This window comes from Cupriavidus oxalaticus, from assembly GCF_016894385.1.
GTDB classification, from domain to species: domain Bacteria; phylum Pseudomonadota; class Gammaproteobacteria; order Burkholderiales; family Burkholderiaceae; genus Cupriavidus; species Cupriavidus oxalaticus.
The window spans coordinates 3,049,917-3,277,142 of record NZ_CP069812.1; the positions used below are offsets into that span (position 1 = coordinate 3,049,917).

The following is a 227,226-nucleotide window of genomic DNA, read 5'->3' on the forward strand; positions in this document are numbered from 1 at the left end:
ACCAGCCGGGCCTCCAGCGACTGCGTCAGCTCGCTGGCGAGCTGCGCCGTCAGCGGCGCCAGCCGCGCCTGCAGCGTGGCTTCGGTATGGGCCTCGACCACCTGCGGCCACTCGGTGCGAAAGCGCAGCATCACGCGCGACAGCAGCTCGCTGCGCATGGCGCGCAGGTCGTCCTCGCCGGGATCGGTCGCCGCTGCCGGGGCTTGCGGCGCCGGTGCTTCGGCCTGCGGCTCCGCGCTATCGCCAGTATCGCCCACATGCATGACCATGCCGGATTCGGCCATGCCGAAGGTATCGATGACGCCCTCCTGCGTAGCGGCCTGCGGCTGCGCCGCCGATTCCGCATCCGGCAGTTCGACCACCTCCGTCAGCAGCGGAATGCTGTCGTTGGGCCCCGGCCGCGGAATCACCCGCGATGTGGTGCGTTCGCTCATGCTGCGTCTCCCTTGGGCTGGCCGATATCGTGATGAGTCAGCGGATAGCCGCGTTCGCGGTAGAAGCGGTAGCGCTGGCGGCCGGCTTCGCGGGCGGCGTCGCCGGACCCCACCACTTCAATCAGGCGTTCGAAACTGGCGAATTGCGCCGGCGGCTGGTCGGACAGGTTGATCAGCAGCTGGTGGTGCGGCACGCCCTCGGTGGTGGCGGCCAGCAGGATCGGCGTGACCGCCGCATTGGGGTGTTCAAGCCCGCAATGCGGCAGGAAATCCAGCGCCGAAAAGGTCCACAGGCGCGCATCCAGGTCCGCCAGCTGCGCCGGCGCGCCGTGGATCACTACCTTCTGGCCGGCGCCGTAGGCCTTGCGGACCAGCCGGCAGACATAGCCGAGCAGGTCCGGCACGTTGCTGTGGAAGTCGATGCGCGTCATGGGCGTTTGCTGCTTGCGTTGCCGGGATGGCTGACTGCTGCCGTCAGGCCGCGCGGTCCATCAGGAACTGCGTCAGCAGCGGCACCGGGCGGCCGGTGGCGCCCTTGGCCGCGCCGCTCTTCCAGGCCGTGCCGGCGATGTCCAGGTGGGCCCAGTCGTACTTCTCGGTAAAGCGCGACAGGAAGCAGGCCGCGGTCACGCTGCCCGCCGGGCGCCCGCCGATATTGGCCATGTCGGCGAAGTTGGACTTGAGCTGGTCCTGGTACTCGTCATCGAGCGGCATGCGCCAGGCGGTATCCATGGCATGGCGGCCGGCCTGCAGCAGCTGGTCGGCCAGCATGTCGGAGCGCGAGTACAGGCCGCTGTTCTGGTGGCCCAGCGCGATGATGCAGGCGCCGGTCAGCGTGGCCACGTCGATCACCGCGGCCGGCTTGAAGCGCTCGACGTAGGTCAGCGCGTCGCAGAGGATCAGGCGGCCCTCGGCGTCGGTGTTCAGGATCTCGATGGTCTGGCCCGACATGCTGGTGACGACATCGCCCGGCTTGGTGGCGACGCCGCTGGGCATGTTCTCGCAGGTCGGCACCACGGCCACGACGTTGAGCTTCAGGCCCATCTCGGCCACGGCCTGGATGGTGCCCAGCACCGAGGCGGCGCCGCACATGTCGTACTTCATCTCGTCCATGCCCTCGCCCGGCTTGAGCGAGATGCCGCCGGTGTCGAAGGTGATGCCCTTGCCCACCAGCACCACCGGCGCCTGCTTGGCACCGGCGCCGTCATAGCGAAGCACGATGAACTGCGGCGGCTCCTCGCTGCCCTTGGTCACGGCCAGGAAGGCGCCCATGTTGAGCGCCTCGATCTGCTTGCGGCCCAGCACTTCGGCCTTGAGCTTGTGGCGCTTGGCGATGCTGCGCGCGGCATTGGCCAGGTAGGTCGGGGTGCAGATATTGGACGGCAGGTTGCCCAGGTCACGCGTCACTTCCATGCCGTTGGCGATGGCGGTGCCGCGCACAGCGGCCTGGGTGGCGGCGCGGGCGTCACTGCTGTCGACCGCGATCACGACCTTGCGCAGCGACGACTTGTCGGCGCCGTTGGGCTTGCCGTTGGCATTGGCGCGCTTCAGGCCGGGGTGGCGCTCGAGCAACCGGTAGCCGGCGTCGCGCACCAGCGTGATGGTGCTGATGATGGCCCACGAAACGTCGCGCTGCTGCGGCGCCTGCTGCGCCAGGCACCACAGCGCGGTGGTGGCGCGCGTGGACGACAAGGCACGCACCGCGGTGCGCACGGCGTCGGCAAAGGCCTTGTCCGAGAACTCGGCTTCCTTGCCCAGGCCCACCAGCAGCACGCGCGCGGCGCCGACGCCGGCCACTTCGTGCAGCATCAGGTGGGTGCCGCGCTTGCCTTCGAAATCGCCCTGCTTGACCAGCCGCGCCACCAAGCCCTTGGTGGCCGTGTCCAGCGCCTTGGCCACGCCGGCAAGGTTCTGGCCCTCGAACAGGCCGACCACGAGGCAGTCGGTCTTGGTCGCCAGGAAACCATTTTGGCCGGCTTTGCTCCAATCCAGGGCTTTTGTGCTAAATTCCATCGCGCTTCCTTCCAGGGTCTCGTTAGACACGAAAGCCTCCATTATCCGCGATTTTTACCCCGCGACCTGCCGCCGCTGATACGCCCCGGTCACGCTGACAGCCAATTGTGCTGCCGGCCCACTGTTCTGCCAGGCACCTCGCACGGCACATCGCCCGCTCCGGCCGGCAGCCCGGAACCGAACCCGCATGATCCTTCAACAAGCCCTGCGACGCGAGCTCGCCTACACCGCCGGGGCGGTGTTCCTGGTGATGCTGACCTTCATGCTCACGTCGCTCGTGATCCGCATCCTGGGGATGGCCGCCAGCGGCAAGGCCAGCCCCAACGACGTGCTGATGCTGATCGGCCTGGCCACCATCGGCTACCTGTCCATCCTGCTGTCGGCCACGCTGTTTATCTCGACCCTGATCGTGCTCACGCGCTGGTACAAGGATTCCGAGATGGTGGTGTGGTTCTCGGCCGGCATCTCGCTGCGCGACCTGGTCAAGCCGGTGCTGCAGTTCGCCGCGCCGTTCATCCTGCTGGCGCTGCTGCTGGGCATGTTCGCCTGGCCTTGGGCCAACCAGCAGAGCGCGCTGTTCCGCGACCGCTTCGAGCAGCGCGGGGTGATGTCGATGATCGCCGCCGGCCGCTTCATCGAGCCCGCCAAGGCCAACTACGTTCTGTTCATCGAGGGCATGGACCCCGACATGAAGCATGCGCGCAATGTCTTCGTCGCCAATTCCGAAGCCGACAAGATCGGCGTGGCGCTGGCGCACCAGGGCAAGTTCGAGACCATGCCCAATGGCGACCGCATGGTGGTGATGGAGAACGGCCGCCGCTATTCCGGCACGCCCGGCCAGATCGACTACCGCATCGTCGAGTTCGAACGCTACGCGGTCAAGGTGGACAGCAAGCCGCCCGAGTCCGAAGCCAAGCTGCCGCCCAAGAGCCGCGACACCATCGAACTGATCCGCAACCCCACGCGCGAGAACCTGGGCGAGCTGATCTGGCGCATCTCGCTGCCGATCCTGGCCTTTAACTTCGTGATGATCGCGATCCCGCTGGCCTACGTGAACCCGCGCCTGGGCCGCTATACCCCGCTGGTGTTCGCGGTGCTGATCTACCTGACGTACAGCAACCTGATCAACCTGACGCAGTCCTGGGTGCGCAACGGCTCGGTGCCGTTCTGGCTGGCCTGGTGGCCGATCCACCTGACGGTGTTCCTGGCGGCGCTGGTGCTGTTCCGCTACCGGCAGAACCGCAGCCTGGGCGGCTGGCGCGCCGTGTTCGGCCTGAAACGGCGCAATGCCGCCACCAGCGGGAGCCAGGCATGAGGATCCTGCGCGTCTATGAACGCTACTTCGGGCGGCTGGTCTATGGCGTGTTCGCCTTCATCCTGTTTGCGGTGCTGTCGCTGTTCGTGTTCTTCGACATGCTCAACGAGCTGGAGAACGTCAACGCCCAGTACACCTCGCTGGTGGCGCTGCTCCACGTGCTGCTGCAGGCCCCTACCCGCGTCTACGAGGTGCTGCCGATCGCAGTGCTGATCAGTGCGATCTACGTGTTTTCGCAGCTGGCCAGCCAGTCCGAGTTCACCATCTTCCGCGTCGCCGGCCTGAATACCCGGCAGGCGCTGTTCTCACTGTTCAAGCTGGCGGTGCCGCTGGCGATCGTGACCTTTCTCTTCGGCGAGTTCATCGGCCCGCGCGCGGAGCAGTACGCGCAGAAGATCAAGCTCGAGGCGATCGGCGCGACGGTGTCGGCGGGCTTCCGTTCCGGCGTCTGGGTCAAGGACCGCGACCAGGATCCGGCCGTCGGCGGCGAGATCACCCGCTTCGTCAATGTGGCCGGGCTGCGGCCGGACCAGACCATCACCGGCATCACCATCTACGAGTTCGACCCGCAATACCGGCTGCGCGTGATCCGCGTGGCCCAGGAAGGCCGCTACCAGGGCGGCCAGTCATGGGAGTTGCAGGGGGTCAGCGAGACGCGCTTCAGCGAACTGGCGCCGCAGGCCGATCCGGCACAGCCCGCGCCGCCGCGTGATGCACTGGCGCCGGATTTCCGCGCCGAGCAGCTGAAATTCCCGCGCGTGGCGATGCACTCGGAGCTCACGCCGCAGATCCTGTCCGTGCTGCTGGTGACGCCGGAGCGGATGTCGACGCTGGACCTGTTCCGCTATATCCGCCACCTGCGCGACAACAAGCAGGACACGCAGCGCTACGAGATCGCGTTCTGGAAAAAGGTGATCTACCCGTTGACGCTGTTCGTGATGGTGGCGCTGGCGCTGCCCTTCGCCTACCTGCACGCGCGTGCCGGGGCGGTGGGCGTGAAGGTGTTCGGCGGCATCATGCTGGGGCTGTCGTTCCACCTGTCGAATACGCTGTTCTCGCACGTCGGCCTGCTGCACACGTGGCCGCCCATCATCTCCGCGCTGGTGCCAGGCACGCTCTACCTGATGGTGGCGCTGCTCGCGCTGCGCTGGGTCGACCGGCACTGAGGACGGCCATGGCAGCGTGCCACCGCGCCTTGGTCCTGTTCGCGCACGGCGCGCGCGATGCGCGCTGGCGCGAGCCGTTCGAGCGGCTGCGGCAGAAGCTGGCTGCCGCCCTGCCCGGCTGCGCGGTGCGGCTGGCATTCCTGGAACTGATGTCGCCGCTGCTGCCGGATACGCTGGCGGAACTCGCCGCGGACGGCGTGGCGGAAGTCACCGTGGTGCCGGTGTTCTTTGGTCAGGGCGGCCATATCCGGCGCGACCTGCCTGCCCTGCTCGACCAGTGCCGGCAGGCCCATCCCGGCCTGAAGATCCATTGCGCGGCCGCGGTCGGCGAGTCCGATGCGGTGCTGGATGCGATCGCGGCCTACTGCATGGCGTCGCTGCCTGGCGCGCCTTCCGTGCAGTCCTGAAGCGAAATGAAAAACCCCGTGCCGGCATCCCGGGACGGGGTCAGTAACACCGTTGGTTTGCTCCCCTCTCCCGCCTGCGGGAGAGGGGCCGGGGGTGAGGGCAGGCGCCTGGCAAGCACCATGAGGCCTCGCTTCGTGGAGGCTCCCGCCCTCACCCCCGCCCCTCTCCCATAAATGGGAGAGGGGAGAAAACGCTCGCTGTGCCAGCGCGAAGCCCGGAAATCAGGCAGCGCGCTGCGCACGCACTTCAGTCACGCCCGCATCCTCCCGCGGCGACTCTGTCGCGCGCGCGGCCAGCGCCGCGCCGATCATCAGCAAACTGGGCTGCACCGGGTCGATCCACGCCGCGGCCTCACCCGCCGCCATCCGGCCCAGCGTGAATTCACGGCTGCGCTGGCGCGGCGTGCTGACGGCTTCCACCACCCACGCCGGTGTCGACGCGGGCTTGCCGTGCGCGATCAGCTGCGCGGCGATCGAGGCGGCCTGGTCGCGGCCCATGTAGTAGACCAAGGTGTCGGCCTTGACCGCGGCTTCGATATCGGGCGAGCCCTCGCCGTCCGCCGCCTTGGCCTGCGTGGCAAACGCCACGCTGCGCGACACGCCGCGCCTGGTCAGCGGCTTGCCGATGGCGGAAGCGGCAGCCAGCGCCGCGGTGATGCCGGGCACCACCTCATACTCGATGCCGGCCGCTTCCAGCGCCTGCAGTTCCTCGTCGGCGCGGCCGAACAGCATCGGGTCGCCGCCCTTCAGGCGCACCACGCGTTCGTACTTGCTGGCGAGGTCCACGATCTGGCGGTTGATGAACAGCTGCGCGGTGGAGCGCTGGCCGCAGCGCTTGCCGACTTCGACCAGCTCCGCCTGCGGACACCAGGCCAGCATCTCCGGCGACACCAGTGCATCGTGCAGCACCACCTGGGCTTCGCCCAAAAGCCGTGCACCACGCACCGTAATGAGGTCTGCCGCACCGGGGCCTGCCCCGATGAGGAACACCTTGCCGTAAGTCTTCTGTGCCTGCTTGCCCATCTCCAGCCCCTCGTCCGCGTGTTCCTGTTGATTACCGATCAGGAGAACGCACGGATCATGCCTGCGGCCACCGTGTGGTTAGTCGCCTCGTCGATCAGCACGAAGGCGCCCGTCGCCGGGTTGTCGCCATAGGCATCGCACACGATCGGCTTCTGCAACGAGATCTGCACCGAACCGATATCGTTCAGGCGGATGTCATGGCGGCCGGTCTCGTGCGACAGCGTGTGCACGTCCAGCACGCGATCCACCGACGACACGCGCGCGAACACGCTGGCCGTGGTGTGCTTGAGCACGTACTTGCGCGACGGGTTCAGCGACTCGTCGTCGAACCAGCACAGGTCGGCCTGCAGCTTCTTCGCGGATGACGTGGTGGCATCGGCGGCAACAAACATATCACCGCGTGATACATCGACGTCCTCGGCCAGGCGCACGGTGACCGTGTCGCCGACGTTGGCCGATTCCGCGGCGCCGTTGGGAGTCAGCACTTCGGCCACCACGGCTTCGCGGTTGGCGGGCAGCACGCGCAGCTTCTGGCCGACGCGCACGGTGCCGGCTTCGACGCGGCCGGCATAACCGCGGAAGTCGTCCGACTGCGAACCGTCCTGGCGGATCACCAGCTGCACCGGGAAGCGCAGCGCGGCGTCGTCCTCGGGCGCGGCTTCTTCCACCGGCAGCTCTTCCAGCAGCGGCAGCAGCGGCTCGCCCTGGTACCACGGCATGGCGTCGCTCTCGTGCACGATGTTGTCGCCGCGCAGCGCGGACACCGGCACGTAGCGCACGTCCTTCAGGCCCAGCTGCCCGGCCAGTTCGGCGTAGGCGGTGCGGATCTCGTTGAAGGTCTGCTCGCTGTAGTCGACCAGGTCCATCTTGTTGACGGCGACGATCACGTGCTGGATTTCCAGCAGCTTCAGGATCGCCGAGTGGCGCTTGGTCTGCGCCAGCAGTTCGGCGCGGCCGTCGGTGACGGTCACGCGGGTGGCATCGACCAGCACGATGGCCGCATGCGCGGTCGAGGCGCCGGTGACCATGTTGCGGGTGTACTGCTCGTGGCCCGGCGTGTCCGCGATGATGAACTTGCGGCGCGCGGTCGAGAAGTAGCGGTAGGCCACGTCGATGGTGATGCCCTGCTCGCGCTCGGCTTCGAGGCCGTCGGTCAGCAGCGAGAAGTCGATCTGCTCGCCGGCGGTGCGCTTGTTCTTGGCGTTGGCCAGCGCGGTCAGCTGGTCGGACAGCACGGCCTTGCTGTCGTACAGCAGGCGGCCGATCAGGGTGCTCTTGCCGTCGTCGACGGAGCCGGCGGTGATGAAGCGCAGCAGGCCTTGATGAGTTGCTTGGTGAGTCATGTCTGAATCCTTTGCTGCGTGCGGCTTAGAAGTAGCCTTCCTTCTTGCGGCGCTCCATCGAAGCTTCGCTGGTCTGGTCGTCCATGCGGGTGGCGCCGCGCTCGGTGATTTCGGTCACCGCGGTCTCGGCGATGATCGCTTCCGGCGAATCGGCAACGCTGGCCACCGGGCAGGTGCAGCTGATGTCGCCCACGGTGCGGAAGCGGACCGACAGCACTTCGCTGACGTCGCCGTCCTGCTTCGGGGTGATCGGCGTGACCGGCACCAGCAGGCCGTTCTTGCGCACCACTTCGCGCTGGTGCGAATAGTAGATCGGCGGCAGCGCCAGCTTTTCGCGGGCGATGTACTGCCACACGTCCAGCTCGGTCCAGTTCGAGATCGGGAACACGCGCATCTGCTCGCCCTGCGCCATGCGGGCGTTGTACAGGCTCCACAGCTCGGGGCGCTGGGCCTTCGGGTCCCACTGGCCGAACTCGTCGCGGAACGAGAAGATGCGTTCCTTGGCGCGGGCCTTCTCTTCGTCGCGGCGGGCGCCGCCCATCAGCGCGTCGAACTGGTGCGCCTCGATGGTTTCCAGCAGCGTCACGGCCTGCGCGGCGTTGCGCGAATCGGTGTCCTTGCGCAGGCGCACGGTGCCGCGCTTGATCGAATCCTCGACGTGGCCCACCACCAGGCGCGCGCCCAGTTCGGCCACGCGCTGGTCGCGGAACGCGATCACTTCCGGGTAGTTGTGGCCGGTGTCGATATGCACCAGCGGGAACGGCAGCTCGATCTTGCGCTCGCCCAGGCGGAAGGCCTTCAGCGCCAGGTGCAGCATCACGATCGAGTCCTTGCCGCCGGAGAACAGCAGCGCCGGGTTGCGGCACTCGGCCACCACCTCGCGGATGATGTAGATCGATTCCGCTTCGAGGCGGTCGAGATGGTCGTTCTGTACCTGCAACAGGTGGGCCACACTGGAGGTGGCTTCTGCGATGTCGTTCATGATGCCCATTTTTTTACCGGCCTCAATGCTTGATGTTCTGTTCGTGGAGCCCGCACTCCTTCGAGTCCTTGCTCTCCCACCACCACCGTCCCGCGCGCACGTCCTCGCCCGCGCGCACCGCGCGCGTACAGGGCTCGCAGCCGATGCTGGGATAACCCTTGGCGTGCAGGTCGTTGACCGGCACGTTGTGGCGCTTCAGGTAGGCCCACACCTCCGGCTCGGTCCAGTCCGCCAGCGGATTGAACTTGGGGATGCCGCGGGCTTCGTCCTGTTCCTCGAACGGCAGCTCGGCGCGCGTCACGGCCTGCTCGCGGCGCTGGCCGGTCAGCCAGGCGTCCGCGTGCGACAGCGCGCGATTGAGCGGCTCGACCTTGCGGATGCCGCAGCATTCCTTGCGCAGGTCGATGCTGTCGTAGAAGCCGTTCAGGCCGTGCTTCTTCAGGTAGTTCTCGACCGCCTCGGCGTCCGGCGTGTACTGCTCGATGCTGTAGCCGTAGTGCGACTGCACCTTGTCGAGCACCGCCACCGTCTCGGCGTGCAGGCGTCCGGTCTGCAGCGTGAAGACACGGATGCCAGCGCGCACGGCGGGGGACCCGCGCAGGATGGCATCGGTCAGCACCATGTCTTCGGCCGCCAGGCTGGAGGCAAAGCGCGCGCGGAAGAAACGCGCGGCGATGCCGGCCAGGCGCTCGCCCAGTTCGCGCTCCTTCTGCTCCAGCGCCTCGAGGCTGCCGGTGTACTCGGGCGCGACCCACAGCGCGGGCGGGCGCAGCGCGGATACCGCGCCGGCATCCACCACCGGGATATCGCTCAGCACCGTGCTCATGCCGTGGCCTTCGGTTGCACGGCGCCGCCTTCGGTGCGGGCGCGGCGGAACAGCGGCAGCGGCTCGTCGACCGACGCCTGGTAGGTCACGGTGAACTCGGTGAAGCCCTTGATGGCGTCCTCGATGTTCTTGTCGGCACGAACCGCGAAGGCATCGAAGCCGCAGCGCTTCATGAAATTGAGCTGGTCGCGCAGCACGTCGCCGACGGCGCGCAGCTGGCCTTCCCACTTGTAGCGGGTGCGCAGCAGGTAGGCCGTGGAGAAACCGCGGCCATCGCGGAACACCGGGAAGTCCACCGCCACCAGCGACACGCGGTCGAAGTATGCGGCGGCATCGCCCGGCTCGTCTTCCGGCGCCAGCCACACGCCCGTGCGGGCGGCGTCGCGGCCGGCCAGCAGCGCTTCATTGGCCTTCCACACCGACAGCGGAAACAGCACCGCGTCCTGGCCTTGCACCGCGGCGGCGATGCGCTCTTCGGTCAGCGGTTGCTCTTCAGTGGCGCGCAGCACGGTCCAGTTGTCTTCCACGATCACCGGGGTGACGTTCGCACTGCCCGTTGCATCCTGGCGTTGCAGTTGAATGATCTTTGCCATGTTCAGTCTCTCCGGTCCTCAGGCTTCGGCGCGCTCGCGCGGCTGCTTGTCGGCATAGACGCGCTCCTTGAACGGGGCGATGCCGATGCGGGACAGGGTTTCGATAAAGCGTTCGTCTTCGATGCGGTTGGCCACGAAGGTGTCGATGATGCGGGTCACCACTTCGGGCATTTCCTCGGCGCTGAACGACGGGCCGATCACCTTGCCCAGCGCGGTCTGGTTGCCCTGGGCGCCGCCCAGCGTGACCTGGTACCACTCCGAACCATCCTTGTCGACGCCCAGCACGCCGATGTTGCCGACGTGGTGGTGGCCGCAGGCGTTGATGCAGCCCGAGATGTTCAGCGAGATCTCGCCCAGGTCATAGACATAGTCCAGGTCGTCGAAACGATCCTGGATCGCCTGCGCGATGGGGATCGACTTGGCGTTGGCCAGCGAGCAGAAGTCGCCACCCGGGCAGGCGATGATGTCGGTCAGCAGGCCGATGTTGGGCGTGGCCAGGCCGGCCTTCTTCGCCAGTTGCCACAGCGCGTACAGGTCCTGCTTCTTTACGTCCGGCAACACCAGGTTCTGCTCGTGCGCGACGCGCAGTTCGCCAAAGCCAAACTGGTCGGCGAAGTCGGCCACGGCCTCCATCTGCGCATCGGTGGCATCGCCCGGGGGCGAGGCCAGGCCCGGCTTGGTCGACAGCGTCACCGCGGCGTAGCCCGGCACCTTGTGGCCGTGCACGCTGCGGCTGACCCAGCGCGCGAACGCCTTGTCTTCCAGCAGGTGGTTTTCGTACGAGGCGTCGGTATCGGCCAGCTTTTCATACGCGGGCGGCGTGAAGTACTGCGCCACGCGGTCGAACTCGACCTGCGTCAGCGTGGCCGGGCCGTCCTTGCTGTGCTGCCACTCTTCCTCGACTTCCTGCGCGAACTTCTCCACGCCGATGGCCTTCACCAGGATCTTGATGCGGGCCTTGTACTTGTTGTCGCGGCGGCCGTAGCGGTTATACACGCGGATGGCCGACTCGACGTAGGTCAGCATGTGCTGCCACGGCAGGTCTTCCTTGATCACCGAGCCCAGGATCGGGGTGCGGCCCAGGCCGCCGCCGGCCAGGATGCGCAGGCGCGTTTCGCCGTCGGCATTCTTGTAGGCATAGATGCCGATATCGTGCATCTGCACCACGGCGCGGTCGTCCTTCGAGGCCGAGATCGCGATCTTGAACTTGCGCGGCAGGAAGGCGAATTCCGGCTGGAACGTGCTCCACTGGCGCAGCAGCTCGGCCAGCACGCGCGGGTCCACCGACTCGTCCGGCGTCACGCCGGCGAAGTGGTCGGTGGTGATGTTGCGCACGCAGTTGCCCGAGGTCTGGATCGCGTGCATCTCGACGCTGGCCAGCTCGGCCAGCACGTCGGGCACGCGCTCCAGTTCCATCCAGTTGTACTGGATGTTCTGGCGGGTGGAGAAGTGGCCATAGCCGCGGTCGTATTCGCGGGCGATATGGGCCAGCTTGCGCAGCTGCGTCGACGACAGCAGGCCGTACGGGATCGCCACGCGCAGCATGTAGGCATGGCGCTGCATGTACAGGCCGTTCTGCAGGCGCAGCGGCAGGAATTCTTCCTCGGTCAGCTCGTCCGACAGGCGGCGGCGCACCTGGTCACGGAACTGGGCGACGCGCTCGTTGACGATGCGCTGGTCATATTGGTCGTACTGATACATGGCGGGGTCCGTTCAGTATTCGTTGAATTCAGGAAACGAGCTTGATGGCTACCAGCGTCAGCGTGGTAGCCAGGGCGGCGCGCACCAGCCGCTCGGGCAGCGCCCGCGACAGTTGCGCGCCCAGCCAGATGCCGGGGATCGAACCCACCAGCAGCGCCAGCAGCAAAGTCCAGTTGACGGTGCCGAGCCACACGTGGCCCAGCCCGGCCAGCGCCGTCAGCGGGACGGCGTAGGCGATATCGGTGCCGGCGACTTCGGCCGGCTTCATATGGGGATACAGCAGCAGGATCAGCGTGGCGCCAACCGCGCCGGCACCGATCGACGACACCGTCACCAGCACGCCGATCACCGCACCGACCACGATGGTGGCAATGACCTGGGCGCGGCCATGCAGCTGGAAGCGCGGGTTGCGTTCAAGCCAGGCCAGCATCTGCTTGCGGCACAGCAGCGACAATACGGTCAGCAGCACTGACACGCCGATGGTCACGCGGATCGCGTGCAGCCACTGGGCGTTGAGTTCACCGGCGCTCTTGAGCACCAGGATCGCCACCACCGCCGCCGGCAGGCTGCCGATGCACAGGCGCCGCACCACCTGCCACTGCACATGGCCGTGGGCGCGGTGCGCGATGGTGCCGAAACCCTTGGTGATGGCCGCAAAGGCCAGGTCGGTGCCAACCGCGGTCGCCGGCGAAAAGCCGAACAGCAGCGTCAGCAAAGGCGTCATCAACGAGCCCCCACCCACGCCGGTCAGACCGACGAGGACGCCTACAAACAGACCGGAAACGGTATAGGCCAGCGACATGGAGGACTCGGTGGGCCCTGGCCCGTGAGGCTCGCATCACAATCCGGGGGCTGCGAGCGGACGCACTGCGGGCAGGACGTTCATTAACAAAGTTCGAGAATCGTAATAAACTGGCCTCATACCTCAAACTAATAAGAAGTTGTTTGTTTATACGACCCGAGTTATATGAACCTGCACCAGTTTCGCTTCGTGCGCGAGGCCGTCCGGCAGAACTACAACCTGACCGAAGCCGCCAAAGCGCTCTACACATCACAACCCGGCGTGTCCAAGGCCATCATCGAGCTGGAGGAAGAGCTGGGTGTCGATATCTTCACGCGCCACGGCAAGCGCATCCGCAGCCTGACCGAGCCGGGGCGGCGCATTCTCACCTCTGTTGAGAAGATCCTGCAGGAAGTCGAGAGCCTGAAGCGGGTCGGCATGGACTACGCCGCACAGGACCAGGGCAACTTCACCATCGCCACCACCCATACCCAGGCGCGCTACGCGCTGCCGCGCGTGATCGGCGAGTTCACCAAGCGCTACCCCAAGGTCCGCCTGTCGATCCAGCAAGGCAACCCGACCCAGATCGCCGACATGCTGCTGCATGACCAGGCCGATATCGGGATCGCCACGGAAGGCATCACCGACGACAAGAACCTGGTGTCGCTGCCGGGTTACCAGTGGACACATATGGTGATTACGCCACCCGATCATCCGCTGCTGGACAAGAAGCACCTGGCGCTGGAAGACCTGATGGGCTACCCGCTGATCACCTACGACCCCAACTTTGCCGGCCGGCCCAAGATCGACAAGGCCTTCGAGCTGCGCCACCTGAAGCCGGACATCGTGCTCGAGGCGATCGACGCCGATGTGATCAAGACCTACGTGGAGATCGGCCTGGGCGTGGGCATCGTCGCCGGCGTGGCCTATGATGCCGAGCGCGACCGCAACCTGCGCGGGATTTCGGCCGGCCACCTGTTCGGCAGCAATGTGACGCACCTGGCGGTCAAGCAGGGGGCCTACCTGCGCAGCTTTGTCTACACCTTTATCGAGCTGTTCTCGCCGACGCTGAACCGCAAGCTGGTCGAACAGGCCATGTCGGGCGAGCACGAAGCCTACGAACTCTGAGCGCGGCAGCCCGCCGCCTCTCTATATAAGAAGCACAACCCAACATGCATTCCCAATCCGTCACGCCGCGCCGGCCGGAGGCGCTGTGAGCAAACCCATGAGCGAAGCCGCCAGCGAACTGCCCCGCATCCACTGGACCGAGGATGGCACCGAGCGCAGCGCCGCGTGGCGCTCCGAGGCCGGCAACCCGCCGCCGCGCCGCGTGGTGGTCGCCGACGACACCACCAGCGCCGACACCGCGTACCGGCTCGCCTGCGAGGGCACTGCCCTGCTGTGGCGCGGCGACTTCCAGAACGCCCGCCAGCTGCTCAATGCCATGGCGCGGCGCACCGAGCGCAAGCCCAAGAAGGCCAGCCGGCCGGGCCAGAAGGCCAAGGGCGCGCCCGGCTCCGCCACCGAGGCCTTCCACCTGCACCGGCTGGCGCAGTCGCAGCGCGCCCGCACGCTGGGCATGCTGCTGCTGCCGTTCGAGGCCGACCACAGCGTGCCGCTGCGCCGCGCGCCCGATGTGCGCGAAGCCTGCGAGCAGGCCTACGGTCCGGCGGGCGAGCCCTATGTGGCATCGCTGCGCGAGCTGCTGGGCATGATCGGCGCCTATGAATGGCGCAGGAAAGGCGTGGAGATTCCCGCGCTGGAAGACCGCATCCATCCCTGGTACGGCGTGTTCTCGCCGGTGCGGGGCGAGTATGTCGACCTGGTTGCCGCCGAGCCGCTGCCTTCGAAGACACTGGCCTTCGATATCGGCACCGGCACCGGCGTGCTGGCCGCGGTGCTGGCCCGGCGCGGCGTGCAGCGCATCGTCGGCACCGACCAGGACCCGCGTGCGCTGGCCTGCGCACGCGAGAACATCGGCCAGCTCGGCTACGCCGCCCAGGTCGAGATCGTGCAGGCCGACCTGTTCCCGGAAGGCCGCGCGCCGCTGGTGGTGTGCAACCCGCCGTGGGTGCCGGCCCGGCCCAGCTCGCCGGTCGAGCGCGCCGTCTACGACCCGGACAGCGCCATGCTGCGCGGCTTCCTCGATGGGCTGGCCGCGCACCTGGAACCCGGCGGCGAAGGCTGGCTGCTGCTGTCCGACCTGGCCGAGCACCTGGGCCTGCGCCCGCGCGCGCAGCTCGAAGGCTGGATCGAGGCCGCGGGGCTGAAGGTGCTGGGCCGCTCCGATATCCGCCCGCGCCATCCGCGCGCCGCCGACCCCAGCGATCCGCTGCACGCGGCGCGCTCGGCAGAGGTAACTTCGCTCTGGCGGCTGGGCGTGCGCTGACCACCGACAGCCCAAAGCCAGATGCACCTGAAATGCCCCGTCATTCCCGCGCAGGCGGGAATCCAGCGTCTTTAAAGCCGCTGGGTCCCCGCCTGCGCGGGGACGACATGTCAGACATTCAGGGCATGTCGGCACCAGGCAATCGCCGTGCATCTCCCATTGAAGTTCGGCTATCCTTCCCGTCACAAACAAGACCGGAGGAGACAAGATGCCGAAGTTGCCCCGCCTGCTGCCCAGCGCCCTGCTTGCCACCCTGCTCTGCACCAGCGCCGCCGCGCTGGCCGATATCCGCGTCGGCATCGACGTGTCCACCACCGGGCCGGCGGCCTCGATCGGCATCCCCTCCAAGAACACCGTGCTGATGTGGCCGCAGACGCTGGGCGGCCAGAAGGCGCACTACGTGATCCTGGACGACGGTTCCGACCCGGCCGCGGCGGTGCGCAACGTGCGCAAGCTGATTTCCGAGGAAAAGGTCGACGTGATCGTCGGCCCCAACATCACCCCGACCGCGCTGGCCGCGCTCGACGCCGTGTCCGAGGGCGAGACGCCGATGGTGGCGCTGGCCGCGTCGGCGTCGATCGTCGAGCCGCAGACCGACGCCAAGCGCCGCTGGGCCTTCAAGATGCCGCAGAACGACTCGCACATGGCGACCGTGCTGACGGAGTACATGAGCAACCACGGCATCAGGACGGTCGGCTTCATCGGCTTTGCCGATGCCTATGGCGAAAGCTGGTGGCGCGAGTTCTCCAGGCTGGCCGAAGTGCGCAAGATCAAGGTCGTCGCCAACGAGCGTTTCTCGCGCAACGACACCTCGGTGACCGGCCAGGTGCTCAAGCTGATGGCGGCCAACCCCGACGCGGTGCTGATCGCCGGCGCCGGCACGCCCTCGGTGCTGCCGCAGAAAACGCTGGGCGAGCGCGGCTACAAGGGCAAGGTCTACCAGACCCACGGCATCGCCACCTGGGAATTCCTGCGCATGGGCGGCAAGGACGTGGAAGGCACGCTGTTCCCGACCGGCCCGGTGGTGGTCGCGCGCCAGTTGCCCGAAAGCCACCCCGTACGCAAGGTCGCGCTGGACTTCGTCAACCGCTACGAGGGCAAGTACGGCGCCGACAGCGTGACGCAGTTCGCCGGCGACGCCTGGGGCGCGTGGCTGCTGCTGGACGACGCCGCGCGCCGCGCGCTCAAGACCGGCGCCCAGCCCGGCACGCGCGAATTCCGCGCCGCCATGCGCGACGCACTGGAATCGACCACCAATCTCACCATCCCCAACGGCGTGTTGAACCTCAACGCGAAGGACCACCAGGGCTTCGACCAGCGTTCGCGCGTGATGGGGGTGATCCGCAACGGCAAGTTCGCCTATGCGGGCGACAAGTAGCCAGCGCCCGCCGAATCCCGCATTCTGAAAGGAAGCATCGCATGACCACCACTTCCACCCCTTCCGTCACGGTTGCCTTCATCGGCCTGGGCGCCATGGGCTCGCACATGGTCCGCCACCTGCTGGCCGCCGGCCACACCGTGCGCGCCTTCGTGCGCCGCCCCGAGGCCGCCGAAGCCGCGCGCGCCATGGGTGCGGAGCCGTTCTTCACGCCCGCCGAGGCCGCGCGCGGCGCCAGCGTTGTCTTCACCAACGTAACCTCGTCCGACGACGTGCGCGAAGTGCTGCTGGGCGAGCAAGGCGCGGTCCACGGCGCGGCGCCCGGCACGGTCTGCGTCGACCACAGCACCATCTCGCCGGTGGTCACGCGCGAGATCGCCACGGCACTGGCCGCGCGCGGCCTCGAGGCGCTCGACTGCCCGGTTTCGGGCGGCACTACCGCCGCCGCATCCGGCAAGCTGACCATCATGGTCGGCGGCAAGCTCGAGGTGCTGGAACGCGTGCTGCCGCTGCTGGAGCTGCTGGGCACGACCATCACGCATATCGGCGACAACGGCGCCGGCCAGGTGGCCAAGCTGTGCAACCAGATCGCGCAGGTGGTCAATATCGAAGGCATCGCCGAAGCCATGCGCTTTGCCTCGGCGCAGCACGTCGATACCGGCCGCGTGCTGCAGGCCATGTCGACGGGCATGGCGGGCAGCCGCATGCTCGACCTGATGGGGCCCAAGATGGTGTCGCGCAATTTCGCCGCCGGCATCGAGGCGCGGCTGCACGACAAGGACTTCGGGCTGGCGCGCGCTATCGCCGAGGAAATCGGCCTGGACCTGCCGGCGATGCAGGCCACCTCGGCGCAGCTGCGCACGCTGATGGCCAACGGCTGGGGCAAGGACGATACCTCGTCGCTGCTGCGCGTGCTGGAGGGCTGAGGGCCTGCTCAGGCGCCTGTCAGGCGCAGGACGGCGCGCACCAGCGGGCTGTCGGCTTCGCCGAAGCCATCGAGCACATTGAAGTGATGACAGCCCGGCAGCACGAGATCGCTCGCCGCCGGACTGCGGACATTGGCGGGCCACGCCGCCCGCATCAGCGCATGCTGGCGGTGGTATTCGGCCGCTTCCAGCTCGCCCACCGCGAGCGACAGCGGCGCGGCGGTGGCCGGCGCCATGTACGCCGGCGACAGGCGCGCCACGTCATCCTCCGACAGCCGCAGGTCGCATTGCAGGAACGCGGCGCGGCGCAGCGGCTCCATGTCGTACAGCCCGCTGACCGAGAGCCCGCCCTTGACCAGGTCCGCGGGCAGGTCTGGCGCCAGTTGCGGCCAGCGTGCCGCCATCAGCATCGCCACCAGGTGGCCGCCGACGGAATGCCCGGCGGCGAACAGCCGCTGCGGGTCATGCCGCAGCTCGCCGGATTGCCGGTACAGCCACGCCACGCCGCGCAGCACCTGCCGCACGATGTCGGGCACCGTCACCGATGGCACCAGCGAATAATTGACCACGGCCACCGACACACCCAGCGCCGGCAGCACGCTGGCGACGAAACTGTGGTCGCGCTTGTCCAGCGCGCGGTAGTAGCCGCCGTGGACGAACACCAGCAGCGGCGGCGCCGCGCCGTCATCGGCCGGCGCCGTCGCCGGGAAATAATCCAGCGTCTCATCCTGCGGATGCCGCGAACCCGCATCGGCATAGACCAGGTCCGCGACAAAGCCACCGCGCTCGCGCACCTGCGCCGACCATTCACCCCAGCGCGCCATATGCGCCGGGTTGTCCGGCACATTGGCGCGGTTGTTGTATTCGCGGTCGTAGAAGACGGGGTCCTGCGAGGGCAGGCTGGCAAGGCTCGCCAGCGAGGCTTGGTCGGTCATGGCGGTCGGTGGGTGCGGGGTCGGGACTGGTTTCGCGCGGGCGTCGGTGATGCACGCGGTGACGGCGATGCTAACCGCAATCGCCATGCACAAGTTATCCGGACCATTCCCATCGCCACGGCGGCCGGTTGTCGGTCGGGGCGAATTGCGGCATAATCGCCGGCTCAGCCCGGCATCGGTTCCGATGCCGTCACACCTGCCCGGGTGGTGAAACAGGTAGACGCAGGGGACTCAAAATCCCCCGCCGCAAGGCGTGTCGGTTCGAGTCCGACCCCGGGCACCAGATTTCCTCCAAAGCAATTAGCCGTCCACATGATGGGCGGCTCGGGCTCATGCTCAAACCTCGATTTCGTCGAGCTTGTGCGTCTTCAGCCAATCGCGCACCAATACGTTGAGCCGAGTTTGCCAACGAGGCCCGCTCGCCTTCAGGGCTTCCAGGACATCGTCATCGAGACGCACAGTGGTGGCCGTCTTCGTGGTACCGCGCGGACGGCCGCGCCCTCGTTTGACGACCTTGTCGCCCTTCAGCAAGTCGGCCTGCTTGAAAAATTCGTCCGTCAGCTCCGGCGCGTCATCGGGATCAACCCAGGTAGTGGAGGTATCGCGCTTGTTCCCGTTCATTGGCTTTCCTCATGCTGATGATGCGGCGCGCTTCGCCGCGCGTCGTCCATACCATGACGACCATGCGGCCATCCAGCGTTCCGACAGTGATATAGCGGGGCTCGGGATAGCGTTCCCGTGTGTCTTCGCCCGTGAAATGGGTGCCTGCGAAGACTTCGGCGGCCCGAGCAGAATCGAGCCCGCGCTCGCCAAGGGTCTTGTCGCGCTTGGCGGGATCGAATTCATTGATCACGGTATTAATTGTACTTACAAATATTAGGGGCAGGCAACAGTATTTTTGTACGTACGAAATTAGCTCTACATCACCGGCCAACTACCTCACACCGCTTCTACCCTCGATTTCTTCCGGCTGAAGGTTGAAGGGGTGTCGGACAGCGCCCACTGGTGCCCATGCGCCTGGCTTCATATCCTATGGGCATTGCGACCCGTCAACCGGAGCCACCATGAGCCGACTGACCCTCCCCGCCCTGGCCTGCGCCACCCTCCTGGCCGGCTGCGCCGGTGCCAATGTGGAAAACCTGACCCAGGCCGGCGGCAGCCTGTTCACCGCGGCCACGCTCTCGGACACCAACGTCAAGACGCTGTCCGACCAGTCGTGCGCGGAAATGGACCAGAAGAACACCATCGCGCCGCCCGACAGCACCTATGCCAAACGGCTCGCGAACGTGATGAGCGGCCTTGGCAATACCGGGCTGCCGCTCAATGCCAAGGTCTACGTGACCAAGGACATCAATGCGTGGGCCATGGCCAACGGCTGCGTGCGCGTGTACAGCGGGCTGATGGACTTCCTCAGCGACGACGAGGTGCGCGGCGTGGTCGGACACGAGATCGGCCATGTGGCGCTGGGCCACACCAAGGCGGCGATGCAGGTGGCCTACACCACCGCCGCGGCGCGCGGCCTGCTGGGATCTACCGGCATCGCGTCGCTGACCGCGCTGTCGTCGTCGCAGATCGGGGACCTGGCGGAGACGTTCGTCAATGCGCAGTTCTCGCAGCGCCAGGAGACGGCTGCGGACGACTACTCCTTCAACCTGCTGACCAAGAACGGCGCCAACCGGCAGGCGCTGGCGTCGGCGTTCCGCAAGATGTCGCAGCTGGACGGCGGGCAGTCGAGCATGCTCAGCACGCACCCCGGTTCACTGGAGCGCGCCAAGCATATCGAAGATCGCCTCGCCGGCGGGCGCTGAGCGCACCGCATTCTTTTGCGGCCGCCGCCCCCCGTTCGGGGGACGCGGCCGCTCCCCGCGTACCTCCCTCCAGACATCGCACACGTCATGCGCAATGCCGCGCGCATTCGCCGCGCGCGGAATGTTGACAGCGTTTAATTCAGCCCCAAAAGCTTTCAATATGCCGGCCCGAAACCGGCGGGGATAATGCCTCACGCTGCATTTGCCGGTCGATGCAGGTGCAGATACCAATGCGCGCTGCAGATGCGGCCGCGGCCCCGGCGCCGTGTCCGCGCGGCGGCCCGCGTGGCATCGCAGTCATTGTCTTTCCCGCCCCGAGGACACGCCGCCGCGCCATGGAAATGCTCTCCGCCCTGCTCGCAGGGCAGCCAGAAATCGCACTGTTCCTTGCGCTCGCGGTTGGTCATGCGATCGGCGCGATTCGCTTCGGCCCGTTCCAGCTTGGCGGCATCTGCGGGACGCTGGTCGCCGCGCTGGTGATCGGGCAGTCCGGCGCGCATCTCGACAACGACGTCAAGAACGTGGCCTTTGCCGTGTTCATCTTTGCGCTGGGCTTCACCGGCGGTCCGCAGTTCTTTGCCAATGTCGGGCGCGAATGGCGCATCGGCCTGCTGTCGCTGGTGGAAGTATTCGTGCTGCTGGCGCTGCTGGCCATCGCGGTACCGCTGCTGCGGCTGGACCAGGGCACGGCGGCAGGATTGCTGGCCGGTGCCGCCACTGAATCGGCGGTCATCGGCACCGCTTCCGAGGCGATCGCACGGCTCGGCGTCCCGGCCGAGCAGGTGCGCGTGCTGCAGACCAATATCGTCACCGCGTACAGCGTGACCTACCTGTTTGGCCTGGTGTCGATCGTGCTGTTCACCAGCCAGCTCGCGCCATGGCTGCTGCGCGTGAACCTGCGCGAATCCGCCGCGCAGCTGTGGCAAAAGCTCGGCGGCGAAAACGACATGGGCGACGGCCAGCACAGCGCGCTGCCGCTGCTGGTGGGCCGCCTGCTGCGCGTCGAACGGATCGTGGGCAAGACCGTCATCGATGCCGAACGGACCGTGCAGCTTGGCGTCACCATTCGCCGCATCCGCCGCGGCGGCGACACCTTCCGGCCGGCGCCGGCCGAAATCCTGCGCGACGGCGACGTGATCCTCGCCGTGGGCCGGCGCGACGCGATGGTCGACTTCGCGCGCAACGTCGGCACCGAGCTGCCCGACGAACCCGGCATGGATGCCGTGCAGGCCGAGCAGGACGTGCTGCTCACCCGCAAGGAAGTCGCCGGCCTGTCGCTGGCGCGGCTGCGCCAGGTGGCCGACGTCGGGCTGGCGCGCGGCGTCTACATCCAGCGCATCACGCGCATGGCGCATCGCATTCCACCGCTTGCCGGCACCGTGCTGCGCCGGGGCGACGTGCTGACGCTGAGCGGGCCACAGGAAGCCGTGCAGCGCGTGGTGCCGGAGCTGGGCTACCCGGTCACGCCGACGGTCAAGACCGACTTTGTGTTCCTCGGCATCGGCGTGCTGCTGGGCATGCTGCTCGGCGCGCTCAGCGTGAAGGTGGGCCAGGCCGACCTGACCCTGGGCACCGGCGGCGGCTGCCTGGTATCGGGACTGATCTTCGGCTGGCTGCGCGCACGCGCACCGGTGGTGGGCTCGCTGCCGTCGCCGGCGGCGGAGATCCTCAAGGATTTCGGGCTGGCCACGTTCATTGCGGCGGTGGGCCTGTCCGCAGGGCCGGACGCGGTCAAGCTCGTGCGCGAATACGGATTGATCCTGCCGGTGGCCGGCGTCCTGGTCTCGGTGGTGCCCGCTGCGATCTCGCTGGCGCTCGGCCACTGGTGGCTCAGGCTGGAAACCCCGATCCTGCTCGGCGCGGTCGCCGGCCAGCATTGCAGCACGCCGACCATCATGGCGCTCACCAACGCCGCCGGCAACGGCACGCCGGTGATCGGCTACACCATCACCTATGCCATTTCCAACGTGCTGCTGCCGCTGCTCGGCCCCATCGCGGTGGCAATGGCCGGCGCGCTGGCGCGCTAGCCGGACCGATGCCAGCGCGCACCCCGCTGACCGATCACCATCCCCCCAAGACGATGCAACGCCTCTACCAACCCGCATCACTCGCTTCAGGAGCCTTCGATGGAATGGCTGCATGACATCTTCCAGAAGTCGCCCGAGTCGGCGCTCTTCCTCTCTTTGGCGGTCGGCTACGCCATCGGCAAGATTACCTTCGGGCGCTTCCAGCTCGGCGGCGTGGCCGGCTCGCTGCTCGCCGCGGTGGTGATCAGTCAAGTCGGCGTCGAAATCGACAACGGCGTCAAGGCCGTGATGTTCGCAGTCTTTATCTATGCGGTCGGCTACGAGAGCGGCCCGCAGTTCTTCAACTCGCTGAACCGCAGCTCGCTGCGCGAGATCGCGATGGCGGTCTTCATGGCGGCGTGCGGCCTGGTCACGGTGGTGGTGCTGGCCAAGCTGTTCCATCTCGACAAGGGCCTGGCCGCGGGGCTGGCCGCCGGCGGCATGACGCAGTCGGCGATCATCGGCACGGCGGGCGACGCCATCACCAAGCTGGGCCTGCCGCCCGACCAGGTCAAGACGCTGCAGGCCAACGTGGCGATCGGCTATGCCGTGACCTACGTGTTCGGCTCGCTCGGCGCGATCATCGTCTGCGTGAACATCCTGCCGCGCTTCATGAAGTCGGACCTGAAGACCGACGCCAAGAAGGTCGAGGCGCAGCTGCACGGCGGCCTGCCGCAGTTCGGCCCGGGCCAGCGCGGCGCGCTGCCGCGCCTGGTGGGCCGGCTGTACCGCGTGAACGATGCCTCCGGCAAGACCGTCTCGCAACTGGAGATCGGCGGCGAGGACCTGGTCACCGTGGAAAAGGTGCAGCGCGGCGGCAAGCAGATTGAAGTCACGCAGGACCTCGTGCTGCAGCACGACGACTTGGTACTACTGGTCGGCCGCCGCGATGCGATCGTGCCGGCGGCCGCGCTGATCGGGGCAGAAGTGGCCGACGCCGACGGCATGGGCGCGGTCATGCAGTCGCGCAACGTGGTGTTCACCGCCAAGGGCATGAACAACAAGACCGTGGCCGAGATCGTCGACATGGTCGGGCGCGACATGCGCCACGGCGTCTATATCGAGCGCATCGAGCGCTATGACCACCCGCTGCCGCTGCTGCCCGAACTGAAGCTGCAGCATGGCGACATCCTCACGCTGTATGGCACCCCCGCCGACACCAGGCGCGCGGCCGAGATGGCCGGCTACGAGCTGGTGCCCAGCGAGAAGACGGACTTCGTCTACTTCGGCGCCGGCGTGCTGGTGGGCCTGCTGATCGGCCTGCTGGTCTGGCGCATCGGCTCGATCCCGCTGACGCTGGGCGCGGGCGGCGGCGCGCTGCTGTCGGGCCTGGTGTTCGGCTGGGCGCGGTCCAAGCACAAGATGTTCGGCGCCATGCCGACCGCGGCGTGCCAGTTGCTGAAGGACTTCGGGCTGGCCGCGTTCGTCGCCATCGTCGGCATCAACTCAGGCTTGCAGGCCGTGTCGACGCTGCGCCAGAGCGGGCTGACCATCTTCATCCTGGGCGCGGTGGTGACACTGCTGCCGCTGTTCCTGACGATGCTGTTCGGCCGCTACGTGCTCAGGTATGACAACGCCGCGCTGCTGGCCGGCGCGCTGGCCGGGTCGCGCAGTGCCAACCCGGCCTTCGGCGGCATCCTCGACAAGGCCGAAAGCCCGGTGCCGACCGTTCCCTTCGCCATCACCTACGCCCTCGCCAACGTGCTGCTGACCCTGCTGGGGCCGCTGGTGGTGGGCCTCGTATAGCCCTTCCCTGCTTTTCACGCTGCGCGGGCCGCCACCTGACATCCCAACCCGCCAACGCAATCCGACAAGCGTCTACACAGGAGCAAGACATGAGCAAACCCGATATCTCCAAGCTGGCCAGCCTGTCCCCGTTCGAGCTGAAGGACGAGCTGATCAAGCTTGCCAGCAGCGACGCCGAACGCCTGATGCTCAACGCCGGCCGCGGCAATCCCAACTTCCTCGCCACCGTGCCGCGCCATGGCTTCTGGCAGCTTGGCCTGTTCGCCATGCGTGAATCGGAGCGTTCGTTCTCGTACATGCCCGAAGGCGTGGGCGGCTTTCCGCGCCGCGATGGCATCGAGGAGCGCTTCGACCTGTTCGCGCGCGAATTTGCCGACACCCCGGGCGTGAAATTCCTGGCCGGCGCGGTGTCGTACGTGCGCGACCAGCTCGGCCTGAACGCCGGCGACTTCCTCTACGAGATGTGCGAGGGCATCCTCGCCTGCAACTATCCGGTGCCGGACCGCATGCTGAAGCTGTCCGAGACCATCGTCGGCCAGTACATCCGCAAGGAGATGATCGGCGACCATCCGTTCATCGGCGAGTTCGATCTGTTCGCGGTCGAAGGCGGCACCGCGGCGATGACGTACCTGTTCAACACCATCCGCGAGAACCACCTGCTCAAGGCCGGCGACACCATCGCGCTGGGCATGCCGATCTTCACGCCGTATATCGAGATCCCCGAGCTGAACGACTACCAGCTGGTAGAGCTGTCCGTCGACGCCGACCCCGAATCGCGCTGGCAATACTCGAAGAAGGAACTGGACAAGCTGCGCGACCCCAAGGTCAAGGCCTTCTTCCTGGTCAACCCGAGCAACCCGCCATCGGTGCGCATGAGCGACGAGAGCCTGGAATACCTGGCCTCGATCATCGAAGAGCGCCCCGACCTGATCATCCTGACCGATGATGTCTACGGCACCTTTGCCGACAACTTTGTCTCGCTGTTCGCGATGTGCCCGAGGAACACCATCCTGGTGTATTCCTTCTCCAAGTACTTCGGCGCGACCGGCTGGCGCCTGGGCGTGATCGCCACGCACCGCGACAATATCTTCGACCAGCAGATCGGCAAGCTGCCCGACGCGCAGCGCCAGCAGCTGCACAAGCGTTACAGCTCGATCACCACCGAGCCGGAGAAGCTCAAGTTCATCGATCGCCTGGTCGCCGACAGCCGCACCGTGGCGCTGAACCACACAGCCGGCCTGTCGACGCCGCAGCAGGTGCAGATGGTGCTGTTCTCGCTGTTCTCGCTGATGGATACGCCGGACAACTACAAGAACGCGATGAAGCGGCTGATCCGCAGCCGCAAGGCCGCGCTGTACCGTGAGATCGGCATTGCGCCGGAGAGCGACGACCCGAACGCGGTCGACTACTACACGCTGCTCGATATCGAACAGCTCGGCGGCAAGGCGATCGGGCCGGAATTCGTCAAATGGGTGATGGAGGCGGTCGAGCCCAACGAGCTGCTGTTCGAGCTGGCCGACGAGGCTGGCGTGGTGTTGCTGCCGGGCCGCGGCTTCGGTACGCGGCATCCGTCTGGACGGGTGTCGCTGGCCAACCTCAATGAAGCGGACTACGCCAAGATCGGCCGCGCGATCCGCAAGCTGTTCGAGGAGTATGTGGAGAAGTACAACGCTGCGACGGGGAGCAAGGCGAACAAGAACGTCGTGAAGAAGTAAGCCTTCGTTGGCGTGCGCTGAGGCCCGGCATGATGCCGGGCCTTTTTTGGGCGTTGCGCCTTACCGCGATTCGACGAAGGCGAGCAGCGTGGCCAGCATGCCTTGCAGCGCCGGCTGCAACCCCGCCGCGCGCGCCTCGTCATAGGCGAACGGATACGTCTCGCTCATATACGCACATTGCGACAGCTCGAGCTGCACCGCATGCACCCCATCCTGCGGCTTGCCGTACTGGCGCGTGATATAGCCGCCCTTGAAGCGCCCGTTCAGCACCGCGGTATGGCCGGGCACCGCGCTGGCCTGCTCGAGCAGCTGGTTCGCCAGCCCCGCGTCGCAGCTCTCGCCATTGGCCGTGCCGAGGTTGAAATCCGGCAGCCTGCCTTCGAAGAAGCGCGGCAACACCGAGCGGATCGAATGCGCATCCCACAGCGCCACGGTGCCGTGCGCGGCCTTCAGGCGCGCCAGCTCTGCAGCCAGCGCCTCATGGTAGGGACGCCAGATCGCTTCGCGGCGCGCGGCGATTTCCGCGTCGTCGGGACCGTTGCTGCCATCGGCGTACAGCGCCGTCTTGTCGAAGGTATCGACCGGGCACAGGCCGGTGGTGTCCTGGCCGGGATACAGGTTGGCATTGTCGGGCGGGCGGTTCAGGTCGACCACGTAGCGGGAATGCGTGGCAACCAGCACCGACGCGCCGAGTTCGCGGGCAAAGCCGTAGAGGCGTTCCAGGTGCCAGTCGGTATCGGGCACGGTGCGCGCCTCGGCAGTCAGGCGCTGCGCGACCGCAGCCGGCACGTGCGTGCCGACGTGCGGCATCGATACCAGCAGCGGGCGCGTGCCGCGATGCAGGGTGAAGGCGGGGATATCGGTGGAGAAGGACATGTTCTGTGCAATGCGTTGGGCGGTGTCCGAATTTTTCGCGTATTGGCCGGGCCTAATCAGCCAGCAGGCTGGCACGCGCGGCGATGAACTGCCGGGCCGCTTCGGCCTGCAGCGCATGCGCGCCATGCTGCACGCGGCTGCGGCCGGCGGTGCGGACCTCCGCTAGTGTCTCATGACCGTGGTTGGCGAACACATGGGTGGCCAGCGCCTGCGCGCCGTCGAGGCCGGCCAGCGTCGGGTGCGCGCCGTCCAGCACCACGAAGTCCGCCTGCTGGCCAGGCGCCAGCCCGGCCGCGGCGCGGCCGCTGGCGCGTGCGCCGCCTGCCACGGCTTCGAGATAGAGGCGGTCGGCCACCTGCAGGTGGGTATCCGAGGCCAGCACGTTGCGCTGCTGCAGGCCGAGCCGCTGGCCGTACTCGAACAGGCGCAGTTCCTCGGCCACGCTGACGCTGGCATGGCTGTCCGAGCCGATGCCCCACGCGCCGTGCTGCGCGAGGTACGGCGCCGCCTCGAACACGCCGTCGCCGAGGTTCGCTTCGGTGGTCGCGCAGATGCCGGCCACGGCGCCGCTGTGCGCGAGGCGCCGGCGCTCGTCCCAGTCCATGTGCGTGGCGTGCACCAGGCACCAGCGCGCGTCGACGTCGACATGATCGAACAGCCATGTCACCGGGCGCGTGCCGGACCAGGCGATGCAGTCGTCCACTTCGCGCTGCTGCTCGGCGATGTGGATATGGACCGGCGCCCGCGCGTCGATCGCCTTCAGCCCCGCCAGCGCATGCAGCAGGCTGTCTTCGGGCACCGCGCGCAGCGAATGCGGCGCCAGGCCGAGACGCGCGCCGGCCTGCGCGCACGCGGGCGACAGCCGCTCCAGCAGCCGCAGCATGGCGTCGGTGTCGTGCAAGAAGCGGCGCTGCTCGGCCAGCGGCGGCTTGCCGCCGAAGCCGGCGGTCTGGTACAGCACCGGCAGCAGGGTCATGCCGATGCCGGTGCGCTGCGCCGCGCGCAGCAGCCGCAGCGACATCTCGGCGGCATCGGCGTAGGGCTTGCCGTTGGCATCGTGGTGGACGTAGTGGAACTCGCACACGCTGGTGTAGCCCGCGCGCAGCATCTCGATGTAGAGCTGCGTGGCGATGGCTTCCAGCGTGTCGGGCGAGATCCGCTGCGCGAAACGGTACATCAGCGTGCGCCAGCTCCAGAACGAATCGGCGCCGGCCGGGTTGTCGCCATGCGGGCGGCTGCGGTATTCGGTCAGCCCGGCAAAGCCGCGCTGGAATGCGTGCGAATGCAGGTTGGGCATGCCCGGCAGCACCGGGCCCGCGGCGTGCGGCACGTCGGCACTTGCGGCGGCACCGGCCTGCACGGTGGTCAGGCGGCCCTGGTCGTCCCAGGCGAGCAGCACATCGCGCGCCCAGCCTTCGGGCAGCAGGGCCCAGTCTGCGAACAACTGCGATGCGCTCATGGCTGTCCCTCCGCTTGCGTCGGATATACGCGCCCTTGACGCACGACCGTCGCGGCGGGGTTGCGGCCGAACCAGTACGCTAGCTCCGCCGGCGAATCGACGCGCCAGAGCACGAAGTCGGCCCCGCGCCCCGCTTCCAGCTTGCCGTGACGATCCGATGCGCCCAGCGCACGCGCCGCATGCAGGGTCACCCCCGCCAGCGCTTCGGGCACCGTCAGGCGGAACAGCGTGCAGGCCATATTCATCATCAGCAGCAGCGACGTCACCGGCGACGTGCCGGGGTTGTGGTCGGTCGAGATCGCCATCGGCACGCCGTACTGGCGCAGCAGCGCGATCGGCGGCAGGTTGGTGTCGCGCAGGAAATAGTAGGCGCCGGGCAGCAGCACCGCGACCGTGCCGGCTTCCGCCATTGCGGCCACGCCGGCCTCGTCGAGATGTTCGAGGTGGTCCGCCGACAGCGCGCGATGGCGCGCGGCCAGCGCCGCGCCGCCGAGGTTGCTGAGCTGCTCGGCGTGCAGCTTGACGCGCAGGCCATGGCGCGCGGCGGCGTCGAAGACGCGTTCGGTCTGCGCGATCGAGAAACCGATCGATTCGCAGAAGGCATCGACGGCGTCGACCAGCCCTTCTTCGGCCAGCGCCGGCAGCATGGTGCCGCACACCAGGTCGATGTAGTCATCGGCGCGGCCCGCGTACTCGGGCGGCAGCGCGTGCGCGCCGAGGAAGGTGGTGCGCACCGCGACGCCGAACTGCTCGCCGAGACGGCGCGCCACGCGCAACTGCTTGCGCTCGGCTTCCAGGCTGAGTCCATAGCCGGACTTGATCTCGATGGCAGTCACGCCTTCGGCGAGCAGCGGTTGCAGGCGCGCGGCGGCCTGCGCGAACAGCGTGTCTTCGTCGGCGGCGCGGGTGGCGCGCACGGTCGAGACGATGCCGCCGCCGGCGCGCGCGATTTCTTCATAGCCGGCACCGGCCAGCCGCATCGCGAACTCGTCGGCGCGCTGGCCGCCGTAGACCAGGTGCGTGTGGCAATCGACCAGTCCCGGCGTGATCCAGGCGCCGTGGGCGTCGCGGCGCGGCAGGTCGCGGTGAACCTGTGGCAATTCTGCCGCGGCGCCAAGCCAGGCAATGCGGCCGTGCTCGACCACGAGCGCGGCATCGCGGATGGCGCGCGCCGGGTCGGCGTCGGGCAACAGGTGGCAGTTGTGCCAGACACCGTCGGCGCTGGCGGCATTGGCTGCACTGGCGGTGCCAGGTACGGAAGGCAGCGTCATTGGTCGGACTCCATTTCCAGCGTGACACACAGACACAGCGCTTCATCGGCCGCATCATCGGCGCCTGGCGCGAAGACTTGCCGGCCAGCGGGTTCGCCGGCGGGATACAGCACGCCCTGCCCCGCGTCCAGCGCTACGGCCGGCTGCGCGTCCTGCGCCAGCCAGGTGCCGGACACGGCAAGCAGGCAAACAGTATCGGCACCGGTGCCGACGGCAAACCCCTGGCGGAAGGCGTCGACGCGCGCGCGGCAGCGGCCACGTCGTGTCATCACGTTGAAGTCGCGCGTGGCGCCATCGAGCAGCGCGGCCTGCAGGCCGATGTCGCCCGAGAAGGCAAACGGTGCGCCCGGCTGGACCAGCCGGTGGCTGAAGCTGCCGTCGTCGGCGCGCAGCATCACGCCGGCGCCGTCGAGCAGCACGATCTGCCGATCGATGCCGGGGAAAGCGGAGAACGGGCCATCGGCTTCGATATCGGCCACGCTCAGCCGCCACACGAAGTCATCCATGCCGGCACCCGGCGGCCACACCGCGATCTCGCGCGTGTTGCCGCCGCCGTTCTTCCAGCGCGTCGGGTCGATGCCCGCGAGCGTGAAAGTCCTCATACGCCCTTCACCATCGGCAGGTTCAGGCCCTTCTCATGCGCGCATTCGATGGCGATGTCATAGCCCGCATCGGCATGGCGCATCACGCCGGTGGCCGGATCGTTCCACAGCACGCGCTCGATGCGTTTAGCTGCTGCATCGGTGCCATCGCAGACAATCACCACGCCGGAGTGTTGCGAGAAGCCCATGCCCACGCCGCCGCCGTGATGCAGGCTGACCCAGGTGGCGCCGCCGGCGGTATTGAGCAGCGCGTTCAGCAGCGGCCAGTCGGACACGGCGTCGGAACCGTCGCGCATCGCTTCGGTCTCGCGGTTGGGCGACGCCACCGAGCCGCAATCCAGATGGTCGCGGCCGATCACCACCGGCGCCTTCAGCTCGCCGGACTTCACCATCTCGTTGAAGGCCAGGCCGGCGCGGTGGCGCTCGTCCAGGCCCACCCAGCAGATGCGCGCCGGCAGGCCCTGGAAGGCGATGCGGTCGTGCGCCATGTCGAGCCAGCGGTGCAGGTGCTTGTCCTCGGGGAACAGCTCCTTCATCTTGGCGTCGGTCTTGTAGATATCCTCGGGATCGCCCGACAGCGCGACCCAGCGGAACGGGCCCTTGCCGCGGCAGAACAGCGGGCGGATATAGGCCGGCACGAAGCCCGGGAAATCGAAGGCATTGTGCACGCCCTCATCGAACGCGACCTGGCGGATGTTGTTGCCGTAGTCCACCGTCGGCACGCCCAGCTTCTGGAAGTCGAGCATGGCTTGCACGTGCTTGACGATTGAAGGACGCGCGGCGGCTTCGACCGACTTGGGATCGCGCTTGCGTGCGTCTTCCCACTGCTCGACCGTCCAGCCTTGCGGCAGGTAGCCGTTGACCAGGTCGTGCGCCGAGGTCTGGTCGGTAACGATATGCGGACGCATGCCGCCGGCCTGCGCGCGCTTGGCGAGCTCCGGCACGATGTCGGCGGCGTTGCCGAGCAGGCCGACCGAGATCGCTTCCTTCTTGGCCGTGGCCTCGGCGATCATCGCCAGCGCCTCGTCCAGCGTGGTGGCCTTCTTGTCGAGATAGCGCGTGCGGATGCGGAAGTCGATGCGCGATTCCTGGCACTCGATCGCCAGCACGCAGGCACCCGCGAGCACGCCGGCCAGCGGCTGCGCGCCGCCCATGCCGCCGAGGCCGGCGGTCAGGATCCATTTGCCCGACAGGTCGCCGTCGTAGTGCTGGCGGCCGGCTTCGACAAAGGTCTCGTACGTGCCCTGCACGATGCCCTGCGTGCCGATGTAGATCCAGGAGCCCGCGGTCATCTGGCCGTACATCATCAGGCCGGCGCGGTCCAGTTCATTGAACTTGTCCCAGGTGGCCCAGTGCGGCACCAGGTTCGAGTTGGCGATCAGCACGCGCGGCGCGTCCGCGTGCGTGCGGAACACGCCGACCGGCTTGCCCGACTGCACCAGCAGCGACTCGTCCTCGCCCAGGCGGCGCAGGCTGTCGAGGATGGCGTCGAAGCATTCCCAGTTGCGCGCGGCCTTGCCGATGCCTCCGTACACCACCAGGTCCTGCGGGCGCTCGGCCACGTCGGGGTCCAGGTTGTTCTGGATCATGCGGTAGGCGGCTTCGATCAGCCAGTTCTTGCAGTGCAGCTGGGTGCCGCGCGGCGCGCGGATTTCGCGCTGGCCGCGCTGGAGGGATTGGGATTCGGGAGCGTTCATGGGATTGTTCTCCTTTGGATGGCGCTTGTGGCGCGATCAGATTGGTGTCAAGGCTTTGGTACGTCGTCGGCTTTCGGATACGCTCGCCCTCACCCCCGGCCCCTCTCCCGCGCGCGGGAGAGGGGAGCAAACCACTGGCCTCTCCAACACTGTCTGGGGTCTCCCCTCTCCCGCTTGCGGGAGAGGGGCGGGGGTGAGGGCCGGCGCATCAACTTGCGTTAGTCGGCAGAATTTCCCTCACCGCAGCGGGCCACCCCGCCCCCGCGTCCCCCTGCACCACCCACTGCTTCATCGCTTCGATATCCGGCGCCAGATAACGATCGCCCTCCACAAAATCCACCCGCGCACGGATGCGGGCCAGTTCCTGCTCCACCAGCGGCGACGACTTCAGCGGCCGGTGGAACTCGATGCCCTGTGCCGCGGCCATCGCCTCGATGCCGACCACCACCGCGGTGTTGGCCGCCATATCGCCCAGCCGGCGCGCGCCGTAGGTGGCCATCGACACATGGTCTTCCTGGTTGGCCGAGGTCGGCAGGCTGTCCACGCTGGACGGATGCGCCAGCGACTTGTTCTCGGAAGCCAGCGCGGCCGCGGTCACCTGCGCAATCATGAAGCCCGAATTCAAACCGCCATCGCGCACCAGGAACGGCGGCAGGCCCGACAGGCCGGTGTCGAGCAGCAGCGCCAGCCGGCGCTCGGAGATCGCGCCGATCTCGGCGATCGCCAGCGCGATGATGTCGGCGGCAAAGGCCACCGGCTCGGCATGGAAGTTGCCGCCGGAGATCACGTCGCCCTGCTCCGAAAACACCAGCGGGTTGTCCGAGGCCGCGTTGGCTTCGATCCGCAGGATGCGCGCAGCGTGCTGCAGGTTGTCCAGGCAAGCGCCCATCACCTGCGGCTGGCAGCGGATCGAGTACGGGTCCTGCACGCGGCCGCAGGCCTTGTGTGAATCGACGATCTCGCTGCCGTCCAGCATCGCGCGCACGGCGCCGGCCACGGCGATCTGGCCGGCCTGGCCGCGGGCTTCATGGATGCGGGCATCGAACGGCTTGACCGAGCCCTTGATCGCTTCCAGCGACAGGGCGCCCGCCACCAGCCCGGCGGCGAAGATGTCCTCGGCGGCGAACAGGCCGGCCAGCGCCAGCGCGGTCGACACCTGCGTGCCATTGAGCAGCGCCAGGCCTTCCTTCGGGCCAAGCTCGAACGCCTTCAGGCCGGCATGCGCCAGGCCCTCGGCAGCCGGCACGCGCTTGCCATCGACCAGCACGTCGCCCACGCCGATCAGCGTGCACGACATATGCGCCAGCGGCGCCAGGTCGCCCGAGGCACCGACCGAACCCTTGGCGGGAATGCACGGCGTCACGCCGTGGTTGACCAGCGCCAGCAATGCCTCGATCAGCTCCGGACGCACGCCGGAATGGCCGCGCGCCAGGCTGACCGCCTTGGTGGCCAGGATCAGTCGCACCGTGTCCTCGGCCAAGTCCGGGCCGGTGCCGACGCTGTGCGACAGCACCAGGTTGCGCTGCAGCTGCGCCAGCTTGTCGTTGGGGATGCGCGTCTGCGCCAGCTTGCCGAAGCCGGTATTGATGCCGTATACCACGGCGTCGGCGTCGATGATGTCCTGCACGGTGGCCTGCGCGGCGCGCACGCCGGGCCAGGCGGAATCGGCCATGGCCACGCGCACTTCGCCGCGGTAGATGCGGCGCAGGTCGGCCAGGGTGACTTGGCCCGGCTGCAAGGTCAGCAGCGGGCGGGAGGCTTGGTCGTGTTGGCTCGCAGTCATTTGTATGTTCCTGTCTATACAGCTTAGGATAAAAATTGAACCAGAGGCTGATCCATGCGGCTGGTAACGCGCGGATCAGCCGAAAGCGGGATTGCCGTCGGCGCGGAAGCGGCTGCCGAGGCGGTAGCGGTTGCCCGGATGCAGGCAACGAACAAAGGTCACAGGCACGCCGTTGGTCCAGGTGCGGCGGGTCAGCATCAGGCAAGGTTGCGTTGGCGGCATTTCCAGTTGCGCGGCCTGCTCCGGCGTGGCGGCAATGGCATCGACCACGTGCTCCACCTGATCGTAGGGCACGTGGCGCAACAGGTATTCGCCGGGCTGGGTCGCGCTGAAGTCCTGGCCGATGAAGTCCGGCGCCACGCGCGGGTTCACATAGCGGTCTTCCAGCTGCACCGGCACGCCGTCCTCGCGATGCACGCACACCGAATGGAACACCGACTCGCCAGTATGCAGTTCCAGCGCGGCCGCCACCTCGATCGACGCCGAGACCCGCTCGACCAGGATCACGTCGCAGGCATAGTCATGCCCGCGCATGCGGATCTCGTCCTGCAGGTTGACCACCGACAGCAGCGTCGACTGCGGCTTGTGCTCGGCGACGAAGGTGCCGACGCCGGCGACGCGCACCACCCGCCCCTGCTCCGACAGCTCGCGCAGGGCCCGGTTGACGGTCATGCGCGAGACGCCGAAGCGGTTCACCAGTTCCTGCTCCGACGGCACCCGGTCGCCCGGCTGCCACGCGCCGCTCTGGATCTGGCGGGCGATGTACTCCTTCACCTGCTGGTAGAGCGCGGTGGGAGAGGAAGCTGGGGTGGCGGAGCCGACGGCGTGGTTCATGGCGTTTCAGTGCTCGGCCGCGGCAATGGCCTCGGCGCGGATTTCCTCGGTCAGCCGCGCCTTGAGCGCGGAAAACTCCGGAGAGGTCTTGATCGTGTAATGGCGCGGATGCGGGAAATCGACCGCGATATCGCTCTTGATCCGACCCGGCCTGGCGGAAAACACCGCCACCCGGTTGGCCATGAAAATGGCCTCGTCGATATCGTGGGTCACGAATAATACCGTCTTGCGCGACGCTTCCCATATGCCGAGCAATAACTCCTGCATCAGCACGCGGGTCTGGTTGTCGAGCGCGCCGAACGGTTCGTCGAGCAGCAGGATCTTGGGATCGTTGGCCAGCGCCCGCGCGATCGCGGTGCGCTGCTGCATGCCGCCCGACAGCTGCTTCGGGTAATGGTGCTCGAATCCGCGCAGCCCGACGCGCTGGATAAAGAAGTCGCTGCGCTCCTTCTGCTCGGCCGCGCTCATGCCGCGCTCGCGCAGGCCGAAGCGCACGTTCTGCTCGATCGTCAGCCACGGGAACAGCGTGTACGACTGGAACACCATGCCGCGGTCGGCGCCCGGGTCGGAGACCGGCTGGCCGTCGAGCAGCACGCGGCCGGTGGAAGGCGTATCCAGCCCGGCCACGATGCGCAGCAGCGTTGACTTGCCGCAGCCCGATGGACCCAGGATGGTGACGAAGTCGTTGTCGCGCACTTCGAAATCGACCGGCTGCAGCGCCAGCGTCTGCCCGCCGCGCGGGTTGGAGAAGGTACGCGAGACCTGCTGGATGGACAGTGCGCTCATTGGATCGAACTCCACGGGAACAGGCGCTGGTTGGCGCGCTTGAAGACAAGGTCGGAGACCAGCCCGATGCAGCCGATCACGATGATGCCGAAGATGATCTGCCCGGTATTGAGCAGCGCCTGGCTGTCGGTGATCATGTGGCCGATGCCCGACGACGAGCCGATCAGCTCGGCCACGATCACGTAGGTCCAGGCCCAGCCCAGCACCAGGCGCAGGATCTCGGCGATTTCCGGCGCAGCGCCCGGGATCAGCACCCGGCGCACGATGCCGGCGCTGTTGGCACCCAGCGTGTAGGCCGCCTCGACCAGGTCCTTGCGCGCGCCGCCGACCGCCACCGCCACCATCAGCACGATCTGGAAGAACGAGCCGATGAAGATCACCAGCAGCTTCTGGGTCTCGCCGATGCCGGCCCACAGGATCAGCAGCGGGATGAAGGCGGACGCGGGCAGGTAGCGGCAGAACGAGACAAAGGGCTCGAAGAACGCCTCGGCCGCCTTGTACGAACCCATGAAGATGCCCAGCGGCACGGCGATCACCGCGGCCAGCACGAAGCCGCCGACCACGCGCCACACCGTCATGCCGATGTCGCCGATGAAGTTGTGCTCGGTGAACAGCAGCACGCCTTCCCTGGCCATCGTCATCGGATCGGCCAGGAACGTGCGCGACACGAAGCCGCCCAGCGTCACCACGGCCCACAGGCCGAAGAACAGCACGAAGAACGACAGGCCGAGCATCCAGCGCGTGTTGGGAGAAACCGGCACCAACGGTGCCAGCCACGGGTGGCGCCGGCGCGCGGGCGCCGCCGCGGAGGCGGCAGCTACCGGCGCGGCCGGGGCGGGAGAACCAATTCGGGCTTGCGTCATGACGTCACGCCTCCTGGGAACGGCTGGTTACTTGAGGAAACGCGCGTCATACAACGCCGTCACGTCGGGCACCTGGCGGATCACGCCGATGTCCATCAGCACGCCCGCCGCTTCCTTGCTGAAGCTGGCGAGTTCGCCGGCAAAGAACTTCTTGTTGGCCTCGCGATCCTGCCAGCGCAGGTAGGCGGCCGACTTGGCGAACTGCTCGCCGGACTGCTTGACCGCGGCGCCCATGATGTCGTTGGCCTTCGCCGGCTCCTTCTGGATCATCTCCAGCGCCTCGAAGTAGCTGTCGACCAGCGCCTGTGCCGCCTTGGGGTTGTCCTTCAGCCACTTGGGCGCGCAGCCCAGCGTGTCGGTCACCATCGGGTAGTCGAGCGTGGTAGCCAGGATCTTGCCCTTGTCCGGGTTCTGCCGGACGGTGGACAGGTAGGGCTCGTAGGTCATGGCGCCGTCGTTCTGGCCGGCCACGAAGGCCTGTGCCGCCGCCTGCGGCGACAGCGTCGTGGTCTTGACGTCCTTGAGCGACATGCCGTTTTTCTTCAGCATCCAGGCCAGGCCGAAGTACGGTGCGGTGCCCGGCGCATCGACGCCGATGGTCTTGCCCTTCAGGTCGGCGAAGGTCTTGACGTCGCCGCGCACGGCCAGGCCGTCGGCGCCGTAGGACTTGTCGAGCTGCACGATCTGGGTGATCGGCACGCCGTTGGCGTTCCAGGCGACATGAGTCTCGACGGTAGTGGCGGCGCACTGGATCGCGCCGGCGGCCAGCGCCAGGTGGCGGTCCTTCTGCGGGATCATCTTGATGTCGACGTCGACGCCGTTCTTCTTGAAGATGCCGGCCTTGTCGGCCAGCGTCAGCGGCGCGAAGCCGGTCCAGCCGCTCATGCCGAGCGTGACCTTGGTGGTCTGCGCGTGGCCGGCGCCTGCCATGGTGACTGCCGCGGCAAACAGCGCGGCCTGCATTGCCTTGCGGCCACGAATCCTGCCTTGAATCCTGCCCTGCATGCGGCTTTCCATCCTCATCGGTTCGCTCCTTTGGTGTGTCCGTCGACGGCGGGCCATGCTTGCGGCGCGCTCGTTTTCGGGCATTAAACAATGCCTGTATATACAAGTCAATGTAGGGCTTCCACCGAGGGAGCAGACATCACATCCGGCAGGAATCGGCGCTGCGGCGCGGATGTATCAACCACTACAACGGTGCCTCGGCTTGCCTCGGGTGCAGGAAGCACCGCGTTGGCGCATCGAAAGTGTTGCTGTATAGACAGGATCGAAGTGACGCCAGGATAAGCAAACCCCGCGCCAGGGCCCGGGGTGCGACCGCAGGCGCGATCAGGCGTCGCGGTCAGGCTTCGAAAAAGGAGGCGACCGTGGGAAAACGCAGCCGCAGCCGCAGTTCGCGCTTCAGGCGGCGGTTGTCGAGCCGGCGCGACTCGCTCATGAAGCTCAACAGCGTCTGATCGATCACTTCGCGCGCCTGGCCGCGCGTGATGCGCGGCGGGCGCGGCAGGCCGCGGCGGTCGGCCACCAGGTCGAAGTAGTCGGCCATGCGCAGCTCGGTATCGTCGCTGGCATGGACCACTCGCTGCGGGCGGCCACGGAACAGCGCGGCGACCATGATGCGGGCGAGGTCGTCGGCGTGGATATGGCTGGTATAGACGTCGTCCTGCGGCACCAGTGCGGGCGTACCGCGCTTGAGCCGGGCCACCGGCAGCCGCTCGGCGGCATAGATGCCCGGGATGCGCACGATGCTGGTGCGCCAGCCGGCAGCGCGGCCAAAGGCGCGCACGGCGCCCTCGGCGGCCACGCGGCGGCGCGCGCGCGCCGTCTGCGGACGCACGGCATGGAATTCCGACACCCGCGCGCCCTGCCGGTCGCCGTAGACCCCCGAGGTGCTGGCGTAGACAAACGCAGGGCGGCGAAGGCCCCGGTCGGGTAGAATGGCGGGCTCGCCGCCAGGCGTGCCGCCCTGCCGCCAGGCCTTGCGGCGCAAGGCGGCGAGCAAGGCACGCGTACGCGGATCGCCCTCGCCCTGAGCGGGCGGCGGCGCCAGGTCCAGCACCTGCGTGGCCAGCCCTCGCAGCCGCGCCAGCGTCACCGGCCGGTCCAGGTCGGCCACCAGCGGCACCGCGCCGGCGCCGCGCAGTTCGGCGCGGCGCGCCGGCTGCGACGTGACGGCAAACACGCGCATGCGCGACGACAGGATTCGCAGGCAGCGCGTCCCCACATCCCCGCACCCGACGATCAACAGGCGCGGACGACCCAGCCGGCGGCTGGGGACCGGCAAAACTGGTAAAGCCGGCAGGAGCGGGAGGCGCGAGGGCTGCAGCATCGACTGAATTTGGCTCATAGACCGATTATGGCTTATCAAGTAACCGTCATGCCCAGTGGCCACAAGTTCGAAGTGGCCACGGACGAAACCATCCTCGGCGCGGCCCTGCGCCACAGCATCGGCCTGCCTTACGGCTGCAAGAACGGCGCCTGCGGCTCGTGCAAGGGCCGCGTGCTGGAGGGCACCATCGTGCAGGGCGACCACGCCCCCGCCGCGCTGACCGCGCAGGAAAAGACCGAGGGCCGCGCGCTGTTCTGCTGCGCCAACGCATCGTCCGACATTACCATCGAATGCCGCGAAGTCCACGGCGCCGGCGACATCCCGATCAAGAAGGTGCCGTGCCGCGTGACCTCGCTGGAACGCCTGGCCGACGACGTGATCGCCATCAAGCTGCAGCTGCCGGCGACCGAGCGCATGCAGTACCTGGCCGGCCAGTACGTGGAATTCCTGCTGCGCGACGGCAAGCGCCGCAGCTATTCGATCGCCACGCCGCCGCACGAGGACGGCCCGATCGAGCTGCATATCCGCCATATGCCGGGCGGCGCCTTCACCGACTACGTCTTCGGCGCCAAGGAAGGCGCCCCGGCGATGAAGGAACGCGACATCCTGCGCTTCGAAGGCCCGCTGGGCAGCTTCTTCCTGCGCGAGGAATCGCAAGCCCCGATCATCCTGCTGGCTTCCGGCACCGGCTTCGCCCCGATCAAGGCCATCGTCGAGCATGCCGCCTACACCGGTATCACGCGCCCGATGACGCTGTACTGGGGCGGCCGCCGGCCCAAGGACCTGTACATGCACGCGCTCGCCGAGCAATGGGCGCGCGACCTGCCCAACTTCAAGTACGTGCCGGTGGTGTCCGACGCGCTGCCCGAAGACAACTGGCAGGGCCGCAGCGGCTTCGTCCACCAGGCCGTGATCGCCGACCATCCCGACATGTCGGGCCACGAGGTCTACGCCTGCGGCGCGCCGGTGATGATCAACGCCGCGCGCGGCGACTTCACGCGCCAGTGCAAGCTGCACGAAGACGCGTTCTTTGCCGACTCGTTCACCTCCGAGGCCGACATGCACCCGGCCACGCCGGCAGCCTGACCGCGGCCGGCAAGCCGTTCCGCCCGCCGTTCCCTCAGCGCAACAATGCCCGGGCCTGCCAAAATTCGTTTTGACACCCGGGCACATGCGCCTTATATTTGCCCGCATGCATACGACCTTCAACCGACGCCGCAGCTTCCGTACGTCGCTCCCCACCGGGGTGCCGCGCGGCTGACCGTCGACTGCGTCTGTTCAGGTCAACGAGCCACGGGCAACCCCCGTGGCTTTTTGTTTTTTGCTGCTTTTTTGCTTGCTCCCCTAGCCCGTCCGTCCATCGTTTAAAGCCGACCCCTGGAGTCCGCCATGGCATTTGCTGAGTTTCCCGTCCAATCCCTGATGTACATCACCAACCGGCCCGAGCTCGTCTTCACCGAGGGCAAGGGCTCCTGGCTGACGGACCACAACGGCAAGCGATACCTGGACTTCGTGCAGGGCTGGGCGGTCAACTGCCTGGGCCACTCCAACCAGGGCATGATCGACGCGCTGGTCGAGCAGTCGAAGAAGATCATCAACCCGAGCCCGGCCTTCTACAACGAGCCGATGCTGCGCCTGGCCAAACAGCTGACCGACCACAGCTGCTTCGACAAGGTCTTCTTCGCCAACAGCGGCGCCGAGGCCAACGAAGGCGCGATCAAGCTGGCGCGCAAATGGGGCCGCAAGCACAAGAACGGCGCCTACGAGATCATCACCATGGACCACAGCTTCCATGGCCGCACGCTCGCCACCATGAGCGCGTCGGGCAAGGCCGGCTGGGACACCATCTTCGCGCCGCAGGTGCCGGGCTTCCCCAAGGCCGAGCTGAACGACCTGGCCTCGGTCGAAACGCTGATCACCGACAAGACCGTCGGCATCATGCTGGAGCCGGTGCAGGGCGAAGGCGGCGTGATCCCCGCCACGCGCGAATTCATGCAGGGCCTGCGCGCGCTGGCCGACAAGCACAGGCTGCTGTTCATCGTCGATGAAGTCCAGGCCGGCTGTGGCCGCTGCGGCACGTTGTTCGCCTACGAGCTGTCGGGCGTGGAGCCGGACATCATGACGCTGGGCAAGGGCATCGGCGGCGGCGTGCCGCTGTCGGCGCTGCTGTGCAAGGCCGAAGTCGCCAGCTTCGAGGCCGGCGACCAGGGCGGCACCTACAACGGCAACCCGCTGATGACCGCGGTGGGCAGCGCCGTGATCGGGCAGCTGACCGCGCCGGGTTTCCTGGACGAGGTCAAGACCAAGGGCGAATACCTGAAGGAGCAGCTGCTGGCGTTGTCGGCCGAGTTCGGCCTGGGCGGCGAGCGTGGCGAAGGCCTGCTGCGCGCGCTGCTGCTGGACAAGGACATCGGCCCGCAACTGGTGGAAGAAGCCCGCGACATGGATCCGCAAGGCCTGCTGCTGAACGCGCCGCGCGCCAACCTGCTGCGCTTCATGCCGGCGCTGAACGTCACGCGCGAAGAGATCGACCAGATGATCGGCATGCTGCGCACGCTGCTGAAGAAGCTGGCCTGACAAAAAAGCCTCGCGTAAGCGAGGCGTGAGGGCTGCTACAAACCTTGCACACTGGCAGGTTTGCTCCCCTCTCCCGCTTGCGGGAGAGGGGCCGGGGGAGAGGGCCGGAGAGTCAAAGGCTGACGCCCGTGGGTCTAGAACCGTTGGCTTCGCTTGGCGTGGTGCCTTGCTAGCCCACCCCTCACCCCAACCCTCTCCCCATGAGGAGAGGGAGAACACCTTGCTTAAGCTAGCGCGGGCGACTTTGGTGCACCCAAAACCGCTCGCTCTTTCTAGCGCCTTTACTCACCCAAATAGGCGGCACGCACCTTGGGATCGTCCAGCATCTGCTTGGCTTCCCCGCTCATCGTGATCAGGCCCGACTCCATCACGTAGCCGCGATGCGCCGCCTGCAGCGCCAGGCGCGCGTTCTGCTCGACCAGCAGCACGGTCACGCCCTGTGCCGAGATGTCGCGCACGACCTCGAAGATCTTCTCGACCATGATCGGCGACAGGCCCATCGAGGGCTCGTCCAGCAGCAGCAGCCTGGGCTGGCTCATCAGCGCGCGCGCCATGGCCAGCATCTGCTGCTCGCCGCCGGACATGGTGCCCGCCAGCTGGTTGGCCCGCTCCTTCAGGCGCGGGAAGATGCCGAACATGCGGTCGATATCATCCTTGATGCCGGCCTCGTCGTTGCGGGTGTAGGCCCCCATCTGCAGGTTCTCGGTGATGGTCATGCGCGCGAACACGCCGCGGCCTTCCGGCACCATCGCCAGCCCCTGCTTGAGCAGCGCGTAGCTGGGCACGCCCTTGATCGACTTGCCCATGTACTCCACGTCGCCGCCGGCCCAGCCCTGCAGGCCGGTGATGGCCTTCATGGTGGTGGTCTTGCCGGCGCCGTTGGCGCCGATCAGCGTCACCAGCTCGCCGTCTTGGATCTCGAGGTCGATGCCCTTGACGGCCTGGATGCCGCCGTAGGCCACCTTCAGGCCGGAAATCTTCAGTACTGTCTGTGTCATGTCTTGTCCTCCCGCCATCAGTGCGCCGATGCGCCGAGGTAAGCCTCGATCACGGCCGGGTTGTTCTGCACCTCGTGCGGCAGGCCCTGGGCAATCACCTTGCCGTAGTCCAGCACCGTCAGGCGGTTGCACAGCCCCATCACCAGCTTCACGTCGTGCTCGATCAGCAGGATGGTCCTGCCGTCGTGCCTGATCTTGTCGAGCAGCCCGCGCAGCTCGACCTTCTCGGTCGCGTTCATGCCCGCGGCCGGTTCGTCCAGCGCCAGCAGCTTGGGCTCGGTCGCCAGTGCGCGGGCGATCTCCAGCCGGCGCTGGTGGCCGTACGACAGGTTGCGCGCGGTGAAGTTGGCGTACTTGCCGATGCCGACATAGTCGAGCAGGTCATGCGCCATGTCTTCGATGCCCTCTTCCTCGCGGCGCACCGAAGGCGGGCGGAAGATCGCACCGAACACGCCGGCCTTGGAGCGCACGTGGCGCCCGACCATGACGTTCTCGAGCGCGGTCATGTCGCCGAACAGGCGGATGTTCTGGAACGTGCGCGCGATGCCGGCCTTGGCCACCTCATGCACCGCAGTCGGCTGGTAGGGCTTGCCGCCGAGCACGAACTCGCCCGAATCCGGCGTGTACAGGCCGGTGATCACGTTGAAGAACGTGGTCTTGCCGGCGCCGTTGGGGCCGATCAGGCCATAGATCTCGCCCGGATTGATCTGCAGGCCCACCTCGGACAGCGCCTGCAGGCCGCCGAAACGCTTGTTGACCCCCTGAACCGACAGGAGGAAATCGTTGTTGCTCATGTTGTCCTCCTGGTCAGAAACGGCCCACGCTGCCCGCACGGCGCACCACCGGGCGGTCTTCCTTGCGCGGCGACGGCCAGATGCCTGCCGGGCGATACAGCATGACGCCAACCAGGGCCAGGCCGAACAGCAGCTGGCGCAGCACTTCGGCATCGACGATCACCTGGCCGAACAGGCCGGTCTGCAGCGGCTCGGCGACCACGCGCAGCAGCTCCTGGAAGCCCACCAGCAGGATGCCGCCCAGGATCACGCCCGGGATATGGCCCATGCCGCCGAGCACCACGATGGCCAGCACGTAGATCGACTCCCACAGCGTGAACGATTCCGGCGACACGAAGCCCTGGAACGCGCCGAACACCGCGCCCGAGGCGCCGCCGAACGACGCGCCCATGGCGAAGGCCAGCAGCTTCATGTTGCGGGTATTGATGCCCATCGCCTTGGCGGCGATCTCGTCTTCACGGATGGCGACCCAGGCACGGCCGATGCGCGAGGTCTGCAGGCGCAGGCACACGAACACGATCACGATGACCAGGAACACCAGCAGGTAGTAGTACATGAACACCGGCGTGAACTTCAGCCCGAAGATCTCGTGCGACTTGGAGAAGTCGAAGCCGAAGATATGGACCGGGTCCACCGCGGTGATGCCCTTGGGCCCGTTGGTGATGTTGATCGGGCGGTCCAGGTTGTTCATGAAGATCCGGATGATCTCGCCGAAGCCCAGCGTCACGATGGCGAGATAGTCGCCGCGCAGCTTGAGCGTCGGCGCCCCCAGCAGCACGCCGAAGGTGGCGGCCACCAGGATCGCGATCGGCAACACGAACCACATCGACAGGTGCAGGCCGGTGGGGAACAACTGCTGGATCCACTCGAACTGGTTCGCCAGGTGGGGCGAGCCAAGCAGCGCCATCATGTACGCGCCCACCGCGTAGAACGCGATATAGCCCAGGTCGAGCAGGCCGGCAAAGCCCACCACGATGTTCAGGCCCAGCGCCAGCATGATGTACAGCAGCGCGAAGTCCAGCACGCGGACCCAGTAGTTGCCGCCCAGCGCCTGGACGAAGAACGGTGCGCACAGGGCGACCACCAGGAAGCCGATCAGCGCCGCCATCGTCTTGGTGGGCACCTTGGTCGGTGCGGCGACAGCGGCCGCAGTTGGAATCGGAGCACTCATGGATTTGCTCTCCTCAGGCGCGGTCCGCCACGCGTTCGCCCATGATGCCGGACGGACGGAAGACGAGCACGGTGATCAGTACGATAAAGGCAAAGACATCCTGGTAGTTGGAACCGAAGACGCCATTGGTCAGGTCGCCGATATAGCCGGCGCCGAGCGCTTCGATCAGGCCCAGCAGCATGCCGCCGACCATGGCGCCCGCCAGGTTGCCGATGCTGCCCAGCACCGCGGCGGTGAACGCCTTCAGGCCGGGGATGAAGCCCATGTAGAAGTGGGCATTGCCGTAGTTGGTGGCCATCATCACACCGGCCAGCGCCGCCAGCGTCGCGCCGATCATGAAGGTGGCGGAGATGACGAAGTTCGGGTTCACGCCCATCAGGCCGGCCACCCTCTGGTTCTCGGCGGTGGCGCGCATGGCGCGGCCAAGCTTGGTACGGTTGACCAGTGCGAGCAGGCCCGACATGACCATCACGGCCAGGCCGATGATGACCATCTCCTTGCCGGTAATGGTGGCACCGGTCGTACCGATGTCGATCGGCTCCGCCGGCAGCAGCTGCGGGAAGGTCAGCGGGTTGCGCGACCAGATCAGCATGCCGATCGTCTGCAGGACGATGGAGACACCGATCGCGGTGATCAGCGGGGCGAGCCGCGGCGCATTGCGCAAGGGCCGGTAGGCGATCCGCTCGATGGAAAACGAAAGTACAGCACAAACCGGCATGGCGATCAGCGTGGCGATCACCAGCGTCAGCCATTCTGGCAGGCCGGGGGCAAACTTCTGCAGCCCGAGAATCGCTGACAGGGCGGTCAGCGCGCCGATCATCAGCACATCGCCGTGGGCGAAGTTGATGATCCCCAGAATGCCGTAGACCATGGTGTAGCCCAGTGCGATCAGCGCGTAGATGCTGCCGAGCACCAGACCGTTCACGATCTGCTGGATAAAGATATCCATGAAAACTCCTGCTTCAGTCCCGGATCTGACGGCATGGTATGGCTGCCAGAGGGACCATGATGTGTGATGGGTAACGTTGCTGAGGTTGGATTGCTGGTAAGCAGCCTGCCATGCTCCATCCAGGGTAAGGATGCTTCTACATTAGGCGAGGCTAAAAAGAACGGCACCGCAAAATACTCACGGTGCCGTTCGGACGGGCCGGTAAGCCCGGATTACATCTTCACGACGTCGAGGACGGACTTCTTCTTGTCCTTGTACTCGTACAGCGTGATGGTGCCTTCCTTCATGTCGCCCTTCTCGTCGAAGGCGATGTTGCCGATCACGCCCTTGTAGTTCGTCTTGGGCATCTCGGCCAGGATGGCAGCCGGCTCGGTCGAGTTGGCGCGCTTCATGGCGTCGACGACGACCATCACCGCGTCATAGGTGAACGGCGCGTAGATCTGCACCGGCGCGTTGAAGCGAGCCTGGTAGCGGTTGGAGAAGTCAGCGCCCTGCTCCATCTTCGACAGGGCCAGGCCGGCCTCGGAGCAGATGATGTTGGTCACGGCATCGCCGGCCAGTTCGGCCACCTTGTCGGTACAGACGCCGTCGCCGCCAACGATCTTGGCACCGATGCCCAGTTCCTTGGCCTGCTTGGCGAACGGGCCGCCGGTGGCATCCATGCCGCCGAACATGATCACGTCAGGCTTCCTGCCCTTGATCTTGGTCAGGATGGCCTTGAAGTCGGTGGCCTTGTCGTTGGTGGCTTCGCGCGCCACCACGTTCACGCCGGACGCCTTCGCGGTCTTCTCGAACTCGTCGGCCAGGCCCTTGCCATAGGCGGTGGCGTCGTCGACGATCGCCACGCTCTTGGCGTGCAGGGTCTTGGCGGCGTAATTGGCCAGTGCCGGGCCCTGCTGGGCGTCGGTGGCCACCACGCGGTAGGTGGTCTTGAAGCCTTGCTTGGTGTAGTCCGGGTTGGTGGACGAGGGCGAGATCTGGACGATGCCGGCATCGCTGTAGATCTTCGAGGCCGGGATCGACGTGCCGGAGTTCAGGTGGCCGACCACGGCGACGACCTTGGCGTCGACCAGCTTCTGCGCCACGGCGGTGCCGGTCTTCGGGTCGGCGGCATCATCTTCGCCAACCAGTTCCAGCTTGATCTTCTTGCCGCCGACTTCCAGGCCGGCCTTGTTGACTTCTTCCACGGCCAGGCGGGCGCCGTTTTCGTTGTCCTTGCCAAGGTGCGCGATGCCGCCGGTCAGCGGAGCCGCGTGGCCGATCTTGACGACGACTTCGCCGCCGCCCGCTGCAGGGGCGGCAGCCGCCGGCGCCGAAGCCGAATCCGCCGGCTTCTCTTCCTTCTTGCCGCAAGCTGCTACCAGCGCCACTGCGGCCGCGATCGGCAGAATCTTGGCAAACGTGATTTGCATGAGTGATCTCCTAGGATTCACAAAAACAGGGATTTGCAACGCCTCCCGGACGTTTCCCTGGACCGCCTTTGTTTAGTTTCAATTTGAAACGCGCGCATTGTATCCCCTTTCTTTGCAGATGCAATACGCGACGCAACAAGTCGACCGATTTACCCTTCAAATGAGCTAGGGAATTTCCCCAATGCACAGATTGGGGCAATTCCCGCTCACCAGGCGGGATCGTCTCACCTACTCACAAGAATCGTGCCTGCCCCGCCCTGGCGGCAGGATTAGGCGCGCGGTGCGCCACCTATAATAGGCCTTAATTAATTAGGCGTTTCATTTCAAATGCGAAGCACCGATCTCTAATGTGCAGAATGTAGCGCCGCACCATAATAGGGAAAACCCCAGTTACGGGGATTACCCCTATTTGTCGGTTTCGCCGGACACGCAGGTAATTCATGCACCCATGGCGTTGCACCGATAATGTGCGTTGCGTGTCATAAGCCAGTGAGTCGCCGCCGCGCGGGCAGCGCGAAAAAAAGCGCCGCATTGCGCGGCGCTTTTGTCATGAACCCATGGCGGTGCGGGCCTGGCCCGCTGCCGCTCAGGCGGCGACGCTGGCTGGCATCAACCCCCGCGGCAGGGGAAACGCCATGTTTTCCTCGATCCCTTCCAGCGCCCGCACCTGGCGTGCACCGAGCGCGCGCAGGCGCTCGACGATCGACTGCGCCAGCGCCTCGGGCGCCGAGGCCCCTGCGGTCAGGCCGATGCGACGCTTGCCGGCGATCCATTCCGGGCGCACCTGCTCCGGCGCATCGACCATGTAGGCCGGCACGCCCAGGCGCTGCGCCAGTTCGCGCAGGCGGTTGGAGTTGGAGCTGTTGGGACTGCCGACCACGATCACCACCTCGACCTGTGGCGCCATGAACTTGACCGCGTCCTGGCGGTTCTGCGTGGCATAGCAGATATCCTGCTTCTTCGGCTCGCGGATCTGCGGATAGCGCGCCTTCAGCGCGGCGACGATCTCGCGGGTCTCGTCCACCGACAGCGTGGTCTGGGTCACGTAGGCAAGCCGCGCCGGATCCGCGATCCGCAGCCTGGCGATGTCGTCGACCGTCTCGACCAGCACCATGCCGCCGTTGGCCTGGCCCATGGTGCCTTCGACCTCGGGGTGGCCGCGATGGCCGATCATCACGATCTCGCAACCTTCCGCGCGCATCTTGCTCACTTCGACATGCACCTTGGTCACCAGCGGACAGGTTGCGTCGAACACGTGCAGGCCGCGCGCGGCGGCGTCCTCGCGCACGTCGCGCGACACGCCATGCGCGCTGAAGATGACGGTGGCGCCGGCGGGCACCTCGTCCAGCTCGCGCACGAACACCGCGCCCTTGCTGCGCAGGTCGGCCACCACGTAGGCGTTGTGCACGATTTCATGGCGCACGTAGATCGGCGCGCCAAAGCGCGCAAGCGCACGCTCGACGATCTCGATGGCGCGATCCACGCCGGCACAGAAGCCGCGCGGCTGGGCCATCAGGATTTCGGCGTCGGGTGCGGTGGTCAGGTCAGGCATGCTGCGTATCTGGACAGGAGTCGGCACGTTGGCGCAATCAGAGGATGCCGATCAGCTGCACGTCGAACAGGATGGTCTGCCCGGCCAGCGGATGGTTGAAGTCGAACAGCGCCGCGGTCTCGCCGATTTCCTTCAGCACGCCCGCGTACTTGCCGCCGCCGGGCGCGTTGAATTCGACCAGGTCGCCCGGGTTGTAGTCTTCCTCGAACGAGCTGTTCTCACGCAGCATTGCCAGCGACACCCATTGCAGCAGTTCGGGATTGCGCGGCCCGAACGCCTGCTCCGGCGCGAGCCGGTACGTCATGCGCTCGCCTTCCGGCATGCCCAGCAGCGCCTGCTCCAGCGTGGGCGCGAGCTGGCCCTGGCCGAGCAGCAGCGTGGCGGGCTTGTCGTCGAAGGTGCTGACGACCTCGGTGCCGTTCTCCAGCGAGATGCTGTAGTGCAGGGTCAGGAAAGAGTCGGCCAGGACAGTCTTGCGGCCAGCCGTGCCGCCGTCGGCTTCCGACGCGAAAGTTTGCAAATTCATGGGTGATCAACCGAGGAACAACCCGTATTGTATTCGACTGGCCCATCGCCCGCCGCGCCAAGCTGTTTTACCCCTTCCAGCTTTCCGGCCGGCATCCGACCCCGACCGCCCATGACCATTGCCCACTGGCCCGCCTGCGAGCGGCCGCGCGAGAAACTGCTGGAATGCGGCGCCGCCGCCCTGTCCGACGCCGAACTGCTGGCGGTCTTCCTGCGCGTCGGCGCGGCCGGCAAAAGTGCCGTCGACCTCGCCCGCGAGCTGATGCACCGCTTTGGCTCGCTGACCGCCCTGTTCGCGTCCGAACCCGGCGCGCTGGCGGGCATCAAGGGCATGGGCACGGCCAAGTACGCACAGCTGCAGGCCATTCCCGAACTGGCGCGACGCGCGCTGGCCGAATCACTGCGGTTGCCGACCGGCTTCGACTCGCGCGCGGCGGTGCACAGCTACCTGCGCCTGACACTGGCATCGCTGCCGCATGAAGTATTCCTGTGCCTGTTCCTCGATCCGCGCAACCGCATGATTGCCTGCGAAGAACTGTTCCGGGGTACCCTGACGCGCACCGCCGTGTATCCGCGCGAGGTCGCGCGCCAGGCGCTGATGCATAATGCGGCCGGCGTGATCGTGGCGCACAACCACCCGTCCGGCACGACCGCCCCCAGCCAGAGCGACGTGCACCTGACCCGCGAGCTGGCACGGACGCTCGAACTCATCGACGTGCATCTGCTCGACCATTTCATCGTGGCCGGACAGGAAATCCGTTCGCTGGCCGAATGTTGCGACCGGTTGCCTGGACTGTGATGCCTGGGGCACAGTGCTGGACGAGACACAACACCCGCTCCCGTCAACGCATGGAAGGCATTGATTCGCCGGCGGATTCCGGTCTATAATTTACGTTTCACTGAAGTCCCATCCGCTGCAGTCCGGGCCCGCGCGCCTTTTGTTGATCTGTTGCGAACATTGTCCACGAATAGAAGATTTAGGAGTGCTTCATGGCACGCGTCTGTCAAGTGACCGGGAAAGCGCCGATGGTCGGCAACAACGTTTCCCACGCAAACAACAAGACCAAGCGCCGTTTTCTGCCCAACCTGCAGAATCGTCGTTTCTTCGTTGAATCCGAAAACCGCTGGGTGAGCCTGCGCGTCTCGAACGCCGGCCTGCGCCTGATCGACAAGAAAGGCATCGACTCCGTGCTCGCCGACCTGCGCGCACGTGGCGAAGTCTAATTAGGAGTACATCATGGCAAGCAAGGGCGGCCGCGACAAGATCAAGCTGGAATCGACCGCAGGTACCGGTCACTTCTACACCACCACCAAGAACAAGCGCACGATGCCGGAAAAGATGGAGATCATGAAGTTCGATCCCGTCGCTCGCAAGCACGTCGCTTATAAGGAAACCAAGATCAAGTAATTGATCCGGTATCCCGCCAGAAAGCCCCGCCATGTCGCGGGGTTTTTTTGTTGCCCACTCGTTTCGCGCACGACGGTGCACGCACGTTGGCCCCCGCAGGCCGCAAGAAGCGCACCGTTCGGCACACCAGCAAGGGCGCGGCAACTTTCCGGCACGATCACCGCCCAGCCGGGCCGGCTCACCGCTGCACGGCATGCCGCGCACGGTGTAGACTTTCCCGTTTCCCCATCCGCCTGGCGCCCTCCGGCGCTCTCTCCGCACCATGAATTTCGACGTCGCCATCGTCGGCAGCGGGCTGGCCGGCCTTACGGTCGCGCTGCAACTGGCCGACACCCACCGGGTTGTCATCCTCAGCAAGCGCGCCATGACGCAGGGCGCCAGCGACTGGGCGCAGGGCGGCATCGCCGCCGTGCTGGATTCCGGCGACAGCCATGACGAGCACACGCAGGACACGCTCGTTGCGGGCGCAGGACTGTGCGACGAAGAGGCAACCCGCTTTATCGTGGAGCACGGGCGCGAGGCGATCCAGTGGCTGATCGACCGCGGCGTGCCGTTCACGCGCGACGCGCAGGCCGAACTGGGCTTCCACCTGACCCGCGAAGGCGGCCATAGCCGCCGGCGCATCATCCACGCCGCCGACGCCACCGGGCACGCGGTGGTCAGCACGCTGCTGCAGCAGGCCACCCGGCATCCGAACATCACGATCCTGGAAGACCATTTCGCGATCGACCTGATCACGTCGCGCAAGATGGGGCTGCCGGGCAACCGGTGTTATGGCCTGTACGTGCTGGACGACAGCACCGGCGCGGTGCACACCATCACCGCCACGCACACGGTGCTGGCCGCTGGCGGCGCCGGCAAGGTCTACCTGTACACCACCAATCCCGATACCGCGACCGGCGACGGCATCGCCATGGCATGGCGGGCCGGCTGCCGGGTGTCGAACATGGAATTCATCCAGTTCCACCCGACCTGCCTGTACCACCCCTATGCCAAGTCGTTCCTGATTTCCGAGGCGGTGCGCGGTGAAGGCGGGCTGCTCAAGCTGCCCGACGGCACCCGCTTCATGCCGGAGCACGATGAGCGTGCCGAACTGGCGCCGCGCGACGTGGTGGCGCGCGCGATCGATTTCGAGATGAAGAAGCGCGGCCTGGATTGCGTCTACCTCGATATCACGCACCAGCCCGAATCCTTCCTGAAGGAACACTTCCCGACCATCTACGCGCGCTGCCTGGAGTTGGGCATCGATATCACGCGCGAGCCCATCCCGGTGGTGCCGGCCGCGCACTACACCTGCGGCGGCGTGGTCACCGACACCATGGGCCGCACCGATATCGGCAACCTCTACGCCGTGGGCGAGACGGCCTGCACCGGCCTGCACGGCGCCAATCGCCTGGCCTCGAACTCGCTTCTCGAATGCATGGTGATCGGCCGCGCGGCGGCAGACGACATCGCTTCGAAGGACAAGGCAGGCGCGCCCAGTATCACGCTGCCGGCGTGGGACGAGAGCCGCGTGTCCGATGCCGACGAAGAGGTGGTGGTCTCGCACAACTGGGACGAGCTGCGCCGCATGATGTGGAACTACGTTGGCATCGTGCGCACCAGCAAGCGGCTGGAACGCGCGCAGCACCGCATCGGGCTGCTGCGCGAGGAGATCGCCGAGTACTACGCCAACTTCCGCGTCACGAGCGACCTGCTGGAACTGCGCAACCTGGTGGAGGTGGCCTCGCTGATCGTGGACAGCGCGTATTCACGGCATGAAAGCCGCGGGCTGCATTTCAGCCGGGACTATCCGGATGCGCTGCCGAAGGCGCTGCCGACGGTGATACAGCCGCCTGCCGGCCGCAAGCGCTGAGCGCGATCCAGCAATAAAAAACGGGATGCGAGCCGGATGGCCCCACCCCGTTTTGACTTCGGGCTGGCGCTGCGTCAGCCGATGATACGCAGCGAGTAATCCGTCGCGCGCACGTCCTTGGTCAACGCGCCCACCGAGATCCGGTCCACGCCGGTCTCGGCGAAGGTGCGGATGGTTTCGGCATTGACGCCGCCCGACACTTCCAGCAGCGCCCTGCCCTGGTTGATCTTCACCGCGTCCTGCATCATCGGCACGGTGAAGTTGTCGATCAGCACCGACTTCGCGCCGGCTGCCAGGGCCTCTTCCAGCTCCGCCAGCGACTCCACCTCGACCTGCACCGGCGCATCGGTATCGAGCGCCAGCGCCGCCTGCATCGCGGCGGTGATGCTGCCGGCCGCGGCGATATGGTTTTCCTTGATCAGGATGCCGTCGTAAAGCGCCAGCCGCTGGTTCTCGCCGCCGCCGATACGCACCGCGTACTTCTGCGCCAGGCGCAGGCCCGGCAGCGTCTTGCGCGTATCCAGCACGCGCGCGCGGGTGCCGGCGATCAGGTCGGCATAGCGGCGCGTCACGGTGGCCACGCCGGACAGCAGTTGCAGGAAGTTCAGCGACGGGCGTTCGGCGGTCAGCAGCGAGCGCGCCGGGCCGGTGATCTCGCACACCGCGGAATCCGGCGCCATGCGCGCGCCCTCTTCCTGCAGCCAGCGCACTTCCAGCAGCGGATCGACCGCGCGCATGCAGGCATCGAACCACGGCTGTCCGCACAGCACCGCCGCTTCGCGCACGATCACGCGCGCGTGCGCGCCCTTGCCAGCCGGCACTAGCAAGCCGGTCAGGTCACCGCTGCCGACATCCTCTGCGATGGCGGCCTGCACATTGGCTTGCAGCGCTGCCTGCAGCGTCGCGCCGTAGCTGTCGAAAATCGGATTCACGCTCATGCCGGGCCGATCCCCTGGAACAGCGCCTGTTCCTGCGCCAGGTCGGACGACGGACGCACGTTGCGCTTCTGCGCGGCGGCGAAGTCGAGCATGCGGTTGATGCAGGTCACCGCCTTGGCGCCGATGGCCGGGTCGACGTGGATCTCGTTGCGGCCGGTCTCCAGCACTTCGGCCAGGTTGGTCAAAGCGTTCATCGCCATCCACGGGCAATGCGCGCAGCTCTTGCAGGTCGCGCTGTTGCCGGCCGTCGGCGCTTCAATGAAATGCTTGCCGGGCGCCGCCATGCGCATCTTGTGCAGGATGCCGTTGTCGGTGGCGACGATAAACTCGGTCGCGTCCAGCTTCTGCGCCGCTTCGATCAGCTGCGAGGTAGAGCCGACCACATCGGCCTGCGCCACCACGTTTTCGGGCGATTCCGGGTGCACCAGGATCTTGGCGTTGGGGAATTCGCGGCGCAGCAGGTCCAGCTCGATGCCCTTGAACTCGTCGTGCACCAGGCACGAGCCCTGCCACAGCAACATGTCGGCGCCGGTCTGCTTCTGGATATAGCTGCCCAGGTGCTTGTCGGGTGCCCACAGGATCTTCTTGCCCTGCGCATGCAGGTGCTCGACGATCTTCAGCCCGATGCTCGACGTGACCATCCAGTCCGCGCGCGCCTTCACTGCCGCGCTGGTGTTCGCGTAGACCACCACGGTACGGTCCGGATGCGCATCGCAGAAGGCGGCGAATTCGTCGGCCGGGCAACCCAGGTCGAGCGAGCAGGTCGCATCGAGGTCCGGCATCAGCACGGTCTTCTCGGGGCTGAGGATCTTGGCGGTCTCGCCCATGAAGCGCACGCCGGCCACGACCAGGGTCCTGGCTTCGTGGTCGCGGCCGAAGCGGGCCATTTCGAGGGAGTCGGAGACGCAGCCCCCGGTTTCTTCGGCGAGGTCCTGCAGGTCGGCGTCGACATAGTAGTGCGCCACCAGCACCGCGTTGCGCTCCTTCAGCAAGCGGCGGATACGCGCCTTCAGCGACTGCCGCTCATCGGGCGTCAGCACCGGCGGCACCTTGGCCCAGGCATGGGCCACGCAGCTGCCGCCAGTGGCGTTTTCGGCATCCGCCAGGTTCGGCTTCTCGAACTCGACGGTCTTGATCGATTGTGGGGTCATCTCCGGGTACTCCTCTAGACCTCCGCCAACAGGGTGCGGCCGGCCAGAACATGGGGGAGTTTATCTAAAACAAAAGCCCCGCCATGGGCGGGGCTTTGTCAAACCATACGGCGCGGCCGAATTGTATCAGGCGTAGCGGCGCAGGCGCAGCGAGAAATCGTGCAGCGCCTGGATCCCGCTGGCCTCGGCACGGTGGCACCAGGCCTGCAGCTGCTGCAGCAGCTGCTCGCGCGTCAGGTTGGAACGGCCCCAGATGGCGGCCAGTTCACGGCGCATTTCGACAAAGGTCTGCAGCGCCTTGTTCTGCTCGACGATGCTCGCCAACTGCTCGCGCTGCTGCGCGGCCAGCTTGGTTTCCTCGCGGTGGAACCACTTGCTGGCCGGCTTGAAGCTGCGGTACTCGGCCACGCCGCCTTCCTTGAGCTTGTCCAGTTCCTGGCGGAACGCACCCTTGACGGCCTTGGCGTAGCGCGCCATCACGTCATAGCGGTTGGCGATGATGGCTTCCAGCGTGTTGTGGTCGACCGGGCGGGCCTCCACCAGGCGCGCCTTGGGCGGGGTCTTCTTGACCTTGGCCAGGCCCACGGCCTGCATCGCGCGGATATAGCCCCAGCCCACGTCGAACTCATACCACTTGATCGAGAACTTGGCCGAGGTCGGGTACGTGTGGTGGTTGTTGTGCAGCTCCTCGCCGCCGATGATCAGGCCCCACGGCGACACATTGGTCGACGCGTCTTCGCAATCGTAGTTGCGATAGCCCCACCAGTGGCCCAGGCCATTGATGATGCCGGCGGCATGGATCGGGATCCACAGCATCTGCACCGCCCACACCGACATGCCGATCACACCGAACAGCGCCAGGTCGATGATCAGCATCAGGCCGACGCCCTGCCAGCCGAAACGCGAATACACGTTGCGCTCGATCCAGTCATTGGGGCAGCCATGGCCGAACTTGGCAATGGTTTCCTTGTTCTTGGCCTCGGCACGGTACAACTCGGCGCCTTCCAGCAGCACCTTGCGGATGCCGCGCGTCTGCGGGCTGTGCGGATCGTCTTCCGTTTCGCACTTGGCGTGGTGCTTGCGGTGGATGGCAGTCCATTCGCGCGTGACCATGCCGGTGGTCAGCCACAGCCAGAAGCGGAAGAAATGCTGGGCGATCGGGTGCAGGTCCAGCGACCGGTGCGCCATGCAGCGGTGCAGGAAGATGGTGACGCCAGCGATGGTGATGTGCGTCATCACCAGGGTGTAGATGACGATCTCCCACCAGGCCCAATTGGCAAGGCCGTTCGCGGCCCAGTCAAGAATAGTGTCGAACAAACTGTTCTCCGTCGGTTAAACAGGGACTTTCCCGTGCAAGCCGGCTGGGCCGGTACACACAACGCGCAGAAAAAATAGCTGCGAATCTATTGATTGCGATAGCTGTCTGGCGCTCGCCACGGGACCCGAAGTCGCTCCGGGCTCCCTGGGACGCTAGTCTGGCGCCGGCCGTGGCTGGCGGGACAAGGTACGAGCCGCTGCAATCTGGCGGCTGTCTGATGTGGGAGCGGGATGTCTCAACCCGCGACAACCCGGCATTCTACCGGATTGGCGAAGGCGCAAGCATACGCTATTTCCCGGATTTGGACGGGGTGCAACGGTTTTCGTTCCATGGGTGCCGAATTCGCCGCCTGGCGCAGCCAGCCCCTCCCGCAAGGCAATCAGGTGGCGTTGGCAGCCTCTGGCAAGGTGCTCGCCTCGGGCGCGCCAGGCCCCGGCATGGGCGTCTCGTGCATCACACGCAGCTCGCGCTGCGGGTACGGGATCGAAATGCCATGCTCGCGCAGCGTGCGCCAGATGGCGCGGTTCATCGCGGACTGCACCCCAAGCTTGCCGTTTTGCGGATCCGCGATGTAGACCGCGACCTCGTACTCGATGCCGCTGTCGGCGAACAGCACCAGGAAGGCCGCCGGCGCCGGAGTCTTCAGCACGCGCGGCAGTTCGCGCACGCATTCGGCCAGCAGGGCGATCACGGTCTCGGGATCGGCGCTGTAGTCGGCCTGCACGCGCGTCGCGACGCGCACATTGGTATTCGAGAACGAATGGTTCTGCACCGACTGCGCCACCAGTTGCTCGTTCGGCACCAGGGTCTCGCCGTCGCCGTTGCGCACCACGGTGTAGCGGGTGCGGATCTGCGACACGATACCGGTGTACTTGTCCACCGTGATCTGGTCGCCCAGCTTGACCGAGCGGTCCAGCAGGATGATGAAGCCCGAGATGTAGTTGCTGGCGATCTTCTGCAAACCCAGGCCCAGGCCCACACCCAGCGCACCGCCGAACACCGACAGCACGGTCAGGTCGATGCCGACCAGCGACAGGCTCAGCAGCAGCGACACCAGCAGCAGCACGGCCTTGGAGATGCGGGTCAGGACCACCTTGAGGTTGACGTCGAGGTTGGCCGAGCGCATCAGCCGCTCCTCCAGCCAGGACCCGAACCACAACGCCACCAGCACCGTCAGCAGGATCCAGACCACCGCCATCAGCGTGTCGGCGAGGCTGATCTTCTGCTTGCCGCCGATCGAGAAGCGCACGTCCTGCATCCACCCGACCACCTCCGACAGCACCCCCAGCACATAGAGCGCCATGCAGATCCACACCAGCGTGGTCAGCACCTTCTCCACCAGCAGCAGCATGCTGTGCAGCTGCCCGCTGCCTGACATCACCCGCCGCAGGATATAGAAGACGACGTTCAGCGCGGTGATGCCGAACAGCGGCACCAGCGCCAGCCGCAGCACGCTGATGGGGATCAGCGGCTCCAGCGCGAAGCGCGCGATCATCACCAGCACCCACCCTGCCAGCGGGAACATGGCCCGCTCCAGGCTGGCCGCGGCAAAGCGCAGCGAGAAGCTGGAGCTGGCGTAGCGCGCCTCGAGCCGGCGCACCACGTAGCGTCCCAGCGGCCACGCCATCGCGAGGCAGCCGGCGAGCACCAGCAGTTGCCAGAAAAAGCCCGGGCCGCCGGCATCGCGGACCAGGTCGTCCAGCATCTTGCCGAACATCGAGGGGGAGGCCTTCAGCTCGCCGCCCAGGCCAGACAGGGTTTCACCGTTCATCGGGGAGACTCGGGGTTGGACCGCCGGCCCAATACAAAGGGGCGGCGGCCGCAGGCGTCAGCTGGTGCGTTCCAGCACTGCGGCGAAGAAGCCGTCGGTCTGGTGCAGATGCGGATATAGCGCGAACATGCCGCTATCCGCCGGCAAAGCGGGCACTTCGATCTTCTGGTCGGCCAGCACCTCGCTGGCGGGGACCAGGCGGAAGTTGGGATGCGCGGCGAGGAAATCGCGCACGATGGCCTCGTTTTCGGCCTCGAGCACGGAGCAGGTGGCGTAGACCACGCGGCCGCCGCCCTTGACCAGGCGCGCCGCCGATTCAAGGATCGCGCTCTGCTTGGCGGTCAGTTCCAGCACAGATGCCGGCGTCTGGCGCCACTTCAGGTCGGGATTGCGCCGCAGCGTTCCCAACCCGCTGCACGGTGCGTCCACCAGCACGCGATCGACCTTGCCGGCCAGGCGCTTGATCTTGGCGTCGCGTTCGGAGTCGATCAGGACCGGATGGACATTGGACAGCCCGCTGCGCGCCAGCCGCGGCTTCAGGTTGGCCAGCCGCTTTTCCGACACGTCGAAGGCGTACAACCGGCCGGTGGAACGCATCGCGGCGCCCAGCGCCAGCGTCTTGCCGCCAGCGCCGGCACAGAAGTCGACCACCATCTCGCCACGCTTCGGTGCCACCAGGTTGCACAGCAGCTGGCTGCCTTCGTCCTGCACCTCGACCAGTCCGTTGACGAAGATCGGCAACTGGTTCAGCGCGGGCTTGCCGGCCATGCGGATGCCGGCGGGCGCCATCGGCGTCGGCTCGGCGCCCAGGCCGGCGGATTGCAGCTCGGCCAGCGCCGCATCGCGGCCGGTCTTGCCAAGGTTGACGCGCAGGTCAAGCGGCGCCGGGCGCAGCCAGGCATCGCCCAGCGCGGCGGTAAATGCTTCGCCATGGCGGCGCACCAGTTCGTCATACAGCCATTCGGGCAGATTGGTGCGCACGCGCGGGGCCAGGCTGGAACGCTCGATCGTGGTCAGGCGGTCCAGCCATTCGGCCTCTTCGGGGTGCAGGAACGGCGTCAGCACGTCGCGCCCCAGCGTGGCCGCCAGGCCCAGCAGCGCCAGGCGGCGCGAGCTGGCGCCCGTGCCGCTTTCGGCAAACTGCGCGAACTCCACGCGTCGGCGCAGCACCGCATAGATGGCCTCGGCGATGATGCCGCGCTCGCGATGGCCCAGCTTGCTGTTCTCGCGGAAGTAATAGCTCACCACGGCATCGGCCGGACGCGCGAACAGCATGACCTTGCCGAGCAGGCGGTCGATATGCTGGATATGCGCAGCATGCAGCCCACCATGCATGCGCGGCGCGCCGTCGCGGCCGGCATTGCCGTTGGCGGGCTTGCGGATGGGGCTGCTCTTGCCCTTGCTCTTGCCGCGCGGCGGCGCATGGCCTTCGCTGCGGTTGGGACGGGTTCCTGCCTGGTTGCGGCTCATGCCTGGACTCCTGCCGCCGGGGTATGGGCGGAGATGGCCATCAGCAATTGCGGCTCGGCCGGGTTGATAACGTTGACCACGCCGTCCTGCAGTTGCAGGCGGTCTTCGACGAACCAGCGAACGGCGCGGGGATAGATCTGGTGCTCGCACGCGAGCAGGCGCTCGGCCAGGCTTTCGGGCGTGTCGGACGGCAGCACGTCAAGTGCCGCCTGGATCACGATCGGACCATGGTCGAGTTCGGGGGTAACAAAGTGCACGGTGGCGCCGTGCAGCTTGACGCCGGCGTCCAGCGCCTGCTTGTGGGTGTTCAGCCCGGGGAAACACGGCAGCAGCGACGGGTGGATATTCAGCAGCCGGCCCGCATAGCGGTCGACGAAAGCCGGCGTCAGGATGCGCATGAAGCCGGCCAGCACCACCAGGTCGGGGGCGTGGGCATCGATGGCCTCGGCCATCGCGGCGTCAAACGAGGCGCGATCGGGAAACTGGCGATGGTCGACCACGCCGGTGGCAATGCCTTGCTGCTGCGCGAACTGCAGCCCGGCGGCATCGGGCCGGTTCGACAGCACCGCTGCCACGCGGGCCGGCCAGCCGCCGCCCGCGCAGGCCCGGACGATGGCCTCCATGTTCGAGCCACGCCCGGAAATCAAGATGACAATTTTTTTCATCGCGCAATTCTACCAAGCCGAGGCGCTAAACTCCGGTAAAGAGAACGCATTAGGTACTTAATTCACCAGATCCGGACAGGCCGCAATGTCGCTAACATGTGACGGAGGAGCCGTATACCCCCGATTGATGGATTGTGACGCCTCGCCCCCTCTGCTAGAGTGGCCGCTACGTCCACGCGCCAATCCTGTGCATGGTTTTAACGACACAGTGCTCTGAACGAGCGGGGTGACAACAAGGACGAAACGGGAAATTAGACGGGAATTCGCATGTCGAACGCTGCACCGACGTTGTTGGTGGTCGATGATCATCCTATGGCCTTGTCAGGCACCACCGCTTTCCTTGCCGAAGTCATGCCGGATGTCGCGGTACATGCCGCCGGCAGTGCCCGCGAAGCCCTGACAAGCCTGCAGCAGGGGCTGCGCCCCGATATCGTGCTGCTCGATATCTGGCTGAACGACGGCACCGGCTTCGATGCCATGCAGTCGTTCAAGACCGTCATCCCGGGGGCACGCTTTATCTTCATGTCGGCGGAAGCCACGCCCGAAATCGTCGGCCGCGCCCGCGCGCTGTCGGCATGCGGCTTCGTCGGCAAGCATCTCGATGCCAATGCCTTCACCGCCGCGGTGCGCAAGGTGCTGGCGGGCGATACCTCCTTTCCCACCGATGAAGCCCTGAACGGGCGGGCCCAGTCGTTCGGCCCCGCGCACGGCATCCCGGTCACGCCGGCCGAGCTGGGCCTGACGCCGCGCCAGGGGTCCGTGCTGGCCCTGGTGCTCGAAGGCCTGCCGAACAAGGTGATCGCGCGCCGGCTCGGGCTGACCGAGAACACGGTCAAGGAGCATGTCTCGGCGATCCTGCAACGCCTTGTCGTGCGTACCCGCATGCAGGTGATGTCGCGGATGGAACGGTTCCGGCTGCGCCAGTAAGGCGCACCGCGCGGCTCCTGGCCTGAGCCCGATCTAAGCCGCGCGCAGCCAGCGCCGCAGCAGCATCCGCAGCGACGCCGGATCGACCGGCTTGGGCAGCACGAAATACCCCGCCTCTTCCGCCGCCGCCAGCGCGGCCGATTTCAAATCGCCGGTCAGCAGCGCACTGCGCGCCTGCGGCTGCGTGTTCTGCCAGCGCTCCAGCAGGTCCAGCCCGTTCTCGCTGCCCGGCAGCCGCAGGTCGCAGAAGATGATGTCCGGACGCAGGCCCTTGGCGAGCAGTTCGTCGGCCTCGGCGCCGTGCGCGGCACAGGCCACGCGGATGCCCCACGCTTCCATCAGCGCGATCCACGCCTTGCGGATCTGGCTGTCGTCGTCGACCACCAGCACCGTGCCCTGCAGCCGGTCGGGCTTGGCTTCCTGGGCCTGCGCCATGGCGCGCATCTCGCGCACGCTGGCGACGGTCTCGGCCGGCACCGGGGCCAGCGCAAACCAGAACACCGAACCCTTGCCCGGCACCGAGCGCACGCCGTAGGTGCCGCGCATCAGCCGCACGCATTCCTTGAAGATCGCCAGGCCAAGGCCGAGGCCTTGCGAGGGGTCGCGTTGCGGGTTGTTGACCTGGTAGTACGGCGAGAAGATTTCGGGCAGGTGCTCGGGCGTGACGCCGGCGCCGGTGTCCCACACCTCCAGCCGCACGTGCTTGCGGCGCTGGCGCGCGGTCACCAGCACGCCGCCGCGCTGGGTATAGCGCAGCGCGTTCTGCACGAGGTTGAACAGCGCGCGGCGCAGCAGCACCGGCTCGGCCATCGCGTAGAGCTCGTCGGGCACGCGCGGCGTCAGCATCAGGCCGTTTTCGCGGGCGTCTGCGGCAAACTGGCTCATCACGTCGCGGATCAGCGCGCCGAGTTCGCACGGCTCCAGCGTCGGCAGCACCTTGCGTCCCTCGAGCTTGGACAGGTCCAGCAGCGAGCGGAACAGCAGGTCGATGGTCTGCGTGCCCGCCGCCACCTGCTCCACCAGCGGATGCAGCGACGACGACTGGTTGCGCGCGCGCAGCGCTTCCACCAGCATCACCAGCGCATGCACCGGCTGGCGCAGGTCATGGCTGGCGGCGGCAAGGAAACGCGATTTCTCTTCGCTGGCATGCAGCGCGCGCTCCTTTTCTTCCTGGAACTGCTTGGCCAGCCGCCGGCTGTCACCCTCGAGCTGGATCGCGCGGACCAGCGTACCCTGCAGGTTGAAGGCATGGCGCGACAGCATCAGCGCATAGATCACCAGCAGGCCCTGCACATACGCGCCATGGCCGGGGAAGGCAAACTCCGCCATCAGGATGCTGGGCACCAGGATCGGCACGCCCGCGTACACCAGGTTGGACGGCACCGGCGCCTGCGAAACCGCCCCGCCTGCCAGCACGCCCAGCGTCAGCAGGTACAGCACGCTGGAGAAGACCACTGAATCCGTATACAAGTGCAGCAGCGCCGAGCTGCCCCAGGTCACCCCGGTCAGCAGCGCCAGCACGCGCATGTTGTTCCACCATTTGCGCGTATGCGCGGAACGGCTCATCGAGGCGCCGTCGCGCTGGTAGCCGATGTGGAACCACAGCCCGCCCATGGTCAGCAGCAGCATGATCGCGCACCAGCCCAGCAGCGCCGCGTGGCTGACATCGTCCCAGAATCCCAGCGTGGTCAGTGCCGGCAGCAGCACTGAGGCGACGATGGCACTCGGCGCATTCTTGTGCACGATGGCCATCAGCTTGGCGCGGGTCTCGACGTCGAGCTCGCCGCTCGATTGCGGCAGGAAACGAGGCAGAAGCCGGGGCAGGAGCCGGGACAGGAACCGGTTGGACAGCGCGTTCAAATGTGGCTGGCTTGAGATGGCTGGGACAATGCGAGAAAAAGCGGAAAGAAATGCCGGTGTCCTGGGTGTCTCAGCTCCATGTGATGCCGACGCGACACCCAAGTGATGCATATCATGCCGCCTTTTGCCGCATCGCGCCATGCCGAACTGGCTGGCCGCGGCACAAAAAACGGCAGCTTAGGGCACATGGCGGCACCGGCAGCGGCAAGCCGACCCATTCGCCTTATAATGCTCGCTTTACCCGAAACATTTCCCGCCGTCCCCGTGAAAGTCTTCCGCGGCCTGCCCAACGCCGAGAGCCGGGCGCCCTGCGCGCTCACCATCGGCAATTTCGACGGTGTGCATCGCGGCCACCAGTCGCTGCTCGCGCGTGCGCGCGCGGCGGCCGACGCGCGCGGCCTGCCGCTGTGCGTGATGACCTTCGAGCCGCATCCGCGCGAGTTCTTCACCCCGGACAAGGCGCCCACCCGCATCGCGCTGCTGCGGGACAAGCTGGAAAGCCTGCGCCGCAACGGCGTGGACCGCGTCGTGGTCGAGCACTTCAACGCCCACTTCGCCGGCCAGTCGCCGCAGGAGTTCGTTGAAAACGTGCTGTGGCACGGCCTGCACACGCGCTGGCTGCTGGTCGGCGACGACTTCCGTTTCGGCGCCAGGCGCGCGGGCGACTTTGCCTACCTGCAGGATGCCGGGCGCCGCTATGGCTTCGACGTCGAGCAGATGGGCTCGGTCTCCGAAGGCGGCATCCGCATCTCCAGCTCGGCGGTGCGCCAGGCTCTCGCCGATGGCGACCTCGAGCACGCGCGGCGCCTGCTGGGCCACGGCTACGCCATCAGCGGCCACGTGATCCACGGCCGCAAGCTGGGCCGCGACCTGGGCTTCCCGACGCTGAACCTGCGCATCTCGCACAAGCGCCCGGCGGTCAACGGCATCTTTGTCGTGCAGGTGCACGGCATTGCCGACCACCCGCTGCCCGGCGTGGCCAGCATCGGCGTGCGCCCGACCATCGAGGACGCGGGCCGCGTGCTGCTGGAAGTCCACCTCTTTGACTTCAACGAAAGCCTGTACGGCAAGCTGGTACGGGTCGAGTTCATGAAGAAGCTGCGCGACGAAGCGCGCTTCGACAACCTGGAAGACCTGACCGCCGCGATCGCCAAGGACAGCGCCGATGCGCGTGGTTTCTTTGGCCTGACCGCGCCGGGAGCAGCTGAAGGCGCCGAGGGCGCCGGCGGCCGCGACTTCGCCACCTCCGCCACCGACCGAATTAGCTAGCGGCCGGCGCCCGCCAGTGTGCGCGGGCCCGGTTCGCCTGCCCCGCCCAGTCTTCCCGCGCGCGCCCCGGCCTGCTGCCGGCCGCGCGCCAAACGAATTGCTCCGAGAATCGAAATGTCCGACGACAAACGCGCCAAGTCCGATCAGAACCAGAAAAACAAGTATCCCGTCAACCTGCTCGACACGCCCTTCCCCATGCGTGGCGACCTGCCCAGGCGCGAGCCGCAGTGGGTCAAGCAGTGGCAGGAGAAACAGCTCTACAAGAAGATCCGGGCGGCGCGCAAGGGCGCGAAGAAGTTCGTGCTGCATGACGGCCCGCCGTATGCCAACGGCGATATCCACATCGGCCACGCCGTCAACAAGGTGCTCAAGGACATGATCATCAAGGCGCGCGGCCTGAGCGGGCTCGACGCCGTCTACGTGCCGGGCTGGGACTGCCATGGCATGCCGATCGAGATCCAGATCGAGAAGAAATTCGGCAAGGGCCTGCCGGTGCAGGAAGTCCAGGCCAAGGCGCGCGCGTATGCCACCGAGCAGATCAAGCGCCAGATGGTGGACTTCGAGCGCCTGGGCGTGCTGGGCGACTGGGACCACCCTTACCTGACCATGAACTACAGCAACGAGGCGGACGAACTGCGCGCGCTCGGCAAGATCATGGAAAAGGGCTACGTGTTCCGCGGCCTGAAGCCGGTGAACTGGTGCTTCGACTGCGGCTCGGCGCTGGCCGAGGCCGAAGTCGAGTACAAGGACAAGGTCGACCTGTCGATCGACGTGGGCTTCCCGTTTGCCGAGGCCGACAAGCTGGCGCACGCCTTCAAGGTGCCGTTCGAGCAGATCAGCGCGAAGCCGGGCTGGATCGTGATCTGGACCACCACGCCGTGGACCATCCCGAGCAACCAGGCGCTGAACGTGCATCCCGAGGTGGAATACGCGCTGGTCGACACGCCGCGCGGCTACCTGATCCTGGCCACCGAGCGCGTCGAGGAGCAGCTGAAGGTCTACGCCCTGGAAGGCAAGGTCGTCGCCACGGCCACCGGCGCCGCGCTGTCGGAAATCCGCTTCCACCACCCGCTGGCCAGGATGGACGCGGGCTATGACCGCCTGTCGCCGGTCTACCTCGGCGACTACGTCACCACCGACACCGGCTCGGGCATCGTGCACTCGGCCCCCGCCTACGGCGTGGAAGACTTCCAGTCGTGCAAGGCGCACGGCATGCCCGACAGCGACATCATCAGCCCGGTGATGGGCAACGGCGTCTACGCCGGCACGCTGCCCCTGTTCGGCGGGCTGTCGATCTGGGATGCCAACCCCAAGATCGTCGACGCGCTGCAGGAATCGGGCAACCTGTTCAACTCGCACAAGTACACCCACAGCTACATGCACTGCTGGCGTCACAAGACGCCGATCATCTACCGCGCCACCTCGCAGTGGTTCGCTGGCATGGACGTGGACCCCGCCGAGGAAAACGGCAAGCCCGTGCCGACGCTGCGCGAGACCGCGCTGGCCGGCATCGAGGCGACCGAGTTCTACCCGTCGTGGGGCAAGCAGCGCCTGCACAACATGATCGCCCACCGCCCGGACTGGACGCTGTCGCGCCAGCGCCAGTGGGGCGTGCCGATGGCCTTCTTCGTGCACAAGGAAACCGGCGCGCTGCATCCGCGCACGCCTGAACTGCTGGAAGCCATCGCCAGGCGCGTCGAGCAGCAAGGCATCGAGGCCTGGCAGGCGCTGGATCCGGCCGAACTGCTGGGCGACGAGGCCAGCCAGTACGAGAAGAACCGCGACACGCTCGACGTCTGGTTCGACTCCGGCACCACGCACTGGACCGTGGTCCGCGGCTCGCACCGCGACGACCTGTACGACCCGGCCGCCGATGAGGCCGAAGGCCGCCTGGCCGACCTGTACCTGGAGGGCTCCGACCAGCACCGCGGCTGGTTCCACTCGTCGCTGCTGACCGCGTCGATGCTGTACGGCAAGCCGCCCTACAAGGCGCTGCTGACGCACGGCTTCACCGTCGACGGCGAAGGCCGCAAGATGTCCAAGTCGGTCGGCAACACCGTGTCGCCGCAGGACATCTCCAACAAGATGGGCGCCGAGATCATCCGCCTGTGGGTGGCCTCGACCGACTACTCGGGCGAGCTGTCGATCTCGGACGAGATCCTCAAGCGCGTGGTGGAAAGCTACCGCCGCATCCGCAATACGCTGCGCTTCCTGCTGTCGAACCTGTCCGACTACGACCACGGCAAGCACGCGCTGCCGCCGTCGGAATGGCTGGAGATCGACCGCTACGCCGTGGCGCTGACCGACCGGCTGCAGAAGGAAGTGCTGTCGCACTACGAGTCCTACGAGTTCCACCCGGTGGTGGCCAAGCTGCAGACCTTCTGCTCGGAAGACCTGGGCGGCTTCTACCTGGACGTGCTGAAGGACCGCCTCTACACCACCGCGGCCGACTCCAAGGCCCGCCGGGGGGCGCAGAACGCGCTGTACCACATCACCCAGGCGATGCTGCACTGGATGGCACCGTTCCTGTCCTTCACCGCGGAAGAAGCCTGGCAGATCTTCGCCCACGGCACCGAACACACCGACACCATCTTCACCAGCACCTACTACGCGGTGCCGGAAGTGGACGATGCCGACGACCTGCTGCAGAAGTGGCACACGCTGCGCGAAGTGCGCGCCGAAGTCACCAAGCAGCTGGAAGCCGTGCGCGTGGAAGGCGAGATCGGTTCGTCGCTGCAGGCCGAGCTGACCATCCAGGCCGGCGGCCCCGTGCTGCAGGCACTGCAGAGCCTGGGCGACGACCTGCGCTTCGTGCTGCTGACTTCGTCGGCCAAGGTCACCGCCGCGCCCGAGGCCGGCGACCTGCTGGTGACGGTAACGCCGTCCGCGCATGCCAAGTGCGAGCGCTGCTGGCACTACCGCGCCGATGTCGGCCACAACCCGGACCATCCCACCCTCTGCGGCCGCTGCGACAGCAACCTGTTCGGCGCCGGTGAACACAGGAGCCATGCCTGATGGCATCGTCCACGTCCCGTTCCGCCCGCCCGGCCCGCCGCGGCAGCAAGACCGCCGGCAACACCACGCCGCTGCTGTGGCTGGCGTTCGCGCTGCTGGTGGTGCTGCTTGACCAGTTCTTCAAGATCGTCATCGTGCGCAGCTTCACCTACGGTGAGTCGCGCCCGGTCACGAGCTTCTTCAACCTGGTGCTGGTCTACAACAAGGGCGCGGCGTTCAGCTTCCTGGCCGATGCCGGCGGCTGGCAGCGCTGGTTCTTTACCGGGCTGGGCATCGTGGTCGGGGCGTTCATCGTGTGGCTGCTGTATCGCCATACCGGGCAGCGGCTGTTCTGCTTCGCGGTGTCGCTGATCCTGGGCGGCGCGGTCGGCAACGTGATCGACCGCGTGGTCTACGGGCACGTGGTCGACTTCCTGGATTTCTACGTGGGCCGGTATCACTGGCCGGCTTTCAATGTCGCGGACTGCGCGATCACGGTCGGCGCGGTGCTGCTGATCGTGGATGAGTTGCGGCGGGTACGGAAGCACTGAACTGCCAACTGTGTTCCCCTCTCCCCTCACGGGGAGAGGGCAGGGTGAGGGGCGGTTTGGCAAGGCACCACGCCAATGGAAGCCCCCGCCCTCACCCCCGGCCCCTCTCCCGCCGTGCGGGAGAGGGGAGCAAACCGGGAGCAAACCGCCGGCTGGCTTAGCCGGTATCATCATTCTTCCTCCTCAGCCAGGTTCCCCACCATGGATTTGCGCGGCAAGCACATCGTTCTCGGCCTGACCGGCGGCATCGCCTGCTACAAGTCGGCCGAGCTGGTCCGCCTGCTGACCAAGGCCGGCGCCACCGTGCAGGTGGCCATGACCGAGGCGGCGACGCACTTCATTACCCCGGTGACGATGCAGGCGCTGTCCGGCCGGCCGGTGTTCCTGTCGCAGTGGGACGCCCGCATCGACAACAACATGGCGCACATCGACCTCTCGCGCGAGGCCGACGCCATCGTCATCGCTCCCGCTTCCACCGACTTCATGGCGCGCCTGGCCAACGGCCTGTGCGACGACCTGCTGAGCACGCTGTGCATCGCGCGCGATTGCCCGCTGCTGGTGGCGCCGGCGATGAACCGCCAGATGTGGGCCGCGCCGGCAACCCAGCGCAACGCCGCGCAGCTGCGCGCCGACGGCGTGACCATCCTGGGGCCCGGCAGCGGCGACCAGGCCTGCGGCGAGGTCGGCGACGGCCGCATGCTCGAGCCGGAAGAACTGCTCGACGACATCATCGCCTTCTTCCAGCCCAAGCCGCTGCAAGGCAAGCGCGTGCTGATCACCGCCGGGCCGACCTTCGAGGCAATCGATCCCGTGCGCGGCATCACCAACCTGTCGTCGGGCAAGATGGGCTTCTCGATCGCGCGCGCGGCGCGCGAGGCCGGCGCCGAAGTCCTGCTGGTGGCCGGGCCGACCGGCCTGCAGACGCCGCGCGGCGTGGTGCGCACCGACGTGCGCAGCGCGCAGCAGATGCACGACGCGGTGCTGGCGCAGCTGCCCGGCGCCGATGTCTTCGTCGCGGTGGCCGCGGTAGCCGACTGGCGCCCCGCCGAGGTCGCCCGGCAGAAGCTGAAGAAAGCCAACGACACCGACACGCCCACGCTGCAGTTCGTGCAGAACCCCGACATCCTTGCCACCGTGGCCGCGCGCACGGATGCGCCCTACTGCGTCGGCTTCGCCGCGGAGAGCGAGAACCTCGAGCAGTACGGCGAACAGAAGCGCCAGCGCAAGGGCGTGCCGCTGCTGGTCGGCAATATCGGCCACCACACCTTTGGCCTGGACGACAACGAGATCGTGCTGTTCGATGCCGCCGGCATGACGCGGCTGCCGCGCGCCGACAAGCTGTCGCTGGCGCGCCAGCTGGTTGCCGCCATCGGCCAGCGCCTGCCGGGGCGCTCGCGCCCCTGACTGTTGAAACGAATTTCCCCGAGATTGTCTATGACCCAGCCTCTGAACCCCACCGTCGAAATCAAGGTGCTCGATGCCCGCCTGAACGAGTGGGGCCTGCCTGCCTACCAGAGCGAAATGGCCGCCGCCATCGACCTGCATGCCTGCGTCGACACGCCGGTGTCGATCGCCCCGGGCACGCCCGCGCAACTGGTCCCGGCCGGCATCGCCGTGCACATGGGCAACCCCTACATGGCCGCGACCATCGTGCCGCGCTCGGGCCTGGGCCACAAGAAAGGCCTGGTGCTGGGCAACTCGATCGGCGTGATCGATGCCGACTACCAGGGCCAGATCATGGTCAGCGTGTGGAACCGCAACGCGCCGGGCACCGAGCCGATCATGATCCAGCCGGGCGAGCGCATCGCGCAGATGATGTTTGTGCCGGTGCTGCGGCCGGTGTTCACGACGGTGGACGAGTTCAGCGAAGACAGCGAGCGCGGTGCCGGCGGCTTCGGCTCGACCGGCGTGCATCACGCCAAGGCCGGCGCCTGAGGCCGCAGATACGCTGGCAAAGCAAGACTGGCGCCCCTGCGGCGCCAGTTTGCATTTCAGCTGTGCTGCTCGAACAGCAGCGCCACGCCGCCGGCCGCTTCGGCCGGCACCAGTGTCTCGTGCAGGCCCAGGTCCTGGACCGGCACGCCGGCGTTGCGCCAGAGCGCGCGCGCCGCGGCCAGGTCGCCGGTGCGCAGGCGCATCGCGGCGTAGCCCGGCACGTCCCGGCGCACGTGCGCGGTACCGGTGGCCGAGGCCAGCGCCTGCGGCGTGCTGACCACCAGCGTGGCGTCATCCAGCGCCAGGCTGCTGACATGCTCGCTCAGCTGCGTCAGTTCGCCGCCGGTCAGTTCCGCGTAGGCCCGCGCGGCGGCATCGACCAGCGCGGGCGCCACCACCAGGAACATGGTCGCAATGCTGTCGGCGCCGTTGGCATGCGACATCCATTCCGGTCGCCACAGCAACTCGGGCGTGCGATGCTCGCAGAAAAAATAGCGTGCGCCCGGCGCATCGTCGAGCGCGGTCACGCGGAACGTGGCGGGATGTTCGCTGCCGTCGTCAAGCCGCACCGGGCGCGAGAACTCGATCGGATCCGAGGTGTACCAACCCGACGCACGCAGCCGCGCGGCCGTGCCGAAGGCGTCGGCACTCTTGCATGACATCGCCGCGCAGCCGCCGCCGCGCGCCTGTGCGTCCCAGTAGTACTGCCGGCTTGGGGTGGGCGCGGTCACATGCAGCAGCTCGACATAGTCATGCCGCAGCATGACGCAATGGTTCTGCGAACCCAGCGTGTGGTAGCCGCGCGGCGTCAGCGTAAAGCCGAGCCGTTGCCAGGCCTGCGCTCCCGCATCGAGGTCGGGACACACCACCACCGCGTGATCGAACATTTCCGCTTGGCTTGCCATCGACATCACCTCAGTCTGTGCGGCGGGCGCGGCTGCGCCGGCCGCCGTCATTCGAACTGGATATTGGCCTTGCGCGCCACGGCCTGCCACTTGTCGTGCTCCTGGCGCACCAGCTTGCCGAGGTCGGCCGGGCTGCCGCCGACGATCTCGAAGCCCTGGGCGGCCAGCGCATCGACCACGCGCGGCTGGCGCAGCGATTCGACCAGTGCCTGGTGGATCCGCGTGACCGTTGCCGCAGGCAGGCCGGCGGGCCCGAACACGCCGATCCAGGAATAGGCTTCAAAGCCCTTGAGCCCCTGCTCGGCCACGGTCGGCACCTGCGGCAACTGACGCAGGCGGCTGGTACCGGTCACGCCCAGCACCTTGATGGTCCGCGCGGCCACATGCGCCTGTACCGCGGCATAGCTGCTGAAAAACAGATCGACCTCGTTGGCCAGCACCGCCTGCACCGCCGGGCCGCCGCCCTTGTAAGGCACGTGGAGCATGTGCACGCCGGCTTCGGTCGCCAGCGCCTCGGCGGCAAGCTGGTTCAGGCTGCCGATGCCGGACGAGGCATAGCGCACGCTATCGGACCTGGCCCTGGCCAACGCCACCAGTTCGCGCACATTGGCGGCCGGCAACGAGGGATTGGCGGCGATCACCAGCGGGAAGCGCACCAGCTGCGAAACCGGCGTGAAATCGTGGAAGGTGTCGTAGGGCAGCTGCCTGTAGGCGAACGGGTTGATGGCGTGCGTATCGAAGGCCATCAGCAGCGTGCTGCCATCGGGCCTGGCACGCGCCACGGCGCTGGACGCGATCAGGCCGCCGGCACCCGGCTTGTTGTCGACCACCACGGTCTGGCCCAGCGCCGCCTTCAGCCCCGGCTGCAGCTGCCGCGCGACGATATCGACACTGCCACCCGGCGGGAACGGAAGTACCAGCGCCAGCGGCCGGTTGCCCGCCGGCGCCTCGGCGGCAACGGCGTGCATCATCGGGACGGGCATGGCGCCCAGCGGCAGGATCTTGAGCAGCAGGCGGCGGCGCCGCGTGCGTTCGGCAGAGGACATCGGGTATTCGGGCGTTGGCGGCCGGGACAAAAAAGAGGGGGCGGCATCACTGCCGCCGCCCGTATTTTGCCCGATGATCGGCCACGTTGCAGGCAACCCCGGCGAGGCCGCGCCCGGATCGTCACGATCCGGTGCGATTTTCGGCCGGATCGGTTGCCGCTCAGGCCTCGGCGCGCTGCTCTTCCGGCGCCTCAGGCGGTTCCGGCTCGATCTCGGAGAAATCGAGCTTGATCTGGTCCTGCTCGTCCAGGTCGACCACCACCTTGCCGCCGGACACCAGCCTGCCGAACAGCAGCTCGTCGGCCAGCGCCTTGCGGATCATGTCCTGGATCAGGCGCTGCATCGGCCGCGCGCCCATCAGCGGGTCGAAGCCCTTGTGCGCCAGGAACTTGCGCAGCTTCTCGCTGAAGCTGGCTTCCACCTTCTTCTCGTGCAGCTGTTCTTCCAGCTGCATCAGGAACTTGTCGACCACGCGCAGGATGATTTCCTCATCCAGCGAGCGGAAGCTGATGGTGGCATCCAGCCGGTTGCGGAACTCCGGCGTGAACATGCGCTTGATGTCGGCCATCTCGTCGCCCTGCTCGCGCGAGCTGGTGAAGCCGATGGTGGCGCGGTTCATGGTCTCCGCCCCCGCGTTGGTGGTCATGATGATGATCACGTTGCGGAAGTCGGCGCGCCGGCCGTTGTTGTCGGTCAGCGAACCATGGTCCATCACCTGCAGCAGGATATTGAAGATATCCGGATGCGCCTTCTCGATTTCATCCAGCAGCAGCACGCAGTGCGGCTTCTTGGTGACGGCCTCGGTCAGCAGGCCGCCCTGGTCGAAGCCGACGTAGCCCGGCGGCGCGCCGATCAGGCGGCTGACCGCATGGCGTTCCATGTATTCGGACATGTCGAAGCGCAGCAGCTCGATGCCCATGATGAAGGCCAGCTGCTTGGCGACCTCGGTCTTGCCCACGCCCGTTGGGCCCGAGAACAGGAACGAGCCGATCGGCTTGTCGGTCTTGCCCAGGCCCGCGCGCGACATCTTGATCGCCGAGGCCAGCGCCTCGATCGCGGGATCCTGGCCGAACACCACCGACTTCAGGTCGCGCTCCAGCGTCTGCAGCTTGCTGCGGTCGTCCTGGTTCACGCTCTGCGGCGGGATGCGCGCGATGCGCGAGACGATGTCCTCGATCTCGCCCTTGCCGATGGTCTTCTTCTGCTTGGACTTCGGCAGGATGCGCTGCGCCGCGCCGGCCTCGTCGATCACGTCGATCGCCTTGTCCGGCAGGTGGCGGTCGGTGATGAAGCGGGCCGACAGCTCGGCCGCGGCGGTCAGCGCCGAAGCCGCGTACTTGACGCCATGGTGCTCCTCGAAGCGCGACTTCAGGCCGCGCAGGATCTGCACGGTCTGGTCGACCGAGGGCTCGACCACGTCGATCTTCTGGAAGCGCCGCGACAGCGCCGCATCCTTCTCGAAGATGCCGCGGTATTCCGTGAAGGTAGTTGCGCCGATGCACTTGAGCTGGCCCGACGACAGCGCCGGCTTGAGCAGGTTGCTGGCGTCCAGCGTTCCGCCCGATGCGGCGCCCGCGCCGATCAGCGTGTGGATCTCGTCGATGAACAGGATCGCGTTGGGATTGTCCTTGAGCGACTTGAGCACGCCCTTCAGGCGCTGTTCAAAGTCACCGCGGTACTTGGTGCCGGCCAGCAGCGCGCCCATGTCGAGCGAGTAGACGGTGGCCTTTTCCAGGATGTCCGGGACTTCGTTCTTGGTGATGCGCCAGGCCAGGCCCTCCGCAATGGCGGTCTTGCCGACGCCGGCCTCGCCCACCAGCAGCGGGTTGTTCTTGCGCCGGCGGCACAGCACCTGCACCACGCGCTCGACTTCGCTTTCGCGGCCGATCAGCGGGTCGATCTTGCCGGCCTTGGCCAGCGCGTTCAGGTTCTGGGTGTACTGCTCGAGCGGGCTTTCCTTGCCGTCGCCGCCCTCGCCTTCGCCGGCATTGTCACCGTGCTTGGCGGGCTCGGACTGGTCCTTGCGGATGCCGTGGCTGATGAAATTGACCACGTCCAGGCGCGTCACGCCCTGCTGCTGCAGGTAGTAGACCGCGTGCGAATCCTTCTCGCCGAAGATGGCGACCAGCACGTTGGCACCGGTCACTTCCTTCTTGCCGTTGGAAGTGGACTGGACGTGCATGATCGCGCGCTGGATCACGCGCTGGAAGCCGAGCGTGGGCTGGGTATCGACCTCGTCGGTCCCCGGCACCACCGGCGTGTTATCCGCGATGAAGTTCTTAAGGCTGGTGCGCAGGTCCTCGATATTGGCCGCGCAGGCGCGCAAGACTTCAGCTGCCGTGGGATTGTCGAGCAATGCCAGCAGCAGATGCTCCACGGTAATGAACTCGTGGCGTGCCTGCCGGGCTTCGACAAAAGCCATGTGCAGGCTCACTTCCAATTCTTGCGCAATCATGCTTCCTCCATCACGCACTGCAAGGGGTGCCCCGCCTGCCGCGCGTGCGTTGACACCAGCTCGACCTTTGTCGCCGCGATATCTCTGGTGTAGATACCGCAGACGCCCTTTCCTTCCCGGTGCACGGTCAGCATGATCTGCGTCGCCGTTTCCCGGTCCCTGCTGAAATACTGCTGCAGGATCATCACGACAAACTCCATCGGAGTGTAGTCGTCGTTAAGCAGCACCACCTTGAACATCGCAGGCGGTTTAAGCGCCTGCTCTTTACGCTCCAGGATGGTGCCCGCTTCGCGTTGTGGGACATTCGCAAGCCGTGTAGCCATGGCTTTATTCTAACCCTTACTCGCAACTCTGCAATTTGGGGAAAAGGCGCCGGATTCAAGGGCCGGGCTACCTGTTTCCGGTTATGGAAAAGCGCGGAACCGCACGCCAGAGGCATTGCAATGCACGTGACGGGAGCCGGCTGGACTGATCCGGACAATACCCGATGCTTGCCGCCAAGGTACCATCCCGCGCCGTCCGTTTCCCGCCACACCCTGCCCGCAGTGGGGATTCCGCCAGCTTGACAGTATGTTTGTTTGACAGAAAAATCGGTCGCACACCCGCCATGAAGCCGCGAGCCAAAGCAACAGGCCAATGAGCGGGTGATCCGTGAGCAGGGAGGCCCACGGCCCGGCGGCGGCGAGTCAGCATCGAGACTGGCCGCCACGCGATTGCACCTCGCCGCGCGTCATCGCCGGCCGCACCTCGGGACGCGGCCGGTCATGGCGTCGCCGTGCGTGCGCCGCAGTCCGACTCATCCGGCCGGCACCGGCTTCCCCGCTTTGAAATCTGCTATTTCGTTGGGGGAGTATATGGCAAGCGGTATCGTCAAATGGTTCAATGACGCCAAGGGTTTCGGTTTTATCAAGCCGGACGAGGGCGAAGAAGAACTGTTTGCGCACTTTTCGGCTATCCAGATGTCGGGCTTCAAGACGCTGAAGGAAGGTCAACGCGTCTCGTTCGAGGTGGTCCAGGGCCCCAAGGGCAAGCAAGCCACCAATATCCAGGACGCCGGCTAAGCTGCGCCGCCACCGTATCCCGGCCGGCAGAGCCGTGGAGCGGTCTACCTGGGTGCGGGGGGAGCCCCCGGGACGGGATCGGCGCCAGTGCCCGCCGGGTTGCCTCAGGCAGCCCGGCAGGTGCTGGCGCAAATCAGCTGCACGCACCGCATCCGACGGAAAGCCCGGCCTAGCGCCGGGCTTTCTGGCTTTCAGGGGCCGCCGCGCGGTGGCCGGCCAGCTCAGGCCCAGCCGTCGATCTTCAACCCGCTGGCTTGCTCGGCCTCTTCCTTTGTGACTTGCCGCACAGTCTGGCCGAAGGTCCACACATGGCCTTCCGGGTCCCGCGCCGTGTAGGTGCGGTCGCCATAGAACTCATCCTGCGGCTCGCGCATGATCACGGCGCCGGCGGCGCGCGCCCGCTCGCAGTGCTGGTCAAGCCCATCCTGCAGGTGCACATGCACCGTCTGCGTATTCTTGCCGCCGATCGACGCCGGGCTGGCGGTAAAGTCCGCCCACTCGCTGCCGACCATCAGGTAACTATTGCCGAAGCGCATTTCCGAGTGCACCAACTGGTCCTGCTGGTCGCGGATCACCATCACCCGCTGGAAGCCGAAGGCGCGCTCCAGCCAGTCCAGCGCGGCCAGCGGGTCCTTGTAGAAGATCGCCGCGCCGAAGGCGGTGCGACGGAAAGGATCGTCCATGGCAGTCTCCCCGGGCCACCGGCCCGTCCATTGCAATCCCTGACGTTCTAGGCAAGCTGGCGCGCGGGCGCAAGAAAAAACCCCGCAGCCGGGACACGGCAGCGGGGTTTTTCAAGCCAGGACGCCCGCAGCAGCGGGAGTCCGTGCTTACATATTGTCGATCATCACCTGGCCAAAGCCCGAGCACGAAACCTGGGTCGCGCCTTCCAGCAGGCGGGCGAAATCGTACGTAACCTTTTTGGACAGGATCGACTTCTCCATCGACGCAATGATCAGGTCCGCCGCCTCGGTCCAGCCCATGTGGCGCAGCATCATTTCCGCCGACAGGATTTCCGAGCCCGGGTTGACGTAGTCCTTGCCGGCATACTTGGGTGCGGTGCCGTGGGTGGCCTCGAACATGGCGACCGAGTCGGACATGTTGGCGCCCGGGGCGATGCCGATGCCGCCGACCTGCGCCGCCAGCGCGTCCGAAACGTAGTCACCGTTCAGGTTCAGCGTGGCGATCACCGAGTATTCGGCCGGACGCAGCAGGATCTGCTGCAGGAACGCGTCGGCAATGGCGTCCTTGACGACGATATCCTTGCCGGTCTTCGGGTTCTTGAACTTGCACCACGGGCCACCGTCGACCAGCTCGGCGCCGAATTCCTTCTGCGCCAGCTCGTAGCCCCAGTCACGGAAGCCACCCTCGGTGAACTTCATGATGTTGCCCTTGTGCACCAGCGTCACCGACGGCTTGTCGTTGTCGATGGCGTACTGGATCGCCTTGCGCACCAGGCGCTCGGTGCCCTCGCGCGAAACCGGCTTGATGCCGATGCCCGAGGTGGCCGGGAAGCGGATCTTCTTCACGCCCATCTCGTCCTGCAGGAACTTGATGAGTTTTTTCGCCTGCTCGCTTTCCGCCGCCCATTCGATGCCGGCGTAGATGTCTTCCGAGTTCTCGCGGAAGATCACCATGTCGGTCTTTTCCGGCTCGCGCACCGGCGAAGGCACGCCCTTGAAGTAACGCACCGGGCGCAGGCAGACGTACAGGTCCAGCTGCTGGCGCAGCGCCACGTTGAGCGAGCGGATGCCGCCGCCCACCGGCGTGGTCAGCGGGCCCTTGATCGAGACCACGTATTCCTTGAGCACATCCAGGGTTTCGTCCGGCAGCCACACGTCCGGGCCATAGACCTTGGTCGACTTCTCGCCGGCGTAGATCTCCATCCAGGCGATCTTGCGCTTGCCGCTGTAGGCCTTGGCCACGGCCGCGTCAACCACCTTGATCATCACCGGCGTGATATCGACGCCCGTACCGTCGCCTTCGATATAGGGAATGATGGGGTTGTCCGGGACATTCAGCGAAAAATCCTGGTTGACCGTGATCTTTTCGCCGGCCGGAACCTTGATGTGTTGATACATGACGTCTCCAGTACGGAACGGTTTAGACGGCCGCCGGTGCATGGCCGACGGCGAAATTCGGGAGATGGCGCTGGCATTGTAGCGGGCATCGACGCCCGCCTAGTACTGCATTGCACCACCCTGGCCTGCATTCAGGCAAGTCTCAGTCTTATATAAGACACAAGACTAATTTCGTATTATGCAGCAATCTTTCATCATCCGCCAACCACGGCGCGCGGCTGCGGCATACTTGCGCCCCATGACCCTGATTGCCCTGAACAAGCCGTTCGGCACCATGAGCCAGTTCTCCGAGCACCCAACGCGGCCCACGCTGGCCGCGTGCGTGGACGTGCCGGGCGTGTACCCTGCCGGCCGGCTCGATGCGGACAGCGAAGGTCTGCTGCTGCTGACCGACGACGGCGCGCTGCAGGCGCGCATTGCCGATCCCCGCCACAAGCTGGAAAAGACTTACCTCGCCCAGGTCGAGGGCATTCCCGATGCAGCCGCGCTGGCGCGGCTGCGCGCCGGTGTCGACCTTGGCGACTTCGTCACGCAGCCGGCACGGGCGCGTGCGATCGGCGAGCCCGAGTGGCTCTGGCCTCGCGATCCTCCGGTGCGCTATCGCGCCGCAATCCCGACCTCATGGCTCGAACTGAAGATTCGCGAAGGCAAGAACCGGCAGGTGCGGCGCATGACCGCGGCTGTCGGCTTCCCCACGCTGCGGCTGGTCCGCGTGGGCATCGGGCCGCTCGACCTGCGCACGCTCGGTCTCGCCCCCGGGGAATCGCGCGAGATCGAGCCCGGTGTACTGGGCTTGCCGGCGGCGCGCGCGCCGGCGACTCATGTCTCCAAGACCAGACAGGCGAACGACATCAAGCGGCGTTCTCGTTACAAAAGCTAACAAATCGCGCGTCAACGCGCGATCCAGACGCCTCGTTCTTGTCGGTGACACGTCCAATCACGCGTCACAACTTCCGACTGTTCTTATCCTTCGAGGTAATCGCCATGAAAAAACTGATCGCTGCCCTGGTTGTCGGCCTGTTCGCCACCGGCGCCTTCGCCCAGGCTTCGGCACCTGCCGACGCTGCAGCGCCCGCGGCCGCCAAGGAAGCCCCGAAGGCCGCCAAGAAGAAGACCAGCCACAAGAAGAGCACCCACAAGAAGGCCGCCACGGCTTCGGCCCCGGCCGCGCAGTAAGCCGCCGGCGTTCCCTGCCGGCCATGCGCCGGCGGAAGAAAAGGCAGGCTGCCGCCAGGCGCCTGCCTTTGTTGTTTTGGCCGTCGCCAATCCATCGACACGGCCCGTGCGCTATGCTTGCGGCTGCCGTCCGCGCCCTTCCAGACCGAACACCATGTCCCTACTGCCCAAGACGCCGTTGTCACGCTGCATCCGTACCGCCGCCGCGCTGGCCATGCTGGCCGCCAGCCAGGCCCAGGCGCAAGCCGCGCTGCCGGTCGTGCCGCTGACCGCGGGCATGTACGCGATCCAGGCCGAGGTCGCCGCCACGCCGGCGGCGCGCGAGCAGGGACTGATGTACCGCAAGAGCATGCCGGCCAACGGCGGCATGCTGTTCGTGTTCGAGCAGAAGGCCGGGCACTGCTTCTGGATGCGCAATACCGAGCTGCCGCTGTCGATCGCCTTCCTGGCCGACGACGGGACCATCGTCAATATCGAGGACATGGCGCCGCGCACCGAGAACAACCACTGCCCGAAGGCGGCGATCCGCTATGCGCTGGAAATGAACCAGGGCTGGTTCGCGCAGAAAGGCATCCGCGCCGGCGCGAAGATCAGCGGGCTGCCGCAGGCGCGCTGAGCGCCGCGGCGGCATGCGGGGCCGGCATGGGCGCTGGCCCGGAGTGGACTCCGCTCAGTCGCGGAAGTTGTTGAAGTCCAGCGGCGCTTCGGAGACGTCCTTGCGCAGCATCGCGATCACGTTCTGCAGGTCGTCGCGCTTGGTGCCCGACACGCGCACCGCGTCGCCCTGGATGCTGGCCTGCACCTTGATCTTGCTGTCCTTGATCATGCGCACGATCTTCTTGGCCAGGTCGCCGGTCACGCCCTTCTTGATGGTGATGACCTGCTTGACCTTGTCGCCGCTGATCTTGTCGGTCTTGCCATAGTCCAGGAAGCGCACGTCGACATTGCGCTTGGCCATCTTGTTGATCAGCACGTCCTTGACCTGGTCCAGCTTGAAATCGTCGTCGGCAAAGGCGGTCAGTTCGTTTTCCTTCTGCTCGACACGGGCGTCCGACCCCTTGAAATCGAAGCGCGTCGAGATTTCCTTGTTGGATTGCTCGACGGCGTTCTTCACCTCGACCATGTTCGCTTCGCACACTACGTCAAACGACGGCATTGCATTCTCCTTGTGATCCAGTTGCCAGGAAGGCGGCCATCGGCGATGCCTTCCGTATAATCCAGGCCTACCTAGCAGCCAGGGGCCGCAACGCTCACCACCAGCGGCGGCCGCGTCACCTATCCCCTTGCATGGCAGATTTCCACGAATTTTATCCCCTGCGCCGCCACAATACATTCGGATTCGATGCGCGCGCGCGCTTCGCCGTGCATGTGCGCAGCGAAGCCGACCTGACCGAGGCCCTCGCGGACCCGCGCGCCGATGGCCTGCCGCTGGTGGTGCTGGGCGGCGGCAGCAACGTGGTGCTGACGCGCGACCTCGATGCGCTGGTGCTGCTGATGGAGATACCGGGCTACCAGGTCGAGGATGCCGATGACGCCTGGCTGGTCACCACCGGCGCAGGCGAGAACTGGCATGCGCTGGTCAACCGCACCATTGCCGACAACATGCCGGGGCTGGAGAACCTGGCGCTGATCCCCGGCACCGCCGGCGCCGCGCCGATCCAGAATATCGGCGCCTATGGCGTGGAACTGCGGGATCGCTTCGAAGGCGTGCGCGCCTATGACCGCCACGCCGGCGTATTCGTCTGGCTCGATCTGCGCGCATGCGGCTTCGGCTACCGCGACAGCGTGTTCAAGCAGGCCGGCGCCGGCCGCTACATCATTACCGCGGTGACGCTGCGCTTGCCCAAGGCATGGCAGCCGGTCCTGTCTTATGGCGAACTGGCGCGCGAACTGGCCGGCAAATCAGTCCCGGATGCCGCCACGGTCCGCGACGCGGTGGTGGCGATCCGCACGCGCAAGCTGCCCGACCCCGCGCAGGTCGGCAACGCCGGCAGCTTCTTCAAGAATCCGCTGGTCAGCGCCGCGCAGCGCGATACGCTGCTGCAGGCCAATCCCGACCTGGTCAGCTATCCCCAGCCCGACGGCAGCTACAAGCTGGCCGCAGGCTGGCTGATCGACCGCTGCGGCTTCAAGGGCGTCAGCGACGGCCCGGTGGGTGTCTATGGCAAGCAGGCGCTGGTGTTGGTGCACCACGGCGGCGGCACCGGCGCGATGCTGCTGGCGCTGGCCAACCGCATCGCGGATACCGTCGAAGCGCGCTTCGGCGTGCGGATCGAGCCCGAGCCGGTGGTGCTGTAGCGCCTGCTGGTCTGGGGTCCGCCGCTCAGCCGAAGTGGCAGACGTAGTCCAGCGTCTCCAGCACCTCGATATCGAAGCTGCTGTTGCCCGGCACGCTGAACTGCTGGCCCGCGCCGTAGGTCTGCCAGTCTTCCGCGCCGGCCAGGCGCACGCGGCAGCTGCCGCCGTTGATTTCCATGATTTCCGGCGCGCCGGTGTTGAACGTCAGCGAAGCCGGGAAAATCACGCCCAGCGTCTTGCGGGTGCCATCCGGGAACAGCACGGTGTGGCTCACGCACTTGCCGTCGAAATACAGGTTGGCTTTCTTGACGACCGATACGTTGTCGAACTGGCTCACTTCCATCTCCTTCACTGTCTTGAATCAGACGTAAAAAGAGGGGCCATCGCGGCCCCTCCCCTGTTCACTCCGCGCGCGCTCAGTAGCGGCCGCAGAGCAGGTATTCCATCAGTGCCTTCTGCACGTGCAGGCGGTTTTCCGCCTCGTCCCAGACCACGCTCTTGGGGCCATCGATCACGGCGGCCTCGACTTCTTCGCCGCGGTGCGCCGGCAGGCAGTGCATGAACAGCGCATCGGGCTCGGCACGGTCCATCATCCCGGTGGTGACCATCCAGTCCTTGAAGGCGCGCTTGCGGGCTTCGTTCTCGGCCTCGAAGCCCATGCTGGTCCAGACGTCGGTGGTGACCAGGCTCGCGCCCTGGCAGGCCGTGAGGGGATCTTCGAAGACCTTGACCAGGCTGGCGGCAGACGCCGGCACCATGGCCGGATCGAGCTGGTATCCCGGCGGCGCCGAGAAATGGAAGGTGAAGCCCAGCCGTTCGGCCGCCTGGATCCAGGTATAGGCCATGTTGTTGGCATCGCCGATCCACGCCACGGTCTTGCCGCGGATGCTGCCGCGCTGCTCGATGTAGGTGAAGATGTCGGCCAGCACCTGGCACGGGTGGTATTCGTTGGTCAGCCCGTTGATCACCGGCACGCGCGAGTGCGCGGCAAAGCGGTCGATGATGTCCTGGCCGAAGGTGCGGATCATGATGATGTCGACCATGCGCGAGATCACCTGCGCCGCATCCTCGATCGGCTCGCCGCGGCCCAGCTGCGAGTCGCGGGTGTTCAGGAACACCGCATGGCCGCCGAGCTGGTGGATGCCCGCTTCGAACGACAGGCGCGTACGCGTGGAATTCTTCTCGAAGATCATGGCCAGCGTGCGGTCATGCAGCGGGTGCCAGGTCTCGTAGTTCTTGAACTTGGCCTTCAGGATCCGCGCGCGGTCCAGCAGGTACTCGTACTCGTCGGGAGTGAAGTCGCTGAACTGGAGGTAATGCTTGATCGGGGTTGGGCTCATAAAACAAAGAAGGCGGCTCGGTGGGGACGCGCCGTCATGAACTGACATGACCTGAGCGCGTCGCGGAGCCGCCTTTCGCGTCGCATACGCAATTTAACTGCAAGAATCATAAGGGATTATTTCTGCTTTGCCCAGCCCGGGACAACCCGTGACGGGCGCCGCGCCGACCGCGTTGACAGGTTCCCGACAGGATTCGGCCCTTATGCGCAAGTCTTATATAAGATATAATACTCGCTGATTCACGCGGGGCCCCGGCATACCCTTGCCGCTGCGCGCCGCCGGCATCAAAAGTGCCCCCGCAGACACCGACGCCCCGCCATCCCGGCCGGAAAAAGCGCGAACCAGACGCGCCCCAGCCGCGTCAAACGGGCGCCCGTTTCCGCGGGTTTACCGTCGAGTCGTCGCCTCACCCGCAGTGTCCAGCCTCATGAACCCCAACGTTCGCGAATACTTTATCCAAGGCATTACCAAGGAAGGCAAGACCTTCCGCCCGAGCGACTGGGCCGAGCGACTGTGCGGCGTGATGGCGCAGTTCCGCCCCGAAGGCGACACCGGCGACCCCCGCCTGACCTATTCCCCCTATGTGCGCCCCATCTTCGCCGGCAACGTCAAATGCGTGGTGGTGGATGTGCGGCTGCGCGACATCGAACCCAAGGCGCTGGATTTCGTGCTGAACTTTGCGCGCGACAACAACCTGCAACTGGTCGAGGCCTGCTCGCTTGAGTAACAGCAGACAAGGCGCGGCAAAGCCGGCGCCGGAATGCAAAAAAGCTCGTCGGATGACGAGCTTTTTTGTTTGGCGGGAACCGAAGTTCCGCCGCTGCCGGGCCGCCGGGGCGACCCACGCAACAATCAGGCAGCAGCCATGGCCTTGATGGCGGCCGACAGGCGCGACTTGTGACGTGCAGCCTTGTTCTTGTGCACGATCTTCTTGTCGGCGATGCTGTCGATCACAGCCTGCGAGTTCTTGAACACTTCAGCGGCAGCAGCCTTGTCGCCGGCGTCGATGGCCTTGCGGACGGCCTTGACGGCGGTGCGCAGACGCGAGCGCAGGCTGGAGTTGTGAGCGTTCTGGGCGACGGCCTGGCGGGCGCGCTTGCGAGCTTGTGCGGAATTTGCCATTTCGAAAATATCCTGAATTCAGATGCGTGCCGCGGGGGACACAACAATTAAGTCATATCGAGCGACCCGGGATGCACTGACACACGAATCCGGAACGCAACTGTCCTTGTGAATCGGCAATTATACACAGATGCCGACTCGCGGCGCAAGACTGCTGGGACTTTGCCGACGCGTGGAGGGCCCTGCCGCAGGCGATCCGTATAATATGCGCCACATCGCGCCGGCATGCGTGGCGAGCCGGCAACTTTACCGCGTTGCCCACGTCTGAAAGGCGTCCCGGGCGCCACGCCCCGCACAGCCGTCCCGCGGCCCGCGCCCGCACCGACCCATCGTCCGATCCACCGTCCCGCTCCGGTCCACACCTTGAACCTGCTCAAAGCGCTCGCCACCATCAGCAGCCTGACGATGCTGTCGCGCATCACCGGCCTCGTGCGCGAGATCCTGATCGCCCGCGCCTTCGGCGCGTCGGAGATGACCGATGCGTTCAACGTCGCCTTCCGCATCCCCAACCTGCTGCGCCGCATCTTCGGCGAGGGCGCGTTCTCGCAGGCGTTCGTGCCGATCCTGGGCGAGTATCACAGCAAGCGCGGCGAGGCGCAGACCAAGGCGCTGGTCGACGCGGTCGCCACGGTGATGACCTGGGTGCTGATGGCCGTGTCGCTGCTGGGCGTGATCGGCGCGCCGCTGGTGATGACGGCGGTGGCGACCGGCTTCCGCGGGCAGAGCGAGACTTATACCGCCGCGGTCTTCATGACGCGGGTGATGTTCCCGTACATCGGCCTGATCTCGCTGGTGGCGCTGGCCTCGGGCATCCTGAACACCTGGCGCAGGTTTGCCGTGCCGGCGTTCACGCCGGTGCTGCTGAACCTGTGCCTGATCGTGGCCGCCCTGTTCGTCGGCCCGCACATGGACCAGCCGATCTACGCGCAGGCGTGGGGCGTGCTGGTCGGCGGCGTGCTGCAGCTCGCGATCCAGGTGCCGGCGCTGCGCCGCCTGGGCGTGATGCCGCGCCTTAGCTTCAATGTGCGCGCCGCCTGGTCCGATCCCGGCGTGCGCCGCATCCTGCGCCAGATGGGGCCGGCGCTGCTGGCGGTGTCGGTGGCGCAGATCAGCCAGATCATCAATACCAACATCGCCTCGCACCTGGCCGCGGGCAGCGTCTCGTACCTGACCTATGCCGACCGGCTGATGGAATTCCCGACCGCGCTGCTGGGCGTGGCGCTGGGCACGATCCTGCTGCCGAGCCTGTCGAAGGCGAACGCCAGGGAAGACCACGCCGAGTACTCCGGCCTGCTCGACTGGGGCCTGCGGCTGACCTTCCTGCTGGCGGTACCCTGCGCGGTGGGGCTGTTCGTGTTCGGCGCGCCGCTGACCGCGGTGCTGTTCAACTACGGCAAGTTCGATGCGCACGCCGTCGAGATGACGCGCCAGGCCCTGGTGTCGTACGGAACCGGCCTGCTCGGGCTGATCGCCATCAAGATCCTGGCGCCGGGCTTCTATGCGCGCCAGGATATCCGCACCCCGGTCAAGATCGCGCTGCTGGTGCTGGTGATCACGCAGGCATGCAATGTCGTGTTCGTGCCCTGGCTCGGCCATGCTGGCCTGGCGCTGTCGATCAGTGCCGGCGCCACCATCAATGCGCTGCTGCTGTGCTTCGGCCTGCGCCGGCGCGGCCTGTACAAGCCGGCGCCGGGCTGGTGGCTGTTCCTGGCGCAACTGGGCACCTCGCTGCTGCTGCTGTCGGGCATGCTGCTCTGGCTCGCGCGCAATTTCGACTGGATCGGCCTGGGCGCCACGCCGCTGCTGCGCATCGCGCTGCTCGCGTCGTGCCTGGTACTTGCAGCGGTGGTCTACTTCGGTACACTGTGGCTCATGGGACTGCGCTATTCCGCCTTCAAGCGGCGCGCCGCTTAGGCGTGGTGACCCACGCTGCGCGCGGCGCCCCTGGCCGCACCGGGAATCCGATATGACATCCACCAAAGTCCTGGATTACTTCGCCAGCCTCGTGGCCGACGAAAACGGCATCCCGCTCACCGAGACCGCACTGTCCATCGCGCAGGATGCCTATCCGGACCTGGACCTGCAGGCAGAACTGGCCGCCCTCGACGTGCTGGCGCTGCGCCTGAAGCGGCGGATCGCCGAAGGCACGCCGGCAATCCAGCGACTGCGGCTGCTGAATCATTTCTTCTATCGCGACCTCGGCTTTGGCCCGAACGCCAACGACTACTACGATCCGGACAACTCGTACCTGAACGTGGTGGTACGGCAGCGGCGCGGCATCCCGATCTCGCTGGCGGTGCTGTTCATGGAGCTGGGGCAGCAGATCGGCCTGCCGCTCAAGGGCGTGTCGTTCCCCAATCATTTCCTGCTGCGCATGACCATCCCGGCGGGCGAGGTGATCCTGGACCCGCTCAGCGGCGAAACGCTGTCGAAGGAGCAGTTGCAGGAAATGCTGGACCCGTACCTGGAGCGCGAGGGCATCACCGATTCCGGCCAGGTGCCGCTGGGACTGTTCCTGCGCGCCGCCAGCCATCGCGAGATCATCGCGCGCATGCTGCGCAACCTGAAGGCGATCTACCTGCAGGAGTCACGCTGGCAGCGGCTGCTGGCGGTGCAGAACCGCCTGGTGATCCTGCTGCCGGGTTCGATCGAGGAAGTGCGCGACCGCGGGCTGGCGTATGCCAACCTGGAGTGCTTCCGGCCGGCGCTGGCCGACCTGGAAGCCTATGTGCAGGCGCGCCCCGATGCTGCCGATATCGGCCAGATCCGCGAACGCATGCCGGCACTGCGCATGATGAGCCGCAGCCTCAACTGACAAGGCTGCGCCAGACACTACCGGGGCTTCAGCGCTCCACGCGCGAGGGCCGGCGGCGATTGCCGCGCACCAGCTTCCACAGTCCGCCCAGCACCAGCGGCACTACCGCCGCGCCGATCCCTGCCAGCACGATCAGGTTCAGGTACTGCTTGATGAACGGCAGGTTGCCGAAGAAGTAGCCGGCAAACACCAGCCCGACCACCCAGGCCAGCGCGCCGATCACGTTGAACATCTGGAAGCGCGCGAAGGTCATCTGCGACACGCCGGCGACGAACGGCGCGAAGGTGCGCACGATCGGCACGAAGCGCGCCATCACCAGGGTCTTGCCGCCATGCCGCTCATAGAAATCATGCGTGCGGCGCAGCGCATCCTGGTCCAGGAAGCGCCACTTGTGGTCGAACACCTTGGGCCCGATCCAGCTGCCCACCCAGTAGTTGACGGTATTGCCGGTGATGGCCGCCACCAGCAGCAGGCCCACCAGCGCCCATTCATTCATGGCGCCGGTAGCGCAGAAGGCGCCGGCGATAAACAGCAGCGAGTCGCCCGGCAGGAACGGCAGGACCACCAGCCCGGTTTCGGCGAACACGATCAGGAACAGGATGGCATAGACCCAGTGACCATACTGGTCGATGACGGTGCCGAGGTATTTGTCGACATGGACCAGCATGTCGATGAGCTGCAAAGCGAATTCCAAGTCGTTCCCCGATATGGTTTGGTTGACTGCACAAGTCCACGCGGCGCATGCCGCCTTGGCCTGAATCATACAAGAGCCGGCGCGCCCTTCCGCCACTTGTCGCGGGCCGGTGGCGCCGACTCTGCGTGGACGGCCACGTATAATCACCGGATGCCCGATTCCGCCAGCCCAAGCTCCCTTCGCACCACCCAGCTGCCGCGTCCGATCCGTCCGCTGCCGGACCAGCTCATCAGCCAGATCGCCGCCGGCGAAGTGGTGGAGCGTCCGGCCTCGGTGGTCAAGGAACTGCTGGAAAACGCGCTGGACGCTGGCGCCTCGCAGCTGGGCATCCGGCTGGAAGAAGGCGGCGTGCGGCGCATCGTCATCACCGACAACGGCTGCGGCATCCCTGCCGCCGAGCTGCCGGTGGCGCTGATGCGCCACGCCACCAGCAAGATTGCGTCGCTCGACGAACTGGAATCGGTACTGACGCTGGGCTTCCGCGGCGAGGCGCTGGCCTCGATCGCTTCGGTTTCCCAGCTTGCGCTGACCAGCCGCACCGCGGCCGATGCCCATGCCACGCAGGTCAGTGCCGATACCGGCACCGTGCAGCCGGCGTCCGGCGGGGTCGGCACTTCAGTTGACGTGCAGCACCTCTACTTCAACACGCCGGCGCGCCGAAAGTTCCTGAAATCGGAGCAGACCGAGCTCGGGCATTGCCTGGAGATGGTGCGCCGGGTGGCGCTGGCGCGGCCCGACGTGGCCATCTCGGTCCACCACAACGGCAAGCCGCTGGAGCACTGGAACGCCGGCGACGTCGCCACCCGCACCGCGCAGGTGCTGGGCGGCGACTTCGCGCGGGCGCGGCTGCCGCTGGACGAACAGGCCGACGCGCTGCACGTGTATGGCTTTGCCGGCCTGCCCACTGCGTCGCGCGGGCGGCCCGACCAGCAGTACTTCTTCGTCAATGGCCGCTTCGTGCGCGACAAGCTGCTCAACCATGCGGTGCGCAGCGCCTACCAGGACGTGCTGCACGGCGACCGCTTCCCGTCGTACGTGCTGTGCCTGGACCTGCCGCCGGAGATGGTCGACGTCAACGTGCACCCGTCCAAGATCGAGGTGCGCTTCCGCGAATCGCGCGCGGTGCACCAGTTCGTCTATCACGCGGTGCAGCGCAGCCTGGCACGCCAGGCCGGCGAGAACGGCGACAGCCTGCATACCGATGAGGACGGCGAGATCCGGCTGCCGGCCGCGGCGCCGCCGGGTGCGCGACCGTCGTTCGGCAGTGGTGCTGGTGGTGGCGGAGGCGGCAGCCAGTGGCTCAACTACTCCGCCGCACGGCAGACCGAGCTCGGCATTGCGCAGCCGCGCCAGGCCTACCTCGGCATGGTGCGCGACGCGACCGCGCCGGCGCCGCGTCCTTATGGCGTCCCCGGTGGCGGTTTCCCCGGCGTGTCGGCCCAACCGCCCGCCTGGCTGGCCGATGCGCAGGCCGCGCGCGCCGAAGAGCCGCCAGGCCTGCTCGACCGCCTGCCCCCGGCCTCCGCTGACGCGGCAGACGCCACCGACGACCACCCCCTCGGCTATGCCATCGCCCAGCTGCACGGCATCTATGTGCTGGCGCAGAATGCGCGCGGACTGGTGCTGGTGGACATGCACGCCGCGCACGAACGCATCCTCTACGAGCAGATCAAGGCCGGCCTGGATGCGCGCGACCTGGCCGTGCAGCCGCTGCTGATCCCGGTCACGCTGCCCGCCAGCCCGGTCGAGATCGGCGCGGCAGAGGAGCACCAGGAAACGCTGGCGCTGCTCGGCTTCGACATCACGCCGGTATCGCCCACCACGCTGGCGGTGCGCGCGGTGCCCGCGCTGCTGCAACAGGCCGACGCCGAAGCGCTGGCGCGCGACGTGCTGCGCGACCTGCACGCCTACGGCGGCTCGCGCGTACTGGCCGAGCGCCGCAACGAGCTGCTGGCCACGCTGGCCTGCCACAGCGCCGTGCGCGCCAACCGCAGGCTCACCGTCGAGGAAATGAACGCGCTGCTGCGCCAGATGGAGCAGACCGAGCGCGCCGACCAGTGCAACCACGGCCGCCCGACCTGGGTGCAACTGACCGTGACCGAGCTGGACCGGCTGTTCCTGCGCGGCCAGTAAGCGCCCTGCCTCTTCACACCTTTGCCGACGATGTCCGCCGTACCAGACGATTCCGCCACGCCCTCTCCCGTGGTCTGCCTGCTCGGGCCTACCGCCTCGGGCAAGACCGCCGCCGCGCTGGCGCTGGCGGCCGATGCGCCGGTGGAGATCATCAGCCTGGACTCCGCGCTGGTGTACCGCGAGATGGACATCGGCACGGCCAAACCCACGCCCGCAGAACTGGCTGCGGCCCCGCACCACCTGATCGACATCATCGACCCGGTCGAGAGCTATTCCGCCGCGCAGTTCGTCACCGATGCCGAGCGGCTGATCGGCGAGATCCGCGCGCGCGGCAACGTGCCGCTGATCGTGGGCGGCACCATGCTCTATTACAAGGCGCTGACACAGGGGCTGAACGACCTGCCGCAGGCCAACCCCGCCGTGCGTGCCGAACTGGACCAGCTTGCCGCCGAGCGCGGCTGGCCGGCGCTGCATGCGATGCTGGCGCAAGTCGACCCCGTCACCGCGGCACGCCTGGCGCCCAACGATGCGCAGCGCATCCAGCGCGCGCTGGAAATCCACCGGCTTTCCGGCCAGCCGATGTCGGCGCTGCTGGCCCGCCAGGCCGAGGGCCGCACCTTTGCCGGCGCCGCCGACCAGCGCTACCGCGTGATCGGGCTCGAGCCGTCGGACCGGCTGGCGCTGCACGCGCGCATCGCACAGCGCTACGACGCCATGCTGGCCAACGGCTTTATCGACGAAGTCCGCCGCCTGCGCACACGCGAGGACCTGCATCCGGGGCTGCCGTCGATCCGCTGTGTCGGCTACCGGCAGGTGTGGGAATACCTCGATGGCGAGTGCGATTTCGACACCATGCGCGAGCGCGGCATCGCCGCCACGCGCCAGCTGTGCAAGCGCCAGCTGACCTGGCTGCGCAGCACGCCGGAGCGGCTGGTGGTGGATTGCCTGGCGCCGGGCTATGTCGACGAGGTGCGCAGGCTGGCGGACTTCGGCCGCTGACGGCAAAGTGATGCGCAGGCGATAATCGCGGATCCTGTTCTTTCCTATCGACGAACATGTCCAGACCCGCCTTCACCCTGCGCCCCGCCACCGCTGCCGACAGCGAAACCCTGTTCAACCTGATCCTGGCGCTGGCCGACTACGAGAAGCTGACGCATCTCGTCGAAGCCACGCCGCAAAAGATCGAGGAAGCGCTGTTTGGCGCCACGCCGCACGCCGAGGCGGTGCTGGTTGAAGTTGACGTCAATGGCGCGCCCAAGGCGGTCGGTTTCGCCCTGTTCTTCCACAACTTCTCCACCTTCCTCGCCAAACCCGGCCTGTACCTGGAAGACCTGTACGTCGACCCGGCCTGGCGTGGCCATGGCCTGGGCAAGGCCTTGCTGCAGCACCTGGCCGCGCTGGCGGTCGAACGCGGGTGCGGCCGCTTCGAATGGTCGGTGCTGGACTGGAACCAGCCGTCGATCGACTTCTACCAGGCCATGGGCGCCGACGTGCTGCCCGACTGGCGCATTTGCCGCGTGACCGGCGACGCGCTGGCCAGGCTGGGCCAGTCGAAGTAAATCCTCAGGGCGCGGCAACCGGTCCACCGCCGGTGTTATACACTTGATGACAAGCCGCCATACAATGACGGCGACGAATGTCTTTTCCTGGCCCACCCGCGCCCACCAGCGCCCACCCGCCATGCCCCGAACCAAAGCCGACCAGCCCGCCGCGCCCGCCCTGGGCAACGCCAACGAAAACGATGCGGACAACGCGCGCGGTGCGTCGGTGGAGGAAATCGCCGACCGCATCCTGACCGCGATCTGGGAACACCGGCTGCCGCCCGGCACCAAGCTGGTCGAGGAAAAACTGGGCGGCGTGTTCGGCGTCAGCCGCACCAAGGTGCGGCTCGCCTTCGGCAAGCTGGCCCACGAAGGCGTGCTGACGGTGCACCCGAACCGCGGCACCTTCGTATCGAGCCCGAGCGTGGCCGAAGCGCGGCAGGTGCTGCATTCGCGCCGCCTGCTCGAACCTGCGCTGGTGCGTGACCTTGCCGGCGCGATCGGTCCGGCCGGGCTGAAGGCGCTGCGCGCGACCACGCGCGAGGAAGCGCAGGCGCGCGACAGCAACGACCGGCGCGCCATCATCCGGCTGTCCGGCGAATTCCATTGCAGGCTGGCGGAACTGACCGGCAACCAGTACCTGGGCAAGTACATGCGCGAACTGTGCTCGCTGACGTGCCTGATCATCGCGCTGTATGACGCGCCGGGCGTGCCGTCGTGCCCGCATCACGAGCATGACGACATCGTCGATGCGCTGGAAGCCGGCGACGGCGAGCGCGTGGCGCGGCTGATGGACGAGCACCTCGAGCATGTCGAGAGCACGTTGCGGCTGGAATTGCCGGCTGAAGAGAAAGTGGACCTGGAAGCGGTGTTCGCGGCGGTGTAAGGCCGGCATCATTCCCGCAGCGCGCGGGAATGATACGTTGACAGCAAACGCTCAGCGGTGCTCGATGCGCGCCGCCAGCGCCTGCGCCAGGCCGATCGTGGGCTTGGCATCCGGACGCCGGAACGTGCCCGCGGTGGCCTTGCGCGGCTGCAGCGCGACCAGTGCCTCGGCCTGCTTGACCGCGGCGGCCATCTGGTCGACCACCGGTACCGGGATGCGGTCGCGCACGCGCGCGGCCAGGCCCGCCAGCGGCGCGCCGGCCAGGATCACCACGTCGGCCTCGTCTTCCACCACGGCGCGGTTGGCCAGTTCCACCAGCACCGCTTCCTTTTCTTCCTGCACGTCCGAGACCGAGGCAAAGCTGCCGTCGAGCATGCGGATGCCGGCCAGCCGGCCGCGCAGGCCGTGCATGTCCACGCATTCCTCGTACCACGGCCCGAGCGCGCGCGCGAAGGTGACGATCGAGAAGCGCCGGCCCAGCATGCAGGCCGATAGCATGGCCGCCTCGGCCATGCCTACCACCGGCAGGTCGAACAGCTCGCGCGCGCCCATCAGGCCGGGATCGCCAAAGGCGGCGATGATCGCGGCATCGAATTCGGTGTGGCGTTCCGCCAGCATCTCCAGCGCAATGGCGCCGCCGATCTGCGCCTCGGCGCGCGTGGCGATATAGGGCACGCCACGGCTGGCGGTCAGCGGCACCAGCTCGGTGCCGGGCGCTGCCACCGGGGTGGCCGCGGCCATCAGCCGCGCGGTGATGCCTTCGCTGGTATTGGGATTGAGGACAAGGATTCGCATATCGTTGTTATCCGTGGTTATCCGTAGTTAGCCGCGCAGTTAGCCATTCGTGCCGGGCCGCACCGCGAGCACGCGTTCGGCGAGCCGGGCCGCGGCCAGCACGGTGCGGTCGGCGCCGCGCGGGCCGGCGATCTGCAGGCCCACCGGCAGGCCGTCGCGGCCGCTGCCGCAAGGTACCGAAATCGCCGGTGCCAGCGCATGGTTGAAGAATGGGGTGAAGACCGCATGGGCGCGCGGCTCGACGGCAACGCCACCGATCCGTTCGGGCCCCAGCCGGTCGTTGCGCCATGCCACGCAAGGCGTGGTCGGGCACAGCAGCAAGTCGTAGCGGGTAAAGAACTCCGCCATGGCCAGTGCAACCTGGTGGCTGGCTTCGCGGGCACGCGCCACATCGGCGCCGGTCCACGCCAGCCCGCGCTCGATCTGGCGCGCGATATCGGGATCGAACACATCGGGATCGCGGCGCCAGGCTTCGCCGTAGAGATTGGCCAGCCCCACATGCTGCAGCGGCATCAGCGCTGCCTCGTCGGTGCCCTGGGGCCAGGCCGGGTCGGCCAGCTCGATGCTCAGGCCTGCCGCCTGCAGCCGCGCCACGGCGCTCGCGCAGGCTTCGGCGACGTCATCGTCGACCGGCGTGTCGAACCCCAGCCGCGGGCTCAGCGCGATCCGCAGCGTATGCAGCGGGCGCTCGGCCGCGAGACTGAAGCCCAGCGTATCGGGGTCGCGCGCATCGGCGCCGGCCAGCGCCTCGAACATCAGCGCCGCATCGCTCACGGTGCGCGTGATCGGCGCGATCACCTGGATGCCATTGAAGGCGTGGGCAAAGCCGATCGAATCGGGGATCGCGCCGTACGACGGCTTGAAGCCGACCACGCCGGCATGGGCGGGCGGGCGCCGGCTGGAGCCGCCGCCATCCGTGCCCAGCGCCAATGGCGCCATGCCGGCGGCCACCGCCACCGCGCAGCCGCCGGATGACCCGCCGGCGGTCAGCGTGGCGTCGAGCGGATGGCGCGTCAGGCCGTAGACCTTGTTGGTGGTCAGGCCCTTGCAGGCGAACTCCGAGGTATTGCCCATGCCGAGCACGATCGCGCCGGCGCGGCGCAGGCGCTCGACGGCAATCGCGTCGGCCGGCGCGATAAAGTCGCGGTACAGCTGCGAGCCCTGCGTGACGCGGCGGCCCTGGCTCCAGATCACGTCCTTGACGATCACCGGCACGCCCGCCAGCAGCGGGCGCTCGCCCTGTGCCAGCCGTGCGCGCAGTTGCGCCAGGTCGGCGTCGACCAGCTCCTGGCGTTGTTCGAAGACGGCGTTGAGCTGGTCGTTGCGCGCCGCGATGCGGGCCTGGAACGCCGCCACCACTTCGGCGGGATCGAGGCGGCCGGCGGCCACGCGGCCGGCGATGGTGGCGGCGTCCAGGCTATTGGTCAGTTCCATATCGGCAGTGTCGGTCAAGTTGTCGAAAAAGCCAGCGCCCTCACAGGCTGCCGCCCGAAGTGCGGTAGCGCGGCCGCGCCATCTCCGGCAGCGCGCACGGCAGGAACTCGCCATGGCCAGCCTCGGCGCGCACTTCGCCTTCATGCGCGACGACCTTGCCGCGCACCAGCGTGGTCACCGGCCAGCCGGTCACGCGCTGTCCTTCATACGGCGTGTAGTCGACCGCATGGTGCAGCCCGGTATTGCGGATCTGCACCTCGCGCTGCGGATCCCACAGCACCAGGTCGGCATCGGCGCCGATGGCGATGGTGCCCTTGCGCGGGTGCAGGCCGTACAGCTTGGCGGGATTGGTCGAGGTCAGCGCCACGAACTGGTTCACCGAGATGCGCCCGCCGTTGACGCCCGCCGAGAACAGCAGCGGCAGCCGCGTCTCGAGGCCCGGAATGCCGTTGGGGATGTACTGGAACGGCACTTCCTTGCCACCGGGCTTCTTGCCCGCGGGATCGTCGTAGCGGAACGGCGCGTGGTCGGACGAGAAGATCGTGAACAGGCCGTCGGCCAGCCCGTCCCAGATCACCTCCTGGTTGCTGCGGTCGCGCGGCGGCGGGCTGCACACGCACTTGGCGCCGTGGTAGCCGGGCTGGTCCAGGTCCTCGGCGGTCAGGAACAGGTACTGCGGGCAGGTCTCGGCAAAGATCTTCATGCCGCGGTTGCGCGCCCAGCGGATCTGCTCCACCGCTTCCTTGCCGGAGACGTGGACGATCAGGATCGGCACGTCGACCAGCTCGGAGAAGGTGATGGCGCGGTGCGTGGCCTCGCGCTCGATCGCCATCGGCCGGGCCAGCGCATGGAAGCGCGGCGCGGTGTTGCCGGCGGCCTCGAGCTTGTCGGTCAGCCACGCGATGCAGTCGGAATTCTCGGCATGCACCATCACCAGCGCGCCTTCCTGGCGCGCCACCGACAGCACCTCGAGGATCTGGCGGTCGTCGAGCTTGAGGTCGTCGTAGGTCATGTAGATCTTGAACGACGAATAGCCCTCGCGGATCAGCCCCGGCAGCTCGTCCTGCAGCACGGCATGGGTCGGGTCGGCAACGATCAGGTGGAAGGCGTAGTCGACCACCGACTTGCCGCCAGCGCGCCGATGGTAGTCCTCCACCGCCGCGCGCAGCGAATGGCCCTTCTCCTGCGCGGCGAACGGGATCACGGTGGTGGTGCCGCCGCACGCGGCCGAGACCGAGCCGGTGCGGAAGTCGTCGGCCATCCTGAGGCCGTCCGGCATGGGCTGGTCCAGGTGGCAGTGCGCATCGACGCCGCCCGGCAGCACCAGCTTGCCGCTGGCGTCGATAACCTGCGCGGCATCGCCCAGGTCAAGCCCGAGCTGCACGATGCGGCCGCCGTTGATGGCGATATCGCACTGCATGGTATCGCTGGCGGTCACCACGGTGCCGTTGCGGATGATCAGGTCGAACTGTTTCACGATGTTGGTCACGAAAGGAAATGAAGGAGCGCGCGCGGGCGCGCCCCGGGCTGGTTATGAGCGGTCCGCGTCGGACAGGTGCATGCGTGCGGTTTCGCGTGCCGCGGCCGCGGCGACCGCGATCAGCGCGCACACCACCGCCAGGTAGATCGCCACGGGGGCGGTGCTGCCAAAGCGGTCGAGCAGGCCGATTGCGATCAGCGGGGCCAGCGCGCCGCCGAACACGCCGGCGAACTGGAAGCCGAGCGAGGCACCGGTGACGCGCACCCGGGTGGCAAACAGCTCGGGCAGGAACGAGGCCAGCGGCGAGAACATGAACGACACCAGCACCATGCCGACAAACGAGGCCAGCATGATCAGCGCCGGGCTGCCGGTCTGGACCATGGAGAAGAAGACAAAGGCCCACACCGCGCCGCCGATGCCGCCGATCATCAGCACCGGGCGGCGCCCGATGCGGTCCGCCAGCAGGCCGGCGATCGGGATGAACAGGATCTGCGCCACCGCGCCCAGCAGCACGGCGTTGAGCGCGATGCTCTTGGGCAGGCCCAGCTTGGTCGGCACGAAGTAAAGCAGGAACAGCGTGAACACGTAGAAGGCGATGTCGCCGCCGAGCCGCGCGCCGAACGCGATCAGCAGCTGCTTCTTGTAGTTGCGCAGCACTTCCATGATGGGCGCGCGCGCTTCGGCATGCGATTCCTCCAGCTTCTCGAACATGCCGGATTCCCGCACGTTGGAGCGGATGTAGAGCCCGACGCCGACCAGCAGCGCCGACAGCAGGAACGGCACGCGCCAGCCCCAGCTGAGGAAGGCTTCTTCGGACACCTGCCACGTCACCAGCGCAAAGATGCCGTTGGCCAGCAGCAGGCCGATCGGCGCCGCCAGTTGCACCAGGCTGCCGAGGATGCCGCGCCGCTTACCTTCGGGATCGAGCTCGTTGACCATGATCGCGGCCCCGCCCCACTCGCCGCCCAGCGCCAGGCCCTGCACCACGCGCAGCAGCACCAGCAGCAGCGGCGCCAGCGCGCCGGCCGTGGCATAGGTCGGCAGCAGGCCGATGCCGAAAGTGGCCAGGCCCATCATCAGCAGCGTGATGATCAGGATCGACTTGCGGCCCATCTTGTCGCCGTAGTGGCCGAAGATCGCAGCACCCAGCGGCCGCGCCACGAACGCCACGCCATAGCTGGCGAAGGACAACAGCGTCGCGGTGAGCGGATCGCTCTGCGGGAAGAACAGCTTGGGGAAGACCAGCGCGGCGGCCGATCCGTAGATGAAGTGGTCGTAAAACTCCAGCGTGGTGCCGGCCAGGCTGGCACCGGCGACGCGCGCGACTGACTGTTTCTGGGCCGACGCGCCTTTTCCCGCGGCGTCGATGCTGACTGCTTGCATGGTGGTCCTCCAATGGTCCCTGGCCTGCCCGCTGCGCACCGGTCTCCGGCTGCGCGCTGGGTTGTCTCTGGACGGGGCATGCGTGTGCCTCGCCTCTGCTCAGTACATTAGGCCATAAACCGCCATACAATCAAGCAAAATATTGTTTGTCAGATGTGGTGCATATGCATGCTGGATCTTGGTGCGGTGCACTAAAGCGGTATCGGCTGCCAAATGGCTTGGCTCGCTGGCGCCGGATTCGGGTAAACACGGAGCCGTCGTGGCACGGACAAAAAAAACGGCGCATGCCCAAAGGCATGCGCCGTTTTTTATGTGAAGCGCTGAGGTCGCGTCAGACCACGATGGTCTGGGCCTCGCCCTCGGCACGTTCGCGGATCTCGCCGATCTGCCACACGGCTTCGCCGGCGGCCTGCAGGTGGCGGATGGCGCGTTCGGCATCTTCCTTGGCCACGATCACCACCATGCCGATGCCGCAGTTGAAGACGCGGTGCATTTCGTCGTCGGCCACGCGGCCCTGCGCCTGCAGCCACTGGAACAGCGGCGGCAGGGTCCAGGCATCGCGCTGCAGCACGGCGGTCACGTTCTGCGCCAGCACGCGCGGCACGTTCTCGGTCAGGCCGCCGCCGGTGATGTGGGCCATGCCCTTGACTGGCAGGGTCTCGATCAGAGACAGCAGCGGCTTCACGTAGATGCGCGTGGGCGCCATGATGGCGTCCTGCAGGCGCTGGCCGTGGAAGTCGGCGTTCAGGTCCGGCCTGGCCACCTCGATGATCTTGCGCACCAGCGAGTAGCCGTTGGAATGCGCGCCCGACGACGCCAGGCCCAGCACCACGTCGCCCGGGGTGATGGTGCTGCCGTCGATGATCTTCTCTTCTCGACCGCGCCGACGGCAAAGCCGGCCAGGTCGTATTCGCCGTCCGGGTACATGCTCGGCATTTCAGCGGTCTCGCCGCCAATCAGCGCGCAGCCGGCCAGCTCGCAACCGCGGGCGATGCCCTGGATCACGGTGGCGGCGGTGTCGACGTCCAGCTTGCCGCAGGCGAAGTAGTCCAGGAAGAACAGCGGCTCGGCGCCCTGCACCAGGATGTCGTTGACACTCATCGCGACCAGGTCCTGGCCGACGGTGTCATGGCGGTTCAGCTGGAACGCCAGCTTGAGCTTGGTGCCCACGCCATCGGTGCCCGAGACCAGCACGGGCTCCTGGAATTTCTTCGACAGCTCGAACAGCGCGCCGAACCCGCCGATGCCGGCCATCACGCCTTCGCGCATGGTGCGCTTGGCGAACGGCTTGATGCGGTCGACCAGCGCGTCGCCGGCGTCGATGTCAACACCGGCGTCGCGGTAGGAAAGGCCTGCCTGGCCGTCGGTCGGGGATGCGCTCATGGGAACCTGCTTGTCCTGGAGGAAATAAAGTGAGGAATCCGGCGCTCGGGCCAGCACAGCTTCCGTCGCTTGGCATCGGAAGGCGGGCGCGAGTCCAGTAGAATCGCAATTTTAACGGATAGAGGCCCCCGGCTTCCAGTTTCCGGTCCCACCTGCCGCAAACCCGCCACGCTGCCCCCCGCCTGACCATTGATGAACGCCCCGCTGCTGAACCAAGAGACCAAACGCATCCTGCTCTGGATCGCAGTGGCCATCGCGCTGTTCGCCGCGATCATCGCGCTGGCGCCGGTGCTGACGCCGTTCCTGTTCGCGTTCATCTTCGCCTATATCCTGAACCCCGGCGTCGACTGGCTGCAGCGCCGGCGCGTGCCGCGCGCGATCGGCGTGTCGCTGATGATCCTGCTGCTGACGGTAATCTGCGTGATGCTGCTGCTGCTGCTGATCGCGGTGCTCCAGCGCGAGATCCCGCAGATCCGCGAACAGTTGCCGGTCCTGCTGAAGAAGCTCAACTCCGTGGTGTCGCCGCGGCTGGCAGAGTTCGGGGTGCGCATCCGCTTTGACTTCCCGGGCCTGCGCAACATGATGTCGGACCGCTTCGCGGCCAGCCCCGAAGACCTGCTGGTGGTGCTGCTGAATTACGTCAAGATGTCGGGTTCGGCGCTGATCACGGTGGCCGGCATCATCTTCATCGTGCCGATCGTCATGTTCTACCTGATGATGGACTGGCACATGGTGATGCGCCGCATCGAGGGCGTGGTGCCGCGCCGCTGGGTGCCCAAGGTGCGCGAGCTGACCAATGAAACCGACGCACTGCTGTCGCAATACCTGCGCGGCCAGATCCTGGTGATGGTGATCCTGGCGGCGATCTACTCGATCGGCCTGACCATCGCCGGCTTCGATATCGGCGTGCCGGTCGGGGTCTTCACCGGGCTGGCGGTGTTCATCCCGTATATCGGCTTCGGGGTCGGGCTGGTCATGGCGATCCTGGCCGCGCTGCTGCAGTTCGGCAACTGGTACGGGCTGGCCGCGGTGGCCGTGGTCTATGGCTTCGGCCAGTTCATCGAAAGCTTCTACCTGACGCCGCGGCTGGTGGGCGAGCGCATCGGGCTGCACCCGCTGGTGGTGATCTTCGCGCTGCTCGCCTTCGGCCAGCTGTTCGGCTTCTTCGGCGTGCTGCTGGCGCTGCCGACGTGCGCGGTGCTGCTGGTCGGCGCGCGCCAGCTGCGCCGGGTTTACCTGGCCAGCGACCTGTACCGAAAATAACGACTACCAGCACCAGTCTTAGCATCACCGACCCCGACGCCACCCCGCAAGTTAGCCATACGCCATGTCCCCGCGTCCCAACAAGCAACTGTCGCTCGAGCTGGGCAGCCCGCCGCCTTCGACCTTCGAGAACTTCGTGGTGGCGTCCAACCGCGAGCCGGTGCAGCGCCTGCAGGAGCTGCCCGCCGCGGTCGCGCAGGAGCGCGCCACCGACCGGCTGGTCTACCTGTGGGGCGAGGTCGGCTGCGGCCGCACCCACCTGCTGCACGCGGTCTGCGAGGCCGCACCGCAGCATGGCATCCGCTCGCGCTACCTGAGCCCGCACCACCCGTTGTCCGACTTCCTGTTCGACCCGTGGTGCCAGCTCTACACCGTCGACGACGTCGAACTGCTGGACGAAGCGCGCCAGATCGCGGTGTTCTCGCTGTACAACGAGGTGCGCGCCCATGTGCGCACCGCGCTGGTGGTTGCCGGCGGCCTGGCCCCGCGCGCCATGCCGGTGCGGGAAGACCTGCGCACCCGGCTGGGCTGGGGCCTGGTGTACCAGGTCGCGCCGCTGTCCGACGACGACAAGAAGGCTGCAGTGCTGCAAGCGGCACGCGAGCGCGGCCTGCAGCTGTCGCCCGAGATCACGCACTGGCTGGTCACACGCCACTATCGCGACATGCCCAGCCTGATGGCGCTGCTCGACGCGCTCGACACCTATTCGCTCGAACGCAAGCGGCCGGTCACGCTGCCGCTGCTGCGCGAGATGTTCGCTGAATTCCGGGATTAGGCTATGGCCCCGCCCGTTCCCTTACCCCCATCCTGCCTTAAGGTAAAATCGCGCCCCATGAATCTGGCACTCTTTGACCTCGACCACACCCTGATCCCGACCGACAGCGACCATGAATGGGGCCGCTTCCTGGTCCGCCTGGGCATCGTCGACGAGGAAATTTACCGGCAGAAGAACGACGAGTTCTACAACCACTACAAGGCGGGCACGCTGGACATCCAGGCGTTCCTGCGCTTCGCGCTGGGGCCGCTGGCGGCCAACCCGCGCGACCGGCTCGACGCCATGCGCATGCAGTTCATGCACGAGGTGATCGACCCGGTCATCACGCCGCAGGCGCGCGCGCTGGTCTACAAGCACATCGAGGCCGGCGACCTGTGCGCGGTGGTGACCGCCACCAACAGCTTCGTCACGGCGCCGATCGCCGCCGCCTTCGGCATCAAGCACCTGATCGCGACCGAGCCCGCCACCATCGACGGCAAGCCGGAAAGCCAGTTCACCGGCGATGTCTTCGGCGTGCCCAGCTTCCGCGAAGGCAAGATCACCCGCGTCGAAGCCTGGCTCAAGGCCCAGGGCGCGGGCTGGGACAACTTCGAGACCACCACCTTCTACAGCGACTCGGCCAACGACCTGCCCCTGCTGGAAAAGGTCTCCGAGCCGATCGCCACCAATCCGGACGATCGCCTGCGCCACCACGCCGCCGCGGCCGGCTGGCGCATCATGGATCTGTTCTGACGTGATCAAGAAGCTCATTACCCGGCTGCTGGGCAAGCCCGGCCCCAAGCAGCGCCGCACCGGCCGCGCCCATACGCCGCGCATCGTCAACGTGGACGAGCACCAGATCGACCCCACGCTGCTGTCGCGCAATGCTGTCAAGGTCACTTCCACGCTGCAGCAGGCCGGCTACCAGGCCTATATCGTCGGCGGCGCCGTGCGCGACCTGCTGCTCGGCATCAAGCCCAAGGATTTCGACGTCGCGACCAACGCCACGCCCGAGCAGGTGCAGTCGCTGTTCCGCCGCTCGCGCATCATCGGCCGCCGCTTCCAGATCGTGCACGTGACCTTCTACGGCGGGCGCGAGCAGGAAATCATCGAGGTCTCGACCTTCCGCGCGCTGGTCGACGCCATCGCCAGCGAGACCCTGCCCGAAGGCCGACGCCTGAAGCGCGCCGAGCTCGACAGCAAGACCCATGCGATCGACGCCTCGGGCCGCGTGCTGCGCGACAACGTGTGGGGCTCGCAGGCCGAAGACGCGGAACGCCGCGACTTCACCATCAACGCGATGTACTACGACCCGGCCGCGCAGACCGTGCATGACTACCATCGCGGCATGGAAGACATCCGCGCGCGCACGCTGCGCATGATCGGCGACCCGGCCACGCGCTACCGCGAAGACCCGGTGCGGATGCTGCGCGTGGTGCGCTTCGCCGCCAAGACCGGCTTCGATATCGACGAGGCCACGCGCCACCCGGTCGCCAGCCTGGCCGAGCTGATCCACAACGTGCCGAGCGCACGCGTGTTCGACGAGATGCTCAAGCTGCTGATGTCCGGCCACGCCTGGGCCTCGCTGCAGGAGCTGCGCAAGGCTGGCCTGCACAAGGGCCTGCTGCCGCTGCTGGACGTGGCGCTGGAGCAGCCCATGGGCCAGCGCTTCGTGCAGCTGGCGCTGGACAACACCGACCGGCGCGTGCAGGCCGGCAAGCCGGTTTCGCCGGGCTTCCTGTTCGCCGCGCTGCTGTGGCACCACGTGCTGCAGCGCTGGAACCAGCTGCGCGAGGAAGGCGAGCACGCCATCGCCGCGCTCAACAGCGCCATGGACTCGGTGCTGGAAAAGCAGACCGGCCAGCTCGCGATCCAGCGCCGCTTCGTCACCGACATGCGCGATATCTGGGGCATGCAGCCGCGCTTCGAGAAGCGCGTGGGCCGCATGCCATTCCGCCTGCTGGAGTCGCCGCGCTTCCGCGCCGGCTACGATTTCCTGCAGCTGCGCTGCCAGTCCGGCGAGTTGCCGGAAGAGCTGGCCGCCTGGTGGCAGGACTTCCAGAACGCCGAGCCGCATGAGCGTGAAGACCTGATCGACGCCGTGCGCAGCGCGCGGGGCCAGGGTGGCGGCCAGGGCGGAGCCCAGGGTGCGGAAGGCGAAGGCCCGGCGCGCAAGAAGCGCCGCCGACGCAGTCCGCGGAAATCGGATAAAGTTTCTTCCCGGAGCGACTCGGACGCGGGCCAGCCAGCACATGCCGGCCCCGGCCAGCCGGAGGAAACGTAAATGACTCTCGCCTTCATCGGCATCGGCGCCAATCTTGGCGATGCGCGCCAGGCAATCAAGGACGCGATCGTGTGCCTGGCCCAGCAGGTCGGCATCACGGTGCTGGCCCGTTCCTCGCTCTATCGCACCGCGCCGGTCGATGCAGGCGGCGACGACTACTACAACGCGGTGGTCAAGGTGCAGACCTCGTTCACCGCAGCGCAGCTCTTGCGCATCTGCCACCACATCGAGGACCAGTTCGGCCGCGAGCGCCCGTTCCGCAACGCGCCGCGCACGCTCGACCTGGATCTCCTTGTGTTCGGCAACGAACAATGCGATGACGAGCACCTGACCGTGCCGCATCCGCGCGTGACCGAGCGCGCCTTCGCGCTGGTGCCGCTGGTGGAGCTTGACGCCGAGCTGTCGATCCCGGGGCGCGGCCGCGCCGCCGACTTCCTGGCCGGCGTGGCGTCCCAGCGCATCGAGAAAGTCTCCACCTGCAAGTGCCTGCGCCTGCAGGCCGAGGGCGGGGCCGGCCGTACCGGCTGAGGCCACAGCCACGCCATCCGCGCGAAGCGCCATGCTCGATCACCTGCGCCGCATCGTCGTCGAAGGCCCCGTCGGATCGGGCAAGACCTCGCTGGCCCAGCGCCTGGCGCGCACGCTGCAGGCGCACGAGCTGCCTGACTGCGCGCGCCGCAGTCCCTTCCTGGAACCGTTCTACCGCGATCCCGCGCGCCACGCGCTGGCAATGCAGCTGTGGTGCCTGACCCAGCGCGCCGTGCAGCTGCAGCAATGGCAGGCCGCGCTGCTGGCCGGCCAGCGCATGGTGACCAATTTCCTGATGGCGAAGGACCGCCTGCACGCGGCGCTGACGCTGGCGCCTGACGAACTGGTGCTGTACGACGCCATTGCCGCACGCTTCAGCCTGCCGCCGCAGCGGGTCGACCTGGTCATCGTGCTGCAGGCCACGCCGTCGCTGCTGCGCGAGCGCATCGTGCGCCGCGGCGAGCCGGGCGAGGCCGGCATCGACGAACACTACCTGCAGCGGCTGGCCGACGCCTACGGCGAACTGTTCCACCGCTACGACGAGGCCCCGGTGCTGGTCGTCGATACCGCCCACTTCAATCCGGTGGACAACGATGACGATTTCCGTACACTACTGTCGCGCATTGAAAACATGCGCGGCCGCAAGGCCTTTCTCAATCTCGCTGCGCCCTGACAGGCCCCGCCTGCCAGCCACAACACAATAACGACGGCAGCCGTTGCCCTGCGTGGTATCGCGGGTGGTTTAGCGGCACAACCCGCCGTCACCTTCGGGCACTGCCATGAGTTACCTCCTCGATCCCTCCCGCAAGACCATCACGATCCCCAAACTGCAGGCGATGCGCGACGCCGGCGAGAAAATCGCCATGCTGACCGCCTACGACTCCAGCTTCGCGGCGCTGCTCGATTACTGCGGCGTCGAGATGATCCTGGTCGGCGATTCGCTGGGCAACGTGATCCAGGGCCAGCAGACCACGCTGCCGGTGACCCTGGAACAGATGGCCTACCACACCGAATGCGTGGCGCGCGGCAACCAGACCGCCATGCTGGTGACCGACCTGCCGTTCGGCACCTACCCGACGCCGGAAACCGCGTTTGCCAGCGCCGTCACGCTGATGAAGGCCGGCGCGCAGATGGTCAAGCTCGAAGGCGGGGACTGGCTCGCGCCCATCGTCAAATTCCTGGTCGAGCGCAGCATCCCGGTGTGCGCGCATATCGGCCTGACGCCGCAGTCGGTGCATGCGCTGGGCGGCTTCAAGGTGCAGGGCAAGACCGACACTGGCGCCGCGCAGCTCAAGCGCGACGCGCTGGCGCTGCAGGAAGCGGGCGCGCAGGTGGTGCTGATGGAAGCGGTGCCGGCCAGGCTCGCCGGCGAGATCACGCAGCTGCTGAAGGTGCCGACCATCGGCATCGGCGCCGGCGTCGACTGCACCGGCCAGGTGCTGGTGCTGCAGGACATGATCAACGTCTACCCCGGCCGCAAGGCCAAGTTCGTGCGCAACTTCATGGAAGGCCAGACCTCGATCGAAGGCGCCGTGCGCGCCTACGTGGCCGCGGTCAAGGACGGCAGCTTCCCCGCTCCCGAGCACACCTTCTCCGCCTGACCCGGTGGAGATCGCTGCCGCTACCGCCGCCGCGTTCCGCCTGCTCGGCAGCGGCGACGCGGGGCTGTGGTTCATCGTCTGGACCTCGCTGGCCATCGCGGTGCTGGGGCTGGCGATCGCCACCGTGCCGGCCATCGCCGCTGCCTGGCTGATCGCCACGCGGCAGTTTCCCGGGCGGCGCGCGGTGGTGGTGGTGGCGCAGGCTTTTCTCTCCTTCCCGACCGTGCTGGTCGGGCTGATCCTGTATCTCTTGCTGACGCGCCAGGGCCCGCTGGGCAGCCTGCACCTGCTGTTCACGCCGTCGGGCATGGTGCTGGGGCAGGCGGTGATCGGCTTCCCGGTGGTGCTGGCGTTTGCGTTGTCGACACTGCAGGGTGCCGATGTGCGCCTGCGCGAAACCGCATGGGTGCTGGGCGCCGGGCGCTGGCGCACCTTCTTCACGGTGCTGCGCGAGTTGCGCTTCGGGCTGATGGCGGCGGTGGTGGCGGGCTTCGGGCGCGTGATCGCCGAGGTCGGCTCGGCGCTGATGATCGGCGGCAATATCGAAGGCTCGACCCGCACCATCACCACCGCGATCGCGCTGGAAACCAGCAAGGGCGAATTCGCGCAGGGCATTGCGCTGGGCATCGTGCTGGTGGCGCTGGCGCTGCTGGTCAATATCGGCATGGCGTGGCTGCAGGGCGCCGGAGGGTTCCGGCGATGACACCTGTGCTGCCACTGCTGACCGTGCGCGGGCTGGCCCGCACCATCGGCCTGCGCCGCCTGTTTGCCATCGACGAACTGGTGATCCCGCGCGCCACCGCGATCGTGCTGACCGGCATGAACGGCGCCGGCAAGACTACGCTGCTGCGCATGCTGGCCGGGCTGGAGCGCGCGCCGGGCGCCACCGTGCAATGGACCGATGCCAACGGCCAGAGCCACGACGCGCCGCTCGATCCGCTGCCGCCGGCGGTGCGCCAGCGCATTGCCTACCTGCACCAGCACCCCTACCTGTTCCGCACCTCGGTGCGCGCCAACATCGCCTACGGCCTGCATGCGCGCCACCTGCCGCACGACGAGATCGCGCGGCGGGTGGGCGAGGCGCTGGGCTGGGCCGGCGTGTCGCACCTGCAGGACACCGCGCCCGAGCACCTGTCGGGCGGCGAGATCCAGCGCGTGGCGCTGGCGCGCGCCAAGGTGCTGGAGCCCGAACTGCTGCTGCTGGACGAGCCCACCTCCAGTCTCGACGGCCACGCACGCGAACAGGTGATCGCGCTGGTCCGGGACCTGGCCACCGAAGGCCGCACCGTGATCATGGTGTGCCATGATCGCGAGCTGATCAACCTGCCTGGCGTGGTGCGCTGGAAGCTGGGCGATGGCGTGCTGGACACGCATCACCCGTAGCACCCGTAGCGCCCCCTAGCGCTTACCTGAGCGTTGCCGGCATCGCGCCGCGCAGTGCGTTGACTACCACGACGGCGTCGGCGCGCCCCAGCATGGCGCGCGTGATGACGCCTTCCTCCACGCTTTCGCCGGGTGCGCCCAGCGCCTTGCCGCCCTCCTCCAGCACGACCGCGCGCATCACCCCGGGCAGGATGTCGGCCGACAGCGGCGGCGTCAGCCAGCGGTCGTCGACGCGGACGAAGACCGAGCTGCGCCCGCCTTCGAGCAGTTCGCCGCGGGTATTGAAGAACAGGCGGTCGAAGCCGCCGGCACGCTCGGCGGCCTGCCAGCCGGCATCGAAGACCGCGCGGGCGCTGGTTTTGTGGCGGCGCAGCGGGTCGGCATCGGGCAATGGTTCCGGCGCCAGGTCGACCGTGACGGGCCCCGGCAACGGCACAACTGCGCCGCTGGAGAAGGACAGCGTGCCCGCCTTGTCCAGCGCCATGCGCAGGCGCCAGGTACCGGCGCCAAGTTGCCCGGCCTGCGTCACCGCCGCTGCCCGTGCAGCGTCGGCATCGAAGGCAAACCCGAACGCACGCGCCGAGTTACCGAGGCGCGCAAGGTGGCGGTCCGTGTGCAGGCATTCGCCGTCCTGCACGCGCATGGTCTCGAACAGCGTGAAGCCGGGATCGAGCCGCGTCAGGAAGCGCGCCTTCCAGCCGCATTCCGCAAACTCCTCGGCGGCCACGCTGTCGTGGACGATGCCGCCGCCAACTCCCATTTCGCCGCGGCGCAGCCCGCTGGCCGCTGGCGGTGCCAGCACCAGCGTGCGGATCGCCACGGACAGCGCGAACGGGCCCATGGCGGCACCGGCTTGCGGGGCATCGACCCAGCCGATCGCGCCGGTGTACAGCCCGCGCGGCGTGCCTTCCAGCGCGGCGATGATCTCCATGGTGCGCCGCTTGGGCGCGCCGGTGATCGAGCCGCACGGGAACAGCGCCGCCATCAGCGCGCCGAAGCCGGTCCCGGGACGCGCCGTGGCGGTGACCGTCGAGGTCATCTGCAGCACCGCGCCGAACGGCTGCACGGCAAAGCGCTCGGGCACCGCCACGCTGCCCGGCTGCGCGATGCGGCCCAGGTCGTTGCGCAGCAGGTCGACGATCATCACGTTCTCGGCGCGGTTCTTGGCATCGGCAGCCAGTGCCGCGGCGGCCTGCGCGTCGCGTGCGGCATCGCCCGAACGCGGCGCGGTGCCCTTCATCGGGCGCGTCAGCAGGTGGCGGTCGCCGTCGTGGCGCACGAACAGCTCCGGCGACAGCGACAGCACCCAGGCGTCGGCGGGCAACCTTGCCAGCGCGCCGTACGGCACCGGCTGCGCGGTGCGCAGCGCGGCATACAACGCCAGCGGGTCGCCGAAGGCATGGAAGCGCAGGCGCTGGGTGTAGTTGACCTGGTAGGTGTCGCCGGCCTCGATCCACTGGTGGATGCGGGCGATGGCGTCGTCGAAGGCTGCGCGCGGGGTGTCGGAGGCGACGTCCATCAGGCCGGCGGGAGCCGGCGCGGCGTTGGCCTGCAGCCAGGCGGCCACGGCAGCGCCGTCGAGGCGGCGCAGGTCGCGGAACCAGAGCAGGCGCAGCGCGCCGTCGTGGCACGGCATGGCGCTGCCGGTATGGACGGGCGCATCGACCAGCGCGCCGCCGAACTCGTACGGGGCGAACAGCGCGGCATGCCAGCCGTGGCGCCAGCCTTCGGCGAGGATGGCGTCGAGTTGCGCGACATCACTACCGGCGGGCAGCACGTCCTGGCGGACGAAGCCGGTGTAGAGGCGTGACGCGGCTTCGGCCGGCGCAGCCGTGGCATCGTCAAGCAGGACAAAGGCGTCTTCTCCGCCCGGCGGTTTGCTCCCCTCTCCCGCTTGCGGGAGAGGGGCCGGGGGTGAGGGCGGGGGCGGGATGCTTGCTACCACGGGAAATCGTCAGGGAAAGAGGGCCGCCGGAAAGGCCGGCAAGCAAGACAAGGATGCATTATCGCGCGGCGCGCGCGCGATGGACGATGGATGCGCCTGCCCTCACCCCCGGCCCCTCTCCCGCAAGCGGGAGAGGGGAGCAAACCGGCGGGTTGCAGACGCGAGCGTCGCACCAAAAACAAAACCGGCCACGCTCTCACGTGACCGGTCTCATCCCACCAGGCCGGATCAGCTGAAGAAACTCTTCACCTTGTCCAGCCACGACGTTTCCTGCGGGCTATGCCGCGAACCGCCCTCGTGCACCGAGCGGTCGAACTGGCGCAGCAGTTCCTTCTGCGACTCGGTCAGCTTGACCGGCGTCTCCACGTTCACATGCACGTAGAGATCGCCCGGATAGCCCGAACGCACGCCCTTGATGCCCTTGCCGCGCAGCCGGAAGGTCTTGCCCGATTGCGTCGCCTCGGGCACCGGGAAGGTGGCCTTGCCGTTCAGCGTCGGCACTTCCAGGTCGCCGCCCAGCGCCGCGGTGGCGAAGGAGATCGGCATCTGGCAGTGCAGGTCGTCGCCGTCGCGCTCGAACACGGCGTGCGGCTTGATGTGGACTTCCACGTACAGGTCGCCCGGCGGCCCGCCGTTGATGCCCGGCTCGCCGTTGCCCGACGAGCGGATGCGCATGCCTTCGTCGATGCCCGCCGGGATCTTCACTTCCAGCGTCTTCTGCGACTTCAGCTTGCCCTGGCCATGGCACTTGGTGCACGGCTTGGGAATGAACTTGCCGCTGCCGTGGCATTTCGGGCAGGTCTGCTGCATGGTGAAGAAGCCCTGCGACACGCGCACCTGGCCGGCGCCGTGGCAGGTCGGGCAGGTCTCGACGCTGGAGCCCGGCTCCGCGCCCTTGCCGTGGCAGTGGTCGCAGTCATCCCAGTGCGGCACGCGGATCTGCGCCTCGTGGCCGTGCGCGGCCTGCTCCAGGCTGATCTCCATGCTGTAGCGCAGGTCGGCGCCGCGATAGGCCTGCGGGCCGCCGCCGCCGCGGCGACCGCCCTGCTGCTGGCCGAAGATATCGCCGAAGATGTCGCCGAAGGCCTCGGCGAAACCGCCGTAGCCCTGTGCGCCGCCGAAGCCGCCGGCCATGTTGGGGTCGACGCCGGCGTGGCCGTACTGGTCATACGCCGCCTTCTTCTCCGGGTCGGAAAGCATCTCGTAGGCCTCTTTGACCTCCTTGAATTTTTCCTCGGCGACCTTGCCGTCCTTGCCCTCCGGATTGCGGTCCGGGTGGTACTTCATCGCGAGCTTGCGATAAGCCTTCTTGATCTCGTCGTCGCTCGCGTTCTTGCCTACCCCGAGCACTTCGTAATAGTCACGTTTTGCCATGGTGGCTCAAACCCTTTTGGCCGGCACGCGCATGCGGCGCGACACCGGCGAATAGCAAAAAAGCCGAGCGAGGCATCCGACGGCGGTTTCCCGCTGGGTCCGATGGCCACGCCCGGCGTCGGGGCGGGAGCGGTGCCGGCCAGTGCCTGCACCGCCGCCCGCGTGTCCCGATTACTTCTTGTCGTTGACTTCCTTGAATTCGGCGTCCACAACGTTGTCGTCCTGCGGCTGGGCTTGCTGCGCGCCGGCACCTGCCGCGCCCGCCGCACCTGCTGCGCCCTGCTCGCCGGCCTTGGCCTGCATGTCGGCGTAGACCTTCTCGCCCAGCTTCTGGCTGGCTTCCGACAGGGCGTTGACCTTGGCATCGATCTCGGTCTTGTCGCCGCCGCGGGCGGCGTCTTCCAGTTCCTTGATCGCGGCTTCGATCTTTTCCTTCTCGCCGGCTTCCAGCTTGTCGCCGTATTCGGTGACTGCCTTTTTGGTCGAGTGGATCAGCGCGTCGGCCTGGTTGCGGGCATCCGCCAGCTCGCGGGCCTTCTTGTCTTCCTCGGCGTTGGCCTCGGCGTCCTTGACCATGCGCTGGATCTCGTCTTCCGACAGGCCCGAATTCGCCTTGATGGTGATCCGGTTTTCCTTGCCGGTCGCCTTGTCCTTGGCGCCCACGTGCAGGATGCCGTTGGCATCGATGTCGAACGAGACTTCGATCTGCGGCGTGCCGCGCGCTGCGGGCGGAATGCCTTCCAGGTTGAACTCGCCCAGCAGCTTGTTGCCCGAGGCCATTTCACGCTCGCCCTGGAACACCTTGATGGTCACGGCCGGCTGGTTGTCGTCGGCGGTCGAGAACACCTGCGCATGCTTGGTCGGGATGGTGGTGTTCTTGGTGATCATCTTGGTCATCACGCCGCCCAGGGTCTCGATCCCCAGCGACAGCGGCGTCACGTCCAGCAGCAGCACGTCCTTGCGGTCGCCCGACAGCACCGAACCCTGGATCGCGGCACCGACGGCCACGGCTTCATCCGGGTTCACGTCCTTGCGCGCTTCCTTGCCGAAGAACTCCTTGACCTGTTCCTGCACCTTGGGCATGCGGGTCATGCCGCCGACCAGGATCACGTCGTCGATCTCGCTGACCTTGACGCCGGCGTCCTTGATCGCGGTGCGGCACGGCTCGATGGTGCGGGTGATCAGCTCCTCGACCAGCGATTCCAGCTTGGCGCGGGTGATCTTCAGGTTCAGGTGCTTCGGACCCGAGGCATCGGCCGTGATGTACGGCAGGTTGATCTCGGTCTGCTGCGAGCTCGACAGTTCGATCTTGGCCTTTTCAGCGGCTTCCTTCAGGCGCTGCAGCGCGAGCACGTCCTTGGACAGGTCGACGCCCTGGTCCTTCTTGAACTCGGCGATGATGTAGTCGATGATGCGCTGGTCGAAGTCTTCGCCGCCCAGGAAGGTATCGCCGTTGGTCGACAGCACTTCGAACTGCTTCTCGCCGTCCACGTCCGCGATCTCGATGATCGAGATATCGAAGGTGCCGCCGCCGAGGTCATACACGGCGATCTTGCGGTCGCCCTTCTCGTTCTTGTCCAGGCCGAAGGCCAGCGCGGCCGCGGTCGGCTCGTTGATGATGCGCTTGACGTCCAGGCCGGCGATGCGGCCGGCGTCCTTGGTCGCCTGGCGCTGCGAGTCGTTGAAGTACGCCGGCACGGTGATCACGGCTTCGGTCACCGGCTCGCCGAGGTAGTCCTCGGCCGTCTTCTTCATCTTGCGCAGCACTTCGGCCGAGACCTGCGGCGGGGCCAGCTTCTGGTCGCGCGCCGACACCCATGCGTCGCCGTTGTCGGCCTTGACGATGGCATACGGCATCAGGCCGATGTCCTTCTGGACTTCCTTCTCTTCGAACTTGCGGCCGATCAGGCGCTTGACCGCGTACAGGGTGTTACGCGGGTTGGTCACGGCCTGCCGCTTGGCGGGCGCGCCGACCAGGATCTCGCCGTCTTCCATATAGGCGATGATCGACGGGGTGGTGCGTGCACCTTCCGAATTTTCGATGACCTTGGGGGTGTTGCCCTCCATGATCGACACGCAGCTATTGGTGGTACCGAGGTCGATACCGATGATCTTACCCATTATTCTCTCCTCTTGAGCCATCGCTATCCGCGCGGCTGCAATTCAACCTGAGGCCGAAATGTGGCCGTCCGGGGTCTTTTCAAGGGCAGAAGCGGCAAATCCGAGTAAATTTCTCGGATTTTGCGTTTCCTCAACGGCATTTGCGGCCGGGGCTTGAGCCAGCGCCCTCGGTCGGCGAAAAAAAATGCTGCCTGATCAACTTCCCGCGGCTCAGCTTCCCTGCCGGTCGCGTTGCCACAGCACATCGGAGCCGCCGCCGGCCCGGTTCAGCACCCGCGCCAGCACGAACATCAGGTCCGAGAGCCGGTTCAGGTACTGGCGCGGCGCCTCGTTCAGCGGCTCGGCCGCACCCAGCGCCACCAGCGCGCGCTCGGCGCGCCGGCATACGGTGCGGCATACATGGGCCTGCGCCGCGGCGCGGCTGCCGCCGGGCAGGATGAACTCCGCCAGCCGCGGCAGGTTGGCGTTGTAGTCGGCCAGCCAGGTGTCGAGCTGCGCCACCTGCTCGGGCTTGAGCAGCGTGTAGCCGGGGATGGAAAGCTCGCCGCCGAGGTCGAACAGGTCGTGCTGGATATGCAGCAGCGCGGCGCGCACGTCGTCGGGAAGCGTCTCGGTCAGCAGCACGCCGACGTGGCAGTTCAGTTCGTCGACGTCGCCGATGGCGGCGATGCGCAGGCTGTCCTTGCCGGTGCGGCTGCCGTCGCCCAGGCCGGTGGTGCCGGCGTCGCCGGTGCGGGTGGCAATCTTGGACAGGCGGTTGCCCATGCCGGTCTCCCTAAAAGTGAAAGTCAGAGCGTGTCGGGGGAAATAGCGCATTATCGCGCCGGAGCACGGGGATACGCCATGCGCACGAGGGTCCGCCGGCACCCTCCTTCGGTGCGGGTCCCGCCTGTGCGGCTCGAGTGCGGCTCGAGTGCGGCTGGCTTGTGCGGCTATCGGCCAGCCCGGCGCCGGCCAAGGGTGCATGAGCCGCCGCGCGGCGTAGAATGCCGTTATTCGTCCATTCGACAACCGGGTCGCGCCCCGCCTGCCTTTCCGGACCACAGGACCGGAACGCCACCGCCGGCAACCTCGCCGCGCCGACCCGCCGGAGACCCGCATGAACCACCCCACGCCGCCCGCCGCGCTCGAACGCCGTCCCCTGCCGCCCGCCTTCAGCGAAGCCCTCGCGGCGCGCTTCGGCGAGCGCTTCACCACCTCGGCCGGCGTGCGCGAGCACCATGGCCGCGATGAATCGCCGTTCCCGCCGGCGGTGCCCGATGCGGTCGTGTTCGCCCACAGCACCGACGAAGTCGCCGAGGTCGCGCGCCTGTGCAACCACCACGGCGTGCCGCTGATCCCCTACGGCGCCGGCTCGTCGCTGGAAGGGCACCTGCTGGCCGTGGCCGGCGGCGTCAGCCTGGACCTGTCGCAGATGAACCGCGTGCTGGCGGTGCAGCCCGAGGACCTGAGCGTGACCGTGCAGCCCGGCGTCACGCGCAAGCAGCTGAACCAGGAAATCAAGGACACCGGGCTGTTCTTCCCGATCGACCCGGGCGCGGACGCGTCGCTGGGCGGCATGTGCGCGACGCGCGCGTCCGGGACCAACGCGGTGCGCTACGGCACCATGCGCGAGAACGTGCTGGCGCTGACCGTGGTGACCGCCGATGGCCGCGTGATCCGCACCGGCACGCATGCGCGCAAGTCGTCGGCCGGCTATGACCTGACCCGCCTGTTCATCGGCAGCGAAGGCACGCTCGGCATCATTACCGAGGTCACGGTGCGGCTCTACCCGCAGCCGGAGGCGATCTCGGCCGCGGTGTGCGCCTTCCCCAGCATGGGCAGCGCGGTGCAGGCCGTGATCCAGACCATCCAGCTGGGCGTGCCGGTGGCGCGCGTGGAGTTCGTCGACGCGCTGGCGATCCGCGCCATCAACCGGCACGACAACCTGACGCTGCCGGAAACCCCGCACCTGTTCTTCGAATTCCACGGCACCGAGGCCGGCGTGCGCGAGCAGGCCGAGACCGTGCAGCAGATCACCGCCGAGCACGGCGGCCAGGGCTTCGAGTGGGCCACGCGCCCCGAGGACCGCAGCCGGCTGTGGAACGCGCGCCATACCGCCTACTTTGCGATGCTGCAGCTCAAGCCCGGCTGCAAGTCGGTCACCACCGACGTGTGCGTGCCGATCTCGCGCCTGGCCGAGTGCGTGACCGAAACCGAGAAGGACCTGAACGCCTCCGCCCTGCCCTGCCCGATCGTCGGCCACGTCGGCGACGGCAATTTCCACGTGGCGATCCTGGTCGACCCGGACAAGCCGGAGGAAATGGCCGAGGCCGAGGCCATCAACCAGCGCATCGTCGAACGCGCGCTGGCGATGGGCGGCACCTGCACCGGCGAGCACGGCGTGGGGCTGCACAAGCAGCGCTTCCTGGTGAAGGAGCACGGCGAGGATGCGCTCGACCTGATGCGCGTGATCAAGGACGCGCTCGATCCCAACCATATCCTCAACCCGGGCAAGATCTTCAGCGCCACGCGCGGCGGCGCGCACTGAAGCGTCCGGCATGGCATCCATGTTCAACCGCGTTCCGCCCCTGCACCTGCTGATTGCCTTCGAGGCGGCGGCGCGCCTGGGCAGCTTCGCGCGCGCGGCCGAGGAGCTGTCGGTCACGCCCAGCGCCGTGTCGCACCGCATCAAGAACCTCGAGGAGCTGTGGGGCGAGGACCTGTTCGTGCGCGCCAACGCCGCGCTGCGGCTGACCGCGGCCGGCACGCGCTACCTGCGCAACGTGCAGGACGCGCTCAAGTCGCTGAACGAACTGGCGCGGCCCGAGTACAACAAGCTGCGCACGCGGCTGCGCGTAGCGATCCCGCCGACCTTCGGGCGCCAGCACCTGGTGCCGCGGCTGCCCGAGTTCGGCGCGCTGTACCCGCATATCGACCTGGAACTGCACCTGGCGATTCCGTTCCTCGACGTCAAGGCCGAGGACACCGACGTCGAGATCCGCTACGGCACCGGCCGCTATCCCGACCTGAAGACCACCAAATTGCTGGTCGAGCCGGTGTTCCCGGCATGCGGGCGCGAATACTACGAGCGCGTCAACGGCCGCGCCATCACCAGGCCCGAGCACCTGCACGGCCTGGTGCTGCTGCGCAGCCCGCTGGAGCCGTGGAAGCCGTGGTTCGAGACCGCCGGCCTGGACTGGCCCGAGCCGCAGACCGGGCCGCAGTTCAACGACATCGGCCTGATGCTGGAAGCGATCGCGTCCAACCAGGGCGTGGCGCTGGTGCGCCAGCGCATGGCGCGGCACTGGCTGTCGCTGGGGCAGATGGTGCGGCTGCTCGATATCGAGTCGGTATCGCCGCACGGCTATTACATCGTCGAGCGCGAGCAGGCGCCGCTGAAGCCCGAGGCGCGCTATTTCGTCGACTGGCTGCTGAGCCTGGACTGGTAGGAGACCGCCCGTATGCAGAACCTGGAGATCCGGCTGCTGACCCCCGCCGATGCCGAAGCCTTCCACGCGCTGCGCCTGCAGGGCCTGGCCGAGGCGCCGGAAGCCTTTGCCGCCAGCCTGGAAGAAGAACAGGACCTGCTGCCCGAGGCGGTGGCGCAGCGCCTGGCGCCGAGCGCCGACAAGGCCGTGTTCGGCGCCTTCGACGGCAGCGCGCTGGCCGGCGTGGTCGGCATCATGCGCGAGCCGCGCCGCAAGCACTGGCACAAGGCCTCGATTTTCGGCATGTACGTGGCGCCGGGCTGGCGCGACCAGAAGCTCGGGCGCGCGCTGATGGAGCGCGTGCTGGAGCAGGCCGCCGCGATGGAAGGCGTGCGCCAGGTGATCCTGTGCGTCAATGCCGGCAGCGCCGGTGCGGTGCGTCTGTACGAATCGCTCGGCTTCGAGCGGTTCGGCCTGGAGCCCGACGCGCTGTATGTCGCGCCGCACTTCTACGACAAGCTCGACATGGTGCTGCGGCTGCCGGCCCCGGCACGCTGAGGCGGGGGCGCCGCATTTCCTGCACTCGCCGGCCGGTGCTACGCTGAAACCGGGGCCGGTGCCTGCCTGGCCATGATGAGCATTTTTGATCGGCTTGCCATGCCGAATTCACGTGCCTGGTGGTGCCCGCGGCAGGAGGGCTGCGCTATAGTCAGCCGTCCGTCAGCCGTCCCCACGGCGGGCCGCCCGCCGGCCCGACCAGAGTCCAGGAGTCGCCATGAATGCCCCGCACGAAGCCCGCACCCTCGCCACCGAAGGCAGCGCAGGCGCGCAGGCCACCGCCGCAGGCCGCCGCAGCGCGCTGCTCGCCGGCCTGGCGCAGATCCTGCCGGACGCCGCGCTGCTGTCCAGGCCGGAGGACACCGTGCCCTACGAGTGCGACGGCCTCGCCGCGTACCGCCAGGTGCCGATGGCCGTGGCACTGCCCGACACCGAGGAGCAGGTCTGCGCGATCCTGCGCCTGTGCCACAAGCTGGGCGTGCCCGTGGTGCCGCGCGGCGCCGGCACCAGCCTGTCCGGCGGCGCCATGCCGATCGCCGAGGGCCTGGTGCTGTCGCTGGCCAAGTTCAAGCGCATCCTGTCGGTCGACCCCTATTCGCGCACCGCGGTGGTCCAGCCGGGCGTACGCAACCTGGCCATCTCCGATGCCGCCGCGCCCCACAACCTCTACTACGCTCCCGACCCTTCGTCGCAGATCGCCTGCACCATCGGCGGCAATGTCAGCGAAAACTCCGGCGGCGTGCACTGCCTGAAATACGGTCTGACCGTGCACAACGTGCTGCGCGTGCGCGCCGTGACCATGGAAGGCGAGGTGGTGGTGTTCGGCTCGGATGCGCCCGATTCGCCCGGCCTGGACCTGCTGGCCGCGGTGATCGGCTCCGAAGGCATGCTGGCCGTGGTCACCGAGGTGACCGTGCGGCTGATCCCCAAGCCGCAGCTGGCGCAAGTCATCATGGCCTGCTTCGACGATGTCGAGAAAGGCGGCAATGCTGTGGCCGACGTGATCGCCGCCGGCATCATCCCGGCCGGACTGGAGATGATGGACAAGCCCGCCACCGCCGCCGTGGAAGAGTTCGTGCACGCCGGCTATGACCTCGATGCCGCCGCCATCCTGCTGTGCGAATCCGATGGCACGCCCGAGGAAGTGGCCGAGGAGATCGAACGCATGAGCGCGGTGCTGAAGGCGTCGGGCTGCACCCGCATCGTGGTCTCGCAGAACGAAGCCGAGCGCCTGCGCTTCTGGAGCGGGCGCAAGAACGCCTTCCCGGCCGCGGGCCGCATCTCGCCGGACTACTACTGCATGGACGGCACCATCCCGCGCAAGCATATCGGCACGCTGCTGCGGCGCATCGAAGAGATGGAGCGCAAGTACGCCCTGCGCTGCATCAACGTGTTCCATGCCGGCGACGGCAACATGCACCCGCTGATCCTGTTCGATGGCTCGGACCAGGACGAATGGCACCGTGCCGAGCTGTTCGGCGCCGACATCCTGGAAGCGTGCGTCGAGCTCGGCGGCACCGTCACCGGCGAGCACGGCGTGGGCGTGGAGAAGCTCAACTCGATGTGCGTGCAGTTCTCGCCGAGCGAGCGCGAGGCGTTCTTCGGCGTCAAGGCGGCCTTCGACCCGGCGCGGCTGCTGAACCCCGACAAGGCCATCCCCACGCTGGCGCGCTGCGCGGAATACGGCAAGATGCACGTCAGGAAGGGGCTGCTGCCGCATCCGGACCTGCCGCGCTTCTGAAGCCCGCGCCATAGGCCACCGGCCCGGATACTGAGCCGCGCCGGAAAAACTCCTCCTCACGACCCACGCATATGCAAGCCACCCTCGACGCCTTCCGCGACGCCGTCAGGCAAGCCACCGAAACCCGCACGCCGCTGCGGCTGCGCGGTGGCGGCAGCAAGGACTTCTACGGCCAGGCACCTGAAGGCCAGGTGCTGGACACGCGCGCCTATGCCGGCATCGTCGACTACGACCCGGCCGAGCTGGTGATCACCGCGCGCTGCGGCACGCCGCTGGCGCAGATCGAAGCCGCGCTGGCCGAGAAGCGCCAGGTGCTGGCGTTCGAGCCGCCGCACTTCGCGCTGCCCGGCCAGGCCAGCACGGCCACGCTGGGCGGCGCGGTGGCCGCCGGCTTGTCAGGGCCGCGCCGGCAGTCGGTCGGCGCGCTGCGCGACTTCGTGCTGGGCGCGCAGCTGATGGACGGCACCGGTGAAGTGATGAACTTCGGCGGCCAGGTGATGAAGAACGTGGCCGGCTACGATGTCTCGCGGCTGCTGGCGGGCTCGCTGGGCACGCTCGGGCTGGTGCTGGAAGTTTCGCTCAAGGTGCTGCCCGCGCCGTTCGACGAAGCCACGCTGCGCTTCGAGCTGGCGCAGGCCGATGCGATCCGGCAGCTGAACCAGTGGGGCGGCCAGCCGCTGCCGCTGGCTGCATCGGCCTGGCATGACGGCGTGCTGCACGTGCGCCTGGCCGGCGCCACCGCGGCGGTGCGCGCCGCATGCGCACGGCTGGGTGGCGAGCGTGTCGATGGCACCATGGCCGCCGCGCTGTGGCAATCGCTGCGCGAGCAGACCCACGCCTTCTTCACGCCGGCGCATGCGGGTCGCGCGCTGTGGCGCCTGGCCGTGCCGCCGGTCGCCGCGCCGCTGGACCTGCCGGGCCAGCAACTGGTGGAATGGGGCGGCGGCCAGCGCTGGTGGCTGCCCGCCGATGGCGCCACCAGGACCGATGCCGAAAGCGTGCGCGCCGTGGCCCAGCCCGCCGGCGGCCATGCCACGCTGTTCCGCAACGGCGACAAGTCAGTGGGCGTGTTCACGCCGCTGGCCTCGCCGCTGGCGGCAATCCACCGCCGCCTGAAAGCGACGTTCGACCCGGCCGGCATCTTCAATCCGCAGCGCATGTATCCCGGACTCTGATCCGGACCACCCAAGCGTCCCCACGCCCAGGCAAAGACCTCCCCACACCATGCAAACGACCCTGGCCGATTTTCTCCGCGACACGCCCGAAGGCGAAGAAGCCAAATCCATCGTCGGCAAATGCGTGCATTGCGGCTTCTGCACCGCCACCTGCCCCACCTACCAGCTGCTCGGCGACGAACTGGACGGGCCGCGCGGGCGCATCTACCTGATGAAGCAGGTGCTGGAAGGCAATGCCATCACGGAAAGCACGCGCCTGCACCTGGACCGCTGCCTGACCTGCCGCAACTGCGAGTCGACCTGCCCGTCGGGTGTGCGCTACGGGCGCCTGGTCGATATCGGCCGCAAGGTGGTCGACGACAAGCTCGAAGCCGAAGGCATCCGGCGTCCCGCCGGCCAGCGCGTCGCGCGCTGGCTGCTGCGCGAGGGGCTGACACGCCCGAAGCTGTTCGGCACCGCGCTGCGGCTTGGCCAGATGGTGCGGCCGATCCTGCCGGACGCGCTGCGCAGCAAGGTGCCGGCGCTGTCGCAAGCCGCCGAGCCGGGCACCTGGCCCCGCAATGTCCACCCACGCAAGATGCTGTTGCTCGACGGTTGCGTGCAGCCGGCGATGTCGCCCAACATCAATGCCGCGACCGCGCGCGTGTTCGACCGTGTCGGCGTACAACTGGTGGTGGCGCGCGAAGCGGGCTGTTGCGGCGCAATCCATTTCCACACCGGCGACCACGACGGCGGCCTCGACAATATGCGCCGCAATATCGACGCGTGGTGGCCGCATATCGAAGCCGGCGCCGAGGCCATCGTCATGACAGCCTCCGGCTGCGGCGCGATGGTCAAGGACTACGGGCATTTGCTGCGCAACGATCCGAAGTACGCAGAGCGCGCGCGACGCGTTTCCGCACTGACCCGCGACCTGTCCGAGGTCCTGCCGGACTTTGCCGACGATCTGCACGCACTGGCCGGCGCGGTCCCGCGCGACAGCCGGCGCGTCGCCTACCACCCGCCCTGCACGCTGCAGCACGGCCAGCAGATCCGCGGCAAGGTGGAGGCGCTCTTGACCGGCCTCGGCGTGGAGGTCAAACTCTGCGCTGACAGCCACCTGTGCTGCGGCTCGGCGGGCACGTATTCCGTGCTGCAGCCTGAGCTGGCCTACCGCCTGCGCGACGACAAGCTCGGCAAACTGCAGGCCACGCAGCCCGAAGCCATCGTGTCAGCCAATATCGGCTGCATCACGCACCTGCAGAGCGGTACCGATACGCCGGTGATGCACTGGGTCGAACTGGTCGACCGGATGCCGGGCTGACCGGTACGCGGGGCCGGATCACGGCCGTGTGGTTGTCTCCCCTCTCCCGCTCGCGGGAGAGGGGCGGGGGTGAGGGTGAGCGGTACGTCGGGCGATATCGCATCAAGACGCGCCGGCCCTCACCCCCGGCCCCTCTCCCATTCATGGGAGAGGGGAGAAACAGAGCGACCTACGACGCGACCGCCCCCCATGCTCCAGACCTTTGCCATCCTGCTGGTTTTCCAATCCGTCGGCGAGGTGATCAGCTACGCGCTGCGCCTGCCGGTGCCCGGCCCCGTGCTCGGCATGATCCTGCTGTTCGGCTGGCTCGTCTTCGACGACCGCCTGCTGCCCATCATCCAGGGCACCACCAGCGAACTGCTCAAGCACCTGTCGCTGCTGTTCGTTCCCGCCGGCGTCGGCATCATGGTCCACGCCAACCGCATTGAAGGCGAATGGATGCCGATCCTGGTGGCGCTGGTGATTTCCACCTGGCTTGCCATCGCCACCACCGCGGTAGTCACGCGCCTGCTGATGCGCAAGCGCCCCGGTGCGCAGGGAGAGCAGGCATGATGGCGCCCCGCCTCAACGAGATCTGGGTCTACCTGGCGGCGAGCCCGCTGCTCGGCCTGACCGCCACGCTGCTCGCCTACGTCTTTGCCTTCCGCATCTACGAGAAGTCGCGTTTCTCGCCGCTGGCCAACCCGGTGATGATCGCGGTGGCGCTGCTGGTCACGGTGCTGACCGTCACCGGCACGCCGTACAAGACCTACTTCGACGGCGCGCAGTTCGTGCATTTCCTGCTCGGGCCGGCCACCGTGGCGCTGGCGGTGCCGCTGTACATGCAGTTGCCCAAGCTGCGCACCCATGTGTTCCCGCTGCTGGCCGGGCTGGTGGCCGGCTCGGTGGTCGCGGTGGTGTCGGCGGTCGGTATCGCCTGGCTGCTGGGTGCCACGCCCGAGACCGTGCGCTCGCTGGCGCCAAAATCCGTGACCATCCCGATTGCGATGGGCGTGGCCGAGAAGATCGGCGGCCTGCCGTCGCTGACCGCGGTGCTGGTGATGGCCACCGGCATCATCGGCGCGGTCGGCGCCACCAGCCTGCTGAACCTGCTGCGCATCCGCGACTACAGCGTGCGCGGCTTTGCCACCGGCGTGGCCGCGCACGGCATCGGCACCGCGCGCGCGTTCCAGGTGAACCAGGAGGCCGGTGCCTTCGCCGCGCTTGGCATGGGCCTGAACGGCGTGCTGACCGCGATCCTGGTGCCGGTGATGGCGGCCTGGATGCCGCACTGATGCCACACTGACAGCCTCCTGACAGCACGCTGTCAGCAGCCCCCGCGCATGATGCGAGCTCCTCACTCCCCATCACCCGGAACCAAGGAGCCCATCATGAGCAACCGTCTGATCAACTGGCTGGAAATCCCCGTCGTCGACATGGGCCGCGCCATCGGATTCTACGAAGAGGTCTTCGACACCAGGCTGCGCCGCGAGACCATGAGCCAGGTCGACATGGCCGTGTTCCCGCACCCCGATCCCGGCGGCGCGCTGGTTGCCGGCGAAGGCTATCGTCCCAGCAACTACTACGGCACGGTGCCCTACCTGCACGCCCCCGATCTGGACGCGCTGCTGGAGCGCGCCGCGCGCGCCGGCGGCAAGACCGTGTTCGGGCCGCTGCGCCTGCCCGGCGAGATCGGCCGCATCGCGCATATCACCGACAGCGAAGGCAACCGCATCGGGCTGCACGAGCCGTTTGCCGGATAAGGGCACCTTTGCCACGTCCTTTTCCACATCAGGGAAGCCGCCACGCATGAGCCGCCGCGCCGACCGCCTCTTCCAGATCGTCCAGGTCCTGCGCGGACGCCGCCTGACCACGGCGGCGCTGCTGGCGCAGCGGCTCGGCGTGTCGGAACGCACCGTCTATCGCGATATCCAGGCGCTGTCGCTGTCGGGCGTGCCGGTCGAGGGCGAAGCCGGCATCGGCTACCGGCTGCGCGCCGATTTCGATGTCCCGCCGCTGATGTTCAGTGCCATGGAAGTGGAAGCGCTGGTGGCCGGCCTGCGGCTGCTGAAGGCCTGGGGCGGCGGCGCACTCGCGGCCGCGGCCGATCCGGCGCTGGAAAAGCTGGTCGCCGCATTGCCGCCGCCGCGCAGGCTGGCGGCGCAGCAAAGCCGCGTGTTCGCGCCCGAGTATGTCAACCAGTCGCACGTGCGCGAAGCCTTCGACATCGTGCACGGCGCGCTGGGCGAGCAAAAGCTGCTGCTGCTCGACTACTGCGACGCGCAGCAGCGCATCACCGAACGCGTGGTGATGCCGCTGGGCCTGTTCTTCTGGGGCAATGCGTGGCTGCTGGCGGCGTGGTGCACCACGCGCTCGGACTACCGCAGCTTCCGCCTCGACCGCTGCCGCGCCATCCGCATGCTGGACGACCACTTCCATGAAACCCCGGACCGGTCGCTCAACGGCTTCCTGCGCGCGGTGCGCGCGAGCGGGGCGTAGCGGGAGATAGCGGGAGATAGCCTCAGGCCGCCGGATCGGACAGCAGCGTCTCAATATCCTTGCGCAGCTCTTCCGGCTTGGTGGTCGGGGCGTAGCGTTCGTACACCGTGCCGTCGCGCCGCACCAGGAACTTGGTGAAGTTCCACTTGATGCCCTGCGTGCCCAGCACGCCGCGCTTCTCGGTGGTGAGCCAGCGGTACAGCGGATGCGCCTGCTCGCCATTGACGTCGATCTTGGCGAACATCGGGAAGCTCACACTGAAGCGCGACTCGCAGAACTGGCCGATCTGCTGCGCATCGCCCGGCTCCTGCTTGCCGAACTGGTTGCATGGAAAGCCCAGCACCTCCAGCCCGCGCTCGCGGTATTCCTCATAGAGCTTCTGCAGGCCGGCATACTGCGGCGTAAAGCCGCATTCGCTGGCGGTATTGACGACCAGCAGCACCTTGCCCTGGAACTGCGACAGCGGCACAGGCTGCCCGGACAGCGAATTGGCATCGAACTGGTAGATATTGCTCATGGCAGACTCCCGCGGACTTCTTGCACGTGGCCGAAGCATACGCCCATGCACGCGGGCGTGCACGGCAGCCCGGCGCTAGATCACGTTCAGGTGCTCGGTGCCGGCGCCCAGGTCGGCGTCCCTGGCGCGCGCGCTGTGCAGCTTGATCATCAGGCGCAGGTCATTGAGCGAGTCGGCATTGCGCAGCGCGTCCTCGTAGGTGATCTTGCCTTCCTCGTACAGGTCGAACAGCGCCTGGTCGAACGAGATCATGCCCTGCTCGCGTGATTTCTTGATGACTTCCTTCAGTTCGTGGATCTCGCCCTTGAAGATCAGGTCGGCCACCAGCGGCGTGCCGATCATGATTTCCACGGCCGGCACGCGGCCCTTGCGCCCGGCGCGCGGCAGCAGGCGCTGCGACACCATCGCCTTCAGGTTCAGCGACAGGTCGATCAGCAGTTGCTGGCGCTTCTCTTCGGGGAAGAAGTTGACCACGCGGTCGATCGCCTGGTTGGCGTTGTTGGCGTGCAGCGTGGCCAGGCACAGGTGGCCGGTCTCGGCGTACTGCATCGCGTATTCCATGGTCTCGCGGTCGCGGATTTCGCCGATCAGGATCACGTCGGGCGCCTGGCGCAGCGTGTTCTTCAGCGCCACGTGCCACGACTCCGTATCGATGCCGACCTCGCGCTGCGTGACGACGCAGTTCTGGTGCGCATGCACGTATTCGATCGGATCCTCGATGGTGATGATGTGGCCGTAGGAATGCGCGTTGCGGTGGTCGAGCATCGCCGCCAGCGTGGTCGACTTGCCCGAGCCGGTCGCGCCGGTCACGATCACCAGCCCGCGCTTGGACATCACGATGTCGTGCAGCGTCGGAGGCAGGTCCAGGTCCGCCACCGACGGAATCCGCGTATTGATGGTCCGCACCACCATGCCGGCCTTGCCCTGCTGGATAAACGCCGACACGCGGAAGCGCCCGGCCTTGGGCGCGGTGATGGCGAAGTTGCATTCGCGGCTGGTGTCGAAGTCCTGCACCTGGCGCTCGTTCATTACCGAGCGCACCAGGCCCAGCGCCTGGGTCGGGTTCAGCGGCTGCTGCGACACCGGCGTGATCTTGCCGTCCACCTTGATCGCGGGCGGGAAGTCGGCGGTGATGAACAGGTCCGAGCCGCGGTTGCTGACCATCAGCTCCAGCAGGTCGTTGATGTACTTGGCGGCGGATTCGCGATCGAGCATGGCGGTGTCCTGCAGGAGTGCGGCCGCCGCTTGCGTGCGGCGGCCAGGAGGCAAGCGTCGGTGCGGGCCTCAGCCCATGAACGCGTCGGGGTTCTTGGCGATGGCGCGCGCATCGTTGTAGCTGATGGCGCTGCGCTTGATCAGGTCCGACAGGCACTGGTCCAGCGTCTGCATGCCCAGCCCGCTGCTGGTCTGCATCATCGAGTACATCTGCGCGATCTTGTTCTCGCGGATCAGGTGCCGGATCGCCGGGGTGGCGATCATGATCTCGTGCGCGGCGGTACGGCCGTTGCCGTCGCGGGTCTTCAAGAGCGTCTGCGAGATCACCGCTTCCAGCGATTCGGACAGCATGGTGCGCACCATGTCCTTTTCTTCCGGCGGGAACACGTCGACCACACGGTCGATGGTCTTGGCCGCGGAACTGGTGTGCAGCGTGCCGAAGACCAGGTGGCCGGTTTCGGCCGCGGTCAGCGCCAGGCGGATGGTTTCCAGGTCGCGCAATTCGCCCACGAGGATCACGTCCGGATCTTCACGCAGCGCCGAGCGCAGCGCGTTGGCGAACGAATGCGTGTGCGGCCCCAGCTCGCGCTGGTTGATCAGGCTCTTCTTGGAGTTGTGGACGAATTCGATCGGGTCTTCCACCGTCAGGATGTGACCCATGTCGTTTTCATTGCGATGGTCGACCATCGCCGCCAGCGTGGTGGACTTGCCCGAGCCGGTCGGCCCCGTCACCAGCACCAGCCCGCGCGGCTTCATGCACAGGTCGGCGAACACCGCCGGCGCGCGCAGCTCTTCCAGCGTCAGGACCTTCGAGGGAATGGTACGGAACACCGCGGCGGCGCCGCGCTGCGTGTTGTAGGCATTGACCCGGAAGCGCGACAGGCCGGCGATCTCGAACGAGAAGTCGATTTCCAGCCGTTCTTCGTAGAGCTTGCGCTGGGTGTCGCTCATGATGTCGTACACCATGGCGTGGACATCCTTGTGCGCCATCGCCGCGACATTGATCCGGCGCATGTCGCCGTGGATCCGGACCATCGGCGGCATGTCCGATGACAGATGAAGATCGGACGCCTTGTTCTTGACGGCGAAAGCCAATAGCTGCGCGATGTCCATCTATAATGACCCCACCCTGAAATAGTTATCAGTACTTTAAGTACTTCTTATATGTCCGCCGGATTATGTCTGTGATTGCCGCCAACTTGCAAGCCGTGAACCAGCGCATTGCGGCGGCTGCACAACAGGCTGGCAGGCAACCCGGCGACATCGCCCTGCTGGCCGTTTCCAAGACCGTATCCGCTGACCGCGTACGCGCCGCCGCCGAGGCCGGACAGCTCGCCTTTGGCGAGAACTATGTCCAGGAAGGGGTGGAGAAAATCGCCGCGCTGGCCGATTTGCGGAGCCGGCTGCAGTGGCATTTCATCGGTCCGCTGCAAAGCAACAAGACGCGGCTGGTGGCGGAGCATTTCGACTGGGTGCATGCGATCGACCGGCTCAGGATTGCCGAGCGGCTGTCGGCGCAGCGCCCGGCGGGGATGGCGCCGCTGCAGGTTTGTATCCAGGTCAATATCAGTGGCGAGGCCAGCAAGAGCGGCGTCGCGCCGGCTGACGTGCCGGCGCTGGCCCAGGCCGTGGCCGCGCTGCCGGGCCTGCGGCTGCGGGGCCTGATGGCAATTCCCGAACCCGAGGACGATCCCGTTGCCCAGCGCCGGCCGTTTGCCGCCATGCGCGCGCTGCTGGACGGCCTTCGCGAGGGCGGCCTGGACCTCGACACGCTTTCGATGGGCATGTCGGGCGACATGGAAGCCGCCATCGCCGAGGGTGCCAACCTGGTGCGCATCGGCACCGCAATCTTTGGTGCGCGCGGCTGAGCCGGCGCCTTCCCTATCCATCAAGACACGACAGAATTCCATGCTCGATACCCTCACCTTCGGTTTTCTCGGCGGCGGCAATATGGCTTCCGCGCTGATCGGCGGCCTGATCGCCCGCGGCGTTCCCGCCGGTTCGATTCGCGTGGTCGATCCTTTCCCTGAGGCGCAGCAGCGCCTGGCGCGGGATCTCGGCGTCCATGCCGCGGGGGCGCCGGATGCGGCGTTCGGGGCCAGTGACGTGCTGGTGCTGGCGGTCAAGCCGCAGCAGTTCCGCGAGGCTGCAGCGCAATTGCTGCCGCACCTGCCGGCTGGCGACGGCAACCTGGTGATCAGCGTGGCGGCCGGTATCCGGTTGCAGGACATGCAGCGGTGGCTGGGTGGACGCAATCGTGTGGTGCGGGCGATGCCGAATACGCCGGCACTGGCGGGAATGGGGATGACTGGCCTGGCGGCGGTGGCAGGCTTGTCGCCGGCTGACCGCGATGTTGCCAGCGCCGTGGCGCAGGCTGTGGGCAAGTGTGTGTGGGTCGAGAACGATGCGCAGATCGATGCGGTTACTGCCATCTCTGGCAGCGGGCCGGCTTATGTTTTTTATTTCATCGAGGCGATGCAGCGGGCGGCGACTGAGCTGGGGTTGAGTGCCGAGCAAGGGCGTGAGTTGGCGGTGGAGACGTTCCGTGGGTCGGCGGCGTTGGCTCGGGAGTCGACTGAGGCGGTTTCTACGCTGCGTGAACGGGTTACTTCAAAGGGCGGTACTACCTATGCTGCGCTGACGGCTATGGATGCGTCCGGGATTGGGGATGCGTTTGTGCGGGCGATGCATGCTGCTGCGGCGCGGGGGGCGGAGATGGGGGAGGAATTCGGCAGGGATTGAGGGTGGCAATGCTCGGTGGCTTTCACTGCTTGTGACATGCTGTTGGCCGTTGAAGCTGCTTTGTCGCTGTTGGTGACATGCTGTTGGCTGTTTTAGCGCTGGCCTGTCGCTGTTGGTGACATGCTGTCGGCTGTTTAAGCGCTGGCCTGTCGCTGTTGGTGACATGCTGTCGGCCGTTGAACCGCCTGGTTCCGCCCTCCTGGGCGGGTCACTTTTTGGCCGAGCGCCAAAAAGTAACCAAAAAGCGCGTCGCCTGAGCGGCTGGCTATCAAGTTGGCGGCGTGGGTGGTTCGGGCGGTGGTGATTTCCGTTCGATGTGGGTAGTGGTTCGGACCTGCTACGCCAGGTGAGTTTGGGATCGTGGCTGCGTCGACCCACTATTGGACGATCCCCATGCCGGGCGTAGGCCGCCTGCTAACCGCGTTATCGGTGGGACGCCTTCGGCTGCGCTGCGCGCGCTCAGTATCGTAGGTTTCGCGCGCTGGGCACTCCGTGGGGGCGCTGGCCCTCACCCCCGCCCCTCTCCCGCACGCTCGCGGGAGAGGGGAGCAAACAAGCGAGTAGGGGCAGGCTTGAGGGCTCGCTAGCGATAACCCCAAGCGAGCGCAGCGACGCGTTCTGTGCCAAGGCCCGTGACCTGAGATACTGCCGGCGCGCAGCGCAGCCGTAGGCGTCCCCGCGTTGACGGCGGCAGCAGGGGCCACGCCCAGCTCTGGGCTCGTTCAAGCATCGCTGTCATCCTGAGCTACCGTGGCGCACCACGGCGTCAGGCAGTCCTGTCCTGCAACGAAGCCAAGCCCCGTACGAAAGCCCCGGCACACTACGATAAGAGTGACCGCCCGCAGGGCCATCAACGCGCTTTTTGGTTACTTTTTGGCGCTCGGCCAAAAAGTGACCCGCCCAGGAGGGCGGAACCAGGCGGTTCAACGGCCACAGCATGTCATCAGCAACACGAGCCGCCAAGCATCGACATCGAATAATCACCAAACCCCATAAGCCAAAGCCGTCCCCACAAACACACAGGCCCCCAGCCAATTATTATGCCGGAAGGCCGCAAAGCACCGCATCCGATCCCGATCACGGATAAGCGTGTAGTGATACCCAGCGCAGCCGGCCGCGGCGGCCAGCCCAACCCAGTACGGCCAGCCCAACCCGAGCAGCATCCCCGCCCAAGCCATCAACACCAGAAACGCCGCATAGCAAATCATGATCGCAACGACATCAAAGCGACCAAACGTAATCGCCGAAGTCTTCATCCCGATCAGCAGATCATCATCCCGATCCACCATTGCATAAGCCGTGTCATAAGCCACCGCCCAAAACACATTGGCCAGCAACATCAGCCACGCCACCGGCGGCACCTGATCCTGGATCGCGGCAAACGCCATCGGAATGCCAAACCCGAATGCAATCCCCAGATAAGCCTGCGGAATCGCAAAGAACCGCTTGAAGAACGGATAAGTCCCCGCCACCACCACCGCCACAACCGCCAGCCACTTGGTCAAGGCATTAAGCGGCAGCACCAGCGTAAACGCCACCAGCGCCAGCACCGCGGCCACAGCAAGCGCTTCCCAGGCCGCGATCTTGCCGGCGGTCAGCGGCCGCTCTTTGGTCCGCTTCACATGCTTGTCAAAATCCCGATCCGCCCAGTCATTGACCGCGCACCCAGCCGAGCGCATCAGGAACGTCCCTGCCACGAAGATCCAGAACAACCCCCACGACGGCGGCCCGCCGGCAGCCATCCACATGGCCCACAACGTCGGCCACAGCAGCAGCAGCGTGCCGATCGGCTTGTCGATGCGCACCAGGCGCGCGTAGAGGGAAAGGCGTTCAAGCATGGGAGCGGGAGGCAACGGCGAGCGGGACTGCACAGCGGGGATCCGGGAAGGAAGATTCAATGAAAACGCGCCGCAGCCCGGATGGCTGCAGCGCGCAATGCCGGCCCCCGCGTGGCAGCGGCCGGAAGTCGCGCAAAGGCGTCAGGCGAGCATCGCGCGCAGCATCCACGCGGTCTTCTCATGCGTCTGCATACGCTGGGTCAGCAGGTCGGCGGACGGCTCGTCGCCGGCGGCATCGATCACCGGGAAGAGCGAGCGCGCGGTGCGCACCACGGCTTCCTGGCCTTCGACCAGCTTGCGGATCATCTCGGTCGCATCGGGCACGCCCTCTTCTTCGGCGATCGACGACAGGCGGGCGTATTCCTTGTAGGTGCCCGGTGCCGGATAGCCCAGCGCGCGGATGCGCTCGGCGATCGAGTCCACGGCCAGCGCCAGTTCGGTGTACTGCGTCTCGAACATCAGATGCAGCGTATTGAACATGGGACCCGTCACGTTCCAGTGGAAGTTATGGGTCTTGAGGTAGAGGGTGTAGGTGTCTGCCAGCAGCTTGGACAGGCCTTCCGCGATCTTCTTGCGGTCCTTGTCGGAAATACCGATGTTCACGCTCATCTCATTCTTCTTTGCCATGGTAGGTACGCTCCGTTCTGGTAAAGCACGAGGAGCGCCGCCGGAATTGCCGAAAATACGGTCCCAAGGCGGCGCGTTACCCGCATTATTGCATTAGCCGGCGATCCCGGACAAACCCCGGAACAGCTCGATAAACATCACCGCAGCGCCGATCAGGATCACGCCGACGCCCACTTCCTTGCGCCACAGCTTGTGGCGCAGCCGCGCGGCATCGGGGCGCTCGGGCTTGTCGTGGCCGTCATGCCAAAGCCTGCGCCACTCGTCGATAAAGAACCGGATCATTGCCATGGTGGTTCTCCCGGACGCGGCGGCCATGCCAGCCGCGCCAGACAGGTTACTTCAGGTCAAGCGCACGCTTCACGCCCTCGCCGTAGGCCGGATCGGCCTTGGCGAAGTGTTCGATCTGCTTGCGCACGATCTCTTCCGGCACACCCTGCATTGCCGCCGCGATATTTGGCGAACAGCCGCTGACGCTGGCCTTCGACTTCACGGTCGAAGTGGGCCAGTTTTTCGAGGAACCAGACATCCTGCAGCAGCATCGGGCCGCGCGGGCCGGCGGTCTGCGAGTTCTGGTTGTCGGCAACGGGCGCGCCGGCTGCGGTGGTGAGAGTGTCCTTCTTGCTCATCTATTCCTCTTGTTGTGGGTAAGCTGGAAGAGATCGCCGCGTCAGTTCGTGGCGGCGTAGCAGGCAAGGCAATCGAGCAGGCAGCGCTTCATGCGGACGAGAAAGGGGCGCGCTATGGTTGTGCTTGTCTGGATCTGGGCGCTGGTGCTCATGATCGGCTCCTTGCCTGGTTCGATGCAGTCGGCATCGACCAAGCCCAGTCTACAAACAAACTATTACATTGAGAATTTAATTATTTATACCTATGTATTAGGTCAAATCTATTCGACTTTCGAGGACAAGTTCCTGACATGCCGGTTCGCGGGGGGCGCACGAAAACAAAAGGCCGCAGCGGAAATCCCCCTGCGGCCTTGTCCTGGGTCGGGGTAAATCAGGCGGCTTCCGCCAGCTCCTTGGCATCGAGCTTGCGCACGCCGGGCAAGTCGCAGGCGGCAACGGCATTGGCCAGCGCTTCCATTGCCGGCAGCCGGGTGAAGCTCTTGCGCCAGGCCAGCACCACGCGCCGGTCGGGCACCGGATCGGCGAACGGCACGTACGACAGCATGTCGCCCTTGGCCTTCAGGTCGGGCACCGAGGTGCGCGGCAGCACGGTGATGCCGACGCCGCTGGCCACCATATGGCGGATGGTTTCCAGCGACGAGCCTTCGAACGTCTTCTGGATGCCATCGGCGGCCTGCGAGAAGCGCGACAGCTCCGGGCACACACCCAGCACATGGTCACGGAAGCAATGGCCGCTGCCCAGCAGCAGCATGGTCTGCCGCTTCAGCTCGTCCGGGTCGATCGCGCGCGCCTCGGCGAGCTCGTGCCCGCGCGGCACGGCGACGACGAAGGGCTCGTCGTACAGCGGACGCACGGTCAGGCCGGAATCGGGGAACGGCTCGGCCATGACCGCGCAATCGATCTCGCCCTGCTTGAGCAGCTCGATCAGCTTGTGCGTGTAGTTCTCCTGCAGCATCAGCGGCATCTGCGGCACGGTACCGATCATCTGCTTGACCAGCGACGGCAGCAGGTATGGCCCGATGGTATAGATCACGCCCACACGCAGCGGCCCGGCCAGCGGGTCCTTGCCCTGCTTGGCGATCTCGCGAATAGCCATGGTCTGCTCCAGCACGCGCTGGGCCTGCGCCACGATCTGCTCGCCGATGTTAGTCACCGACACCTCGGAGGTGCCGCGCTCGAAGATCTGCACGTTGAGTTCGTCTTCCAGCTTCTTGATGGCGACCGACAGTGTCGGCTGCGACACGAAGCAGGCTTCGGCGGCCCGGCCGAAATGGCGCTCGCGCGCCACGGCGACGATGTACTTGAGTTCGGTGAGCGTCATGACTTATCAAATCCGGGTAGGCGATAGATTTTACCTTCGATTGTCGGTTCTGTCAGAGCGCCCCCGCGATTTGTGCGGTATGCGCCCGATGCCGCACAAGCATGGATATGTCAGGCTTTCAGGTAGTGCTCGCGCCCACCCAGCCAGCGCGACAGATGTGCTTCGACCGCCTCGGGAAACTGCGCCAGCATCAGCTCGGCCGCCTCCTGTGCGTACTCGACCAGCCATGCGTCCGTCTCCAGATCGGCAAAGCGCAACATGGCCTCGCCCGACTGGCGCGCACCGAGGAATTCACCCGGGCCGCGGATTTCAAGGTCGCGGCGCGCGATCTCGAAACCGTCGGTGGTCTCGCGCATGGTCGCCAGCCGCTCGCGCGCGGTCGGCGACAGCGGCGCCTGGTACATCAGCAGGCACACCGATTCGGCGCTGCCCCGCCCCACCCGGCCGCGCAGCTGGTGCAATTGCGCCAGGCCGAAGCGCTCGGCGTGCTCGATCACCATCAGCGAGGCGTTGGGCACGTCCACGCCCACCTCGATCACGGTGGTGGCGACCAGCACCTGCATGCGGTTGGCGCTGAAGTCGCCCATCACCGAGGCCTTTTCGGCAGGCGGCAGGCGGCCGTGCACCAGCCCGACGCGCAGGTCGGGCAGCGCGGCCACCAGCGTTTCATAGGTCTCAACCGCGGTCTGCAGCTGCAGCGCCTCGCTTTCCTCGATCAGCGGACAAACCCAGTAGACCTGGCGGCCTTCTGCGGCAGCGTGGTGGATGCGCGCGATCACTTCGTCGCGCCGCTCGTCGTTGACCAGGCGCGTGACGATGGGCGTGCGGCCCGGTGGCAGTTCGTCGATCACGGATACGTCCAGGTCCGCGTAATACGTCATGGCGAGCGTGCGCGGGATCGGCGTGGCCGACATCATCAGCTGGTGCGGCACGGTGTCGGGCGCCGGCACATTGGTCGCCGGCATATCGGCCGCACCCGCCTTGCCGCGCAAGGCCAGCCGCTGCGCCACGCCGAAGCGGTGCTGTTCGTCGACCACCGACAGGCCCAGCCTGGCGAAGCGCACCGTGTCCTGGATCAGCGCATGGGTGCCGATCACCAGCTGCGCCTCGCCCGACTCCACGCGTGCCGCGGCCTCGCGCTTCTCGCGCGCCTTCAGGCTGCCGGCCAGCCAGACCACCGGCACGCCGAGCGGCTCCAGCCAGGCCGACAGCTTGCGGAAGTGCTGCTCGGCCAGGATTTCTGTGGGCGCCATCAGCGCGGCCTGGTAGCCGGCATCGATCGCCTGGCACGCCGCCAGCGCGGCGACGATGGTCTTGCCGCTGCCCACGTCGCCCTGCAGCAGCCGGTGCATCGGGTGCGGGCGCGCCATGTCGGCGGCGATCTCGGCCACCACGCGTTCCTGCGCGCCGGTCAGGCGGAACGGCAGCGCCGCCAGGAAGCGCGTCAGCAGGCCGCCTTCGCGGCGCGGCATGGTCGGCGCGGTCTTCTCGCGCCGCGCGGCGTGCGCGCGCCGCAGCGAGATCTGCTGCGCCAGCAGTTCGTCGAACTTGATGCGCTGCCAGGCCGGGTGCGTGCGGTCGGCCAGGGCGGCCTCGCTTTCTTCTGGCGGCGGCGCATGCAGCAGGCCCAGGCAGTCGGCCAGCGGACGCAGGTGCAGGCGCGCCAGCGGGCCCTGCAGCACCGGGCGCGGCAGCGTCTCCGGCATGGGCGTGCGCGACAGCGCGCCGCCGATGGCCTTGCGCAGGTAGGCCTGCGAGATGCCGGCGGTGGCCGGGTAGACCGGCGTCAGGCGGTCCGGCAGCGCTTCGCCCTCCACCACCGGGCGCACCGTCGGGTGGACCATCTCGGCGCCGAAGAAGCCGCCGCGGACCTCGCCGCGCACGCGCAGGCGCACGCCCTCGGCCATCTGCTTGGTCTGGCTGCCGTAGAAGTTGAGGAAGCGCAGCGTCAGCTCGCCGGACGCGTCGGCGATCTTGACCACCAGCTGGCGGCGCGGGCGGAACGTGACTTCATTGGAAATGACTTCGCCTTCCACCTGCGCCGGCTGGCCCAGCCCCGCGCGGCGGATCGCGTCGGCGATCGGCGCCAGCGTGGTCTCATCCTCGTAGCGCATCGGCAGGTGCAGCACCAGGTCGACCGGGCGGCGCAGGCCAAGCTTGGCGAGGCGCGCCGCCGCGGACGAGGCGGCCGTTGAGGTGGCAGATGAGGCGGGCTTGCCCTTGCCCTCCCCGGCCTTGCCGCGCGCGGGTGCGGCCGCCTCCTTGGCGGCATCGGCGGACAGGTCGGTGGTTTCGGTGGCGGTTCCGGGCATCGGCAGCAATGACTGGCGGCAGGGACGGCTGGGCCGCTGGCATCGGGCGGGAGCGCCGGCGAATAGCCGGTATCACGCCCGGCCCGGCGGCAAGCACGCCCGTGGCCTTACAATATCGGATTCGCCGATTGTACCCATGCCGGCTGCCACCACGGGCAGCGAGTGCCGCTTTGTGCCTCGCTTTCCGCCCCGTCGCAGGCCCCGCGCCCCGTTTCCACGATGTTGACGCTTTCCGATTTCGATTTTCCGCTGCCGCCAGAACTGATCGCCCAGAGCGCGCTGCCCGACCGCAGCGCCAGCCGGCTGCTGGTGGTGGAACGGGTCGCACCCGCCGATACCGCCGATGCGGTGCGCCTGGTCGACCGCGCCTTCAGCGACATCGTCGACTACCTGCGGCCCGAAGACCTGCTGGTCTTCAACGACACGCGCGTGATCAAGGCGCGCTTCTTCGGCCACAAGCCCAGCGGCGGCAAGGTCGAGGTGCTGGTCGAGCGCGTGCTGGACTCGCATACCGTGCTGGCGCAGGTGCGCGCCTCGAAAACGCCCGCCGAAGGCAGCGCGCTGCACCTGGCCGAAGACGCCTTCGCGGTGACGGTCGGCCCGCGCGTGGACCAGTTCTTCACGCTGCGCTTCCCCGAGCCGGCACTCGACCTGATCGAGCGCTACGGCCGCCTGCCGCTGCCGCCGTACATCACGCACGATCCCGACGCCTACGACGAGACCCGCTACCAGACGGTCTACGCGCGCAATCCGGGCGCCGTGGCCGCGCCCACCGCGGGCCTGCACTTCGACGACGCGCTGTTCGCCCGGCTGGATGCCGCCGGCGTGCGCCGCGCCTTCCTGACGCTGCACGTGGGTGCCGGCACCTTCCAGCCGGTGCGCACCGAAAACCTGGCCGAGCACAAGATGCACTCGGAGTGGTATGCCGTCTCCGAGGAACTGGCCCAGGCCGTGCGCGAGACCCGCGCCCGCGGCGGCCGCGTGATCGCGGTCGGCACCACCTCTCTGCGCGCGCTGGAATCGGCCGCACAGCCTGACGGCACGCTGGCAGCCGGCAGCGGCGACACCGATATCTTCATCACCCCGGGCTACCGTTTCCGGCTGGTCGATGCCCTGATCACCAACTTCCACCTGCCCAGGTCGACGCTGCTGATGCTGGTGTCGGCGCTGGCCGGCGTGGAAGCCATCCGCGCCACCTACCGCCATGCGGTCGAGCAGCGCTACCGCTTCTTCAGCTATGGCGACGCCATGCTGCTGACCCGCCGGAACGGTGCCGATACCGCCGATACCGCTGACACCGCGGCCTGAACCCTGACACAAGCATGCTTAACTTCGAACTCATCACCACCGACGGCAACGCCCGCCGCGGCCGCGTCACGCTGAACCATGGCGTGGTCGAGACGCCGATCTTCATGCCGGTGGGCACCTATGGCTCGGTCAAGGCCATGTCGCCGCTGGAACTGAACGAGATCGGCGCGCACATCATCCTGGGCAACACCTTCCACCTCTGGCTGCGCCCGGGCCTGGAGGTGGTCAACGCCCATGGCGGCCTGCACAAGTTCATCGGCTGGGACAAGCCGATCCTGACCGATTCCGGCGGTTTCCAGGTGTTTTCGCTGGGCGATCTGCGCAAGATCACCGAGGATGGCGTCACGTTCGCGTCGCCGGTCAATGGCGACAAGCTCTTCCTGTCGCCCGAGATCTCGATGCAGATCCAGCGCACGCTGAACTCGGACATCGTGATGCAGTTCGACGAGTGCACGCCGTACGAGATCGACGGCCGTCCCGCCACGCACGACGAAGCAGCCAAGTCGATGCGCATGAGCCTGCGCTGGGCCAAGCGCTCGATCGACGAATTCGAGCGGCTGGCCAACCCCAATGCGCTGTTCGGCATCGTCCAGGGCGGCATGTACGAGGACCTGCGCGATGAATCGCTGGCGGGCCTGTCCGAACTGGATTTCCACGGCTTCGCCATCGGCGGCCTGTCGGTCGGCGAGCCCAAGGAAGACATGATGCGAGTGCTCGAGCACGTGGCGCCGCGCCTGCCGGCCAACAAGCCGCACTACCTGATGGGCGTGGGCACGCCCGAGGACCTGGTCGCGGGTGTCGCCGCTGGCGTCGACATGTTCGACTGCGTGATGCCGACCCGCAACGCGCGCAACGGCTGGCTTTTCACCCGCTATGGCGACGTCAAGATCAAGAACGCCGCGCACCGCAACGACCCGCGCCCGCTCGACGAAAGCTGCGCCTGCTACACCTGCCGCAACTTCTCGCGCGCTTACCTGCACCACCTGCACCGGGTCGGCGAAATCCTGGGCGCGCGCCTGAATACCATCCACAACCTGCACTACTACCTGCAGCTGATGCGCGAGGTGCGCGAGTCGATCGAGCGGCACCGCTTCGCCGACTTCCGCCGCCAGTTCGCTGCCGACCGCGCGCGCGGCACACAGTAATTCGGACCGGCCTACGAACTTTCCCGCCAACGCCGGTCGAATAGCGGGGTTGCTTCCACCGTCGTTCCCGCGAAGGCGGGAACCCAGTGACTTTCTCCCCGAATGGGACGCGCAAGACGCTGGATTCCCGCCTTCGCGGGAATGACATGCGCGCTACCGGCAACCGGACGAGTCGCCCCGGAATCACCCCGAAGAAACCCGTATTCCGCCCTAGAATGCCAAGGGCTGGCGGAATGCGAATGGTAGAATGATCGATTACTTGACTGACTTTTGTGACGGAGAATCAACGTGCTGATTTCTAACGCATTTGCCCAGACCGCCGGTTCCGGCGGCGCGGCTGGCGGCCTGATGAGCTTCCTGCCCATCATCCTGATGTTTGGTGTGCTGTGGTTCATCATGATCCGCCCGCAAATGAAGCGCCAGAAAGAAGCGAAGGCAATGCTCGAAGCCCTGGCCAAGAACGACGAAGTCGTCACCGCCGGCGGTATCCTGGGCCGCGTGACCAAGGTCACCGACCAGTACGTCAGCCTGGAAATCTCGGAAGGCACCGAGATCACCGTACAGAAGAACGCCGTGACCGCGGTGCTGCCGAAGGGTTCGCTGAAGGCGCTCTGATCCGCCGATCGCCCCGATCGACTAAGCGACTCCCGCCTTTGTCTTTTCCGGCATGCCCGTTCGCGCATGCCCCGGCAGCCGCCTGATCCAGCCCGCCGGAGCCACCGTGGCTCCGTCCCGTGGCTGCCAGGCGGCTGTTTGCCAAACCGGTTCGGCCCCGCCGACGTGGCGCGCCACGCCTGCGCCGGCCCCGCCAACCGCTGAATGACTGGCCCGAGATGAATCGTTATCCGCTTTGGAAATACCTCGTGATCCTGGTGGCGCTGACCATCGGCATCCTCTACACCTTGCCGAACTTCTTCGGCGAGGCGCCCGCCGTGCAGGTGTCTTCGGGCAAGGCCACGGTCAAGGTCGACCTGTCGATGCAGAAGCAGGTCGAAGAGATCCTGGCGCAGAACCAGCTGCAGCCTGACGGCGTGTTCTTCGACATTTCCGGCCAGTCCGGCTCGGTCAAGGCGCGTTTCCGCACCACCGACGAGCAGCTCAAGGCCAAGGACGTGCTGTCGCGCGCGCTCAACCCGGATGCCGCCGATCCTACCTACGTGGTCGCGCTGAACCTGCTGTCGGGCTCGCCGCGCTGGCTGACCTCGCTGCATGCGCTGCCGATGTACCTGGGCCTGGACCTGCGCGGCGGCGTGCACTTCCTGCTGCAGGTCGACATGAAGGGCGCCGTCGACAAGAAGCTCGACAGCCTGGCCGGCGACGCGCGCACGCTGCTGCGCGACAAGAACATGCGCCACGGCGGCATCGACCGCGACGGCGAGCGCCTGACGGTGCGCTTCAACAACGCCGACGAGGCCAACCGCGCCCGCGCGCTGCTGGCCGACAACCTGCGCGAAGTGGCCTTCGCCCTGGACGGCAACAACGTGGTCGGCAGCTTCACCGAGGCCGCCCGCAAGGCCGTGCAGGACGCCGCGGTCAAGCAGAACATCACCACCCTGCACAACCGCGTCAACGAACTCGGCGTGGCCGAGCCGGTGATCCAGCAGCAAGGTGCCGAGCGCATCGTGGTGCAGCTGCCGGGCGTGCAGGACACCGCCAAGGCCAAGGACATCATCGGCCGCACCGCCACGCTGGAAGCGCGCCTGGTCGACAACGACGCGCCGCGCAGTCCGCGCCCGGGCGACCCGATCCCCTTCGGCAGCGAACTGTTCACGCAAGGCAACGGCGCTCCGGTGGTGCTGAAGAAGCAGGTGATCTTCACCGGCGACCGCATCGAAAGCGCCTCGGCCGGCTTCGACCAGAACCAGCAGCCTTCGGTCAACATCAAGCTCGACGCCCAGGGCGGCCGCGTGCTGCGCGACGTCTCGCGCGAGAACCTGAAGAAGCCGATGGCGATCGTGCTGTTCGAGAAGGGCAAGGGCGAAGTGCTGACGGTGGCGACGATCCAGTCCGAACTGGGTTCGAGCTTCCAGATCACCGGCTCCTACTCCACCGAAGCCGCCAACGACCTGGCCCTGCTGCTGCGCGCCGGCTCGCTGGCCGCGCCGATGGAGATCATCGAAGAACGCACCATCGGGCCGTCGCTGGGTGCCGACAACATCCAGAAGGGTTTTGACTCGGTCGCCTACGGCTTTGCCGCGATCGGCGTGTTCATGATTCTGTATTACATGCTGTTCGGCGTGTTCTCTGTGATGGCGCTGGGCGCAAACCTGCTGCTGCTGATCGCGGTACTGTCGATGCTGCAGGCCACGCTGACGCTGCCGGGCATTGCCGCCATCGCGCTGGTGCTGGGCATGGCCATCGACGCCAACGTGCTGATCAACGAGCGTATCCGCGAGGAACTGCGCGCGGGCGCGTCGCCGCAGATGGCGATCGCGGTCGGCTTCGACCGCGCCTGGGCCACCATCCTGGACTCGAATGTGACCACGCTGATTGCCGGCCTGGCGCTGCTGGCGTTCGGCTCGGGCCCGGTGCGCGGCTTTGCCGTGGTGCACTGCCTGGGCATCCTGACCTCGATGTTCTCGGCGGTGTTCTTCAACCGCGGCCTGGTCAACCTCTGGTATGGCCGCAAGAAGAAGCTGCAGAGCGTGGCCATCGGCCAGATCTGGAAGCCGGGCAACGCCTCTGACACCCCGGTCGCCAAGTAAGCGGCCAGGACAGCCGATCCGCAAACTAGCAGTACAGAACAGGATTCAACATGGAATTCTTCCGCATCCGGCGCGACATTCCGTTCATGAAGCACGCGTTGGTCTTCAACGTGATCTCCTTCCTAACGTTTGCCGCGGCCGTGTTCTTCCTCTGGCAAAAAGGCCTGCACCTGTCGATCGAATTCACCGGCGGTACGGTCATGGAGGTCAGCTACCAGCAGGCGGCCGACCTGGAAAAGATCCGAGGCCAGGTGGGCAAGCTGGGCTATACCGACGTGCAGGTGCAGAACTTCGGCACCTCGCGCGACGTGATGATCCGCCTGCCACTGCAAAAAGGTCCGGACGGCAAGCCCGTGACTTCGGCTCAGCAAAGCGAGCAGGTGATGACCGCGCTGCAGGCCGGCTCGCCTGACGTCAAGCTGCAGCGGGTGGAGTTCGTCGGCCCGCAGGTGGGCAAGGAGCTAGCTACCGACGGCCTGCTGGCGCTCTTGTGCGTGGTAATCGGGATCATGATCTACCTGTCGTTCCGCTTCGAGTGGAAGTTTGCGGTGGCGGGCATCATCGCCAACCTGCACGACATCGTCATCATCCTGGGCTTCTTCGCCTACTTCCAGTGGGAATTCTCGCTGTCGGTTCTGGCGGCGGTGCTAGCGGTGCTGGGCTACTCGGTCAACGAATCAGTGGTGATCTTCGACCGGATCCGCGAGAACTTCCGCAAGTACCGCAAGATGACCACGCACGAGATCATCGACAGCGCGATCACCGGCACGATCTCGCGGACCATCATCACCCACGGTTCGACCCAGATGATGGTGCTGTCGATGTTCTTCTTCGGTGGTCCGACGCTGCACTACTTCGCGCTGGCGCTGACGGTGGGTATCCTGTTTGGTATCTATTCGTCGGTGTTCGTGGCCGCGGCGCTGGCGATGTGGCTGGGCGTCAAGCGCGAGGATCTGGTCAAGGCCGACAAGAAGGGCGAGTCGACTGATCGCAACGATCCGAACTTCGGGGCGCAGGCCTGACGGTCTGCTGCTCTGGTAAAAAGAAATGGCGCCCCGCGGGGCGCCATTTCTTTCTGGGGCGGATCCAACCGCTTCAGGCCTGTTGCGCGAACCGCTCGATCCACGCCGCCAGTCGGTCGGCCGCGAACGTCTCCGTACGCGGCGCTGCACGGCACAGGATGGTGTCGCCATCGCGCGCGAACTGCACTGCGCCGCCCGCCTCGTCCAGCCACAGCAGGCTCGCCAGCCAGGCTGCGTGGTGCGGCGACACCGCCGTACCCACCGGCTGCGCCAGGAACTCGGCCAGCGTGGCCGGCGCGGTCCACACCACCGAGTCGCCGTCGCGGCGCACCACGTCGCTGCCGAGCGCATCGGCAATGACGGCGACCGCATCGGCCGCGCCCTTGCCCGCGTTGGCGCTGCGCAGCGCCGCCAGGCGCGTGGCCACGGCATGGCCGAAGGTGCCGCTGCGCTCGGCCTCGGCGCGCACGAGGTCGGCGTAATCCATGCGCTGCCAGTCCGGGTCGGCGTTTTTCGCGCCGGCCAGGTCGACCGCCGCCAGGTAGGTCTCCACCGGCTGGAAACGGCCCGGGCCGATCAGGCTCGCGCACAGCGCATGCAGCATGCCGATGCGGGTGGCCACGGTCTGCGTCTGCAGCACCGCCAGCTTCTCGCGCACCAGCTGGTCGCGCTCCTTGCGCAGTCCGGACAGCTCCAGCGCCTGCTTGAGTTCCATGCGCAGCGCGGTGATGTCCCACGGCTTCTTGATATAGCGATGGATCTGCCCCTGGTTGACCGCCTCGACGGTCTGGTCCAGCTCGGAATAAGCCGTGGTCAGGATGCGCACGATATGCGGGTAACGCTCGCGCGCATAGCGCAGCAGCTCGTTGCCGTATTCACCGGGCATGCGCTGGTCCGACACCAGCACCGCCAGGCTGTCGGCATGCGCGTCCAGCAGCGCCTTGCCCTCTTCCACCGAACCGCCGGTCACCACCGGTGCCAGCGCCCCGATGGCGCGCTGGAAATACTTGACGGCGGTGGCTTCGTCATCGACGAACAGAATCGCCGGGGGTGGTGCCTGGGTGGCATTCGGTTCGCTCATCGGTCACTCCTAATCATTCGATTCTTGAAACTTGGAAAGTCCAGCGTCACGGTCGTGCCGGCGCCGGACGCGGATGCGATCCGGATGCCGCCGCCAAAGGACTGCATGACGCGGTTGCAGAAAATCATGCCCAGGCCGCTGCCGCCAGCGCTGGCGTGGGTGGTCACGGGGTCGACCAGCAGGCGCTCCATCACCTCGGGCGGGATGCCGGGGCCGTTGTCGCTGATATGGATTTCCAGGTGCGGCTGGGCCACCACCACGAAGCGCAGCGCCGGCGACGGCGTGCCGGCAAGCGCGCGCAGCGCGTTGCTCATCACCGACGACAGCACCAGCGCCACGCAATTGGGCAGCGTCTGCACCGGGAAATCGCCGTGCATCTCGACCTGCACCCATTGGCGCTGGTCGCCGGAGAACGGGTAGGTATCGAGCAGCGACGCCACCAGCGCCCCCGCGCTGACCTCGGCACCGGGCTCGGGCCGCGCTGCCTTGCTGCCGGCACTGTTGCGCACCGACTGCAGGAACGACGACAGCACCGCCAGGCAATACTGGGCGTTGTCGTGCATGGCGCTGGCGGCCTGCCCGATCTCGCCCTGGCGCTGCTCCGTGTACTCACCCGCGACCCGGCTTTCGATGCCGCGCGCGAAGTTGGCGATCGCCGCCAGCGGGGTGTTCAGCTCGTGCGCCAGGAAGGCCAGGGTCTCGTCGATCGCCATCAGCCGGTGCTGGCGCAGCGCGCGTTCGCGGTGGCGCTCGCCGGCCAGGCGCAGCACTTCGCGCACCTGCGCTACGCTCAGCGGCTTCTCCAGGATGCGGAACACCTCGCCGCTGTTGACCGTCTGCAGCAGCATGTCCTTGTCGGCATACGCCGTCACCAGGATGCGCACGATCTGCGGGTACAGCTGCGCCACTTCGCGCAGCAGCTCGCCGCCATCGCGGCCGGGCATGCGGAAGTCGGTCACCAGGACGGCGATGCGCGCACCATCGGTGGCGAGCGTGGCGATCGCCTCCTCGGCACTGGCGGCCAGCAGTACCTCATACTCCGAGCCCACCGCGCGCGCGAAATACTTGCGCGCCATGTCTTCGTCGTCGACGTAAAGCAGGGTCGGCCGTGCTTGCTGCACCTCGCTCATGGCACTCATCACGGCTTACTCCGCGCGCGGCAGGTCGAAGCTGAACGCGGCCCACTGCCCCAGCTCGCTCTCGGCGAAGAGCTGGCCGCCATGGCGCTCGATCACCGCGTAGCTGATCGACAGCCCCAGCCCCAGGCCCTGCCCCACGTCGCGCGTGGTGAAGAAGGGCTCGAACACGCGCGCCAGGTTTTCCTCGGCGATGCCGGGGCCATTGTCGCGCACCGTGACATGGAGCCGGCTGTCGGCCCAGCGCACCGTGGTATGGATCGCCGGCGCGGCCGTGCCGGCCTTGCGCATGGCCAGCGCGGCGTTGGAGAACAGGTTGATCAGCACGCCGATGACCGCGGCCTCGTCGCCCAGCACCAGGGTGTCGCCCGGCAGCTCGCGCGTCACCTTGACGCCGCGCAGCTCGTGCGCGGTCAGGCGGATCGAGGAATCCAGCGCCTTCTCGAACAGGAACGGCGTGCCCTCCACCTCGGCGCCCGGCTTGCGGTAGGCGAAGGTCTTCAGGTCGGACACGATATGCTGGATGCGCTGCATGCCCTGCTTGGCATCGACCAGGCATTCGGTCAGCGACTCGCTCTCCTTGGCCTGCGGCTCTTCCATCGCCACCTCGATCGCCATCAGGCAGAAGTTGACCGGGTTGTTGACCTCATGCAGCAGGCCGGCCGCCAGCGTACCGATCGCGGCCATCTTTTCCTGCTGCAGCATCTGGCCCTTGATGTCGACCAGCTTGCGGTTGATGACTTCCAGCTCGGCGTTCTTCTCGGCCACTTCCGCTTTCAGGCGGAACAGCATGAAACGCGCGCGCTCGTTGAAAAAGGTATAGACCCCGCTGGCCGCCGCCGCGAACAGCAGGAACAGCGAGTTGACGATGAACATCCCCATCGGCTCGATGCCCCCGGCATGGAACAGGCACGCCAGCACGTACAGCAGGTACGAAAGCAGGCCAAAGACCAGGTTCTGCCACAACCCGAACGGCAGCGCGATGCCCGAGGCGAAGATCGCCAGGTTCAGCCCGACGTAGTAAGGCGACTGCACCCCTTCGGTCTGCGAGATCATCCACGCGATCATGATCTGCGGCAGCAGCAGCCAGGTCAGCGTCAGCCAGGGCGCGAACCGGCGCCCGATGGCGCTGTACAGCATCACCACCACGCCGGCGATCAGCAGCGACACCACTACGCGCGCCACCGCGAACGCCAGCTGCTGCTGCGGATACTGGCCGTAGTCGAGCCCGACGCCGAGCAGGACCAGCACGATCGCGGTGTAGGCGCCGCCGCGGCTGAACGCCAGGCGGAAGTCGGCCAGCTCGGACTTGTAGCCGGCGTAGAGTTGATTGGTGCTCATGGGGTGGTCCGCCCGGACAGCCTCATTCAATGGTGGCTTCGGCAAAGACGTTGACGCCGGTGGGGTCGACGTAGATGCGGTGCGAATGCGAATTCTCCGGCAGCAGCTGCGCCATGCCGGCGTCGTCGCGGTAGATCAGGTACCACTCGAGCAGGTGTTCCATGCCGAACTTCTCTGGATTGTTGGCATGCACATTGGTGACCAGGACCTGGCCGCCCGCACGCGAACGCGAGGCGAAATACGCCAGCAGCCGCGTGCAGACCTTATCCGACAGGTAATCGAACAGCCCCGCGCAGTAGACCGCGTCGAACTCCCGTGCACTGATATCGTCAGGCGAGATGCGGCGCTTGAGCAGATCGTGCACCGACTGGTGCACCATCTCCACCGACACCTTGCGCCCGGCGCCAGAGGCCGCCCGCTCGATCGAGTGGCGCGTGTAGTCCAGCGTCTCTTCGCTGAAGTCGACCAGCTGGAACGACAGCAGCTCGGGATCGGGATACTCGTGCACGAAGCGCTGGATCTCGAAGGCCGGTCCGCAGCCCACGTTGAGCACGCGGAACGGGCGGCCGGCGGCGCGCGCGCGCTCGGCCTGGCGGGTCAGGAAATCCACCAGCAGGTCGATGCGGTTGCGGTGCGCGGTCGCCACTGCCGCCTTCAGGAAGGCGGTGTTGACGATCTGGAAGTAGGTGGTCGGACCTTGCTGCGGATCGCTCAGGATCTGGTTGACCATCTCGTAGTCGCCGGCGTAGCCAAGCGGCTTGGTGAAGGTCCGGTACACGAACGGCGCGCGCAGCAGCAGCGGGTGCAGCGCGGACTGGGCATAGGTCCGGTGCACCGGCGCGATTTCCGGGTCCACGCGCTCGGCCTCGCCCTCGAGCCAGTCGAGATAGGTCTTGGTCCTGACCATGATCGGCGTGGCCAGCTCGTAGAACACGTCCTCGCGCAGCTTGCCGTCCTTCTTGGGCAGCGACTCGGTCAGGTCGACCTGCTCGACCCAGCGCGATACTTCGGACAGGAAGGCGCGCATCTCGTTGACCACGATCTGGTAGTCGCGCCGGATATTGAAGCGCGTATCCCAGTCCTGCACGAACAGCTCGGCTTCGCGCGCCACCGACTTGGGCTCGTTGTTCAGGTCGGTCAGCTCGCGCCACTCGTCGATCAGCGTCAGCGATACCACCGCGGTCAGGCCGGTGTTCACCAGGCTCATTACCACGGCCTTGCCCAGGTAGGCATTCTTTGCGCCCATGCGGACGCTGAGCTCGCTCAGCACCTCGCTGACCTGCACGATCGAATACGGGTTGTAGATTTCCATCACCAGAGACTTTCTCTGGAGATTGATGATCGTGCCCCGCACCTGCTCGCCCTGCGAGTTGCGGAAACTAACTACCGGATCGATTTGCGTTTTGGAATACACGGTATTGCGCCAGGGAAATCCGAGAAACGCTGCGGGCCATACTGCCTGGGCGGGACGGCCGGGTACAGCAGGAGGGGCGAGGGAATCGCGGGGAAGGCTACCGGTATCGGGATGTGCAGCGAATGCTCATAGGAATGCGCTATAGCCTGTTGGCGGGCGGCGGTCTCTCCCCGTGCGGGAGAGCACCGACAAGCCCGGATCGTCTGGAATTGCCGCGGCCCATTGTACTGTGGCAATTGAGCCGCGTACAACCAAGTGCCTTGTCCGCCCCCTTTTGCGGCGGGGTCGGCTACAGGATACCTAAAACCAGGAAAAAAGGCCGGCGATCGCCGGCCTTTGTATCGTTTTATGGGAGTTGCCCCAGGACGGGGCGTTTCCCATGGCGCTTACTCTGCGCGCACGCCTTCCACCTGGATCGCAAGCTTGACCTCGGGCTTGAAGCCCATCTTCACGCCGTAGTCCAGGCCGAAATCGGCGCGGTTGAACTCGCCCACGGCGTCGGCGCCGCAGGCTTCGCGCTTGAGCATCGGGTGCTGGATGCACTTGAATTCGCGGATTTCCAGCTTGACCGGCTTGGACACGCCGCGCAGCGTCAGCACGCCATCGACTTCGGTCGGCACGTCGCCCTTGAACTTGCTGAACTTGCCCTTGTAGCTGGCCTCGGGGAAGGCCTGGACGTCGAACATGTCCGGGCTCTTGGCATGCTGGTTCATCTTGGCGTTGCCGAAATTGATTGACGCCGGATCGATCTTGACCTCGACGGTGCCGGCCTTCGCGGCACGGTCCAGCGTGACGGTGCCGCTGGACTTGTCGAACTTGCCGCGCCACGTCGACAGGCCGCCCAGGTGGTCGGCCTCGAAGCTCGGGTAGGTATGGGTCGGATCGAGGTTGTACGTCACGGTATTGGCCGAAGCCACGCCGAAGGCGGCGGTTGCGGAAATGGCCGCGACGGCGGCAACGACGGAACGCAGTTTCATGGGATCTCCCAACAAAAACAGGTTAAACAGGTTAAGCGGAACGTTCTTGGTTATTAACGTCCTGGTACGTCAGCGGATTGCCGGCCTTACTTGCTGGCCTGCACGATACGGAACTTGATCTGGACGTCGTCGGCCACCACCGACGTGTCCTTCCACTCGCCGTCGCCGATATTGAAGGCGGTGCGCTTGATCGGCAGCGCGCCCTCGAACACCTGGCTGGCGCCTTCCTGGCGGTAAGTGGCCGGCACGACCACGTCGACGGTCTTGCCCTTGATGGTCAGCTTGCCGGCAACCTCGTACTTGCCCGGCGTGCCGTTCTTGATGCTGGTGGACTGGAACACGGCCTTGGGATACTTGGCCGCGTCGAACCAGTCCTTGCCCTTCACTTCCTTGGTGGTCTCGGCGTCGCCGATCTCGAAGCTGGCGACGTCGATCTCGATCTTGGCCGACGAGGTGGCCAGCCTGGCGGGATCGAAACTGACCTGCGCGTCGAACTTTTTGAACTTGCCTTCCATCGGCACGCCGATCTGGCGCGCCACGGCGGTCACCGAGCTCCTGGCCGCGTCGACCTGGGCCCAGGCCAGGTTGGCGGCGATACCTGCAGCGGCCAGCACGGCTGCCACGGTGGCGTTGATGGCCAGCGAGCCGCGGCGGGAATGGCGATTCATCTTCAATGACTCCTGTCAGGTTCGAGGTTCGGCGCAAGGCGCCGCGGGATGGGAAAGGTCGGCGCAGAAGGTCAGCGCAAGAACGGCAGCATCCGGCCCAGCGTGCCGTCACGGTCGACGAACTGGTGCTTCACCGCCGCCGCCGCATGGACAACGACCACGGCGGCCATCAGATAGTTCAGCCAGACATGCGCAAATTTGAGCACTTCCTTCAGTTCGTCGTTCTTCTCGATCAGCACCGGCATCTTCCACAGGCCGAGGTAGACCACCGGCACGCCAGCCGCCAGGCTGTAGAGATAGCCGCTGATGGGAACGATCACGATCAGCAGGTACAGCAGGTGATGCGCGCCGGCGGCGGCCCTGGCCTGCCACGCCGGCGTGCCGGGCGCGACCGGCGGCGCCGCGTGCGTGGCGCGCCACAGCACGCGCAGCAGCGCCACGGCGAAGATCGTCACACCCAGCCACTTGTGCCACGAATACAGCTTCAGCTTGGTCGGCGTCAGCCCCGGGATGCCGGTCATGTACAGGCCGAGCCCGAACGCGCCGAAGATCGCCAGCGCGACGATCCAGTGCAGCGCGATGGCGGTGGCACCGTAGCCGGCAGGGGCATTGGCGGTAGAACGCATCGGTTTCCTCTCGCCCGCGTCATGGGCATTTCACAAATTTGGGGACACACCCTGGAGTTGGATCCGGCGGGGCGCTGAAGATTCTCGCATTATTGCGACGGAAAGTGCGCCCGTGCAGGACAGTCCTTCATTAAGTTATTCAAATGCTTTGAAGTGTCATTCTGCCGCAAGCGCCACAGGCGGGCGGGCAGTTGGTGCAACCGGTGCCACCAAAGCAAAAAAGCCATCCTGGCGGATGGCTTTTTCTGGTGTGCCGGTGCTGCGCCCGGCAAATGTGACGTTAGATGCGCTCAGCGAGCGAGACCGCCTTGCCGATGTAGCTGCCCGGCGTCATGTCGAGCAGCAGCTGCTTGGCATCGTCCGGGATTGCCAGGCCGTTGATGAAGGTCTGCAGCGCCTCGCGCGAGATACCCTTGCCGCGGGTCAGCTCCTTGAGCTGCTCGTACGGGTTGGGCACGCCGAAGCGGCGCATCACGGTCTGCACCGGCTCGGCCAGCACTTCCCAGCAGTTGTCGAGGTCTTCGTCGAGGCGTTCCGGGTTGGTTTCCAGCTTGCCCAGGCCGCGCAGGCAGGCCTCGTAGGCCAGCAGGCTGTAGCCGAACGCCACGCCGATATTGCGCAGCACGGTCGAATCGGTCAGGTCACGCTGCCAGCGCGACACCGGCAGCTTTTCCGACAGGTGGCGCAGCACCGCGTTGGCCAGGCCGACGTTGCCTTCCGAATTTTCGAAATCGATCGGGTTGACCTTGTGCGGCATGGTCGACGAGCCGATTTCGCCGGCCTTGGTCTTCTGCTTGAAGTAACCCAGCGAGATATAGCCCCAGATGTCGCGGTTCAGGTCCAGCAGGATGGTGTTGGCGCGGGCGACCGCGTCGAACAGCTCGGCCATGTAGTCGTGCGGCTCGATCTGGATGGTGTACGGGTTGAAGGCCAGGCCCAGGCGGGTCTCGATCACTTGCTGCGAGAAGGCTTCCCAGTCGAACGCCGGGTAGGCCGACAGGTGCGCGTTGTAGTTGCCCACCGCGCCGTTCATCTTGCCCAGCAGCTCGACCTGCTCGATGCGCTGGATCGCGCGCGCCAGGCGCGCGGCCACGTTGGCCATTTCCTTGCCCAGCGTGGTCGGGCTGGCCGGCTGGCCGTGGGTGCGCGACAGCATCGGCTGGGTGGCATTGAGCCTGGCCAGTTCCACCAGGCGGGCGTGCACGCGCTTGAGCGCCGGCACGATGACGCCGTCACGGGCGCCCTTGAGCATCATGCCGTGCGAGGTGTTGTTGATGTCTTCCGAAGTGCAGGCGAAGTGGATGAACTCGCTGGCCGCTTCCAGTTCGGCATTGCCCTTGACCTGCTCCTTGAGCCAGTACTCGACGGCCTTCACGTCATGGTTGGTGACGGCTTCGATTTCCTTGATGCGGGCGGCATCGGCTTCGGAGAACTTGTCCACCAGCGCCAGCAGCGCGGCTTCGGAGGCGGCGGAGAACTTCGGCATGTCGGGCAGGCCGGTCTGGGCCAGCGCGATCAGCCAGTGCACCTCGACCTTGACGCGGTTGCGCATGAAGGCCGCCTCGGACAGCCATTCGCGCAGCGCGTCGGCCTTGGCGGCGTAGCGGCCATCGATCGGGGAAAGAGCGGTGAGCGGCGAAAGCGAGGAGGTGGTCATGCTGGAAACCGGGGAAAGGAAGGAAATAGGGGACGTACGGTGCGCGCCGCGGGGGCTGGCGCGATATCAGCGTCGGATTGGCGGAGGCAACCGCCGGGAACAAGGCGAAGCGCCCGATGCGCCGCATCGGCGGGCCCGCCCGCACGCGCTGCACCGGCGGCCGGCGCTGCGCAACGGGGGATTTTACCACCCCTGCCCCGGCTCCGGGGCAGCGGTCAAGTGCGCCCGCGGGGCATCGGTGCGCGACCCCGCATTCGTCCGGCCCCGCAGGTATACTCGCGCACGCCGTTCCAGTAGCCTGTTATGAAGTGCATCGGGCAGCAGCGCACCCCGGCGCCGCTGCCACGCGGCAGGCGATGCACTTCATAACAAGCTCAAGGGGAGAACATGAAGCTGTATGCGTCCCATACCAGTCCCTACGCGCGCAAGGTGCGCGTGGTGATGGCGGAAAAGAAGATCGACTACCAGCTGGTTGAAGAGGACGTCTGGTCGCCGGAATCGAAGATCGGCCAGTACAACCCCCTCGGCAAGGTGCCTTGCCTGGTGATGGAAGACGGCGGCGCCATCTACGATTCGCGTGTGATCGTCGAATATGTCGACACGCTGACGCCAGTCAGCCGGATGATCCCGCAAGGCGGGCGCGAACGGCTGGAAGTGCGCTGCTGGGAAGCGCTGGCCGACGGCCTGCTCGACGCGGCCCTGCTGGCGCGCCTGGAAGCGACGCAGCGCGAGCCGCACGAGCGCAGCGAGCGCTGGGTCAAGCGCCAGCTCGGCAAGATCGACGCGGCGCTGGCCGCCATGGCCCAAGGCCTGGCCGACCGCCCCTTCTGCACCGGCACGCACTATTCGCTGGCCGACGTCGCGGTGGGCTGCGCGCTGTCCTACCTGGATTTCCGCTTCCCCGACATCGCCTGGCGCGAGCGCCATCCCAACCTCGCGGCGCTGGAAGACAAGCTGTCGAAACGGCAGTCGTTCATCGATACCGCGCCGCCGCGCGGCTGAAACCCAACTGCCCCAATGAAAAACACCCGCGTGCAGCGGGTGTTTTTCATTCAGCCGACAACGCCATCTACTGGATGATGCCGCCGCCCAGGCACACCTCGCCGTCATACAGCACCGCCGACTGCCCCGGCGTGACGGCCCACTGCGCCTCGGCAAACCCCAGCTGCAGCGTGTCGCCGTCCGCGGCCTGCACGGTGCAGGCGGCATCGCTCTGGCGATAGCGGGTCTTGGCGGCCATCGCCGCGCCCGCCGCCGGTGCCTCGCCCGCCACCCACGACAGATCCGACGCGGTCAGCACCGGCGTCAGCAGCCACGGGTGGTCGTGGCCCTGCACCACGTATAGCGTGTTGTTCTCCATGTCCTTGCGCGCCACATACCAGGCATCGCCGTTGCCGTCGCGGCTGCCGCCCAGGCCGATGCCCTTGCGCTGGCCGAGCGTATAGAACGCCAGCCCGATATGCTCGCCCACGACCTTGCCCTCGGGCGTCTTCATCGGGCCCGGCCTGGTCGGCAGGTAGCGGTTCAGGAAATCGCGGAACGGCCGCTCGCCGATAAAGCAGATGCCGGTCGAGTCCTTCTTCTTCGCGTTCGGCAGGCCGATCTCCGCGGCGATCTCGCGCACGCGGGTCTTGGGGATCTCGCCCAGCGGGAACAGCGTGCGCGACAGCTGCGCCTGGTTCAGCCGGTGCAGGAAATAGCTCTGGTCCTTGGTGTGGTCGAGTGCCTTGAGCAGCTCGAAGCGCCCTGCCGCGTTCTGGCGCACACGCGCATAGTGGCCGGTGGCGATGGTCTCGGCACCCAGCGACATCGCATGGTCCAGGAAGGCCTTGAACTTGATCTCGGCATTGCACAGCACGTCCGGGTTGGGCGTACGGCCGGCCGAGTACTCGCGCAGGAAATCGGCAAAGACGCGGTCCTTGTACTCGGCGGCAAAGTTGACCGCCTCGACGTCGACACCGATCAGGTCGGCCACCGACACCACGTCCAGCCAGTCCTGGCGCGTGGAGCAGTACTCGCTGTCGTCATCGTCCTCCCAGTTCTTCATGAACAGGCCGATGACCTCGTAGCCCTGCTGCTTGAGCAGCCACGCGGTGACCGACGAATCGACCCCGCCCGACATGCCCACGACGACCCGCTTGCCGTTCCCGCTCACAACTGTGCTCCCATGGACAACGCCGACGGGTGCGTGTACAGCGCGTCCAGCGCGAAACGCTTGCCGGCCAGGTAGTCGTCGACGCAGGCCATCACCAGCGGCGAACGGTGGCGTTCCGGGCACACGCGGATCTCGTCGGCACTCATCCACACCGTGCGCACGATGCCGGTATCGAGCTGGCGGCCCGCGTCGAGCGGGCCCAGGTCGCCGGTAAAGGCAAAGCGCACGTATGTGACATCCGTACCGGTGCGCGAAGACAGCGAGCGGCCCATGTAGCAGCCCAGCAACGCGCGCGGCTCGAAAGTGTGCGCGGTTTCTTCCAGTGTTTCGCGAATGACGGCGCGAATCAGGCTCTCGCCCGGATCCAGGTGGCCGGCGGGCTGGTTCAGCCGCAGGCCTTCCGCGGTTTCCTCTTCGACCAGCAGGAAGCGTCCGCCGCGCTCGATCACGGCGGCAACGGTCACGCTGGCATTCCAATCACGTGGCATGATGCTCAATTTTTAGGCAATCTCGCATTTTACCGGTTGCCGGGGCATCGTGCAGCGCCATGCGCCTGGCGGCCCGCCGAGGCACAACTGTTCGGAACTGTTCGGAACTGTCCGGAAATTCCGCTGCCGCACCGCAGCAAAAACCGACCGTGCGGTCACACCATTGCGAGTCAGATTGTTGTAAGCTGCGAAAAAATTGTGCGCTGCGGCCAAGCCGGCACAGCGAGCAACGGGCCAGACGTCGGTCCGCTCAACCAGATTACGACGCCAGCTAAAGGAGAAATCGACGATGTACATCGGCATCCCGCAGGAGACGCGGGCAGGCGAAACTCGCGTCGCCGCCACCCCCGAGACGGTCAAGAAGTACGTCGCCCAGGGCCACAAGGTGGTCATCCAGGCCGGCGCCGGCGTGCGCGCCAGCCAGCCCGACGGCGCGTATGAAGCGGTCGGCGCCACCATCGGCACCGCGGCCGAAGCGCTGGGCGCGCAGCTGGTGCTCAAGGTGCGCGCGCCTGAGCCGGCCGAGCTTGCCCAGATGAAGCCCGGGGCGGTGCTGGTGGGCATGCTCAATCCCTTCGATGCCGAGAACAACGCGCGCATGGCGGCAGCCAACGTGACCGCGTTCGCGCTCGAGGCCGCGCCGCGCACCACGCGCGCGCAGAGCATGGACGTGCTCTCGTCGCAGGCCAACATCGCCGGCTACAAGGCCGTGCTGGTGGCCGCGCACCACTACCAGCGCTTCATGCCGATGCTGATGACCGCCGCCGGCACCGTCAAGGCCGCGCGCGTGCTGATCCTGGGCGCCGGCGTGGCCGGCCTGCAGGCGATCGCCACCGCCAAGCGCCTGGGCGCGGTGATCGAAGCCTCCGACGTGCGCCCCGCGGTCAAGGAACAGATCGAATCGCTCGGCGGCAAATTCCTCGATGTGCCGTTCCTGACCGACGAAGAGCGCGAGATCGCGCAGGGCGTGGGCGGCTATGCGCGCCCGATGCCGCCGGACTGGATGAAGCGCCAGGCCGAGCTGGTGCACCAGCGCGCGATCCAGGCCGACATCGTCATCACCACCGCGCTGATCCCGGGCCGCAAGGCGCCGGTGCTGCTGCAGGAAGCGACCGTGCAGCAGATGAAGCCGGGCTCGGTGGTGGTCGACCTGGCCGCGGCGCAAGGCGGCAACTGCCCGCTGACGGTGGCCGATGAAGTGGTCGAGCGCAACGGCGTCATCATCATCGGCCATACCAACCTGGCCAGCATGGTGGCGGCCGACGCCTCGGCGCTCTATGCCCGCAACGTGCTGGATTTCCTCAAGCTGGTCGTCGACAAGGAGGGCCAGTTCACGCTCAACCTCGAAGACGACATCGTCGCCGCGTGCCTGATGTGCCGGGACGGCCAGGTCGTGCGCGAGGCGGCGTAAGACCCTGGGCGCGCCCGGTAGCTTTCGTCTCCCTCGCGGGAGACGAAGCACGCAATCGGCCATTCAGAGCCACTTGTCATTGGTGCGCCGTAGTACAGCACGCGTAGTACAGCAATAAGAATCCAGTAAAAACACGCTGCATCCCGGTTTCAAAGCAACGGAGGAGAAGTCGATGGAGATGGTGAACCACACGGTGATCAATTTGATCATCTTCGTGCTGGCGATCTACGTGGGCTACCACGTAGTCTGGACGGTCACGCCGGCCCTGCATACGCCCCTGATGGCGGTAACCAACGCGATCTCGGCCATCATCATCGTCGGCGCGATGCTGGCCGCGGGCCTGACCGAAGGCGCCACCGGCCGCATCATGGGCACGCTGGCGGTGGCACTGGCCGCGGTCAACGTGTTCGGCGGCTTCCTGGTCACCCAGCGCATGCTGGAAATGTTCAAGAAGAAAGAGCCGAAGGCCAAGGTGCCCGAAGCCAAGCAGGCACTGGCCAGGGAGGGCGCGTAATGGCAGCCGGCCTCGTCAGCATGAACCTCGTCACCCTGCTCTACCTGGTGGCCTCGGTCTGCTTTATCCAGGCGCTCAAGGGCCTGTCGCACCCGGCCTCGGCGCGCAAGGGCAACGCCTTCGGCATGATCGGCATGGCGATCGCGGTGGTCACCACGCTGGTCCTGATCATCAAGCTCAAGAATGAGTTCCTGGCGGCCGGCACGGCGCAGTCGTCAGTGGGCTCCGGCCTGGCGCTGATCTTCGGCGCGCTGGTGGTGGGTGGCGGCATCGGCGCCTACGTGGCGCGCAAGGTCCAGATGACCAAGATGCCCGAGCTGGTGGCGGCAATGCACTCGCTGATCGGTCTCGCGGCGGTGTTCATCGCGGTGGCCGCGGTGGCCGAGCCGGCCGCGTTCGGCATCACGCCGGCAGGCTCGCACCTGATCCCGCTGGGCAACCGGATCGAGCTGTTCATCGGCTGCTTCGTCGGCGCGATCACCTTCTCCGGTTCGGTGATCGCCTTTGGCAAGCTGGCCGGGCGCTACAAGTTCCGCCTGTTCCAGGGCGCGCCGGTGGTATTCCCCGGCCAGCACTGGCTCAACCTGCTGCTGGCGGTGGCGATGGTCGGCTTCGGCGTGATCTTCTTCATGTCGCAGGCGTGGACGCCGTTCCTGATCATGCTGGCGATCGCCTTCGTGCTGGGCGTGCTGATCATCATCCCGATCGGCGGCGCCGACATGCCGGTGGTGGTGTCGATGCTGAACTCGTACTCGGGCTGGGCGGCCGCCGGCATCGGCTTCTCGCTGAACAACCCGATGCTGATCATCGCCGGCTCGCTGGTGGGCTCCTCCGGTGCCATCCTCTCGTACATCATGTGCCGCGCGATGAACCGCTCGTTCTTCAACGTGATCCTGGGCGGCTTCGGCGGCGACGCGTCGGCAGGCGCGGCCCCCGGCGCGCAGGCGCAGCGCAACGTGAAGTCCGGCTCGGCCGACGATGCCGCCTTCCTGATGGGCAACGCCGAAACCGTGATCATCGTGCCGGGCTACGGCCTGGCCGTGGCGCGCGCCCAGCACGCGCTCAAGGAACTGACCGAAAAGCTGGCCGAAAAGGGCGTGACCGTGAAGTACGCGATCCACCCGGTGGCCGGCCGCATGCCGGGCCACATGAACGTGCTGCTGGCCGAGGCCGAGGTGCCGTACGACCAGGTCTTCGAGATGGAAGACATCAACAGCGAGTTCGGCCAGGCCGACGTGGTGCTGGTGCTGGGCGCCAACGACGTGGTCAACCCGGCGGCCAAGACCGATCCCAAGTCGCCGATCGCCGGCATGCCGATCCTGGAGGCGTACAAGGCCAAGACCATCATCGTCAACAAGCGCTCGATGGCGGCCGGCTACGCGGGTCTCGACAACGAGCTGTTCTACATGGACAAGACCATGATGGTGTTCGGCGACGCCAAGAAGGTGGTCGAGGACATGTTCAAGGCGGTCGACTAAGACTGCCGTGCCAGCAGGCGGCCGGGCCTTCCCGGCCGCCTGCGGCGCCGTGCCTTGCAAGGCAGCCACGGCGCGCTATACTGGCCTGCGAATGCGCACGCCGGCTTGCCGAATGCGCCGAACCCTGCCCGCCGGCCCCGACGCCAACGCATCATGACCTTCAACCCGCATGACCGGAACCTGTCGGTCTTCCATCACCCGGTCCTGACCGTCCTCGTCGACGACAGCAAATCGTTCATCGACAGCCTGGCGTTCCAGATGGATGCCTCGCGCGCGGTCGTCACCTTCACCGATCCGCGTGAGGCGCTGCAATGGATCCGCGAGGCCTATGCCACCCGCTTCCCCGGCTTCCTGCCGGTGCGGGTCACGCATGACGACCTGACCTTCCTGACCGAGCGCCGTACCGTCCAGCTCGATATCGACCGGGTCTACCGCCAGATCCACGATATCAACCGCTTCCTGCAGCCGGGCGTGATCGTGGTGGACTACTCGATGCCGCAGATGGATGGGCTGGAGTTCTGCCAGGCGCTGCAGGACCTGCCGTGCAAGACCATCCTGCTGACCGGCACCGCCGACGAAAGCATCGCCGTCCAGGGCTTCAACCACGGGCTGATCGACCGCTACGTCAAGAAGCACGACAGCAATATGGTGGAGCGGCTGGACCAGGAAATCGAAGCCATGCAGCAGGCGTACTTCGCCACGCTGTCGCGCACGCTGCGCGAGCTGCTGACGCGGCATTCGTTCTCGTTCCTGTCCGACCCGGCCATGACCGAGCGGGTGCGCCAGCTGACGGCGCGCTACGGCTTTGTCGAGTACTACCTGTACCCCAACCCGGCCGGAATCCTGCTGTTGACTGCGCAAGGCCACGCCACGCTGATGGTGATCGAGACCCGCGCCGGCCTGATGAGCCAGGTGGAATCGGCCGAAGCCTACGACGCCCCCGCCGCGCTGATCGAAGGCCTGCGCGAGGGCCGCCTGGTGCCGTTCTTCTGGCCGGGCAACGGCATGTACACGCCCGCCTGTGTCGACTGGGAGCAATACTGCCTGCCGGCCGAGCGCTGCGAAGGCAACGAAGAGTTCTTCTACGCCCTGTTCGACCTGCCGCGCCACCTGCTGCAGGAGCCGGTGATCAGCCTGCAGGGCTTCCTGGCCGATTTTTCCCGCAATCCCGAGGCCCTGACGGGACGCAAGCGCGGCTGAAGCAGCCATGGCGTCCCCGATAGGGTTTCCACCGCTACGGTCATTCGACGAAGGTTAGTCCGCCTGCGGCGCGCGGTTGGTGCCGCGCACCATGTCGAAACGGAACAGCCGGCATTCGATATTGCCGTTGTAGAGCGGCGTGCGGCGCGATTCCTTCAGCCGCAGCCGGCGCGGGAAGCCCAGGTCGCCGGTAAAGACCCACGCCTGCCAGCCCGCGAAGTTCTGCTTGAGCGTCGTGGCAAAGGCGTTGGCGAACTGGTTGGCGGCCGCCTCTTCCACCTCGTCGCGCGGCATCTCCTCCCCCGGCATGCGGCGCTGCCCGCGCACCGCGATGCGCTCGCCGTACGGCGGGTTCATCAGCAGCAGGCCCGGCTCGCCGTAGGGCGGCTGCACGAAGCGCGCATCGACCTGCTTGGTACGCGCCTCGCCCGGCAGGCCGGCGCGCTGCCAGTTGGCCTGCGTGATAGCCAGCATGTCGGTCGAGATGTCCGATCCCACCACCTGCAGCTCATCCGCCGAGGCCAGCATGCGCGCGCGCTGGGCGTCGTCCTTGAGCTTCTGCCAGGCCTTGCGGTCGACGCCCTTGAGCCATTCGAAGGCAAAGCTGCGGCTGCCGCCCGGGGCAATGCCCAGCGCCACCTGGGCGGCCTCGATCAGGAAGGTGCCGCTGCCGCACATCGGGTCGTAGAACGGGCGGAAGGTCTGCCCCGGTACCCAGCCCGCCAGGCGCAGGATGCCGGCCGCCAGGTTTTCCTTCAGCGGCGCCTCGCCCTTCTCGGTGCGCCAGCCGCGCTTGAACAGGGGTTCGCCGGTGGTGTCCAGGTACAGCGTGCAGTCGCGCTCGGTCAGGTGGGCATAAACGCGCACATCCGGGCTGACGGTATCCACGCTCGGGCGCGCGCCGAGGCGTTCGCGCATGGCGTCGCAGACGCCGTCCTTGACCCGCAGCGCGATGAAATTCAGGCTGCGCAGCGGCGACTTGTGCGCGGTGATATCGACGCGCAGCGACTCGTCCGGCGAGAACCACTGCTCCCAGCGCACGCCGCGGGCCAGGTTGTAGATGTCGTCCTCATGCCGGTAGCCGCGCGCGGCCACGCGCAGCAGCACGCGGCTGGCAATGCGCGAATGCAGGTTGACCGCATAGGCGGCGGCCATCTCGCCGGAGAAATTGACCCCGCCCGGCACCTCCTGGTGCACCGTGAACGGCGCCAGCGCGGCCATGCCCGGCCGGGCGGCGATCTCGCGCAGTTCTTCGGCGAGGGCGCTCTCCAGGCCGCGCGGGCAAGGGGCAAAGAAGGCTTGGGTCATGGGTCAGGTTTCCTGCAAACAAAAACGTCCGCCGTAGCGGACGGGAGATATCCGATAGCTTAGTTCAAGCGGCGGCGAGCGCGCGCTCGAGGAATTCGAGCCGGTCCTGGCCCCAGAAGGGCTGGCCGTCGAACACATACCATGGCGCGCCGAACACGCCGGCCGAGATCGCGTCCTGCGTGTTCTGCGCGTAGGCCGCCTGCACCGACTGGGCCTCGCTGGCCTTGAGCAGGCCAGTGCCATCCAGGCCGGCCTCGTCGGCGATCTGCGCCAGCGTGGCGGCGTCGGCAATATTGCGCTGCTGCGCCCACACCGCCGCGCCGATCGCCCCGGCCAGCTGCATCGCGCGCGCGGTGCCGTGCGCCAGTTGCGCCGCGATGATCAGCTTGCTGGCGGCATCGCCCGATACCGGGAAGAAGGTCGGCTCCGGGTTCAGCGGCAGGTCCAGGAATGCGCTCCAGCGCTTGAGCTCGACCATCCGGTAGGCCTGGCGCTGCGGCGGGCGCTGCGCCAGCGGCAGTCCGCCTGAGACGGAGAACACCTTGCCCATATCGCACGGCTTCAGGTTTACCTGCACGTCGTGGCGCTCGGCCATGGCGGTGAAGCGGGCATGGCCCATGTAGACGAACGGCGATTGCGGCGTCAGGTAGTAGTCAACCAGCTTGCTCATCTCGATCTCGCAACTTGTGGAACGGGCGCCCGGCTCAGAACGGCTTGACGACCACCAGGATCACCACCGCCAGCAGCACCAGCACCGGCAGCTCGTTGAACCAGCGATAAAACTTGTGCGAGCGCGTATTGCGCCCGCCTTCGAACTTGCGCAGCAGCACGCCGCAGCCGTGGTGGTAGCCGATCAGCACCAGCACCAGCGCCAGCTTGGCATGCATCCAGCCCTGCCCGGTGCCGCGGCCGATGCCGTAGCCCAGGTACAGCCACAGCCCGAACACCACCGCGGGCACTGCCAGCATGGTCATGAAGCGGAACAGCTTGCGCGCCATCAGCAGCAGGCGCTGGGTGCTGGCGGCGTCGGTCTCCATCGCCAGGTTGACGAAGATGCGCGGGAGGTAGAACAGGCCGGCGAACCACGAAACGACGAAGACGATATGCAGCGCTTTGACCCAGAGCATCGGTGCCTGATGATGTTCTTGTTTTCGACAACTTCAAAATTCCACCGTCATTCCCGCGTAGGCGGGAACGACCGGCAAGCCTGAAGACGCCGGCCTTACGTCCGGATCTCGCCGTGTCCGAACACCACGTACTTGAGCGAGGTCAGCCCTTCCAGCCCGACCGGGCCGCGCGCGTGCAGCTTGTCGTTGGAGATGCCGATCTCCGCGCCCAGGCCGTATTCGAAACCGTCGGCAAAGCGGGTCGAGGCGTTGATCATCACGCTGGCCGAATCGACCTCGCGGATAAAGCGCATGCCCGCCGAGTAGTCCTCGGTGATGATCGAATCGGTGTGGTGCGAGCCGTATTCGTTGATATGCGCAATCGCTTCATCCAGGCCGGCAACGGTCTTGATGGCGAGGATCGGGGCCAGGTATTCCAGGCGCCAGTCTTCCTCGGCGGCATCGACCAGGCCGCTGAAGCCGGCGGCCTCCAGCGTGGCGCGGGTAGCCGGGCAGACGCGCAGCTCGACGCCCTTCTCCTGGTAGATGCGGCACAGCGGCGGCAGCGCGGCGGCGGCGATGTCCCGCGACACCAGCAGCGTTTCCATGGTGTTGCACGGCGCGTAGCGCTGGGTCTTGGCGTTGTCGCAGACGCGCACGGCCTTGTCGAGGTCGGCGGCGGCGTCGACGTAGACGTGGCAGATGCCGTCCAGGTGCTTGATCATCGGCACGCGCGCTTCTTCCATCAGGCGCGCGATCAGGCTCTTGCCGCCGCGCGGCACGATCACGTCGACGAATTCGGTCATGGTGATCAGGCGGCCGACGGCGGCGCGGTCGGTGGTCTCGATCACCTGCACGGCTTCCGGCGGCAGGCCGGCGGCGGCCAGGCCTTCGGCCACCAGCGCGGCCAGCGCGGTGTTGGATTCAATCGCCTCGGACCCGCCTCGCAGGATGGTGGCGTTGCCCGACTTCAGGCACAGCGCCGCGGCATCGATGGTCACGTTGGGGCGCGACTCGTAGATGATGCCGATCACGCCCAGCGGCACGCGCATCTGGCCGACCTGGATGCCGGTCGGGCGGAACTTCATGTTCGAGATCTCGCCGATCGGGTCGGCCAGCGCGGCGATCTGCTCCAGGCCGGCGGCCATGGTGGCGATGGCCTTGTCCGACAGCGTCAGGCGGTCGACGAAGGCGGCGTCCTGGCCGTTGGCGCGGGCACGCTCCACGTCGCGGGCGTTGACGGCCTTGAGCTTGTCGGCATCGCGGCGGATGGCGGCGGCAATGGTCAGCAGCGCCTGGTTCTTGTCCGCCGTGGAGGCACGCGCCATCGCGCGCGACGCCGCGCGGGCCTGGCGGCCGACGCGGTCCATGTATTGGTTGAGGTCGAGCTCGTTCATGTCAGTGGCCGGGGGAAGGCCGTCAGTGTGTGTTCCTCCCCTCTCCCGCATGGCGGCAGAAGGGTTGGGGGTGAGGGCCGGTGCATCAACGGGCGATATCGCCGGATCCACCGCCTGCCCTCTCCCCCGGCCCCTCTCCCGCAAGCGGGAGAGGGGAGCAAACCTTGCGGGGAGCAAACGCTCAGCGCGCAACCATCAGCGCCAACTGCTGCAAACCGTCCCACGGTTCCGCCGGCAGCGGCGCGCTGCCCGGTGGCGGCAGGTCGTGCAAACCCTTGACCTGGCGGTCCAGCCGCGCGGCCAGCGCCAGCGCCGCTTCCAGCCGTGGCAGCGGCAGGCGCTGCGCGGCCTGCGGCACCAGCCGCTCGCGCGGGCCCCAGACGCGCAGTTCGCGCATCAGCACGCCCGCCGGCTTGCCGGCCGCAAGGCCTTGCCGGACCTTGGATAATACGCGAATTTCCTCGGTCAGCGCCCACAGCACCAGCACCGTGGCCTCGCCCTCGCCGCGCAGCCCTTCGAGCATGCGCACCAGGCGCGGCACGTCGCCCGACAGCATCGCCTCGGACAGCTTGAATACGTCATAGCGGGCCACGTTCAGCACCGCGTCGTGGACCTGGTCGAAGCTCAGCTCGCCCGGCGGATACAGCAGGCCCAGCTTCTGGATTTCCTGGTGTGCCGCCAGCAGGTTGCCCTCGACCTTGTCCGCGATGAACTGCAGCGCGCGCCGTCCCGGCTCGCCGCCCTCGACGCGCTGCTGCTGCAGCGCCAGCCGCTCGCCGACCCATGCCGGCAGCCGGGTGCGGTCCACCGCGTCGACCTTGATCGACACCCCCGCGCCTTCCAGCGCCTGGAACCATGCCGACTTGGAAGTGGCGAAATCCAGCCGCGGCAGCGTCACCAGCATCACCACGTCCGGCGACGGCTGCGCCGCCACCGCGCGCAGCGCCTCGCCGCCGTCCTTGCCGGGCTTGCCCGAAGGGATGCGCAGCTCGACGATCTTGCGGTCGCCGAACAGCGACATCGACTGCTGCGCCTCGACCAGCTGGCTCCAGTGAAAGCCGCGCTCGGCCACCAGCACCTCGCGCTCGGAGAACCCCGCTGCGCGCGCCGCGGCGCGCAGGCGGTCGACCGCCTCCAGCACCAGCAGGTGCTCGTCGCCGTGCACCACGTACAGAGGCGCCAGGCCGCGGGCCTTCGCCTGCTTCAGGTGCGCGTCGAGCCCGTCGAGCTTGAGTTGCATGGGTGCGTCAGATGGCCTTGACCGCGGCCAGCCGGCGCATCAGCTGCTGCACGATATCGCGCTGCATGTCGCGGTACAGCTGCTGCTCTTCGTAGTCCTTGGCCAGCGTGTTGGCTTCGTTGTAGGTCAGGTCGCGCGTCAGCACCAGCTGCGACGGCGCGATCAGTTCCTTGCCGGCGGCATCGCGCAGGCGGAAGGTAAAGCGCTGCGTCAGGCGGTACTCGCGCACCACGCCCTCGGTCGTGATCGACAGGATGGACTTGGTGCGGGTGTCCTGCAGCACGTCCAGCAGCGCGTCGGCCTCTTTCTGGTCGGCCACCACCTGGGTGTCGGAGCCGCCGCGGATCGCGCGGCGCAGGTCCGCGCCCATCAGCGAGTTGGGCGGAATCCCGATATAGAGCCGCTTGAACGCGAAGTCCGAATTGCCGCGCAGATGGAAGCCGCAGCCGGCCAGCAGGCCCGTTGCCGGCACCGCCAGCATCGCCGCGAGCGCCTTGCGGCGGCCCATGTTCAGTCGCTTCATTCTTGGCGATTCCTCAGTCAGGTTCCGGGCCGCTGACCCGTTACAGCACCACGTTCACCAGCCGGCCCGGCACCACCACGATCTTCTTGGGCGCCTTGCCTTCGGCAAACTTGGCCACGGTTTCGCTGCCGGCGGCGGCCGCCTCGATCGCGGCGCGGTCGGCGCTGGCCGGCACGGTGATGCTGCCGCGCACCTTGCCGTTGATCTGCAGCACCAGCTCGATCTCGCTGCGCACCAGCGCGGCTTCATCGACCTGCGGCCACGGGGCGTCGAGCAGGTCGCCGGCTTCGGCGGCGAAGCCCAGTTGGTCCCACAGCCCGTGGGTGATGTGCGGCACCACCGGGTACAGCACGCGCAGCAGGATGCCGAAGCACTCGCGGCGCGCGGCCGGCGAAGCGGTCTTGGCGTCTTCCAGCGCGTTCAGCATCTTCATCGTGGCCGAGACCACGGTGTTGTACTGGATGCGCTGGTAGTCGTAGTTGGCTTGCTTGAGCACGCCGTGGATCTCGCGGCGCAGCGCGGCGTCATCGGCCGTGATGGCACTGCCGGCGCCATCGCGCAGCGCGGCGGCGTTGGCATAGCCGTAGTTCCATACGCGGCGCAGGAAGCGCGAGGCGCCCTCCACGCCCGAACCGCTCCACTCCAGCTGCTGCTCGGGCGGCGCGGCGAACATCACGAACAGGCGCGCGGTGTCGGCGCCGTACTGGTCGATCAGCGCCTGCGGGTCGATGCCGTTGTTCTTGGACTTCGACATCTTCTCGATGCCGCCGATCACCACCGGCTGGCCGTCGGCCTTCAGCGTGGCGCCCACCGGGCGGCCGCGCTCGTCGGTCTGCACGTCGACGTCGGCCGGGTTGTACCAGTGCTTCTTGCCCGAGGCATCTTCGCGGTAGAAGGTCTCGTTGAGCACCATGCCCTGCGTCAGCAGGTTGGTGAACGGCTCGTCGAACTTGACCAGGCCCAGGTCGCGCATGACCTTGGTCCAGAAGCGCGCGTACAGCAGGTGCAGGATCGCATGCTCGATGCCGCCGATGTACTGGTCCATCGGCATCCAGTAGTCATTGCGGGCATCGACCATGGTGGCCGCGTCCGGGCAGGTGTAGCGCATGTAGTACCAGCACGAATCGATGAACGTATCCATCGTGTCGGTCTCGCGGCGCGCGGGCTTGCCGCACGAGGGGCAGGTGCACTGCAGGAAGCGCGGGTCCTTGGCCAGCGGGTTGCCGGTGCCGTCCGGCACCAGGTCTTCGGGCAGCACCACCGGCAGGTCCTGCTCGGGCACCGGCACCACGCCGCAGCTGTCGCAGTGGATCAGCGGGATCGGCGTGCCCCAGTAGCGCTGGCGCGAGATGCCCCAGTCGCGCAGGCGCCAGGTGGTCTTCTTTTCGCCCAGGCCCATCGCGCCCAGGTCGGCGGCGATCGCTTCCACCGCGGCCTGGTAGCCGAGGCCGTCATACTTGCCGCTGTGGATGCAGGTGCCGTTTTCCTTGTCGCCGTACCATTCCTGCCAGGCTTCGGTCGAATACGGCTGGCCCTTCACGTCGATCACTTGCCTGATCGGCAGGCCGTACTTGTTGGCGAAGGCGAAGTCGCGCTCGTCGTGCGCGGGCACGCCCATCACGGCGCCGTCGCCGTAGGTCATCAGCACGTAGTTGCCGACCCACACGTCGACCTTCTCGCCGGTCAGCGGGTGCACGACCTGCAGGCCGGTCGGCATGCCCTTCTTCTCCATGGTCGCCATGTCGGCTTCCATGACCGAGCCGTGCTTGCATTCGTCGATGAAGGCGGCCAGTTCGGGATTGTTCAGCGCGGCGTGCGTGGCCAGCGGGTGCTCGGCGGCGACCGCGCAGAAGGTCACGCCCATGATGGTGTCGGCGCGCGTGGTGAAGACGTAGAGCTTGCCGTCGTTGATCGGCTTGCCGTCCTCGCCCGGGATGTCATGGGTGAAGGCGAAACGCACGCCCACGCTCTTGCCGATCCAGTTCTGCTGCATCACCTTGACGCGCTCGGGCCAGCCCAGGCCGTCCAGGTCGCCCAGCAGTTCCTCCGCATACTCGGTGATGCGCAGGTAGTACATCGGGATCTCGCGCTTTTCCACCACCGCGCCCGAGCGCCAGCCGCGGCCGTCGATGACCTGCTCGTTGGCCAGCACGGTCTGGTCGACCGGGTCCCAGTTGACGGTGCCGGTCTTGCGGTAGGCGATGCCCTTTTCCAGCATCTTCAGGAACAGCCACTGGTTCCAGCGGTAATAGTCCGGGCTGCAGGTGGCGACCTCGCGCGACCAGTCGATCGCCAGTCCCATCGACTGCATCTGCTTCTTCATGTAAGCGATGTTGTCGTAGGTCCAGGCGGCCGGCGCCACGCCGTTGTTCAGCGCGGCGTTTTCCGCCGGCATGCCGAAGGCGTCCCAGCCCATCGGCATCAGCACGTTGTTGCCGTTCATGCGCAGGTAGCGCGCCATCACGTCGTTGATGGTGTAGTTGCGCACGTGGCCCATGTGCAGCTTGCCCGACGGGTACGGCAGCATCGAGCAGGCGTAGAACTTGGGCTTTTCCTTGCCGCCGGGACCCGCTGCATGTTCCGACACGCGATAGGCGTCGATGGCTTGCCAGTGCTGCTGGGCGGCTTGTTCAACGGCGGAAGGAAGGTATTTGTCTTGCATGGTCGGGACAGCAGTCAGGGCAACGATCAGGGCAGCGTCTGCGCGGCAACTGGCCTGCCGGCAGCCGGGGAAGCGTTGGAATGTGGGCGGCGGGCGCCCGTCTGGGCGCCCGGCCGGCGAGCAATGCTAAAGCAGTCGATTATAACCGTGGCGCCAGGCCTGGCCGCCCCGGAGCGCCTTACTTCAGGCCCAGCACGTCCTGCATGTCGAACAGGCCGTTGGGCTTGTCGGCCAGGAAACGGGCCGAACGCACGGCACCGTCGGCATACGACTGGCGGCTGGACGACTTGTGGCTGATCTCGATGCGCTCGCCGATGCCGGCAAACATCACGGTGTGGTCGCCGACGATGTCGCCGCCACGGATGGTGGCAAAGCCGATCGAATTGGGATCGCGCTCGCCGGTATGGCCTTCGCGGGCGTAGACGGCGCAGGTCTTCAGGTCGCGGCCGAGCGCATCGGCAATCACCTCACCCATCTTCAGCGCGGTGCCCGACGGGGCGTCGACCTTGAAGCGGTGGTGCGCCTCGATCACCTCGATGTCGTAGCCGGTCGACAGCAGCCTGGCCGCCACTTCCAGCAGCTTGAAAGTGGCATTGACACCGACGCTGAAGTTGGCGGCAAAGACGATGCCGATGGACTTGGCGGCCTCGGCCAGCGCGGCCTTGCCGGCGTCGTCGAAGCCGGTAGTGCCGACCACCATCTTGACGCCCAGCTTCTTCGCCACGGCCAGGTGCGCCAGCGTGCCTTCCGGACGGGTGAAGTCGATCAGGCAATCCGCAGCGGCCAGGCCGGCTTCCAGGTCCGCCGTGATCGCCACGCCGGTGTTGCGGCCCAGGAACAGGCCCGCGTCCTGGCCCAGTGCCGGCGAGCCCGGCAGGTCGAGCGCGCCCGACAGCTTCACGCCCTCGGTGTTCAGCACTTGTTCGATCAGCATGCGGCCCATGCGGCCGGATGCGCCTGCGATGGCGATGTTCATGGTGTCTGGCTCAGCGGAATGTGCGCAATACGCGAAAAGTGAATGGGCCGGTCATGGCTGACCGGCCCGGGAACAGATGGCAAGCCGCGGACGGCGGCTCAGTTGGATTTGGACGCGTCGGCGGGCGCGGTGGCCTGGGCGGGCGCGGTGGCCGGCGGCGCCTCCGCCGCCGGGGCAGCGGGCGCGGCAGCCGCCTCGGTCGCCTGCCGTGGCACGAAGTTTTCCACGGTAGTCTGCGGCGCGGTCTGGGCGGCAGCCGTGCTGCTGGTGGAAACCTTGCCCGGAGTCTGGTCCTTCAGCGCCTTTTTCATGCCGTCGATCTCGGCGATCAGCTCGTACTCGGACGGCAGCTCGTCACCGCCGAACTTGACCAGGCTGTCGCCCTCGAAGAAGACCGTGTAGCGGCGCTGCTGCACCACGGCGGTATTGCCGCGGCGGAACGAAAACACGTAGTCCCAGCGGTTGGCGTGGAACACATCGGTCAGCAGCGGCGTGCCGAGCAGGAACTTGACCTGCTCGCGCGTCATGCCTTCGCGCAGTTGCGAAGCGGCCTCGCGGGACACGAAGTTGCCCTGCACGATATTGATCCGGTACGGCGTGATGGCGTTGGCTACCTTGCGCGAGGTGGAATCGTAGGCCGAGCAGGCGCCGGCCAGCAGGGCAGCGGCCAGCAGGGAGACAACCAGCGTCGGGCGCATGGCGGACGAACGGGTATAACGCATGTATCTCGCTTCCGGGAGGGAAAGGGAAAGTACGGAAAGAACCGCGGGCGACCGGCGCAGCAAGCGCTGCAAGAGCCGGCTACACCACATGCGCACGGGGCGCCTGCCGCGGCAACCACATGGGGCCGACTGCAACTGCCTGAGGCGCGTTGCCCACATGGCACACGGCACCGCGGGCGACTTTTGCTGTCAAAACCCTTATGATTCAACTATCCAGACATTGTACTCTAGGGAGTCACGCCCATGCCGAGTCCGGCGGACCTCAAGAATATCGGCCTGAAGGCAACCGTGCCCAGGCTGAAAATTCTTGAAATTTTTCAGACCAGCGAACAGCGGCACCTGAGCGCGGAAGACGTTTACCGCATCCTGCTGAACGAGCATATGGATATCGGCCTCGCCACCGTCTACCGTGTGCTGACACAGTTCGAGCAGGCAGGCCTGCTGTCGCGCAACAACTTTGAATCCGGCAAGGCCATTTTCGAACTGAACGAAGGCAAGCACCACGACCACCTGGTGTGCCTCGATTGCGGCCGCGTCGAAGAATTCTTCGATTCCGAAATCGAGCATCGCCAGCAAAGCATTGCGCGCGAGCGCGGCTTTACCCTGCAGGAACACGCACTGTCGCTGTACGGCAACTGCACGAAAACCGACTGTCCCCACAGAGCCAAACGATAAGCCGGCGCACGCACCGCGTAGCGCATCCGGCAACAACAAAAACCGGCGCCAGGCGCCGGTTTTTGTTTTGGGGCGGGCGCCGGCTCAGGGCTCGCGCAGCGCTTGCAGACCTTCTTCGGCCACCACGCGCGACGGGCGCGACGCCGACAGGCCGACAAACTCGGCCACCACCTGGCGGAACAGGTTGCGCGCCCATACCAGCATCGGATGGGTGTTGCGGCTGCGGTGCCAGAACATGTTCAGGCCCACCGTGGTGTTGAGTTCAGCCGGCAGCGGGAACGCCTTCAGGCCGTAGGTTTCGCAGGCCATGTCCTTGGTCAGCGCATTGACGGTGAAGATCATGTCGGTCTGCGCGGCCATCTCGGCCTGGGCCCGCCACGAATGCACCGTCAGCGTCGCATTGCGCTTGAGGCCGCGCTGCTGCAGCGCGTAGTCCAGCGGGATCAGCGACGGCGCCGGGCGGCCTGCCCCACCGGAATGCGCCATGAAGATATGGCCGCAGTCCAGGTATTGCTCGAGCGTGCAGTGGTTCTTCAGCACCGGATGGCTCTTGCGCGCGCACACCCACAGGTTCAGCGACGTCACTATTTCCTCGACGATTTCCGGATGCCGGGTCGGGAACGGGGAGAATGCCAGGTCCAGCTCATTGGCGCGCATCGAGGCCACGTCGGCCTCCCAGGAATGGGACTCGACCAGCTTGATATGCAGGTCCGGCGCCAGCTGCTTGATGCGCAGCACGAAGCGATTGAAGACCGTGTCGCCCAGCTCGGCGGCAAAACCGATGCTCAGCGTGCCGGTGGCCACCGCAGGATCGAAATTGTCGGCGTCGCCTTCATTGATCGACGACCACAGGTCCAGCATGTCGCGGATCTTGGGGCCCAGCTCCAGCGCGCGGGGGGTGGGCGTCAGGCCGTGGGGAACGCGGATGAAGAGCGGATCGTCAAAGATCTCGCGCAACCGGCCCAGTGAATGCGACACGGCCGGCGCGGTCATATGCATCTTCTCCGCCACGTAGGTGGCGTTTCGCTTACTCAGCAGCTCGGTGAAGATCACTAAAAGCTTTGTGTCTACGTTCACCATGATCAGGCCCAGGTCAGATTTTTCTTAGCAAAGATGGCCCCACCACTTGCACTGGCTGCACATCAGAGTTCAACGGCATCTTGGTAGTGTAAGAGGAAAAAACAAGCTCGGAAAGCAAATTCGGCATTTTCGGAGCGCCGAACCTTGTCATATTTCCGAAAAATAGTGTCGTTTTTATGAAGATGATCTCATATACGCCCATTTTCAGTCCGCGGCAGACGCGCGCGCGTCGCACGTATATTGGCTGCCGCCATCCCATTTTTGTCATTCTTTTCCTAGGGCGCGGACGCGTCCGCCATCATGCCTCGCGGCAGGCTGGCTGAGCGAACGCCGCGCCCAAAGAAGAAACGCGCCCGAAGGCGCGTTTCTTCTTTACTGCCAGGACAGCCGGATTACTTGGCCACCACGCGGGCCATTTCCAGCACCTTGTTCGAGTAGCCCCACTCGTTGTCGTACCAGCTCACGACCTTGATGAAGGTACCGTCCAGCGCAATGCCGGCTTCGGCGTCGAAGATCGAAGTGCGGGCATCGCCGCGGAAGTCCGTGGCGACGACCTTGTCTTCGGTGTAGCCCAGCACGCCCTTGAGCGCGCCCTGGCTCTGGGCCTTCATCTCGGCACAGATTTCTTCGTACGAAGCCGACTTTTCCAGCTCGACGGTCAGGTCGACCACCGACACGTCGGAGGTCGGCACGCGGAACGACATGCCGGTCAGCTTCTTGTTCAGCTGCGGGATCACCACGCCCACGGCCTTGGCAGCACCCGTCGACGACGGAATGATGTTTTCCAGGATGCCGCGGCCGCCGCGCCAGTCCTTGTTGGACGGGCCGTCAACGGTCTTCTGGGTGGCGGTGGCAGCGTGCACGGTGGTCATCAGGCCGCGCTTGATGCCCCACTTGTCGTTCAGCACCTTGGCCACCGGTGCCAGGCAGTTGGTGGTGCAGCTCGCGTTCGAGATGATCGCTTCGCCCTTGTACGTGTCGTGGTTCACGCCGTACACGAACATCGGGGTGTCGTCCTTGGACGGGGCCGACATGATCACCTTCCTGGCGCCCGCGTCGATGTGCTTCTGCGCGCCTTCCTTGGTCAGGAAGATGCCGGTCGACTCGACCACCACGTCGGCGCCGACTTCGCCCCACTTCAGTTCGGACGGGTCCTTGACCGCGGTCAGGCGGATCTTCTTGCCGTTGACGACCAGCGTGTTGCCGTCGACCGACACTTCACCGTCGAAGCGGCCGTGCACCGAGTCGTACTTCAGCATGTACGCCAGGTAGTCGGGCTCGAGCAGATCGTTGATGGCAACGACTTCGATATCCTTGAAGTTGGCGACGGCGGCGCGGAACACCATGCGTCCGATGCGGCCGAAGCCGTTGATGCCGATCTTGATGGTCATGACTGTCTCTCCTGAGGATCGATGAAAACCGGTGGGCGCCGCTGCTGCCGCGCGGCGCACCGCGCGACTCCAGCGCCCGGATGCTTAGATAAGGGTGTCTTTCACCGTACGCACGACGTTGTCGACGGTGAAGCCGAAGTGCTTGAACAGCACGCCGGCCGGCGCCGATTCGCCGAAGGTGTCGATGCCCACTACCGCTTGGACCTGGTACTTCCACCAGAAGTCCGTCACGCCCGCCTCGACCGCCACGCGCGGCACGCCGGCCGGCAGCACGCTGGCCTTGTAGGCGGTGTCCTGCTTGTCGAACACGGTGGTCGCGGGGACCGAGACCACGCGCACATGCACGCCTTCGGCAGCCAGGTGCTCGGCCGCGCCGACCGCCAGGCCCACTTCCGAGCCGGTTGCCAGGATCACGGCGTCCGGATTGCCGGTCTGCGGGTTGACGCTGTCGCGCAGCACGTAGCCGCCGCGCGCGATATTGGCGCGGGTGGCGTCGTCGCGCTGCTGGAACGGCAGGTTCTGGCGGCTGAAGATCAGGCAGCTCGGGCCGTTCTCGCGGCGGATCGCCTCGGCCCAGGCCACGGCGGTCTCGGTGGTGTCGGCGGTACGCCAGACGTCCATGTTGGGGATCAGGCGCAGGCTGGCGACGTGCTCGATCGACTGGTGCGTCGGGCCGTCTTCGCCCAGGCCGATCGAGTCGTGGGTAAACACGAACAGCGAGCGGATCTTCATCAGCGCCGCCATGCGCAGCGCATTGCGGCTGTAGTCCGAGAAGGTCAGGAAGGTGGCGCCGTAGGGGATGTAGCCGCCATGCAGCGTGATGCCGTTCATGATGGCGCTCATGCCGAACTCGCGCACGCCGTAGTTGATGTGGTTGCCCCAGGCATCCACGCGCACGGCCTTGCTGCCGGACCAGTTGGTCAGGTTCGAGCCGGTCAGGTCGGCCGAGCCGCCGAGGAACTCGGGCAGCACCGGGCCGAAGGCCTCGATGGTGTTCTGGCTGGCCTTGCGGGTGGCGATGGTCTCGGCCTTTTCCTCGCACTTGGCGATAAAGGCTTCGACGGCGGCGTCGAACGAGCCCGGCAGTTCGCCCTTCATGCGGCGGGTGAATTCGCCGGCTTCATACGGGTGGCGCTCGGCATAGGCGTCGAACAGCGCGGTCCAGGCACGCTCCAGCGCCTGGCCGTTGGCCTTGGCGTCCCAGGCGTCATAGACGTCGCCCGGCACTTCGAACGGGGCGTGGGCCCAGCCCAGCGCCTCGCGCGTGGCCAGCACTTCGGCGCCGCCCAGCGGCGCGCCGTGCACGTCGTGGCCGCCTTCCTTGTTGGGGGCGCCCTTGCCGATCTTGGTACGGCAGCAGATCAGGGTCGGCTTGTCGCTGGCCTTGGCCTGCGAGATCGCCAGGTCGACGGCGGTGACGTCATGGCCGTCGATGCCGCGGATCACGTTCCAGCCGTAGGCTTCGAAACGCTTCGGGGTATCGTCGTTGAACCAGTGCACGACGTCGCCATCGATCGAGATGCCGTTGTCGTCCCACAGCGCAATCAGCTTGTTCAGCTTCAGCGTGCCGGCCAGCGAGCAGGCCTCGTGCGAGATGCCTTCCATCAGGCAGCCGTCGCCCAGGAAGACGTAGGTGTGGTGGTTGACGATATCGAAACCGGGGCGGTTGAATTCTTCACCCAGCAGGCGTTCGGCCAGCGCCATGCCGACCGCGTTGGTGATGCCCTGGCCGAGCGGACCGGTGGTGGTCTCCACGCCCGGGGTGATGCCGTATTCCGGGTGGCCGGCGGTCTTGCTGTGCAGCTGGCGGAAGTTCCTCAGCTCTTCGACCGGCAGGTCATAGCCGCTCAGGTGCAGCAGCGCGTAGATCAGCATCGAGCCATGGCCGTTCGACAGCACGAAGCGGTCGCGGTCGGCCCACTGCGGGTTGGCCGGGTTGTGCTTCAGGTGCCGGCCCCACAGCGCCACGGCGATATCCGCCATGCCCATCGGCGCACCGGGGTGGCCGGAATTGGCCTGCTGGACGGCGTCCATGGCAAGCACGCGGATGGCATCGGCCATCAGCTTGGCGGGCTGGGAAGCAAAGGGACTCGTTGCGGGATGGGCTAGGGCGGACATTCGGGCGGTCTTGGACGTGAGCTTGGACGCGGGCGGGCGTGAGCCTGTCGGCGGGAAAACCGCAATTTTAGCAGAAGCTAAGGGGTTTTCCGGACTCCCGGACGCCGGCGGCGGGCATGCCTGGGGAATCACCCGCGGGGCTTGGCGCGTGGCGCTGCACCGCACTTCGACAGCGCAGCGCCACGCGCGTAAGATGCACACTCGCACCGCGCGGGCCCGCTTGGCGACAGACGAGCGACAGACGGGCAACAGGCCGCGCCGGGTTTCCCGCATGACAGGAGACGATCATGAGCAGACCGGCCAACACCCCCTGGCTCACCCCCTACCTGACCGTCGCCAACGGGCGCGCCGCGCTGGATTTCTACAGCCGTGCCTTCGGCTTTGCCGCCGGCAACGTGGTCGATGAAAACGGCGTGCCGACCCACGCCGAAATGCACTACCAGGGCGATCTGGTGGTGATGTTCGCACCCGAGGGCGCGTGGGGCAGCACCGCCCGCACGCCCCGCTCGCTGGGCGTGGAATGCCCGCAAACCTTCTATGTCTACTGCGACGATGTCGACGCCATGCACCAGCGCGCGGTCGACGCCGGCGCCGTCAGCCTGATGGCCCCCGCCGACCAGTTCTGGGGCGACCGCTACTGCATGGTCGAGGATCCGGACGGCTACCGCTGGGGCTTCGGCAAGCCGCTGGATCCGAACGGGAGCAAGGCAAGCTGATGGCCCCGCGTTTCTTTGTCGGCGGCACGGACACGATCCTGGCCGCCGAAGCCGAATTTCCCCTGCCCGAACCGGTGGTACGCCACGCCCAGGTGCTGCGCCTGGCGCCCGGCGACGCCATCACGCTGTTCGACGGCCGCGGCGGCAGCCACGCCGCCACCCTGCTTGAACTGGGCAAGCGCCATGCCGTGGCGCGCATCGGCGCGCACGACGCGGCCGAAGCCGAGCCGCCCTTCCGGGTCACGCTGGCGCAAGGGCTGGCCGGCGGCGACAAGATGGACTGGCTGATCGAGAAAGCGGTCGAACTCGGTGTCGCCGCGATCCAGCCGCTGCAGGCCAACCGCTCGGTGGTGCGCCTCACCGGTGACCGCGCGCAAAAGCGCCAGGCGCACTGGCAGGCGCTGGTGCAAGCCGCCTGCGAACAATGCGGCCGCAATCGCTTGCCGGCAGTCGCCCCGGTGGCTAACTTTGAAACGTGGCTGGCGCAGTCCGGCGGCAGCGGCGCCGGGGCACGGCTGCTGGTGTCGCCGCGGGCGGAGCAGTCGCTGCCGGCCTACGTGGCCGAGCGCCGCGACGCCTTGCTTGCCGATGGCGTCACGCTGCTGATCGGCCCCGAAGGCGGACTGTCGCCGGAGGAAGAGCGCACGGCACGGCAGGCCGGCTTCACCGGCGTGTCGCTCGGCCCGCGCATCCTGCGCACCGAGACGGCCGGGCTGGCCTGCCTTTCCACGCTCAACGCCTTGCTTGGCGGATTCTGACGGCGGCGGCCATCCGGCCAGCGCCAACCTTGACTGAAGGAGTCGACCATGGGACTACTCGATAGCGTGCTGGGCGGCGTGCTCGGACAACTGGGCAATGCCCGCGGCGAAGAAGGCAGCGCCGGTGGGCTCAATCCGAAGCTGATGATGGCGCTCGGCCTGCTGGCAATGCTGGCCATGCGCAACCGCAGCCAGGAAAGCGGCTCCGCAGCGCCGGTCGACGACGGACTGGGCGGACTGGGTAGCCTCGGCGGACTGCTGGGTGGCATGCTCGGCGGCAATGCCAGCGCGCCCGGCGCCACGGGCGGGCTCGACCTGGGCTCCCTGCTCGGTGGACTGCTGGGTGGCCAGGGCGGCGCCCCGGCCAACAGCCAGGCGCTGGGGGCCGCCGCCGGCGGCATCGGCGTGCTGCACCAGATCCTGGCGCAGGCCGGGCTGGGCGAGCAGGTGGATTCGTGGATCGGCACCGGCGCCAACCAGCCGGTCACGCCGTCGGCGCTGAGCGATGCGCTGGGCGGGACCGGGGCGCTGGACTCGCTGGCGCAGTCCACCGGGATGTCGCAGGAAGACGTGGCAGCGCAACTGAGCGAGGGACTGCCCGAGCTGATCGACCGGCTGACGCCGCACGGGCATGTCCCCGCGCAGGAGTGAGGCCGCCAGGCAAGTGCCACGCGCCACCAAGCAAAAAGCCCGCAATTGCGGGCTTTTTGCTTGGTACGGAACAGAACCTGAACGGAACCGGCGCTCAGGCGAACGAGTAGAACACCCGGAACTGCACCTTGCGCTCGCCCCAGAACTCGGCGGCGTCGCGGAACACGTCGAGCAGCACCTCGCGCCCTTCCTTGTCGAACTTCTGCGCAATCGGCAGGCCTTCCAGCACGATCACGAAACCCGGCTGCGGGCCGGCCTTGTAGATCAGGTCGGTCAGGCAGTCCGCCAGTGCATCGAAGTTCTTGCCGAAATGCTTGGGGAAGATAAACGACGTTGCGATCGTTTCCAGAACCTCGGCCTTGCTGGCGCAATGCGCGCAGTTGGCATACAGGAAATGCTGGCCGAGATCCGCGGCCGCCTGGGCCAGTTCGGGCACGCGGAAGGCACGGATCGACTGGACGATGTTCGGGCGCACCGTCTTGAACAGGTTCATGGCCCCCTCGCTGGTGCCGTCAGCCCAGCCTGCACCGGCCGGCATGGCCACAGGCGCGTTCGCGGGCGGGAGTTTGTGCGTGAGCTCTTGGCGCTGCGGCATCGTCAGCACGTTGTCATAGAGGTTCTGGGCCTGCTGCTGGGCCCGCTGCCAGCCATCTCCGGCGCCGCGCTCTTCGCGGGCGGCAAGGGCGTCGCCCAATCCGAAAATGTCAGTCATCATTTGAGTATCCGTTTGAAGCTGTTGTAGTGGTCTTCCGTGTAGTAACAATCGTTGGCAGCGCGCTGTTCCCCGCCGCATACGATCCGCCTGGGTCCCCGGTTCCGGCTTCTGGCGCTCTTTACCGTGTATTCGCGGTAGTACCCGCGTTCTTTTTGCGGCAGGAGGCGTTCGTAGTTGCCGAACCGGGTTCCGTCCTTGTCATACTGGAACGGGCCGCCGGCTTCGATGCGCGCCAGGGTCTGCCGTGCTTCGTTGGGCAACTGCTGCGCTGCAATGGTTCCCATGCCTTCGGTCTGCGCCTGGCGCGCCAGCGCGGGCTGCGCCAGGGCCAGCACCAGCGCCGCGCCCGTCATCGACCGGGCCAGCATCCGCGCTGCCTGCTGCATCAAGGGTACTTGGGAAACCACGTTGCTTGTCTAGGTTGAACCGGAAATCGAGCCTGCCGCTGTTTGGGTAGACGATCTGTCCGGGCCACCCTGGCCGGCACCTCGCGCGCCTTGCCCTGCACGCGCCGGATGCCAACCGCACCGGGGCGCTCATGGCGAGCGCCTGTATCAAAGGCGTAAGGTTACGCGGATGCACGCAATTAATCAATCCCAGCCCCGACGCAGCGGGAATTCCTCAATTGTTTCAATATGTTATGCGTATGTGTGCGCATACTAACTGTCGTCTGCGGACGACAAAAAAGCCGGGCGAACCCGGCTTTTCCGAAAGATTGGCAAGCAGGCGGCTTAACGCTTGGCAGCAGCGTCCACCACCACCAGCGAAGTCATGTTGACGATGCGGCGCACCGTCGCGGACGGCGTCAGGATGTGCACCGGCGCCTTCACGCCCAGCAGGATCGGGCCGATCGCGACGTTATTGCCCGCTGCAACCTTGAGCAGGTTGTACGAGATATTGGCGGCGTCGATGTTCGGGCACACCAGCAGGTTGGCTTCGCCCTGCAGCGTGCTGTCCGGCACCAGCTGGTCGCGCAGCTTCTGGTCGAGCGCGCTGTCGCCGTGCATTTCACCGTCGACTTCGAGTTCAGGCGCGCGCTCGCGCAGGATGGCGAGCGTATCGCGCATCTTGCGCGCCGAAGGCGCCTCGGACGTGCCGAAGTTCGAATGCGACAGCAGGCCGACCTTGGGCTCGATGCCAAAGCGCTTGAGTTCTTCGGCCGCCATCAGCGTGATCTCGGCCAGTTCCTCTGCGGTCGGGTCGACGTTGACGTGCGTGTCCACCAGGAAGATCTGGCGGCCCGGCAACACCAGGCCGTTCATGGCCGCGTAGACCTTGCTGGTCCCGCCCAGCACCTGGTCGATATAGCGCAGGTGCGCCGCCGTGGTGCTGACGGTGCCGCAGATCATGCCGTCGGCCTCGCCCTTGTGGACCAGCATGGCGCCGATCAGCGTGGTGCGGCGGCGCATCTCCAGCTTGGCGTACTGGGGCGTGATGCCCTGGCGCGCCATCATGCGGTAGTACGCGTCGGAGTAGGCACGGAAACGCTCGTCGTGTTCGGGATTGACCACGGTGAAGTCGACGCCGGCGCGCAGGCGCAGGCCGAAGCGCTCGATGCGGTGCTGCAGCACCGCCGGCCGGCCGATCAGGATCGGGTTGGCCAGCTTCTCATCGACGATCACCTGTACGGCACGCAGCACGCGCTCTTCTTCGCCCTCGGCAAAGACGATGCGCTTCTTCTCCATCTCGACCTTGCGCGCGGCGGCGTAGATCGGCTTCATCAGCGTGCCCGAGTGGTACACGAACTGCTGCAGCTGCAGGCGGTAGGCGTCCATGTCCTCGATCGGACGGGCGGCCACGCCCGACTTCATCGCGGCTTCGGCCACGGCCGGCGCCACCTTGACGATCAGGCGCGGATCGAACGGCTTCGGGATCAGGTATTCCGGGCCGAACGACAGGTCCTGGATGCCATAGGCGCTGGCAACGATGTCGCTCTGCTCCTGGCGCGCCAGCTCGGCCAGCGCGTTGGCGGCGGCGATCTCCATCTCGCGCGTGATGGTGGTGGCGCCGCAATCCAGCGCACCGCGGAAGATGAACGGGAAGCACAGGACGTTGTTGACCTGGTTCGGGTAGTCGGTACGGCCGGTGGCCATCACCGCGTCCGGCCGCACTTCCTTGACCAGCTCGGGCGCGATTTCCGGGTTCGGGTTGGCCAGTGCCAGCACCAGCGGCTTGTCGGCCATGCGCTGGACCATGTCCTGCTTGAGCACGCCCGCGGCGGACAGGCCCAGGAAGATGTCGGCGCCGTCGATGACCTCGCCCAGCTTGCGCTTGTCGGTCTTCTGCGAGAAACGGGCCTTTTCAGGGTCCATCAGCTCGGTACGGCCTTCATAGACCACGCCGGCCAGGTCGGTCACCCAGATGTTCTCGATGGGCAGGCCGATGTCGACCAGCAGGTCCAGGCAGGCCAGCGCGGCGGCGCCGGCGCCCGAGGCGACCAGCTTGACCTTGCTGATGTCCTTGCCGACCACCTTCAGGCCGTTGATGACGGCCGCGGCCACCACGATGGCGGTGCCGTGCTGGTCGTCGTGGAAGACAGGAATCTTCATCTTCTCGCGCAGCTTGCGCTCGACGTAGAAGCACTCCGGTGCCTTGATGTCTTCCAGGTTGATGCCACCGAAGGTCGGCTCCAGCGCGGCGATGATCTGGACCAGCTTTTCCGGGTCCTTTTCGTCGATTTCGATATCGAACACGTCGATACCGGCAAACTTCTTGAACAGGCCACCCTTGCCTTCCATCACGGGCTTGGAGGCCGCGGCGCCGATGTCGCCCAGGCCGAGCACGGCGGTGCCGTTGGTGATCACCGCGACGAGGTTGCCGCGCGCGGTGTAGCGGAAGGAATTGGCCTGGTCGACCACGATCTCTTCGCAGGCCGCGGCCACGCCCGGCGAATAGGCCAGCGCCAGGTCGCGCTGGTTCGACAGCGGCTTGGTCGGGGTGACGGAAATCTTGCCGGGGGTCGGAAACTCGTGGTACTCGAGCGCCGCTTTGCGCAGCGCCTCACGCTGCTGCTGTTTCAGATCGTCTTGGGACGGGGACTGCTGAGGGCTGGTCATCGGCGCATTTTCCAATCGGTGGAGCCGTCATTGACTTGGCGGGGACGATCGGCGGACCGGCTCCACGTGCCCGCCCTTCTCTTCCTTTGGAACCCAGCATTTTATATAGTGAAATACTATTTCACAATAAGCCTTTTGCTTGGGGCACCTTTGCTATTCGGTACAATATGCCCCATCCAACGGGGCAACACCAGCAAGCGTAGCGCCGCCCGGCGCATGGCTGGTGACTCGCTGCGGTCATGGCTGTCATGCGCGGCAGTATCTTGCTGAAACGCTGCCGGCGCCGCATCCTGATGCGCCCTTCCGAGTCCCTCCGTCCCTCCGGTGCCTGCCGGCCGGGCAAACACCTGTCCACTGCCAGCTCGCCGCGATGTCCGACGCCCAGCCCGCCCAGCTTTCCGAGTTCGACCTGATCCGCCGCTACTTCACTCGACCGGTGCACAAAGCCGCACTCGGCGTGGGCGACGACTGCGCGCTGATCGAAGGCCGCCCGGGCCACCACCTCGCCATCAGCACCGACATGCTGGTCAGCGGCCGCCATTTCTTTGCGGACGTGGCCCCGCGTGCGCTTGGCCACAAGGCACTGGCGGTCAACCTGTCCGACCTCGCCGCGATGGGTGCCGAGCCGCGCGCCTTCACGCTGGCGCTGGCGCTGCCCGAGGCTGACCCGGCATGGCTGGCCGAACTGGCTGAGGGCATGCTGGCCCTGGCCGACGCCCACGGCTGCGAGCTGGTCGGCGGCGACACCACGCGCGGCCCGCTGACGCTGTCGCTCACCGTCTTCGGCGACGTGCCGCACCGCGCCGCGCTGCGCCGCGACGCGGCACGCCCGGGCGACGATATCTGGATCTCCGGCACGCTTGGCGACGCACGCCTGGCGCTGGGGGACTGCCGTGGCGAATGGCTGCTGCCCGAGCCCGCCTTCACCCAGGTACGCCCGCGCATGGACACGCCGGCCCCGCGCGTGGCGCTGGGCATGGCGCTTCGCGGCGTGGCGCATGCCGCACTCGACATCTCCGACGGCCTGATCGGCGACCTCGGCCATATCCTGGCACGCTCGCAGGTGGGCGCACTGATCGATGTCGACGCCCTGCCGCGCTCGGCGGTGCTGGCCAGCCAGCCGGAAGCGATCCAGCGCGAATGCACGCTGGCCGGGGGCGATGACTACGAGCTGTGCTTCACCGCCCCCGCAGGCAACCGCGACGCGCTCGCCGCGATCAGCGAACGGCTGGCGCTGCCGCTCACACGTGTCGGCACGATCACTCCTGAGCCGGGCCTGCGCCTGGTCGACCATGCCGGCAACCCGACCCGCTACACCGGCGCCAGCTTCGACCACTTCGCCGCCTCCTGACACCGGGGCACAGGCGTGTCATGATGCCGGCATCGGCGCGCGGCGCGGGAACGGGAGTCCCGCCTTCAGCAGCAGTGACAGCAGCACGCCGGCCATAACCACAAGCAGTATCCGCATCACACGAGCCAACCTTGATGTCCACCATCCCCTCCGGGGCCGCGCCCCGCGACCCCGCCATGACCCTGGAAGCCGGCCAGACCGTCAAGGTCACGCGCCCGACGGCGCGCTTCATGCTGGCCCATCCGGCCCACCTGATCGCCTTCGGCTTCGGCTCGGGCCTGTCGCCGGTCGGCCCCGGCACGGTCGGCACGCTCTACGCGTGGCTGTCGTTCGTGGTGGTGTCGCTGTGGATCGAGCCGACCACCTGGCTATGGGTGATAGGCGGCGGCTTCCTGCTGGGCCTCTGGGCCTGCGCCAAAACCGCCCGCGACATGGGCGTGCATGACCACGGCAGCATGGTCTGGGACGAGATCATCGCGTTCTGGCTGGTGCTGGCCTTTGTCACGCCGACCGGGTTCTGGGGGCAGTTCGCCGCCTTCCTGTGGTTCCGGCTGTTCGATATCGCCAAGCCCGCGCCGATCGGCTACTACGACCGCACGCTCAAGGGCCCCGGCCTGCGCGGCGGCTTCGGCGTGATGTTCGACGACATCTTCGCGGCCTTCTACACGCTGCTGGTATTCGCGCTGTGGCGCTCGTTCTGAGCCCGGTCCATTCCAACAAATCCCCGAGTCCATCATGTCAGTCAGCCGCCTGCTCGACCAGCTTGCCGTCCAGTCCGGCGTCGCCCTTGCCGAAAAATCCCTGATGCTGGCCACCGCCGAGTCCTGTACCGGCGGACTGGTCGCCGCCGCCATCACGGATGTCTCAGGCTCGTCCGGCTGGTTCGAGCGCGGCTTTGTCACCTACTCCAACGAAGCCAAGTCCACCATGCTGGGCGTGCCGGCCAAGCTGATCCGTGACCACGGCGCGGTCAGCGAAGAGGTGGCTCGCGCGATGGCGGAAGGCGCGCTGCTGAACAGCCGCGCGCAGGTTTCGCTGTCGATCACCGGCGTGGCCGGTCCCAACGGCGGCACGCCGGAAAAGCCGGTGGGCATGGTGTGCTTCGGCTGGAGCAACCGCATCACGACCATCGTGGAAACCCAGCGCTTCCCGGGTGACCGGGCGCAAATCCGCCGGCAGGCGGCGGAGCACGCGATGCGGGGCTTGCTGGAGCTGCTGCGCAACGAGGCCTGAGGCCGCTGCCACTGGCGCCCCGCGCCGCCAACAAAAAACCGCGTCAGGCTGACGCGGTTTTTTTTGTCCTGCCGCGTGCGGCAATCAGCCGTGGCGGTAGCGGTTGATGGTCTCCCGCGTCTGCAGCGCGACATTGCGCGCCGCCGCCGCGAAGTCCTTCTCGCGGCTCGCGTACAGGATCGCCCGCGACGAGTTGATCATCATGCCGGTGCCATCCGCGGTGCGCCCGGCCTTGACCGTCGCCTCGATATCCCCGCCCTGCGCGCCGATGCCCGGAATCAGCAGCGGCATGTCGCCGACGATCTGGCGCACGCGCGCGATCTCGTTGGGGAAGGTGGCGCCGACCACCAGGCCCATCTGGCCGGTGGTGTTCCAGCGCTCGCGCGCGGCCTCGGCCACCAGCTGGTACAGCGGCTTGCCCTCGACCTGCAGGAACTGCACGTCGGAGCCGCCCGGGTTGGAGGTGCGGCACAGCACGATCACGCCGCGGTCCGGGTAGGCCAGGTACGGCTGCATCGAATCGAAGCCCATGTAGGGGCTGACCGTGACCGCATCGGCCTGGTAGCGCTCGAACGCTTCCAGCGCGTAGTGCTCGGCGGTCGAGCCGATATCGCCGCGCTTGGCGTCGAGGATCACCGGGATGCCGGGGTGGGCGTCGTGGATGTAGTGGATCAGCTGCTCGAGCTGGTCTTCGGCGCGCTGCGAGTGGAAATACGCGATCTGCGGCTTGAAGGCGCAGACCAGGTCGGCGGTGGCGTCGACGATCTCGCGACAGAACGAGAAGATGGCGCCGCCCGCGCCGGTCAGCGACAGCGGCAGCTTCTGCGGGTCAGGATCGAGGCCGACGCAGAGAAGGGAATCGTTGCGCTGCCAGGCGGCAGCAAGCTGCTCGGTGAATGTCATGGGTACTCGAAATATCCTGGTGGCGCCGGCGCCTCATTGGCAGAAAAGTCCTTGGCCCGGCACAGTTGGGCCGCAGCGGCGTGAAAACCTTTCATCCCTGCAGCATATGTCGTTTCCGGCAATTTTACCCGCTGCGTGCTATCGTTTTGCGCTTCGTCTCAAAACAAAGCGCGGCATCGCGCACAGCCGCCGCCCTGCAGTATGTCTCTCGATCGCCGCGGTATTTTCCTGCTCGTCGTCCTCACCCTTGCCTGGGGCATCAACTGGCCCATCATGAAGGTCGGCGTGGCGCACTTCCCCCCGATGGGTTTCCGCCTGCTGTGCATGGCCGGCGGCGTGCTTGCGCTGGGCCTGGCGCTGCGCCTGCGCGGCGATTCGCTGGCGGTGCCGCGGCGCGAATGGGGCACGGTGTTCCGCCTCGCCCTGCCCAACATGGTGGTGTGGCACCTGTTCGCAATCTGCGCGGTCAAGATGCTGTCGTCGGGGCGTGCCGCCATCCTTGGCTACACCATGCCGATCTGGGCCGTGGTGTGGGGCCTGGTCTTCTTCCGCGAACGCATCGGCGGCTTTGCCTGGGTCGGCATCGGCTGCGCGCTGGCGGGCACCGTGCTGCTGCTGTCGGGCGAGATCAGCGCGCTGACCGGCAGCCCCGCCGGCACGCTGCTGATGCTGCTGGCCGCCGCCGGCTGGGGCTTCGGCACCCAGCTGATGAAGCGCACCCAGACCGACGTGCCGATCGGCGCCATGACCTTCTGGATGCTGCTGGCAACCCTGCCCTTCCTGCTCGCCGGCACGCTGCTGCTGGAGCACGGCTGGCGCATGCCGAGCGCCGTCGAATGGGGCGCGATCGCCTACAACGCGGTGGTGGTCTTCGCCTTCTGCCACCTGGTCTGGTTCGGGCTGGCGCGCAGCCTGCCGCCGGTGGTGTCGAGCCTGTCGATCATGTTCATCCCGGTGGTCGGCGTGTTCTCGGGCATGTGGCTGCTGGGCGAGCAGCCGCACTGGCAGGACTACGCCGCCATCGTGCTGATGTTCATGGCCTTGTCCTCGGTGATGCTGGCGCCGCTGTTGTGGCGCCGGCTGCGCGGTGCCGTGGGCTGAGGCCGCCGGCCGGGGGCGGAGCACAACGGCCGCCCGGCCTCCACGGAGATTTCACTTAACAAGCGCCCCTTCGTTGGGCTACACTCGCGGCCATCACAATCCCGGAGAAATTACGTGGGCAGTAGCATCGGGTGTTCGAGTTGGCGCAGTCATGCGACCACTGCGAATGCCATGTCACTGCGGGCTGCGTAACGACGACCCGCCCGGAGCACCCGGCTCCGCGCTTCGTCGGCCTTGCCCGCAGTCCGAACTGCGGGCGAGTGTCTTTCCGTGCCACCGGCGGCGCCTTCATGCGCGCCCACCGTGGCGGATCTTCTCTCTCCCGGCTAGCCAGCCAACCCAGGCAAACGCCATCGCCTTGTCCGCCTGCCCCGCGCAGCCGCGGGACAGCGCGATCACGCTTGCCCGTGGCCCGGCCTTTTGCGGCTTGCCGCGGGGCCATGACGGGCATGCGCAATACCTGGGATACGGCGAGCCGCCTGCGCTTGTCTTCGCGCTTGTCATTGTTTTTCGTCGCAAATCAGCAATAAGGAATCCCGGGGATGATCAACCTGTTCGTCCTGCAGAAAGGCCGGCTTGCCCAGGAGCAAGTCGACGAGCGCAATGAGCTGCTGCAGCACAAGCCGATCTGGATCGATGTCGTCAACCCTGACGACGAAGAGCTGAACTGGATCAAGGAAGCCTACGGCGTCGCCCTTCCCGAGCTGGAAGACCTGGGCGACCTGGAGGCGTCGGCGCGCTATTTCGAGGGCGAGGACGAGAATATCCATATCCGCACCGACTTCCTGCTCGACGAGGAAGAGGTATCGCGCAACGTGCGCGTGGCCTTCGTACTGACCAAGGACGTGCTGTTCTCCATCCACGACGAAGACCTGCCGGTGTTCCGGCTGGTGCGGCTGCGCGCACGCATGCGCCCCGGGTCGGTGCGCAACGCCAAGGACGTGCTGATGGACCTGTATGCGACCGATGCGGAATACTCGGCCGACTCGATCGAGGAAATCTACGAACGCCTGGAAGAAGCCAGCCGCCGCGTGCTGGCCGAGAACGTGACCGATGCCGCCGCGGCCGACGTGCTGGAAACCATCGCCCGCGAGGAAGACCTGAATGGCCGCATCCGCCGCAACGTGATGGACACGCGCCGCGCCGTGTCATTCCTGATGCGCAGCCAGCTGCTGTCGGCCGAGCAGCAGGACGAAGCCCGCCAGATCCTGCGCGATATCGACTCGATCGAGAACCACACCGCGTTCCTGTTCGACAAGATCAACTTCCTGATGGATGCGACCGTCGGTTTCATCAACATCAACCAGAACAAGATCATCAAGCTGTTCTCGGTGGTGTCGGTGGCATTGATGCCACCCACGCTGATCGCCAGCATCTACGGCATGAACTTCAAGTTCATGCCGGAACTGGACTGGGCGGGGGGCTATCCGTGGGCGATCGCGCTGATGGCGGTGTCGGCGGCGATTCCGCTGGTGTATTTCCGCCGCAAGGGCTGGCTGAGCTGAGGCACTGAGGCCCGTCGGGCCTCAGTCCGGCAACGTCGCCGCGCCCATCCGGCGCGCGATGATCCCCGCCTTGGCGCGGAAATTCACCCGCACGTTGGCGCAGTACTCTTTCTTGTCGAAGCACTTGGGCGCCGGCAGCGCCGCCGCCAGCCGCGCGGACTGGCCGACGCTGAGCTTGTCGGCACTGGTACGGAAGTAGTGCTGCGCCGCGGCCTGCGCGCCGAACACGCCCTCGCCCCACTCCACCGAGTTCAGGTAGATCTCGTAGATGCGCTGCTTGTCGAGCCAGAACTCCAGCATCCACGTGATCGCCAGCTCCTGCCCCTTGCGCAGGTAATGCTGCTCGGACGACAGGAACAGGTTCTTGGCCAGTTGCTGCGTGATGGTCGAAGCGCCGCGCACGATGCGGCCGCGCTTCTTGTTGCGCTCCCAGGCGTCGAGCATGGCGTCGAGCTCGTAGCCGGGATGGTTGACGAAGCCCGCATCCTCGCTGGCGATCACCGCGCGCTTTAGGTTGCGCGAGATCCGCTCATACGGCATCCACTCGCGTTCCAGCCCGCAGCGCCAAAAGTTGATGCCGCACAGCCGCCAGCGCTCGGCGCGCATGAAGGTCGTGCTCGACGGGTTGACGTACTGCCAGCTGGCAATCTGCACGAAGAAATACAACTGCATCGCCAGCACGCCCGCGACCACGCAGCCCAGCAGGAAGCCAAGCCAGCGCAGCGGATTCAGTATCGAGCCGGCGGGAGCGGCGCCGCGGGCATTGCTGGCCGGGCGGTTGCGGGTGGCCACGGCTGGCGAGGCCCCGCTCAGCCCTTGCGTTCGGCCTGCAGCGCGTCGCGCAGCTCGGCCAGCACGGGCGCGGTGCGGGGGCGCACGCCGCGCCAGATATAGAAGGCCTCGGCGGCCTGCTCGACCAGCATGCCCAGGCCGTCGCTGGTGCGCGCGCCGCAGCGCGCGGCGAACTGCAGGAACACGGTCGGCTCGGCGCCGTACATCATGTCGTAGGCCAGCACGCCTTCGCCCAGCAGGAACTCGGGCAGCGGCGGCACTTCGCCATGCAGGCTGCTCGACGAGGCATTGATCACGATATCGCAGGCCTCGTCCTCGGACAGGCCTTCGAGCGCATCGAGACCGCCGCCCCACAGCTCCACGCCGAACTGGTCGGCCGCTTCGACGAATTCTTCCAGCATGTCGGAGGCGCGCGACGCGGTGCGGTTGGCCACCACGATGCGCGACGGACGCGCCTCGATCAGCGGCAGCATCGCGCCCATGGCCGCGCCGCCCGCGCCCAGCAGCAGCACGCGCTTGCCTTCGACCAGCGTGTCGAGGTTGTCCTGGATATCGCGCACCAGGCCCACCCCGTCGGTGTTGTCGCCATGGATCAGGCCATCCTCGATCCACAGCGTGTTGACCGCGCCGGCGGCTTCGGCGCGCTCGGTCAGGCGGTCGGCCAGGTCATAGGCCTCCAGCTTGAACGGCACCGTCACGTTGCAGCCATAGCCGCCGTCGGCGAAGAACTTGCGCACGGTATCGGCAAACCCGTCCAGCGGCGCCTCCAGCCGGCCGTACTGCACCGCTTCGCCGGTCTGGCGCGCAAAGGCGGCGTGGATCGCCGGCGAGCGGCTGTGCGCGATGGGATTGCCGATCACCACATACTGGTCCGGCGTGTTCTGGGTGCTGTCTGGCGTAGTGTCTGGAGTTGTCATCAGCGTGCCTGCAGCCGGGTTTCCAGCCCGCTGCGCGAAAACTTGAAGGTGGAAATGACTTCCAGGATGTCCTGGCGCGCCGCCATTTCCGAGGTGAAGGCGCCGAACGGCGCGGCCGCGCGCACGATCGCCACGGCCTGGCGGTCCAGCGCGGGATCGCCCGAACTCTTGACCACGTCGATCGCGTCGACGTTGTAGCCGTCGCGGTTGTAGCCGAGCTTGCCGAGCCGGTTGACGTTGATCACCAGGATCAGCTGGCCGTACAGCGGCTTGCCGTTGCGTTGCGGGAAATCGGTGGTGCCGCGCGCCTCGATCCTGCGGCGCAGCCGGTCGTAGTACTGCGCGTAGTCGACCGCCTGCGCGCTGGTCGCGGTCAGCTGGAAGCGCTTGGGCCGCTTGGCGTAGTGCTCCAGGTTGCGGCCGATCTCGGCTTCGAGCCTGGCCATCTCGTCGGCCGAGGTGCGCTCGTCCTGGCCGCGCTGGGGATTGTCCTGGCGCTTCTCGCCAGGTTTCAGCGGCTGGCTGCGCACCGCCGCCGCGGGGTCGCGCGACTGCGTCAGCAAGCGCTGCTGCTCCAGTTCGAGCTGCTCGACGCGGCGCTGCACCTGGCGCACGAGGTCGCCCTCCTGCGTCACGGTCTGCGCCGGCAGCGGCGTGGTGGCGCGCTGCAGGTCGTGGTCGCCGCCGCCGTCCAGGTTGGCCTGCGCCAGCGCGGTCGGGTTGCGCGGCTTCTGCGCCGATTTCGCGTTGACCAGCACCACGTCAAGCGGCGAGTCCATGCGCTTGATCTCGAACACCTCGGGCGCGGCGATCCGCACCATCAGCAGCAGCGCATGCACGACCACGGAAATGGCCAGCGCCTTGGCCAGCGTACTGCTGTTGTGCCACCTGGCGTGCCACCAGTGGCGGGGAGCGGCGAGTGCGGCGTTCACGATGGCGGGAATTTGGCTCGGAAGGTGCTAGGCGGCAGGTGGACCAGGGCAGGTGGACGAGCATTCCCGGCCAGCCGGGAATGCCGCTAGGCATTGTAAGTGAGCCCCGCCGATTTCCGAAGGCTTCAGCCGGCGGCGGTGCCGCCGGTGTCGCGCTCAGCCGACGGCTCCGCCGGCGCGTCGCCACCGGCGCCTGCCGCGGCATCCTCGGCAATGCCGGCGGCCTGCTCGGCGGCATCTTCCGCGGCGGCTTCGGCGGCGGCTTCGGCCGACACTTCAGCGGCTTCCTCGTCGCTTTCCAGCTCTTCCTCAGGCAAGACACCCTCGCCGGCAAAGATCTCCAGCACGCGGCACGAGACTTCCAGCGTGATCTCGTCGGTCTCGCCGATCTCCAGCAGCACCTGGGTGCCGCGCTGCGCCTGGACCAGCTCGGGCACGCGCGTGACCAGCGGGATCTCGGTAAAGCGCACCGCGCCTTCCTTGAGCACCGCGGCGACCATGCGCTCGCGGTTCTCCTGCTTGAGCCAGCGCAGGCACCAGTAGCGCTCCATGGTCGACTGGTGGTCGGCGTAGGCGGCGTAGGTGCCTTCGAAGTCGGCCACCGCGGCCAGCAGGTCGGCGTCCTTTGGCTTGAACGGCGCCACCAGCTTGGCGGTCACGCCATGCTGCGCCACCGCCAGGATCTGCCACTGGTTGACCAGGTCGACATAGCGGCGCAGCGGCGAGGTGCTCCACGCGTACTGCGCCACGCCCAGCCCCTCGTGCGGCGCCGGGTAGGTCTGCATGCGGGTGCGATGCATGCCCCACGCCTTCTGCGTGCGATAGATGCCGGGCACGCCATTGTCCGCCAGCAGCTTGCCCCAGGTGCTGTTGGCCAGGATCATCATCTCGGCCACGATCTTGTCCAGCGGCGAGCCGCGCTTGCGCTGCTCGATGCGCACGCGCTGGCTGCCGTCGGCCTGGTCGTCCAGGTAGAAGTTGAAGTCGGCGCGGTTGTGCGTCTCGGGGCGCAGGCCGCTGGCGAGACGCGCCTTCTGGCGCTCGTCGTACAGGTAGCCGGCAAAGTGCCAGAGCCTGGTCAGTGCCTCGCGGAACGGGTAGTCGCCGGTGCCCTCGGCCAACGAGGCCTCTGTAATGACATCGTCGAGCAGGTTGTGGCGCAGGTTGGCGGCGATCGGCACCATCTCGGCGCGGGTCTCGCTGCCGGTGATCAGCCACACCGTCGGGTCCACCGTCACGTACAGCGACAGCGCCGGGCAAACCCGGCCTTCCTGCAGCGTGTAGCGCTCGACCACCGGGTCCGGCAGCATGGTGATCTTGTCGCCGGGGAAATACACCGTCGACAGCCGCTGGCGTGCGATGGCATCGAGCGGCTCGCCGCGGCGGATGCCCAGCGCGGGCGCGGCGATATGGATGCCGATGCGCAGCTTGCCGTCGGGCAGTTGCGTCACCGACAGCGCATCGTCGATCTCGGTGGTGGTGACGTCGTCGATCGAGAACGCCTCGACCTCGGCCAGCGGCAGGTCGGCCGGCGGCTCGGGCACGTCGGTATCGGGAAAGCCGGTGCCCCTGGGGAAGCACTCGGCGAGGAACTTGGCCTCGTGCAGCGCGCGCGCGCTGGCGACGCCGCCGGCGGCCACCATCAGCCGCATCGGCGACATGCCGAGCGCGGTGCAGGCCGCGTCCATGGCCTTGTATTCGAGGCTGTTCTTGTCCGGCTTGAACAGCAGCTGCAGCACCTTGTTGCGGAACGATTCCGGCAGCGTCAGCGCCTTGAGCTGGTCTTCATATTCGGCCTGCACCAGCGCCTGCTGGCGCTTGCGCTCGAGCGCGGCCAGCGCGGCCTTGAGCTGGTCTTCGGGCGCGCGCTGGTAGCGGCCACGGCCCTTGCGGCGGAAGTACACCGGATTGCCGTGCAGCGCCATCGCAAGCGCCGCCTGCTGCACCGCGCCGGGCTCGGCGCCGTAGTACTCGGCAGCCAGCTCGGCAAAGCCGAACTCTGCCTCCGGTGCGCATTCCCACAGGAAATCCAGGTCGATCTCGGCCACCATGTCGCCGGTCTGGCGGACCAGCTCGATCGCCGACGGCTGCGCAAACTGCAGCAGCACGTCGCGCGACTTGACCTTGGCGCGCTTGCCGGCTGGCAGCTCCACCTGGTAAGCCTCGCCCTGCTGGTTCAGCACGGTGCCGGCGCGGATCTCGCCGCCTTCTTCGAACAGCAACTGCATCGATCGGTACTTTCAGAAATGCGCGGAACCGCATCGGGGCGCCACGGAGTGGGCGCAGCGGCGGATCCTGTGGGAGAAATGGTGCGAACGGCATCGGCCGGCGGCGCGCTGCGAGCCGCGCCGTGGCCACGAGGCCAGGCCGCAGACCCGGAATGATACCGCACCGCCGCTGCGGACCCCGGCGTGCGCCCTGGGGCGGTGCACGCCGCAGGGCGCCGGTCAGAGCGACATGCCGCCGCTGGCCTCGATCGCCACGCCGCCGACGTAGCTGGCGTGGGCGCAGGTGATGATGGCAACCCCGCCCTGCCGTTTCATCTCGTCACCTCTTTGGTTTGCGTAGTGTGTGTCATAGCGGGGCCGCGGTCTGTGGTGCGCCGGAACATCGGCAGCGCAATCGCCTTGGTCCCCGGGGCTGGCCGCGCCAGCAGGTCCGGCAAGAAGACCTCTGTCACGAGCATGACGCCGTCGCCGCGCCGGAATACGGAGCGGCGCGCAGGCAGCATGGGCAGCGGCGCCATCGCCGGCAGCACGCGCTGCAGCGCCTGGCGCAAGGGATGGTGCGGCAGCAGCCGCGCGAACTGGAACGGGTCGCGCGTCACCGCCGGATCGATGAACAGCCGCCCGCCCAGCGGGCGCGCGCCCAGCCCCCGCAGGAACGGCCAGTCGCGCCGCGCATGGCGCAGGCGCACCACGGTGTGGGCAAAGACGGCGGGAATATCGTCGCAGATCAGCAGCACTTCACGCGTCAGTGCCGGGACGCGGTCGTGCTGCCCCAGCACCTGCCATTCATCGGCCAGCGGCCGCAACGGGCGCTGCAGCAACTGCGCCACGCGAAAGCGCTCGGACGCGGCCACCAGCCGCGCGGTCAGCGAACCGTCGTCGCCGGTGACCCAGCGCCGCAGGTTGGGCGTGATCGCCGCATCGAAAGCCAGGTGCGAACTCCAGCCGCAGCGGCGCGCGGACTGCGCGCTCATGCCGCGCCCGCGTTTGCAGGCACCTTGCCGCCGGGGCCATAGCCGCAGAAGGCGAGCACTTCGTCGACGTAGTCGGCAAATTCGCTGATGCCGTGGTCGCTGCCCTCGATCACGCGGAGATTCGCGCCGGGGCAGGCGGCCACCATTTCACGGTAGTCCAGCACCTCGTCGCCGGTGGCGGCGAGCAGGTAATAGCGTTCAGGGCGGGTGATGGCATCCACGCGCAGGTCGAGCAACTCCCGCAGGTGGCGGCGCTCGACCGTGACCGAGCCACCGCCGTGCCAGAGCGGCTGCTCGCCCAGGTATTGCTCCAGGTCGGTCCACGGATGGATCGCCGGGTTCAGCAGCACGGTCTTGCAGCCGTGGCGCTCGCCGAGCCAGCGGGCATAGAAGCCGCCCAGCGACGAGCCCATGATGGCGACTTCCTGGTCGCCGCCAGCCCGGGCGGCGCGGATGGCGGCCTCGGCCTGGGCGATCGCCAGCGCCGGCGAGACATTGAGTTCCGGGCAGGCGTAGTAGCGCCCCACGCCCCACTCGCGCATGCGCTCCTGCACCAGCCGCGCCTTGAACGACTGCGGTGAGGAGCGGAATCCGTGCAGGTACAGCAGCATGGCGGTCCCCTGCGGCTCAGGCCGCCGCGGCCAGCGCGTCCAGCAGCTTCTGGTGCACGCCGCCGAAGCCGCCGTTGCTCATCACCAGCACGTGGTCGCCCGGCTGCGCCGCGGCGCGCACCGCCTGCACCAGCGCGCCCAAGTCCTGGAACGCGACAGCCTTGTCGCCCAGCGGCGCGAGCGCATCGGCCAGGTCCCAGCCGAGCGCGTCCTTGCCGGCCGGAGCGCCGTAGCCGAACACCAGGTCGGCCTGCTCCAGGCTGGCCGGCAGCTGGGCTTTCATCACGCCCAGCTTCATGGTGTTCGAGCGCGGCTCCAGCACCGCCAGGATGCGGGCATTGCCGACGCGGCGGCGCAGCCCTTCCAGCGTGGTCTGGATCGCGGTCGGGTGGTGGGCGAAGTCGTCATAGACGGTCACGCCGCCGACCTCGCCGCGCACCTCCATGCGGCGCTTGACATTGGCGAAGCGCGACAGCGAAGCGATCGCCTGCTCCGCCGGCACGCCCACGTGGCGCGCCGCGGCGATTGCCGCCAGCGCGTTCATGCGGTTATGCGTGCCCTGCAGGTCCCACACCACGGTGCCGACCACGGCGCCGTCGAACCAGACGTCGAAGGCATCCTTGCCCGGCTGCGCCGTCTGGGTGGTGTGGGCGGCATCGCTCTCGCGCCAGTCGCCCACGCCGAACTGTTCGACCTCGCTCCAGCAGCCGCGCTCGAGCACGCGCGCCAGGCTTTCCTCGACGCCGTTGACGATGAGGCGGCCCTGGCCCGGCACGATGCGGACCAGGTGGTGGAACTGCGTCTCGATCGCCGCGAGATCCGGGAAGATGTCGGCGTGATCGTATTCCAGGTTGTTCAGGATCGCGGTGCGCGGGCGGTAATGCACGAACTTGCTGCGCTTGTCGAAGAACGCGGTGTCATACTCGTCGGCCTCGATCACGAAGAAGTCGGATTCGGTCACGCGCGCCGAGATGCCGAAGTTCTGCGGCACGCCGCCCACCAGGAAGCCCGGGTTGTAGCCGGCATCCTCCAGGATCCAGGCCAGCATCGACGTGGTGGTGGTCTTGCCGTGCGTGCCGGCCACCGCCAGCACCCACTTGCGCGCCAGCACGTGCTCGCCCAGCCATTGCGGGCCGGACACATAAGGCAGGTTGCGGTCGAGGATGGCTTCCATCAGCGGATTGCCGCGCGAGACCACGTTGCCGATCACGAACAAGTCGGGTTCCAGCGCCAGCTGGGCGGGGTCGAAGCCTTCGATCAGCTCGATGCCCTGCGCTTCCAGCTGGGTGCTCATCGGCGGATAGACATTGGCATCGCAGCCGGTGACGCGATGGCCGGCCTGCTTGGCCAGCACCGCCAGGCCGCCCATGAAGGTGCCGCAGATGCCAAGGATATGAATATGCATGGGTTCCCGGGAAGACATGAAGCCCGCAGGCTTGGGGACTCGGCACCCGGCGCTCGCGCGGCGGCAGCGTGGCCGCATGGTGATCGCAGGCCGGGCAGGAAGCCTACGATTGTACCCGAGCGCCAGCGGCGTTCGCTGCACCGCGGCACCCGGCTACGCCCCGCGCGGCGCCCGGCCTGCGCTCCGGTATCATGAAGCAATGAGCCGACGTACCCCGCCCGACCCCACCCGCCTGCGCGAGGAAATCGCCCAGGCCGCCGCCCGCATGATCGCCGAGGACGGCGCCGACTACGCCACCGCCAAGCGCAAGGCCGCGCGCCAGGTGCTGGGCGAGCAGCGCGTGCCCGGCGAATGGCTGCCCGACAACGACCAGGTCGAGGCCGAAGTGCGCGCCTACCAGGCGCTGTTCCATGGCGACACCCAGCCGCGCGTGCTGGCCCTGCTGCGCCGCGTGGCGCTGCTGGCCATGGAGGACCTGGCGCCGTTCCGGCCCTACCTGGTGGGCGCCGTGCTGAACGGCACCGCCACCGAGCACTCGGATATCTACCTGCAGTGCTTCTGCGACAGCGCCAAGGACGCCACGCTGCACCTGCTGAACGCCGGGGTCGACTTCGAAACCAGCGAAAGCCGTCACTTCGGCGGCCGCGCCGATGTCGAGACCCTCAGCTTCCTGTGGAAGGGCCAGTGGCCCGATCGCCGCGAGGCCCGCGAACTGGCCGGCGAGGTACGCGCGGAACTCGGCGCGCCCGTCGGCATCCATATTGCACTGTATGATGCCGTCGACGAACGCGGCGCCGTGCGTGCCGACGCCTCCGGACGGCTCGCCCGTGCGGACCTGCAGGCCGTACGCGCGCTGATCGGCGCAGATGCCGGCACCGGCCCGGCCGGAAACGTGGCCTGAAAGGCCGGCCGGCTACGCCCGCCTACCAATACTCACCAGTCCAGCTTGCCCATGACTGACATCGTCACTTCGCCCGTCCGCCGTTCCCGCCTCTGGCTATGGATCGGCGTTGCCGCCGTCGCCGGCGCCGCGGGAGCGCTCGCCGGCCACTTCGTGTTCTCGCCCAAGCCGGCGAACGACCAGGCAGTCGAGGCATTCTTTCAAACGCGGCTGCCGGACCCTGCCGGCACCGAGCTTGACCTGGGCAAGCTGCGCGGCAAGACGCTGGTGGTGAACTTCTGGGCACCGTGGTGCGGCCCCTGCGTGGAAGAAATGCCCGAGCTGACCGCGCTGCACGAGGAATACAAGCACCGGCAAGTCGAGTTTGTCGGCATCGGTATCGATTCAGCCAGCAATATCCAGCAGTTCACCAGGAAGGTGCCGGTCGCCTACCCGCTCGCGGTGGCGGGCTTCGCCGGCACGGAGCTGTCGCGCAACTTTGGCAACAGTGCCGGTGGCCTGCCCTATACCGTGGTCATCAATCCCGACGGCAGCGTCAAATATCGCAAGATGGGTCGCGTCACCGCGGAAGAGCTACGCGCTGTGCTGCCGCGCACCTGAGCACGCACCTGAGTAAGTTCTTTCGGTATCTCCGGTCAATTTCGGATTTCTCGCACGATTTATTCCGTTTTCGCACCTGGAGACTGAGAAAGTGCCGAAAGCGCCGCCAGCCGGCCCCGAACGCCCTCGAGCCTTGTATCCCGCGCTAGACAAATCGCTCTAAGCTACGGTAATCTCCGCGCAATTTCGTTGATCTGGTCGAGCCGCCGTGACTGCAACCCGCTCCATCCGTCGCTCAGCCCGCTACCGCAAGGTGCTGGTCCTGCATGGGCCCAATTTGAACCTGCTGGGCACGCGCGAACCGGAGACCTACGGGCACACCACCCTCGCCGATATCGACGCAGCGCTGGCCGACCATGCATCAAAGGCCGGTATTTCCCTGGCTTCGTTCCAGTCCAACCATGAGGGGGCACTGGTCGACCGCATCCACGCCGCGCGCGCGGAAGGCGTCGATTTCATCATCATCAACCCGGCGGCTTACACGCATACCAGCGTGGCCCTGCGCGATGCGCTGGCCGGCGTGGCCATCCCGTTCGTGGAGGTCCACCTGTCCAACGTGCACCGCCGCGAGAGCTTCCGTCACCACTCCTATTTCTCCGACGTCGCTGTCGGGGTGATCTGTGGGCTGGGCTGGCAGGGATACCTGCTGGCACTCGACTATGCGCTCGCCCAGGAACAGCCGCCGCCAGGAAGCCCGGGGCGCTGACCCCTGCCAGAATTTTTTGACGAACCTGCGCGCGCCGCCCGGCGGTCCGCGCCCGTTGCGCGTGCTGCGGCACGGCGGGCGCGGCTCCGTGGTGGGCGCCAAACGATTTCTTCCGCCGCAGCCCAGCGGGGCAGCGGCCGGACAACCTGATTCAGGAGGATAAGAAGATGGACCTGCGCAAGCTGAAGACGCTCATCGACCTGGTGGCCGAATCCGGCATCTCCGAGCTGGAAGTCACCGAAGGCGACGGCAAGGTACGCATCGTCAAGCAACCGCCGCAAATCGTCGCCGCGCCGATGGCCATGCCGCAGATGCAGGCGCTGCCGGCCGCGCCGGCCGCTGCTCCGGTCGGCACCGCCGCCCCGGCCGCCGAACCGGTTGCGCAGCTGCCCGCTGGCCACATCGTGACCTCGCCGATGGTGGGCACGTTCTACCGCGCGCCGTCGCCGGGCGCCGCCCCGTTCGTCAATGTCGGCGATTCGGTCAAGGAAGGCCAGACCGTCTGCATTATCGAAGCCATGAAGCTGCTCAACGAGATCGAGTGCGACAAGGCCGGCGTCATCAAGGAAATCCTGGTCGAGAACGGCCAGGCCGTGGAATACGGCCAGCCGCTGTTCGTCATCGGCTGAGCCTGAAAGGCATGCCGCGCCCAGCGCTGCGTACGGCCGCCAACGTGGCCGCAAGCACGGCACCGGCGCGGCCCTCTACGGCGTTTCAGGACGCCAGGGACGTTGTGGGCATCGCGACCCGTTCCGTGCAGTTCCATGCAGTTCCGCGCGTTAGTGCGGCCCGGCGTGCGGCCCGGCCGCCAGCCTGACGGCCGCGCGCCCGATGTGCCATGGCGGCACGCAGCGGGACCGCTCCCGTTCTCGCAGAGAGAGACCATGTTTGAAAAAATTCTGATCGCGAACCGCGGCGAAATCGCACTTCGCATCCAGCGCGCCTGCCGCGAACTGGGCATCAAGACGGTGGTGGTGTACTCCGAGGCCGACAAGGAGGCCAAGTACGTGCGCCTGGCCGACGAAGCCGTCTGCATCGGCCCGGCCCCGTCGCCGCAGTCGTACCTGAACATGCCGGCCATCATCTCGGCCGCCGAAGTGACCGATGCACAGGCCATCCACCCGGGCTACGGCTTCCTGTCGGAGAACGCCGACTTCGCCGAGCGCGTGGAGAAATCCGGCTTCGTCTTTATCGGCCCGACCGCCGACAGCATTCGCCTGATGGGCGACAAGGTCTCGGCCAAGCAGGCCATGATCAAGGCGGGCGTACCATGCGTGCCGGGCTCGGACGGCGCCCTGCCCGACGACCCCAAGGAAATCCTGGCGACCGCGCGCCGCGTGGGCTACCCGGTGATCATCAAGGCCGCCGGCGGCGGCGGTGGCCGCGGCATGCGCGTGGTGCACACCGAGGCGGCGCTGATCAACGCCGTCAACATGACGCGTGAGGAAGCCGGCCGCGCCTTCGGCAATCCCGAGGTCTACATGGAGAAGTTCCTGGAGAATCCGCGCCACGTGGAGATCCAGATCCTGGCCGACCAGCACAAGCAGGCGATCTGGCTGGGCGAGCGCGACTGCTCGATGCAGCGCCGCCACCAGAAGGTGATCGAGGAAGCCCCGGCGCCGCATATCCCGCGCCGCCTGATCGAGCGTATCGGCGACCGTTGCGCCGAGGCCTGCAAGAAGATGGGCTACCGCGGCGCCGGCACCTTCGAATTCCTGTACGAGAACAACGAGTTCTACTTCATCGAGATGAACACGCGTGTGCAGGTCGAGCACCCGGTCACCGAGATGATCACCGGCATCGACATCGTGCAGGAACAGATCCGCATCGCCTTCGGCGAGAAGCTGCGTTTCCGCCAGAAGGACGTGCAGTTCCGCGGCCACGCGATCGAATGCCGCGTGAATGCGGAGGACCCGTTCAAGTTCATCCCGTCGCCGGGCCGCATCACCGCCTGGCACATGCCGGGGGGCCCCGGTGTACGCGTGGACTCGCACGCGTATGATGGCTACTTCGTGCCGCCCAACTACGACTCGATGATCGGCAAGATCATCACTTACGGCGCCACGCGCGAGCAGGCCATCGCCCGCATGCGCATCGCGCTGTCCGAAATGGTCGTGGACGGCATCCTGACCAACGTGCCGCTGCACCGCGAGCTGATGATGGACGCCAACTTCGTGGAAGGCGGCACCAGCATCCACTATCTCGAGCATCGCCTGGCGGAGCGCGCGAAGGCCTGACGCGACTTACCCGCAACCCCAAGCAGCAAGCAAGGAAGCCCGTGGCATTTCAGGAATGTGTGATCGAAGTGGCGCAAGACCAGGCCGAAGCCTGGTCCGAAGCCCTGTTCGACCTCGGCGCGCTGTCGGTCTCGGTGGAAGACGCCGATGCCGATACGCCCGATGAGCAGCCGCTCTTTGGCGAGCCCGGGCTGGAACCGAAGCAGCTCGCGTGGAACCGCTCGCGCGTGGTGGCGCTGTTCGGCGACGATGCCGACCCCGCCGTGGTGGTGGCCGCGGCCGCCAACCAGCTCGGCATCGATCCGGTGCCGGCGTACGAACTGCGCGCAGTGGAGGACCAGGACTGGGTGCGCCTGACGCAATCGCAGTTCGAACCGATCCGTATCGGCGAGCGCATCTGGGTGGTGCCGTCGTGGCACGACGCGCCCGAGCCCGATGCGGTGGTGCTGGAGCTGGATCCCGGCCTGGCGTTCGGCACCGGCAGCCATCCGACCACGCGGCTGTGCATGCAGTGGCTGGAGCAACACGTGGTGCCGGGCGAGACCGTGCTCGACTATGGCTGCGGCTCCGGCATCCTGGCGATCGTCGCGCGCAAGCTCGGCGCGGGCGCTACCGTCGGCATCGACATCGATCCCAACGCCGTGGAAGCGTCGCGCTACAACGCCGAGCGCAACCAGGTCGAGGCATCGTTCGCGCTGCCCGAGTCGGTATCGGAAGCCACCTATGACCTGGTGGTCGCCAATATCCTGTCGAACCCGCTCAAGCTGATGGCCGCCATGCTCAGCGCCCGCGTGCGCCCCGGCGGCCGGCTGGTGCTGTCCGGCGTGCTGGAGCGCCAGGCGGAAGAAGTTGCCGCCGCCTATGCGCCGTGGCTGCCGCTGACGGTATGGCGCGCCGAGGAAGGCTGGGTGTGCCTGCACGGCACCCGTCCCTGATCTGCGCAGATGGCCGCCGTCAAGCTCGTCACGCGCTGCCCGGCCTGCCGCACCGCCTTCCGGCTGGTCGCCGACCAGTTGCGCCTGCGCCAGGGCCTGGTGCGTTGCGGCCACTGCGAAACGGTGTTCGATGCGCGTGAGCACCTGATCGAGATCCCCTTGCCGGCGGGCAGCGCCACGCCGCCGGCAGCCGCCGAACCGGCGACCACCACACATCCTGCTGCCACGCCCGCACCGGCAGCTGAAGCTTTGCGCCCCGGCGAGCCTGCCGCGGCACCGCAGCCCGCGCCTGAGCCCTTCACGCCCACCATCGATCCCGGCTATGACGTGCCGGCGCTGGACGCGCCGACCATGCTCATGACCTCGCCCGAGGACCTGGACGCCCCGGTCCCGGCACCGGCCGACGAGGACGTGCATGAGGACGAAATCGAACGTGCGCTGCGCGAGGCCAACGAAGCCGTCGCCCAGCGCGACGCGCGCGAAGCGGAGCGGCAAGCCGATGTCGAGCCCGTGCCGCAGCAGACGCCTGCGGCGCAGACCGTGCCGGAAGCGGAACCCGTGGCGGAACCACAGGCAGAGCAGCAGGCAGAACCTGAAGCGCAGCCTGAACCGGATCGTGAAGCGACGCCCGACGCAGACGCCACGGCCTCGCAAGCGGCACCACAGCCGGCCGCAGCGGAAGCTGCAGCGCCGGCATGGCCCGCGCTGAACCACAACGCGCTCGACCATCCCGCGCTCGATGAGCCGGCAGAGATCGGCAAGACCGCCGAAGCCGAAGCCGAAGCCGAAGCGGAAGCAAAAGCTGAAGCGCCGGCGCCCCAGCCAGGCGCCGTGCCGGCACCCGCGGCAATCCCGAGTGCCAGCGAATTCCTGCGCGCGGCGTCGGCGGATATCGGCCCGCCACCGGCGATCCCTCCGTCGCCGGCAGGCACGCCCGAGGCGGCCGCCGAGCCGCCTGGGAGCGAGGCTGCCGAGAGCACCGACACCGGCGAGCCCGCCAGCACCACAGGCGAAGCCGTCGCACGCGAGCAGACCACGCGCCGCTGGACCCGCGCCGAGCCCCCGGCCGGCCCGGTCTTCGCTCCCGACTTCCTGCGCCACACCCGCGAACGCGAGCGCGAGCGTGCCCCCGCGCGCAGCCGCGCGCCGGCGCCGCGCACGCTCTGGTACGTCGCGGCTGCGGTGCTCGCGCTGGGCGCTGCGGTGCAGGCGGTGTATCTCGCGCGCAGCCCGCTCGCCGGACAGTTCCCGATGCTGCGTCCGGCACTGGAAGCCGCATGCGCCCCGTTCGGCTGCGACGTGCCGCCGTGGCGCGACATCGACGCATTGCGTATCGAGACCTCGCAGCTGCAGCGGCTCGACGAAGGCGGCGACGCCTACATGCTCGCCGTCACGCTGCGCAACCTGGGCCGCGCCAGCACCGCGCTGCCCGCGATCGAGCTGGTCATGACCGACCTGCAGGACCAGCTGCTGCTGCGGCGTGTGCTGCAACCGGCGGATTACCTGGATCCTTCGCAAAAGGCCTTTGCCACGGAGGGTCTTCGCGCCGGCATGGAGCTGCCGGTTCGGGTACGATTCCGGACGCAGCAGGCGCCATCCAACTACCGCGTGCTGATTTTTTATCCCTGAATTCCGCGGCCTGCCGCCGGACCGAATCCGAGTCCGGCGGCAGGCGGCGCCCCCCACCGGGGCATTGGCCGGCCAGGCGCCGGAAACTGAACCGGAAACATCAGACATCAAGGAGCAGACATGAGCAACGTCACCCTCGGCGGCAACCCGATCGAAGTCGCAGGCAAGTTTCCGCAAGCCGGCGACAAGGCGCCCGCCTTCTCGCTGGTCGGCAAGGACCTGAAGGACGTCACGCTGGCCGACTTCGCCGGCAAGCGCAAGGTGCTGAACATCGTCCCGAGCCTGGACACGCCGGTGTGCCAGGCTTCGGCCCGCAAGTTCAACGAGGCCGCCAACGGCCTGGCCAACACCGTCGTGCTGACCATCTCGGCCGACCTGCCGTTCGCGATGGGCCGCTTCTGCACCACCGAAGGCCTGGACAACGTGGTGACGCTGTCGACGATGCGCGGCGCCGAGTTCAAGGGCAACTACGGCGTGGACATCAAGAGCGGCCCGCTGGCCGGCGTGACCGCACGCGCAGTGGTGGTGCTCGACGAGAACGACACCGTCAAGTACGCCCAGCTGGTCCCGGAAATCAAGACCGAGCCGGACTACGACGCCGCCCTGGCCGCGCTGCAGTAACGCGCGCCGCCTGACGGCAGCGGCCGCCCCCGCAACCGGGGCGGCCGTTTTCGCTTTATCTGACCCATCCAGCCAACAACCTACCACCTGGAGAGAGCATGGCCAGCCTGATCTGCGGCTCCGTCGCCTACGACACCATCATGACGTTCGACGGACGCTTCCGCGAACACATCCTGCCGGACCAGATCCATATGCTGAACGTCTCGTTCCTGGTGCCCGGCATGCGCCGCGAGTTCGGCGGTTGCGCCGGCAACATCGCCTACACGCTGAAGATGCTCGGCGGCGACCCTGTCGTGATGGCCACAGTCGGTACCGACGCCGAACCGTACCTGGAGTACCTGCGCAAGCTGGAGATCCCCACGCGCCACATCCGCGTGCTGCCCGAGACCTTCACGGCGCAGGCCATGATCACCACCGACCTGGACAACAACCAGATCACCGCCTTCCACCCTGGCGCAATGAGCCAGTCGCAGCTGAACAACGTCAAGGACGCGCTCGGCGGCGGCAAGGTGCCGGCGCTGGGCATCGTCGCGCCGGACAGCCGCGAAGGCATGCTGCACCACGCGCGCCAGTTCGCCGAGGCCGGTGTCCCATTCATCTTTGACCTGGGCCAGGCCATGCCGCTGTTCAACGGCGAAGACCTGCGGGAGTTCGTTGAACTCGCCAGTTACGTGACAGTCAATGACTACGAGGCGCAGGTCCTGCTGTCCCGCACCGCGTGGACCAGCGCCGAGGTTGCCGCCAAGGTCCGTGCCTTCATCGTCACGCACGGCGAGCGCGGCGCCAGCATCCATGCCGATGGTCGGCAGTACGCAATCCCGGCCGTGCAGGCCGAGCGCATCGTGGACCCGACCGGCTGTGGCGACGCCTTCCGCGGCGGCCTGCTCTACGGCATTGAAAACGGTTTAGACTGGGAAACGACCGGCCGCCTGGCATCGCTGATGGGGTCGGTCAAGATCGCGCAGCAGGGTCCGCAGAACCACTGGTTGTCGCGCGAGGAAATCGGCAACCGGTTCCAGTCTGCATTCGGGTACCGCTACGCCTGACCTGCGGCCAGTGCGTGGCATTTTTCGGGATTTGACATGAACCAGATGCTCCGTGGCGGCGCCGTTGCCGTCATTGCCATCGCCGCCCTGGTTGCAGGATGTGCGACGGAGTCCAGCTCCAACAGCGTCTACAACACCGGCCAGGCGCAGCGCGAGCAGACCGTGCGCTACGGCGTGGTCGAGGGTGTACGCGAAGTCGCCATCCAGCGCAGCCAGACCGGCGCGGGCACGCTCGCCGGTGGAGCCATTGGCGGTATCGCGGCCGGCAGCACCATCGGCGGCGGCAACGGCGCCGTGGCGGCGGGCATCCTCGGCGCGATCCTGGGCGGCATCGCCGGCAGCGCTGCCGAGAACAAGATCAACGAGCGGCGCGGCCTGGAGATCACCGTGCGCCTGGACAACGGCGAGATGCGCGCGATCACGCAGGAGGCCGACGAGGTCTTCCGCCCGGGCGAGCGCGTGCGGCTGCTGTCCTCGGGCGGCGTCACCCGCGTCACGCACTGAACCGCTGCGCCCGGCCGGGCGCCAGCATGAGAGCGCATCCAGGCGCCGCGCCCGCAAGGGCCGCGGCGCTTTTTGCTTGATCAGGCACCAATGAAAAGACCCGCCGGGCCAGCGGCCATCGGCGGGTCTGCAAGACTGGTGTCTTGCGGACCGGATACGCGGTATCCGGTCATGCTGGCACGCACTGCGTGCCGATGTGGTTCCGTACGGAACGCGTCAGTCCCACGCCGTGGCGCGCAGCTTACGGACGGTTGCCCGTCGGGAACGGCCAGGCAGCAGCCGGGTTCAGCGCGGTCTTGGCAGCCGAGGCGGGAGCAACGGCAGGGGCAGCGGCAGGCTTCGCGGCAGCCTTCCTGGCAGCCGGCTTCTTCGCAGCAGCCTTCTTGGCCGGAGCCTTCTTGGCAGCCGGCTTCTTCGCAGCAGCCTTCTTGGCCGGTGCAGCCTTCTTGGCGGCGACCTTCTTGGTTGCAGCCTTCTTGGCCGGTGCGGCCTTCTTGGCGGCAACCTTCTTCACTGCGGCCTTCTTGGCCGGTGCTGCCTTCTTGGCAACGACCTTCTTGGCGGCGACCTTCTTGGTTGCAACCTTCTTGGCGGCGACCTTCTTCACCGCGGCCTTCTTGGCGGGGGCCTTCTTGGCCGCAGCCTTCTTGGCCGGCGCAGCCTTCTTGGCGGCGACCTTCTTCACGGCGGCCTTCTTGGCCGGTGCCTTCTTGGCGGCCGGTGCTGCCTTCTTGGCGGCTACCTTCTTGGTTGCGGCCTTCTTGGCCGGAGCGGCCTTCTTGGCGGCCGGCTTGGCGGCCTTCTTAGCCGCCGGCTTTTTCTTTGCAGCAGTTGCCATGGATAACTCCTTCACTAGAGAGTGAATATCGAATGACCTAAGTCAGGCGACCCGACCGACCCGAGGCCGCGATACCACAGCGCGGCCCCAGTCGAGCGAGCGATTCATCGGCGCGCGGCCCGACTGCTGCTGCACGCTAATGAATTTGGTTGCAGGCGCACCGCCAGCAGCGATGACTTCGCGGCAGTTGCGGGCCCGCAAGCGGGACCGGGGCACTTGCCGCGCCCTGGAATATTCGATTGGCCCGCCCCGCCAGTTGGGTCGGCGCGCGGCCTGAAAAGAGGAGATATCGGACAGCAGGCCTGCGGTGCGGGCATGGCCTCGCGCACGGCAAGCGGCATTCATTCGGTGGTAGCTGGTCCAACCCGTCAATGGACCAAGGGAGACTGCACGCGTTTTAAGAAGCCGGCTCGGCCAGGTCTGCGTCAAAGTTCTCGTGCTCCTCAGCTACAACCTTCATCACTGCATCGAAGCGCGCATCGCGCTCGTCGTTCCAATCTTGCTTCCTGCTTCTCTGCAATGAAGTGAGACTCTTGTCAAGGCGAATCATAATTCGTTTGCACGATGATGTTAAGAAAAAAGTGCAAAAAAACTTGCCTGCATGCGTTGCTCAAACTAGTTCTCTCGCGCGTCGTCACGAAGACGTTGCCGATGGCATCGCGATGCATCGCTCGCACACTGGCGCGAAGGCGCGCTGCGCGCGTTCGCGCACGCGTCGCGGCTCTCCATCCCGACCCGCGCACGCGCAGCTTTTGCACACTCGCACGGCACCCGATTACAACCCGCGCAGCGCGCATCGCAGGAGCGCGCACACCCTGCTGCGCGCGTCATCGCGCTTTCCGAAAAGCCGCATGGACAAAGGCTTTGCGGGCGATGCACGGATACGCACGCGACTTGCGCAGCAGTGCGCGAGCACGTCAGCGCGCGCTGGAAACGGGCAGCGCGGCTCGTCGCCTGCATGCGTTACACACTCATCAGCGCGCATGCGCGACGCGCGTTTGCCTGACGGCGATGACTCGCGCCACCGACGTCGCGCGAGCACGCCGGACAAACCGCCGAAGAGTGATGCGCGAACGCAACGGTTTGCATCGAAGCAACAGCGCGCGAACATCAAAGCGTTGCGCTTGAGCAAAGCAGCGACGCGCGCGAAGCATCGCGGCAACACTTCGAACGCTGGCCGGACACAGCTGCGCCGACAGCATCGCGATCGCTGCTCTCATCCATTCGGATGACGCCGATCACGCACCGTGGGCCACGACGTGCATCGCGCGATGCGGACTGTCGCGCCACGCTGCGCAGCGCTTGCAACAGGCTTGCCGATCTCGCCGCGAGGGCACTGCGGTGCGCCGCACGTCCGCTTAGAGGAATGCTTCGGCAGCGCGCTCAGCGGCCCGATTTGCTGCAACACAAAAACCCGGGAACGAAGGCTGCATGCGGCTTTGCGGGGAGCATGCAAGCCGCGCGCGGGGACCACCGCGGAGATCGGCGCGGCATGCCGTGCGATTGCGGCGCGGCGGCTGCGACAGTAGATTGGCGTGCGCGCCCGCCGCCCGGCCCACGCTGCTTCGACGCAAGCCGCGGCCGCCGGGCGGCGCATCGCACCGGCCCATGCCGGTGGCAACGAACCTCAAAGGAGACATCATGCGCAAACCATCCCACCTCGCCGCCGTCCGTCCGCTGGTGCGTCCGGCACTGCGTGCCGCGGTGCTCGCCGCCGCCCTGTTCGGCAGCGCCGCAGCGATGGCGCAGGCCTCGCCCAGCGGCATGTGGAAGACCATCGACGACAACACCGGCAAGCCGCGCGGGCTGGTAGAGATCAGCGAGAAGAACGGCATCTACAGCGGACGCCTGGTGAAGACGTTCGTCGAAGGCGAAGGCAAGCCCAGGGTCTGCGACAAGTGCACCGACGCGCGCAAGGACCAGCCGCTGATCGGCATGACCATCCTGACCGGCCTGCGCAAGACCGGCGACAACGAGTGGAGCGGCGGCGAGATCCTCGACCCGGAGAACGGCAAGGTCTACAAGAGCAAGATGTCGCTCGCCGAGGACGGCAGCAAGCTCAACGTGCGCGGCTTCATCGGCATCAGCCTGATCGGCCGCACCCAGACCTGGGAACGCGAGCACTGAGCGTGGCTCAGGGTTTCTCCGCAGCCGCCGGCAACGCGCCGCGACGGCGCGGGAGAGTAAAACAAAAGCGGACGGTTCTCACCGCCCGTTTTTTTGTCCTCGATGCTGCGCTTTACATCCGGTACCGCAGCGTCGCCATCACGCTGCGCGGGGCACCCGGCATGTTCAGGTTGGGGCTGGTGCCATGCGCCGACACGATGTAGCCCTTGTCGAACAGGTTGTACAGGTTCAGCTGCGCCTCGAAGGCGCCGCGGCGGTACCAGGCCATGGCGTCAGCGGTGACGTAGCCGGGCAGCGTCACGGTGTTGAGCGGATCGGCATAGCGCGCGCCCACCAGGTTGAGGCCGGCGCCCACGCCGAAGCCGTGGCCCAGGTCCTTGGTCACCCACGCGTTGCCCGAATGGCGCGGCGTGATGGTGGCGCGCTTGCCCTGCAGCGCGGCGGTGGACTTGGTGATGGTGGCATCCAGGTAGGCGTAGCCGGCCAGCACGCGCCAGCCGCTGCCCAGCTCGGCCGCGCCGGAGATCTCGACGCCGTCGGTGCGCTGCTCGCCGATCGGCAGCAGTGCCGTGTTGGTGGCGTTGGCCACCTTGATATTGCTGCGCTCCAGGCGGAACACCGAGATCGTGGTGCTGGCCTTGCCGTTCAGCCAGTCGTACTTGGCGCCGACTTCGGTGTTGTTGGTGGTCTCGGGCGCCAGGTCGGCGTTGTTCGCCGCCAGTGCAAAGGCCTCGCCCGACGGCTGGAACGACTTGCTCCACGACACGTAATACGACTGCGCCTTCGACGGCTGCCACACCAGGCCGGCGCGCGGGCTCCAGGCGGTGTCGGTGCGCGACAGGTCGCGCTGGCCGGCGATCCGGTTCCTGGTCTCCTGCTGGAAGTTGTCGTAGCGCACCCCGACCAGCGCCTTCCACTGCTCGCTGAACTTGATCATGTCCTGGGTGTAAAACGCCAGGGTGTCGAACACGCCGAGGTTCGAGGTGGTCGGATTGCCCGGCGCCTTCAGCGCCAGCGTCGGCAGCACCGGGTTGAACAGGTCGAACGTGCCCGGCACCGGCTTGGTGTTGTTGACCTGGTCCTTGTTTTGTTGCCCGATCTCCATGCCGTACAGGATCTCGTGCTCCATGCCCAGGAAGGTCGCCTTCTGGATCAGGTCGGTCTGGTTGAACCAGCCATGTTCCTCGCGGCGGACATTGCCGTGGTTCATGGTCAGCGTGCGCGCCGCTTCGTTGACGGTGCTGGTCAGCGTGTTGTTGCGGTCCAGCGAGTAGTGGTAATAGCGCGTGGCGTTGCGGATCGACCAGTTCTGGTTGAAGCGGTGGTTGATCGTGGCGGTGCCGGAGAACACGCGCGACTGCGAGTAGTCGGCATCGCGCGCGTTGGCGGCGCCGTAGTAGCGCGAGGCCGGCACCTCGACGGGGCGGCCCTGGTAGGCCGGGATGCCGAAGTCGGTGACGCGGCGGTCTTCCAGGTAGTCGGCCTGGAACAGCACGGTGGTCTCCGGCGCCACGCGCAGCTCGAGCGACGGCGCGATCGCCTTGCGGTCCAGGAACTGTTGCGAGCGATAGCTGTTGGCCTTCTCCACGGCGCCGGTGATGCGGAACGCGGCGGCGCCATCGGCGAACACGCGGCCGACGTCGGCCTCGGCGCGGCGGTCGGCCCACATGCCGTAGCTCAGCGCGAAGTCGGTGACGTCGATGCCTGGCTTCTTGCTGACGCGGTTGATCAGGCCGCCGGCCGAGCCGCGCCCGTACAGCACCGCCGCCGGGCCCTTGACCACTTCGACGCGGTCCACGTTGGACAGGTCGCGGAAGTACAGCGCGTCGTCGCGGATGCCATCGACGAACTGGTCGGCGATCGCGGTGAAGCCGCGGATCGAGACCTGGTCGCGCTGACCGTCGCCATGCGAGAACGACACGCCGGGAACGTTCTTCAGCGCGTCCTGCATCGACGTGGCGTGCTGGTCGCGCATCACCTCGGCAGTGACCACGTTGACGGTCTGCGGGACGTCGCGCAGCGGCGCTTCGGTCTTGGTCGCGCTGACCGCGTTGGGCGGGTTATAGCCGGCGCCCAGTTCCCGGCTGACGTCGGCCTTGACGGTGACCTCAGGCAACTGCGCCGCTGCGGGCGGTGTCGCCTGCGACCAGGCTGCCATCGGCTGAAAGACGAAAGTCCCTGCCAACGCGGCGCAGATCGGGTGAAGTTTTGCTCTCATTTCGCTGTAATCGACTGTAATTTTTTTGAAAAAGCGACGTATTATCAATTATGCAAATGAGAGGGTCAACGAGACTACGAATTATTCTCATTCAATATCAGGCAGCGTTGTTTTCCGATTGGCATTGACCGTGCGCAGTGCGCTGGCGTTTGACCTGTGGGCCGACTCAGGCCAACTGCTCGGCGAGCACGTTGCGGGCTTCGGCAATGAAGGGCGATTGGCTACGGCGGGCGGGCAGCAGGAAGAACTCCGCGTCGGGCAGGCGCGGCAAGCCGAGCCGCGCGACCGTGCCGCCATCCAGCGGCGCGACACCTGGCCCGATCGCCGAGGCATTCAGGCAGGACAGCCCCAGCCCGGCTGCGAGCGCGAGATGCAGGCCCGCCACGCCCGAGGCCGAGTGCGCGATCTCGAAGGGCAGGCGCTTGCGCAGCAGCAGCTGAACCACGAACCGGTGCAGTGAGCAGGTGTCGGCCAGCAGCACCAGCGGCAGCGTGGCGGGCAAGGCGTCGGCCTCGCCGGAGGCCGCCACCCAGGCCAGCGGTTCGCGCCGCAGCACCGTGCCTCGCGTGCTCCTGCCTTGTGTGTCGCGGCCGCGCGGCAGGCGCATGCTCAGGCCGATATCGAAAGCATCCATCTCGGCGGCGGCATCGATCGCCGCACTCTTCATCACCGTCACGTGCAGCCGCAGGTAGGGATAGCGTTCGCGCAGGCGCCGCAGCATGCCGGCGATTTCGCCCGGGCGGAAGTAGTCGGTGACGGCAAGCCGCAGCTCGCCTTCCAGCGCGTGCCCACGCAGCTCCTGCAGCGCCAGCTCGTTCAGCGCGAGGATGCGGCGCGCGTGCTCCAGCAGCCGCGCACCGGCCGGCGTCGGCACCGCGCCGTGCCGCCCGCGCGACAGCAGCGGCACGCCGGCGCGCTCTTCCAGCTTGCGCAACTGCTCGCTGACCGACGACTGCGACAGGAACAGCCGTGGCGCCGCGGCCGACAGGCTGCCGCTGTCGGCAACGGTGACGAAGGTGCGCAACTGGTCTGTTTCGAATCCACGCATGATGGGAGCTCCAGCAAAGGATGGCAAAGGCGGCCGCACTTCCTTCGGCATATCCGATGGATCGTATCGGATATTCCCGCTTATCCGATACTACACCGCGCCCCTAACATGGCATCACCGACCCACGAAACAAGGAGCCCAGCCATGCCCCACATCGAAGCAATCGGGCGGCCCGCGCCTTGTACATTTGGTGCGTTGTTAGCTAGTGTGAGTGTGGTTGGGTGCCGCCGGCACCCCGCCCGGCCACCCTGGAATCCGACGCATGAAACAGATCACCCTGCCCGACGGCGAGCGCATTCCCGCGCTCGGCATGGGAACGTGGAACATGGGCGAGACTCCCGCCGCGCGCGCCGAAGAGATCGCCACGCTGAGGCTGGGCCTGGACCTGGGCCTGCGGCTGATCGATACCGCCGAGATGTATGGCGAGGGCCAGTCCGAGGAAATGATCGGCGAGGCCCTGGCCGGGCGGCGCGACGAGGCCTTCCTGGTCAGCAAGGTCTATCCGTTCAACGCCAGCCGCCGCGGCACCGTGCAGGCGTGCGAGCGCAGCCTGCAGCGGCTGCGCACCGACCGCATCGACCTGTACCTGCTGCACTGGCGCGGCGGCGTGCCGCTGGAAGAGACCGTCGCCGCCATGCAGGCGCTGCAGCGCGACGGCAAGATCCGCCACTGGGGCGTCAGCAACCTGGACCTGGCGGACCTGCAGGAATTGTGGGACGCGCCCGGCGGCGACGGCATGGCCACCAACCAGCTGCTATATAACCTCGCCCGGCGCGGCATCGAATGGGACCTGCTGCCGTGGCTGCGCCAGCGCGGCATCCCGGTGATGGCCTATTCGCCGATCGAGCAGTCGCGGCTGCTGGGCAACCCGGGGCTGAAGCGCTTCGCGCGCGGGCACGGCATGACCGCGGCGCAGGCGGCGCTGGCCTGGCTGCTGGCGCAGGACGGCGTCATCGCCATTCCCAAGACCGGCCGGCGCGAGCGCCTGCAGGAGAATATCGGCGCGCTGTCGCACCCGTTGTCGGCGGTCCAGCTGGCCGAACTCGACCGCATCTTCCCGCCGCCGGACGGGCCGGGGGCGCTGGAGATGCTGTGAGCGCGCCCCTGGCGCGGCGTCAGTTCACGCGCGACGCGTAGCGTTGGTTCTCGACATAGCGCACCAGGTAGTTGCGCGCCTTGTCGCGGGTATCGGCAGTGACGCGCGCCGCCGCCTGGCGGGCGCTGTTCTTGCCGTGCGACGACGACATCTGTCCGTCCAGGTAGCTGCGGAAGGCGTCGTGCATGGCGTTCAGGTCAGACTGGCATGCGGCCAGCGCCGCATTCGCCACGTCCTTCGACTGGCCCTTGGACGACAGGTTGTCGTCGGCCTTCTCCTTGACGCAATCCATGTATTTGGCGCGCAGCGACTGCCAGCCACTGCTGTCGGCGGTCGCCGCAGCGCTGGCGGTATCGCTGGCGGGTCCGGTCGAGGGCTGGGAAGCGCACGCGGCAAGGAAGGCCAGCGGCAGTGCGGTAAGAATTTTCTTCATGCCTTGATGATGCGATGCGGCGGTGCCGCATGGGTGCGTGGTCGTTTCGGGAGCCGTCAAACTGCCACGAATGCCTCGGCGAGGCTACCTTCGTCACAAATGGAAACGACTCGTCACCACGTGATCTTTTGTCCGAGTGCTTCTGGCGCCTATGCTTCAGAGACGACAACAACACCCAAGGAGATAAGATGAAACGTCGAAACTTCCTGACCGCCAGCGCGGGCCTGGCCCTGGGCAGCCTGGCACTGGGTGCCTGCACCACCACTCCGCCCGACGCGCCGTCCGACAAGGCGGCACGGCGGCGCGAGCTCGACTCCGGCGTCGATGCCACGCTGTCGCGCCTCTATGGCTCGGTCAACGGCTCGCGTGAACTCGGCAATCGCGCGCGCGGCATCCTGGTGTTCCCCAAGACGTTGTCGGCAGGCTTTATCGTCGGTGGCGAGTATGGCGACGGTGCGCTGCGCTCCGGCGGCGCCACGCGCGGCTACTACCGCCTGGTCTCCGGCTCGGTCGGCTGGCAGATCGGCGCGCAATCCAAGTCGGTGATCCTGATGTTCCTGACACAGGACGCGTACGACAAGTTCGTGCGCAGCTCAGGCTGGACTGCTGGTGTCGATGCTACCGTCGCACTGGCGACGGTCGGCGCCAGCGGCGTGCTCGACACCAACACCGCGCAGCAGCCGATCGTCGGTTTCGTGATGACCAACGCGGGGTTGATGGCGGGCCTGAGTCTCGAAGGCAGCAAGATCACCCGGCTCGACCTGTAAGCCTCGGGCGCGGGCTTGCGCCGCACGGCTGGATGACCGTGCGGCGGCCGTTTTTCGCGGCCACTTGCCGCGAGGGGATAGAATTCGTCCCTTTGGCCGAATTCTCATGTGGTTCAAGAACCTGCAGGTCCATCGTTTCTCCGCTCCGTGGACGTCCGGCGCCGACGAAGTCGAAGCCAGCCTGGCGAAGCACGCCTTCTACCCCGGCACCAGCCTCGAAATGCAGACGCAGGGCTGGGCCTCGCCCCGTGACAACGGCCAGCTGGTCCACACCGTTGGCCGCCAGATGCTGCTGACGCTGCGCACCGAGAAGAAGCTGCTGCCGACCACCGTGGTCAACCAGGTCACGCGCGCACGCGCCGCGGAGATCGAGGAACAGCAAGGCTACAAGCCGGGCCGCAAGCAGCTGAAGGAACTGAAGGAGCAGGTCACCGAGGAACTGCTGCCGCGCGCCTTCAGCATCCGCCGCGACACGCGCGTGTGGATCGACCCGGACAACGGCTGGCTGGCGATCGACGCCGCCGCCGCGGCCAAGGCCGACGAAGTGCGCGGCATGCTGTTCAAGGCGCTGGATCCGCTGCCGCTGGTCAACCTGCATGTCAACCAGTCGCCGGTGGCGGCGATGACCGAATGGCTGGCCGGCGATGCCGCGCCGGGCGGTTTCACCGTCGACCAGGAAATCGAGCTGCAGTCCGGCAGCGAAAGCAAGGCCACCGTGCGCTACGTGCGCCACCCGCTTGATCCCGAAGACCTGCGCCGCCACATTGCCGCCGGCAAGCGCTGCACGCGCCTGGCGATGACCTGGAACGACCGCGTCTCGTTCGTGCTGACCGACGGGCTGGTGGTGAAGAAGGTTGCGCCGCTGGACGTGATCAAGGAACAGGCCGACGGCACCACGCATGACGAAGACGAGCGCTTCGATGCCGACTTTGCCATGATGGCCGGCGAGCTGTCGGGCCTGCTGGGCGACCTGACCGAAGCGCTGGGCGGCGAACGCAAGAGCTGAGGCAGGCGGGCGCGCGCTGCCGCAGGCCGCCCCCTTACGCCAGTTTCGGCACCCAGTTCACCTTGGGGAAACGGCCGGCAAACCCGGCCGGCATCGGCACCACGGTCTTGCCGGCGTAGTCGAAGAACACGAAGCCAGACTTGGCCATGGCGATCAGCGCGCCGTCAGCCGGGCGCGTGATACGGAAGATGATGTCGCCGCCGTACTTGTTGAAGTCCATCACGCCGACCTCGAACAGCAGCTGGTCGCGCGCGTGCGCTTCGTTGCGGTACACGGTCGCCAGATCCGTGACGATGATACCGAGCCCTTCCACCTGGTCGCCCTCGCTGCCGAATTCATAGAGGAAGCGGGCGCGCGCCTCGGAGATCATGGAGATCATCGAATCGTTGGCCAGGTGGTTGGCCGAGTTGATGTCGGTGACGCGCACGGTCAGGTGGGTCGAATAGCAGAACTGGTCGTCGGGAAGGTCGAGCTGAAGACGGGCCATGGCGGCATCGGGCAAAGTGGACAAGAAGCCGCCGCCAGGCGCGCAAGAGGTCACCCGATCCCGGGCAGGCTGGCGGCGAGGCGCCCATCATAGTCGATCCGCCCGGTTCGGCCAGCGAGGCTCAGGGATTGAGCGGCGGCAGGGCTGCAGGCGTGGCCCGATGCGCACGGACAGGCCGGTGTGGGGGGCCGTACTTCGGCAACAGGCCCGCAAGTTCGCTGCCGCTCCATTGCCCCGTGCCGGTGCCGGCGCCGAACAGGCGCCGTTCGAGTTCATCAACGGCGGACACCAGCGCCGCGTCGCCAGTGCCCGCCGCCCACTCCGACGGGGCCTTGCCCCACGCGGTGCGCGACCACACGCCCAGGGCGCGATAGGCTGCCGGCGCGTCGTTCGCGCGGCAGGCCTGCAGCAGCGCCGCGAGCCGCGCCTCGCTGCCGGCTGCCCTGGCGCTGCGCCGTGCCGCGAGCGCCCGGCGCAGGCGTGCCACGCGCGGCCGTACCCAATGCAGCAGCAGCCATGCCAGCAGCAATACCAGGGCACCGCCGGCCGCCCACAGCCACAGGCGCCACACGGTGCCGCCCTCCCCGGGCAACGGCGCGGCGTGCGGGCCGGTCGGGGACAGTCCTGCGAGGTGCGGCGCGGCGGCCACGTCCACCTTCACCTCGGGCGCCTCCGATTCGCCCGGCTTGCGCGTGACCGGGTCGAACCATTCCACCTTGATCGCCGGCAGCGTATAGGTCCCGGCGTGCTCGAACACATAGGTGATGCGGTCCGTGCGGCTGCCGCCGGTGTTGCCCGCGCTGTCGTGCGCGGCATCGCTGAGTTGCGGATCGCCCGCGAACACGCGCACGCCGGCCGGCGCTTCCACCTTTGGCGGCCGGATCATCATGGCCTGCGTCTGCGGCGCGAACGTAGTGATGGTGCGCACCAGCGCGTCGCCGGCATGGATTTGCGCCTGCGGGCCGCTGACCGGGCGGTCGAAGCGCTGCGTGACGTTCAGGCGCGCCACCGGCAGCGTGGCAACGGCCGGCGCGCCGGCTGCGCCCGCGGCGCGGATCGTGGTGGCCGGCAGCGTCACGCTGCCCTGGCGCGGCTTGCCGTCGTCGCCGGAATAGGTGAAGACGATGGAGACCTGCGGCAACTGGAAGTCACCGCCCTGCTCCGCGGCAAACAGGTAGGTCTTTCGGATGCCGGCGTAGCTGACGCCGTCGATGGTCTCGACCGTGTTCTGGCCGCGGTCGTCCGGCATGGTGACGATCGCGCCGGGCACCTGCAGCGTCGGAAAGACCGGCGCCGACAGGAAGAAGTTGGGCGCCAGTACCGTCACGTCGATGCGGATCTGCTGGCCCGGCAGCACGGGCTGCTGTGCCGCCACATCGACGCGCACGACGGGATCGGCCGCCAGCGCGAGCGCGCTCGCCAGCCACAGCGCAAGGCCGGCGAGCCAGATGCCGAAGCCCCGACCCGCGCGCGTCATGGCTTGGCTCCGGCGCCCGGCTGCGCCTGGTTCTGCTGCAGCGCGAACTTGCGCTGCAGCAGTTCGGTCGGCGTGGTCTGGATCGCGCGCATCCAGGTCTCGGCGCTTTCGACCGCGCCCATCTCCAGCTTCTTGCCCTCGCCTTCGGGCGGCCTGGACTCGCTGTCGACCTTCACTTCGTCGGGCTTGATGTCGGGCGGCTCCTCGCCTTCCTTCGGTTTTTCCGCCTTCGCGGCCAGCTTCTCCATGAGCGCCAGGTTGGCCGCTGCCGCAGGCCATTGCGGGCGGCGCTTCAGGGCCTGCCGGTAGCGCGCCGCCGCGTCCTTGTACTTGCCCAGCCGTGCCAGCGCATCGCCCTGGTTGAAGTCGCTCTCGGGCGAATCGATCAGCGCAAAACTCTGCACCGCCTGCGCGTATTGCCCCGCGCGGTACTGGGCCACGCCGCGCCACATGGGATCGTCGAACAGCGCGGCGGCACCGGCAAAGTCGCCACGCTCGAACGCCCGGCGGCCCTGCTGGTCATGCGTGAGCCACAGGTCGACAAAGCGCCACGCGCGCGGCGCATCGGCATCGGGCGCCGAAGCCTGCGCGCGCAGCGCCTGCGGCGGCGCCGCCAGCGCCACGGCAAGCAGCCCGCCGGCGATCCAGCGCACGGTCCAGCCCTTGCGGAACCACAGCACGCCGAGCAGCGCGATGGGAAGCGTCAGCCACCAGCCCTCATCCTTCCAGCGCGTGTTGTCCGCCGACTGCTTCTGCGCGAGGTGCGATTGCACATGACGCTGCACCCAGGCGACGTCGTCGTCGCTGTCGGGCGTGAACGTGGCGACCGGCACGCCGGTATCGTCGCCAAAGCGCTTGAGCGCGGCCGTGTCCATGCGCGCGAACACGCGCACGCCGTCCTTCTCGACAAAGCCGTCGGTGCCGCTGCGCAGCGGGCCGCCGCGTTCGGTGCCGATCGCCAGCACCACCGGCTGGCTGCGCCCGCTGCCTGCCTGGGTCTTGAACGCGCGCACGGCGGCGGTCTCCACGCCGTCGGTCAGGAACAGGATGGTGCCGGGCACCTCCTCGTGCGCGAGCGCCGCATCGATGGTGCGCAGCGCCAGCGCGGTGTCCCTGCCGGGCGCCGGCATGATGCGCGTCTGCAGCGCGTCGACAAAGGTCTGCAGCAGCGTGGCATCGTCGGTCAGCGGCAGCACCAGGTGCGTGGAGCCGGCATAGGCCCAGATGGCCGTACGCCCGCCGTCGCGGCGCGCCAGCAGCGCCTTGACCTTGAGCTTGGCGCGCTCGAGCCGCGTGGGCGTCACGTCGATGGCATCCATGGTCGGCGACAGGTCGATGGCGATCGCCAGCGGCGCCTTGTCGTCGAGGAACGGCGGGCGCTCGCGCTCCCACGCGGGACCGGCCAGCGCAATGGCGCCGAGCGCAAGCAGCAGCGCGGTCAGGTGCACCGGGCGGATGGCCAGCCGGCGCCGCTCGCCCACCATCAACGCGTCCAGCAGCTGCGGAGCGATCGCATCGCGCCAGCGGCGCCGCACGTCGCCGCGGCGGCGCACCGCCCACACCAGCAGCACTGCCGGGACCAGCACCAGCAGCCACCACGGGCGCAGGAAATGGAAATCCGCGAGCGCCTGCATCATGGCTCCTCCGCCGCAGGCTGCGGCGCACCATGCCGGCGCGGACGCGATAGCCAGGCCGACCACACCGCCATGATGAGCTGGTACACCAGCACCACGCTCACCGCCGCGCCGAGCGGCCACATGAACAGCTCGCGGCGCGGCCGCCACGACAGCGTCTTGTGGTTATGCGGCGTGATGCGGTCGAGCGTCGCGTAGATGCTCTCGAGTCCCGCCTGGTCCGCGCCGAAGAAATAACGTCCGCCCGTCTGTGCGGCGATGCGCTGCAGCACGCCGAGATCGACGCGCTGCTCGCCCTCGGCGGCAGGGTCGCCGATGCCGATCGTATGCACGATCACATGCCGCTGCTTCGCGATATCCGCGGCGCGTTCGGGCGGCATCTTGCTGGCGGTGTCGTTGCCGTCGGTCAGCACGATCAGCACCTTCTCGGGCGCCTGGCTCCGGTCGAACATCTTGATGCCAAGGCCGATGGCATCGCCGAGCGCCGTGCTGGGCCCGGCCATGCCGGGCAGCAGGTCATGGATCATGGCCTGCACGAGCACGTGGTCCAGCGTGAACGGCGCCAGCGGGTACGGCGCGTCGCCGAACACGATCAGGCCGATGCGGTCGCCGGGCCGGCGCGTCACGAAACGGCTGACCACCTCGCGCACCGCCTGCACGCGCGGGACCAGCGCGCCGGCCGGGTCGCGGAAATCCTGCGTATCCATCGACTGCGACAGGTCCAGCGCGAGCAGCAGGTCGCGCGCCGGCTGCACCTTCTCGAGCGGCGCCTCCAGGAACTGCGGGCGCGCCAGCGCCGTCACCAGCAGCGCCCACGCGAGCGGCGCCAGAATACGCTGCAGCCAGTTGCGGCGCGGCACGACCGCGCCCGGCGCCGGCTTCAGCCCCGCCGCGCTTGCCACCTCGCCGAAGAACGGCAGGCGCACCGAAGGGCTTTCCTCGCGATACGGCGGCAACAGCCACCACAGCAGCAAGGGCAGCGGCAGCAGCACGAAGAGCCACGGGTATTCAAACTGGTACATGGTGGCCGGCAATCCATTGCTGGCAGGCCGCGGCGGTGGCCGTCGCCTGGCTGTCGGGCCATTGCGCCAGCGCGGCCGCATCGCGGTACTGCGCGTCGTTGACCAGCGTCGCGAGCACCGGCGCCGCCGCGCCGGCCTTGCCCGCATGGGCTTGCAGGAACCGCGCCCACTCCGCACCGGCCATGCTCGCCACCTCTGTGCGCGGCCACGCCGCCAGCGCGGTGCGCTTGAGCAGTTCCGCCATGGCGACGAGTGCGTGCGCGCGAGCCTGCGGCGACGCGGACATGCCTGCGCGCAATCGTGCCAGTTCGGCCAGCGCCTCGCGGCGGTAGCGGTTGGCGCGGTAGTGGCGCCACCAGCGCCCGGCCGCGAAGGCCAGCAGCGCCAGCACGATCGCGCCCGCCACCGGCCAGCCGATGGTCTGCGGCCGCCACGACGGCGGCGGCGGTACGACCACCTCGGCCATCTGCCGGAGATCGCCGGCAATCGTGGCGCTGTCCGGCGCGGCCGTGCTGTGCGTCAGGTCGCTCATGGCCGCCCTCCCTGCCGGGCGCGCAGCGTTCCCTGGCCTTGCGGCAGCGCTTGCCCGAGCAGGCGGCGCAACTGCAGCGGCGTTTCCTCAGCGGCCGACAGCGGCAGCAGCGGCACGCCGATGGCGCGATGCCAGCCCAGCAGGTCGCGGCTCTGCGCATCGACGAATTCGGCGATGCCCTTGCGCGTGGAAGCCTGGCCGAAGCCCAGCTCGACCTGCAGCTCGCCGTCGCTGACGACAAGGTGGCCGGAGTCCGGCAGTTCGAGCAGGAACGGGTCATAGACCAGCATCGTCAGCAGGTCGTTGCGGGCGCTCATCGACAGCATCAGGTCGCGCGTGGCCGCGTCATGCCCGTCGAAGTCGCTGATGACGATGACCAGGTGGTCATGCCGCGCAAGCCGTGCCGCGCGTTCGAGCGCGGCATTGAGCTGGCCGGCGCCGCGCCGTGCGGGGGCATCGGCGCGCAGCGCCTGGTTATGGCGCGCGATCTCGCCGAGCAGGTGCTCGACCGCCTGGCGGCTGCGGCGCGGCGCCAGCTCGGTGCATCCGCCGTCGCCGAACACCAGGCCGCCGACGCGGTCGCCCTCCGACAGCACGCGCCACGCGGCCAGCGCCGCGGCCTCCGCCGCGACCACGGACTTCATCGCGCGGCGGCTGCCGAAGAACATGTTGATGCGCTGGTCCACGAGCAGCAGCACCGGCCGGTCCTTCTCCTCGCTGTACACGCGTACGTGCGGCTTGCCGGTGCGCGCCGTGACGCGCCAGTCCATGCTGCGGATATCGTCGCCGGGCAGGTAGCCGCGCACCTCCTCGAAAGTCAGGCCGCGCCCGCGCACCCTGGAGGCATGCCGGCCCGCCAGCACACTGTGCACCGGCTGGCGCGGCAGGAAATGGAAATCGCGTGCGGCGACTTCGAGCGCCGCCAGTGCCGCGGCATCGACGCTGACACCAGGCTGCGCGCGCGTAGCCTGGCCGGGCCCGGCTGGCACCGGCGAGCGGGCGAGCGACGCGAGATGGGACCGCATGGCGCCGCCCGCCACGTCAGGCTACGGCCACCTGCTGCACCAGGCGGTCGATCACGGCATCGGCGCTGACACCGGCCGCGTGCGCCTCGTACGACAGGATCAGGCGGTGGCGGAACACTTCGTGCACCACGGCCTGCACGTCCTCGGGCGAGACGAAGTCGTGCCCGTGCAGCCAGGCATGCGCGCGCGCCACCTTGTCCAGTCCGATGGAGCCGCGCGGGCTCGCGCCGACCTGGATCCAGCGGTCCAGCTCGTCGTCGACGGCCTTGGGCGCGCGCGTGGCATGCACGAGCGCGACCATGTAGCGCGCGACCGCTTCGCTCACGTGGATGCCGTGGATCTCGGCCCGCGCGGCGAAAATGACTTCGGGTGCCAGCCTTTGCACGGCGCCCGCCTGGGCACCGGCGGCGGCGCCGGACTCCTCGGCGCGCGCCAGCGCAACGATCTGCGCCTCGGCGGCGGCTTCGGGATAAGTCACGTTGACGTGCATCAGGAAGCGGTCCATCTGCGCTTCGGGCAGCGGGTAGGTGCCTTCCTGCTCGATCGGGTTCTGCGTGGCCATGACCAGGAACAGCGGGTCGAGCTTGTGGGTGACGCCGCCGACGGTGACCTGGCGCTCTTCCATGGCTTCGAGCAACGCCGCCTGCACCTTGGCCGGCGAACGGTTGACCTCGTCGGCAAGCACCAGGTTGGCAAAGATCGGCCCGGCCTGGAAGCGGAACTCGCCCTTGCCGCCCTCGGTGTAATACACCTCGGAGCCCGTGATATCGGCCGGCAGCAGGTCGGGCGTGAACTGGATGCGCGACAGCTTCGCTTCCAGGTTCCGCGCCAGCACCTTGATCGCACGCGTCTTGGCCAGGCCCGGCAGCCCTTCCACCAGCAGGTGGCCATCGGCGAGCAGGCCCAGCAACATGCGCTCGATCATGTGCTGCTGGCCGACGATGGCTTCGCCCATCCGCTGCTGCAGTGCCAGCACGTCGTCACGGGTGCTCATGGGGCATTCCTCGATGGCGCCGGGCCGGGTGTTCGGTGGCGCCCCCCGAACCAGGCGTAGTAAGGGTTGTCAGGATCGGCACGCATCACCTGTTGCATATGCAGCGCCCAGGCGTTGCGGTCGCCGTAATAGGCGTCGAGGCCGGCGGTGTAGAAGGTGTGCAGCGTTTCGCGTTCGCGCCCGATGTCGGCGACGAGCCCGGCATCGGCACCCGTCAGCGGCGGCTCGGTCTGCAGCGTCAGCAGGCGCTGCAGCACCTGCGGGAACTCGACGCGCCGCACCCAGGTCGCGTATTCGATGCGCGGACGGTCGTCGGTCACGGCGGGCGCATCGCCGACATAGCGCTCCAGGCCCGCGCGGTCCGTCACCCAGGTCGCCAGCAGCGCAGCCGGCGACGCCACGCCCACCGCCCGCAGCGCCGCCGCGACGTCTGGCTCCGCAAAGCGCTGGCGGATAGGCGCCGCATCGAGTGTGATGGGCGACAGGGAGCCCACCAGCATCATCTCGTGCAGTTCGGTGGTCCACAGCGTCGCATGCGGAAACACGTCGAGGAAACTGCGCACCAGCGAGCGCGTGTCTTCGTCGTTCTGCGTGGGCAACGGCAGCCATTGCGCGACCAGCCCGCCCGGTTGCAGCCGTGCCGCGGCGAGGCGATAGAAATCGGTCGAGTACAGGTTGACCACGCCTGCGGCCGAAGGCGGCGGCGGCTCCAGCGTGATCAGGTCGTAGCGCTGCTCGCTCTGCAGCAGCTCGCGCCGGCCGTCGCGCAGGCGGATATCAACGCGCTTGTCTCCGGCCACGCCGAAGTTGCCCTGGAACTGCGGCACGGCACGCAGCACCGGCGGCAGCAGTTCTGCCACCACGCGGTGCTCGAGGCCTGGATACGGCAGCATGGCACCGGCCGTGATACCGGTGCCGAGGCCGATCACCAGCGCCGAGCGCGGCGTGCCGCCGTGAATGATCAGCGGCAGCAGCGCCTGCAACCGCATGTAGCGCAGCGACGTCATGGTGTCGCCGGAATTCGACACGCCCTGGATATAGAGGCGGTTGAATGTGTGGCTCGGGGACGACTGCTTCACCACCGCCACGGTGGCGCCGCGGCCTTCCTCGTAGAACACCATGTCGCCGCCACGTGCGTGCGCCAGCAGCGTGGCGAGCCGGTCCGCGGGCGCGAGCGCCGCGGCAATTACCGCGAGCAGCGCCACCATCGGCACGGCCCAGCGCGCCGGCTTGCGTACACCCGAGCCGAGCGCCACGGCGATGACGCCGACAATGCCGGCGCCCACGGCCAGCAGCGACAGCGTATGCACCAGTCCGATGCGCGGCACCAGCACAAACCCAGCCACCGCCGTGCCGACGATGCCGCCCAGCGTATTGAGCGCCACCACCGCGCCCACGCCGGCGCCAAGCCGGTGGTTGTCCACGCCCACGCGCAGCACGAACGGGAAGGCCGCGCCCAGCAGCAGCGTGGGCACGAACACCACACACAGCGCGGCCACCGCGAAGCTCGCGCAGGCGGCCGCCAGGCCGTTCGACGTGGCCGACTGCACCCACGCCGATGCCGCCGCCTGGGCCCGCAGCAGCCACTCGCCGAGCACCACGATTTCGAGCAGCGCCACCAGTCCCGCGGCCGCGATCAGTATCGCGAACGCGCCCCATGGGTCTCGTGCGCGATCAGCCCGCCGCGCCGCGAGCGCACTGCCGATGGCAAGGCCCGCAAGGTAGGTCGCAAGCACCACCGTGAAGGCAAAGGTGCGCGTGCTGATGAACTGCACGATGGCCTGCGACCACACCACTTCATAACCCAGCGCGATGCCGCCCGCGGCGGCATAGAGCCCCAGCGCCAGCCGCCCGTCGCCGGCATCGCGCGCCGGCTCGGCGGATGCCGGCGCGGCAGCGGTGGCGGCCGGTTCCTGCGCAGGCACCGTGCGCGAAGCCAGGGCCAGCGCCGCAACCGCAGCAAGACCGTTTAGCGTGGCCGCGGCCAGCGCGCTGCCCGTGATACCGAGCCACGGGATCAGCACGAAGCCCGCCAGCAGCGTGCCGGCAATGGCCCCCGCGGTGTTGGCGGCATACAGGCGTCCGCCGTGCGTGCCGATGTAGCCGGGGCGCGACGCCAGCACGCGCATCAGCACCGGCAGCGTGCCGCCCATGGCCGCCGCGGGCAGGATCACCAGCACGAACGGCAACGCCCAGGCCAGCAGCCCGACGCGGCTTTCCAGCCATGCGAACGGCGCTGCGGCCCGTGCGAGCGCCAGCGTGGCGCCAATGGCCAGCACCAGCACGGCGATTTCGAGCCACGCATACAGCCTCAGCGGTTGCGCATGGCGGTCGGCCACGCGCCCGAACAGCCAGCCACCGAGTGCCAGGCCGGCAAAGAATGCACCTACGGCGGTGGTGACGGCGTGCACATCCACGCCGACCACCAGCGCCAGCTGCTTGATCCAGAGAACCTGGTAGATCAGTCCGGCCGTGCCCGAGACGAAAAGCAACAGGGTAGGTGCCAGCACGGCGCCGTCTAGCGCCACCTGGCCCTGCCCTGCCTGCAAGGCGGCGCTTTCCGCGCGCCGCGGTTTGCCGGATCTGTGCCGCCCTTGCTGCTTGCCGGCGTTTGCGCCGGCATGCGCTTCTCTCATGGTGCGATCCTGGTGAAGAGGTTGGCCGGGAGGATCCAGCCAACCATTGCCACGGGAATTACTTTCCGCCCGCCGCCCCCTTGTCGAGGGACTTCATCAACGCCTCGGTCATCTGGTCAATGGTGAAGCTTGCCGGCCTCTGGCTGGGTGGATAGTCCTTGAACGTCTGGAGGAACGGCGCTACCCGCGACGATGCATAGCTCATCATGTATGCATTCTTCGCGGTCCAGTCATAGTACTGATCGGACACGATATCCGCGCGCTCGTAGGGATCCATGCGCAGGTTAAATGCCTTTGGCACGCGCAGGCACGTGAACGGGTTCGCCCACACCTGGAAACCGCCCGGCTCGCGCTGCTCGCAGAAGACGAACTTCCAGTCGTTGTGCCGCATCGCAACCAGCACACCATCATCGTTGAAGTAGTAGAAATCCTGGCGTGGCCCGGTATTGCTCTGACCCGTCAGGTATGGCAGGAAGTTGTAGCCGTCCAGGTGCACCTTGAAGGACTTTCCGCCAATGCTGGCGCCCTTGAGCAGCCGCTCCTTGATGTCTGCATCGCCGGCCGCCGCCAGCAGGGTCGGGAACCAGTCGAGCCCGGACATCATGGTCGTGGACACCGTGTTGGGCTTGATGCGGCCGGGCCACCGGACAAGCGCCGGCACGCGGAACGCCCCTTCCCAGTTGGTATCCTTCTCGCTGCGGAATGGCGTGGTTGCGGCGTCCGGCCAGCTGAACTGGTTCGGGCCGTTGTCCGTCGTGTAGATCACGATCGTGTTGTCGGCGACCTTCAGTTCATCCAGTGACTTGAGCAGCTTGCCGACATGCCCGTCGTGCTCGATCATGCCGTCCGCATATTCATTGCCCGGCATGCCGCTCTGCCCGCGCATCGACTCGCGCACGTGGGTGAACAAGTGCATGCGCGTCATGTTCATCCACACGAAGAACGGCTTGTCGGCCTTGATCTGCTTTTCCATGAAGCCGATCGCCGCCGTCGTGGTTTCGTCGTCGATGGTCTCCATGCGCTTGCGGTTGAGCGGGCCGGTATCTTCTACCTTGCCGTCGGCAAAGGAGTGGATGACCCCACGCGGTGCATTCGCCTTGACCCAGGCCTCGTCGTTCTTCGGGTAGTACGGGCGCTCCGGCTCCTCTTCCGCATTGAGGTGGTAGAGGTTGCCGAAGAATTCGTCGAAACCATGCGCGGTCGGCAGGTACTCGTTGCGATCGCCCAGGTGGTTCTTGCCAAACTGGCCGGTTGCATAGCCAAGCGGCTTGAGCGCCTGTGCGATGGTCACGTTCTGCGCTTGCAGGCCGACCGCCGCCCCCGGAACGCCAACCTTCAGCAGGCCCGTGCGCAAGCCGACTTCACCCGTGATGAAAGTGGATCGGCCCGCCGTGCAGCTGTTCTCGCCGTAGTAGTCGGTAAACATCATGCCTTCCTGGGCGATGCGGTCGATGTTGGGCGTGCGATAGCCCACCACACCGTGGCTGTAGGCGCTGATGTTGGTCTGCCCGATGTCATCGCCAAAGATGACGAGGATGTTGGGCTTCTTGCCGGACGGCGCGGTGGCCGCCAGCGCGGGCGCCGAAGCCGCCGCAACCGGCGCGCTCGCTGCGACCGGCGGATTCTCCCTGGACGGCACCGGCGCGGCCGACGTGGGTGCCGGCGCCGTGGCGGGTGCCTGTGCCGCCGGCTGCTGCTCCTTGGGCGGCGTCTCCTTCTTGCCGCAGCCCGCGATCGCAAACACGGCGGCGGCCATGGCCAGCATCACCAGCCTGGAGCCCCGCCCTTTCCCTATGCCTTCTTCAACTCGGTGCATGTTCCGCCTCCGTTCATTGACCCGTTACGGTCGGTTCACTGCTGCGCTCATCGTGCTCATGGCTTGCCGGCCGGATAGATCTGCTGCCAGTCCTGCTTCATGCTGACCACGGTCCAGCCCTTGGCCCTGGCCGCATCCAGGGCCTTGTCCAGCTTGCCCACCTTGGACTGGCGGTCGTAGGCGAACTCCCGCTCGGCATCGTCGTGATGCACCAGCACCGCCATGCGCGGACCGTCGCCGCCGGCGGTGTACTCGAGCATCTGCAGGTCGCCGTCGGAATTGCCGACGGCGAGGATTGGCCGGCGGCCGATATGGCGGTAGATGCCGACCGGCTTGCCGGGGCCGTCATCGATAAAGTCGAGCTTGGGATCGCGAATCAGCACGGGCTTGCCGTCGCGCACCATGTAGCGCACGGCCTGGGACGAGCCGATCACCTGCTCGGGCGGGATGCCATAGATCTGCTGGCTCCACGGCCGCATGAAATCGATGGTGCCGCCGGAGACGATATAGGTCTTGAAGCCGTTGGCGCGCAGGTAGGACAGCAGTTCGAGCTGCGGCTGGTAGACCAGCTCGGTATAGGGCCGGTTGAACTTGGGATGGCGCGCCCTGGACAGCCAGTCGCGGATGGTGCGGTCGTACTCGTCCACGCTCATGCCGCTGTTGGCCGTGGCAATCAAACCGAGCAGCTGCTTCTGGTTTGCCATCAGCGCGTTCATGTCGTTGGCCATCAGCGCCTTGAACGCGGCATTGTTGCGCCATTCCGGATGCTGCGGCGCGGCGGCCCGGACCTGGTCGAGCAGGAAGAAGAACTGGAAGTACAGCGGCTGCTCGCTCCACAGCGTGCCGTCGTTGTCGAACACCGCCACGCGCGCCTCGGGTGGCACGAAGGTGGGCGAGCCCGGGCGCGTCACGTCGGCCACGAACTTGAGCAGCGCCTGACGCGCGGCGCCGTCGCGCCACGATGGCAGGGCCTGTTCGGCGGGCTGCGCCTGGGTGGCAGCGGCCTGTGCCGCAGGGGCCGCAGGTCCGGCGGGCGCGGTGCAGCCGGAGAGCTGCAGTCCGGAAAGCGCCAGCACAGCGCACAGTGCGGCGATCGTCTTGCGCGATGCGCTGGCGCGCAAGACGCTGTCGGGGGGCATGCTCATAGCAACTTGCTCCTGGGTCGTGTCGTACCGCTGCGGCATCAGCGTGACGCCGGTTTCGGCTGTCCGCCCATCGCCAGCGGCATATGGGGCGCATTGCGGCGCATCTCGGCCCAGCGGCTGTCGTCCATCGCCAGCCGGAAGCCAAGGTGCGACATGCTGTTGAAAGGATCCGTCCCGCGCCGCGCGCTGGGGCGGTAGCTCAGGCAGTAGTCTTCGTTGCAGAGGAACGAGCCGCCGCGCGTCACGCGCTTGGGCGCGTTGACCGGTACGCCGGGCTCGCTGGGATCCCACGAGGCCAGCGGGCCGGCCGGATTCTCGATCGGCTGCGCCTTGCCGGCTTCGCGCCGGAACTGGTCGGCGCGATACCAGTCGGCGACCCATTGCCAGGCATTGCCGGTCATGTCGGACAGCCCGTAGCCGTTGGGCGGGAACGTGCCGACCGGGCTGGTGCCAAGCGCGCCGCCGGCCTTGGGGCTGACTACTGGGCTGACTACTGGGCTGACTACCGGGCTGACAACGGGAAACGGCTGGTTCTGCTGGCCCTGCCAGACGTTGGCCATCTGCTTGCCGGCGGGCGCGAACTGGTCGCCCCATGCGTAGGTGGCCTGCTCCAGCCCGCCACGGGCGGCGAACTCCCACTCCGCTTCGGTGGGCAGGCGCTTGCCGGCCCATTTGGCGTAGGCCTGCGCATCTTCGTAAGACACCTGCACCACCGGATGGTCGTCCTTGCCTTCGATCGAGGTACCGGGACCGCCCGGATGACGCCAGTCGGCGCCGGGTACATAGCGCCACCAGCGCGAATAGTCCTGCAGCGGCACCGGACGCGGCGTGCCGACAAAGACCATGCCGCCGGCCACCATCGCGCTGTCGGGCGGACGCGGCGTGCCGGGGGGCAGCTGTACCTTCAGGGTTTCCCAGTCCGGCGCCCGCTCCGCCGTGGTGACGTACCCCGTGGCCTCGACAAACTTGCGGAACTCGGCATTGGTGACGTGGTGCTTGTCCATCCAGAAGGCATGCACGCGCACCTTGTGCGCCGGCTTCTCGTTGGCCTGCGCCATCTTGCTGTCGCTGCCCATCAGGAATTCGCCGCCGGGCACACGGACCATGCCGAGCGGGCCGTTCTTGCCGTCGCCTTCCACCACCCCTGGCGCCTTGCCGTCGCGCGACTGCGCGTACCACCAGCTGCCGCCCGCGCCTGCCACGATGCCGGCACAGACGAGCAGGGCCATCACGACTCCGCGGCGTCGATGCGGCACCGCAGCAGTGGCAGGCAGCGCTTGCGCTGTGCCGCGCGCGGAGCCCTGCGAATGGAGCCCGTTGCGCTTGCCGGTTGCCATAGGACGTTCCTCCGCCAAATACAAAAAGGTGCGATAGTGCACCTGCGGGTATCGTCACAGAATGGGTACTGAAAAGGAATTTAGATTTCTTGCCGCGCGTGTTGAAAGATTTCACCGGCGGCGATGTCATGCATGCATGCTCCTCGGGGTAAATACCGCCCCGACGTCTCGTCCATAGCGCCGATGTGCCGCGCCGGTAGTGGCCCGTACGCTGCGGTTTGCCATGCGCGCAAGGCGCGACAAGACAACCAGGACGCCACAACAGGAGGAAACACCATGCAAGCTGACCGACGCAAAGCCCTGCAGTGGCTGGGGGCAGGCTCCCTCGCCACCACGGCTTCTGCACTTGGTCTTGGTCTTGGCCTCGGCCATGCCCGAGCCCAGTCAGGACAGTCCACCGCGTCGAACTATCCGTCGCGGCCGGTACGGCTGGTCGTGCCCTACCCGCCGGGCGGCGCCACCGACGTGCTGGCACGCGCGCTCGGCGAACCGCTCGGCAAGCTGTGGCAGCGCCCCGTCATCGTCGAGAACCGCCCCGGCGTCGGCGGCATGATCGGCGCCGACGTGGTGGCCAAGGCGGCGCCGGACGGCTACACGCTGCTGCTGGCGCTGCCCAGCCTGGTGCAGACGCCCTATATGGTGGCCAAGCCCCCGTTCGATCCGCTGCGCGACCTGACTGCCATCGGCCAGTTGTGCACCTCCAGCCTGGTGCTGACCGCCAACAGCGCCATGCCGCGCACGCTGCCCGAGGTGGTCAGCCTGGCCAGGTCGCAGCCGAACAAGATTTCCTACGGCACTTATGGCATCGGCACCGGCGCCCATCTCTATATGCAGGTGTTCACGACCGGTGCCGGCGCCGAAATGCTGCACGTCCCGTACAAGGGCGAAGCGCCGATCGCCACCGACCTGATCGGCGGCCAGATCTCGCTGGGTACGCTGTCGCCGATGACCGTGCGCCAGCACGCGCGCACCGGCAAGCTGCAGCCGCTGGCCGTGACCGGCAACACCCGCGCGCCGATGCTGCCTGACGTGCCCACCTTCCAGGAACTCGGCTACAAGGGGCTGGACGGCCCGGCCTGGCTCGGCCTGTTCACCACGGCCGGGACGCCGCAGCCTATCGTCGAGAAGATTTCCGCGGATGTGGAGACGGTGATGGCCGCGGCCGATATCCGGCAGCGCATGGCCGACCTGGGGCTGATCGTCAAGACTTCGCGCCCCGCCGCGTTCGCGGCGGTGGCGAAGGCTGACCAGGCTTATTGGGGGAACGTGATCAAGGAGTACAACATCCGGCTGGATTGAGGCGGCACTGCCTCAGACGCCGGAATCGCGGCGCCAGTGCATAGCGTATTGCGCTGGCCCGCCACATCCAGATACTCGCCGGACAAATCCACTTCCGGCAATGCCTCGGGTTTGTGCGCCGACGGGGGCAATCGAAAGCGCTGCTCAAGCCACCAGCGGCCTGAACCGGCGCTCCATTGCAGGGATTGCGTTCCTGACGCGCATTGCCAGATTGGCTTGCATGGTCGTGGATGCCGTTTCAATCAGTGCCCGCTCAATCTCGTAGCCATTCCCGTTCATCCACAACAAGACCTCGCACAGGTGCCACAGGGAACTGGCGCCTTCGTGCACCGGCGGCGGAAATGATTCGGGATGGCCGATCATCAGCTTGCGCATGTTCTGGCGGGACATCCCGATCGCATCGGCAATATCCGTCAGGCCGACCAGATCCGGCGCGGCTTCGATCAGTGTTGCGGATGGTATGGCGCGCTTTACATCGGCGAGCGCGCTCATGATGGCGTCCATGGCGGACTCCGCTTCGCGGTCGAAGGCAACCGCAATCCGGCCTGCCACGCCCGTCCCTACGATTGCGTCGTCACATCCCGCTTCGTACAGGCGTTCCACCAGTGCGTCGGGGTTGTTGTCGTTCGGCGACAGTTGATATCTGAGGGTGAAGGAATATTCCATCGCTATCTCGCCTTCTGCAGATTGACCAGAGGTACGCGGCTACACCGATGCGCGCAGCTGTCCACGATCCGCCTGATCCGGCTGGCGTGGCTGAATGGATTCCTTGGCGTGCCGTAGACGCTGAAGACACAAAACTCGCCGTTCCGGCATGACTGGTCGTTGCTCTGGCAATAGAGACGTCCCCACGCGTGACCGGTACCCGAGGATTGCTCGACGCGCCAGCCCTGCAACTCTGCGCGCCTTAGCGCGGCCTCAATGTCCTTCTTTGGGTGCCTGGCCCGAACCATTCCTGTCTCCAAAGATTAGAGGCGCCCGCGCAGGTTGTCAACTGACAACCAAACATTGGACGAAACCCTATGAATTGAAGGAGTGTGATTCGGGGGACTGAGAGCGGCACTAAGACGACTCTGCAATCGCCATGATTTTCGCGCGCACGCCTTTTCAGATGACGCCCGCTTCCCGCAGTGCGCGCAACTCGCTCGCCTCCAGTCCCAACGCGCCATAGACCAGCGCATTGTGCTCGCCCACGGCCGGCCCGCAGCGCGGCGCGGCCGGTGCGTAGCCGGAGAATCTCGGCACCACGCATGGCGCCGGCACTGACCCAAGCTCGGCATCCGGCAGGCGCACGATCGCCTCGCGCGCGCGCATCTGCGGATCTTCGACAATGTCGGCGATGCTGAACACCTTGCTGAACGGCACCTGGCAAGCATCAAGCGCCGAAGCCGCATCCGCGTAGGACCTGCCGGCAAACCAGGCCGCGATCTGCGCGTCGAGCGCATCGAGGTTGCGCACGCGGCCGGCGTTGGTGGCGTAGTCGGCCGCGTGCGCGAGCTGCGGCGCGGCCATCGCCTCTGCCAGGCGGCGGAAGGTGGCATCGGACGATGCCACCACCGACACCCAGACGTCATCCGAGGTCCGGTACATATTGGACGGTGCCGCATAGGTAGTTCGATTGCCCGCGCGCTGGCGCACGCGGCCCAGTTGCTCGTACTCCACCGCCAGCGGCTCCAGCAGCCGGAACAGTGCTTCCGTGGCCGCCAGGTCGATCTCGCGGCCGGGCAGGCCAGGCCGCGCGCGCCGCTCCGCCACTGCGGTGGCGATGGCAAAGGCGCCGAACAAGCCAGCGACCATGTCGCCGACCGGGTAGTTCATGTGCATCGGCCCGCTCTCCGGCGAACCTGCCAGGTTGGTGAACCCGCTCATCGCTTCAAAGATCCGCGCAAACCCCGGCCGCTGCGCATACGGTCCGGTCTGGCCGAAGCCGGTCAGCCGCAATACCACCAGGCCGGGGTTGGCCGCGCGCAGGGTCTCGATATCCAGCCCCCAGCGCGCCAGCGTGCCGGTGCGGAAGTTCTCGACCAGGACATCGAACTGCGGCAGCAGTTTCAGGAAGATCTCCTTGCCGCGCGGTGTGCGCACGTCCAGCGAGATGCCGCGCTTGCCGCGGTTGGTCACCTTCCAGTACAGCGCGTGCGCGTCGGTGACGGGCTCGAGCGAGCGCAGCGGATCGCTGCCATCGGGCAGCTCCAGCTTGACGACATCGGCGCCCATGTCGCCGCACAGCGTGGCCGAGAACGGTGCCGCCACCACAGTGGCCATGTCCAGGATGCGCACGCCCGCCAGCGGGCCGGCGCCGGCATCGGTGTGGGTGTTGCAAGGCTTTGCCGCCGTGGCGGCGTGGTCGGGTGACGCGTTCGGCATGGAATCTGTCTCTTCGTTCTCGGGTTGTCGCAGGTTGCTGCGCTCCAAACTGACAGCCCCGCTCGTCAGGCGCAAGCACGGTTTCGCTGTGCGGAACCGACGTGCTACAACATTGACGAGTCCCCCTTACGGATCCGAGCATGAATCCCAACAGACCGCCGCCAGACATGGAACGCACCCCACTGCCCGGCCTTGCCAGCGCCGACGAACTCTCTACCGATCGCCAGTTCGCCAGCAACCTGGCACGCGGGCTGGACGTGCTGCGGGCATTCACGCCGGGCAGCCCGGTGCTGGGCAACCAGGACATCGTGGCGCGGACCGGACTGCCCAAGGCAACGGTGTCGCGCCTGACGTACACGCTCGGCCTGCTTGGCTTTTTGAGCCGGGTGCCGGGCAACCAGAAGTACCGGCTCGGCGCGGGCGTGCTGGCGCTGGCGTATCCGATGCTTGCCGGGCTGGCCATCCGCCAGATCGCGCGGCCCTATATGGAAGCCATCGCCCGCGAAACCGGATGCACGGTGAACCTGGGAATGCGCGAGCGGCTGACGGTGGTGTACGTGGACAGCTGCCGCGTCGATCCGGGCAACGTGTACCAGCCCGACATCGGCAGTACGCGGCCCTTGCTGTCCACCTCGATCGGCCGCGCCGTGCTGCTGGCGTGCGGGGCGGAAGAGCGCGCTGCGGTGCTGAACCGGCTGCGCGTGGAAGATGCCGAGCGCTTTGCGCGGGAGCAGCCGATGTGGATCGCGGAACAGGCGCACTACGCGGCGCACGGCTTTTGCCTGAGCCGCGGCGAATGGCGAACGGACATTCATGCGATTGCCGTGCCGATCCGGCAATCGCTGCATGAAGACCCGTTCGCGCTGAACTGCACCGTCGCCGCCGCGCGCGACCGTGACGACATGCTGGCGCGCACGGTCGCGCAGAAGTTGCGCGAAGGCGTGAGGCAGATCGAGCTGGCGTGCGCGCGTTGATATGGCGACAAGCGGTGATGCCAAGCGGTGACGACGCCGCGGAAGTTGTAGGAGGCGCCAAGCGATCCGGCGAGACCGCGGCCTTATCGGAATAACTACCCGGGAATATCCCGGACCAGGAGACAAGATGCAATCCACTCAACCAGCGCGCCGGCGTCTGCTGGCCGCCATGCTCGGCTGCGCCGCGCTCGCGCCTGCCGTGGCCTTTGGCGCCGCCGACAGCGCCGACAGGTTTCCCGCCCGCCCCGTTCGCATCATCGTGCCGTTTTCTGCAGGCGGCGTGGTCGACACCGTCACCCGCGCCACCGCCGAGCGCATGGCCCAGTTGCTGCGCCAACCTGTCATCGTCGAGAACCGTACCGGTGCGGGCGGCGCCATCGGCACCGACATCGCCGCCAGGGCCACGCCGGACGGCTATACGCTGCTCGCCGTCAGTCCCAGCTACGTGGTCGGACCGCTGCTCAACAGCGCGATCAACTGGAAAGGCGCACGCGACTTTCGCGCGGTGGCGGGCTTTGGCGTGGTACCCAACGTGATCGTGGTGCCAGCATCGTCGCGGCTGCGCAGCCTGCCCGAATTGCTAGACGCCGCGCGCAGCCAGCCCGGTGCGCTGACCTACGCCAGCGCCGGCGTGGGAACCTCCAACCACCTCTCCGGCGAACTGCTCGCGCAAATGACCGATATCAAGTTGACGCATGTGCCGTACAAGGGCCAGCCCGAGGCGCTGACGGACGTGCTGGGCGCGCGCGTGTCGATGATGGCACTGACCGCGGCAATCGCTCGCCAGCAGGTCCAGAGCGGCAAGCTGCGGGCACTCGCGGTAACTTCCGCCAAACGGTCCGCGGCGTTGCCAGATGTTCCCACGGTTGCCGAAGCTGCGCGCCTGCCCGGCTACGAAGTGGGCGCGTGGCTAGGACTGGTCGCGCCGCACGCCACGCCCGACGCCGTCGTGCGCAAGCTGGCGGAGGCCGCGGCGCAGGCCGTCAGCGATCCCGCCGTGGTCAAGCGCCTGGCCGACCTCGGCATGGACGTCGCCCCGCAATCCGCACCCGCTTTCGACCGCTACCTGGACAGCGAGTCGCAGAAATGGACCCGCGTGCTGAAAACCGCCGGCAT

208 protein-coding genes, 1 tRNA gene and 2 pseudogenes (2 of these 211 running past the window's edge) are annotated in these 227,226 nt (G+C 67.2%); 93 read left to right on the forward strand and 118 right to left on the reverse strand.

The window, feature by feature from the left end; genetic code table 11:
* The 3 genes in view from JTE92_RS26475 to JTE92_RS26485 are tightly spaced (at most 43 nt apart) and all read right to left on the reverse strand, a layout consistent with a single transcriptional unit that may run on beyond the window.
* Positions 1–434, reverse strand: partial view of a DUF2486 family protein gene (locus JTE92_RS26475; protein ID WP_063240145.1) — the 5' portion only. The gene continues 55 nt to the left of window position 1, outside the view; only the first 434 of its 489 coding nucleotides appear in the window; the start codon lies at positions 432–434; its stop codon lies off the left edge, out of view.
* A complete protein-coding gene (locus tag JTE92_RS26480; RefSeq protein ID WP_063240146.1) occupies positions 431–865 on the reverse strand; it encodes a DNA polymerase III subunit chi in 435 nt (144 codons plus the stop codon). Before JTE92_RS26480 ends, JTE92_RS26475 begins: the two co-directional genes overlap by 4 nt.
* A gap of 43 nt (positions 866–908) precedes the next feature.
* Complete coding sequence (locus JTE92_RS26485; protein ID WP_063240147.1) at positions 909–2,447, reverse strand: leucyl aminopeptidase; 1,539 nt, start codon at positions 2,445–2,447, stop codon at positions 909–911.
* 187 nt (positions 2,448–2,634) lie between these two features.
* On the opposite strand from JTE92_RS26485, the gene lptF reads away from it, so the two are divergent.
* Genes lptF through JTE92_RS26500 form a run of 3 tightly spaced genes read left to right on the forward strand, consistent with a single transcriptional unit; the run spans position 2,635 to position 5,335 of the window.
* Entirely contained in the window at positions 2,635–3,762 is a 1,128-nt protein-coding gene (gene lptF / locus JTE92_RS26490) for an LPS export ABC transporter permease LptF (RefSeq protein WP_063240148.1), read from the forward strand.
* Positions 3,759–4,928 carry an LPS export ABC transporter permease LptG gene (gene lptG / locus JTE92_RS26495; protein ID WP_063240149.1) on the forward strand — a complete coding sequence of 390 codons (1,170 nt, stop codon included), beginning with the start codon at positions 3,759–3,761 and terminating at the stop codon, positions 4,926–4,928. Before lptF ends, lptG begins: the two co-directional genes overlap by 4 nt.
* A gap of 8 nt (positions 4,929–4,936) precedes the next feature.
* Entirely contained in the window at positions 4,937–5,335 is a 399-nt protein-coding gene (locus tag JTE92_RS26500; RefSeq protein ID WP_063240150.1) for a sirohydrochlorin chelatase, read from the forward strand.
* Between the two features lie 222 nt (positions 5,336–5,557).
* Here the strand turns inward: JTE92_RS26500 and cobA are convergent, their stop codons facing one another.
* The 7 genes from cobA to JTE92_RS26535 are packed head-to-tail and all read right to left on the reverse strand — an operon-like array spanning position 5,558 to position 12,605.
* Positions 5,558–6,358, reverse strand: a complete 801-nt coding sequence (cobA, locus tag JTE92_RS26505) for a uroporphyrinogen-III C-methyltransferase (RefSeq protein WP_063240151.1) — start codon at positions 6,356–6,358, stop codon at positions 5,558–5,560.
* A 38-nt stretch (positions 6,359–6,396) separates the two neighbouring features.
* Positions 6,397–7,701, reverse strand: coding sequence for a sulfate adenylyltransferase subunit 1 (locus tag JTE92_RS26510; RefSeq protein WP_063240152.1), 1,305 nt, complete (start codon positions 7,699–7,701; stop codon positions 6,397–6,399).
* Positions 7,702–7,726: 25 nt separating this feature from the next.
* Positions 7,727–8,692: a sulfate adenylyltransferase subunit CysD gene (gene cysD, locus JTE92_RS26515; protein ID WP_063240153.1), complete on the reverse strand. Its 966-nt coding sequence runs from the start codon at positions 8,690–8,692 to the stop codon at positions 7,727–7,729.
* 13 nt (positions 8,693–8,705) lie between these two features.
* Positions 8,706–9,509: a phosphoadenylyl-sulfate reductase gene (locus JTE92_RS26520; protein ID WP_063240154.1), complete on the reverse strand. Its 804-nt coding sequence runs from the start codon at positions 9,507–9,509 to the stop codon at positions 8,706–8,708.
* Positions 9,506–10,102: a DUF934 domain-containing protein gene (locus tag JTE92_RS26525; RefSeq protein WP_063240155.1), complete on the reverse strand. Its 597-nt coding sequence runs from the start codon at positions 10,100–10,102 to the stop codon at positions 9,506–9,508. Before JTE92_RS26525 ends, JTE92_RS26520 begins: the two co-directional genes overlap by 4 nt.
* A gap of 18 nt (positions 10,103–10,120) precedes the next feature.
* Positions 10,121–11,803 (reverse strand): nitrite reductase NirA, encoded by a 1,683-nt coding sequence (nirA, locus tag JTE92_RS26530; protein WP_063240156.1) that lies wholly within the window; start codon positions 11,801–11,803, stop codon positions 10,121–10,123.
* 28 nt (positions 11,804–11,831) lie between these two features.
* Positions 11,832–12,605 carry a sulfite exporter TauE/SafE family protein gene (locus JTE92_RS26535; RefSeq protein ID WP_063240157.1) on the reverse strand — a complete coding sequence of 258 codons (774 nt, stop codon included), beginning with the start codon at positions 12,603–12,605 and terminating at the stop codon, positions 11,832–11,834.
* 165 nt (positions 12,606–12,770) lie between these two features.
* On the opposite strand from JTE92_RS26535, the gene JTE92_RS26540 reads away from it, so the two are divergent.
* The 4 genes from JTE92_RS26540 to JTE92_RS26555 all read left to right on the forward strand — a co-directional run bounded on the left by JTE92_RS26540 (position 12,771) and on the right by JTE92_RS26555 (position 17,277).
* Positions 12,771–13,712 carry a CysB family HTH-type transcriptional regulator gene (locus JTE92_RS26540; protein WP_063240158.1) on the forward strand — a complete coding sequence of 314 codons (942 nt, stop codon included), beginning with the start codon at positions 12,771–12,773 and terminating at the stop codon, positions 13,710–13,712.
* Between the two features lie 97 nt (positions 13,713–13,809).
* Positions 13,810–14,973 carry a methyltransferase gene (locus JTE92_RS26545; protein ID WP_063240159.1) on the forward strand — a complete coding sequence of 388 codons (1,164 nt, stop codon included), beginning with the start codon at positions 13,810–13,812 and terminating at the stop codon, positions 14,971–14,973.
* Between the two features lie 208 nt (positions 14,974–15,181).
* A complete protein-coding gene (locus JTE92_RS26550) occupies positions 15,182–16,351 on the forward strand; it encodes an ABC transporter substrate-binding protein (protein WP_063240160.1) in 1,170 nt (389 codons plus the stop codon).
* Positions 16,352–16,392: 41 nt separating this feature from the next.
* Positions 16,393–17,277: an NAD(P)-dependent oxidoreductase gene (locus tag JTE92_RS26555; RefSeq protein WP_063240161.1), complete on the forward strand. Its 885-nt coding sequence runs from the start codon at positions 16,393–16,395 to the stop codon at positions 17,275–17,277.
* Between the two features lie 8 nt (positions 17,278–17,285).
* On the opposite strand, the gene JTE92_RS26560 is transcribed toward JTE92_RS26555, so the two are convergent.
* Positions 17,286–18,212: an alpha/beta hydrolase gene (locus tag JTE92_RS26560; protein WP_063240252.1), complete on the reverse strand. Its 927-nt coding sequence runs from the start codon at positions 18,210–18,212 to the stop codon at positions 17,286–17,288.
* 198 nt (positions 18,213–18,410) lie between these two features.
* On the opposite strand from JTE92_RS26560, the gene JTE92_RS26565 reads away from it, so the two are divergent.
* Positions 18,411–18,495: transfer RNA gene (locus JTE92_RS26565), tRNA-Leu, on the forward strand.
* A 53-nt stretch (positions 18,496–18,548) separates the two neighbouring features.
* Here JTE92_RS26565 and JTE92_RS26570 read toward each other — a convergent pair.
* Both JTE92_RS26570 and JTE92_RS26575 read right to left on the reverse strand, forming a co-directional pair.
* Positions 18,549–18,833, reverse strand: coding sequence for a BrnA antitoxin family protein (locus JTE92_RS26570; RefSeq protein WP_063240162.1), 285 nt, complete (start codon positions 18,831–18,833; stop codon positions 18,549–18,551).
* Positions 18,793–19,065, reverse strand: a complete 273-nt coding sequence (locus JTE92_RS26575; protein WP_084254686.1) for a BrnT family toxin — start codon at positions 19,063–19,065, stop codon at positions 18,793–18,795. Before JTE92_RS26575 ends, JTE92_RS26570 begins: the two co-directional genes overlap by 41 nt.
* A 211-nt stretch (positions 19,066–19,276) precedes the next feature.
* On the opposite strand from JTE92_RS26575, the gene loiP reads away from it, so the two are divergent.
* From loiP to JTE92_RS26595, 4 genes are all read left to right on the forward strand, one after another.
* Positions 19,277–20,020, forward strand: coding sequence for a metalloprotease LoiP (gene loiP / locus JTE92_RS26580; RefSeq protein ID WP_063240163.1), 744 nt, complete (start codon positions 19,277–19,279; stop codon positions 20,018–20,020).
* A 341-nt stretch (positions 20,021–20,361) separates the two neighbouring features.
* Entirely contained in the window at positions 20,362–22,047 is a 1,686-nt protein-coding gene (gene aspT / locus JTE92_RS26585; protein WP_063240253.1) for an aspartate-alanine antiporter, read from the forward strand.
* A 99-nt stretch (positions 22,048–22,146) separates the two neighbouring features.
* Entirely contained in the window at positions 22,147–23,832 is a 1,686-nt protein-coding gene (gene aspT / locus JTE92_RS26590) for an aspartate-alanine antiporter (protein ID WP_063240164.1), read from the forward strand.
* Positions 23,833–23,921: 89 nt separating this feature from the next.
* On the forward strand, positions 23,922–25,547 hold the full coding sequence (locus JTE92_RS26595) for a bifunctional aspartate transaminase/aspartate 4-decarboxylase (protein ID WP_063240165.1): 1,626 nt from the start codon (positions 23,922–23,924) through the stop codon (positions 25,545–25,547).
* A 60-nt stretch (positions 25,548–25,607) separates the two neighbouring features.
* Here JTE92_RS26595 and hutG read toward each other — a convergent pair whose 3' ends face one another.
* From hutG to JTE92_RS26650, 11 genes are all read right to left on the reverse strand, one after another.
* Positions 25,608–26,423, reverse strand: coding sequence for an N-formylglutamate deformylase (gene hutG, locus JTE92_RS26600; protein ID WP_063240166.1), 816 nt, complete (start codon positions 26,421–26,423; stop codon positions 25,608–25,610).
* A gap of 52 nt (positions 26,424–26,475) precedes the next feature.
* Positions 26,476–27,882, reverse strand: coding sequence for a formimidoylglutamate deiminase (locus JTE92_RS26605; protein ID WP_063240167.1), 1,407 nt, complete (start codon positions 27,880–27,882; stop codon positions 26,476–26,478).
* A complete protein-coding gene (gene hutI / locus JTE92_RS26610; protein ID WP_063240168.1) occupies positions 27,879–29,153 on the reverse strand; it encodes an imidazolonepropionase in 1,275 nt (424 codons plus the stop codon). The genes JTE92_RS26605 and hutI overlap by 4 nt, the downstream gene beginning before the upstream one ends.
* A complete protein-coding gene (locus JTE92_RS26615) occupies positions 29,150–29,755 on the reverse strand; it encodes a HutD/Ves family protein (RefSeq protein WP_063240169.1) in 606 nt (201 codons plus the stop codon). Before JTE92_RS26615 ends, hutI begins: the two co-directional genes overlap by 4 nt.
* Entirely contained in the window at positions 29,752–31,452 is a 1,701-nt protein-coding gene (gene hutU / locus JTE92_RS26620) for a urocanate hydratase (RefSeq protein ID WP_063240170.1), read from the reverse strand. The genes JTE92_RS26615 and hutU overlap by 4 nt, the downstream gene beginning before the upstream one ends.
* A gap of 208 nt (positions 31,453–31,660) precedes the next feature.
* A complete protein-coding gene (hutH, locus tag JTE92_RS26625; protein ID WP_063240171.1) occupies positions 31,661–33,235 on the reverse strand; it encodes a histidine ammonia-lyase in 1,575 nt (524 codons plus the stop codon).
* Between the two features lie 75 nt (positions 33,236–33,310).
* A complete protein-coding gene (gene hutC / locus JTE92_RS26630) occupies positions 33,311–34,069 on the reverse strand; it encodes a histidine utilization transcriptional repressor HutC (protein ID WP_029046008.1) in 759 nt (252 codons plus the stop codon).
* Between the two features lie 6 nt (positions 34,070–34,075).
* The gene (locus JTE92_RS26635; protein WP_063240172.1) at positions 34,076–34,855 is read right to left on the reverse strand and encodes an ABC transporter ATP-binding protein; all 780 of its coding nucleotides are present in this window, start codon (positions 34,853–34,855) and stop codon (positions 34,076–34,078) included.
* Complete coding sequence (locus JTE92_RS26640) at positions 34,852–35,718, reverse strand: ABC transporter permease (protein WP_063240173.1); 867 nt, start codon at positions 35,716–35,718, stop codon at positions 34,852–34,854. Before JTE92_RS26640 ends, JTE92_RS26635 begins: the two co-directional genes overlap by 4 nt.
* Positions 35,719–35,745: 27 nt before the next feature.
* Positions 35,746–36,681: an ABC transporter substrate-binding protein gene (locus JTE92_RS26645; RefSeq protein ID WP_371136934.1), complete on the reverse strand. Its 936-nt coding sequence runs from the start codon at positions 36,679–36,681 to the stop codon at positions 35,746–35,748.
* 379 nt (positions 36,682–37,060) lie between these two features.
* Positions 37,061–38,065, reverse strand: coding sequence for an NAD-dependent epimerase/dehydratase family protein (locus JTE92_RS26650; RefSeq protein ID WP_063240174.1), 1,005 nt, complete (start codon positions 38,063–38,065; stop codon positions 37,061–37,063).
* A gap of 9 nt (positions 38,066–38,074) precedes the next feature.
* On the opposite strand from JTE92_RS26650, the gene JTE92_RS26655 reads away from it, so the two are divergent.
* Both JTE92_RS26655 and JTE92_RS26660 read left to right on the forward strand, forming a co-directional pair.
* A complete protein-coding gene (locus JTE92_RS26655; protein ID WP_063240175.1) occupies positions 38,075–39,133 on the forward strand; it encodes a CDP-6-deoxy-delta-3,4-glucoseen reductase in 1,059 nt (352 codons plus the stop codon).
* A 303-nt stretch (positions 39,134–39,436) separates the two neighbouring features.
* Positions 39,437–40,624: an acetylornithine transaminase gene (locus tag JTE92_RS26660; RefSeq protein WP_063240176.1), complete on the forward strand. Its 1,188-nt coding sequence runs from the start codon at positions 39,437–39,439 to the stop codon at positions 40,622–40,624.
* A 281-nt stretch (positions 40,625–40,905) separates the two neighbouring features.
* On the opposite strand, the gene JTE92_RS26665 is transcribed toward JTE92_RS26660, so the two are convergent.
* The 7 genes from JTE92_RS26665 to JTE92_RS26695 all read right to left on the reverse strand — a co-directional run bounded on the left by JTE92_RS26665 (position 40,906) and on the right by JTE92_RS26695 (position 48,026).
* Positions 40,906–41,622, reverse strand: a complete 717-nt coding sequence (locus JTE92_RS26665) for an ABC transporter ATP-binding protein (protein WP_063240177.1) — start codon at positions 41,620–41,622, stop codon at positions 40,906–40,908.
* Between the two features lie 17 nt (positions 41,623–41,639).
* Entirely contained in the window at positions 41,640–42,416 is a 777-nt protein-coding gene (locus tag JTE92_RS26670; RefSeq protein WP_063240178.1) for an ABC transporter ATP-binding protein, read from the reverse strand.
* A 13-nt stretch (positions 42,417–42,429) separates the two neighbouring features.
* Entirely contained in the window at positions 42,430–43,587 is a 1,158-nt protein-coding gene (locus JTE92_RS26675; RefSeq protein ID WP_063240179.1) for an ABC transporter permease subunit, read from the reverse strand.
* 13 nt (positions 43,588–43,600) lie between these two features.
* Entirely contained in the window at positions 43,601–44,536 is a 936-nt protein-coding gene (locus JTE92_RS26680) for a branched-chain amino acid ABC transporter permease (protein WP_063240180.1), read from the reverse strand.
* A 212-nt stretch (positions 44,537–44,748) separates the two neighbouring features.
* Positions 44,749–45,948, reverse strand: a complete 1,200-nt coding sequence (locus JTE92_RS26685; protein WP_063240181.1) for a branched-chain amino acid ABC transporter substrate-binding protein — start codon at positions 45,946–45,948, stop codon at positions 44,749–44,751.
* A 586-nt stretch (positions 45,949–46,534) separates the two neighbouring features.
* A complete protein-coding gene (ispH, locus tag JTE92_RS26690; protein WP_063240182.1) occupies positions 46,535–47,500 on the reverse strand; it encodes a 4-hydroxy-3-methylbut-2-enyl diphosphate reductase in 966 nt (321 codons plus the stop codon).
* Between the two features lie 37 nt (positions 47,501–47,537).
* A complete protein-coding gene (locus JTE92_RS26695; protein ID WP_063240183.1) occupies positions 47,538–48,026 on the reverse strand; it encodes an FKBP-type peptidyl-prolyl cis-trans isomerase in 489 nt (162 codons plus the stop codon).
* 111 nt (positions 48,027–48,137) lie between these two features.
* Between JTE92_RS26695 and radC the strand changes: the two genes are divergently transcribed.
* The 4 genes from radC to nadB all read left to right on the forward strand — a co-directional run bounded on the left by radC (position 48,138) and on the right by nadB (position 51,288).
* Positions 48,138–48,824 (forward strand): RadC family protein, encoded by a 687-nt coding sequence (gene radC, locus JTE92_RS26700; protein ID WP_063240184.1) that lies wholly within the window; start codon positions 48,138–48,140, stop codon positions 48,822–48,824.
* A 191-nt stretch (positions 48,825–49,015) separates the two neighbouring features.
* The gene (gene rpmB / locus JTE92_RS26705; RefSeq protein ID WP_006575661.1) at positions 49,016–49,249 is read left to right on the forward strand and encodes a 50S ribosomal protein L28; all 234 of its coding nucleotides are present in this window, start codon (positions 49,016–49,018) and stop codon (positions 49,247–49,249) included.
* A 13-nt stretch (positions 49,250–49,262) separates the two neighbouring features.
* Complete coding sequence (gene rpmG / locus JTE92_RS26710; protein WP_010814980.1) at positions 49,263–49,433, forward strand: 50S ribosomal protein L33; 171 nt, start codon at positions 49,263–49,265, stop codon at positions 49,431–49,433.
* A gap of 262 nt (positions 49,434–49,695) precedes the next feature.
* Positions 49,696–51,288 carry an L-aspartate oxidase gene (gene nadB, locus JTE92_RS26715; RefSeq protein ID WP_063240185.1) on the forward strand — a complete coding sequence of 531 codons (1,593 nt, stop codon included), beginning with the start codon at positions 49,696–49,698 and terminating at the stop codon, positions 51,286–51,288.
* Between the two features lie 74 nt (positions 51,289–51,362).
* On the opposite strand, the gene nadC is transcribed toward nadB, so the two are convergent.
* The 6 genes from nadC to purN form a co-directional block, all read right to left on the reverse strand.
* A complete protein-coding gene (gene nadC / locus JTE92_RS26720) occupies positions 51,363–52,226 on the reverse strand; it encodes a carboxylating nicotinate-nucleotide diphosphorylase (protein WP_063240186.1) in 864 nt (287 codons plus the stop codon).
* Positions 52,223–53,377 carry a quinolinate synthase NadA gene (gene nadA, locus JTE92_RS26725; protein WP_063240187.1) on the reverse strand — a complete coding sequence of 385 codons (1,155 nt, stop codon included), beginning with the start codon at positions 53,375–53,377 and terminating at the stop codon, positions 52,223–52,225. Before nadA ends, nadC begins: the two co-directional genes overlap by 4 nt.
* Positions 53,378–53,503: 126 nt before the next feature.
* Positions 53,504–54,694: a DesA family fatty acid desaturase gene (locus JTE92_RS26730; protein WP_063240188.1), complete on the reverse strand. Its 1,191-nt coding sequence runs from the start codon at positions 54,692–54,694 to the stop codon at positions 53,504–53,506.
* 380 nt (positions 54,695–55,074) lie between these two features.
* Positions 55,075–56,466, reverse strand: coding sequence for a mechanosensitive ion channel family protein (locus tag JTE92_RS26735; RefSeq protein WP_063240189.1), 1,392 nt, complete (start codon positions 56,464–56,466; stop codon positions 55,075–55,077).
* A gap of 57 nt (positions 56,467–56,523) precedes the next feature.
* A complete protein-coding gene (locus JTE92_RS26740; protein ID WP_063240190.1) occupies positions 56,524–57,936 on the reverse strand; it encodes an RsmB/NOP family class I SAM-dependent RNA methyltransferase in 1,413 nt (470 codons plus the stop codon).
* Positions 57,933–58,601, reverse strand: a complete 669-nt coding sequence (gene purN / locus JTE92_RS26745) for a phosphoribosylglycinamide formyltransferase (RefSeq protein WP_063240191.1) — start codon at positions 58,599–58,601, stop codon at positions 57,933–57,935. The genes JTE92_RS26740 and purN overlap by 4 nt, the downstream gene beginning before the upstream one ends.
* Positions 58,602–58,868: 267 nt before the next feature.
* Between purN and JTE92_RS26750 the strand changes: the two genes are divergently transcribed.
* On the forward strand, positions 58,869–59,528 hold the full coding sequence (locus JTE92_RS26750; RefSeq protein WP_063240192.1) for a response regulator: 660 nt from the start codon (positions 58,869–58,871) through the stop codon (positions 59,526–59,528).
* 33 nt (positions 59,529–59,561) lie between these two features.
* On the opposite strand, the gene JTE92_RS26755 is transcribed toward JTE92_RS26750, so the two are convergent.
* Positions 59,562–61,364: an ATP-binding response regulator gene (locus JTE92_RS26755; RefSeq protein ID WP_063240255.1), complete on the reverse strand. Its 1,803-nt coding sequence runs from the start codon at positions 61,362–61,364 to the stop codon at positions 59,562–59,564.
* Positions 61,365–61,652: 288 nt separating this feature from the next.
* Here JTE92_RS26755 and JTE92_RS26760 point away from each other — a divergent pair, with 288 nt between their 5' ends.
* The 5 genes from JTE92_RS26760 (at position 61,653) to dut (ending at position 68,137) form a co-directional block, all read left to right on the forward strand.
* Positions 61,653–62,657: a bifunctional riboflavin kinase/FAD synthetase gene (locus tag JTE92_RS26760; protein ID WP_063240193.1), complete on the forward strand. Its 1,005-nt coding sequence runs from the start codon at positions 61,653–61,655 to the stop codon at positions 62,655–62,657.
* 114 nt (positions 62,658–62,771) lie between these two features.
* Positions 62,772–65,672, forward strand: coding sequence for an isoleucine--tRNA ligase (gene ileS / locus JTE92_RS26765; protein ID WP_063240194.1), 2,901 nt, complete (start codon positions 62,772–62,774; stop codon positions 65,670–65,672).
* Positions 65,672–66,202 (forward strand): signal peptidase II, encoded by a 531-nt coding sequence (gene lspA / locus JTE92_RS26770; protein WP_063240195.1) that lies wholly within the window; start codon positions 65,672–65,674, stop codon positions 66,200–66,202. The genes ileS and lspA overlap by 1 nt, the downstream gene beginning before the upstream one ends.
* A gap of 201 nt (positions 66,203–66,403) precedes the next feature.
* Positions 66,404–67,606, forward strand: a complete 1,203-nt coding sequence (coaBC, locus tag JTE92_RS26775) for a bifunctional phosphopantothenoylcysteine decarboxylase/phosphopantothenate--cysteine ligase CoaBC (protein ID WP_063240196.1) — start codon at positions 66,404–66,406, stop codon at positions 67,604–67,606.
* Between the two features lie 30 nt (positions 67,607–67,636).
* Positions 67,637–68,137 (forward strand): dUTP diphosphatase, encoded by a 501-nt coding sequence (gene dut / locus JTE92_RS26780; protein WP_063240197.1) that lies wholly within the window; start codon positions 67,637–67,639, stop codon positions 68,135–68,137.
* Positions 68,138–68,193: 56 nt separating this feature from the next.
* Here dut and JTE92_RS26785 read toward each other — a convergent pair whose 3' ends face one another.
* The 4 genes from JTE92_RS26785 to clpS all read right to left on the reverse strand — a co-directional run bounded on the left by JTE92_RS26785 (position 68,194) and on the right by clpS (position 72,866).
* The gene (locus JTE92_RS26785) at positions 68,194–69,042 is read right to left on the reverse strand and encodes a VOC family protein (RefSeq protein ID WP_063240256.1); all 849 of its coding nucleotides are present in this window, start codon (positions 69,040–69,042) and stop codon (positions 68,194–68,196) included.
* A 47-nt stretch (positions 69,043–69,089) separates the two neighbouring features.
* Positions 69,090–70,088 (reverse strand): tripartite tricarboxylate transporter substrate binding protein, encoded by a 999-nt coding sequence (locus JTE92_RS26790; protein WP_063240198.1) that lies wholly within the window; start codon positions 70,086–70,088, stop codon positions 69,090–69,092.
* 160 nt (positions 70,089–70,248) lie between these two features.
* Complete coding sequence (gene clpA / locus JTE92_RS26795) at positions 70,249–72,543, reverse strand: ATP-dependent Clp protease ATP-binding subunit ClpA (RefSeq protein ID WP_029045978.1); 2,295 nt, start codon at positions 72,541–72,543, stop codon at positions 70,249–70,251.
* Positions 72,540–72,866 (reverse strand): ATP-dependent Clp protease adapter ClpS, encoded by a 327-nt coding sequence (gene clpS / locus JTE92_RS26800; RefSeq protein WP_010814998.1) that lies wholly within the window; start codon positions 72,864–72,866, stop codon positions 72,540–72,542. The genes clpA and clpS overlap by 4 nt, the downstream gene beginning before the upstream one ends.
* 531 nt (positions 72,867–73,397) lie before the next feature.
* Here clpS and JTE92_RS26805 point away from each other — a divergent pair.
* A complete protein-coding gene (locus JTE92_RS26805) occupies positions 73,398–73,604 on the forward strand; it encodes a cold-shock protein (protein WP_063240199.1) in 207 nt (68 codons plus the stop codon).
* 221 nt (positions 73,605–73,825) lie between these two features.
* On the opposite strand, the gene JTE92_RS26810 is transcribed toward JTE92_RS26805, so the two are convergent.
* Complete coding sequence (locus JTE92_RS26810; protein ID WP_063240200.1) at positions 73,826–74,287, reverse strand: VOC family protein; 462 nt, start codon at positions 74,285–74,287, stop codon at positions 73,826–73,828.
* A gap of 147 nt (positions 74,288–74,434) precedes the next feature.
* Positions 74,435–75,685 (reverse strand): NADP-dependent isocitrate dehydrogenase, encoded by a 1,251-nt coding sequence (icd, locus tag JTE92_RS26815; protein WP_063240201.1) that lies wholly within the window; start codon positions 75,683–75,685, stop codon positions 74,435–74,437.
* Positions 75,686–75,923: 238 nt separating this feature from the next.
* Here icd and JTE92_RS26820 point away from each other — a divergent pair, with 238 nt between their 5' ends.
* From JTE92_RS26820 to JTE92_RS26830, 3 genes are all read left to right on the forward strand, one after another.
* On the forward strand, positions 75,924–76,565 hold the full coding sequence (locus tag JTE92_RS26820) for a pseudouridine synthase (RefSeq protein ID WP_063240202.1): 642 nt from the start codon (positions 75,924–75,926) through the stop codon (positions 76,563–76,565).
* A 104-nt stretch (positions 76,566–76,669) separates the two neighbouring features.
* Positions 76,670–76,861 (forward strand): hypothetical protein, encoded by a 192-nt coding sequence (locus tag JTE92_RS26825; protein WP_063240203.1) that lies wholly within the window; start codon positions 76,670–76,672, stop codon positions 76,859–76,861.
* A gap of 154 nt (positions 76,862–77,015) precedes the next feature.
* A complete protein-coding gene (locus JTE92_RS26830) occupies positions 77,016–77,477 on the forward strand; it encodes a DUF192 domain-containing protein (protein WP_063240204.1) in 462 nt (153 codons plus the stop codon).
* A 54-nt stretch (positions 77,478–77,531) separates the two neighbouring features.
* On the opposite strand, the gene JTE92_RS26835 is transcribed toward JTE92_RS26830, so the two are convergent.
* Positions 77,532–78,017, reverse strand: coding sequence for a YajQ family cyclic di-GMP-binding protein (locus tag JTE92_RS26835; protein ID WP_063240205.1), 486 nt, complete (start codon positions 78,015–78,017; stop codon positions 77,532–77,534).
* 131 nt (positions 78,018–78,148) lie between these two features.
* Between JTE92_RS26835 and murB the strand changes: the two genes are divergently transcribed.
* Positions 78,149–79,159, forward strand: a complete 1,011-nt coding sequence (gene murB, locus JTE92_RS26840) for a UDP-N-acetylmuramate dehydrogenase (RefSeq protein WP_063240206.1) — start codon at positions 78,149–78,151, stop codon at positions 79,157–79,159.
* A 25-nt stretch (positions 79,160–79,184) separates the two neighbouring features.
* Here the strand turns inward: murB and ppnP are convergent, their stop codons facing one another.
* Both ppnP and argF read right to left on the reverse strand, forming a co-directional pair.
* Positions 79,185–79,496: a pyrimidine/purine nucleoside phosphorylase gene (gene ppnP, locus JTE92_RS26845; protein WP_029045971.1), complete on the reverse strand. Its 312-nt coding sequence runs from the start codon at positions 79,494–79,496 to the stop codon at positions 79,185–79,187.
* A gap of 79 nt (positions 79,497–79,575) precedes the next feature.
* Positions 79,576–80,499, reverse strand: a complete 924-nt coding sequence (argF, locus tag JTE92_RS26850) for an ornithine carbamoyltransferase (protein ID WP_063240207.1) — start codon at positions 80,497–80,499, stop codon at positions 79,576–79,578.
* Positions 80,500–80,926: 427 nt separating this feature from the next.
* Here argF and JTE92_RS26855 point away from each other — a divergent pair, with 427 nt between their 5' ends.
* Positions 80,927–81,226, forward strand: coding sequence for a DUF3579 domain-containing protein (locus tag JTE92_RS26855; RefSeq protein ID WP_063240208.1), 300 nt, complete (start codon positions 80,927–80,929; stop codon positions 81,224–81,226).
* A gap of 125 nt (positions 81,227–81,351) precedes the next feature.
* On the opposite strand, the gene rpsT is transcribed toward JTE92_RS26855, so the two are convergent.
* On the reverse strand, positions 81,352–81,621 hold the full coding sequence (gene rpsT, locus JTE92_RS26860; RefSeq protein ID WP_063240209.1) for a 30S ribosomal protein S20: 270 nt from the start codon (positions 81,619–81,621) through the stop codon (positions 81,352–81,354).
* 363 nt (positions 81,622–81,984) lie between these two features.
* Between rpsT and murJ the strand changes: the two genes are divergently transcribed.
* Both murJ and JTE92_RS26870 read left to right on the forward strand, forming a co-directional pair.
* Positions 81,985–83,535, forward strand: coding sequence for a murein biosynthesis integral membrane protein MurJ (gene murJ / locus JTE92_RS26865; protein ID WP_063240210.1), 1,551 nt, complete (start codon positions 81,985–81,987; stop codon positions 83,533–83,535).
* A gap of 52 nt (positions 83,536–83,587) precedes the next feature.
* Positions 83,588–84,436, forward strand: coding sequence for a SirB1 family protein (locus tag JTE92_RS26870; RefSeq protein WP_063240211.1), 849 nt, complete (start codon positions 83,588–83,590; stop codon positions 84,434–84,436).
* 28 nt (positions 84,437–84,464) lie between these two features.
* Here JTE92_RS26870 and JTE92_RS26875 read toward each other — a convergent pair whose 3' ends face one another.
* Entirely contained in the window at positions 84,465–85,118 is a 654-nt protein-coding gene (locus tag JTE92_RS26875; RefSeq protein ID WP_063240212.1) for a DedA family protein, read from the reverse strand.
* A 162-nt stretch (positions 85,119–85,280) separates the two neighbouring features.
* Here JTE92_RS26875 and mutL point away from each other — a divergent pair, with 162 nt between their 5' ends.
* The 4 genes from mutL to JTE92_RS26895 all read left to right on the forward strand — a co-directional run bounded on the left by mutL (position 85,281) and on the right by JTE92_RS26895 (position 89,690).
* The gene (gene mutL / locus JTE92_RS26880) at positions 85,281–87,263 is read left to right on the forward strand and encodes a DNA mismatch repair endonuclease MutL (protein ID WP_063240213.1); all 1,983 of its coding nucleotides are present in this window, start codon (positions 85,281–85,283) and stop codon (positions 87,261–87,263) included.
* A 30-nt stretch (positions 87,264–87,293) separates the two neighbouring features.
* Positions 87,294–88,262, forward strand: a complete 969-nt coding sequence (gene miaA / locus JTE92_RS26885) for a tRNA (adenosine(37)-N6)-dimethylallyltransferase MiaA (RefSeq protein ID WP_063240214.1) — start codon at positions 87,294–87,296, stop codon at positions 88,260–88,262.
* 56 nt (positions 88,263–88,318) lie between these two features.
* Positions 88,319–88,822 carry a GNAT family N-acetyltransferase gene (locus JTE92_RS26890; RefSeq protein ID WP_063240215.1) on the forward strand — a complete coding sequence of 168 codons (504 nt, stop codon included), beginning with the start codon at positions 88,319–88,321 and terminating at the stop codon, positions 88,820–88,822.
* A 121-nt stretch (positions 88,823–88,943) separates the two neighbouring features.
* Positions 88,944–89,690, forward strand: a complete 747-nt coding sequence (locus JTE92_RS26895; RefSeq protein ID WP_063240216.1) for a GntR family transcriptional regulator — start codon at positions 88,944–88,946, stop codon at positions 89,688–89,690.
* 51 nt (positions 89,691–89,741) lie between these two features.
* Here JTE92_RS26895 and JTE92_RS26900 read toward each other — a convergent pair whose 3' ends face one another.
* The 5 genes and pseudogenes from JTE92_RS26900 to purM form a co-directional block, all read right to left on the reverse strand.
* Positions 89,742–90,485 (reverse strand): aspartate/glutamate racemase family protein, encoded by a 744-nt coding sequence (locus JTE92_RS26900; protein WP_063240217.1) that lies wholly within the window; start codon positions 90,483–90,485, stop codon positions 89,742–89,744.
* A gap of 39 nt (positions 90,486–90,524) precedes the next feature.
* Positions 90,525–91,919 (reverse strand): amidase, encoded by a 1,395-nt coding sequence (locus tag JTE92_RS26905; RefSeq protein ID WP_063240218.1) that lies wholly within the window; start codon positions 91,917–91,919, stop codon positions 90,525–90,527.
* Between the two features lie 40 nt (positions 91,920–91,959).
* Positions 91,960–93,396: a dihydropyrimidinase gene (gene hydA, locus JTE92_RS26910; protein WP_063240257.1), complete on the reverse strand. Its 1,437-nt coding sequence runs from the start codon at positions 93,394–93,396 to the stop codon at positions 91,960–91,962.
* A gap of 54 nt (positions 93,397–93,450) precedes the next feature.
* Positions 93,451–94,782, reverse strand: coding sequence for an MFS transporter (locus JTE92_RS26915; RefSeq protein WP_063240219.1), 1,332 nt, complete (start codon positions 94,780–94,782; stop codon positions 93,451–93,453).
* 331 nt (positions 94,783–95,113) lie between these two features.
* Positions 95,114–96,165: pseudogene (gene purM / locus JTE92_RS26920) on the reverse strand (phosphoribosylformylglycinamidine cyclo-ligase).
* 192 nt (positions 96,166–96,357) lie between these two features.
* Between purM and JTE92_RS26925 the strand changes: the two are divergent.
* From JTE92_RS26925 to JTE92_RS26965, 9 genes are all read left to right on the forward strand, one after another.
* A complete protein-coding gene (locus JTE92_RS26925) occupies positions 96,358–97,428 on the forward strand; it encodes an AI-2E family transporter (protein WP_063240221.1) in 1,071 nt (356 codons plus the stop codon).
* Between the two features lie 64 nt (positions 97,429–97,492).
* On the forward strand, positions 97,493–98,203 hold the full coding sequence (gene hda, locus JTE92_RS26930) for a DnaA regulatory inactivator Hda (RefSeq protein WP_029048934.1): 711 nt from the start codon (positions 97,493–97,495) through the stop codon (positions 98,201–98,203).
* A gap of 57 nt (positions 98,204–98,260) precedes the next feature.
* Entirely contained in the window at positions 98,261–98,935 is a 675-nt protein-coding gene (locus JTE92_RS26935; RefSeq protein WP_063240222.1) for a histidinol-phosphatase, read from the forward strand.
* Position 98,936: 1 nt separating this feature from the next.
* Positions 98,937–100,466 carry a polynucleotide adenylyltransferase PcnB gene (pcnB, locus tag JTE92_RS26940; RefSeq protein ID WP_063240223.1) on the forward strand — a complete coding sequence of 510 codons (1,530 nt, stop codon included), beginning with the start codon at positions 98,937–98,939 and terminating at the stop codon, positions 100,464–100,466.
* Positions 100,467–100,994 carry a 2-amino-4-hydroxy-6-hydroxymethyldihydropteridine diphosphokinase gene (gene folK / locus JTE92_RS26945; RefSeq protein WP_063240224.1) on the forward strand — a complete coding sequence of 176 codons (528 nt, stop codon included), beginning with the start codon at positions 100,467–100,469 and terminating at the stop codon, positions 100,992–100,994.
* 31 nt (positions 100,995–101,025) lie between these two features.
* Positions 101,026–101,667, forward strand: a complete 642-nt coding sequence (locus JTE92_RS26950; protein ID WP_063240225.1) for a deoxynucleoside kinase — start codon at positions 101,026–101,028, stop codon at positions 101,665–101,667.
* A 106-nt stretch (positions 101,668–101,773) separates the two neighbouring features.
* On the forward strand, positions 101,774–102,595 hold the full coding sequence (panB, locus tag JTE92_RS26955) for a 3-methyl-2-oxobutanoate hydroxymethyltransferase (protein WP_063240226.1): 822 nt from the start codon (positions 101,774–101,776) through the stop codon (positions 102,593–102,595).
* 4 nt (positions 102,596–102,599) lie between these two features.
* Positions 102,600–103,298, forward strand: coding sequence for an ABC transporter permease (locus tag JTE92_RS26960; RefSeq protein ID WP_063240227.1), 699 nt, complete (start codon positions 102,600–102,602; stop codon positions 103,296–103,298).
* Positions 103,295–103,978, forward strand: coding sequence for an energy-coupling factor ABC transporter ATP-binding protein (locus tag JTE92_RS26965; RefSeq protein WP_063240228.1), 684 nt, complete (start codon positions 103,295–103,297; stop codon positions 103,976–103,978). Before JTE92_RS26960 ends, JTE92_RS26965 begins: the two co-directional genes overlap by 4 nt.
* A 22-nt stretch (positions 103,979–104,000) precedes the next feature.
* Here JTE92_RS26965 and pabB read toward each other — a convergent pair whose 3' ends face one another.
* The 4 genes from pabB to JTE92_RS26985 all read right to left on the reverse strand — a co-directional run bounded on the left by pabB (position 104,001) and on the right by JTE92_RS26985 (position 110,183).
* The gene (pabB, locus tag JTE92_RS26970; protein ID WP_204620464.1) at positions 104,001–105,923 is read right to left on the reverse strand and encodes an aminodeoxychorismate synthase component I; all 1,923 of its coding nucleotides are present in this window, start codon (positions 105,921–105,923) and stop codon (positions 104,001–104,003) included.
* A gap of 228 nt (positions 105,924–106,151) precedes the next feature.
* Positions 106,152–107,297, reverse strand: a complete 1,146-nt coding sequence (gene dnaJ, locus JTE92_RS26975) for a molecular chaperone DnaJ (protein WP_063240230.1) — start codon at positions 107,295–107,297, stop codon at positions 106,152–106,154.
* A gap of 171 nt (positions 107,298–107,468) precedes the next feature.
* Positions 107,469–109,418 carry a molecular chaperone DnaK gene (gene dnaK, locus JTE92_RS26980; RefSeq protein ID WP_063240231.1) on the reverse strand — a complete coding sequence of 650 codons (1,950 nt, stop codon included), beginning with the start codon at positions 109,416–109,418 and terminating at the stop codon, positions 107,469–107,471.
* Positions 109,419–109,628: 210 nt separating this feature from the next.
* Entirely contained in the window at positions 109,629–110,183 is a 555-nt protein-coding gene (locus tag JTE92_RS26985; protein ID WP_063240232.1) for a cob(I)yrinic acid a,c-diamide adenosyltransferase, read from the reverse strand.
* A gap of 334 nt (positions 110,184–110,517) precedes the next feature.
* On the opposite strand from JTE92_RS26985, the gene JTE92_RS26990 reads away from it, so the two are divergent.
* The 10 genes from JTE92_RS26990 (at position 110,518) to JTE92_RS27035 (ending at position 120,083) form a co-directional block, all read left to right on the forward strand.
* Positions 110,518–111,948, forward strand: coding sequence for an FAD-binding oxidoreductase (locus tag JTE92_RS26990; RefSeq protein ID WP_063240233.1), 1,431 nt, complete (start codon positions 110,518–110,520; stop codon positions 111,946–111,948).
* A 10-nt stretch (positions 111,949–111,958) separates the two neighbouring features.
* A complete protein-coding gene (locus JTE92_RS26995; protein WP_063240234.1) occupies positions 111,959–112,849 on the forward strand; it encodes a LysR substrate-binding domain-containing protein in 891 nt (296 codons plus the stop codon).
* A gap of 21 nt (positions 112,850–112,870) precedes the next feature.
* Entirely contained in the window at positions 112,871–113,386 is a 516-nt protein-coding gene (locus tag JTE92_RS27000; RefSeq protein ID WP_084254690.1) for a GNAT family N-acetyltransferase, read from the forward strand.
* Positions 113,387–113,603: 217 nt separating this feature from the next.
* Complete coding sequence (locus tag JTE92_RS27005) at positions 113,604–115,127, forward strand: FAD-linked oxidase C-terminal domain-containing protein (protein WP_063240236.1); 1,524 nt, start codon at positions 113,604–113,606, stop codon at positions 115,125–115,127.
* Between the two features lie 71 nt (positions 115,128–115,198).
* Positions 115,199–116,302 carry a glycolate oxidase subunit GlcE gene (gene glcE / locus JTE92_RS27010; RefSeq protein ID WP_063240237.1) on the forward strand — a complete coding sequence of 368 codons (1,104 nt, stop codon included), beginning with the start codon at positions 115,199–115,201 and terminating at the stop codon, positions 116,300–116,302.
* A gap of 49 nt (positions 116,303–116,351) precedes the next feature.
* Positions 116,352–117,605 carry a glycolate oxidase subunit GlcF gene (glcF, locus tag JTE92_RS27015; protein WP_063240238.1) on the forward strand — a complete coding sequence of 418 codons (1,254 nt, stop codon included), beginning with the start codon at positions 116,352–116,354 and terminating at the stop codon, positions 117,603–117,605.
* Between the two features lie 189 nt (positions 117,606–117,794).
* Positions 117,795–118,157 carry a CidA/LrgA family protein gene (locus tag JTE92_RS27020; protein WP_063240239.1) on the forward strand — a complete coding sequence of 121 codons (363 nt, stop codon included), beginning with the start codon at positions 117,795–117,797 and terminating at the stop codon, positions 118,155–118,157.
* Positions 118,154–118,879, forward strand: coding sequence for an LrgB family protein (locus tag JTE92_RS27025; protein ID WP_063240240.1), 726 nt, complete (start codon positions 118,154–118,156; stop codon positions 118,877–118,879). Before JTE92_RS27020 ends, JTE92_RS27025 begins: the two co-directional genes overlap by 4 nt.
* A 96-nt stretch (positions 118,880–118,975) precedes the next feature.
* Positions 118,976–119,347, forward strand: a complete 372-nt coding sequence (locus JTE92_RS27030) for a VOC family protein (RefSeq protein WP_198065752.1) — start codon at positions 118,976–118,978, stop codon at positions 119,345–119,347.
* A 46-nt stretch (positions 119,348–119,393) separates the two neighbouring features.
* Positions 119,394–120,083 (forward strand): helix-turn-helix transcriptional regulator, encoded by a 690-nt coding sequence (locus JTE92_RS27035; protein ID WP_063240242.1) that lies wholly within the window; start codon positions 119,394–119,396, stop codon positions 120,081–120,083.
* 22 nt (positions 120,084–120,105) lie between these two features.
* Here the strand turns inward: JTE92_RS27035 and JTE92_RS27040 are convergent, their stop codons facing one another.
* The 3 genes from JTE92_RS27040 to JTE92_RS27050 form a co-directional block, all read right to left on the reverse strand.
* On the reverse strand, positions 120,106–120,600 hold the full coding sequence (locus tag JTE92_RS27040) for a glutathione peroxidase (RefSeq protein WP_063240243.1): 495 nt from the start codon (positions 120,598–120,600) through the stop codon (positions 120,106–120,108).
* A 75-nt stretch (positions 120,601–120,675) separates the two neighbouring features.
* Entirely contained in the window at positions 120,676–121,815 is a 1,140-nt protein-coding gene (locus tag JTE92_RS27045; RefSeq protein WP_063240244.1) for a PilT/PilU family type 4a pilus ATPase, read from the reverse strand.
* Positions 121,816–121,884: 69 nt separating this feature from the next.
* Positions 121,885–122,928 carry a type IV pilus twitching motility protein PilT gene (locus tag JTE92_RS27050; protein ID WP_063240245.1) on the reverse strand — a complete coding sequence of 348 codons (1,044 nt, stop codon included), beginning with the start codon at positions 122,926–122,928 and terminating at the stop codon, positions 121,885–121,887.
* 65 nt (positions 122,929–122,993) lie between these two features.
* Here JTE92_RS27050 and JTE92_RS27055 point away from each other — a divergent pair, with 65 nt between their 5' ends.
* Together JTE92_RS27055 and proC are read left to right on the forward strand one after the other, a co-directional pair.
* Complete coding sequence (locus JTE92_RS27055) at positions 122,994–123,683, forward strand: YggS family pyridoxal phosphate-dependent enzyme (RefSeq protein ID WP_063240246.1); 690 nt, start codon at positions 122,994–122,996, stop codon at positions 123,681–123,683.
* A 40-nt stretch (positions 123,684–123,723) separates the two neighbouring features.
* Positions 123,724–124,557: a pyrroline-5-carboxylate reductase gene (proC, locus tag JTE92_RS27060; protein ID WP_063240258.1), complete on the forward strand. Its 834-nt coding sequence runs from the start codon at positions 123,724–123,726 to the stop codon at positions 124,555–124,557.
* A gap of 980 nt (positions 124,558–125,537) precedes the next feature.
* Here the strand turns inward: proC and ubiA are convergent.
* The 7 genes and pseudogenes from ubiA to recG form a co-directional block, all read right to left on the reverse strand.
* Positions 125,538–126,395 (reverse strand): 4-hydroxybenzoate octaprenyltransferase, encoded by an 858-nt coding sequence (gene ubiA, locus JTE92_RS27065; protein ID WP_063242106.1) that lies wholly within the window; start codon positions 126,393–126,395, stop codon positions 125,538–125,540.
* 141 nt (positions 126,396–126,536) lie between these two features.
* Positions 126,537–127,022: a Dps family protein gene (locus JTE92_RS27070; RefSeq protein WP_063242105.1), complete on the reverse strand. Its 486-nt coding sequence runs from the start codon at positions 127,020–127,022 to the stop codon at positions 126,537–126,539.
* A gap of 93 nt (positions 127,023–127,115) precedes the next feature.
* Positions 127,116–127,310, reverse strand: coding sequence for a hypothetical protein (locus JTE92_RS27075; RefSeq protein WP_063242104.1), 195 nt, complete (start codon positions 127,308–127,310; stop codon positions 127,116–127,118).
* Positions 127,311–127,356: 46 nt separating this feature from the next.
* Positions 127,357–127,548, reverse strand: coding sequence for a catalase-related domain-containing protein (locus tag JTE92_RS30825; RefSeq protein WP_084254817.1), 192 nt, complete (start codon positions 127,546–127,548; stop codon positions 127,357–127,359).
* A pseudogene (locus tag JTE92_RS27085) lies at positions 127,475–127,648 on the reverse strand (catalase); the annotation flags it as partial. The gene JTE92_RS30825 and the pseudogene JTE92_RS27085, both read right to left, overlap by 74 nt.
* A 370-nt stretch (positions 127,649–128,018) precedes the next feature.
* Positions 128,019–128,969 (reverse strand): LysR substrate-binding domain-containing protein, encoded by a 951-nt coding sequence (locus tag JTE92_RS27090; RefSeq protein ID WP_063242103.1) that lies wholly within the window; start codon positions 128,967–128,969, stop codon positions 128,019–128,021.
* 110 nt (positions 128,970–129,079) lie between these two features.
* Positions 129,080–131,281, reverse strand: coding sequence for an ATP-dependent DNA helicase RecG (recG, locus tag JTE92_RS27095; protein ID WP_063242102.1), 2,202 nt, complete (start codon positions 131,279–131,281; stop codon positions 129,080–129,082).
* Positions 131,282–131,500: 219 nt separating this feature from the next.
* On the opposite strand from recG, the gene queA reads away from it, so the two are divergent.
* From queA to secF, 5 genes are all read left to right on the forward strand, one after another.
* Positions 131,501–132,589, forward strand: coding sequence for a tRNA preQ1(34) S-adenosylmethionine ribosyltransferase-isomerase QueA (queA, locus tag JTE92_RS27100; RefSeq protein ID WP_063242101.1), 1,089 nt, complete (start codon positions 131,501–131,503; stop codon positions 132,587–132,589).
* Between the two features lie 14 nt (positions 132,590–132,603).
* The gene (tgt, locus tag JTE92_RS27105; RefSeq protein ID WP_063242100.1) at positions 132,604–133,734 is read left to right on the forward strand and encodes a tRNA guanosine(34) transglycosylase Tgt; all 1,131 of its coding nucleotides are present in this window, start codon (positions 132,604–132,606) and stop codon (positions 133,732–133,734) included.
* Positions 133,735–134,022: 288 nt separating this feature from the next.
* Positions 134,023–134,349: a preprotein translocase subunit YajC gene (gene yajC / locus JTE92_RS27110; RefSeq protein WP_063242099.1), complete on the forward strand. Its 327-nt coding sequence runs from the start codon at positions 134,023–134,025 to the stop codon at positions 134,347–134,349.
* A gap of 218 nt (positions 134,350–134,567) precedes the next feature.
* Positions 134,568–136,439: a protein translocase subunit SecD gene (gene secD, locus JTE92_RS27115; protein ID WP_063242098.1), complete on the forward strand. Its 1,872-nt coding sequence runs from the start codon at positions 134,568–134,570 to the stop codon at positions 136,437–136,439.
* Positions 136,440–136,489: 50 nt separating this feature from the next.
* On the forward strand, positions 136,490–137,461 hold the full coding sequence (gene secF, locus JTE92_RS27120; RefSeq protein WP_063242097.1) for a protein translocase subunit SecF: 972 nt from the start codon (positions 136,490–136,492) through the stop codon (positions 137,459–137,461).
* A 73-nt stretch (positions 137,462–137,534) separates the two neighbouring features.
* On the opposite strand, the gene JTE92_RS27125 is transcribed toward secF, so the two are convergent.
* The 8 genes from JTE92_RS27125 to purB form a co-directional block, all read right to left on the reverse strand.
* Complete coding sequence (locus JTE92_RS27125) at positions 137,535–138,542, reverse strand: response regulator (protein WP_063242096.1); 1,008 nt, start codon at positions 138,540–138,542, stop codon at positions 137,535–137,537.
* Positions 138,539–139,672 carry a hybrid sensor histidine kinase/response regulator gene (locus JTE92_RS27130; RefSeq protein ID WP_063242095.1) on the reverse strand — a complete coding sequence of 378 codons (1,134 nt, stop codon included), beginning with the start codon at positions 139,670–139,672 and terminating at the stop codon, positions 138,539–138,541. Before JTE92_RS27130 ends, JTE92_RS27125 begins: the two co-directional genes overlap by 4 nt.
* Positions 139,673–139,687: 15 nt before the next feature.
* Positions 139,688–141,019: a sensor histidine kinase gene (locus JTE92_RS27135; RefSeq protein WP_063242094.1), complete on the reverse strand. Its 1,332-nt coding sequence runs from the start codon at positions 141,017–141,019 to the stop codon at positions 139,688–139,690.
* 22 nt (positions 141,020–141,041) lie between these two features.
* Entirely contained in the window at positions 141,042–142,433 is a 1,392-nt protein-coding gene (locus JTE92_RS27140) for a class I SAM-dependent methyltransferase (RefSeq protein ID WP_063242093.1), read from the reverse strand.
* A 386-nt stretch (positions 142,434–142,819) separates the two neighbouring features.
* Complete coding sequence (locus tag JTE92_RS27145) at positions 142,820–143,410, reverse strand: YceI family protein (protein ID WP_063242092.1); 591 nt, start codon at positions 143,408–143,410, stop codon at positions 142,820–142,822.
* A gap of 86 nt (positions 143,411–143,496) precedes the next feature.
* The gene (locus tag JTE92_RS27150) at positions 143,497–144,078 is read right to left on the reverse strand and encodes a YceI family protein (RefSeq protein ID WP_063242091.1); all 582 of its coding nucleotides are present in this window, start codon (positions 144,076–144,078) and stop codon (positions 143,497–143,499) included.
* A gap of 71 nt (positions 144,079–144,149) precedes the next feature.
* A complete protein-coding gene (locus JTE92_RS27155; RefSeq protein ID WP_063242090.1) occupies positions 144,150–144,704 on the reverse strand; it encodes a cytochrome b in 555 nt (184 codons plus the stop codon).
* 280 nt (positions 144,705–144,984) lie between these two features.
* Positions 144,985–146,361, reverse strand: coding sequence for an adenylosuccinate lyase (gene purB / locus JTE92_RS27160; protein ID WP_063242089.1), 1,377 nt, complete (start codon positions 146,359–146,361; stop codon positions 144,985–144,987).
* Positions 146,362–146,748: 387 nt separating this feature from the next.
* Here purB and JTE92_RS27165 point away from each other — a divergent pair, with 387 nt between their 5' ends.
* Entirely contained in the window at positions 146,749–147,363 is a 615-nt protein-coding gene (locus JTE92_RS27165) for a glutathione S-transferase family protein (protein WP_063242088.1), read from the forward strand.
* Between the two features lie 67 nt (positions 147,364–147,430).
* On the opposite strand, the gene mnmA is transcribed toward JTE92_RS27165, so the two are convergent.
* Positions 147,431–148,483, reverse strand: a complete 1,053-nt coding sequence (gene mnmA / locus JTE92_RS27170; RefSeq protein ID WP_063242107.1) for a tRNA 2-thiouridine(34) synthase MnmA — start codon at positions 148,481–148,483, stop codon at positions 147,431–147,433.
* Positions 148,484–148,512: 29 nt separating this feature from the next.
* The gene (locus JTE92_RS27175) at positions 148,513–149,004 is read right to left on the reverse strand and encodes an NUDIX hydrolase (protein ID WP_063242108.1); all 492 of its coding nucleotides are present in this window, start codon (positions 149,002–149,004) and stop codon (positions 148,513–148,515) included.
* Between the two features lie 289 nt (positions 149,005–149,293).
* On the opposite strand from JTE92_RS27175, the gene JTE92_RS27180 reads away from it, so the two are divergent.
* The 4 genes from JTE92_RS27180 (at position 149,294) to JTE92_RS27195 (ending at position 153,607) form a co-directional block, all read left to right on the forward strand.
* Positions 149,294–150,415: a Re/Si-specific NAD(P)(+) transhydrogenase subunit alpha gene (locus JTE92_RS27180; RefSeq protein WP_063242087.1), complete on the forward strand. Its 1,122-nt coding sequence runs from the start codon at positions 149,294–149,296 to the stop codon at positions 150,413–150,415.
* Between the two features lie 172 nt (positions 150,416–150,587).
* Complete coding sequence (locus tag JTE92_RS27185) at positions 150,588–150,929, forward strand: NAD(P) transhydrogenase subunit alpha part 2 (RefSeq protein ID WP_063242086.1); 342 nt, start codon at positions 150,588–150,590, stop codon at positions 150,927–150,929.
* A complete protein-coding gene (locus tag JTE92_RS27190; RefSeq protein ID WP_151072504.1) occupies positions 150,929–152,407 on the forward strand; it encodes an NAD(P)(+) transhydrogenase (Re/Si-specific) subunit beta in 1,479 nt (492 codons plus the stop codon). The genes JTE92_RS27185 and JTE92_RS27190 overlap by 1 nt, the downstream gene beginning before the upstream one ends.
* Before the next feature lie 153 nt (positions 152,408–152,560).
* Positions 152,561–153,607 (forward strand): response regulator, encoded by a 1,047-nt coding sequence (locus JTE92_RS27195; RefSeq protein WP_063241669.1) that lies wholly within the window; start codon positions 152,561–152,563, stop codon positions 153,605–153,607.
* Between the two features lie 54 nt (positions 153,608–153,661).
* On the opposite strand, the gene JTE92_RS27200 is transcribed toward JTE92_RS27195, so the two are convergent.
* The 9 genes from JTE92_RS27200 to JTE92_RS27240 form a co-directional block, all read right to left on the reverse strand.
* The gene (locus tag JTE92_RS27200) at positions 153,662–154,915 is read right to left on the reverse strand and encodes a THUMP domain-containing class I SAM-dependent RNA methyltransferase (RefSeq protein WP_063241670.1); all 1,254 of its coding nucleotides are present in this window, start codon (positions 154,913–154,915) and stop codon (positions 153,662–153,664) included.
* A 64-nt stretch (positions 154,916–154,979) separates the two neighbouring features.
* Positions 154,980–155,585 (reverse strand): 2-hydroxychromene-2-carboxylate isomerase, encoded by a 606-nt coding sequence (locus JTE92_RS27205; RefSeq protein ID WP_063241671.1) that lies wholly within the window; start codon positions 155,583–155,585, stop codon positions 154,980–154,982.
* Positions 155,586–155,619: 34 nt separating this feature from the next.
* Positions 155,620–156,042 carry a CopD family protein gene (locus tag JTE92_RS27210; RefSeq protein WP_063241672.1) on the reverse strand — a complete coding sequence of 141 codons (423 nt, stop codon included), beginning with the start codon at positions 156,040–156,042 and terminating at the stop codon, positions 155,620–155,622.
* Between the two features lie 95 nt (positions 156,043–156,137).
* Complete coding sequence (locus JTE92_RS27215; RefSeq protein WP_063241673.1) at positions 156,138–157,418, reverse strand: glutamate-5-semialdehyde dehydrogenase; 1,281 nt, start codon at positions 157,416–157,418, stop codon at positions 156,138–156,140.
* A 181-nt stretch (positions 157,419–157,599) separates the two neighbouring features.
* Complete coding sequence (gene holA / locus JTE92_RS27220; protein ID WP_063241674.1) at positions 157,600–158,658, reverse strand: DNA polymerase III subunit delta; 1,059 nt, start codon at positions 158,656–158,658, stop codon at positions 157,600–157,602.
* Positions 158,659–158,665: 7 nt separating this feature from the next.
* The gene (locus JTE92_RS27225) at positions 158,666–159,181 is read right to left on the reverse strand and encodes an LPS-assembly lipoprotein LptE (protein ID WP_063241675.1); all 516 of its coding nucleotides are present in this window, start codon (positions 159,179–159,181) and stop codon (positions 158,666–158,668) included.
* A gap of 40 nt (positions 159,182–159,221) precedes the next feature.
* Positions 159,222–161,843 (reverse strand): leucine--tRNA ligase, encoded by a 2,622-nt coding sequence (gene leuS / locus JTE92_RS27230; protein ID WP_063241676.1) that lies wholly within the window; start codon positions 161,841–161,843, stop codon positions 159,222–159,224.
* 178 nt (positions 161,844–162,021) lie between these two features.
* Positions 162,022–162,819 (reverse strand): 4-hydroxy-tetrahydrodipicolinate reductase, encoded by a 798-nt coding sequence (gene dapB, locus JTE92_RS27235; protein ID WP_063241677.1) that lies wholly within the window; start codon positions 162,817–162,819, stop codon positions 162,022–162,024.
* A gap of 98 nt (positions 162,820–162,917) precedes the next feature.
* The gene (locus JTE92_RS27240; protein WP_063241678.1) at positions 162,918–163,541 is read right to left on the reverse strand and encodes an outer membrane protein assembly factor BamE; all 624 of its coding nucleotides are present in this window, start codon (positions 163,539–163,541) and stop codon (positions 162,918–162,920) included.
* Positions 163,542–163,784: 243 nt separating this feature from the next.
* Here JTE92_RS27240 and fur point away from each other — a divergent pair, with 243 nt between their 5' ends.
* The gene (fur, locus tag JTE92_RS27245) at positions 163,785–164,216 is read left to right on the forward strand and encodes a ferric iron uptake transcriptional regulator (RefSeq protein WP_063241679.1); all 432 of its coding nucleotides are present in this window, start codon (positions 163,785–163,787) and stop codon (positions 164,214–164,216) included.
* A gap of 84 nt (positions 164,217–164,300) precedes the next feature.
* Here the strand turns inward: fur and JTE92_RS27250 are convergent, their stop codons facing one another.
* The 3 genes from JTE92_RS27250 to tkt all read right to left on the reverse strand — a co-directional run bounded on the left by JTE92_RS27250 (position 164,301) and on the right by tkt (position 168,805).
* Positions 164,301–165,296, reverse strand: a complete 996-nt coding sequence (locus JTE92_RS27250; RefSeq protein WP_063241680.1) for a LysR family transcriptional regulator — start codon at positions 165,294–165,296, stop codon at positions 164,301–164,303.
* Between the two features lie 392 nt (positions 165,297–165,688).
* A complete protein-coding gene (gap, locus tag JTE92_RS27255; RefSeq protein WP_063241681.1) occupies positions 165,689–166,687 on the reverse strand; it encodes a type I glyceraldehyde-3-phosphate dehydrogenase in 999 nt (332 codons plus the stop codon).
* 84 nt (positions 166,688–166,771) lie between these two features.
* Positions 166,772–168,805 (reverse strand): transketolase, encoded by a 2,034-nt coding sequence (gene tkt / locus JTE92_RS27260; RefSeq protein WP_174544894.1) that lies wholly within the window; start codon positions 168,803–168,805, stop codon positions 166,772–166,774.
* A gap of 287 nt (positions 168,806–169,092) precedes the next feature.
* On the opposite strand from tkt, the gene JTE92_RS27265 reads away from it, so the two are divergent.
* Genes JTE92_RS27265 through JTE92_RS27275 form a run of 3 tightly spaced genes read left to right on the forward strand, consistent with a single transcriptional unit; the run spans position 169,093 to position 170,930 of the window.
* On the forward strand, positions 169,093–169,521 hold the full coding sequence (locus JTE92_RS27265) for a VOC family protein (protein WP_063241683.1): 429 nt from the start codon (positions 169,093–169,095) through the stop codon (positions 169,519–169,521).
* A complete protein-coding gene (locus JTE92_RS27270; RefSeq protein ID WP_063241684.1) occupies positions 169,521–170,279 on the forward strand; it encodes a 16S rRNA (uracil(1498)-N(3))-methyltransferase in 759 nt (252 codons plus the stop codon). The genes JTE92_RS27265 and JTE92_RS27270 overlap by 1 nt, the downstream gene beginning before the upstream one ends.
* Positions 170,280–170,327: 48 nt before the next feature.
* Positions 170,328–170,930 carry a YidB family protein gene (locus JTE92_RS27275; protein ID WP_063241685.1) on the forward strand — a complete coding sequence of 201 codons (603 nt, stop codon included), beginning with the start codon at positions 170,328–170,330 and terminating at the stop codon, positions 170,928–170,930.
* Positions 170,931–171,024: 94 nt separating this feature from the next.
* Here the strand turns inward: JTE92_RS27275 and JTE92_RS27280 are convergent, their stop codons facing one another.
* The 3 genes from JTE92_RS27280 to JTE92_RS27290 form a co-directional block, all read right to left on the reverse strand.
* Positions 171,025–171,645, reverse strand: coding sequence for a barstar family protein (locus tag JTE92_RS27280; protein WP_029047850.1), 621 nt, complete (start codon positions 171,643–171,645; stop codon positions 171,025–171,027).
* Positions 171,642–172,013: a guanyl-specific ribonuclease gene (locus JTE92_RS27285; protein ID WP_063241738.1), complete on the reverse strand. Its 372-nt coding sequence runs from the start codon at positions 172,011–172,013 to the stop codon at positions 171,642–171,644. The genes JTE92_RS27280 and JTE92_RS27285 overlap by 4 nt, the downstream gene beginning before the upstream one ends.
* A gap of 363 nt (positions 172,014–172,376) precedes the next feature.
* Positions 172,377–174,701 carry an NADP-dependent malic enzyme gene (locus tag JTE92_RS27290; RefSeq protein ID WP_063241686.1) on the reverse strand — a complete coding sequence of 775 codons (2,325 nt, stop codon included), beginning with the start codon at positions 174,699–174,701 and terminating at the stop codon, positions 172,377–172,379.
* A 370-nt stretch (positions 174,702–175,071) separates the two neighbouring features.
* On the opposite strand from JTE92_RS27290, the gene thiL reads away from it, so the two are divergent.
* The 3 genes from thiL (at position 175,072) to JTE92_RS27305 (ending at position 177,285) form a co-directional block, all read left to right on the forward strand.
* Positions 175,072–176,052, forward strand: coding sequence for a thiamine-phosphate kinase (gene thiL / locus JTE92_RS27295; protein WP_063241687.1), 981 nt, complete (start codon positions 175,072–175,074; stop codon positions 176,050–176,052).
* Positions 176,053–176,186: 134 nt separating this feature from the next.
* Positions 176,187–176,753: a phosphatidylglycerophosphatase A family protein gene (locus tag JTE92_RS27300; RefSeq protein WP_063241688.1), complete on the forward strand. Its 567-nt coding sequence runs from the start codon at positions 176,187–176,189 to the stop codon at positions 176,751–176,753.
* 34 nt (positions 176,754–176,787) lie between these two features.
* Positions 176,788–177,285 (forward strand): CinA family protein, encoded by a 498-nt coding sequence (locus JTE92_RS27305; protein ID WP_063241689.1) that lies wholly within the window; start codon positions 176,788–176,790, stop codon positions 177,283–177,285.
* An 84-nt stretch (positions 177,286–177,369) separates the two neighbouring features.
* Here JTE92_RS27305 and pyrF read toward each other — a convergent pair whose 3' ends face one another.
* Positions 177,370–178,188 (reverse strand): orotidine-5'-phosphate decarboxylase, encoded by an 819-nt coding sequence (gene pyrF / locus JTE92_RS27310; RefSeq protein ID WP_063241690.1) that lies wholly within the window; start codon positions 178,186–178,188, stop codon positions 177,370–177,372.
* A gap of 201 nt (positions 178,189–178,389) precedes the next feature.
* Here pyrF and JTE92_RS27315 point away from each other — a divergent pair, with 201 nt between their 5' ends.
* Both JTE92_RS27315 and corA read left to right on the forward strand, forming a co-directional pair.
* Positions 178,390–179,289: a DMT family transporter gene (locus JTE92_RS27315; RefSeq protein WP_063241691.1), complete on the forward strand. Its 900-nt coding sequence runs from the start codon at positions 178,390–178,392 to the stop codon at positions 179,287–179,289.
* A 542-nt stretch (positions 179,290–179,831) separates the two neighbouring features.
* Complete coding sequence (gene corA / locus JTE92_RS27320; protein ID WP_063241692.1) at positions 179,832–180,794, forward strand: magnesium/cobalt transporter CorA; 963 nt, start codon at positions 179,832–179,834, stop codon at positions 180,792–180,794.
* Between the two features lie 21 nt (positions 180,795–180,815).
* Here the strand turns inward: corA and mtgA are convergent, their stop codons facing one another.
* The 7 genes from mtgA to mpl form a co-directional block, all read right to left on the reverse strand.
* Positions 180,816–181,517, reverse strand: coding sequence for a monofunctional biosynthetic peptidoglycan transglycosylase (mtgA, locus tag JTE92_RS27325; RefSeq protein ID WP_063241739.1), 702 nt, complete (start codon positions 181,515–181,517; stop codon positions 180,816–180,818).
* An 86-nt stretch (positions 181,518–181,603) separates the two neighbouring features.
* A complete protein-coding gene (aroE, locus tag JTE92_RS27330) occupies positions 181,604–182,503 on the reverse strand; it encodes a shikimate dehydrogenase (RefSeq protein ID WP_063241693.1) in 900 nt (299 codons plus the stop codon).
* Positions 182,503–183,435: an energy transducer TonB gene (locus JTE92_RS27335; protein ID WP_063241694.1), complete on the reverse strand. Its 933-nt coding sequence runs from the start codon at positions 183,433–183,435 to the stop codon at positions 182,503–182,505. The genes aroE and JTE92_RS27335 overlap by 1 nt, the downstream gene beginning before the upstream one ends.
* A gap of 125 nt (positions 183,436–183,560) precedes the next feature.
* On the reverse strand, positions 183,561–185,663 hold the full coding sequence (locus JTE92_RS27340) for a ribonuclease catalytic domain-containing protein (RefSeq protein WP_063241695.1): 2,103 nt from the start codon (positions 185,661–185,663) through the stop codon (positions 183,561–183,563).
* Positions 185,664–185,974: 311 nt separating this feature from the next.
* Positions 185,975–186,637: a chorismate--pyruvate lyase family protein gene (locus JTE92_RS27345; protein WP_063241696.1), complete on the reverse strand. Its 663-nt coding sequence runs from the start codon at positions 186,635–186,637 to the stop codon at positions 185,975–185,977.
* Positions 186,634–187,248 (reverse strand): YqiA/YcfP family alpha/beta fold hydrolase, encoded by a 615-nt coding sequence (locus tag JTE92_RS27350; RefSeq protein ID WP_063241697.1) that lies wholly within the window; start codon positions 187,246–187,248, stop codon positions 186,634–186,636. Before JTE92_RS27350 ends, JTE92_RS27345 begins: the two co-directional genes overlap by 4 nt.
* A 16-nt stretch (positions 187,249–187,264) precedes the next feature.
* Entirely contained in the window at positions 187,265–188,653 is a 1,389-nt protein-coding gene (gene mpl, locus JTE92_RS27355; RefSeq protein WP_063241698.1) for a UDP-N-acetylmuramate:L-alanyl-gamma-D-glutamyl-meso-diaminopimelate ligase, read from the reverse strand.
* A 199-nt stretch (positions 188,654–188,852) separates the two neighbouring features.
* Here mpl and JTE92_RS27360 point away from each other — a divergent pair, with 199 nt between their 5' ends.
* The 10 genes from JTE92_RS27360 to JTE92_RS27405 all read left to right on the forward strand — a co-directional run bounded on the left by JTE92_RS27360 (position 188,853) and on the right by JTE92_RS27405 (position 197,832).
* The gene (locus JTE92_RS27360; protein ID WP_063241699.1) at positions 188,853–189,554 is read left to right on the forward strand and encodes a hypothetical protein; all 702 of its coding nucleotides are present in this window, start codon (positions 188,853–188,855) and stop codon (positions 189,552–189,554) included.
* Between the two features lie 51 nt (positions 189,555–189,605).
* On the forward strand, positions 189,606–190,154 hold the full coding sequence (locus JTE92_RS27365; RefSeq protein WP_063241700.1) for a TlpA family protein disulfide reductase: 549 nt from the start codon (positions 189,606–189,608) through the stop codon (positions 190,152–190,154).
* Positions 190,155–190,362: 208 nt separating this feature from the next.
* The gene (gene aroQ, locus JTE92_RS27370) at positions 190,363–190,860 is read left to right on the forward strand and encodes a type II 3-dehydroquinate dehydratase (protein WP_063241701.1); all 498 of its coding nucleotides are present in this window, start codon (positions 190,363–190,365) and stop codon (positions 190,858–190,860) included.
* A gap of 167 nt (positions 190,861–191,027) precedes the next feature.
* Entirely contained in the window at positions 191,028–191,489 is a 462-nt protein-coding gene (accB, locus tag JTE92_RS27375; RefSeq protein ID WP_063241702.1) for an acetyl-CoA carboxylase biotin carboxyl carrier protein, read from the forward strand.
* Positions 191,490–191,744: 255 nt separating this feature from the next.
* Positions 191,745–193,097: an acetyl-CoA carboxylase biotin carboxylase subunit gene (accC, locus tag JTE92_RS27380; RefSeq protein ID WP_063241703.1), complete on the forward strand. Its 1,353-nt coding sequence runs from the start codon at positions 191,745–191,747 to the stop codon at positions 193,095–193,097.
* 41 nt (positions 193,098–193,138) lie between these two features.
* Positions 193,139–194,032, forward strand: coding sequence for a 50S ribosomal protein L11 methyltransferase (prmA, locus tag JTE92_RS27385; RefSeq protein ID WP_029047872.1), 894 nt, complete (start codon positions 193,139–193,141; stop codon positions 194,030–194,032).
* Between the two features lie 9 nt (positions 194,033–194,041).
* On the forward strand, positions 194,042–195,661 hold the full coding sequence (locus JTE92_RS27390) for a DUF3426 domain-containing protein (RefSeq protein WP_063241704.1): 1,620 nt from the start codon (positions 194,042–194,044) through the stop codon (positions 195,659–195,661).
* A gap of 120 nt (positions 195,662–195,781) precedes the next feature.
* Positions 195,782–196,282 carry a thiol peroxidase gene (gene tpx, locus JTE92_RS27395; protein WP_063241705.1) on the forward strand — a complete coding sequence of 167 codons (501 nt, stop codon included), beginning with the start codon at positions 195,782–195,784 and terminating at the stop codon, positions 196,280–196,282.
* 98 nt (positions 196,283–196,380) lie between these two features.
* On the forward strand, positions 196,381–197,328 hold the full coding sequence (locus tag JTE92_RS27400; protein WP_063241706.1) for a carbohydrate kinase family protein: 948 nt from the start codon (positions 196,381–196,383) through the stop codon (positions 197,326–197,328).
* A 36-nt stretch (positions 197,329–197,364) separates the two neighbouring features.
* Positions 197,365–197,832, forward strand: coding sequence for an outer membrane lipoprotein (locus JTE92_RS27405; protein WP_063241707.1), 468 nt, complete (start codon positions 197,365–197,367; stop codon positions 197,830–197,832).
* Between the two features lie 241 nt (positions 197,833–198,073).
* Here JTE92_RS27405 and JTE92_RS27410 read toward each other — a convergent pair whose 3' ends face one another.
* A complete protein-coding gene (locus tag JTE92_RS27410) occupies positions 198,074–198,670 on the reverse strand; it encodes a histone H1-like DNA-binding protein (RefSeq protein ID WP_063241708.1) in 597 nt (198 codons plus the stop codon).
* A gap of 1,641 nt (positions 198,671–200,311) precedes the next feature.
* Here JTE92_RS27410 and JTE92_RS27415 point away from each other — a divergent pair.
* Positions 200,312–200,797, forward strand: a complete 486-nt coding sequence (locus tag JTE92_RS27415) for a DUF2147 domain-containing protein (protein ID WP_063241709.1) — start codon at positions 200,312–200,314, stop codon at positions 200,795–200,797.
* A gap of 112 nt (positions 200,798–200,909) precedes the next feature.
* Here JTE92_RS27415 and JTE92_RS27420 read toward each other — a convergent pair whose 3' ends face one another.
* Entirely contained in the window at positions 200,910–203,015 is a 2,106-nt protein-coding gene (locus tag JTE92_RS27420) for a TonB-dependent receptor (RefSeq protein WP_063241710.1), read from the reverse strand.
* A 166-nt stretch (positions 203,016–203,181) separates the two neighbouring features.
* Positions 203,182–204,063, reverse strand: a complete 882-nt coding sequence (locus tag JTE92_RS27425) for a LysR family transcriptional regulator (RefSeq protein ID WP_063241711.1) — start codon at positions 204,061–204,063, stop codon at positions 203,182–203,184.
* Between the two features lie 262 nt (positions 204,064–204,325).
* Between JTE92_RS27425 and JTE92_RS27430 the strand changes: the two genes are divergently transcribed.
* Positions 204,326–205,159: an aldo/keto reductase gene (locus JTE92_RS27430; RefSeq protein WP_063241712.1), complete on the forward strand. Its 834-nt coding sequence runs from the start codon at positions 204,326–204,328 to the stop codon at positions 205,157–205,159.
* Positions 205,160–205,178: 19 nt separating this feature from the next.
* Here JTE92_RS27430 and JTE92_RS27435 read toward each other — a convergent pair whose 3' ends face one another.
* Complete coding sequence (locus JTE92_RS27435) at positions 205,179–205,592, reverse strand: hypothetical protein (protein ID WP_063241713.1); 414 nt, start codon at positions 205,590–205,592, stop codon at positions 205,179–205,181.
* A 188-nt stretch (positions 205,593–205,780) separates the two neighbouring features.
* Here JTE92_RS27435 and JTE92_RS27440 point away from each other — a divergent pair, with 188 nt between their 5' ends.
* Positions 205,781–206,359 (forward strand): BPSL1445 family SYLF domain-containing lipoprotein, encoded by a 579-nt coding sequence (locus JTE92_RS27440; protein ID WP_063241714.1) that lies wholly within the window; start codon positions 205,781–205,783, stop codon positions 206,357–206,359.
* Between the two features lie 106 nt (positions 206,360–206,465).
* Entirely contained in the window at positions 206,466–207,365 is a 900-nt protein-coding gene (locus tag JTE92_RS27445) for a recombination-associated protein RdgC (RefSeq protein WP_063241715.1), read from the forward strand.
* A gap of 34 nt (positions 207,366–207,399) precedes the next feature.
* On the opposite strand, the gene JTE92_RS27450 is transcribed toward JTE92_RS27445, so the two are convergent.
* The 11 genes from JTE92_RS27450 to JTE92_RS27500 form a co-directional block, all read right to left on the reverse strand.
* On the reverse strand, positions 207,400–207,852 hold the full coding sequence (locus JTE92_RS27450; protein ID WP_063241716.1) for a thioesterase family protein: 453 nt from the start codon (positions 207,850–207,852) through the stop codon (positions 207,400–207,402).
* Positions 207,853–207,973: 121 nt separating this feature from the next.
* Positions 207,974–209,329: a BatD family protein gene (locus JTE92_RS27455; protein WP_063241717.1), complete on the reverse strand. Its 1,356-nt coding sequence runs from the start codon at positions 209,327–209,329 to the stop codon at positions 207,974–207,976.
* Positions 209,326–210,963: a vWA domain-containing protein gene (locus tag JTE92_RS27460; RefSeq protein WP_063241718.1), complete on the reverse strand. Its 1,638-nt coding sequence runs from the start codon at positions 210,961–210,963 to the stop codon at positions 209,326–209,328. The genes JTE92_RS27455 and JTE92_RS27460 overlap by 4 nt, the downstream gene beginning before the upstream one ends.
* Complete coding sequence (locus tag JTE92_RS27465) at positions 210,963–211,985, reverse strand: vWA domain-containing protein (RefSeq protein ID WP_063241740.1); 1,023 nt, start codon at positions 211,983–211,985, stop codon at positions 210,963–210,965. Before JTE92_RS27465 ends, JTE92_RS27460 begins: the two co-directional genes overlap by 1 nt.
* Positions 211,972–212,517: a DUF4381 domain-containing protein gene (locus JTE92_RS27470; protein WP_063241719.1), complete on the reverse strand. Its 546-nt coding sequence runs from the start codon at positions 212,515–212,517 to the stop codon at positions 211,972–211,974. Before JTE92_RS27470 ends, JTE92_RS27465 begins: the two co-directional genes overlap by 14 nt.
* The gene (locus JTE92_RS27475; protein WP_084254800.1) at positions 212,514–213,542 is read right to left on the reverse strand and encodes a DUF58 domain-containing protein; all 1,029 of its coding nucleotides are present in this window, start codon (positions 213,540–213,542) and stop codon (positions 212,514–212,516) included. Before JTE92_RS27475 ends, JTE92_RS27470 begins: the two co-directional genes overlap by 4 nt.
* Positions 213,543–213,558: 16 nt before the next feature.
* Positions 213,559–214,536, reverse strand: a complete 978-nt coding sequence (locus JTE92_RS27480) for an AAA family ATPase (RefSeq protein WP_063241720.1) — start codon at positions 214,534–214,536, stop codon at positions 213,559–213,561.
* Positions 214,533–217,172: a fused MFS/spermidine synthase gene (locus JTE92_RS27485; RefSeq protein ID WP_063241721.1), complete on the reverse strand. Its 2,640-nt coding sequence runs from the start codon at positions 217,170–217,172 to the stop codon at positions 214,533–214,535. Before JTE92_RS27485 ends, JTE92_RS27480 begins: the two co-directional genes overlap by 4 nt.
* Before the next feature lie 58 nt (positions 217,173–217,230).
* Positions 217,231–218,928 carry an arylsulfatase gene (locus JTE92_RS27490; protein WP_371136935.1) on the reverse strand — a complete coding sequence of 566 codons (1,698 nt, stop codon included), beginning with the start codon at positions 218,926–218,928 and terminating at the stop codon, positions 217,231–217,233.
* Between the two features lie 116 nt (positions 218,929–219,044).
* Positions 219,045–220,133, reverse strand: a complete 1,089-nt coding sequence (locus tag JTE92_RS27495; RefSeq protein ID WP_063241723.1) for an HAD family hydrolase — start codon at positions 220,131–220,133, stop codon at positions 219,045–219,047.
* A gap of 38 nt (positions 220,134–220,171) precedes the next feature.
* Entirely contained in the window at positions 220,172–221,362 is a 1,191-nt protein-coding gene (locus JTE92_RS27500) for a formylglycine-generating enzyme family protein (RefSeq protein WP_116386865.1), read from the reverse strand.
* A 384-nt stretch (positions 221,363–221,746) separates the two neighbouring features.
* Here JTE92_RS27500 and JTE92_RS27505 point away from each other — a divergent pair, with 384 nt between their 5' ends.
* Entirely contained in the window at positions 221,747–222,769 is a 1,023-nt protein-coding gene (locus JTE92_RS27505) for a Bug family tripartite tricarboxylate transporter substrate binding protein (protein WP_063241725.1), read from the forward strand.
* A 144-nt stretch (positions 222,770–222,913) separates the two neighbouring features.
* Here the strand turns inward: JTE92_RS27505 and JTE92_RS27510 are convergent, their stop codons facing one another.
* Both JTE92_RS27510 and JTE92_RS27515 read right to left on the reverse strand, forming a co-directional pair.
* Positions 222,914–223,435, reverse strand: a complete 522-nt coding sequence (locus JTE92_RS27510; RefSeq protein WP_063241726.1) for a hypothetical protein — start codon at positions 223,433–223,435, stop codon at positions 222,914–222,916.
* 441 nt (positions 223,436–223,876) lie between these two features.
* Entirely contained in the window at positions 223,877–225,034 is a 1,158-nt protein-coding gene (locus JTE92_RS27515) for a CaiB/BaiF CoA transferase family protein (protein ID WP_063241742.1), read from the reverse strand.
* 269 nt (positions 225,035–225,303) lie between these two features.
* On the opposite strand from JTE92_RS27515, the gene JTE92_RS27520 reads away from it, so the two are divergent.
* Both JTE92_RS27520 and JTE92_RS27525 read left to right on the forward strand, forming a co-directional pair.
* Positions 225,304–226,110 (forward strand): IclR family transcriptional regulator, encoded by an 807-nt coding sequence (locus JTE92_RS27520; protein WP_063241728.1) that lies wholly within the window; start codon positions 225,304–225,306, stop codon positions 226,108–226,110.
* A 127-nt stretch (positions 226,111–226,237) separates the two neighbouring features.
* Positions 226,238–227,226, forward strand: partial view of a Bug family tripartite tricarboxylate transporter substrate binding protein gene (locus JTE92_RS27525; protein ID WP_063241729.1) — the 5' portion only. 13 nt of this gene lie beyond the right edge of the window; 989 of the gene's 1,002 nt are visible here — the first part of the coding sequence; the start codon lies at positions 226,238–226,240; the stop codon falls past the right edge of the window.

Coding starts and splice junctions, on each gene's coding strand:
- JTE92_RS27180 (WP_063242087.1), top strand. CDS start 149,294: ATGTACATCGGCATCCCGCAGGAGACGCGGGCAGGCGAAACTCGCGTC.
- JTE92_RS27460 (WP_063241718.1), bottom strand. CDS start 210,963: ATGCAGGCGCTCGCGGATTTCCATTTCCTGCGCCCGTGGTGGCTGCTG.
- JTE92_RS26895 (WP_063240216.1), top strand. CDS start 88,944: ATGCCCCGAACCAAAGCCGACCAGCCCGCCGCGCCCGCCCTGGGCAAC.
- JTE92_RS27285 (WP_063241738.1), bottom strand. CDS start 172,013: ATGCTGGCCCGGTCGATGACGGGCGCGGCGCTGGTGCTGGCCCTGGCG.
- JTE92_RS27415 (WP_063241709.1), top strand. CDS start 200,312: ATGCGCAAACCATCCCACCTCGCCGCCGTCCGTCCGCTGGTGCGTCCG.
- JTE92_RS27135 (WP_063242094.1), bottom strand. CDS start 141,019: ATGAGCACCAATCAACTCTACGCCGGCTACAAGTCCGAGCTGGCCGAC.
- tkt (WP_174544894.1), bottom strand. CDS start 168,805: ATGTCCGCCCTAGCCCATCCCGCAACGAGTCCCTTTGCTTCCCAGCCC.
- glcF (WP_063240238.1), top strand. CDS start 116,352: ATGCAAACGACCCTGGCCGATTTTCTCCGCGACACGCCCGAAGGCGAA.
- dapB (WP_063241677.1), bottom strand. CDS start 162,819: ATGAACATCGCCATCGCAGGCGCATCCGGCCGCATGGGCCGCATGCTG.
- JTE92_RS26995 (WP_063240234.1), top strand. CDS start 111,959: ATGGCATCCATGTTCAACCGCGTTCCGCCCCTGCACCTGCTGATTGCC.
- JTE92_RS27070 (WP_063242105.1), bottom strand. CDS start 127,022: ATGGCAAAGAAGAATGAGATGAGCGTGAACATCGGTATTTCCGACAAG.
- nadC (WP_063240186.1), bottom strand. CDS start 52,226: ATGAGCGTGAATCCGATTTTCGACAGCTACGGCGCGACGCTGCAGGCA.
- hutI (WP_063240168.1), bottom strand. CDS start 29,153: ATGACGCTGCCTTCCGTACCTGGCACCGCCAGTGCAGCCAATGCCGCC.
- hda (WP_029048934.1), top strand. CDS start 97,493: ATGTCCCCGCGTCCCAACAAGCAACTGTCGCTCGAGCTGGGCAGCCCG.
- JTE92_RS27020 (WP_063240239.1), top strand. CDS start 117,795: ATGCTCCAGACCTTTGCCATCCTGCTGGTTTTCCAATCCGTCGGCGAG.
- JTE92_RS30825 (WP_084254817.1), bottom strand. CDS start 127,548: ATGTCTGGTTCCTCGAAAAACTGGCCCACTTCGACCGTGAAGTCGAAG.
- JTE92_RS27125 (WP_063242096.1), bottom strand. CDS start 138,542: ATGAGCGAACCGAATGCCACCCAGGCACCACCCCCGGCGATTCTGTTC.
- JTE92_RS26635 (WP_063240172.1), bottom strand. CDS start 34,855: ATGAGCGCACTGTCCATCCAGCAGGTCTCGCGTACCTTCTCCAACCCG.
- aspT (WP_063240164.1), top strand. CDS start 22,147: ATGGAATGGCTGCATGACATCTTCCAGAAGTCGCCCGAGTCGGCGCTC.
- JTE92_RS26525 (WP_063240155.1), bottom strand. CDS start 10,102: ATGGCAAAGATCATTCAACTGCAACGCCAGGATGCAACGGGCAGTGCG.
- JTE92_RS27215 (WP_063241673.1), bottom strand. CDS start 157,418: ATGAACGAGCTCGACCTCAACCAATACATGGACCGCGTCGGCCGCCAG.
- proC (WP_063240258.1), top strand. CDS start 123,724: ATGCTCGATACCCTCACCTTCGGTTTTCTCGGCGGCGGCAATATGGCT.
- JTE92_RS27185 (WP_063242086.1), top strand. CDS start 150,588: ATGGAGATGGTGAACCACACGGTGATCAATTTGATCATCTTCGTGCTG.
- JTE92_RS26500 (WP_063240150.1), top strand. CDS start 4,937: ATGGCAGCGTGCCACCGCGCCTTGGTCCTGTTCGCGCACGGCGCGCGC.
- JTE92_RS26640 (WP_063240173.1), bottom strand. CDS start 35,718: ATGACGCAAGCCCGAATTGGTTCTCCCGCCCCGGCCGCGCCGGTAGCT.
- argF (WP_063240207.1), bottom strand. CDS start 80,499: ATGAGCCCAACCCCGATCAAGCATTACCTCCAGTTCAGCGACTTCACT.
- JTE92_RS27345 (WP_063241696.1), bottom strand. CDS start 186,637: ATGAGCGCGCAGTCCGCGCGCCGCTGCGGCTGGAGTTCGCACCTGGCT.
- JTE92_RS27030 (WP_198065752.1), top strand. CDS start 118,976: ATGAGCAACCGTCTGATCAACTGGCTGGAAATCCCCGTCGTCGACATG.
- clpS (WP_010814998.1), bottom strand. CDS start 72,866: ATGGCTACACGGCTTGCGAATGTCCCACAACGCGAAGCGGGCACCATC.
- JTE92_RS26785 (WP_063240256.1), bottom strand. CDS start 69,042: ATGGCAAGCCAAGCGGAAATGTTCGATCACGCGGTGGTGGTGTGTCCC.
- JTE92_RS27465 (WP_063241740.1), bottom strand. CDS start 211,985: ATGTACCAGTTTGAATACCCGTGGCTCTTCGTGCTGCTGCCGCTGCCC.
- recG (WP_063242102.1), bottom strand. CDS start 131,281: ATGCCCGGAACCGCCACCGAAACCACCGACCTGTCCGCCGATGCCGCC.
- JTE92_RS26900 (WP_063240217.1), bottom strand. CDS start 90,485: ATGCGAATCCTTGTCCTCAATCCCAATACCAGCGAAGGCATCACCGCG.
- JTE92_RS27485 (WP_063241721.1), bottom strand. CDS start 217,172: ATGAGAGAAGCGCATGCCGGCGCAAACGCCGGCAAGCAGCAAGGGCGG.
- JTE92_RS26675 (WP_063240179.1), bottom strand. CDS start 43,587: ATGAGTGCTCCGATTCCAACTGCGGCCGCTGTCGCCGCACCGACCAAG.
- JTE92_RS27035 (WP_063240242.1), top strand. CDS start 119,394: ATGAGCCGCCGCGCCGACCGCCTCTTCCAGATCGTCCAGGTCCTGCGC.
- JTE92_RS26535 (WP_063240157.1), bottom strand. CDS start 12,605: ATGTCGCTGGCCTATACCGTTTCCGGTCTGTTTGTAGGCGTCCTCGTC.
- JTE92_RS27145 (WP_063242092.1), bottom strand. CDS start 143,410: ATGAAACTGCGTTCCGTCGTTGCCGCCGTCGCGGCCATTTCCGCAACC.
- JTE92_RS27300 (WP_063241688.1), top strand. CDS start 176,187: ATGTCCACCATCCCCTCCGGGGCCGCGCCCCGCGACCCCGCCATGACC.
- lptG (WP_063240149.1), top strand. CDS start 3,759: ATGAGGATCCTGCGCGTCTATGAACGCTACTTCGGGCGGCTGGTCTAT.
- fur (WP_063241679.1), top strand. CDS start 163,785: ATGCCGAGTCCGGCGGACCTCAAGAATATCGGCCTGAAGGCAACCGTG.
- dut (WP_063240197.1), top strand. CDS start 67,637: ATGACCCAGCCTCTGAACCCCACCGTCGAAATCAAGGTGCTCGATGCC.
- hutC (WP_029046008.1), bottom strand. CDS start 34,069: ATGAACCACGCCGTCGGCTCCGCCACCCCAGCTTCCTCTCCCACCGCG.
- JTE92_RS27400 (WP_063241706.1), top strand. CDS start 196,381: ATGGCCAGCCTGATCTGCGGCTCCGTCGCCTACGACACCATCATGACG.
- JTE92_RS26650 (WP_063240174.1), bottom strand. CDS start 38,065: ATGAGCCAAATTCAGTCGATGCTGCAGCCCTCGCGCCTCCCGCTCCTG.
- JTE92_RS27005 (WP_063240236.1), top strand. CDS start 113,604: ATGAATGCCCCGCACGAAGCCCGCACCCTCGCCACCGAAGGCAGCGCA.
- JTE92_RS26740 (WP_063240190.1), bottom strand. CDS start 57,936: ATGAGCCGCAACCAGGCAGGAACCCGTCCCAACCGCAGCGAAGGCCAT.
- JTE92_RS27045 (WP_063240244.1), bottom strand. CDS start 121,815: ATGCTCGATCGCGAATCCGCCGCCAAGTACATCAACGACCTGCTGGAG.
- JTE92_RS26595 (WP_063240165.1), top strand. CDS start 23,922: ATGAGCAAACCCGATATCTCCAAGCTGGCCAGCCTGTCCCCGTTCGAG.
- hutU (WP_063240170.1), bottom strand. CDS start 31,452: ATGAACGCTCCCGAATCCCAATCCCTCCAGCGCGGCCAGCGCGAAATC.
- pyrF (WP_063241690.1), bottom strand. CDS start 178,188: ATGACATTCACCGAGCAGCTTGCTGCCGCCTGGCAGCGCAACGATTCC.
- JTE92_RS27050 (WP_063240245.1), bottom strand. CDS start 122,928: ATGGACATCGCGCAGCTATTGGCTTTCGCCGTCAAGAACAAGGCGTCC.
- JTE92_RS26925 (WP_063240221.1), top strand. CDS start 96,358: ATGAACGCCCCGCTGCTGAACCAAGAGACCAAACGCATCCTGCTCTGG.
- ileS (WP_063240194.1), top strand. CDS start 62,772: ATGTCCGACGACAAACGCGCCAAGTCCGATCAGAACCAGAAAAACAAG.
- hutH (WP_063240171.1), bottom strand. CDS start 33,235: ATGACTGCGAGCCAACACGACCAAGCCTCCCGCCCGCTGCTGACCTTG.
- JTE92_RS26870 (WP_063240211.1), top strand. CDS start 83,588: ATGACATCCACCAAAGTCCTGGATTACTTCGCCAGCCTCGTGGCCGAC.
- JTE92_RS27305 (WP_063241689.1), top strand. CDS start 176,788: ATGTCAGTCAGCCGCCTGCTCGACCAGCTTGCCGTCCAGTCCGGCGTC.
- JTE92_RS27130 (WP_063242095.1), bottom strand. CDS start 139,672: ATGAGCGAGGTGCAGCAAGCACGGCCGACCCTGCTTTACGTCGACGAC.
- JTE92_RS27495 (WP_063241723.1), bottom strand. CDS start 220,133: ATGAGCATGCCCCCCGACAGCGTCTTGCGCGCCAGCGCATCGCGCAAG.
- JTE92_RS26965 (WP_063240228.1), top strand. CDS start 103,295: ATGACACCTGTGCTGCCACTGCTGACCGTGCGCGGGCTGGCCCGCACC.
- cysD (WP_063240153.1), bottom strand. CDS start 8,692: ATGGGCATCATGAACGACATCGCAGAAGCCACCTCCAGTGTGGCCCAC.
- JTE92_RS26805 (WP_063240199.1), top strand. CDS start 73,398: ATGGCAAGCGGTATCGTCAAATGGTTCAATGACGCCAAGGGTTTCGGT.
- glcE (WP_063240237.1), top strand. CDS start 115,199: ATGCAAGCCACCCTCGACGCCTTCCGCGACGCCGTCAGGCAAGCCACC.
- JTE92_RS27315 (WP_063241691.1), top strand. CDS start 178,390: ATGTCTCTCGATCGCCGCGGTATTTTCCTGCTCGTCGTCCTCACCCTT.
- JTE92_RS26670 (WP_063240178.1), bottom strand. CDS start 42,416: ATGAGCAACAACGATTTCCTCCTGTCGGTTCAGGGGGTCAACAAGCGT.
- JTE92_RS27450 (WP_063241716.1), bottom strand. CDS start 207,852: ATGGCCCGTCTTCAGCTCGACCTTCCCGACGACCAGTTCTGCTATTCG.
- accB (WP_063241702.1), top strand. CDS start 191,028: ATGGACCTGCGCAAGCTGAAGACGCTCATCGACCTGGTGGCCGAATCC.
- gap (WP_063241681.1), bottom strand. CDS start 166,687: ATGACCATCAAGATCGGCATCAACGGCTTCGGCCGCATCGGACGCATG.
- JTE92_RS27270 (WP_063241684.1), top strand. CDS start 169,521: ATGGCCCCGCGTTTCTTTGTCGGCGGCACGGACACGATCCTGGCCGCC.
- mutL (WP_063240213.1), top strand. CDS start 85,281: ATGCCCGATTCCGCCAGCCCAAGCTCCCTTCGCACCACCCAGCTGCCG.
- aroE (WP_063241693.1), bottom strand. CDS start 182,503: ATGACAACTCCAGACACTACGCCAGACAGCACCCAGAACACGCCGGAC.
- JTE92_RS26825 (WP_063240203.1), top strand. CDS start 76,670: ATGAAAAAACTGATCGCTGCCCTGGTTGTCGGCCTGTTCGCCACCGGC.
- JTE92_RS26935 (WP_063240222.1), top strand. CDS start 98,261: ATGAATCTGGCACTCTTTGACCTCGACCACACCCTGATCCCGACCGAC.
- JTE92_RS26570 (WP_063240162.1), bottom strand. CDS start 18,833: ATGAACGGGAACAAGCGCGATACCTCCACTACCTGGGTTGATCCCGAT.
- folK (WP_063240224.1), top strand. CDS start 100,467: ATGACTCTCGCCTTCATCGGCATCGGCGCCAATCTTGGCGATGCGCGC.
- JTE92_RS27225 (WP_063241675.1), bottom strand. CDS start 159,181: ATGAAGCGACTGAACATGGGCCGCCGCAAGGCGCTCGCGGCGATGCTG.
- JTE92_RS26520 (WP_063240154.1), bottom strand. CDS start 9,509: ATGAGCACGGTGCTGAGCGATATCCCGGTGGTGGATGCCGGCGCGGTA.
- JTE92_RS27455 (WP_063241717.1), bottom strand. CDS start 209,329: ATGACGCGCGCGGGTCGGGGCTTCGGCATCTGGCTCGCCGGCCTTGCG.
- JTE92_RS26695 (WP_063240183.1), bottom strand. CDS start 48,026: ATGAATTTGCAAACTTTCGCGTCGGAAGCCGACGGCGGCACGGCTGGC.
- JTE92_RS27150 (WP_063242091.1), bottom strand. CDS start 144,078: ATGAATCGCCATTCCCGCCGCGGCTCGCTGGCCATCAACGCCACCGTG.
- corA (WP_063241692.1), top strand. CDS start 179,832: ATGATCAACCTGTTCGTCCTGCAGAAAGGCCGGCTTGCCCAGGAGCAA.
- clpA (WP_029045978.1), bottom strand. CDS start 72,543: ATGATTGCGCAAGAATTGGAAGTGAGCCTGCACATGGCTTTTGTCGAA.
- JTE92_RS26915 (WP_063240219.1), bottom strand. CDS start 94,782: ATGCAAGCAGTCAGCATCGACGCCGCGGGAAAAGGCGCGTCGGCCCAG.
- JTE92_RS27420 (WP_063241710.1), bottom strand. CDS start 203,015: ATGAGAGCAAAACTTCACCCGATCTGCGCCGCGTTGGCAGGGACTTTC.
- miaA (WP_063240214.1), top strand. CDS start 87,294: ATGTCCGCCGTACCAGACGATTCCGCCACGCCCTCTCCCGTGGTCTGC.
- JTE92_RS26480 (WP_063240146.1), bottom strand. CDS start 865: ATGACGCGCATCGACTTCCACAGCAACGTGCCGGACCTGCTCGGCTAT.
- accC (WP_063241703.1), top strand. CDS start 191,745: ATGTTTGAAAAAATTCTGATCGCGAACCGCGGCGAAATCGCACTTCGC.
- leuS (WP_063241676.1), bottom strand. CDS start 161,843: ATGCAAGACAAATACCTTCCTTCCGCCGTTGAACAAGCCGCCCAGCAG.
- panB (WP_063240226.1), top strand. CDS start 101,774: ATGAGTTACCTCCTCGATCCCTCCCGCAAGACCATCACGATCCCCAAA.
- rpmG (WP_010814980.1), top strand. CDS start 49,263: ATGGCAAGCAAGGGCGGCCGCGACAAGATCAAGCTGGAATCGACCGCA.
- dnaJ (WP_063240230.1), bottom strand. CDS start 107,297: ATGGCAAAACGTGACTATTACGAAGTGCTCGGGGTAGGCAAGAACGCG.
- lspA (WP_063240195.1), top strand. CDS start 65,672: ATGGCATCGTCCACGTCCCGTTCCGCCCGCCCGGCCCGCCGCGGCAGC.
- JTE92_RS26685 (WP_063240181.1), bottom strand. CDS start 45,948: ATGCAAATCACGTTTGCCAAGATTCTGCCGATCGCGGCCGCAGTGGCG.
- JTE92_RS26855 (WP_063240208.1), top strand. CDS start 80,927: ATGAACCCCAACGTTCGCGAATACTTTATCCAAGGCATTACCAAGGAA.
- JTE92_RS26655 (WP_063240175.1), top strand. CDS start 38,075: ATGGCTTATCAAGTAACCGTCATGCCCAGTGGCCACAAGTTCGAAGTG.
- secD (WP_063242098.1), top strand. CDS start 134,568: ATGAATCGTTATCCGCTTTGGAAATACCTCGTGATCCTGGTGGCGCTG.
- JTE92_RS26645 (WP_371136934.1), bottom strand. CDS start 36,681: ATGCAGGCCGCGCTGTTTGCCGCGGCAGTCACCATGGCAGGCGCCGGC.
- JTE92_RS26905 (WP_063240218.1), bottom strand. CDS start 91,919: ATGGAACTGACCAATAGCCTGGACGCCGCCACCATCGCCGGCCGCGTG.
- murB (WP_063240206.1), top strand. CDS start 78,149: ATGGCAGATTTCCACGAATTTTATCCCCTGCGCCGCCACAATACATTC.
- rpsT (WP_063240209.1), bottom strand. CDS start 81,621: ATGGCAAATTCCGCACAAGCTCGCAAGCGCGCCCGCCAGGCCGTCGCC.
- loiP (WP_063240163.1), top strand. CDS start 19,277: ATGAGCCGACTGACCCTCCCCGCCCTGGCCTGCGCCACCCTCCTGGCC.
- JTE92_RS26790 (WP_063240198.1), bottom strand. CDS start 70,088: ATGTCCTCTGCCGAACGCACGCGGCGCCGCCGCCTGCTGCTCAAGATC.
- JTE92_RS27410 (WP_063241708.1), bottom strand. CDS start 198,670: ATGGCAACTGCTGCAAAGAAAAAGCCGGCGGCTAAGAAGGCCGCCAAG.
- JTE92_RS26680 (WP_063240180.1), bottom strand. CDS start 44,536: ATGGATATCTTTATCCAGCAGATCGTGAACGGTCTGGTGCTCGGCAGC.
- JTE92_RS26835 (WP_063240205.1), bottom strand. CDS start 78,017: ATGCCGTCGTTTGACGTAGTGTGCGAAGCGAACATGGTCGAGGTGAAG.
- JTE92_RS26985 (WP_063240232.1), bottom strand. CDS start 110,183: ATGGGCAACCGCCTGTCCAAGATTGCCACCCGCACCGGCGACGCCGGC.
- JTE92_RS27155 (WP_063242090.1), bottom strand. CDS start 144,704: ATGCGTTCTACCGCCAATGCCCCTGCCGGCTACGGTGCCACCGCCATC.
- secF (WP_063242097.1), top strand. CDS start 136,490: ATGGAATTCTTCCGCATCCGGCGCGACATTCCGTTCATGAAGCACGCG.
- queA (WP_063242101.1), top strand. CDS start 131,501: ATGTTGACGCTTTCCGATTTCGATTTTCCGCTGCCGCCAGAACTGATC.
- JTE92_RS26990 (WP_063240233.1), top strand. CDS start 110,518: ATGAACCACCCCACGCCGCCCGCCGCGCTCGAACGCCGTCCCCTGCCG.
- JTE92_RS26560 (WP_063240252.1), bottom strand. CDS start 18,212: ATGACCGACCAAGCCTCGCTGGCGAGCCTTGCCAGCCTGCCCTCGCAG.
- nadB (WP_063240185.1), top strand. CDS start 49,696: ATGAATTTCGACGTCGCCATCGTCGGCAGCGGGCTGGCCGGCCTTACG.
- JTE92_RS27480 (WP_063241720.1), bottom strand. CDS start 214,536: ATGAGCACCCGTGACGACGTGCTGGCACTGCAGCAGCGGATGGGCGAA.
- lptF (WP_063240148.1), top strand. CDS start 2,635: ATGATCCTTCAACAAGCCCTGCGACGCGAGCTCGCCTACACCGCCGGG.
- JTE92_RS27475 (WP_084254800.1), bottom strand. CDS start 213,542: ATGCGGTCCCATCTCGCGTCGCTCGCCCGCTCGCCGGTGCCAGCCGGG.
- icd (WP_063240201.1), bottom strand. CDS start 75,685: ATGTATCAACACATCAAGGTTCCGGCCGGCGAAAAGATCACGGTCAAC.
- JTE92_RS27190 (WP_151072504.1), top strand. CDS start 150,929: ATGGCAGCCGGCCTCGTCAGCATGAACCTCGTCACCCTGCTCTACCTG.
- JTE92_RS27510 (WP_063241726.1), bottom strand. CDS start 223,435: ATGGAATATTCCTTCACCCTCAGATATCAACTGTCGCCGAACGACAAC.
- JTE92_RS27430 (WP_063241712.1), top strand. CDS start 204,326: ATGAAACAGATCACCCTGCCCGACGGCGAGCGCATTCCCGCGCTCGGC.
- JTE92_RS27175 (WP_063242108.1), bottom strand. CDS start 149,004: ATGCCACGTGATTGGAATGCCAGCGTGACCGTTGCCGCCGTGATCGAG.
- JTE92_RS26510 (WP_063240152.1), bottom strand. CDS start 7,701: ATGACTCACCAAGCAACTCATCAAGGCCTGCTGCGCTTCATCACCGCC.
- JTE92_RS26555 (WP_063240161.1), top strand. CDS start 16,393: ATGACCACCACTTCCACCCCTTCCGTCACGGTTGCCTTCATCGGCCTG.
- JTE92_RS27470 (WP_063241719.1), bottom strand. CDS start 212,517: ATGAGCGACCTGACGCACAGCACGGCCGCGCCGGACAGCGCCACGATT.
- JTE92_RS26950 (WP_063240225.1), top strand. CDS start 101,026: ATGCTCGATCACCTGCGCCGCATCGTCGTCGAAGGCCCCGTCGGATCG.
- JTE92_RS26550 (WP_063240160.1), top strand. CDS start 15,182: ATGCCGAAGTTGCCCCGCCTGCTGCCCAGCGCCCTGCTTGCCACCCTG.
- JTE92_RS26830 (WP_063240204.1), top strand. CDS start 77,016: ATGTCCCTACTGCCCAAGACGCCGTTGTCACGCTGCATCCGTACCGCC.
- mnmA (WP_063242107.1), bottom strand. CDS start 148,483: ATGTCGGGCGGGGTCGATTCGTCGGTCACCGCGTGGCTGCTCAAGCAG.
- JTE92_RS27505 (WP_063241725.1), top strand. CDS start 221,747: ATGCAAGCTGACCGACGCAAAGCCCTGCAGTGGCTGGGGGCAGGCTCC.
- dnaK (WP_063240231.1), bottom strand. CDS start 109,418: ATGGGTAAGATCATCGGTATCGACCTCGGTACCACCAATAGCTGCGTG.
- JTE92_RS27165 (WP_063242088.1), top strand. CDS start 146,749: ATGAAGCTGTATGCGTCCCATACCAGTCCCTACGCGCGCAAGGTGCGC.
- JTE92_RS27025 (WP_063240240.1), top strand. CDS start 118,154: ATGATGGCGCCCCGCCTCAACGAGATCTGGGTCTACCTGGCGGCGAGC.
- JTE92_RS26750 (WP_063240192.1), top strand. CDS start 58,869: ATGTCGAACGCTGCACCGACGTTGTTGGTGGTCGATGATCATCCTATG.
- JTE92_RS26540 (WP_063240158.1), top strand. CDS start 12,771: ATGAACCTGCACCAGTTTCGCTTCGTGCGCGAGGCCGTCCGGCAGAAC.
- JTE92_RS27040 (WP_063240243.1), bottom strand. CDS start 120,600: ATGAGCAATATCTACCAGTTCGATGCCAATTCGCTGTCCGGGCAGCCT.
- JTE92_RS27210 (WP_063241672.1), bottom strand. CDS start 156,042: ATGCTCTGGGTCAAAGCGCTGCATATCGTCTTCGTCGTTTCGTGGTTC.
- hutG (WP_063240166.1), bottom strand. CDS start 26,423: ATGTCCTTCTCCACCGATATCCCCGCCTTCACCCTGCATCGCGGCACG.
- JTE92_RS27445 (WP_063241715.1), top strand. CDS start 206,466: ATGTGGTTCAAGAACCTGCAGGTCCATCGTTTCTCCGCTCCGTGGACG.
- aspT (WP_063240253.1), top strand. CDS start 20,362: ATGCTCTCCGCCCTGCTCGCAGGGCAGCCAGAAATCGCACTGTTCCTT.
- cobA (WP_063240151.1), bottom strand. CDS start 6,358: ATGGGCAAGCAGGCACAGAAGACTTACGGCAAGGTGTTCCTCATCGGG.
- JTE92_RS27290 (WP_063241686.1), bottom strand. CDS start 174,701: ATGACCAGCCCTCAGCAGTCCCCGTCCCAAGACGATCTGAAACAGCAG.
- JTE92_RS27425 (WP_063241711.1), bottom strand. CDS start 204,063: ATGCGTGGATTCGAAACAGACCAGTTGCGCACCTTCGTCACCGTTGCC.
- JTE92_RS26605 (WP_063240167.1), bottom strand. CDS start 27,882: ATGAGCGCATCGCAGTTGTTCGCAGACTGGGCCCTGCTGCCCGAAGGC.
- JTE92_RS27515 (WP_063241742.1), bottom strand. CDS start 225,034: ATGGCCACTGTGGTGGCGGCACCGTTCTCGGCCACGCTGTGCGGCGAC.
- JTE92_RS26545 (WP_063240159.1), top strand. CDS start 13,810: ATGAGCGAAGCCGCCAGCGAACTGCCCCGCATCCACTGGACCGAGGAT.
- rpmB (WP_006575661.1), top strand. CDS start 49,016: ATGGCACGCGTCTGTCAAGTGACCGGGAAAGCGCCGATGGTCGGCAAC.
- JTE92_RS27090 (WP_063242103.1), bottom strand. CDS start 128,969: ATGACGCTCACCGAACTCAAGTACATCGTCGCCGTGGCGCGCGAGCGC.
- JTE92_RS26485 (WP_063240147.1), bottom strand. CDS start 2,447: ATGGAATTTAGCACAAAAGCCCTGGATTGGAGCAAAGCCGGCCAAAAT.
- JTE92_RS27365 (WP_063241700.1), top strand. CDS start 189,606: ATGACTGACATCGTCACTTCGCCCGTCCGCCGTTCCCGCCTCTGGCTA.
- JTE92_RS26890 (WP_063240215.1), top strand. CDS start 88,319: ATGTCCAGACCCGCCTTCACCCTGCGCCCCGCCACCGCTGCCGACAGC.
- JTE92_RS27275 (WP_063241685.1), top strand. CDS start 170,328: ATGGGACTACTCGATAGCGTGCTGGGCGGCGTGCTCGGACAACTGGGC.
- tgt (WP_063242100.1), top strand. CDS start 132,604: ATGCTTAACTTCGAACTCATCACCACCGACGGCAACGCCCGCCGCGGC.
- JTE92_RS27265 (WP_063241683.1), top strand. CDS start 169,093: ATGAGCAGACCGGCCAACACCCCCTGGCTCACCCCCTACCTGACCGTC.
- JTE92_RS26665 (WP_063240177.1), bottom strand. CDS start 41,622: ATGACACAGACAGTACTGAAGATTTCCGGCCTGAAGGTGGCCTACGGC.
- ispH (WP_063240182.1), bottom strand. CDS start 47,500: ATGCCTGACCTGACCACCGCACCCGACGCCGAAATCCTGATGGCCCAG.
- JTE92_RS27075 (WP_063242104.1), bottom strand. CDS start 127,310: ATGGCAATGATCCGGTTCTTTATCGACGAGTGGCGCAGGCTTTGGCAT.
- JTE92_RS27195 (WP_063241669.1), top strand. CDS start 152,561: ATGACCTTCAACCCGCATGACCGGAACCTGTCGGTCTTCCATCACCCG.
- thiL (WP_063241687.1), top strand. CDS start 175,072: ATGTCCGACGCCCAGCCCGCCCAGCTTTCCGAGTTCGACCTGATCCGC.
- JTE92_RS27390 (WP_063241704.1), top strand. CDS start 194,042: ATGGCCGCCGTCAAGCTCGTCACGCGCTGCCCGGCCTGCCGCACCGCC.
- JTE92_RS26735 (WP_063240189.1), bottom strand. CDS start 56,466: ATGAACGGTGAAACCCTGTCTGGCCTGGGCGGCGAGCTGAAGGCCTCC.
- JTE92_RS27250 (WP_063241680.1), bottom strand. CDS start 165,296: ATGGTGAACGTAGACACAAAGCTTTTAGTGATCTTCACCGAGCTGCTG.
- purN (WP_063240191.1), bottom strand. CDS start 58,601: ATGAAAAAAATTGTCATCTTGATTTCCGGGCGTGGCTCGAACATGGAG.
- nadA (WP_063240187.1), bottom strand. CDS start 53,377: ATGACCCCACAATCGATCAAGACCGTCGAGTTCGAGAAGCCGAACCTG.
- JTE92_RS27490 (WP_371136935.1), bottom strand. CDS start 218,928: ATGGCCGCCGCCGTGTTTGCGATCGCGGGCTGCGGCAAGAAGGAGACG.
- nirA (WP_063240156.1), bottom strand. CDS start 11,803: ATGTATCAGTACGACCAATATGACCAGCGCATCGTCAACGAGCGCGTC.
- JTE92_RS26615 (WP_063240169.1), bottom strand. CDS start 29,755: ATGAGGACTTTCACGCTCGCGGGCATCGACCCGACGCGCTGGAAGAAC.
- JTE92_RS27205 (WP_063241671.1), bottom strand. CDS start 155,585: ATGAGCAAGCTGGTTGACTACTACCTGACGCCGCAATCGCCGTTCGTC.
- purB (WP_063242089.1), bottom strand. CDS start 146,361: ATGACCACCTCCTCGCTTTCGCCGCTCACCGCTCTTTCCCCGATCGAT.
- JTE92_RS26820 (WP_063240202.1), top strand. CDS start 75,924: ATGACCCTGATTGCCCTGAACAAGCCGTTCGGCACCATGAGCCAGTTC.
- JTE92_RS27405 (WP_063241707.1), top strand. CDS start 197,365: ATGAACCAGATGCTCCGTGGCGGCGCCGTTGCCGTCATTGCCATCGCC.
- JTE92_RS27440 (WP_063241714.1), top strand. CDS start 205,781: ATGAAACGTCGAAACTTCCTGACCGCCAGCGCGGGCCTGGCCCTGGGC.
- mpl (WP_063241698.1), bottom strand. CDS start 188,653: ATGCATATTCATATCCTTGGCATCTGCGGCACCTTCATGGGCGGCCTG.
- JTE92_RS27520 (WP_063241728.1), top strand. CDS start 225,304: ATGGAACGCACCCCACTGCCCGGCCTTGCCAGCGCCGACGAACTCTCT.
- JTE92_RS27340 (WP_063241695.1), bottom strand. CDS start 185,663: ATGCAGTTGCTGTTCGAAGAAGGCGGCGAGATCCGCGCCGGCACCGTG.
- JTE92_RS26810 (WP_063240200.1), bottom strand. CDS start 74,287: ATGGACGATCCTTTCCGTCGCACCGCCTTCGGCGCGGCGATCTTCTAC.
- JTE92_RS27280 (WP_029047850.1), bottom strand. CDS start 171,645: ATGATGACTGACATTTTCGGATTGGGCGACGCCCTTGCCGCCCGCGAA.
- ubiA (WP_063242106.1), bottom strand. CDS start 126,395: ATGCTTGAACGCCTTTCCCTCTACGCGCGCCTGGTGCGCATCGACAAG.
- tpx (WP_063241705.1), top strand. CDS start 195,782: ATGAGCAACGTCACCCTCGGCGGCAACCCGATCGAAGTCGCAGGCAAG.
- radC (WP_063240184.1), top strand. CDS start 48,138: ATGACCATTGCCCACTGGCCCGCCTGCGAGCGGCCGCGCGAGAAACTG.
- JTE92_RS27350 (WP_063241697.1), bottom strand. CDS start 187,248: ATGCTGCTGTACCTGCACGGATTCCGCTCCTCACCGCAGTCGTTCAAG.
- JTE92_RS26660 (WP_063240176.1), top strand. CDS start 39,437: ATGGCATTTGCTGAGTTTCCCGTCCAATCCCTGATGTACATCACCAAC.
- JTE92_RS27500 (WP_116386865.1), bottom strand. CDS start 221,362: ATGGCCCTGCTCGTCTGTGCCGGCATCGTGGCAGGCGCGGGCGGCAGC.
- JTE92_RS27200 (WP_063241670.1), bottom strand. CDS start 154,915: ATGACCCAAGCCTTCTTTGCCCCTTGCCCGCGCGGCCTGGAGAGCGCC.
- coaBC (WP_063240196.1), top strand. CDS start 66,404: ATGGATTTGCGCGGCAAGCACATCGTTCTCGGCCTGACCGGCGGCATC.
- JTE92_RS27240 (WP_063241678.1), bottom strand. CDS start 163,541: ATGCGTTATACCCGTTCGTCCGCCATGCGCCCGACGCTGGTTGTCTCC.
- holA (WP_063241674.1), bottom strand. CDS start 158,658: ATGCAACTCAAGCTCGACGGGCTCGACGCGCACCTGAAGCAGGCGAAG.
- JTE92_RS27435 (WP_063241713.1), bottom strand. CDS start 205,592: ATGAAGAAAATTCTTACCGCACTGCCGCTGGCCTTCCTTGCCGCGTGC.
- JTE92_RS27055 (WP_063240246.1), top strand. CDS start 122,994: ATGTCTGTGATTGCCGCCAACTTGCAAGCCGTGAACCAGCGCATTGCG.
- JTE92_RS27360 (WP_063241699.1), top strand. CDS start 188,853: ATGAGCCGACGTACCCCGCCCGACCCCACCCGCCTGCGCGAGGAAATC.